The 230,686-nt window shown below is 39.3% G+C and carries 193 protein-coding genes, 2 tRNA genes and 1 pseudogene (2 of these 196 only partly in view); 47 read left to right on the top strand and 149 right to left on the bottom strand.

Features of this window, described 5'->3' with window-relative positions; all coding sequences use genetic code 11:
- The 18 genes and pseudogenes from HDE68_RS12250 to HDE68_RS12335 all read right to left on the bottom strand — a co-directional run.
- On the bottom strand, positions 1–105 hold the beginning of the coding sequence (locus tag HDE68_RS12250) for a glycosyltransferase (RefSeq protein WP_183882282.1). 1,092 nt of this gene lie to the left of the window's left edge; only the first 105 of its 1,197 coding nucleotides appear in the window; the start codon lies at positions 103–105; the stop codon falls past the left edge of the window.
- Positions 102–272: pseudogene (locus tag HDE68_RS26700) on the bottom strand (DapH/DapD/GlmU-related protein); the annotation flags it as partial. The gene HDE68_RS12250 and the pseudogene HDE68_RS26700, both read right to left, overlap by 4 nt.
- A gap of 388 nt (positions 273–660) precedes the next feature.
- On the bottom strand, positions 661–1,773 hold the full coding sequence (locus tag HDE68_RS12260) for an N-acetyl sugar amidotransferase (RefSeq protein ID WP_183882286.1): 1,113 nt from the start codon (positions 1,771–1,773) through the stop codon (positions 661–663).
- 11 nt (positions 1,774–1,784) lie between these two features.
- A complete protein-coding gene (locus tag HDE68_RS12265; RefSeq protein ID WP_183882288.1) occupies positions 1,785–2,540 on the bottom strand; it encodes an AglZ/HisF2 family acetamidino modification protein in 756 nt (251 codons plus the stop codon).
- A gap of 9 nt (positions 2,541–2,549) precedes the next feature.
- Positions 2,550–3,167 carry an imidazole glycerol phosphate synthase subunit HisH gene (hisH, locus tag HDE68_RS12270; RefSeq protein ID WP_183882289.1) on the bottom strand — a complete coding sequence of 206 codons (618 nt, stop codon included), beginning with the start codon at positions 3,165–3,167 and terminating at the stop codon, positions 2,550–2,552.
- Between the two features lie 10 nt (positions 3,168–3,177).
- A complete protein-coding gene (locus HDE68_RS12275) occupies positions 3,178–4,575 on the bottom strand; it encodes a lipopolysaccharide biosynthesis protein (RefSeq protein WP_183882291.1) in 1,398 nt (465 codons plus the stop codon).
- Positions 4,572–5,714 (bottom strand): glycosyltransferase family 4 protein, encoded by a 1,143-nt coding sequence (locus HDE68_RS12280; protein ID WP_221300717.1) that lies wholly within the window; start codon positions 5,712–5,714, stop codon positions 4,572–4,574. Before HDE68_RS12280 ends, HDE68_RS12275 begins: the two co-directional genes overlap by 4 nt.
- Positions 5,707–6,846, bottom strand: coding sequence for a non-hydrolyzing UDP-N-acetylglucosamine 2-epimerase (gene wecB, locus HDE68_RS12285; protein WP_183882293.1), 1,140 nt, complete (start codon positions 6,844–6,846; stop codon positions 5,707–5,709). Before wecB ends, HDE68_RS12280 begins: the two co-directional genes overlap by 8 nt.
- 87 nt (positions 6,847–6,933) lie before the next feature.
- Positions 6,934–7,437: an acyltransferase gene (locus HDE68_RS12290; RefSeq protein WP_183882295.1), complete on the bottom strand. Its 504-nt coding sequence runs from the start codon at positions 7,435–7,437 to the stop codon at positions 6,934–6,936.
- A 1-nt stretch (position 7,438) separates the two neighbouring features.
- Positions 7,439–8,458, bottom strand: a complete 1,020-nt coding sequence (locus HDE68_RS12295) for a Gfo/Idh/MocA family protein (protein WP_183882297.1) — start codon at positions 8,456–8,458, stop codon at positions 7,439–7,441.
- On the bottom strand, positions 8,458–9,042 hold the full coding sequence (locus HDE68_RS12300) for an acyltransferase (protein WP_221300718.1): 585 nt from the start codon (positions 9,040–9,042) through the stop codon (positions 8,458–8,460). The genes HDE68_RS12295 and HDE68_RS12300 overlap by 1 nt, the downstream gene beginning before the upstream one ends.
- Positions 9,032–10,162, bottom strand: coding sequence for a DegT/DnrJ/EryC1/StrS family aminotransferase (locus HDE68_RS12305; RefSeq protein WP_183882299.1), 1,131 nt, complete (start codon positions 10,160–10,162; stop codon positions 9,032–9,034). Before HDE68_RS12305 ends, HDE68_RS12300 begins: the two co-directional genes overlap by 11 nt.
- Positions 10,162–11,439 (bottom strand): nucleotide sugar dehydrogenase, encoded by a 1,278-nt coding sequence (locus HDE68_RS12310; protein WP_183882301.1) that lies wholly within the window; start codon positions 11,437–11,439, stop codon positions 10,162–10,164. Before HDE68_RS12310 ends, HDE68_RS12305 begins: the two co-directional genes overlap by 1 nt.
- Positions 11,432–12,523, bottom strand: a complete 1,092-nt coding sequence (locus HDE68_RS12315) for a lipopolysaccharide biosynthesis protein (protein WP_183882303.1) — start codon at positions 12,521–12,523, stop codon at positions 11,432–11,434. Before HDE68_RS12315 ends, HDE68_RS12310 begins: the two co-directional genes overlap by 8 nt.
- Positions 12,524–12,592: 69 nt before the next feature.
- Positions 12,593–15,145 (bottom strand): SLBB domain-containing protein, encoded by a 2,553-nt coding sequence (locus HDE68_RS12320; protein WP_183882305.1) that lies wholly within the window; start codon positions 15,143–15,145, stop codon positions 12,593–12,595.
- Positions 15,146–15,175: 30 nt separating this feature from the next.
- Positions 15,176–16,315 (bottom strand): GDP-mannose 4,6-dehydratase, encoded by a 1,140-nt coding sequence (gmd, locus tag HDE68_RS12325; protein ID WP_183882307.1) that lies wholly within the window; start codon positions 16,313–16,315, stop codon positions 15,176–15,178.
- A 219-nt stretch (positions 16,316–16,534) separates the two neighbouring features.
- Complete coding sequence (gene rfbD, locus HDE68_RS12330) at positions 16,535–17,392, bottom strand: dTDP-4-dehydrorhamnose reductase (RefSeq protein WP_183882309.1); 858 nt, start codon at positions 17,390–17,392, stop codon at positions 16,535–16,537.
- On the bottom strand, positions 17,392–17,871 hold the full coding sequence (locus HDE68_RS12335) for a hypothetical protein (protein WP_260171757.1): 480 nt from the start codon (positions 17,869–17,871) through the stop codon (positions 17,392–17,394). The genes rfbD and HDE68_RS12335 overlap by 1 nt, the downstream gene beginning before the upstream one ends.
- A gap of 1,553 nt (positions 17,872–19,424) precedes the next feature.
- Here HDE68_RS12335 and HDE68_RS12340 point away from each other — a divergent pair.
- Complete coding sequence (locus HDE68_RS12340; protein ID WP_183882313.1) at positions 19,425–19,763, top strand: helix-turn-helix domain-containing protein; 339 nt, start codon at positions 19,425–19,427, stop codon at positions 19,761–19,763.
- A 197-nt stretch (positions 19,764–19,960) separates the two neighbouring features.
- Here the strand turns inward: HDE68_RS12340 and HDE68_RS12345 are convergent, their stop codons facing one another.
- The 8 genes from HDE68_RS12345 to HDE68_RS12380 form a co-directional block, all read right to left on the bottom strand.
- Entirely contained in the window at positions 19,961–21,277 is a 1,317-nt protein-coding gene (locus tag HDE68_RS12345) for a DUF4302 domain-containing protein (protein WP_183882315.1), read from the bottom strand.
- A 16-nt stretch (positions 21,278–21,293) separates the two neighbouring features.
- Positions 21,294–22,640 (bottom strand): putative zinc-binding metallopeptidase, encoded by a 1,347-nt coding sequence (locus HDE68_RS12350; protein WP_183882316.1) that lies wholly within the window; start codon positions 22,638–22,640, stop codon positions 21,294–21,296.
- Between the two features lie 6 nt (positions 22,641–22,646).
- Entirely contained in the window at positions 22,647–24,110 is a 1,464-nt protein-coding gene (locus tag HDE68_RS12355; protein WP_183882318.1) for a RagB/SusD family nutrient uptake outer membrane protein, read from the bottom strand.
- A 10-nt stretch (positions 24,111–24,120) separates the two neighbouring features.
- Positions 24,121–27,756 carry a SusC/RagA family TonB-linked outer membrane protein gene (locus HDE68_RS12360; protein WP_183882320.1) on the bottom strand — a complete coding sequence of 1,212 codons (3,636 nt, stop codon included), beginning with the start codon at positions 27,754–27,756 and terminating at the stop codon, positions 24,121–24,123.
- Between the two features lie 36 nt (positions 27,757–27,792).
- A complete protein-coding gene (locus HDE68_RS12365) occupies positions 27,793–28,755 on the bottom strand; it encodes a FecR family protein (RefSeq protein WP_183882322.1) in 963 nt (320 codons plus the stop codon).
- Between the two features lie 100 nt (positions 28,756–28,855).
- Positions 28,856–29,476 carry an RNA polymerase sigma-70 factor gene (locus HDE68_RS12370; RefSeq protein ID WP_183882324.1) on the bottom strand — a complete coding sequence of 207 codons (621 nt, stop codon included), beginning with the start codon at positions 29,474–29,476 and terminating at the stop codon, positions 28,856–28,858.
- Positions 29,477–29,920: 444 nt separating this feature from the next.
- Positions 29,921–30,811 (bottom strand): glycerophosphodiester phosphodiesterase family protein, encoded by an 891-nt coding sequence (locus HDE68_RS12375; protein WP_183882326.1) that lies wholly within the window; start codon positions 30,809–30,811, stop codon positions 29,921–29,923.
- 10 nt (positions 30,812–30,821) lie between these two features.
- Entirely contained in the window at positions 30,822–34,037 is a 3,216-nt protein-coding gene (locus HDE68_RS12380; protein ID WP_183882328.1) for a TonB-dependent receptor, read from the bottom strand.
- A 160-nt stretch (positions 34,038–34,197) separates the two neighbouring features.
- On the opposite strand from HDE68_RS12380, the gene HDE68_RS12385 reads away from it, so the two are divergent.
- The gene (locus tag HDE68_RS12385) at positions 34,198–34,464 is read left to right on the top strand and encodes a hypothetical protein (protein WP_183882330.1); all 267 of its coding nucleotides are present in this window, start codon (positions 34,198–34,200) and stop codon (positions 34,462–34,464) included.
- A gap of 82 nt (positions 34,465–34,546) precedes the next feature.
- Here the strand turns inward: HDE68_RS12385 and HDE68_RS12390 are convergent, their stop codons facing one another.
- The 6 genes from HDE68_RS12390 to HDE68_RS12415 all read right to left on the bottom strand — a co-directional run bounded on the left by HDE68_RS12390 (position 34,547) and on the right by HDE68_RS12415 (position 39,710).
- Positions 34,547–35,473: a transporter gene (locus HDE68_RS12390; protein ID WP_317617697.1), complete on the bottom strand. Its 927-nt coding sequence runs from the start codon at positions 35,471–35,473 to the stop codon at positions 34,547–34,549.
- Entirely contained in the window at positions 35,473–36,522 is a 1,050-nt protein-coding gene (locus HDE68_RS12395; RefSeq protein ID WP_183882332.1) for a cytochrome-c peroxidase, read from the bottom strand. The genes HDE68_RS12390 and HDE68_RS12395 overlap by 1 nt, the downstream gene beginning before the upstream one ends.
- A 4-nt stretch (positions 36,523–36,526) precedes the next feature.
- The gene (locus HDE68_RS12400) at positions 36,527–37,336 is read right to left on the bottom strand and encodes an MbnP family protein (protein WP_183882333.1); all 810 of its coding nucleotides are present in this window, start codon (positions 37,334–37,336) and stop codon (positions 36,527–36,529) included.
- Positions 37,337–37,340: 4 nt separating this feature from the next.
- Positions 37,341–38,384 (bottom strand): cytochrome-c peroxidase, encoded by a 1,044-nt coding sequence (locus tag HDE68_RS12405; RefSeq protein ID WP_183882336.1) that lies wholly within the window; start codon positions 38,382–38,384, stop codon positions 37,341–37,343.
- Positions 38,385–38,392: 8 nt separating this feature from the next.
- Positions 38,393–39,193: an MbnP family protein gene (locus HDE68_RS12410; protein ID WP_183882338.1), complete on the bottom strand. Its 801-nt coding sequence runs from the start codon at positions 39,191–39,193 to the stop codon at positions 38,393–38,395.
- A gap of 145 nt (positions 39,194–39,338) precedes the next feature.
- Entirely contained in the window at positions 39,339–39,710 is a 372-nt protein-coding gene (locus HDE68_RS12415; protein ID WP_183882340.1) for a hypothetical protein, read from the bottom strand.
- 106 nt (positions 39,711–39,816) lie between these two features.
- On the opposite strand from HDE68_RS12415, the gene HDE68_RS12420 reads away from it, so the two are divergent.
- Positions 39,817–41,601: an ATP-binding protein gene (locus HDE68_RS12420; RefSeq protein WP_183882342.1), complete on the top strand. Its 1,785-nt coding sequence runs from the start codon at positions 39,817–39,819 to the stop codon at positions 41,599–41,601.
- Positions 41,602–41,638: 37 nt separating this feature from the next.
- The gene (locus HDE68_RS12425) at positions 41,639–43,072 is read left to right on the top strand and encodes a sensor histidine kinase (protein WP_183882344.1); all 1,434 of its coding nucleotides are present in this window, start codon (positions 41,639–41,641) and stop codon (positions 43,070–43,072) included.
- Position 43,073: 1 nt separating this feature from the next.
- Here the strand turns inward: HDE68_RS12425 and HDE68_RS12430 are convergent, their stop codons facing one another.
- From HDE68_RS12430 to HDE68_RS12470, 9 genes are all read right to left on the bottom strand, one after another.
- Positions 43,074–43,985, bottom strand: a complete 912-nt coding sequence (locus HDE68_RS12430; RefSeq protein WP_260171758.1) for a PorP/SprF family type IX secretion system membrane protein — start codon at positions 43,983–43,985, stop codon at positions 43,074–43,076.
- A gap of 14 nt (positions 43,986–43,999) precedes the next feature.
- Complete coding sequence (locus HDE68_RS12435) at positions 44,000–44,761, bottom strand: gliding motility-associated C-terminal domain-containing protein (RefSeq protein ID WP_183882346.1); 762 nt, start codon at positions 44,759–44,761, stop codon at positions 44,000–44,002.
- 25 nt (positions 44,762–44,786) lie between these two features.
- A complete protein-coding gene (locus HDE68_RS12440; protein ID WP_183882348.1) occupies positions 44,787–46,226 on the bottom strand; it encodes a redoxin domain-containing protein in 1,440 nt (479 codons plus the stop codon).
- A gap of 49 nt (positions 46,227–46,275) precedes the next feature.
- Positions 46,276–54,729: a hypothetical protein gene (locus HDE68_RS12445; protein WP_183882350.1), complete on the bottom strand. Its 8,454-nt coding sequence runs from the start codon at positions 54,727–54,729 to the stop codon at positions 46,276–46,278.
- Between the two features lie 15 nt (positions 54,730–54,744).
- Complete coding sequence (locus tag HDE68_RS12450) at positions 54,745–68,643, bottom strand: hypothetical protein (protein ID WP_183882352.1); 13,899 nt, start codon at positions 68,641–68,643, stop codon at positions 54,745–54,747.
- A 50-nt stretch (positions 68,644–68,693) separates the two neighbouring features.
- A complete protein-coding gene (locus tag HDE68_RS12455) occupies positions 68,694–72,284 on the bottom strand; it encodes a tail fiber domain-containing protein (RefSeq protein WP_183882354.1) in 3,591 nt (1,196 codons plus the stop codon).
- Positions 72,285–72,287: 3 nt separating this feature from the next.
- Positions 72,288–77,645, bottom strand: a complete 5,358-nt coding sequence (locus tag HDE68_RS12460) for a beta strand repeat-containing protein (protein ID WP_183882356.1) — start codon at positions 77,643–77,645, stop codon at positions 72,288–72,290.
- Positions 77,646–78,211: 566 nt separating this feature from the next.
- Entirely contained in the window at positions 78,212–78,952 is a 741-nt protein-coding gene (locus HDE68_RS12465; protein WP_183882359.1) for a LytR/AlgR family response regulator transcription factor, read from the bottom strand.
- Positions 78,921–80,018, bottom strand: coding sequence for a sensor histidine kinase (locus HDE68_RS12470; RefSeq protein ID WP_183882361.1), 1,098 nt, complete (start codon positions 80,016–80,018; stop codon positions 78,921–78,923). The genes HDE68_RS12465 and HDE68_RS12470 overlap by 32 nt, the downstream gene beginning before the upstream one ends.
- Before the next feature lie 184 nt (positions 80,019–80,202).
- Between HDE68_RS12470 and HDE68_RS12475 the strand changes: the two genes are divergently transcribed.
- Genes HDE68_RS12475 through HDE68_RS12490 form a run of 4 tightly spaced genes read left to right on the top strand, consistent with a single transcriptional unit; the run spans position 80,203 to position 84,767 of the window.
- Positions 80,203–81,537, top strand: a complete 1,335-nt coding sequence (locus HDE68_RS12475) for a TolC family protein (protein WP_183882363.1) — start codon at positions 80,203–80,205, stop codon at positions 81,535–81,537.
- Between the two features lie 3 nt (positions 81,538–81,540).
- Positions 81,541–82,791 (top strand): efflux RND transporter periplasmic adaptor subunit, encoded by a 1,251-nt coding sequence (locus tag HDE68_RS12480; RefSeq protein WP_183882364.1) that lies wholly within the window; start codon positions 81,541–81,543, stop codon positions 82,789–82,791.
- On the top strand, positions 82,788–83,534 hold the full coding sequence (locus HDE68_RS12485) for an ABC transporter ATP-binding protein (protein WP_221300719.1): 747 nt from the start codon (positions 82,788–82,790) through the stop codon (positions 83,532–83,534). Before HDE68_RS12480 ends, HDE68_RS12485 begins: the two co-directional genes overlap by 4 nt.
- 12 nt (positions 83,535–83,546) lie before the next feature.
- Positions 83,547–84,767 carry an ABC transporter permease gene (locus HDE68_RS12490; protein ID WP_183882366.1) on the top strand — a complete coding sequence of 407 codons (1,221 nt, stop codon included), beginning with the start codon at positions 83,547–83,549 and terminating at the stop codon, positions 84,765–84,767.
- Here the strand turns inward: HDE68_RS12490 and moaCB are convergent, their stop codons facing one another.
- From moaCB to HDE68_RS12525, 7 genes are read right to left on the bottom strand one after another with little or no spacing between them, the layout of a single operon-like run.
- Positions 84,768–85,679 carry a bifunctional molybdenum cofactor biosynthesis protein MoaC/MoaB gene (gene moaCB, locus HDE68_RS12495; RefSeq protein ID WP_183882368.1) on the bottom strand — a complete coding sequence of 304 codons (912 nt, stop codon included), beginning with the start codon at positions 85,677–85,679 and terminating at the stop codon, positions 84,768–84,770.
- A complete protein-coding gene (locus HDE68_RS12500; protein WP_183882370.1) occupies positions 85,679–86,122 on the bottom strand; it encodes a molybdenum cofactor biosynthesis protein MoaE in 444 nt (147 codons plus the stop codon). Before HDE68_RS12500 ends, moaCB begins: the two co-directional genes overlap by 1 nt.
- Positions 86,103–87,236: a HesA/MoeB/ThiF family protein gene (locus HDE68_RS12505; RefSeq protein WP_183882372.1), complete on the bottom strand. Its 1,134-nt coding sequence runs from the start codon at positions 87,234–87,236 to the stop codon at positions 86,103–86,105. Before HDE68_RS12505 ends, HDE68_RS12500 begins: the two co-directional genes overlap by 20 nt.
- Before the next feature lies 1 nt (position 87,237).
- Positions 87,238–87,471 (bottom strand): MoaD/ThiS family protein, encoded by a 234-nt coding sequence (locus HDE68_RS12510; protein WP_183882374.1) that lies wholly within the window; start codon positions 87,469–87,471, stop codon positions 87,238–87,240.
- Positions 87,472–87,501: 30 nt separating this feature from the next.
- Positions 87,502–88,692 (bottom strand): gephyrin-like molybdotransferase Glp, encoded by a 1,191-nt coding sequence (gene glp / locus HDE68_RS12515; protein WP_183882376.1) that lies wholly within the window; start codon positions 88,690–88,692, stop codon positions 87,502–87,504.
- Positions 88,693–88,709: 17 nt separating this feature from the next.
- Positions 88,710–89,690, bottom strand: a complete 981-nt coding sequence (moaA, locus tag HDE68_RS12520) for a GTP 3',8-cyclase MoaA (RefSeq protein WP_183882378.1) — start codon at positions 89,688–89,690, stop codon at positions 88,710–88,712.
- 43 nt (positions 89,691–89,733) lie between these two features.
- A complete protein-coding gene (locus HDE68_RS12525) occupies positions 89,734–89,955 on the bottom strand; it encodes a hypothetical protein (RefSeq protein WP_260171759.1) in 222 nt (73 codons plus the stop codon).
- A 233-nt stretch (positions 89,956–90,188) separates the two neighbouring features.
- Between HDE68_RS12525 and HDE68_RS12530 the strand changes: the two genes are divergently transcribed.
- Positions 90,189–91,967 carry an aminopeptidase P family protein gene (locus tag HDE68_RS12530; RefSeq protein WP_183882380.1) on the top strand — a complete coding sequence of 593 codons (1,779 nt, stop codon included), beginning with the start codon at positions 90,189–90,191 and terminating at the stop codon, positions 91,965–91,967.
- Positions 91,968–92,259: 292 nt separating this feature from the next.
- Here HDE68_RS12530 and HDE68_RS12535 read toward each other — a convergent pair whose 3' ends face one another.
- From HDE68_RS12535 to uvrB, 17 genes are all read right to left on the bottom strand, one after another.
- Positions 92,260–93,132 carry an ROK family protein gene (locus tag HDE68_RS12535; protein ID WP_183882382.1) on the bottom strand — a complete coding sequence of 291 codons (873 nt, stop codon included), beginning with the start codon at positions 93,130–93,132 and terminating at the stop codon, positions 92,260–92,262.
- Positions 93,133–93,157: 25 nt separating this feature from the next.
- Positions 93,158–94,018 (bottom strand): glucose-1-phosphate thymidylyltransferase RfbA, encoded by an 861-nt coding sequence (gene rfbA / locus HDE68_RS12540; RefSeq protein WP_183882384.1) that lies wholly within the window; start codon positions 94,016–94,018, stop codon positions 93,158–93,160.
- A gap of 17 nt (positions 94,019–94,035) precedes the next feature.
- On the bottom strand, positions 94,036–94,602 hold the full coding sequence (locus HDE68_RS12545) for a DUF3109 family protein (RefSeq protein WP_183882386.1): 567 nt from the start codon (positions 94,600–94,602) through the stop codon (positions 94,036–94,038).
- A gap of 5 nt (positions 94,603–94,607) precedes the next feature.
- Positions 94,608–95,384: a DUF3108 domain-containing protein gene (locus HDE68_RS12550; protein ID WP_183882388.1), complete on the bottom strand. Its 777-nt coding sequence runs from the start codon at positions 95,382–95,384 to the stop codon at positions 94,608–94,610.
- A gap of 32 nt (positions 95,385–95,416) precedes the next feature.
- Positions 95,417–95,932, bottom strand: a complete 516-nt coding sequence (locus HDE68_RS12555; protein WP_183882389.1) for a DUF2480 family protein — start codon at positions 95,930–95,932, stop codon at positions 95,417–95,419.
- Between the two features lie 64 nt (positions 95,933–95,996).
- Positions 95,997–98,093, bottom strand: coding sequence for a peptidylprolyl isomerase (locus tag HDE68_RS12560; protein ID WP_183882391.1), 2,097 nt, complete (start codon positions 98,091–98,093; stop codon positions 95,997–95,999).
- Positions 98,094–98,246: 153 nt separating this feature from the next.
- Positions 98,247–101,015: a TonB-dependent receptor gene (locus HDE68_RS12565; protein WP_183882393.1), complete on the bottom strand. Its 2,769-nt coding sequence runs from the start codon at positions 101,013–101,015 to the stop codon at positions 98,247–98,249.
- Positions 101,016–101,292: 277 nt separating this feature from the next.
- Positions 101,293–101,865 carry an LPS export ABC transporter periplasmic protein LptC gene (gene lptC, locus HDE68_RS12570; protein WP_183882395.1) on the bottom strand — a complete coding sequence of 191 codons (573 nt, stop codon included), beginning with the start codon at positions 101,863–101,865 and terminating at the stop codon, positions 101,293–101,295.
- Positions 101,865–103,208, bottom strand: a complete 1,344-nt coding sequence (locus HDE68_RS12575) for a hypothetical protein (RefSeq protein ID WP_260171760.1) — start codon at positions 103,206–103,208, stop codon at positions 101,865–101,867. Before HDE68_RS12575 ends, lptC begins: the two co-directional genes overlap by 1 nt.
- Positions 103,171–103,926, bottom strand: coding sequence for a type III pantothenate kinase (locus HDE68_RS12580; RefSeq protein ID WP_183882397.1), 756 nt, complete (start codon positions 103,924–103,926; stop codon positions 103,171–103,173). Before HDE68_RS12580 ends, HDE68_RS12575 begins: the two co-directional genes overlap by 38 nt.
- Before the next feature lie 74 nt (positions 103,927–104,000).
- Positions 104,001–104,981, bottom strand: a complete 981-nt coding sequence (locus HDE68_RS12585) for a DUF6427 family protein (RefSeq protein WP_183882399.1) — start codon at positions 104,979–104,981, stop codon at positions 104,001–104,003.
- A gap of 30 nt (positions 104,982–105,011) precedes the next feature.
- Positions 105,012–105,998, bottom strand: a complete 987-nt coding sequence (locus HDE68_RS12590; RefSeq protein ID WP_183882400.1) for a glycosyltransferase family protein — start codon at positions 105,996–105,998, stop codon at positions 105,012–105,014.
- Positions 105,999–106,026: 28 nt separating this feature from the next.
- Positions 106,027–106,878, bottom strand: a complete 852-nt coding sequence (locus HDE68_RS12595) for a UDP-2,3-diacylglucosamine diphosphatase (protein WP_183882402.1) — start codon at positions 106,876–106,878, stop codon at positions 106,027–106,029.
- 413 nt (positions 106,879–107,291) lie between these two features.
- Positions 107,292–109,757, bottom strand: coding sequence for a hypothetical protein (locus HDE68_RS12600; protein WP_183882404.1), 2,466 nt, complete (start codon positions 109,755–109,757; stop codon positions 107,292–107,294).
- 84 nt (positions 109,758–109,841) lie between these two features.
- Complete coding sequence (locus HDE68_RS12605; RefSeq protein WP_183882406.1) at positions 109,842–110,111, bottom strand: DUF4834 family protein; 270 nt, start codon at positions 110,109–110,111, stop codon at positions 109,842–109,844.
- Between the two features lie 134 nt (positions 110,112–110,245).
- Complete coding sequence (locus HDE68_RS12610; protein ID WP_183882408.1) at positions 110,246–110,446, bottom strand: YwbE family protein; 201 nt, start codon at positions 110,444–110,446, stop codon at positions 110,246–110,248.
- Positions 110,446–112,494: an excinuclease ABC subunit UvrB gene (gene uvrB / locus HDE68_RS12615; RefSeq protein ID WP_221300720.1), complete on the bottom strand. Its 2,049-nt coding sequence runs from the start codon at positions 112,492–112,494 to the stop codon at positions 110,446–110,448. The genes HDE68_RS12610 and uvrB overlap by 1 nt, the downstream gene beginning before the upstream one ends.
- A gap of 68 nt (positions 112,495–112,562) precedes the next feature.
- On the opposite strand from uvrB, the gene HDE68_RS12620 reads away from it, so the two are divergent.
- The 7 genes from HDE68_RS12620 (at position 112,563) to HDE68_RS12650 (ending at position 118,687) form a co-directional block, all read left to right on the top strand.
- On the top strand, positions 112,563–113,684 hold the full coding sequence (locus HDE68_RS12620; RefSeq protein ID WP_183882410.1) for a DUF7033 domain-containing protein: 1,122 nt from the start codon (positions 112,563–112,565) through the stop codon (positions 113,682–113,684).
- Entirely contained in the window at positions 113,674–114,318 is a 645-nt protein-coding gene (gene upp, locus HDE68_RS12625) for a uracil phosphoribosyltransferase (protein ID WP_183882412.1), read from the top strand. Before HDE68_RS12620 ends, upp begins: the two co-directional genes overlap by 11 nt.
- 7 nt (positions 114,319–114,325) lie before the next feature.
- Entirely contained in the window at positions 114,326–115,015 is a 690-nt protein-coding gene (locus HDE68_RS12630; protein WP_183882414.1) for a YjjG family noncanonical pyrimidine nucleotidase, read from the top strand.
- Positions 115,016–115,087: 72 nt separating this feature from the next.
- A complete protein-coding gene (locus HDE68_RS12635) occupies positions 115,088–115,600 on the top strand; it encodes a DinB family protein (RefSeq protein ID WP_183882416.1) in 513 nt (170 codons plus the stop codon).
- A gap of 18 nt (positions 115,601–115,618) precedes the next feature.
- Complete coding sequence (locus HDE68_RS12640; protein WP_183882418.1) at positions 115,619–116,959, top strand: flippase; 1,341 nt, start codon at positions 115,619–115,621, stop codon at positions 116,957–116,959.
- A gap of 57 nt (positions 116,960–117,016) precedes the next feature.
- Complete coding sequence (locus HDE68_RS12645; RefSeq protein WP_183882420.1) at positions 117,017–117,778, top strand: class I SAM-dependent methyltransferase; 762 nt, start codon at positions 117,017–117,019, stop codon at positions 117,776–117,778.
- Positions 117,779–117,781: 3 nt separating this feature from the next.
- On the top strand, positions 117,782–118,687 hold the full coding sequence (locus HDE68_RS12650; RefSeq protein ID WP_183882422.1) for a glycosyltransferase: 906 nt from the start codon (positions 117,782–117,784) through the stop codon (positions 118,685–118,687).
- A 290-nt stretch (positions 118,688–118,977) separates the two neighbouring features.
- Here HDE68_RS12650 and HDE68_RS12655 read toward each other — a convergent pair whose 3' ends face one another.
- The gene (locus tag HDE68_RS12655; RefSeq protein ID WP_183882425.1) at positions 118,978–119,730 is read right to left on the bottom strand and encodes a class I SAM-dependent methyltransferase; all 753 of its coding nucleotides are present in this window, start codon (positions 119,728–119,730) and stop codon (positions 118,978–118,980) included.
- 327 nt (positions 119,731–120,057) lie between these two features.
- On the opposite strand from HDE68_RS12655, the gene HDE68_RS12660 reads away from it, so the two are divergent.
- A complete protein-coding gene (locus HDE68_RS12660) occupies positions 120,058–121,329 on the top strand; it encodes a glycosyltransferase (RefSeq protein ID WP_183882436.1) in 1,272 nt (423 codons plus the stop codon).
- A 20-nt stretch (positions 121,330–121,349) separates the two neighbouring features.
- A complete protein-coding gene (locus tag HDE68_RS12665; RefSeq protein WP_183882438.1) occupies positions 121,350–122,102 on the top strand; it encodes a glycosyltransferase family 2 protein in 753 nt (250 codons plus the stop codon).
- A 13-nt stretch (positions 122,103–122,115) separates the two neighbouring features.
- Here HDE68_RS12665 and HDE68_RS12670 read toward each other — a convergent pair whose 3' ends face one another.
- Together HDE68_RS12670 and HDE68_RS12675 are read right to left on the bottom strand one after the other, a co-directional pair.
- Complete coding sequence (locus tag HDE68_RS12670) at positions 122,116–123,333, bottom strand: serine hydrolase domain-containing protein (protein ID WP_183882440.1); 1,218 nt, start codon at positions 123,331–123,333, stop codon at positions 122,116–122,118.
- Between the two features lies 1 nt (position 123,334).
- Entirely contained in the window at positions 123,335–124,051 is a 717-nt protein-coding gene (locus HDE68_RS12675) for a 3-ketoacyl-ACP reductase (RefSeq protein WP_183882442.1), read from the bottom strand.
- A 264-nt stretch (positions 124,052–124,315) separates the two neighbouring features.
- Between HDE68_RS12675 and HDE68_RS12680 the strand changes: the two genes are divergently transcribed.
- Both HDE68_RS12680 and HDE68_RS12685 read left to right on the top strand, forming a co-directional pair.
- Positions 124,316–124,642 (top strand): hypothetical protein, encoded by a 327-nt coding sequence (locus HDE68_RS12680; protein ID WP_183882443.1) that lies wholly within the window; start codon positions 124,316–124,318, stop codon positions 124,640–124,642.
- A gap of 80 nt (positions 124,643–124,722) precedes the next feature.
- Positions 124,723–127,221, top strand: a complete 2,499-nt coding sequence (locus HDE68_RS12685; RefSeq protein WP_183882445.1) for a TonB-dependent receptor — start codon at positions 124,723–124,725, stop codon at positions 127,219–127,221.
- A 50-nt stretch (positions 127,222–127,271) separates the two neighbouring features.
- Here HDE68_RS12685 and typA read toward each other — a convergent pair whose 3' ends face one another.
- A complete protein-coding gene (gene typA, locus HDE68_RS12690; RefSeq protein ID WP_183882448.1) occupies positions 127,272–129,074 on the bottom strand; it encodes a translational GTPase TypA in 1,803 nt (600 codons plus the stop codon).
- A gap of 260 nt (positions 129,075–129,334) precedes the next feature.
- On the opposite strand from typA, the gene HDE68_RS12695 reads away from it, so the two are divergent.
- Positions 129,335–129,994 (top strand): NAD(P)H-binding protein, encoded by a 660-nt coding sequence (locus tag HDE68_RS12695; RefSeq protein ID WP_183882450.1) that lies wholly within the window; start codon positions 129,335–129,337, stop codon positions 129,992–129,994.
- Here the strand turns inward: HDE68_RS12695 and HDE68_RS12700 are convergent.
- Positions 129,989–130,810, bottom strand: coding sequence for an alpha/beta hydrolase (locus tag HDE68_RS12700; RefSeq protein WP_183882452.1), 822 nt, complete (start codon positions 130,808–130,810; stop codon positions 129,989–129,991). The genes HDE68_RS12695 and HDE68_RS12700 overlap by 6 nt on opposite strands.
- 225 nt (positions 130,811–131,035) lie before the next feature.
- On the opposite strand from HDE68_RS12700, the gene HDE68_RS12705 reads away from it, so the two are divergent.
- The 9 genes from HDE68_RS12705 (at position 131,036) to HDE68_RS12745 (ending at position 138,388) form a co-directional block, all read left to right on the top strand.
- Positions 131,036–131,740: an esterase family protein gene (locus HDE68_RS12705; RefSeq protein WP_183882454.1), complete on the top strand. Its 705-nt coding sequence runs from the start codon at positions 131,036–131,038 to the stop codon at positions 131,738–131,740.
- Between the two features lie 40 nt (positions 131,741–131,780).
- Positions 131,781–132,908, top strand: a complete 1,128-nt coding sequence (locus HDE68_RS12710) for a RimK family alpha-L-glutamate ligase (protein ID WP_183882456.1) — start codon at positions 131,781–131,783, stop codon at positions 132,906–132,908.
- A gap of 21 nt (positions 132,909–132,929) precedes the next feature.
- On the top strand, positions 132,930–134,036 hold the full coding sequence (locus HDE68_RS12715; RefSeq protein WP_183882458.1) for a carboxylate-amine ligase: 1,107 nt from the start codon (positions 132,930–132,932) through the stop codon (positions 134,034–134,036).
- The gene (locus HDE68_RS12720; RefSeq protein WP_183882460.1) at positions 134,033–134,863 is read left to right on the top strand and encodes a type 1 glutamine amidotransferase; all 831 of its coding nucleotides are present in this window, start codon (positions 134,033–134,035) and stop codon (positions 134,861–134,863) included. Before HDE68_RS12715 ends, HDE68_RS12720 begins: the two co-directional genes overlap by 4 nt.
- A 1-nt stretch (position 134,864) precedes the next feature.
- Positions 134,865–136,070, top strand: coding sequence for a hypothetical protein (locus tag HDE68_RS12725; RefSeq protein ID WP_183882462.1), 1,206 nt, complete (start codon positions 134,865–134,867; stop codon positions 136,068–136,070).
- A 38-nt stretch (positions 136,071–136,108) separates the two neighbouring features.
- Complete coding sequence (locus HDE68_RS12730; RefSeq protein WP_183882464.1) at positions 136,109–136,267, top strand: FeoB-associated Cys-rich membrane protein; 159 nt, start codon at positions 136,109–136,111, stop codon at positions 136,265–136,267.
- A gap of 17 nt (positions 136,268–136,284) precedes the next feature.
- Complete coding sequence (locus tag HDE68_RS12735; RefSeq protein WP_183882466.1) at positions 136,285–136,872, top strand: Crp/Fnr family transcriptional regulator; 588 nt, start codon at positions 136,285–136,287, stop codon at positions 136,870–136,872.
- Between the two features lie 86 nt (positions 136,873–136,958).
- Positions 136,959–137,489, top strand: a complete 531-nt coding sequence (locus tag HDE68_RS12740) for a YceI family protein (RefSeq protein ID WP_183882468.1) — start codon at positions 136,959–136,961, stop codon at positions 137,487–137,489.
- A 26-nt stretch (positions 137,490–137,515) separates the two neighbouring features.
- On the top strand, positions 137,516–138,388 hold the full coding sequence (locus HDE68_RS12745; RefSeq protein ID WP_183882470.1) for a pirin family protein: 873 nt from the start codon (positions 137,516–137,518) through the stop codon (positions 138,386–138,388).
- Between the two features lie 64 nt (positions 138,389–138,452).
- On the opposite strand, the gene HDE68_RS12750 is transcribed toward HDE68_RS12745, so the two are convergent.
- From HDE68_RS12750 to porV, 3 genes are read right to left on the bottom strand one after another with little or no spacing between them, the layout of a single operon-like run.
- The gene (locus HDE68_RS12750; protein ID WP_183882472.1) at positions 138,453–138,671 is read right to left on the bottom strand and encodes a hypothetical protein; all 219 of its coding nucleotides are present in this window, start codon (positions 138,669–138,671) and stop codon (positions 138,453–138,455) included.
- 47 nt (positions 138,672–138,718) lie between these two features.
- A complete protein-coding gene (gene ispF, locus HDE68_RS12755) occupies positions 138,719–139,195 on the bottom strand; it encodes a 2-C-methyl-D-erythritol 2,4-cyclodiphosphate synthase (RefSeq protein ID WP_183882474.1) in 477 nt (158 codons plus the stop codon).
- Between the two features lie 33 nt (positions 139,196–139,228).
- Entirely contained in the window at positions 139,229–140,413 is a 1,185-nt protein-coding gene (gene porV, locus HDE68_RS12760) for a type IX secretion system outer membrane channel protein PorV (protein WP_183882476.1), read from the bottom strand.
- Between the two features lie 220 nt (positions 140,414–140,633).
- Between porV and HDE68_RS12765 the strand changes: the two genes are divergently transcribed.
- Complete coding sequence (locus tag HDE68_RS12765; RefSeq protein WP_183882484.1) at positions 140,634–142,232, top strand: SUMF1/EgtB/PvdO family nonheme iron enzyme; 1,599 nt, start codon at positions 140,634–140,636, stop codon at positions 142,230–142,232.
- A 110-nt stretch (positions 142,233–142,342) separates the two neighbouring features.
- On the opposite strand, the gene HDE68_RS12770 is transcribed toward HDE68_RS12765, so the two are convergent.
- From HDE68_RS12770 to HDE68_RS12910, 29 genes are all read right to left on the bottom strand, one after another.
- Positions 142,343–143,002 carry a DUF4159 domain-containing protein gene (locus tag HDE68_RS12770; RefSeq protein ID WP_183882486.1) on the bottom strand — a complete coding sequence of 220 codons (660 nt, stop codon included), beginning with the start codon at positions 143,000–143,002 and terminating at the stop codon, positions 142,343–142,345.
- Positions 142,999–143,703, bottom strand: a complete 705-nt coding sequence (locus tag HDE68_RS12775) for a 16S rRNA (uracil(1498)-N(3))-methyltransferase (protein ID WP_183882488.1) — start codon at positions 143,701–143,703, stop codon at positions 142,999–143,001. The genes HDE68_RS12770 and HDE68_RS12775 overlap by 4 nt, the downstream gene beginning before the upstream one ends.
- Positions 143,704–143,714: 11 nt before the next feature.
- Positions 143,715–145,040 (bottom strand): hemolysin family protein, encoded by a 1,326-nt coding sequence (locus tag HDE68_RS12780; protein ID WP_183882490.1) that lies wholly within the window; start codon positions 145,038–145,040, stop codon positions 143,715–143,717.
- Positions 145,040–145,591 carry an inorganic diphosphatase gene (locus tag HDE68_RS12785; protein ID WP_183868339.1) on the bottom strand — a complete coding sequence of 184 codons (552 nt, stop codon included), beginning with the start codon at positions 145,589–145,591 and terminating at the stop codon, positions 145,040–145,042. The genes HDE68_RS12780 and HDE68_RS12785 overlap by 1 nt, the downstream gene beginning before the upstream one ends.
- A gap of 15 nt (positions 145,592–145,606) precedes the next feature.
- A complete protein-coding gene (locus HDE68_RS12790; RefSeq protein ID WP_183882492.1) occupies positions 145,607–146,251 on the bottom strand; it encodes a DedA family protein in 645 nt (214 codons plus the stop codon).
- Positions 146,252–146,295: 44 nt separating this feature from the next.
- On the bottom strand, positions 146,296–147,669 hold the full coding sequence (locus tag HDE68_RS12795) for an NADH-quinone oxidoreductase subunit N (protein ID WP_183882494.1): 1,374 nt from the start codon (positions 147,667–147,669) through the stop codon (positions 146,296–146,298).
- Positions 147,670–147,673: 4 nt separating this feature from the next.
- Entirely contained in the window at positions 147,674–149,140 is a 1,467-nt protein-coding gene (locus HDE68_RS12800) for a NuoM family protein (protein ID WP_183882496.1), read from the bottom strand.
- A gap of 21 nt (positions 149,141–149,161) precedes the next feature.
- Positions 149,162–151,054, bottom strand: coding sequence for an NADH-quinone oxidoreductase subunit L (nuoL, locus tag HDE68_RS12805; protein ID WP_183882498.1), 1,893 nt, complete (start codon positions 151,052–151,054; stop codon positions 149,162–149,164).
- A 21-nt stretch (positions 151,055–151,075) separates the two neighbouring features.
- Positions 151,076–151,405: an NADH-quinone oxidoreductase subunit NuoK gene (nuoK, locus tag HDE68_RS12810; protein WP_183882500.1), complete on the bottom strand. Its 330-nt coding sequence runs from the start codon at positions 151,403–151,405 to the stop codon at positions 151,076–151,078.
- The gene (locus tag HDE68_RS12815) at positions 151,405–151,902 is read right to left on the bottom strand and encodes an NADH-quinone oxidoreductase subunit J (protein WP_183868344.1); all 498 of its coding nucleotides are present in this window, start codon (positions 151,900–151,902) and stop codon (positions 151,405–151,407) included. Before HDE68_RS12815 ends, nuoK begins: the two co-directional genes overlap by 1 nt.
- Before the next feature lie 83 nt (positions 151,903–151,985).
- Positions 151,986–152,486, bottom strand: a complete 501-nt coding sequence (locus tag HDE68_RS12820; protein WP_183882502.1) for a NuoI/complex I 23 kDa subunit family protein — start codon at positions 152,484–152,486, stop codon at positions 151,986–151,988.
- 33 nt (positions 152,487–152,519) lie between these two features.
- Positions 152,520–153,560 (bottom strand): NADH-quinone oxidoreductase subunit NuoH, encoded by a 1,041-nt coding sequence (gene nuoH / locus HDE68_RS12825; protein WP_183882504.1) that lies wholly within the window; start codon positions 153,558–153,560, stop codon positions 152,520–152,522.
- Entirely contained in the window at positions 153,560–154,564 is a 1,005-nt protein-coding gene (locus tag HDE68_RS12830; RefSeq protein WP_183882506.1) for a 2Fe-2S iron-sulfur cluster-binding protein, read from the bottom strand. Before HDE68_RS12830 ends, nuoH begins: the two co-directional genes overlap by 1 nt.
- A gap of 59 nt (positions 154,565–154,623) precedes the next feature.
- Entirely contained in the window at positions 154,624–155,991 is a 1,368-nt protein-coding gene (gene nuoF, locus HDE68_RS12835) for an NADH-quinone oxidoreductase subunit NuoF (RefSeq protein ID WP_183882508.1), read from the bottom strand.
- Positions 155,991–156,503 carry a complex I 24 kDa subunit family protein gene (gene nuoE, locus HDE68_RS12840; RefSeq protein ID WP_068405171.1) on the bottom strand — a complete coding sequence of 171 codons (513 nt, stop codon included), beginning with the start codon at positions 156,501–156,503 and terminating at the stop codon, positions 155,991–155,993. The genes nuoF and nuoE overlap by 1 nt, the downstream gene beginning before the upstream one ends.
- Positions 156,496–157,710: an NADH-quinone oxidoreductase subunit D gene (locus HDE68_RS12845; protein WP_183882510.1), complete on the bottom strand. Its 1,215-nt coding sequence runs from the start codon at positions 157,708–157,710 to the stop codon at positions 156,496–156,498. The genes nuoE and HDE68_RS12845 overlap by 8 nt, the downstream gene beginning before the upstream one ends.
- A gap of 4 nt (positions 157,711–157,714) precedes the next feature.
- Complete coding sequence (locus HDE68_RS12850) at positions 157,715–158,215, bottom strand: NADH-quinone oxidoreductase subunit C (RefSeq protein WP_183882512.1); 501 nt, start codon at positions 158,213–158,215, stop codon at positions 157,715–157,717.
- A complete protein-coding gene (locus tag HDE68_RS12855) occupies positions 158,215–158,757 on the bottom strand; it encodes an NADH-quinone oxidoreductase subunit B (RefSeq protein WP_068405166.1) in 543 nt (180 codons plus the stop codon). Before HDE68_RS12855 ends, HDE68_RS12850 begins: the two co-directional genes overlap by 1 nt.
- Positions 158,758–158,864: 107 nt before the next feature.
- Entirely contained in the window at positions 158,865–159,236 is a 372-nt protein-coding gene (locus HDE68_RS12860; protein WP_183882514.1) for an NADH-quinone oxidoreductase subunit A, read from the bottom strand.
- Positions 159,237–159,666: 430 nt separating this feature from the next.
- Positions 159,667–161,385 (bottom strand): tetratricopeptide repeat protein, encoded by a 1,719-nt coding sequence (locus HDE68_RS12865; protein WP_183882516.1) that lies wholly within the window; start codon positions 161,383–161,385, stop codon positions 159,667–159,669.
- A 140-nt stretch (positions 161,386–161,525) separates the two neighbouring features.
- Positions 161,526–162,431, bottom strand: a complete 906-nt coding sequence (locus HDE68_RS12870) for a substrate-binding domain-containing protein (protein WP_183882518.1) — start codon at positions 162,429–162,431, stop codon at positions 161,526–161,528.
- Between the two features lies 1 nt (position 162,432).
- Positions 162,433–162,657 (bottom strand): hypothetical protein, encoded by a 225-nt coding sequence (locus HDE68_RS12875; RefSeq protein ID WP_183882520.1) that lies wholly within the window; start codon positions 162,655–162,657, stop codon positions 162,433–162,435.
- Positions 162,658–162,671: 14 nt separating this feature from the next.
- Positions 162,672–163,493 (bottom strand): energy transducer TonB, encoded by an 822-nt coding sequence (locus HDE68_RS12880; protein ID WP_183882522.1) that lies wholly within the window; start codon positions 163,491–163,493, stop codon positions 162,672–162,674.
- Between the two features lie 27 nt (positions 163,494–163,520).
- The gene (locus HDE68_RS12885; RefSeq protein ID WP_183882524.1) at positions 163,521–164,057 is read right to left on the bottom strand and encodes an ExbD/TolR family protein; all 537 of its coding nucleotides are present in this window, start codon (positions 164,055–164,057) and stop codon (positions 163,521–163,523) included.
- A 7-nt stretch (positions 164,058–164,064) separates the two neighbouring features.
- Positions 164,065–164,679, bottom strand: coding sequence for an ExbD/TolR family protein (locus tag HDE68_RS12890; protein ID WP_183882526.1), 615 nt, complete (start codon positions 164,677–164,679; stop codon positions 164,065–164,067).
- A gap of 86 nt (positions 164,680–164,765) precedes the next feature.
- The gene (locus HDE68_RS12895) at positions 164,766–165,593 is read right to left on the bottom strand and encodes a MotA/TolQ/ExbB proton channel family protein (RefSeq protein WP_183868357.1); all 828 of its coding nucleotides are present in this window, start codon (positions 165,591–165,593) and stop codon (positions 164,766–164,768) included.
- 281 nt (positions 165,594–165,874) lie between these two features.
- A complete protein-coding gene (gene pckA / locus HDE68_RS12900) occupies positions 165,875–167,479 on the bottom strand; it encodes a phosphoenolpyruvate carboxykinase (ATP) (RefSeq protein WP_183882527.1) in 1,605 nt (534 codons plus the stop codon).
- Between the two features lie 133 nt (positions 167,480–167,612).
- On the bottom strand, positions 167,613–167,966 hold the full coding sequence (locus tag HDE68_RS12905; RefSeq protein ID WP_183882529.1) for a translation initiation factor: 354 nt from the start codon (positions 167,964–167,966) through the stop codon (positions 167,613–167,615).
- Positions 167,967–167,992: 26 nt separating this feature from the next.
- Positions 167,993–168,904, bottom strand: a complete 912-nt coding sequence (locus tag HDE68_RS12910) for a diacylglycerol/lipid kinase family protein (protein ID WP_183882531.1) — start codon at positions 168,902–168,904, stop codon at positions 167,993–167,995.
- 232 nt (positions 168,905–169,136) lie between these two features.
- Between HDE68_RS12910 and metK the strand changes: the two genes are divergently transcribed.
- The 6 genes from metK to HDE68_RS12940 all read left to right on the top strand — a co-directional run bounded on the left by metK (position 169,137) and on the right by HDE68_RS12940 (position 177,441).
- On the top strand, positions 169,137–170,405 hold the full coding sequence (gene metK, locus HDE68_RS12915; RefSeq protein WP_183882534.1) for a methionine adenosyltransferase: 1,269 nt from the start codon (positions 169,137–169,139) through the stop codon (positions 170,403–170,405).
- 305 nt (positions 170,406–170,710) lie between these two features.
- Positions 170,711–172,258, top strand: a complete 1,548-nt coding sequence (gene treF, locus HDE68_RS12920) for an alpha,alpha-trehalase TreF (protein ID WP_183882536.1) — start codon at positions 170,711–170,713, stop codon at positions 172,256–172,258.
- 52 nt (positions 172,259–172,310) lie between these two features.
- Complete coding sequence (locus HDE68_RS12925; RefSeq protein WP_183882538.1) at positions 172,311–172,658, top strand: hypothetical protein; 348 nt, start codon at positions 172,311–172,313, stop codon at positions 172,656–172,658.
- A 152-nt stretch (positions 172,659–172,810) separates the two neighbouring features.
- Positions 172,811–173,932 (top strand): cytochrome P450, encoded by a 1,122-nt coding sequence (locus tag HDE68_RS12930; protein ID WP_183882540.1) that lies wholly within the window; start codon positions 172,811–172,813, stop codon positions 173,930–173,932.
- A gap of 10 nt (positions 173,933–173,942) precedes the next feature.
- Positions 173,943–174,287: an antibiotic biosynthesis monooxygenase family protein gene (locus HDE68_RS12935; protein ID WP_183882542.1), complete on the top strand. Its 345-nt coding sequence runs from the start codon at positions 173,943–173,945 to the stop codon at positions 174,285–174,287.
- Between the two features lie 139 nt (positions 174,288–174,426).
- On the top strand, positions 174,427–177,441 hold the full coding sequence (locus HDE68_RS12940; RefSeq protein WP_221300721.1) for a glycoside hydrolase domain-containing protein: 3,015 nt from the start codon (positions 174,427–174,429) through the stop codon (positions 177,439–177,441).
- A gap of 283 nt (positions 177,442–177,724) precedes the next feature.
- Here the strand turns inward: HDE68_RS12940 and HDE68_RS12945 are convergent, their stop codons facing one another.
- The 23 genes from HDE68_RS12945 to HDE68_RS13055 form a co-directional block, all read right to left on the bottom strand.
- Positions 177,725–178,384: a TetR/AcrR family transcriptional regulator gene (locus HDE68_RS12945; RefSeq protein WP_183882544.1), complete on the bottom strand. Its 660-nt coding sequence runs from the start codon at positions 178,382–178,384 to the stop codon at positions 177,725–177,727.
- 83 nt (positions 178,385–178,467) lie between these two features.
- Positions 178,468–179,061, bottom strand: coding sequence for a hypothetical protein (locus HDE68_RS12950; RefSeq protein ID WP_183882546.1), 594 nt, complete (start codon positions 179,059–179,061; stop codon positions 178,468–178,470).
- Complete coding sequence (locus HDE68_RS12955) at positions 179,051–180,622, bottom strand: hypothetical protein (protein WP_183882548.1); 1,572 nt, start codon at positions 180,620–180,622, stop codon at positions 179,051–179,053. Before HDE68_RS12955 ends, HDE68_RS12950 begins: the two co-directional genes overlap by 11 nt.
- A gap of 58 nt (positions 180,623–180,680) precedes the next feature.
- Positions 180,681–182,231, bottom strand: coding sequence for a hypothetical protein (locus HDE68_RS12960; RefSeq protein ID WP_183882550.1), 1,551 nt, complete (start codon positions 182,229–182,231; stop codon positions 180,681–180,683).
- Between the two features lie 67 nt (positions 182,232–182,298).
- Positions 182,299–183,777 carry a hypothetical protein gene (locus HDE68_RS12965; protein ID WP_183882553.1) on the bottom strand — a complete coding sequence of 493 codons (1,479 nt, stop codon included), beginning with the start codon at positions 183,775–183,777 and terminating at the stop codon, positions 182,299–182,301.
- Positions 183,778–183,825: 48 nt separating this feature from the next.
- Positions 183,826–185,988, bottom strand: coding sequence for a hypothetical protein (locus tag HDE68_RS12970; RefSeq protein WP_183882555.1), 2,163 nt, complete (start codon positions 185,986–185,988; stop codon positions 183,826–183,828).
- Between the two features lies 1 nt (position 185,989).
- Entirely contained in the window at positions 185,990–186,829 is an 840-nt protein-coding gene (locus HDE68_RS12975) for a hypothetical protein (RefSeq protein ID WP_183882557.1), read from the bottom strand.
- A complete protein-coding gene (locus HDE68_RS12980) occupies positions 186,826–187,293 on the bottom strand; it encodes a hypothetical protein (RefSeq protein WP_183882559.1) in 468 nt (155 codons plus the stop codon). The genes HDE68_RS12975 and HDE68_RS12980 overlap by 4 nt, the downstream gene beginning before the upstream one ends.
- Positions 187,283–188,128, bottom strand: coding sequence for a nucleotidyltransferase (locus tag HDE68_RS12985; protein ID WP_183882561.1), 846 nt, complete (start codon positions 188,126–188,128; stop codon positions 187,283–187,285). Before HDE68_RS12985 ends, HDE68_RS12980 begins: the two co-directional genes overlap by 11 nt.
- Before the next feature lie 2 nt (positions 188,129–188,130).
- On the bottom strand, positions 188,131–188,421 hold the full coding sequence (locus HDE68_RS12990; RefSeq protein WP_183882563.1) for a hypothetical protein: 291 nt from the start codon (positions 188,419–188,421) through the stop codon (positions 188,131–188,133).
- The gene (locus HDE68_RS12995) at positions 188,408–188,695 is read right to left on the bottom strand and encodes a hypothetical protein (protein ID WP_183882565.1); all 288 of its coding nucleotides are present in this window, start codon (positions 188,693–188,695) and stop codon (positions 188,408–188,410) included. Before HDE68_RS12995 ends, HDE68_RS12990 begins: the two co-directional genes overlap by 14 nt.
- Before the next feature lies 1 nt (position 188,696).
- On the bottom strand, positions 188,697–188,915 hold the full coding sequence (locus HDE68_RS13000) for a hypothetical protein (RefSeq protein ID WP_183882567.1): 219 nt from the start codon (positions 188,913–188,915) through the stop codon (positions 188,697–188,699).
- The gene (locus HDE68_RS13005) at positions 188,912–189,385 is read right to left on the bottom strand and encodes a hypothetical protein (RefSeq protein WP_183882569.1); all 474 of its coding nucleotides are present in this window, start codon (positions 189,383–189,385) and stop codon (positions 188,912–188,914) included. Before HDE68_RS13005 ends, HDE68_RS13000 begins: the two co-directional genes overlap by 4 nt.
- Before the next feature lie 2 nt (positions 189,386–189,387).
- The gene (locus HDE68_RS13010; RefSeq protein WP_183882571.1) at positions 189,388–190,392 is read right to left on the bottom strand and encodes a hypothetical protein; all 1,005 of its coding nucleotides are present in this window, start codon (positions 190,390–190,392) and stop codon (positions 189,388–189,390) included.
- Entirely contained in the window at positions 190,373–190,984 is a 612-nt protein-coding gene (locus HDE68_RS13015) for a DUF6046 domain-containing protein (protein ID WP_183882573.1), read from the bottom strand. The genes HDE68_RS13010 and HDE68_RS13015 overlap by 20 nt, the downstream gene beginning before the upstream one ends.
- 1 nt (position 190,985) lies before the next feature.
- Complete coding sequence (locus tag HDE68_RS13020; protein ID WP_183882575.1) at positions 190,986–192,794, bottom strand: hypothetical protein; 1,809 nt, start codon at positions 192,792–192,794, stop codon at positions 190,986–190,988.
- A 249-nt stretch (positions 192,795–193,043) separates the two neighbouring features.
- The gene (locus tag HDE68_RS13025) at positions 193,044–193,370 is read right to left on the bottom strand and encodes a hypothetical protein (RefSeq protein ID WP_183882577.1); all 327 of its coding nucleotides are present in this window, start codon (positions 193,368–193,370) and stop codon (positions 193,044–193,046) included.
- A 2-nt stretch (positions 193,371–193,372) separates the two neighbouring features.
- Positions 193,373–193,807: a hypothetical protein gene (locus HDE68_RS13030; protein WP_183882579.1), complete on the bottom strand. Its 435-nt coding sequence runs from the start codon at positions 193,805–193,807 to the stop codon at positions 193,373–193,375.
- 7 nt (positions 193,808–193,814) lie between these two features.
- Entirely contained in the window at positions 193,815–194,990 is a 1,176-nt protein-coding gene (locus HDE68_RS13035; RefSeq protein ID WP_183882581.1) for a DUF2586 family protein, read from the bottom strand.
- The gene (locus HDE68_RS13040; RefSeq protein ID WP_183882583.1) at positions 194,987–195,193 is read right to left on the bottom strand and encodes a hypothetical protein; all 207 of its coding nucleotides are present in this window, start codon (positions 195,191–195,193) and stop codon (positions 194,987–194,989) included. Before HDE68_RS13040 ends, HDE68_RS13035 begins: the two co-directional genes overlap by 4 nt.
- A 20-nt stretch (positions 195,194–195,213) precedes the next feature.
- A complete protein-coding gene (locus tag HDE68_RS13045) occupies positions 195,214–195,930 on the bottom strand; it encodes a hypothetical protein (protein WP_183882585.1) in 717 nt (238 codons plus the stop codon).
- A gap of 74 nt (positions 195,931–196,004) precedes the next feature.
- Entirely contained in the window at positions 196,005–196,307 is a 303-nt protein-coding gene (locus tag HDE68_RS13050; RefSeq protein WP_183882587.1) for a hypothetical protein, read from the bottom strand.
- A gap of 14 nt (positions 196,308–196,321) precedes the next feature.
- Positions 196,322–196,861: a TIGR02594 family protein gene (locus tag HDE68_RS13055; protein WP_183882589.1), complete on the bottom strand. Its 540-nt coding sequence runs from the start codon at positions 196,859–196,861 to the stop codon at positions 196,322–196,324.
- Positions 196,862–197,290: 429 nt separating this feature from the next.
- Here HDE68_RS13055 and HDE68_RS13060 point away from each other — a divergent pair, with 429 nt between their 5' ends.
- Positions 197,291–197,581 carry a hypothetical protein gene (locus HDE68_RS13060; protein WP_183882591.1) on the top strand — a complete coding sequence of 97 codons (291 nt, stop codon included), beginning with the start codon at positions 197,291–197,293 and terminating at the stop codon, positions 197,579–197,581.
- A 112-nt stretch (positions 197,582–197,693) separates the two neighbouring features.
- On the opposite strand, the gene HDE68_RS13065 is transcribed toward HDE68_RS13060, so the two are convergent.
- From HDE68_RS13065 to HDE68_RS13075, 3 genes are all read right to left on the bottom strand, one after another.
- Positions 197,694–197,873 (bottom strand): hypothetical protein, encoded by a 180-nt coding sequence (locus tag HDE68_RS13065; protein ID WP_041883972.1) that lies wholly within the window; start codon positions 197,871–197,873, stop codon positions 197,694–197,696.
- A gap of 76 nt (positions 197,874–197,949) precedes the next feature.
- Positions 197,950–198,594: a DUF3164 family protein gene (locus HDE68_RS13070; RefSeq protein WP_183882593.1), complete on the bottom strand. Its 645-nt coding sequence runs from the start codon at positions 198,592–198,594 to the stop codon at positions 197,950–197,952.
- A gap of 7 nt (positions 198,595–198,601) precedes the next feature.
- Positions 198,602–198,772: a hypothetical protein gene (locus tag HDE68_RS13075; protein ID WP_183882595.1), complete on the bottom strand. Its 171-nt coding sequence runs from the start codon at positions 198,770–198,772 to the stop codon at positions 198,602–198,604.
- Between the two features lie 306 nt (positions 198,773–199,078).
- Here HDE68_RS13075 and HDE68_RS13080 point away from each other — a divergent pair, with 306 nt between their 5' ends.
- Positions 199,079–199,771 (top strand): helix-turn-helix domain-containing protein, encoded by a 693-nt coding sequence (locus tag HDE68_RS13080; protein WP_183882597.1) that lies wholly within the window; start codon positions 199,079–199,081, stop codon positions 199,769–199,771.
- Between the two features lie 90 nt (positions 199,772–199,861).
- Here the strand turns inward: HDE68_RS13080 and HDE68_RS13085 are convergent, their stop codons facing one another.
- Positions 199,862–200,128 (bottom strand): hypothetical protein, encoded by a 267-nt coding sequence (locus HDE68_RS13085; RefSeq protein ID WP_183882599.1) that lies wholly within the window; start codon positions 200,126–200,128, stop codon positions 199,862–199,864.
- Positions 200,129–200,340: 212 nt separating this feature from the next.
- Between HDE68_RS13085 and HDE68_RS13090 the strand changes: the two genes are divergently transcribed.
- Positions 200,341–200,565, top strand: coding sequence for a hypothetical protein (locus tag HDE68_RS13090; protein WP_183882601.1), 225 nt, complete (start codon positions 200,341–200,343; stop codon positions 200,563–200,565).
- Between the two features lie 491 nt (positions 200,566–201,056).
- Here the strand turns inward: HDE68_RS13090 and HDE68_RS13095 are convergent.
- From HDE68_RS13095 to HDE68_RS13115, 5 genes are all read right to left on the bottom strand, one after another.
- A tRNA-Asp gene (locus tag HDE68_RS13095) sits at positions 201,057–201,130 on the bottom strand.
- A gap of 136 nt (positions 201,131–201,266) precedes the next feature.
- The gene (locus tag HDE68_RS13100; protein WP_183882603.1) at positions 201,267–202,316 is read right to left on the bottom strand and encodes a hypothetical protein; all 1,050 of its coding nucleotides are present in this window, start codon (positions 202,314–202,316) and stop codon (positions 201,267–201,269) included.
- 169 nt (positions 202,317–202,485) lie between these two features.
- A tRNA-Asp gene (locus tag HDE68_RS13105) sits at positions 202,486–202,559 on the bottom strand.
- A gap of 88 nt (positions 202,560–202,647) precedes the next feature.
- Complete coding sequence (gene prfA, locus HDE68_RS13110; RefSeq protein ID WP_183882605.1) at positions 202,648–203,721, bottom strand: peptide chain release factor 1; 1,074 nt, start codon at positions 203,719–203,721, stop codon at positions 202,648–202,650.
- 280 nt (positions 203,722–204,001) lie between these two features.
- Positions 204,002–204,757 (bottom strand): UDP-2,3-diacylglucosamine diphosphatase, encoded by a 756-nt coding sequence (locus HDE68_RS13115; protein WP_183882607.1) that lies wholly within the window; start codon positions 204,755–204,757, stop codon positions 204,002–204,004.
- Between the two features lie 203 nt (positions 204,758–204,960).
- Here HDE68_RS13115 and HDE68_RS13120 point away from each other — a divergent pair, with 203 nt between their 5' ends.
- Complete coding sequence (locus HDE68_RS13120) at positions 204,961–205,971, top strand: NAD(P)/FAD-dependent oxidoreductase (RefSeq protein ID WP_183882609.1); 1,011 nt, start codon at positions 204,961–204,963, stop codon at positions 205,969–205,971.
- A 3-nt stretch (positions 205,972–205,974) separates the two neighbouring features.
- Positions 205,975–206,304: a 2Fe-2S iron-sulfur cluster-binding protein gene (locus tag HDE68_RS13125; RefSeq protein ID WP_183882611.1), complete on the top strand. Its 330-nt coding sequence runs from the start codon at positions 205,975–205,977 to the stop codon at positions 206,302–206,304.
- Here the strand turns inward: HDE68_RS13125 and HDE68_RS13130 are convergent, their stop codons facing one another.
- Positions 206,305–208,002 carry a S41 family peptidase gene (locus HDE68_RS13130; protein ID WP_183882613.1) on the bottom strand — a complete coding sequence of 566 codons (1,698 nt, stop codon included), beginning with the start codon at positions 208,000–208,002 and terminating at the stop codon, positions 206,305–206,307.
- Positions 208,003–208,046: 44 nt separating this feature from the next.
- Entirely contained in the window at positions 208,047–208,262 is a 216-nt protein-coding gene (locus HDE68_RS13135) for a hypothetical protein (RefSeq protein WP_183882615.1), read from the bottom strand.
- Between the two features lie 536 nt (positions 208,263–208,798).
- Between HDE68_RS13135 and nagB the strand changes: the two genes are divergently transcribed.
- Positions 208,799–210,718: a glucosamine-6-phosphate deaminase gene (nagB, locus tag HDE68_RS13140; RefSeq protein ID WP_183882617.1), complete on the top strand. Its 1,920-nt coding sequence runs from the start codon at positions 208,799–208,801 to the stop codon at positions 210,716–210,718.
- 106 nt (positions 210,719–210,824) lie between these two features.
- Positions 210,825–213,671 (top strand): M16 family metallopeptidase, encoded by a 2,847-nt coding sequence (locus HDE68_RS13145; RefSeq protein ID WP_183882619.1) that lies wholly within the window; start codon positions 210,825–210,827, stop codon positions 213,669–213,671.
- 81 nt (positions 213,672–213,752) lie between these two features.
- On the opposite strand, the gene HDE68_RS13150 is transcribed toward HDE68_RS13145, so the two are convergent.
- Positions 213,753–215,285, bottom strand: a complete 1,533-nt coding sequence (locus HDE68_RS13150) for a glycoside hydrolase family 10 protein (RefSeq protein ID WP_183882620.1) — start codon at positions 215,283–215,285, stop codon at positions 213,753–213,755.
- 214 nt (positions 215,286–215,499) lie between these two features.
- On the opposite strand from HDE68_RS13150, the gene HDE68_RS13155 reads away from it, so the two are divergent.
- Positions 215,500–216,408: a hypothetical protein gene (locus tag HDE68_RS13155; RefSeq protein ID WP_183882622.1), complete on the top strand. Its 909-nt coding sequence runs from the start codon at positions 215,500–215,502 to the stop codon at positions 216,406–216,408.
- A gap of 7 nt (positions 216,409–216,415) precedes the next feature.
- On the opposite strand, the gene HDE68_RS13160 is transcribed toward HDE68_RS13155, so the two are convergent.
- The 4 genes from HDE68_RS13160 to HDE68_RS13175 are packed head-to-tail and all read right to left on the bottom strand — an operon-like array spanning position 216,416 to position 222,129.
- Complete coding sequence (locus tag HDE68_RS13160) at positions 216,416–220,138, bottom strand: HAMP domain-containing sensor histidine kinase (protein WP_317617698.1); 3,723 nt, start codon at positions 220,136–220,138, stop codon at positions 216,416–216,418.
- Between the two features lie 29 nt (positions 220,139–220,167).
- Entirely contained in the window at positions 220,168–221,052 is an 885-nt protein-coding gene (fabD, locus tag HDE68_RS13165; RefSeq protein WP_183882624.1) for an ACP S-malonyltransferase, read from the bottom strand.
- 17 nt (positions 221,053–221,069) lie between these two features.
- Entirely contained in the window at positions 221,070–221,705 is a 636-nt protein-coding gene (folE, locus tag HDE68_RS13170) for a GTP cyclohydrolase I FolE (protein ID WP_183882626.1), read from the bottom strand.
- Between the two features lie 13 nt (positions 221,706–221,718).
- Positions 221,719–222,129 (bottom strand): 6-pyruvoyl trahydropterin synthase family protein, encoded by a 411-nt coding sequence (locus HDE68_RS13175; protein WP_183882628.1) that lies wholly within the window; start codon positions 222,127–222,129, stop codon positions 221,719–221,721.
- 83 nt (positions 222,130–222,212) lie between these two features.
- Here HDE68_RS13175 and mqnB point away from each other — a divergent pair, with 83 nt between their 5' ends.
- Together mqnB and HDE68_RS13185 are read left to right on the top strand one after the other, a co-directional pair.
- Positions 222,213–222,836, top strand: coding sequence for a futalosine hydrolase (mqnB, locus tag HDE68_RS13180; protein WP_183882630.1), 624 nt, complete (start codon positions 222,213–222,215; stop codon positions 222,834–222,836).
- Between the two features lie 34 nt (positions 222,837–222,870).
- The gene (locus HDE68_RS13185; protein WP_183882631.1) at positions 222,871–223,722 is read left to right on the top strand and encodes a menaquinone biosynthesis family protein; all 852 of its coding nucleotides are present in this window, start codon (positions 222,871–222,873) and stop codon (positions 223,720–223,722) included.
- A gap of 16 nt (positions 223,723–223,738) precedes the next feature.
- Here the strand turns inward: HDE68_RS13185 and HDE68_RS13190 are convergent, their stop codons facing one another.
- The 8 genes from HDE68_RS13190 to HDE68_RS13225 all read right to left on the bottom strand — a co-directional run.
- The gene (locus HDE68_RS13190) at positions 223,739–224,119 is read right to left on the bottom strand and encodes a hypothetical protein (protein WP_183882633.1); all 381 of its coding nucleotides are present in this window, start codon (positions 224,117–224,119) and stop codon (positions 223,739–223,741) included.
- 1 nt (position 224,120) lies between these two features.
- Positions 224,121–225,353: an ABC transporter permease gene (locus tag HDE68_RS13195; RefSeq protein WP_183882635.1), complete on the bottom strand. Its 1,233-nt coding sequence runs from the start codon at positions 225,351–225,353 to the stop codon at positions 224,121–224,123.
- 31 nt (positions 225,354–225,384) lie between these two features.
- Positions 225,385–226,023, bottom strand: a complete 639-nt coding sequence (locus HDE68_RS13200; RefSeq protein ID WP_183882637.1) for an MBL fold metallo-hydrolase — start codon at positions 226,021–226,023, stop codon at positions 225,385–225,387.
- Positions 226,024–226,034: 11 nt separating this feature from the next.
- Entirely contained in the window at positions 226,035–226,622 is a 588-nt protein-coding gene (locus HDE68_RS13205; RefSeq protein ID WP_183882639.1) for a gliding motility lipoprotein GldD, read from the bottom strand.
- 12 nt (positions 226,623–226,634) lie between these two features.
- Positions 226,635–227,378 (bottom strand): shikimate dehydrogenase family protein, encoded by a 744-nt coding sequence (locus HDE68_RS13210; protein WP_183882641.1) that lies wholly within the window; start codon positions 227,376–227,378, stop codon positions 226,635–226,637.
- Between the two features lie 26 nt (positions 227,379–227,404).
- Positions 227,405–228,172 carry a phosphosulfolactate synthase gene (locus HDE68_RS13215; RefSeq protein ID WP_183882643.1) on the bottom strand — a complete coding sequence of 256 codons (768 nt, stop codon included), beginning with the start codon at positions 228,170–228,172 and terminating at the stop codon, positions 227,405–227,407.
- Positions 228,173–228,470: 298 nt separating this feature from the next.
- Positions 228,471–229,874 (bottom strand): tetratricopeptide repeat protein, encoded by a 1,404-nt coding sequence (locus HDE68_RS13220; protein ID WP_183882644.1) that lies wholly within the window; start codon positions 229,872–229,874, stop codon positions 228,471–228,473.
- A 326-nt stretch (positions 229,875–230,200) separates the two neighbouring features.
- Positions 230,201–230,686 carry the 3' portion of a GIN domain-containing protein gene (locus tag HDE68_RS13225; protein WP_183882646.1) on the bottom strand. The gene runs 147 nt beyond the window's last position, so the window shows 486 of its 633 coding nt (coding positions 148–633); its start codon lies off the right edge, out of view — the gene reads right to left on this strand; its stop codon occupies positions 230,201–230,203.

Here is a 230,686-nt window from a genome sequence, read left to right on the forward strand (position 1 = left end):
GTTAAGATTTATTTCTTCCAGAAAAAGATTCAGCCAAGTCTCCACTCCACCACTGCTTGAGTTTAAATCTGAGAATACAATAATTGCTAAATCTATATCTTTCAACCTCTGTGTTTTATTAGTTTTGCTGGATTTCCACCCATAATTGAATAAGGTGCAACATTTTTAGTAACAACTGCACCCGCTGCAATGACTGAACCCTTACCAATAGTTATGCCAGGAAGTATAATTACGTTCTGACAAATCCAGCAATCGTCTTCTATGACTACTGGCTTCTCTGCTGTGGTTCCCTGCTCAAGTATCGGAATATCAATACGGTCAAAAATATGATTCTGAGTCAAAATAACAACGTTTGGTGCCATTAAAACATAATTACCAATGGTAACTTCACCTCTGACCCAGGCATTTCTTCCTACCCCGGAATGATCTCCAAGAGTCAATTTCCTACTAAAGCTTGCCCCTCTTTCTATTGCCACCCCTTTACCACAACTCCGTATGTATAACCTGGCAAAAAAGATTCTTAAACTACCTACTATATTTAATTTATACGGAGGGATTTCAAATAAGTTTTTCACCAGCATATAACACGCGTAGCCAAATAGCGAAATAATTGAATGCCTGTTGTTCTGCTTCTCCGATGACATATTTATAATCAAAAAATTAACTCATTTTTTTCTTACCCATCAACTTAAGCCAGAGTTGAATAATCCATTCATCACTTTTATAGTCTAAATGGGATTTAGGCTTTTCATTCATCATCTTCTCAAATTCATCTTCCGTAAACCCTAATTTCTTAGTTACATACTGACGGTCCCTTTTTAGTTCCTGAGGATCATAAAGTGGCTTCCCTAATTCAATCAACGCTTCGTCTCTTGTGATTTCACCACTTCTGATCAATGATGACAAATGTACTTTACGCTTATCCACATTAAATTTAAATGGTAAGATATAGGCCTGATAAAACCTGGTAAATACGGACTCGTAGTGCTTACCACCATAATATTCCCATCCAAACTCCGAAGCTAAAGTTTTCATTGCTTCCTTTTTTGAATAGTTTATATTATTAAGGATTTCCACATATTTCCCACCCCATCCTAACATCTTTTTTATCTTGAAACCTAAAGAGCTAAGTGTAGGGAACTCTTTAAGTGGAACAGACCCGAATTTTTTGTGAATATCTTTGATGTTTACAAGATCTTGTTTTCTCCAAAGCCACGCATTAGGCATTCCGTTTTCCGTTCTTATGTTTACGCCAGACAAAACATATTTTATGTTATGTTTTTTTCTTAAGTTAAACATCGTCGCCATAATAGCATGGTCTGTTAACATCTCAATATCCAGGACCCCGGCTTTAAAAAATGCACGCTGCAAATCTTTAAACTCTGGCCAGTTGATGACATATGTTTCCAAATCGAACCCGCATTTATCAACTATCTTTTTAATATTTGATACTGCAATTTCAGAATTCCAGCCATTATCAAAATGTACACAGAGAGGATTCAATCCACTTTTATGAGCTAGATAAGCAACATATGAGCTATCAACACCTCCACTCAGACCAATAACAGAATCATACTTAGTATTGCTTCCTTCTTTAATCTCTTTGATAATCCGTTCCAGGTTAGTTACTTCCTGCTCTTTACTAAAATGGTATAAAGGCAGTACATTTTCCAGGTAACGACAATAATTACATACTCCCTCCTGATCAAAAACAATCTCAGGATCTGTGGTATCCATTACACAGCATGTACAAACAACTTCACTCTTATTCATGAATTCTATCTTTAAATAATCTCTTTTAGTTCTTTTTGGGTAGGATATGATATTAATACTGCTCTGTGCGGGCCTTGAAATATAAAAAGACTTCCAACTGCAACAGCAGAAGCTCCTGCATTTGCAGCCAGACTTATATCTGATAACTTTGATGCACCGCCACAAACAATTACCGGAATATTTACAGCTGAGGTTACGCTTTTGATAATGTCCAGATCAAAACCTGAATAAGTTCCTTCTCTATCCACATTATTGACAAATATTTCTCCGGCCCCCATTTCCTCAATTGCCTTAACATAGTCAATTACAGCAATATCAGTAAGTTTCCCCTTGACATGATCATAAACAAGATACTTACCCCAGAAGTTCTTTTTAATATCAACAGCACATACAATAGTTGAAGATCCAAAATATTGTACCGCCTTCCTTATAAAATCAGGGTCTTCTAAAGTTTTATGATTAATAACAACCTTTTCAACACCTATTTTTAATAAATATTCAATTTGTTCTAAAGATTTTATACCTCCCCCATATGCCAGGGGCATAAAACATTCAGAGGCTAAATCTTTTATAATTTCCCAATTGGGTTCTCCATTGTTTTTTGAAACATCAATATCAATGAATATTAACTCATCTACTTCTTTCTTATTAAAGATCTTAACTGCATTAATTGAATCCCCCACATACTTGGAGTCTTTAAATTTCTGGGTTTTGACCAACCCCTCATCTCTTAATAATAAACACGGTATAACTCTCGTTTTTAACATCAGATCAATTTAAAGAGTTGCAAAATTATTTAATAAACTAAATCCAAACTTATGACTTTTCTCCGGATGGAACTGAACTCCAAAGATATTATCATTTTGAAATGCTGCACAAAATGGTATTCCATAATTACAGGAGAAAATACAGTCTTTAGCATTCTCAACTTCAATATAATAAGAATGGACAAAGTAATATTTTATTTCCTCAAGTTCCAATAAACCATGATGAAGAACAGATGAGGTAAAAGGAGTAACGGTGTTCCAGCCCATATGCGGGATTTTAAGTCCGGAATCAGGCTCAAACTTGAATTTCTTAGCCTTTGCATCAATCCATCCTAATCCCTTTGTCTGACCTTCATCACTATATTTTGTCATTAATTGCATTCCTAAACAAATTCCAAGTACGGGCATCTTTTCTACCAGTACTTTTTCATTTAGCAGATCAAGCCAGCCATTATCTGTTAAAGAATTCATTCCAGTATCAAATGCCCCAACGCCAGGTAAAATAAGCTTTGATACCTGATTTAAATAAGATGGATTATCGATAATCATTGAGTCATGCCCCAGGTAACTCAACATATTTTTTATTGAGCCTAAGTTTCCAAGGCCGTAATTTATTATTCCAATCATATAAATGGGTCTATATCGTCCTTATTGATTTAAGATCAGTTATGTACATCCTCAATAATACAGCGATACTAATAATAGAGAGCAGATATAAATTATTATTATTAGTAAATACAGTCAAGATTACTGGTATTAAGATTAATATAAATGCAAAAATAAACCTTTTTATATCAAAGTGGATGTAATAGTTTTTAATTCCAAAAAAAGTTCTGCAGCAGAAGAACACGATGTACCCAACAAACATAGCCATGGCTGCGCCTTTAGCTCCCCATACAGGAGTGAGAAGATATGCAATAATTATATTCGCAATTACTGAAAATATGATTACATAAAGATGCTGAACAGTTTTAGCTTTATAGTTTACGCCAACAACAGTTACTTCAGAAAGGGTATATAACATGGGAATAAAAAGTAATATCGGGAATACGGTTAAAATTCCATCATAAGTTGCAGGCAATAAAAGAAGAATAACCTTCTGGAATAATATGAGCCCAAGAATCAAGCCCCCAAAAACCAATACCAATACATTGAAAATAGTAGAATAAATTTTTGTGTCCTCTGGATGGTTATTATACTTTTCTAATGAAAAAGGGAGCCAGAATGCTGTAAAGCCAGATTGAATAATATTTAAACTAAAGGCTATTTTTGCAGCTGTCGCGTACAACCCAATTTGCGTAAAATCACTGTATATCCTTAAAAAAGTCCTGTCAGCTCCCTGAAATACCCAATCCAGTAAAAATGTTGGCACAAAAGGCAAACTATAAATTAGAATTGTCCTTATCTTTTTCTTATCAATGATAAGAACTCCACCCAAGGCAGAAAACCATATTTTATAATTATAAAATATGGTTATTATTAACCCGATCACCTGAGAAAATACAAGTCCGAATATTACTGCACTAAAATCCCTTGTTACATATTTTGCATATCCAATTACAAATACAAAGTTTAGTATGGCCTGGGAAATTTGGATAACAGAATATTTTAATGCGTTAGATTGCATTCTGATCATCGCTACCCCAAGCTGCAATAACACACCGGTAATTATAGTAACAGACAATAAGTGGATTAATCCAGAATGATCTATATTACCAAATAGGAGTGTTGAAAATTGACCTCTGAATAATTCTAAAATCGCAATTACAAGTCCCCCCATAACAATGACGGGAAGCAATGCAGCCCTTAATAATTTAACTGGAGAAGGGTCCTCATTGTAATATCTCGCAAATCCCTGATCTGCTCCTAACAGAATGACATTAAATACGAGTTTGTAAGCTAAAATAAACATGGAAGCTTTACCAAAATCATCTGGTGTAATGTACCACGCCATTATAGGCGTACTAATAAGCGATAAAACCGCCTGTATCCAGACTCCTATAGAGAATTTGGCAAAGGATTTAATTAACTTCATTTAGCAATAGTATTTACCAAAAGATTTATTTCCTTTTCAACTACAAACTTATGTCCGGACTTAATTTTAATTCGTTCAGAAGCTTGTGCAGAAATCTTTTTATATAGCTCATAATCAAGCGCAAGCTGCTCAATTGAATTGGCAATTTCTTCAGCATTATTTGTTAACATCCCACTTGTCAGATGTTCTACGAATTCAGGAATCGCTGTATTATCAGATGTTATAGGGATTAAACCACTGGACATAGCTTCGCACATGGAAACCCCCTGAGCATCCTGCCTTGTAGGACATAAGAAAATTCCATATTGTTTATGCACAGTAGGAATATCTTTATTTGAGATATAATGATTGTGAAGATGAACATTACTAAAGTCCTTCAACGGATCGGTCAGCTTATTGAAAAGCTTCCCCTTCCCATAAAGGTCAAATGTCAGTTCCTGAAATATTTTTTTACGGCTTAAGAGAAGGATTGCTTCAGCAGCAATATCATTCGCATATTTATTGGTTTGAAAAGATCGGATCAGGAGAACCTTTTTCGACTGTTCTTCAGTCTTGGGAACATAATTAAAAAGATCCGTATCAATTGGGTTTGGAATTACATCAAAGTAATTAATTTTAGAAAAGGTATCTGTCTCTGTAATTCTTTTCATCCAGGCAGAGACAAAAATAAATTTGATGTCCCCCGTTTTATTAGAATGGTTAATAATCCTTCTCAAATGATAAAGCTGAAACATATTTTTAACTGCAAATATGCCAAAGCTTTTAATCGTCTTAAGCCCATAATTATATAACCGTCTGTACCACCCAAGCGCTTCCTCACCATGCACCCAAATAATAACAGGAATTTTATTGTCTTTTAAAAAAGCATCATAAAGCCATCCCCCTACAAAATGAATTCCAATTATATCTGGCTTATTCATTTTAATTGCATTTACATACTCGGTTTTACTGGAATAATTAAAAACACTAATACCATCAAAAACATAATTTGTAGTGGCATCCATAGGCCTGTAACCTAAAACAACTACATCAAATACCTCTTGATAATATTTTAATCTCGAATGTACAAATACATCCCCATATGGATTCTCATCACTGGGGTAATTACTATTTAAGATAACTAACCTGGGTTTAACCATTGCTATTTTTCGACGCTCTATTTAAAACAAATTCTACGATTCTTTTCACTGCATGACCATCGCCATATGGATTATGTAGCATTGACATTTCCTCATAGCTCTTTTTGTCCTGAAGCAATCTTTTAGACTCTTCAAATATTTTATTCGTTTCAGTACCCACTAGTAATACTGTTCCTGCGCTAACAGCTTCTGGTCTCTCAGTTGTATCACGCATAACAAGTACAGGCTTCCCTAAACTTGGTGCTTCTTCTTGTATACCACCACTATCTGTTAAAATTATCTTTGACTTATTCATTAACCATAGAAATGTAGGATATGAAAGTGGTTTAATCAATTTGATATTCTCATTATTTGATAGTTTTTCAAATACAACATCCTTAACATTAGGATTCAGGTGAACCGGATAAACAATTTCTACATTGTCTAATTTACTAATCATTTCCAGTGCCTTACATATATTCAGGAATCCATCTCCATGATTTTCTCTTCTATGCCCTGTAACCAGAACAATATCTTTTTCAAATGAAAGTGTCCCTTTTAATTCTTCAATTTCCTCGTTGCTGTAAGCACTATTTACTTTCAACATACTTTCCAGTAAAGAATCAATTACCGTATTACCGGTTACAATGATATCTTCTGCTTTAACTCCTTCTGATAATAAATTTTGCTGAGCAATTTGAGTAGGTGCAAAATGATAATTAGCTATTACACCTGTAATCTTTCTATTAATTTCTTCCGGGAAAGGAGAATATTTATTAAATGTTCTTAATCCTGCCTCAACGTGACAAACTTCTGCTCCGGAATAGAACCCTGCTAAGCTGGCTGCCATTGTAGTTGTTGTATCACCATGAACAAATACATATTGAGGAGAAAAATCATCAAGAATAGGTTTCAATCCTTCTATCACTGCAGCAGTCAAACTATGAAGGGTTTGATTAGCTTTCATAATATTAAGATCATAATCTGGAATAATACTAAAAAAATCCAAAACCTGATCTAACATTTCGCGGTGCTGAGCTGTTACGCAAACCTTTACATTAAAAAGGGCTTCTTTCTTTAAGGCATTTACAAGAGGTGCCATTTTTATAGCTTCAGGTCTAGTTCCAAAAACTATTAATATATTATTTTTCATTCAAATTTGATTTTAAGTCTTTTAAAGTCAATACAAAAAATCCGTATTTAACTTCTACAGACCCAGAGTGATACTATTTATAACAAATTATAACTTATTTTTTTTAATTAATTTTGCTGGTACTCCGGCAAAAACACAGTTATCAGGCACATCTTTGGTTACGACACTATTGGCACCGATGGTTACATGATTTCCAATAGTTATACCTTCTCTGATAAAAACATTATCACCAATCCATGCGTGATCTCCAATAATTATGTCCTTTTCCAGCTCTTCACCTATTTCCGAAAGAGGTCCTGTTGGTTTTTCTTTATTGTGGGTTTTACTTTTTATACTCACATTATAACCAATTGCGCACCACTTTCCAATGATTATTCTGGATACTTTGCCAGCATGGAGATGCCCACCGTTCATATAACTTCCTTCTCCAACTGATACATTATGAATATTGATTATCTGTACGGCCGGAGTGATGTTATTTCCATCCAGACCAAAGCTGCTTAGATATTGTCGCCTTATCCTTTCAATCCTTTTCTCATGCTGCTTAACAATAAAAGAAGCTATTGTACTTAATAAGCGAATTTCTATCATCTTAGCTTTTTAAAGCGTATATTCTCTCAATAATATCTACTACTTTTAATCCTTCCAATGCGTTAGTTGTAATAGAGTCTCTGCCTTTTAAAACATCAACAATATTTTCTATAACATAATGATGATTTGCAGCAGAGCCTTTATATGCACCGTAATCATTTCCTGGATTTGTTGGGGCCAGGTCTGGCATAACATAGTCCTTAACATGACAAACTTCAACTTTATCCATATACTGACCGCCAATCTTCACAGATCCGTTTTCAGCAATAATTGTCATGCTGCTTTCCAGATTCTGATCCCAGATAGATGTAGAATAGTTAATACTTCCCATCCCACCATTCGTAAAGTCGAAACTAACAAATCCTGAATCTTCAAAATCTGTTAAATTCTGGTGATTAAAATCGTTAAATTTGGCTTGCAGATTTTGAATATCTCCAAACAGCCAATACATAATATCAATAAAGTGAGAGAATTGTGTAAATAGCGTTCCACCATCCAGATCTTTTTTACCATGCCAGCTTTCTGGCTTATAATAACGATTATCCCTGTTCCAGTAGCAGTTTAACTGAACCATGTAAATCTTACCCAGTTTTCCACTCTCAACTAATTCTTTAATCCATGCTGATGGAGGTGAATAACGGTTTTGCATTACAGCAAAAAGATATTTATGGACATGTAAAGCTTTAAAAATCACCTTCTCTGCATCTTGCTTTGTCAATGCCATTGGCTTCTCTACAACAATATGTTTGTTAGCCTCAAGACACTTTAAAGCTTGTACAGCATGAAACCCATTTGGGGTTGCGATATTTACAACATCAACCTCAATACCTGAATTAAAAAGATCTTCAAGTGTTTCAAATAAAGGTACATCATAGCTGTCAATGTTCAGGACGCTTTTATCCTTTACATCTACTAAAGCTACAAGCTCACTTTCAGAATTCCTTGAAATCATTTCAGCATGCCTTTTCCCAATATGGCCACAGCCAACAACAGCAAATTTTATTTTCCTATCCAGAGTCATTACTTTATTCTTTTTACTATAAGATTCTCTAATTTATATTCTTGCTTGCTCTCTATACAAACAGCCACTCCATTTTCGTCAAATTCTAAGCGGTGTCCATATTCTCCAACCCAACCAATCTGTTTAGCAGGATTGCCTACAACTAATGCAAAATCAGGAACTGTTTTAGTTACTACAGCACCCGCACCAATGAAAGCATACTTACCAATATCATGACCGCAAACTATAGTTGCATTTGCTCCAATTGAAGCTCCAATACCAACTTTTGTTTTGGCGTACTGGTCCCTCCTATTAATTGCACTTCTCGGATTGATTACATTGGTAAAGACCATTGATGGACCTAAAAAAACATCGTCTTCACAAGTAACACCAGTGTAAATAGAAACGTTATTCTGGACTTTAACGTTCTTTCCAAGAATAACTTCAGGTGAAATCACCACATTTTGTCCTATATTACACTGTTCACCAATTTTGCAATTTGTCATAATATGAGAGAAATGCCAGATACTGGTTCCATCTCCAATTTCACAGCCAGCATCTATGACAGCTGTTTCATGAGCTTTATATTTCACTTTACTGAGCATAAAATTCTTTAATTGTCTGGATGATATAGTCCTGAGTTTTGGTTTCCATTTCCGTGTGAATTGGTAACGATAAAACTGAGGCACACAAATTACTGGAGACACTTAAATCACCAACAACTTTACTAATCATTTTAAAAGCCGCCTGCTGATTCAACGGAATAGGATAGTAAATCATTGAAGGTATATTTTTAGCTTCAAGGAATTTCTTTAAATCATCACGTTTATTGTTCTTAACAAGAATCGTATACTGATGAAAAACATGAGTAGACTGTGGATTACGCTGTGGTATCTGGATTTCAGCAATTTCGGCCAGGCTATTGTCATAATAACTGGCAACCGCTGATCTAGCTGCTGAATACTGATCTAAATATTTCAGTTTCACCTTAAGAATACCAGCTTGTAAAGTATCCAGTCTCGAGTTTATTCCAATATATTTATGAACATATTTACGCTCCTGTCCATGATTTGCCATCATTTGTAGTTTCGCACCTAATTCATCATTATTAGTAGATATTGCTCCCCCATCTCCATAACAACCTAAATTCTTTGAAGGAAAAAATGAAGTACATCCAATATGCCCGATGGTCCCCGCTTTTTGTTGAGTTCCGTCAGAAAAGGTATAAGTTGCACCTATGGCTTGTGCATTATCTTCTATAACATATAAATCATATTCCTTAGCGATAGCCATGATCTCTTCCATATTGGCAGACTGACCAAATAAATGAACCGGTACTATCACCTTTGTTTTAGAAGTTATAGCAGATTTGATAAGCTCTGCTGTAATATTAAATGTATCCGGATCAACATCTACCATAACTGGAGTCAGTCCTAATAAAGCAATGACTTCAGTAGTCGCCACATAAGTAAAAGAAGGAACGATAACCTCATCTCCCTGACTCAATTCAAGCGCCATAAGAGCTAGTTGAAGTGCATCAGTACCATTAGCACAAGTAATGATGTGTTTGGCATCCAGATAAGCTGACAATCCACTTTTAAATTCGTCAACCTGAGGCCCATTTATAAATGCAGTTGTATCAATACATCTTTTAATTTCAGCATCAATCTCACTTTTAATCTTTAAATATTGACCTTTCAGGTCTACCATATGTATTTTTTCCATTATAAACGGGCATCAATTAAATTACGGTCCAAACAAGATTTAGTGTCAAAGATTACAGTGTTATGTCCATTTCTCAATTCTTTCAAATTCAGTTCTAAAAATTCTTTATGACTAACAGCCAGTACAATCGCATCGTATTGATTATTCATATCACCAACCAGGTTTATTTTATATTCTTTTTCAACTTCAACAGCATTCGCATGAGGATCATAAACATCAACCTCTAAACCAAACTGTTTTAGCTCTGTATAAATATCAATAACTCTTGAATTTCTGATATCAGGACAATCCTCTTTAAATGTTACGCCTAAGATTAATGCTTTTGCTCCCTGTATCTTGTGTCCTTTGTGGATCATTAGTTTAATCACCTTATTAGCAACAAACATTCCCATGTTATCATTTACTCTTCTCCCCGATAAGATGACCTGAGGATGATAACCTAATGATTCTGCTTTATGAGCAAGGTAGTATGGATCAACGCCTATACAATGTCCACCAACAAGTCCTGGTTTATATTTAAGAAAGTTCCATTTAGTTCCTGCAGCCTCAATTACATCGGTAGTATCAATTCCTATCCGATCAAAGATCAATGCTAATTCATTTACAAACGAAATATTTACATCCCTTTGTGCATTCTCAATCGCCTTTGAAGCTTCTGCAACTTTCAGACTTGGCGCTTTATGTGTACCCGCAGTAATGATGCTTGCATATAAATCATCAACCACATTAGCAATTTCCGGTGTGGAGCCCGAAGTCACTTTCTTGATCTTGGTTAATGTATTAATTTTATCACCCGGATTAATCCTTTCAGGAGAATAACCACAGAAGAAATCTACATTATATATCAACCCGGAATACTTTTCCAGAACAGGTACACAATCTTCTTCGGTGCAACCAGGGTAAACAGTTGATTCGTAGATGACGATATCACCTTTTTTCAAAACCTTTCCAATCATTTCCGAAGCTTTAATTAAAGGGGTAAGATCAGGCGATTTAAACTGATTAATCGGAGTTGGTACAGTTACAATGTATATGTTAGGATCAACCAGATCCTTTGTATCTGAAGAAAATTTTAGCCCTTTATCACCTTTTAAACTCAGAACATCTTCTAATGTTTCTAAATCAGCTTCTCTTGTCCGGTCCTCTCCTCTGGATAGTTCCTGAACCCTGTTTACATTAATGTCAAATCCCAAAACGGTATACTTTCTGGCAAATTCTATAGCCAGAGGCAGACCAACATAACCTAAACCTACTATTGCGATATAATGTTTATTCACTTATAATATTTTTTAAAATTGTCCTAATTGTTATGAAAATAACTGTTAATATACCTGCGATCAATCCACCTAATATAATACCTTTTAATTTCCCAAATTGTTCTTTAGGCAAGGGATAAATTGGCTCATCAATTACCTGAATCAATGGTGTTTCATTTAACAAGCTCATTTTGGTCAACTCAAGGTTCTTCGTTAATTCAATCAGAATAGCTCTGTTAGTTTCTGCTGTGAATTGTGATCGTTGTACAGGAGCTACACGTTGTGATTGTCTTGTCGTATTAAGATTTGGGGTAGCATCAGTTATCCCTGCTGCCGAATAAATTGCACCTGTCATTACAGCACGAACAGAATCCGTCTTCTTTTGCAAGACAGCTATATTGTGCATCGATTTTTTCGTTTTTGTCTGCACATAAAAATCGTTCACATTCTTTACTATCGTTTCATTAAAAGCTTTGGAAAAGAATTCACTCTTAGATTTCACTTTAGCATCGATGATACTTAGTTTTTTGTCTTCCTTAGATACAGTCAGGTAATTTTTATTGATATCAGAAACGATTGTCGACAAAACACTATCCCGAAGACGTGATGTAACAGGTGAGGATTGTTTCTGATTATTAAATTGAAGGTTTTTTAAGAGAGGTTTCTCTTTCCAGTTTTCTCTAAGTTTATTAAATGAGATATACCAGTTAACCAATAAATCTTTTTTCCCGTCGTATGTAGCCTCTGTTAAAAGAGTCTTTTCAATCATGGTTCTGGATTTATATAATTCTAAGATATTATCTCCCTGAAATATTCCACCTCCGCCACCGCCGATGTCTACTCCAACCATTGAGGCTAACCCACCTAAGCCACCTAAAGCACCTCCTGATCCAGATTCTTCCAGAACAAAAGTTGTTGAAGCAGTAAATACAGGTTTTTTATAATATGCATAAACAAATCCAAGTAAGCCACCAAGTAAGCCAAACAAAACGATAATGAGCCATTTGGATAACATATTTTTATACCATTCCTGGATATTCAGGAGAAGTTCCTTCATAGAAATTTCATCCGACTGCTCATTATAACTGGTACTTTTCTCTTCCATATTCTGCTTTTACAAGCTCATTATTCTTTAATTAAAAATTTCACTAACCACTTAAGGTTATATTGTTAACTATTTACGTAAAACAGTTATTAATATAGCAGCCAAGGAAGCCAGAGCAGTCGAAATTCCTACTATCCCCTGTATGCCAATCTTCTCTCTTGGAGCTTGTTTAGGTACAAAAATCTCCGCTCCCGGCTTAACACGCGGATAGTTATTGAAAAACAAAAATTTACTGCCCGCATCTACAGATCCATTTGCATATTGAATATATGCACTCTTCTTATTTGCATTATAAGTGAATCCTCCAGCACCATTAATATACTGCTTCATACTCTTATTAGAACTGTAAACGATATTAGTTGGTCTAAGAACCTCACCAGTAACTCTTACAGTCTGCAATTGCTTTGGTACTCTGATTATATCCCCATCTTCCACTAACAGATCGAACTTCGAAGCTGGAGTTTTCAAAATTTTCACTAAATCAATACCTACAAGGTCACTCCCTAAAATCTTAACTTCCTGAATCAATTGAGCAGTATCTTGTACACCTACACCTTGCAACCTTTTTAGGTTAGCTAATTTCTGCAGTTCTTCTTCTTTCTTATCAATAGCATTTTTATTTGAAGTACTTAAAGATTTTCCGTTAAGAAGTTTTCCATTTTTATCTTTTAAGTCATCACCTTCTACCTTATCAGGTCCAGGTCTTTTCAGAGAGGCACCTTCAGCAAAAGAAAGAACGGTAAGTCCACCTGCTCTTTTAATTATATCAGAAATCCTTTCGTCTTTTCTTGTAATCGTATAAATACCAGGATAAAGAACCTCTCCTTCAATCTTTACCTGCTGTTGAACCTGATATCCTTCAGAACTTCTTATCGATACAATATCGAATGGCTGTAATACAAAAGTGGAATCCTGCAATTTTAAATCTTTCGAGATATTCACATTTAATACCTCAGCAGTTTTCGCAGAGATGGAACTAGCATCGCTATCTTTTATTCTTCTTGCAATCTCAATACGGTTTGGAGTGGCCCCTTCCTTAAAACCACCAGCCATCTGAATTAAAGATTCAAGTGTCATTCCCTCAGCATAATCAAATACACCCGGTAACCTGACCTCACCTTTAATATCAACCTTGTATTCTTCACGCAAATCAAATATTGAAGAGATAGTAACCTTATCTTCTCTTCTCAAAGGAATATCCTGCTCTGTTCCTTTGAGAATTTTATCTACATCAAATGATAGTAAAGCCAGACTATTGTCTGGATTTAATCTTGAAATATAACCTCTGCTTAAAAAGGCATCTTCTTTTAAACCATCTGCCTTTTGTATAAGTTGTTTAAGAGTTAACCCACTTTCCAATTCATATTGTCCGGGACGGAATACAGCCCCATTAATTTCTACCCTATTCGCAAAACGATCCAGAATCGTTTCCACTAAGTATTTATCTCCATTAAGAGGATAATATTTATTAAACTGATCAGCACTTACATCAGTTATCCGTCTTTCTTTGTTTGTATTCTGTAAAACCTTGATTTTAGCAGTATAGGCCTTATTTGAGAATCCACCTGCGAAATTGATAACATCTTCTAAAGACTCATTACTTAATATTTCGTAAAGTGCTGGTCTTTTCACCTCTCCAGACATCTCAACCCTTGTTTGATAGACAGGAATATTAATTACATCCTGATCCTGCAAACGAATATTTCCGGTCTGTATTCCTTTTAGAAGAAAATTATAAACGTCTATAGTAGATACAACTTTGTTATTACGTATAACCTGTATCTTTCTGAATGACCCATTCTGATTAGGTCCACCAGAGGCATTTAACGCATTAAAAACTGTAGATAAGGATGATAAAGTATAAGATCCGGGCTTAACAACCTCTCCCAGAATAGTAATTTTGATACTCCTTATATTACCCAGATTAATTGTGACATTTGTTCTGCCGGTTCTTAAACTCGGATAAGTCCCTGCCATCGCGGTACGTATTTTAGACGTAGCCTGCTCAATAGACATTCCACCAACAGCAATCAGACCGACATATTGTAAGCGAATAGTTCCTTCAGGACTTACCTGCAACTTATAGTTTGCCTCATTATCACCTGTCAGATCAATTAACAATTGATCGTCAGGACCGATAATATAACTTTTAGGAGTTGCCATCCTTAAATTTGGCTCAAACTTTATATCATTATTTTTGAACAATTCAGCCCCAAAAATTTTAGGAATAATATTTCCAAAAATATCTCTCTGATCATTTTTCTTATCAGCGAGATTATTGTTATTCGCTGAATCAGGAGCATTATAATTTCTATTTGAGAACTCATCAGAAGAATTTTGATTGGCCGCTTTATTCTCATTATTGCCACTTTTCCTGATTTTTTCTACACGGGCCCTTAACTTAGTAACTTCATCAGATTTCATCCCCTGAGCAGCAGCCATTTGTTCTAATTGTGTATCATTATAACCGACAGACTCTGCACGTTGTATTAATTGACGAATTTGTACGTCCGTAAGTTCGTCAACTTTTACATCAGAATAATTAGTTTGAGCAAAAACACGCTGACCTAATACTAAACAAAAAAGGAACAGTATTGGAGCTATTATTTTTTTAACATTCATAAGGGAAACCTGTAGTATTATTTTTTATTATTATTCGAAACTATTAAGTGTATTAAAGCCACCATCTTTCAAATATTCATCTTTTTTCATTAATTGCAGATCAGAATGAACCATTTCCTTAACCAACATTGGCAAATCGTATTTTGGTGTCCATCCCAGTTGAGTTTTAGATTTTGTCGGATCACCTAACAATAAGTCAACTTCAGTTGGCCTGAAATACTTAGGGTCCACACTCACAACAGTAGTTCCAGGTTTTAAATAAATGTCATTCAGGCCTAAAGATAAAATAACTTCCTGATCAACATCAATAATTACGCCTTTCTCATTTTCATCTTTCCCACTAAACTCTATTTCAATTCCCAGTTCTGCAAAGCTCATTTTCACAAAATCCCGCACAGTAGTTGTTACACCAGTAGCAATTACAAAATCTTCTGCCTTTTCTTGTTGAAGGATTAACCACATCGCCTCAATATAATCTTTAGCATGCCCCCAATCCCTTTGCGCAGAAAGGTTACCAAGATATAGACACTTCTGAAGGCCTAAAGCAATTTTACTGGCTGCTCTTGTAATTTTCCTAGTAACAAATGTCTCACCCCTGAGTGGGCTCTCATGATTAAATAAGATACCGTTACAAGCAAACATCCCATAAGCTTCCCTATAGTTCACAGTTATCCAGTAACCATATATTTTAGCCACCGCATAAGGAGATCTTGGATAAAATGGTGTATTTTCACTTTGAGGTACTGCTTGTACCAAACCATATAGCTCTGATGTAGAAGCTTGATATATTTTTGTTTTCTTTTCTAATCCCAGAATACGTATCGCTTCCAACAAACGCAGTGTTCCTATACCATCAGCATTTGCTGTATATTCAGGCATTTCAAAACTAACTTGTACATGACTCATTGCCGCCAGATTATAAATTTCATCCGGTTGTGTTTCCTGAATAATCCGGATCAGATTGGTAGAGTCAGTAAGATCTCCAAAATGCAATTTAAAGTTAACCCCATGTTCGTGCTGATCCTGATACAAATGATCAATTCGTTCAGTATTGAATAAAGAGGAACGTCTTTTAAGTCCATGAACAAAATATCCTTTTTTCAAAAGAAATTCTGCCAAATAGGCTCCATCCTGACCGGTAACACCAGTAATTAAGGCAACTTTTGTCATATTTTAAATTTAAGACAACAAAGATAAGTAATATTTTAACTTAAGTTTCAGGAAACTGCTTAAGTCCATATTGTAAAATTGAATCATATATATAGCCTATATTTTCCTTCTGTTCTATTAATTAGTTATATTTAATAAAGATCAAATTTGATCTTATATTTTATCATTGAAGTTAAAATTGCAATTTCAACTTCTTTTTTAGTGTTATTATTCCCTTCATCATATTTTTTGTATACAGGAATTCAAACTATCACGCCAGTAAGGGATATCAATACCTAACTTCGTTTTAATTTTCGTTTTGTCCATAACTGAATATAAAGGTCGTTTAGCTTTAGTCACAAATGCAGAAGAGTTCACAGGAAAAACTTCTATATCCATCTCCGCAAATTCAAAAATAGCCTTTGCAAAATCATACCATGAAGCAACACCTTCATTGCTATAATGATAAACGCCATAATCCTTTATTTCATTACTTATAATATGAATAATCGCCCTCGCCAGATCCATTGCGTAAGTAGGCGTGCCTATCTGATCATAAATAACAGTAAGCTGATTTCTGCTTTGTGCAAGTTTTAACATCGTTTTAACAAAATTACCTGCCTTTTCAGAATACAACCAACTGGTGCGGATTATATAATACTGGCCCATTACTGCCTGAATTTCCTGTTCACCTTTTAATTTTGACAGACCATATACATTGACAGGCCCCGGATGCATATCTTCTCGTAAAGGGACACAAGAATTCCCATCAAATACGTAGTCTGTAGAAATATGTATTAAGGTTGTCTGATATTTTAAGCAATTTTCTGCCAATCTTTTAACGGCATATTCATTGATTTCAAATACGCGATCAAGATCTTCTTCAGCAGCATCAACTGCAGTATAAGCTGCACAGTTAATACAATACAAAGGATGATATTTTTCAAAAATCTGTGCCACATGATCTGCATTTACAAAATCCAGATCAGTTTTGGACAGAAAAAAATAGTTGTAAGACTGTTCTTTCCCAGTTACAGCTTCATTCAGACATTGTCCAAGCTGTCCATTTCCTCCTATTACAATAATATTTTTCTTCATTAATTCTTATTCCCAAGATGAAATTGAATACCTATTGATACTGGATTCAATAAATACTCTGTTTTATGGAATCTTTCCAAAGAACGGATATTTGAAGCGTCTTGCGGTACAGATTCCTGACGTTCATAAGAATAAAAGAATTCCAGGTTACTTTCTATAAAGATAGAAACTTGTTTGACAGGGTTAATCTTTATTCCAATAACCGGGGTAATAGTAAAACCTTCTTTTGTTGCTATTACCTGATTTGAAGGCAGTGCAACATTTGAAATATCTGCCTGCGCATTTAATATCGGGTTTATATTACTAGAAGTCCCATCAAATTTATTTGATCTAAACCCTAAATCAAGCGCAAAATAAGGTTGGAACACTGAGTAGTTAAAATTTTTCTCAAAGCCAATTTTGAAGGAATAATCCTTCATTTTCCCACTAACCAGTTCACAATTCGCACAATTATTACGGAAATTCTCATCTTTGTTCATATAGCTACCATTCAACCTGTAACTGAAAAGATTATCATTAAATTTCAGGATAAAACTATTAAAATAACTATTCAAATAGCTATTTCCAGAAGTTTGATTCATTATTTTGGGCATCTGCATATAACTGTACCCCCTAACACCGACACTATAAAGATAATCACCATTTGTTTGTGAATAAGCCAGAGTTGAAAGCATTAAAAAAAAGAGAAGGAGGTAAGTTTTTATCATATTATTTAGATTTAGATTTAAAAGTACTGAATAAAATACACCTCAGCCTTAAATCCGCTTAGATCCCCCTAATGCAATAATTCGACCAATATTCTTAAATTAATTACTATCATTTTAAATTAACCATATAGAGATTACTCCTCAAGTTATAAATAATTTTTTTACGAAAATCAGCTCATTATTCCCCGCAAAGTTCCACGACAAAAAGATATATTTTTATAAAAAATAATCTTCTGTACAGTATTTTTATCATCTGGCTACTTGTAAGTATAGTATTATCTCCGCTGATATGTAGGGTTATCAAAAAACTATTAATTCATTAAAACCTTATTAATCCTGAAAACCTTTACTCCCTCCAGGCATTTCTCATCGCAATTCTGCACTTTATGAATACTCAGGCACAGGCTATTCCTATCGATTATAAATCCATTCTCAGATATCAATTTCCAGATTCTGGCACAGATTTGCACAGTTACTGCTTCCAATGGTAATTATTTATGCAGCGCCCGCCTGGGGCATCTTAATTCCATATTCAGTTTATCTTCATTGTATTTACTTAGTCTTCTCCTCCTCAGTTGAGTTTAACAAAAAAAGACTTACTGATAAAAAATCGGTCTGATATGTATTTCTATTCATGTAGTTCATAATTGATAGTAATTGGATTATAAAAAATTATGGTCACTAATAGCTCCCACTTTTCAAATTCAGCTGAGGCCAGATTTTCAATTCTTTATAACTTGTTTTAATGATATCTTCATTTTATTAAGATTTACATCTCTTCAAATGACAGACCTAAAAAAATATACTTACCAAATATCCGGATGTGCCATATACTATAGAGACAAAAATTTAAAAAGAAAATCCGATCATTCAACACGACAGGCTCTTTAATACATTTAATTTATCCATCAATTCAAAAACAGTTCAAATGCCCTGATAAAAAATATCAATAATCACTCAGGAAATGTCTGCCAGCATGAATGACCAATTAAGCATCATGCCCATTACCTTTCATCAAATGCAATTCTCAATAAAAATAATATCCTTTTAATTAATATCACAATCATTATCCTAAAACCCACAACACCTTTACAACTTCTGCTTCACACTAATTTAACATAATCCGGTAATTATACCCCTCTAAAAAAAACGAGTAAATAAGTCGTCTATTCACCTATCACCGGCATTTAAGAAGATTCAGATAATCAGAAACAAGTTTGATACATACAGAATTTCTCCTTGGCCTTCATTTTGCAATATTTCATGTAACAAAAATATTTTTTTAATAACCATCATTTTCTTATCCCCGTTAAAATCTATAACAAATGATTCAAAATATTGGAAAAAAGCTTAGAGCAATCCGTAACACGCATTGCATTAGCCAGAAAATTGTAGCCGATCAATTGGGTATATCTGTTACAGCCTACTCTAAAATAGAGACCGGAATAACAGACGTATCTTTTTATAAAGTTCAGCAAATAGCTGATATATACGGAGTTTCAATAATTGACATGCTACGTATTGGAGAAAAAGATGCTCAGGATGAACAGTATCCGGATGTGAAAAAGCAATTGGATGACCTGAGCGAAAAGTACAACGATCAGCAAAAGAAGATAATTCAGTTATATGAAATTATAAGGACTCAGAAGTCCGCTTCTCATTAATTCAAAGCAGCATACCCAATTCAAGGGAAGTATAAATACTGCGTATAAGGGGAAAATAATGCCCAATTAGGGAATTATTTTCTACACCCCTTAAATAAATCCCCAATTAGTATCGGCTAAAGTAAAGTTGAAAATAAAAAAAGCTTCTCTTCTTTTTACAGAAGAGAAGCTTTTTTATTGTGGACCAAATCGTCGTATTACTGAAGAGATCCAGAGAATGTAAAGTCCGGATGTTCAACACTTTTGAACTGACCCAATACTTGTTTAGTTGTCGGATTTGTAAAATAATCTAAGGTGAACTGATCTGCACTTAGTCTTTCACTAACCAATGGAGCCATTGCAGTGGCAATAACTGAAGCATTTCCATTCATTGCACCTAATGTAAATTTGTAAACGCCTGCCGGAGTTTTCGTATAAGTATAAGGATAAACAGCCAAAAACTTATTTGACGTTTGATAGACATCGGCAGTTAATACCAATGAATTTTGATTTACATTAAATAGAAAGGCCATTTTATCTAACCTTAAATTGTAACCACTACTCAGGGTTCCTGCCGCAGCTTTAGCTCTTCTTGTAACAAAATCTGCAGACCATCCTGGATATGAGGTCGCGTTAGGAACAGTAATTACAGAGTAATTGATCCCTATAAGCGAGTTCAGAGGTAATAATGGACTTGGAGATGATTTGATATCAAATCTTTTTCCATCCACAGTAGTATAAAACGACTGCGTCGCCACATCCCATATAAACTCTCTCAGCAATTTCCCTTTATAGGATACAGGGTCTTGTAACAGGATACCATTCAAAGTAAATACGAATGGACTGGTTGCTGCACTGATCACACCTTTATCAGACCAGACCAAAGTCATTTTTTTCTGAAAATAATCAAAGATAGTCTGAACATTCACAGCTCCATCTAAATTGGTATATAGCGTGCTGTTGTTATCGATATAACCAGTAGCGTCATTCAGTAAATTAATCAACCCTTTATTATTATAAGAGTCCTGTTCTTCTTTACTGGCTCTCACCATTACCAGTTTACTTCCCAAAAGTTTACCAGTTAATTTTAAGGTATCACCAGTCTGTACACCAAAATTGAACTCAAAATCAGAATACATTCCCCAGCCTGATGCTCCGCCGAATACCTTTGGATCAGGATCAGCGAGGATATGCATATAATTATAAGTATCAAATACCAGCGAAGGATTCATACTTGCTTTTAAACGATATGAGCTCTCCTTACTCGTCGTAGCCGGAACAACATCCAGATCCGAGTACATCGTCACTCTGTTCTTTTTTGTAAAGTTCAGATAGAATGAAAACCCTCCCCCACCTGCCGGGTATAAATAAGCTTTCCAGCCATAAGGACTACCGGTTAGTTGATCACTGTATTTTGTAAGCGCCTCAGCGACTCTTTCTTCTGGCCTCTCTCCGTCTATCAGGATCTCGTTGTTCTTTTTACAACCAGAAAACACAGCCAGGGATAGCAAAGCATATATTAAAATTCTTTTCATCTGTTTGTTCTTAAAATTATTGTCCCATAGTACCATAGAAATACGATTTAGTGTCGGTTGACTTATAAAAAGCACCCAAAGACCCTAAGCCACCAATATTCCCCGGTATAATTGTATTGATCCAGTCCAGTTTGAATTTATTATTCTTGAAGTAGTTATTTACTCCAACCATTTGTGGATTAACAAAGGCCATATTCCCATAAGTGGTAGTTGTTGGCTGCGTAGCAACCAGAGCAAGTGTAGCTACTCCGGCAGCATCAATCTTAATGGTGTAATCAGCATCTGCAAAAAACACAGTATTACCTCTGGTAAAGCTATAATTTAAAGTCATTGCACCAGCCGCTTTAAACGTCAGTGTGATGTCCTGCAGATTAAAGCCAGCAGCAACCATATTTGCCGAAGCAGCATTCCATAAACCTGAAAACTCTGCTGATTGATTCACATCTTTAGCCGGATTAGAATACATGGTCGTATATCCTACTCCCGGTCCTATCAGCTTAGCCAGTACAGGTGCACTTATTTTATACAATGCATTCTGAACTTCTGTTTGTAAAGCATAAAAATCAATATTAAATGATGACTTAAAGTAATCAACTACATACTGCTCTTTCTTTTTTAGCTTCACCTGTGCATCAGCAGGGGCAGTACTTACAGCCGCATTATAAGCCACACGACCCATCATCAGCATATTAGATGACATCTCTGCGTAATCCTCCTCAGGAGCTGCTCTTGCATATTGCGTAATAAACCCTAAAGCTCTTGCCTCTGCCAGTGTTCCCAGAAGCCAGTTACCCATATACCCGCCTTTAGATATAGATTGAAAATCAGTCTGATAATCAACAGTCTGATTTAAAATATGCGTATACTCATGCTGTATAACCTGAATTGCCTGTTTTACAGAGGCCAGGTTGGTTTTATCAAAAGTATTAACCACATATAACACAATTTTGCGTCCGCCTTCTGCAGTTCCCAACGTAATACTACCATCCTGGTTATATGCAGCACTACCTGCCAGAACAAACTGTTTAGGAGAAATCCTTTTAATAAAATCCGCACCTCCGATTTTCTCGAAAGGCTTAATCCATACATCTCTTACAGTTTCCATCATCGGAATAACCTGTAATTCATTTGGCGGAGTAATATTCTTTCCGTTATCCAGTTCAAACCTGTCAAACCTGAATTTAGTTTCGATATTATATGGTTTCAGATAATTGTTATCCAGCCATATATCCACATCTGTTTTATCTATAATGTTTTTATCTATAATATTAAGATTAGCATTTAGTTTTTCTTCCTTTTTGCAGGAAGCCATGGTCATTAAGATGAATAGTGTAAAAACACCAGTATTAAATATATTTTTCATAATTAATTATCTAGGGTTAAGAGCTATACCAGATAGTGTAACTTGTGATGGCAACTGGAATAATTTTCTCGGATCATCAGCTTTCAATTCTATAGTTGTAAAACTTCCATTAGCAGCTACCACATTATGCTTCACAGGAAGTTTATATCTTAAAACATCAAACCAGCGCATACCTTCCATAATGAATTCTGCTTTCTTAAAATCAAGAATAGTATTGATTAATCCCTGCTTAGCATCTGTAGTACCGTAATAGGTAGCGATCCTGGGTAAAGTAAGCCCATCAGAAACAGCATTATAATTCGCAAGTCTTGTACTTGCAAAAGTATTGAGGTCCTGTATAGCAAGTGCATTCTGTCCTGTTGCAGCATAAGCTTCAGCTCTGTTAATTAACGCTTCATCAGCAGTTAATACCGGAACAATCGTATAAGGATCACCGATAGTTGCATTCTGACTTGTTTTAACAAAATATTCATTCCATTTCAAAAGCGTATAATTTGGCACACTATAATTGTATACAGAATGTACCCATGCTTTACCAGTCACATTAGGAATTCCAAACAAAGCATTATTAAGCGTCTGTCCAAATCCGTAACGATTTGTTCTTGTTCTTGCCCATGAAGAAGCTGTTTCTATCAATAACAAAGTAGAAGGTTCTGTAGCCATCGTAAAATTGGTATACATTTCAGCAGCAGAATAGTTCTTGTACCGTGTACTCCACGGTCTGAGAATTCCAGCAAATGAATTACCAGATGAAACAGCACTTGCATGTTCAATTACTTTATTATAATCCTGCTTGAATAAGTAAAATCTTGCAGCAAAAGCATGTGCAGCAGCTATATTGAAATGGTATTTTGGAATTCCATAAGCACTGTTCTTAATTAACGGCAGGCCTTCAATCAGATCTTTTTCAATCTGATCATATACTGAAGCTACAGTTCCGCGGGTATATTGACCATTTACAACTTTTTCTGGTGTTGTTACATATGGAATACCAGGTGAGGTGTTATCTCCACCAGCAGTATATGCCTTCGAAAACAAGGTTACCAGCATAAAATGTGCATAGGCCCGGGCAAGCAGTGCTTCTCCTTTATAAGGCTGATAAGCCGTTTTATCTGTAGCCTTTTCGATAGCTGATAATGCTTCGTTAGCAGCAGCAATAGCTGTATAACTTCCATTCCAGTAATCTGTAGGCGTATCCTGAGTATTATCAGGGTTATCCTGCCAGAAATAAGGTAAAGTAACAAATCTCTCTGTATTTATAACCTGAGGCCCTTTATCTTCCATATTGTCAGAAGCAGCTTCAGCAAAAGCAATATAATTAGCTTCAGGATAAGCACTGGTTAATAGTTGTGCAACCTTATCGACAGAATTTATTTGTGTTCTTTGATCTGGTGAATGCTCCAGAAATTTTTTGCAGCCTCCGGACGACACCAGAGCCAAGGCAAGAAATGGGATATATATTTTTTTCATGTTCTTCTCTTTAGAATCCTACTTTTAATGATAATGTAAACTGACGCGGGATAGGTAATGCTACTCCTCCTGTACCAAAGAATTCAGGGTCCTGACCATTTAATTTCTTATCTGAATAAATCAGGAACAAGTTATTACCTACTACACTCAGAGATGAATTGGTGAAACCCAATTTTCTCGAGAATGCTGCTGGTACGGCATAGCTCAGTATAATTTGTTTCATTCTCACAAAACCACCATCTGCAACCCTTTCAGTAGAATAGTTATAATTGCTGTAAGCATATATTCTGTCAAAAGCTGCCGCCTGTTGTTTATCAAGAATAGAAGGCCAGTTAGTTTTCGCCTCATCCCCTGGCATCTCCCATCTGCTTAAGAAACCACGCGGCATTGCATCAAGGTCACTGTAAGAAGTTTTGAAAGCAGGGTTTAATCTTACCTTATTACCTGCAGAAAATGTAATTAAAGTTGACAGTGTGAATTCTTTATATTTAAAATTATTAGAAAAACCTCCGGTATAAGTAGGATCTACAGGACCTTCATATTTTAAATACTGAACCTGGTTACTCTGCAGGTTGATATCATTACCAACTACTCCATATTCATTGATAAAACGTGGGGAACCATTAGTTGGATCCAGCCCTTTAAAATCCAATGAGAATAATCCTCTTTGCGCATAACCTTCTAATGCACCACCATCAGCACCAGTCAGTGCAAAAATTAATGGCTGACTTTTCAGGTTAGTGATTTTATTGGTATTATGTGCAAAAATAATCTGTGTTTTCCAGTTAAAAGCTCCTGCTTTAAGTACTGTTCCACCAATTGCAACCTCAATACCCTGAGATTTCATATCTGCATAGTTAGCCTTTTTAACAGGTTCACCACCGATACCACCAGTTCTGAAATCACCAATCAGATCAAAACTTTTTCTTCTGTAAGCATCTACAGTTAATGAAATACGATCATCAAACAAACCTACATCAAGACCTAAGTTAAACTCATTCAACTTCTCAAAAGTCAGTTCAGAGTTTTCTAAACCAGCAATATAAAGTTTAGTCTCTTTCTCTGTCAGATACGGACGTTTTGTAGCCATACTTTTAACTACCAGACTTGAATTTGTAGCATCTCCCATACTTGCAACCAAACCGTAAGTTGCACGCAAAGTAGCACGGTTAATTACTTTCTTCAAACCAGCACCCTGCATAAAATCTTCCGTATCAATATTCCATGAACCTGAAACATTCCATGTTGGTAACCATCTCGCTGTAGTAGATTCGCCTAAAAGATTTGATCCGTCATATCTTCCTGTTGCATTGAAAGCATATTTCCCTTTATAAGAATAAGCAGCTCTCACCGAATAATTTAAATATCTCTCATAACGGTATCCCATACTATAATAGTTAAATCCGCCTTCAACATTTGATTTCACAATAGTTGGATCAATGAAAGGAATCCCACCTTTATCATATTGGTAACCATATCCATCGAAAGTCTTATTCTGACGATCGATAAATCTCATCTCCTGTGTACCAAAAATGTTAACGGTATGATCTGTATTGAATACTTTATTGAACTCTAAACTGTTACGCACATAATAGTTGGTAATGTTATCATCATTGGTATTATAGAATCCACCAAAAGGTAAAACAGAAACCGGAAGCGCATTCGGATCATCAGGGTTCTTATACAAGAATCTGTTGTTCTTTTTAATAGTTGCATCAAGAGGGCTGATACCTGCACGGTAAGCCTCTGCCATATTAGAGTGTTCTGTTATTTTATGTTCCTGACTTGTTCTGGCAAAACGGTAAGCACCGTCAAAAGAGTATTTCAGGTTATCAGAAATTTTATACTTTAATCCTGCCTGAACTTTCAGATCTATCACATTCAGATCCAATGTATTATTCTCCAGCTCATTCAGGATGTTAAAAGGAGCATAATTCTGTGTAAAGAACTCACGGTTACCATTTGCATCATATGGCGTCAGTGTACGGCTTGTATTTAAAGCGTAGCTAAAAGGGTTAATATCAAAGTCACGGTCATAAGTACCATAAACAGGATTTCCCTTTCTTCCTAATGTTCCAGGAGCCTTTTGGTTACGAACAGATCCCTGTGTGATTAATTCAACACTCAGTCTGTCATTAAGATCAAAATTACCACGTATATTACCTGTAAAACGCTTTACGTTATCACCGATAGACCATCCGTTATCTTTTAGAAAACTGGTTGACGCATAGATTTTAGAACGCTGTGTACCTGAAGAAATACTTACAGAATGTTCCTGCATAAATGATTGTTTAAACAAAACATCAAACCAATCTGTATTTGCATTTGCATAACGCTGTAAAAATTGTTTCTGGCTTGGCGCATCATTTCTCAGTGCATAAGAATCCGTTAAAGGATTATATGAATACATCTGATTATACATCGTAGTGAACACCCCGCCATTTTCAGCGCGTGAAGCTTCAGCATGGTTTAACAACCCTTTATTCTGCATCTCCAGATATACATTCATCTGATCCGCAGAGTTCATGATATCGAAACTGCTGTAAGAAGGTTTCATATAACTCGAAAAGTTACCAGTATAAGAAACAACCGGTTTACCACCTGTATTTTTACCTTTTTTAGTCGTAATAATTACAACACCATTCATTGCTCTTGCACCATATTGTGCAGTTGCCGCAGCATCTTTCAGAATATTGAAACTTTCAATATCGTCAGGATTTAAACCTGCCACAGACGAACCAACTAAAGTAGAAGGATCACCGGTAGAAAGCTGCTCATTAGAAATGTTTACAACATCTTCCAGGATAATCCCGTCAACAACCCATAATGGTTTATTATCTCCAGTGATTGAAGTTGCACCACGGACCCGGATTTTAGGGGCCGCACCAAATGTTCCTGATACGTTTTGTACAGATACACCCGCAACACGGCCTTCTAACATTCTGCTCACATCTGTAATACCATCACGCTTCACATCCGAAGCTTTCAATACAGTAGATGATCCCGTGAACAGTTTTTTATTGATATCCTGGTATCCGGTAGAGACAATACTTACCTCATTTAACTGACCGGCATCCTCGTCTAAAGCAATATCAATCTTCGTTCTGCCATTGACTTCTGCAACTGCAGTTTTATAACCTATAAAACTGAAAGTAAGCACAGCATTGTCCTGAACTTTAATCTGGTAATCTCCCTGAGCATTACTGGAAACTGCATTTTTAGCACCTTTCTCTCTGATACTTACACCCGGAAGATAACCGCCATCTTTTTTTGATGTGATACGACCAGTTACAGTAATCATTTGTTTTACGACCTGGAGCGGGACTTTTACTAGAATCACCTGTTTCCCTACAATGTTATAATTGATCCCTTTTTCCTTCAGGGGCTCCAGGTCAGCCTTAATTGAAACCAGCTTAGCAGGAACTTCAATATTGGTGGCTTTATTAATTTGAGCTGCATCGTAAACAAAACTTACCTGGTATGCCAGTTCAATTTTTTTAAGATAGCTATCTAGTCTTTCGATCTTGAGTGCTTCACGCTGTACCTCCTCTGCCTGAGCAAATGAAGTGCAAAAAACAATGCACATCAGCATTGCCATGAGGCCATACTTTAGTCTTCGCATTTTTTCTGAGTAGTGTTTCTCCATAATTGTTAATTAGTTATTGGTTTAAGTTGATTTATTTTAAAGGTTCTTTATCGTGATCTGATGGTCACTGGAGTCTATTTTGATTTTATAAGTTTGTTTCAGTACAGTTAGTATTTCATCAAGATTGCTATCCTTAAAATTGGCATTGAACTTTTTAGCACTGCGCATTTTATCATGCACAACCAGGTTTACCTTGTAATAGGCACTGACCTGTTTGCAGACTTCATCTAAAGGCATATCGACAAAGACAAGCTCTTTAGTAATCCACGAAGTAGCGTTTGAACTGCTTTCCCATTCCATTTTATGCCCGGCCTCATTGTAATTAATGGCCTGTCCTGCTACCAGAATAGCAAATGAGCTTACCGAATTTGGCGTAAACATTACCTTACCGGTTTTAACTGCCAGTTTGATAGAAGCATTATGATAATTTATATTGAAGGATGTTCCCAGTACAGTGACTTTCGATTGTCCGACAAGGACATTAAAAGCACGTTTAACTTCATGGTGTACTTTGAAAAAAGCCTGACCTTTAACAAGGGTTATCTGACGTGCGCTATCTGCAAGTTTCTGAGGATAACGGATCCGGGTATTTTCTGCAAGAATGACTTTTGTACCATCGCTAAGCAGGACTGAATCTATTTGCTGTTTAGTCTCTTTAACTAAAAAGGGCACTTCAACTGGTTTGGGATAGAAAAAGAAAGCAGCAGCTCCTGTAGCCATAACTGCAGCAGCAACCTTAAGCCAGCCGAAAGATCTTCTTTTAACCAGGCTTGCTCCACTCAACCGTTCGCTGAATTTTCTGGCAGAACCGAGACGATCAAGCTCATAAAGTCTTTTTGTTAAAACAGAAGATTCCCAAATAGTTTTGGTTTCCTGAAAAATTGTTTCATTTTCTTCCGACAATTGTCTGAGAGCGGCAACCTGCTTTGCCAGAACTTCATCATCAGGGGCATTAAAATGGTTCAGAATAATATTCTGAAATGTCAAATCGTCTTTCAAATGTCTAGGTTTTGTATGGATGACAAATAACCAACCAAAAACCCCTAGTCTATTTTACAAAAAAATGATATTTATTTTAAAACAATTTGAAAAACACGCTTTAATACAGAAATAAGGATAATAAAGAGAAATATTTAGCCTTACTTTTAGGATCTTCTGTCTGTATATTATGAATTACACGCATTCTGAGCAACCTTAAAGCATTACTCATATGATTTTCGACTGTTTTTTCAGAAATAGACAATTCGACAGCTATATCTCTGTATTTCAAACCTTCTAAACGGCTTAACTTAAAAACTTTCTGACATTTTTCAGGTAACAGCTCAATTTCATTATAGAGAAGAACAATTAATTCATTTTGCTCATTGATAATTTCAATATCATCATCTGTCAGATGCTCAGCTATTTTGAGATGATGTTTCTCTATATTTTTTTGTCTGTTTACATAATTCAGAGATGCATTAACTACACTCCTGTACAAATAAGCTTTAACTGAATTTACATATAGTAACAGGCCTTTATCTTCCCATATTTTAAGGAACATATCTTGCACAATCTCTTCAGCAGCATGTATATTTTTAACATACCGGTCAGACACAAGAACTAATTTTTGAAAATTATTAGAGTAAAAAATTGTAAACGCACTTTTGTCATCATCTTCTATGAGATTAAGTAAATCCTCCCCTGTAACTATACCGTCTGTTGCTTCATTAATCTTCATTAAACTCCTTAACCCCCTAAAAATTCCCAGAAAAAGTAATATGCGTTTACGCTTCTAAAGTCTAAAATAGCATTTAGCAATCACTCTTAGGCAATAATTATCAATAATATGAGTTAATAAAAGGTTTTATTTAAAAACGCCTTCAATTTTATGGAGAAACATGCCTTATACCGATCATATTTCGGTATCACACCAGCCGGGTTAACTAGTAGGTGAGTCCACCTTTTCGCCGTAAACAGGTGGACTCAACGTGGATATATTATGAATGTGATATGGATTCACATCAGAGTACCCACTAACCTGACCAGTCCCCAGGTTTTCCTGATCTAAAAAAAACTCTTCCAGCAAAAAGGCCATGTTATTTTCATGCCTTTAACCCTTCACAACGGGGATACAGCAAGAAAACAACATGACCTTTTATAAAATGCCTTTTAAGCAGTTAATCTATTTCTGGTACTTTCCAAACAAACTCACAGCCAGATCCGGATAATCTGATATAATTCCATCAACTTTCAGCTCTGCCATCTTTTTCAAAGACGCTTCATCATTCACAGTCCATGGCAATACCTTAACCTTTAACTGATGTGCCTCTTGTACAAATGTATCATTCACCATCAGATAATAAGGACTGATCGTATCCGGGGTAAAACCAAGTTTACTCAGGTTAACCGCAAAATTATCTTTATTCGCAACCAGGTAAGAAAGCTTCTGTTTAGGATCTGTCTGATGTAATACCACTAAAGGGCGGGTGTCAAATGATTGTATAATCACCCTCTTCGCAATTCCTTTACTTTTGATCACATTCATCACCAGTTTAGAAAAAACTTCTGGTACAGGATGTGCCGTACCGTCTCCATCTGCCGAACTTTTGATTTCTATATTATAAAATACAGGCTTCAGTTTATGCAGTTTAACATAAGTTTCAACGCTATCGATCAATACCGACAAGAGCGGTTTCACCGTTTTAATTTTCTGCTGTTTAGGAAATGATACATTCACTTTTGTACCGCCATCATAACTTTTGATCAGTTCATAAGGCATCTGATATAACAAAAGTGTTTTTTCTTCCTCTTTACTGATAGTTGAGCCATCAGGCTTCAGCATAAAATCGGCAGACATATATAAATCATGCGAAACAACGACCTGCTCATCCTTAGAAATTACACAATCCAGCTCAAGTGTTCTTACCCCAAGGTCTATAGCATGCAGCATTGCTGCAATAGAATTCTCAGGCATAATGCCTCTTCCACCACGGTGCGCCTGCACATCCAGTTTTTGCTGGGCTGTCGCTGCTGTTATAGAGAAGCAGCATATAATTACAAATAGATATTTCATATGATAAAGATTAAAAACTATAACGAAGTCCTATCTGGCACTGATAAGGATTACCTGAAGGTCTGACTACTCCTGCACCATTCACTCTGTAAACAAAGTTTTTCGTTGTTTTATCAAATCCATCAACAGCTGGTGTAGTTGCCGTTTTAGGAATTCCTAAAGAATACAATGCCTGGGTACCCAATGACTCATTTACGCCCCATTTCTTATTCAGCAAGTTACCCACGTTGAAGATATCACCCGACAGCTCCAGGCTATGCGTTTTGTAAATCTTGAACTTCTTGGTAATCCTCAAATCAAAGATCCCATAAAATTTATTGATCCCGCCATTTCTTTCTGCAATCTGACCAGAGTATTTCAGAATATAATCTTTTACACTCTGACTCGCATTCGGGTTATCTAAAACAGCCTGTAATCCATCACGAACATTTTTAGGCACTGAAGGATTGTTTCTGTCAAAAATATAAGCCAGATCATTACTTGCAACAAAATCACCATTGGTATTCGCACCAGATAATAATGTATAACGTGTACCACCAATTCCAGAGTAACGAACACCAATACCTATTCCATAAAAAGTAGGTAATGTTCCGTAAACTACAATTTTATGGCGGAACTGATTGTCAGACGCTGTCATTTTACTTAAATCACGCGGATCATCTTTCACCGGTAAAGATAGCGTGGCACTGTTAGCTACGTTACCATTATAAGAAGTATTATCTCTGGCATCATTCCAGGTATAGCTGAATGAAATTGCACCATCCTTGAAATATTGATAACTACCATCAATAACAACAGCAAACTGATTCACCTTACCTTTACTGTTCAATTCCAGCACACGGCCTAATTTATCACTTATACGGCCTTTTTGCCAATCTGGTGAACTATTCTGAATACTTTCTGCAGGCACATAAACACCGCGGTTACCTTCATTTGATAAACGGAAGAAAGGATCTGCAACCATGTTACGGTCTACGTACATATAATTATGCCTTGCTAAAGTCATATAACCAGTAATACCTACTTTTAAACGATCGGTAATAAAACGGTTATAAGATATATTGGCCTTATAAACTACAGGAACCTGAGCATCATTTGCATTCGCATTAATTGTTGTTAATTTATTTACACCCGGCAAACCAAATAACTCTTGTCCTGGTGTAGTACCCGGATCTGCACGGTAACCAGGGAAATTAGGTGTAGGTACACTCGCTCCTCTTACATCAATTGAAGCCAGGTGGTTTCCATCAAATACCATATTATTGATCGTCGCATAGTTGTTGATATCTGAAGCAAAAATACCAGCACCAAAACGCACAAAATCCTGGTGTTTATCATTGATATCCCAGTTAAATTGCACACGTGGCTGAACCTGCAGCGTAGAAAGTGAATTATCAGTTCTTAAACCCAGTTCATCAAAAACCAGCTGATTAAATTTTCCTTTAGGATAGCTGCTGTAATCCAGACGTAAACCTGCAATCATATCAAGGCCTAATGCAAGTTTGGTTTGCATCTGACCATAGATTGCAGTATTATAAATTCCTTGTCTCACACTAGGATCTGCCAAAAGAGGTACCTCTCTGGTATAACGGTAAGGTCTTCTAGCCTCAAAATTATCCAGCGCAGTAGTATTGGTAGCCGCATCATCTCTAAAATAGAAACGTCCGTTTAACTCACTTCCATAAGTAGAGTGTGCGTTCGTATACATGAAGTCAACACCAAAAGTATATTTAACCTTATCTGTATTGAAATATAAGTTATCTACTAACTGGTATACATTATTTGTAAACCCTTCCTGTGCAAAACGGTGACCACCCATTTGAATATCAGTAGCCAGTGTACTACCACCAATAGAAGAAGCAACCCCTTCAACAACCGCACGTGGAATATTTGCTGAAGGCAACTGGTTACCAGGGCTGCTTAACTGATAAGTATATAAATGTTGTGCTTTCAGCTCATTGGTTAAACGCGGACTGATCGAAGTACGTAAAGTTGCAAGCAGACTATTATCAACATTTTTATCATTTCCATAAGATTCATATAGATTGATAGCTGTATTATCTTCTAATCCCAGCGGATTTCTATCATTTGTATAGTTATCGCGGACAGTCAGTAAGTTTTTCTCATTGATCTGCCAGTCTAAACGTACAAATGCAGCATCAGAACCTCTTTTTTTATTGAATGATCCAAATTGCGGAGTATTGGCAACACCGTATACCCTGCGTGCAATATCCAGATACTTGTCTAATGTAGGCTGGTTAACTTTTAACCTGGTTTCATCTGCTGGTGATAAAATATTTGCAATCTGCAATGGGCGGGCTTCTTTCTGATGATCCCAAACCATAAAGAAGTGTAATTTATCTTTAATGATCGGACCGCTTAATGAAAAACCATATTGATAAGTAGAGAAATCCGAGTTACGTTTATTTCCATTGATATCATAAGGGCTGGATAACCAGTCAGCACGTCCGTAAGTAAATGCACTACCGCTTAATGTATTCGTTCCTGATTTGGTTACGGCACTTATCGCACCACCACCGCTTCTTCCCTGAGTTACATCATACTGGTTAGTCACGACCTTAAATTCACGTACAGCTTCTATAGAAATAGAATAAGGCGCACCACTTCTGCTGGTTGTTGAACCCGCAGAGGTAGGATTTTTAGCAGTCATACCATCAATAGTAAAACCTGTAGAAGAACCAAGCTGACCTGAAATATTCGTGCCTTTACTTAACGGAGAAAGATCCATCAGAGAGGTAAAATTACGGCCATTTACAGGAAGTCTTGTAATATCCCTGGCCGAGATCGTAGTCGCTGCGCCCAGAGTTTCAGTCTTGTTTTTCATTCCTGAACCTACAATTTCTACTACAGCAAGGTCGTTTACAGCATCCTTCATTGTAATATCAATTCTTAATGCATCACCCTGATTCAGAGAATAGCCAGTTCTTTTCTGTTCTCCAAAACCGATATAAGTAATTGTAACGCTATAAGGAGTACCTAAAGGCAGTTCTTTAAAAGTATATTCTCCTTTTGCGTTGGTCGTTGTCCTGGTTGTAAAACCAGTAGACTCATTCCGTACCTGTACGGATGCGCCAGGAATAGTTTTTTTAAGATCGTCTGTTATGATCCCGGAGATAGAGGCCTGGGTCGTTTGTGCTGCTAATTCGTTTTTAAAAAAAGAAAAAAACAATAGCATGAGTAAGGTGCAAAGTAAGTTTTTCATCATATACGGGGACATTTTTTTCAGGCAAATTTAAAGCCCTCCATATTAGCGACAGAATATGTTTGTATTAAGAAATCACACCTACCCATGAAATAATACGGATTACATAAATTAATAAAATATTCCTATATTGAATAAAATTTACCAAAAGCTCAAGATGTATATGATATCAAAAAAGAATATTCTGATTTCAGGATTAATATCAGGAGCTTATTTTATTGCTCTTTTTTCCGGACAGCTTCAAAAAATAGCATCCCCGCTTCCTGGTGTTTTCGTAGAGTTATTTACTGTCCCACTAATCATCCTGCAGTTTTTGACACTTATATATTTAGTTTACCTTGTGATTAAAAAGATAAAATTACCAGCCGAATTTTATGTATCCGGAGTCATTGCCGCAGCTGTTATCGCCTGTGTTTTCAACCTGGATTAATAGTAACATCAGTAAAATAACAAAGGCTGCCCATTTATATAAATGAAACAGCCCTTATTAATTATAAATAGAAATCAGCCTGTTAAAAAGCCATCGAGGTATGTACCATAAAGCGATTTCCAGCCTTCACACTTCCACCCGCAAGATTTTGTGAGGCTATAGCCTGGTAATTTATTCCAAAAGAAAATCTACTGAGATTTGCTTCCAAGCCAGTTAAAACAGCCAGAGAATGACCTCCGGAAACGTCTACAGCAAATTTTTTATTTTCTACATCTTTCTGTGAAGTTTCATACAAAATACCTGCATTTGGCGCAATAGTCATCATTTTAGCCACCCTGATTTTATAATAGGCCAGTGCATTAGTGGTAAATTTATTGCCATAACGGTAATCGTATTTATTGTTCGTATTGATTTTATAATTGGTATTCACATTCACACCAAAATCCATCAGCCTGATATCATAGGTTGCGTTCAGGGTAAAATCAGTACTGGCAGTTCCTAATTGAAAATTATTAGGTGATTCTGTCAGTACCTCCCTGTCACGCGGTTCATATTTACCGCTTGGCACTTTTACACCTGCTCCTATCCATAAAGACTGTACGAGCAATTGATCCTTTAAAGTATTCCTGCTGTTAAAAACATTATAATAACCCATTAGCGCGATATCACCCAGTCCATTCTTCCTGCCGCTGGTTTCGATACTATTCCGCTCATTAAAGTTATAAGGAACAAAATACAGGATACGGAATTTACTGCCCAGGTTCCACCCGCCCCAAAGTTCTGCAGACTGATAAGTTTCATCCGTAGTCAGGTAACTCGTTTTACCGCCAGGCCCTAAATGGGTCCGCAGTGTTTTATGCTGATAACGCAAGCCGATAAACCGTTTATTAAATTCGGGTAAAATCCCCAGATAATAACTACCTACACCGCAACCGCAAATATCACAGGCAAAAGTACTCAGGCCGTTAAGGCATATAAAAAGTAATAAAATATATTTTTTCATCATCATTATTGTTCTGCCAGATCTTTCCGGGTTACGAAATCCTTATCGTCCAGCGTTTTTAAAAAAGTAAGTAATTTGAGTCTGGCATCTGCCGGCAAAGAAATTCCCAGCTGGTTATTCTGCTGTAGAAAAGGATCAAGATTAGGCGTTGCCTTTACCTCGTTTGCATAGTGTTCAAGAACTCCATTCAGGGTCAGAAACCTTCCATCATGCATATAAGGAGCTGTATAACTCAGATTCCTCAGACTTGGAACCTTAAACTTATATTCATCTGCAGGATTTAATGTAGCCATATACCGGCCCTGATCATTATTAGGGCCAACGGCGATTCCATTATTCCGGAAAGAACCATCCGTGAATAAGGGCTCACTATGGCAACGACTGCACTTATCCTTAAAAATGGTATATCCTGCCTGCTCATCTGCAGTAAACACCTGCCCTTCCTCTTTACGCATCACCTTGTCATATTTAGAATTGGCACTTATACACATCAGCATAAACTGAGAAAGCGCTTTCATCATCCGGGCATTGGTAATTTCTTCCGTCCCAAAGGCCTTATTAAACAAAGACACATATTTGGGCATCTGCTTTAACTTCGCCAGCACGTTTTCTATCCTTTCATCCATTTCTACCGGGTTGGTAATCGGACTGACAGGCTGTAAATCGAGGTCAAAAACTCCGCCGTCCCACATAAAGGCCTTATTCCAGGCCAGATTCATCATTGGCGGAGAATTACGGCTCCCTAAACGGTCATCAATTCCATGACTTACATCATGCCCATGCTGCGTAAATCCAGAAGTCTGAATATGACAGGAACCACAGGAAATCGTGTTATCCCTTGATAAACGAGGTTCATAAAACAGAGCCCTGCCCAGCAAAAAACCATTTTCTGTGATCGGATTATTTTCCAGTTTATACACCGGGTCAGGAAAGTTTAAAGGCTTTTGAAATCCCAGGAAAGTACTGACAGCTTCTTTAATACTGGTTTCCTTTTTACAGGCATAAATAAACAAACTGAAAGCAAACAGGATCAGATATAATGTTCTTTTTTTCATCTCCTTAATTTTCAGTGTGGTCATGATAAAACATACTGCTGAAATTATTCGCAACGTTCACACTATAATTGCTAAACATGACCTGTGGATTTGCTGCAATGCTAATATTCGTTTTGCCGTTGAACATCTTCATGATATCCACAAAAAAATGGACATTACTCTCTCTGCCTTGTCTTACCCTTGCAATCCCTGCAGCAGAAAGATCGACAGTAACCGTTTTAATATTATTAAAGGTTGGTGCTGAATAGCCTCCGAAACCACCAATATGGAAACGGAATTTACGTACACCTGTCGGATCAATGGGGGCCTGTTCAGAAGTACCCTCCATTTTAAAAAAGATATAACCGCTGTTCCAGCCCCAATACATCCCATCATCCATTCCTCCGGTTGGATCAAGTACACCAGTACGCTTAGAAATATCCATCGTATTGCGTAAACTATCTACTCCTAAAGTAAAAGTCAGCGTTTTATAATCACCTTCCGGCACTTTGACCTTACAAAACTGGCTTGCACCATCACTTTCTTTAACCAGAAAATAGCTCTCATCCTGAGGCACTATAAACTCCTGATCATCTTTAGTTCTGACTTTGATATTGCTGATAAAATATTGTAATAATTGTACCGTAAACTGCTCACCAGAAGCATTTTTATAAGTACCGGTATTGAGCTGGAGATTACGGTCACCAGCAATATTATCAAATTGCAAACTCAGGGTCGCTTTATTAGCTGCCTGAGGCTGTGGCGCATCATCCTTTTTAGAACAAGCAGAAAGAGCCGTTAAGACGGTCAGAATAACTATATATATAGGTTTCATAAAATTAAATTGGTTGTGATAAATTTTTGTTTTGAATAAAAAGACTGTCAGTCAGGCTTCCCAAAAAAGCGATAATGGCTTTTTTTTCTGCAGCAGACAGCGGGATAGCCAGCTGTGTATTTTTCTGGTAATGTGTCAATACCTGATCGATTGAAGCAAATCTGCCATCATGCATATAAGGAGCCGTTAACATCACATTTCTCAAAGTGGGGGTTTTGAACTTTCCCAAATCAGTCAGCTGATAAGTAATCCTGTATCTTCCCTGAAAAATCCCTTCCAGAGAACTATCACTGAAATCCTGATCAAGCCCGTTATTGTGAAAATCATTGTCCGTAAACAGCTCTCCTGCATGACAGGAACGGCATTTTTGATTGACCAGCGTTAGTCCATGCAACTCTTCTGCAGATAAAACCCCTCCCGGCTCTTTACGCACATAGCGGTCATAGCGGGAATCGCCAGAAATAAGTGTTCTTTCAAACTGTGCAAGCGCTTTAACAATAGCAGCAGATTTAACCTGGCTGTTAAACACCATTTTAAACTGTTTAACATAGGCCGGTACCTGGCTAAGTTCATATTCCAGTTCAGCCAGGTTTTGATACATTTCATCCTCGCTGGTCAGTGGCCCGAATGCCTGTGATTCCAGATTAGTTGAGCCTCCATCCCAAAACAGGCCCTTGTTCATCCAGGCCATATTAATCAGTGCCGGAGAATGACGGGGCAGTGTTTTCCCTGATTCACCGATATGGCTCAATGCCACACCATCACTGAATGCCAGTTCGGGCCTGTGACAGGAAGCACAGGAAAGCCGGTTATTACCTGAAAGCCTGGTGTCATAAAATAACATTTTACCTAAAGCAATGCCTTCACTGGTTAGTGGATTATCCAGATCACCGGCCGGCCTGGAGAAATTCTCCGGGATAGCCAATTCTACAGGATGAAGCACAGTCATAATCCCGGCAGCTCCTTCTTTCTTACAAGAAGAAACTACCAGAATGACCATTAAAAGGCTTGCGGAGATAAAATACCGAAAGATATTTAATCCGCTCATCAATACTGTTATTTGACTGATTTCACCGTAAAAACCCTTGCTGCATAATTACCTGCGACAACAGACATTACACTGGCTTGTGATGCGCCAACAGTTGGTGTAGCCATGATATCCACACCCTCAGTAATTTTTGATACATCTGTATTCAGCACAATCGCCGAAGAAGAGGTGCCACCAATATTTAAAGCTGAAGGCAAGTTTAAAACAATAGTCTTAAAGTTGACATTCAGACCGGTCTCGATCTTCAGTTCTTTAGCCGCAGCCGTACTGGTTGTATTTCCATCTGCTACCTTCCCTTTCAAAGAAGAGAAAATATAACTGGTTGACCACATCCAGGAGACATTAGTCATTCCATTCAACTGGGATAATTCACCAGCCTGAAGACTCAGGTTATTATTGTATTTTTCCGGTACACCGATAGCAAATTTTATACTTTTATAAGTCCCTGCAGGAATACCGCTCAACTTTACGTCTTCTCTTTTATTGGCAGGATAAATAAAGTCACTGTTTGTCGCCGCTGCATTATTCTCTTCGATCAGATAATAAGCATTAGGAACTGCAAATTCTTCACCTTTGGTATTCACAAGAATTACGTTACTTACCCAGTAACGTAATTGCGTAAAATTCCAGGTTTTTCCATTGACAGTAAAATCTTTGTTCAGCGTGAAATCATTAATTCCAAGGACGGCATCAAAACTAAGCGTCAACTGACCAGCCGCTGCAGGATTAGGATCAGGTTTCACCTCATCTTTACGACAAGAGATAAATAATATAGTGGATATAAAAAGTATGAATGAATAAGTTTTCATATAATATGATTATTAGGGGCATACCACAAAGCATACCCTTATTTAAAGATTATTTTTAAAAGAATTAAGAAAATCAATTGACAAGACATAGCCTGGCACAATATCCTGTTCAGATACCAGCATGCAAATCCATTAAGTAAAGAAATTATACAGTTCGGGGTGGATGAAATATGGCAAATGAGCGCTGTACCGTATTTTCAGAGAAATATTCTGGATAAGTAAGCCTGGAAACAGGAACTTTAAAAGCCAGGGTCAGCTTCTCATTAGGCAAAACTTCATGGTAACGATTTTTCTGTTCTGCGCGCTCTTGTTTCTTCTCTTTTTCTTCGGTCTGCTTCAATTTGTTCATCAGATAACAATGTCCATTGCAATGCATCCAGGGGCGGGATTTATTCTCGCAAAGATTTTCTGCAATAAACTTCTGATTAACTTCAAAACCAGCATAAACCATAAACCTTGACAAGTTGGCACCTATCAGTGTGACTAATACAACTATAGCGATCAGACGGTTTAGCATTTACTCCCAAAGCTAAACATATAATACTTTTTGCACCTAAAAACGAACTCTTTTTTTTGTAATATTGAGATAGAAACTAATAAACAGCTTCTTATAGTTCGGGCATATGAATATTATTATCAGACTCAGGGAAAAGTATTCAGCTTTATTAAGAGATAAGCAAATTCCACTCATGCAGTCCAGAGTCCGGATTTTAACTTTCGGATTAATCCTGATGCTTGTCCTTTTATTGATCATTGCGACCAAGTCTGTATTTAAATCTGATTTTAAAACCGCCTCCAGATTAAGTATTTCTATCGGGGCAATGGCTGCCGGATTATACTTTCTGCTGGAGAAGAAGAACTGGCAGCTGGCAGGCCATCTTTTCCTATTAGCGCTTTGCAGTATTATCTGGACTAATCTGCTGCTGTATACCTTTGGAATTAACCTGGTCAGTCTGCAGCTCTCTTTAATTATTATCTCTGCCAGTTTTTATACTTTAGGCAAGAACTGGGGAATAGTCTATTCACTGGCCAATGTCATCCCTATTATCATACACCTGCTTTTCACCAATAGCCAGGACGGCAGGATTACAGTCACTCCATTACAACTTAACAATAGCTCATTTATGCTGGCGCTGGTTGCCAATTTTGGTATTCTGATTGCCATGCACCATGAATTTTTTAAATCATTTTTTAAAAGCCATTCTAAAGAAAGAGAACTCAATATCCAGTTGCAATCGGCCCTTAAAGAAGCTCAGCAGGCTACCCGCCTCAGGTCAGATTTCCTGTCTTCTATGTCTCACGAATTACGTACACCTTTACATGCGGTAATAGGTCTGATTAATATCCTGAGTGTAGAGAACCCAAGGAAAGACCAGGAGGAGAATCTCGCTATCCTGCGTTTTTCGGCAGAAAACCTGCTTGCGCTTATTAACGATACCCTGGATTTCAGTAAAATGAATGCCGAACAGATTGAACTGAATAAGTCCCCCTTCAATCTGAGTATACTTTTACAGAACATACTCGCTTCTTTCAGGCCAAAAGCCGAGCTGAAAAATATAGACATCCGGCTGAACCTGGACTTCGAAAATACACCGCTCCATATTATTGGTGACCAGACAAGGCTTGCCCAGATTTTAAACAACCTGATCTCCAATGCGCTGAAATTTACGGATAACAATGGTAAGGTAGAAATTTCAGTAGAGACCAAAACACGCAGTGATGATCATATTCTTTTACTTTTTGCGATCAAAGATTCCGGGATAGGTATCCCAAAGAATAAACAGGAAATCATCTTTGAACCCTTTTTACAAGCCAATAATAACATCACCAAGCGTTATGGGGGGACCGGTTTAGGCCTTGCTATCGTCAAAAGACTAATTAGCCTGCATCAGAGTAAGCTTATTCTGGTTAGTGAAGAAAATACAGGTTCTATTTTCTCTTTTGAAATCAATTATGAGCTTGCCGCACCTATTGTTTCAAAAGAACCTGAACCGGTAACCAGTACTACTATTTCAAACATCAGCAATCTGAATATACTCATTGCAGAAGATAATATTATCAATATTATGCTGCTCAAAAAAATACTGGATCAGTGGAACTGTAACTATTCTCTTTCCAAAAATGGAAAGGAAGCACTTGACATGGTAAAGACGGGCGTATATGATGTTGTACTGATGGACATCCATATGCCCGTGATGGATGGTTTTGAAGCCTCCAGGCAGATCAGGGAATTGCCGGATGTTAATATTTCCAAGATTAAGATTATTGCGCTCACTGCTTCGAGCGACGTAGATATCCAGCAATCATTTAGTTATACCTATCTTGATGATTATCTGACCAAGCCATTTTCCTCTCAACGATTAAAAGAAAAACTTGAAGCCGTCGTACAGCAATTATCCGGCAAGTAAAACAGGTATTGCTGTTCACCCTTAATGCTTTAATCCTATGAAGCCTGACACCCGGAACCAACTCCAGCACATATACAGCAGAAGAACAGTACAGCTCCTAATCCTGGTTATTTTCGGTGCAGTTCTCATTAATGGTATTTTCTTTTTCCATCTGATCAAGCAGAATAAAGATAGCTTAATCAAAAGAGAGCAAAATGAGAAGGCGATGCTGCTTATCCGCAGAATTCTGGGAAACATGAAAGATGCCGATCTCGGAGAACGGGGTTATATCCTGACTGGCAGAAAAAAGTATATGCTTCCCTATACCAGGGCCATTGATGTAGTCAATGAAAATCAGCAGAAGCTGACCACCCACATCAAAAGAAATTTCACTACAGCCAATATAGATGATATCAATTTATTGAATAAGGCTATTGCAGCGAAACGTGCAGAACTGGAAAGAACTATCCAGTTAAAAATCCAGCACAAAGATGAAGAGGTCATAGAAGAGATTAACTCTGATATCGGAGAGAATCAAATGAATAAGATCAGGGAGGTAAGTAATGCTATGCTCGGTGATTACTATGAGAATATCAAAACAGAAGACCAGAAAGTAGCTAAAACATTAACAAGGACAAAGATCAGTCTCTTATTTTTCAGCTCTATAGTGATCGTGGTTATTGCGATCATGAACTACAAATTAATGAAACGTCAGAAAAGAATTACTGACTTGTTTGATGTGCTGGAGCAGCAAAACTCCAGACTGATCATCCATCAGCAGGAACTGAGAACTTTGAGTGAAAATTTTTCTGCCAGAAACTCAGAGCTGGAACACTTTACACATATTATTTCACACGATCTCAGGGGGCCTTTAAATAATATCCTTGCCCTGACCAGGATTCTGGAAGATCAGGAAGACTCCAAAGTAAATGATCCTGCTTTTAAAATGTTAAAGAATGTCTCAACCGGATTATTTCATAAACTGGATGACTTGATTATCTTATTAAAAGAGAGGAAAAACGGGTTATTGCTGAAAGAAACAGTTATCTTTTCTGAACTGCTGGAAGAAGTTCAAACGAACCACAGGATACAGATAGAAAACTCAGGGACATTTATAGAGGCCGATTTCAGTGAATCTGATGAGGTACCTTTTGTCAAAATATATATGCAAAGTATCCTGCAAAATTTAATCACCAATGCGATTAAATACCGCGATCCTGAACGCAAAAATCACATCAGACTGAAAACCTCTAAAAAAGAAAACACGGTACAATTAACGATTGCAGATAATGGAAAGGGAATTGATATGGATAAATATGGCAGCGAGATATTCGGTCTGTTCAAAACCTTCCATACCGAACAGGACAGCCATGGAATCGGCTTATACCTGGTCAAAAAGCAGACCCTTGAAATGGGGGGAGATATTACCATACAAAGCGAAACTGGTGTGGGAACAACTTTTACGATCGTTATTCCCACCAGGTCCATTTAGTTTATCTCCTTTGATCTTTTAACAGGTTAATCTTAAGATTGATCTCAAAATCACCTCCGGTACGCTGACGCTCTCCTGCCAGCTGACTTGTATAAAATCCCTGGATAAAAAAGTTCTCATAATTTAACCCTACCCCAAATGTAGAGCTCTTATCACTATGGTACATACCAAGAAAAGAAATCAGGTTATTTTGCATTTTAAGGTTCGTTCCGATATCCCAGATATTATCGATATCCTTCGCTCCCCTGAAACTGATTTTTGGTTCGATAGATACCACATCAAGCGTAGTCCCTATTTTATAGGACATGGCAACAAGATAAGTAGATCCGTCAACGGTATTCATCTGATCCTTTTTAAAGAACTTTTTCAGATTAGGCAATGCACCCTGTAAGGTCAGCCGTTCTGTAGTATAAGCCATCCCAAAATCTCCATCCACATAGCTTTTACGCTGATTATATTTAGCAGCTGCAATATCATCCGGAGTGGCAATGATACTCTGTTCATCCAGACGTTCTTTCATAGCGCCAAGCGAGATCCCAAAATGCAGTGCTGTATTATCCAAATTCAGCGGTAAGTGGTAAGCATAGGTTCCCATCACACGTGTACGGCCAATCAATCCTGCCTTATCATTGTATACATTAAAACCAACACCTACTTTATCCAGTACACGATAGTCGCCACTGACAGCCATTGTCACCGGAGAACCAGGTATAGCCCTCCATTGGTTCCGGTAACTCATATTGATATTCATGCCCTCATCCATCCCCGCAAAAGCCGGGTTACTGATATACTGGTTCTCATAATACTGCGTTCCGAGCGGCCTTATTTGTGCGCAGGTCTGCTGCATACCTATGCATACACAGCCTATCATCAAAACCATCAGCAGCACTTTTTGAAGTATAAATTTTATCATCTCTTATTTATAAATTATTGTTCTTTCACTATCGTAATAAACCCTGTTTTCTTAGCTTTTCCTGAATCGAAATAAAGGATATAGTAATAAGTATCCTCTGGTAAAGGATTACCATTAAATTGTCCGTCCCAGGTATTGTCATAGCCAATTTTAGAAAACACAACCCTTCCTTCCCTGTCGAAAATCTTCAGCTCATTGTTTGGGTACTGAAGTATATTTTTAACTATCCAGACATCATTGACCCCATCTCCATTAGGTGTAATCATGTTATTCGCTTCTATGTCTTTATACATGACAGTACTGGACGAGATCATGCTCACTGCATTCAAATCAGCAAAAACAATAGGTTTAGTAAAGAGCTGTCCAACGTAATGCTCCTTTTCGGAAGAAACACTCTCCTGAACCAGCGTATAATCCTTATAATTAGTACTGGTTACTTTAGAATGCGCTAATACCAGATCTTTTGCTTCATTCCCGTTCAACTCGATATCCTGAAAACTTAGCGCAACTTCTCCTTCAAAGGTGACAGGTTTGCTAAATCTGTACATCCGCTGAATACTATTGAATCTTGGCCAGATTACAACAGCAGGGCTCATCATGACTTTAAGGTTGTTCAAACCCCAGTCTTTAGCAGGTACAAGCGTTAATCCGTCAGTACTGAATACCGTCCCGTTTTGAATAAACAAGCCGTCAGAACCTACGCTAAGCTGTGCCTTTAAAGACTGGCTGCCAAATAACAGCAGACCTGCGGCAATGGATACAATTATCTTTTTCATCTTATCTATTATTTATACCTGAAGATTATTTCATAGCTGCCTGAAGCTGTTCTATAGTTTCTGGCTGGGCAACAATTTTATTGGTCTTTGCATCTACCAGAATCAATGTTGGAGTGGATAACACGAAATATGCACTTGCTTCCGGGCTCCTGATTCCCTGTTCCGCTCTTTTATGTTTGAAAGCAGGCAGGTTAACTTTTGCTTTTTCCCATGCAGGGATCTCGGTTTCTGTCTCATCCAGGCTAATCGCAAATACATCCATCATCTCTCTGTTTGCAACTTGCTGATACCAGGGATGCAGTTTATCGAGCAGTTCTTTACAATGCTGGCATTCTGCCGACCAGAACAGGACTAACTTGTATTTGGCCTCAGTTTTAAACTGATGAAACTGCACTGATTTACCAGAACTCAGCGTCCAGCTAAAATCAGGGGCAACAGATCCGTTAACCAATGTTTCCATGCCTTTAAGTCTTTGTTCAATTGCTTTTCTTTTGGCTGTCAGGCAAAGCGGGTCATTCAGATAAGGCTCCAGCATTTTAATTCCTGCAGTCATATTGAAACTTTCAAAACCGTTATAGAAATAGTCTACCATCCATCCGTAAACTAAAGGGTGACCTTTACGGGCCTGCTCAATTGCTCTCTTTCCTGCCAGTGTAAACAGGGAATCACGCAGCTGCACAGTCGTAGACATTGCCCCATAAATATTTACGTATTTATCCATCCAGTCTTTGATATCGGCAGTTTTTAGCACAAGCGGGTTCTTGAAATCCATTCCATCAAAATAGTGTTCAATGACACTATTCATCCTGTCGGTTTCTGTTCCTTTCCATAAAATCGGAGAGACGTACTGGAAGGCAAAACCATTGCTGATAAACGTAGATTTATGCTGTTCGGTCTGCGATTTTATCCAGCTGTTATAAGTCAGTCTTCTTTGTTCATATTCTTTAGTGCCCAAAGTGAAAAATGCAGATTCCGGCTGATCATAGTTCATCAGGAAGTTTTGCAATAAGCCTAATTGTTCTCTCTTTTTTCCATTCTCTTTAGCGAAAGCAACAAATAAAGTATTCTCTATTTCACCCTTTTGAAAATAAGTACTGTCCGGATGGTTGATTGCTTTAGGCCGTACCCATAACTCCAGGTTTTGCTGATTAATAAAGATGTGCCTTTCTGAAGGATAAGGATTGCTGGTATCTTTTTCCTGATAGTCGAAACGTAAAACAAACTCAGCAGGAAGCTGTGCTTTAGGAATCTGCAGCACCGCTGTTTCTCCGCTTTTAATGCCTGGGTTTTCGGCTATGGTTTTCAGAGAAGATCCTGAGATAGATTGTAAAGTAATTTTACTTTTGGATACCCCTGATAAATGTATTTTCAGACTCACATCCTGTCCATTCGCACTGATTCCAAGCAGGCATAAAAATGCAATGGATAAAGGCCGCACTGCGTTTTTAAATTGGTTCTTGATCATTTATATATTTATTATTTAATTATTATTCTTATTTAATTGTTACTGTTTATTAATCCCGGATACAACGAACCGGCATCGCATAAGCCTTAGCTGAAGAATACATACTGGCAGTTGACCCATTGATATAAGGATAGCGTGCATTATCTCCATCCTGCGTATTTGACCAGTAATTAATCTGACCGCCAAAAGCACTTTTCGCTGCCGTACTATTGAGCAGGTGACCCGCAGCATGCAGTTTTAATTCGGTAGCATACCCGCTATTTAAAGTCGCAAATCCATTAGACGGTGCAACCAGGTTCGTATATTCTGTTGCTGTTGGAATTCTCCAGCCTCCGCCAAGCATTAATGCACAAGGATCATTAGCTGGCTTCCAGTCTGAGTTCTCTGAAATAGATCCGATCCACGGCGTATTTGGAGTCCGGACACCATTTATAGATTTGAAGCCCTGTACTTTATTAAACTGCCAGTACCAGCCTGCTGCACCATCTGTAAGGTCAACAGCCGAAGCAGCTTCATTATCTGCCCCTAAATCTTGTGTAATCCAGCATTTGGCTGCCCCGGAAAGTATAGAGCTTACAGCATGGTAAGTCACTGTTTTAGTCTCCGGTGAGCCGTTTATGCCGGCTGTATGTGTCACCACAAAAGCTGGCGGGCAAATTCTAAAGTTCAATGCCTCTTTACTATAACCGGTTCCTAAACTATTAGTAGCGAAAGCCCTGATATAATAAGAAGAACTCTCATTTAAACCTGTCAACTGCCCTGTCATTGCACCCGTTCCGGCTCCGGTATGAACCACCTGATCTGCTAAAGTAGGATTTCCGGTTGTATTCCAGACAAAACCTCTGTCCGTTACTTCCTTACCGCCGCTATTGCCTACATTTGTCTGCGCCACTGCCGAATTAGCGGTCATTGTTACTGCTGGCACAACAACTTTCGCTACCGAAGGCACACTATAGGTTAGCCCATCACGAACACAGCGCAGCGGGAATCCATAAGTTTTCTGAATAGGCTGTGTAGTGGGCCCGCCACCGGTGGTAAAGTAAGTGAAGTTCACAGAGCCTGCATCTCTGGAGGTACCTGAATAATAATTACCCTGACTCCCCCTATTCACCAGCCCACCAGAAATGTAATTAATTAATCCTGCGGCATGTATTTTCAGCACAGACGCAAAAATATCTGCCGGGCCCTTCCAGCCTTTATACGCGTTATTCCATTCTGTTTCTGTAGGGATTCTCCAGCCGGTTGACAATAACTGAGCACATGGATCATTGTCTAAACTCCAGTCAACTGTTTCGCTGGTTGCTACCGGCCAGGTGCTTGCAGGTGTACGGGCTCCCTGCGCATCCATTTTGTAACCTTGTAAACGGTTAAACTGCCAGTACCAGCCTGATGAAGATTCCGTACCATCTGCTAATGCCGATGCTTGTGTATCAGCCCCCAGATTTTGGGTAATCCAGCATCTGGCCGCACCAGAAATCTCAGTACTTATTGAATGATAAGTTACTGTTTTGGTAACTGGCGCACCGCTCAAGCCTGCAATATGAGTTACAGTAAATTCTGCAGGACAGATTTTAAAGCTGATTACCTTCGGACTATATCCTGTACCGGCACTGCTTGTGGCATAAGCAGTAATATAATAAGTTGGCCCTTCGGCCAGATTTTTTAACACTTCATTAAAACTGCCCGTTCCGGCCCCTATAGTAATTACATTACCCGATTCCAAAGTAGGGTTTCCCGTCGTATTCCAGATTAATCCACGGGCAGTAACTCCGGCACCTCCATCAAAAGTAATTTCAGCTGTTCCTCTGGCGGTAGTCTGTGTCATTTCTGAAAGTGTAACCAGGCTCACTACAGGTGGGATCTGAGGTGTATTAAAGGTTTCCAGCTGACCATAACCTGTACCAATACTATTGGTTGCATAAGCCCTGGTATAGTATTTAGTACCTACTGCTAAAGGGCTCAGGTTACTGATGAAAACTCCGGTTCCCGTACCATTTAAGGTTTTTGTCGTCAGGCTGACCAGTGGGTCTGTTTTAGTATCCCAAACCACGCCTCTGGCAGTTACCGCAGCACCATTATCGGCTATAACTTCGCCTCCGCTCACAGCCGAAGTTGTCAGGATAGCTGTTGCAGGTGTAGTTTTCAGCGTTGGGACATCAAAGGTGGTAAAGTTCTCCTGGTTACCATAACCCGTACCCACACTATTGGTAGCATAAGCTCTGACATAGTATTTCGTTCCTTTGGTTAAACCGGTCATACTGCTGGTGAAAGCTGCAGCCCCTGCCCCGTTTACTGTTTTGAACAAGCCATCCACCGTTGGGTTTTCAGTAGTGCCCCAGCAGATTCCTTTTGCAGTTACCGGAACTCCACCATCATTGCTGATCATACCTCCTGAATTTGCAGAATTCTGGGTAATTGCGCCTGGTTTAGTCGTGATCAGACTGGCCAGGGCAGGCGTGGTTAAAACTACTGATTTAGCACTGTAACCTGTCCCTATACTGTTTTTACCGTATGCCCATACAAAATATTTAGTTGCAGGCAGTAAATTAGTCAGCGTTCCGCTGATTGAAGTTCCCGCAGCACCAACAGACAGGCTGTTGGTAAAATCTACAGGAATTATATCTTCTGTATTCCAGATCAGACCAAGATCAGTAATCGCAGCACCGCCATCAAAAACTAAATTAGCAAGACCATCTGCACTACTTATTTTTGCATTTGAAATAACCACATTACTCAAAGCAGGTACAATTGCAGGAGTAGTAAAAGTCAGTTCATTACCATAAGCAGTGCCAACACTATTAGTCGCAAAAGAGCGGATATAATAGGTTGTACCTGGAATTAATCCGGCAAATACATTGCTAAACGCCCCTGTACCTGCGGTACCATTAATAATCTTAGTTGGCAGGGCGATAGTTGGCGAACTGGTTAAGCTCCATACAAGCCCCCTGGTGACTACCGGCATTCCACCATCGTCTATAACATTTCCACCACCCATTGCCGAGAATCCTTCTATAGCACTTACCGGCGCAGTAGTTAAGGCTGGCAGGGCAACTGGGTTTGTCTGGATAATGATTGGACTTCCATAAGTAATCCCGACACTATTGGTCGCATAGGCTCTTACATAATAAGTAGTTTTCGGTTTTAAACCGGTCAGGTTTGCGGTAAAACTTCCTATTCCCTGCGTAAGCAGATCAACGGTTTTAGTAGGCAGATCTACCGTAGGGTTATCATAAGTACTCCATACAATTCCACGACTGGTAATTGGTGTGCGGCCATCATCAGTAATCTTACCACCGCTGACTGCTGTCGTCGCCAGAATATTTGTAGCCGGGGTAGTTGCCGTTAAAGTCGGAACGGTCAAGGTGGTCAATGATTTTTCCAGACCATAAGCAACCCCAATACCATTGACCGCATAGGCCCTGACATAGTAAGTGGTATTTTGTTGCAAACCGCTCAGATAACTCGTGAAATTTCCATCTCCATAGTCCAGATCACTGGTTTTGGTGATCAAAGAGATTGTCGGATTCTGTGAGGTGTCCCAGACGATACCACGTTTGGTAATCAATGCCCCGCCATCTTTGACTATCTCACCGCCACTTGCAGCAGTTGAACCTGTAATTGCGGTTACAATAGTTGTATTCAGCACTGGCGAAGTAGGAAAAATAGCAACGGTGAGCTGATTCCCATAGGCAGTTCCAGCACTATTGGTCGCATAGGCCCGAATATAATAAGTCGCACTTCTTTCCATGCGGTTAATGTCACTGATAAAATTCCCGATACCGCTTCCGTCAACAGTTTTATTATTGACAACAGTATCTGGTTTAAAATTAGCTCTCCTGCTCCATAACAGACCACGGGCAGTCACTGGGTTTCCTCCATCACTGGTAATCGTTCCACCGCTGCTGATCGAATTTTCTGAAGTTACCACAGGGTCATTTGTCGTAATACTTGCTAAAAGCGGCCCGGTAGTAAAACTGATTTCATTGCCGTAAGCTGTACCAATCTGGTTTACTGCATAGGCTCTGACATAATATTTAGTAACCGGTTTCAATGCATTTAAGGAACTGGTAAAAACCCCTGCTCCCCCGTCACTTGTTTTAGTTGAAAGACCGATAACCGGACCAGGGCTGGTACTCCAGCAGATCCCTTGCACCAGGATTGGCGTACCACCAGTCTGACTGATAATGCCACCACTTAAAGCAGTGGTTCCGGTCACTGAAGAAGCTTCAATCGTAGTCAAAACTGCAAGGTCCGGGGTAGTAAAACTGACCTCATTTCCATATTCAGTACCTACACTGTTGGAGGCATAAGCACGTACATAATAAGTATTGCCCGGAGATAAAGCAGTGAGCTGCCCCGTAAACTGACCAATACCAGAACCTGTCTGAACTGTTTTATTCGCAGTTACCGCAACCGGATTAAAACCAGGCCGGGTACTCCAGACTATACCACGCGTATTTGCAACCGCGCCCCCTTCGTCAGTAATCACCCCACCGCTCAAAGCAGTTGTACCTGTAATTTGCGAAGCGGCCACTGTAGTGAGCAAACTTAATCCCGCAGGGTAAGTCGTCAAACTAACCTGCTGCCCGTAAGCGATACCGGCCATTGTGGCTGCATAAGCCCTGATATAATATTTAGTATCTGGTTTAAGGTCTTTTAACTGGCTGTCAAAACTTCCGGGACCCACCCCGTTACTGGTCACATTCCCGGTAGTGGCATCCGGAACAAAATTGGCTATAGTACTCCAGACAACGCCTCTTCCGATAACAGGAGAGCCTCCGCTACTGGTAACTGTTCCGCCTGTAACAGCCGAAGTATTGCCTACCAGCGAAGGAGAATTTGTGGTTAAAACCGCAAAATCAGGGGTAGTAAAACTAATTACATCTCCATAAGAAGTTCCGGCTATACTGACCGCATAGGCACATACATAATAGGTAGTTCCAGGAATCAGTTTTTTCAGATAACTGGTAAAAATACCTTTCTCATAACCCGTATCTGCGGTTCTGTTTTTAGTAACCGTATCCGGTTTAAAATCAGAATAAATACTCCATACAATCCCCCTGGTGCTAACCAGTGCCCCGCCATTGCTGGTAATTTCTCCACCCGAAGATGCCGTAGTTGCAGTGATATCAGTTCCTCTGGTCGTGATAATCGTAATTGGAACAGGTGGTTTGGTGGTCAGGCTATCCAGATTTCCATATCCTGTACCCGCAAAATTTGTCGCAAAGGCGCGTATATAATAAGTAGTAGAACCCATCAGGTCTTTCAATGCTGCAGTAAAATTACCGGAACCTGAACCTGAAATTACATTTTCATCGGCCAGTGTTGGGTTTTTAGAAGTACTCCAGCAAATACCATTACTTGAGATATAGTTCCCGCCATTGGTGATGATACTGCCGCCACTGGTTGCAGATGTACTTGTGATCGTTGCCGGAATTGGTGTTAATGTAGTTAATGAAGGGACATTCGGTGTTCTCAGAACAATCTCGTTACCAAAAACCAGGCCTGCAGCATTAACCGCATAAGCACGTACATAATAAGTAGTACCGGGCAATAAACCTTTCAGTTCACTGGTAAAATCCCCTGTGTTTTTCTGAATTGTTTTCTGCTTTGTTGCCGTGTCGGGCCGGAATCCTGAGATCGTACTCCATACAATTCCATTAACCGTGAATAATGCACCTCCGTTACTGATTACTTTTGCCCCGCCAGATGCGCTGGTCCCGGTAATCTCTGTAGCTTCCAATGTTCTGATCACAGGGATGACAGGTGGCCCGGTAGTAAAGCTAATCTCATTTCCATAGGCGGTACCAGCATTGTTAACCGCATAGGCGCGCACATAATAAACTGTGTTACCCAATAACCCTGACACGGTATGAATAAAAGTCCCTATCCCTGTTCCGCTTTCAGTTTTTGTTGCTAAATCTGTGGTTGGATTTGGTACAGTACTCCAGATGATCCCGCTTTTAGTTACTTTATCACCTCCATCACTAAAAATATCTCCTCCGCTTACCGCTGCTGTACTGCTCACGCTACTTGCTGTTGTTGTAATCAATGAAGGGATAGTAAATGTTTTAAAAATCTCCTGTTCTCCAAATACCACCCCTACACTGTTAACTGCATAGGCTCTTACATAATAAGTTTTATTGGGTGCCAGTCCTGTGATTGTACTATTGAATTTTCCTTCCCCGCCTGCTTCCTGTGTTTTGGTGGACATCGAAAGACTGGGGTTAAAATCAGCCGTTAAACTCCAAACCACACCCCTTAGATTAATTTCAGCACCTCCGGTTTCTGTGACCTCACCACCGCCGGTAGCATTAGCGCCTAAAGTTGCCAGAACCGGCGAAGTCACGACTGTTGGTTTTTCTGGCGGCCCGGTTACAAAGGAAGTCATATGACCATAACTTATCCCTGCGTTATTAATCGCATAAGCTCTGATATAATATTTAGTGTTCCCCAGCAAACCTTTTATCCAGCTTACAAAAGTTCCGCTTCCTGCTCCGTTACTGGTATGCGCATCAGCTACTGAAGGATTATTTAATGTACTCCAGCAAACCCCACGGGTATGTACAGGCATTCTGCCATCATCAGTAATTTCACCACCACTGGTAGCCGATGTATTTTTAATCAGGGCAGCCGCAGTTGTACTCAATTGTGGCGGTTCAGGTGTTTTAAACAGGTATTCCTCTCCATAAGCAGTACCCATTGCATTAATCGCATAAGCCCTGACATAATATAGTGTACCAGGAATCAGCGACGTCATATAATTACGGAATAGCCCTTTGGCATTACCGGTTATATCCTGTTCTGCTTTGGTTGTCAAAACCGTAGTTGGGTTCGGAGCTGTACTCCAGCAAATTCCACGTTTGGTAATCGGTGCAACACCATTACTGGTGATATCCCCGCCGCCTGTAGCGATCCTTCCGTTATAGCCTTCAAAGGCACCATCCACATGGCTTGCCGCGTCATAATTGAAAGGGGTTACTGTTGTTAATGTTGGCAGAGAAGTGGTGATAAAACTAGATTCACTGCTAAAACTTGTACCAGCACTATTCTTTGCATAAGCCCTGACATAGTATAGCGTACCGGGTTTCAAACCGGTAATATTACAAATAAATGTTCCGATATCTGTAGCATTGACACCGGTCGAAGGACCATAAATGATGTTCACCCGGTCGGTGCTCCAGCTCATCCCGCGCTCGGTCACCATCTCTCCCCCATTGTTAATAATGGTCACTTCACTCACTGCAGAAACATCAGTAATATCTACGATTTTGATATTCGGAGAACTTAGTACCGGCGCTGTAGCTGCGGGAGTAGTAAACTGAAGCAGGTTGCCATAGGCTTTACCGATAATATTCACCGCATAGGCCCGTACATAGTAAGTTGTATTTTTTAACAGATCGACCAAACGGCTAGGAAAAGTTCCGACACCAGAACCATCAAGGGTAAACTCCGCACTTTCATCATCTTTTGGATCACCTGTTGTATTCCAGGTAATCCCGCGCACGGTTACCGGTGCACCGCCATCACTGTTAATAATCCCGCCGCTATTGGCCATGACAGGGAAGATATTATCTATGTCAAGGGTAATAATAGATGGCAGCGATGCCATAGCCGATGTAAAAGTTAAATCTTCACCATATATGATTCCTGAACTGTTTACTGCATAAGCACGCACATGATAAACTGTATTGGCTTGTAAGCCGGAGATTATTCCCGGAAAAAGACCGGTATCAGCTCCAAAAATCAGATTGCGGGTTTTAGTCTTCAAGGTGGTATCAGGATAGATGCTGGTACTCCAGCAAATTCCCTGCAAGGTTACTGCAGACCCACCATTACTTAGGATTTGTGCGCCACCTATTGCTGAAATGTTCGTAATTTTTGCAGGCAATATTGTGGCGATAACAGGCAAACAGCTGATATCTTTCCATTTCGTTCCATCGTAAAAACGGATCGTTTTAGCTACCGTATTGATATAAACAGCACCTGCCGATAAACCTAAAGGTGCCGGATTACTACCGAGTACAGGTAATTTGGCAATCTTTAATCCGCTATTGGTAGAGAAACCATTGTGCGGTTTGAAATTACTTTTTGCTACTAATTCAGCAACCGCATACCACGAATTCCCGTCATTGACCATCATCGTCTTTTCGGTCTGAGAGAAATAAACTCCTCCAGGGTTGATCGTACCTGCAGGCTCTTGTTTTAAAGCAGGTAAGTATGGGATTCCTGTTTTTACCTCCAGATAATCTTTAATGGTATTCGTATTGATATTACTGCTGCACAAAGTTTCCCATCCCGATCCGTTATAAATCATCGGCTGTTTATCCGGTTTACTATAAATCAACATACCCGGTAAAGGTGCAGTGACAGTTACCGGATCAATTGCAGGAAGATGAGGGATACCACCGATGACCCTAAAAAATGCCTGTGCCGAAACTGAAACAGTTCCGGCAAGCATCAGGATACATAAAAGATTTATCGCGTGGTAAAATGTCTTCAATTTTATTCTTATTATTTAATCTTTTAAACAGCGCAGCGGTAAGCCTACTGCTTTATCATTATAGTTTGATCTTACATTATTAAAAAAATAAGCCTGGCTATTATTCGAGTAAATCGTACTGCTCCAGTAGTTACTATTGACCCCTCTGATGTTTAAATTTCCCGCAGCAGTTAAATCTCCGGCAGCATGTAATTTCAAAACAGAAGCATATACATCGGCAGCCGTTTTCCAGTTTTGAGGGGTCGCAGCAGCATTGGTCCATTCCGTATTGGTCGGGATACGCCAACCCGCGCCCAGCATTTGTGTACATGGGTCATTGGCTGGAGTCCAGCTTAAACCTTCACTAATCTGGGTTGCCCATACACCCGCTGGTTTACGGTTTGTGCCATCATGCTGATAACCCTGTAAACGGTTAAACTGCCAGTACCAGCCAGCAGAGGCTTCAGTTACATCTTTTAAATCAGTAGCCTGCTGATCTGCACCCAGATTCTGGGTAATCCAGCATTTATCGGCACCTGATATTTTAGTACTTACTGAACCATAAGTTACGGTTTTGTCTACCGGAGCCCCTTTTATCCCCGTTTTGTGAATTACTGTAAACGGCATACATACCTTAAAACTGGTTGCAATTTCACTGTAGGCAGTACCTACGCTATTGGTTGCAAAAGCTTTCACATAATAAGTAGGGCCGTTCTCTAATCCCGAAATCAAGCCGCTGATTGTTCCTGTACCTGATCCCATAGGTACCACCTGATCTGCAAGAGTCGGGTTACCTGTTGTATTCCAGACAAATCCACGGGCAGTCACGGCTTCACGTCCGTCAGGGTTAATGATCGCAGATCCTTTAGCCGTAGTAGGTGTTACTTCTGCCAGCGGCAGAATCACATTACTTACCGAAGGCAGGGTAGAAATAACTTCATTCCGCAGACAACGGACAGGCAGCGCAGAAGCTTTGTCAGACTCCAGCAATCTCCAGCCATAAAATGCAGTTGCAGTGGTACTGGAAACTGCAGTTCCGCTCCAGTAACGGCTATCCGTACCTTTAGCAGTTAATCCGGCAGTATTATTCACCAGGTAACCCGCAGCATGTAGTTTCAGTAAAGAAGCATAGGTATCCTCATTTGATCTCCAGTATTGAGGAGGCGAAATAGCTTTTGTCCACTCTGCAGCTGTAGGTAATCTCCAGCCGCCACCCAGCATCCTTAAACAAGGATCATTAACTGGTAACCATTGTGAGGCTTCTTGTATATTGCTTATCCAGGGTACCAGCGGATCATTTGGCGTACGCGTAGTCCCGTCATGTTTATAACCCTGCAGTTTGTTAAACTGGAAATACCAGCCTGCAGTGGCTTCTGTCCCGTCGTTAACCGCTGCTGCCTGCTGGTCTGCACCCAGGTTCTGGGCAATCCAGCAACGTGCCTCTCCCGAATAAGTGGTACTCACTGTTTTATAAGTAACGGTCTTGTCTACCGGTACCCCGTTTAACCCGGCAGTATGGGTAATCGTAAAAGGCAAACAAACTTTAAAGCTGGTCACCGCTGCACTTAAACTTGTGCCTACACTATTGGTTGCAAAAGCACGTACATAATAAACAGCCTTTTCATCCAGCCCTTTCAGTGTACCGGTTATATCACCCATACCAGTCCCTAAAAAAATAACCTGATCGCCCATATCCGGGTTTCCGGTTGTGTTCCAGACCAGTCCTCTGCTGGTCACCGCAGCTCCACCAGTATTGGTTACCGTTGCATTGGCCACAGCCGCCGCAGCGCTTATTGTTTCTGAAGGAACGATCACACTGGTCACCGAAGGAAGACGTTTTACAACCTCATCCTGCAGACAGCGCAACGGTAAGCCTACTGATTTTTCATTATTGTTTGACCTTACATTATTAAAGAAATAAGCCTGGCTATTATTCGAATAAATCGTACTGGTCCAGTAGTTACTATTGACCCCTCTGATGTTTAAATTTCCCGCAGCAGTTAAATCTCCGGCAGCATGTAATTTCAAAACAGAAGCATATACATCGGCAGCATTTTTCCAGTTTTGAGGGGTAGCAGCAGCACTGGTCCATTCCGCATTGGTCGGGATACGCCAGCCCGCGCCCAGCATTTGTGTACATGGGTCATTGGCTGGAGTCCAGCTTAAACCTTCACTAATCTGGGTTGCCCATGGGGCCACAATCTGATTTGGGGTACGGGTTGTGCCATCATGCTGATAACCCTGTAAACGGTTAAACTGCCAGTACCAGCCAGCAGAAGCTTCAGTTACATCTTTTAAATCGGTAGCCTGCTGACCCGATCCAAGATTCTGGGTAATCCAGCATTTATCGGCACCTGATATTTTAGTACTTACCGAACCATAAGTTACGGTTTTGTCTACCGGAGCGCCATTCAGCCCAGCTCTGTGAATCACTGTAAATGGCATACAGATTTTAAAGCTGGTTGCAATTTCACTGTAGGCAGTACCTACGCTATTGGTTGCAAAAGCTCTGACATAATAAGTGGGTCCGTTCTCCAGACCTGAGATCAAGCCGCTGATTGAGCCAGTACCTGATCCCATCGGCACCACCTGGTCTGCAAGAGTCGGGTTACCTGTCGTATTCCAGACAAAACCACGGACAGTCACGGCTTCACGTCCGTCAGGATTAATAATCGCAGATCCTTTAGCTGTAGTTTCTGTCATCTCTGCCAGCGGCAGGATCACATTACTTACCGAAGGCAGCGTAGAAATAACTTCATTCCGCAGACAACGGACAGGCAGCGCAGAAGCTTTGTCAGACTCCAGCAATCTCCAGCCATAAAATGCAGTTGCAGTGGTACTGGAAACTGCAGTTCCGCTCCAGTAACGGCTATCTGTACCTTTAGCAGTTAATCCGGCAGTATTATTCACCAGGTAACCCGCAGCATGTATTTTCAGTAAAGAAGCATAGGTATCCTCATTTGATCTCCAGTATTGAGGAGGCGAAATAGCTTTTGTCCACTCTGCAGCTGTAGGTAATCTCCAGCCACCACCCAGCATCCTTAAACAAGGATCATTAACTGGTAACCATTGTGAGGCTTCTTGTATATTGCTTATCCAGGGTACCAGCGGATCATTTGGCGTACGCGTAGTCCCGTCATGTTTATAACCCTGCAGTTTGTTAAACTGGAAATACCAGCCTGCAGTGGCTTCTGTCCCGTCGTTAACCGCTGCTGCCTGCTGGTCTGCACCCAGGTTCTGGGCAATCCAGCAGCGTGCCTCTCCCGAATAAGTGGTACTCACTGTTTTATAAGTAACGGTCTTGTCTACCGGCACCCCGTTTAACCCGGCAGTATGGGTAATCGTAAAAGGCAAACAAACTTTAAAGCTGGTCACTGCTGCACTTAAACTTGTGCCTACACTATTGGTTGCAAAAGCACGTACATAATAAACAGCCTTTTCATCCAGCCCTTCCAGTGTACCGGTTATATCTCCAATTCCAGTCCCTAAAAGAATAACCTGATCGCCCATACCCGGGTTTCCGGTTGTGTTCCAGACCAGTCCTCTGCTGGTCACCGCAGCTCCACCAGTATTGGTTACCGTTGCATTGGCCACAGCTGCCGCAGCGCTTATTGTTTCTGAAGGAACGATCACACTGGTCACCGAAGGAAGACGTTTTACAACCTCATCCTGCAAACAGCGCAACGGTAAGCCTACTGATTTTTCATTATTATTTGACCTTACATTATTAAAGAAATAAGCCTGGCTATTATTTGAGTAAATCGTACTGGTCCAGTAGTTACTATTAACCCCCCGGATATTTAAAGCTCCTGTACTGGTTAAATCTCCGGCAGCATGTAATTTCAAAACAGAAGCATATACATCGGCAGCATTTTTCCAGTTTTGAGGGGTAGCAGCAGCACTGGTCCATTCCGCATTGGTCGGGATCCGCCAGCCGTTACCCAGCATTTGTGTACATGGGTCATTGGCTGGAGTCCAGCTTAAACCTTCACTAATCTGGGTTGCCCATGGGGCCACAATCTGATTTGGGGTACGGGTTGTGCCATCATGCTGATAACCCTGTAAACGGTTAAACTGCCAGTACCAGCCAGCAGAAGCTTCAGTTACATCTTTTAAATCGGTAGCCTGTCTGCCTGCACCCAGATTCTGGGTAATCCAGCATTTATCAGTACCGGATATCTTAGTGCTCACCGAACCATAAGTTACGGTTTTGTCTACCGGAGCGCCATTCAGCCCTGCTCTGTGAATCACTGTAAAAGGCATACAGATTTTAAAGCTGGTTGCAATTTCACTGTAAGCAGTACCTACGCTATTGGTTGCAAAAGCTCTGACATAATAAGTGGGTCCGTTCTCCAGACCTGAGATCAAGCCGCTGATTGAACCTGTACCTGATCCCATCGGCACCACCTGATCTGCAATGGTCGGGTTACCTGTCGTATTCCAGACAAAACCACGGGACGTTACAGTTGCATTTCCATCCGGATTAATTACAGCAGATCCTTTAGCTGTAGTCTCTGTCATCTCCGTCAATGGAAGGATCACATTACTCACTGAAGGTAAAGTAGTGATCACCTCATTCCGAAGACAGCGGACTGGCAAAGCTGTACCTTTATTAGCAACACTTGCAGCACCGTTAGCAATTATATTTCCGGCTCCTGAAGATACCGCTGAACTGCTCCAGTAGCGGGAATCAGTTCCCCTGGCAGTTAAAACGTCAGTCACAATTGCACCGGCAGAATGAAGTTTTAAAACAGAGTTATAGGTATCAGCAGCTGTTCTCCAGTATTGAGGGGCACCAATCGCAGTTTTCAATTCTGCACCGGTTGGCAATCTCCAGCCACCACCCATCATTCTGAAACAAGGATCATTTACCGGCAGCCACTGACCAGCTTCATCTATGTTTCCTACCCATGGTTGCAGTGGATCATTTGGCGTGCGGGCAGTTCCATCATGTTTATAGCCCTGTAAGCGGTTGAACTGGAAGTACCAGCCTGCCGATGCTTCTGTTCCGTCACTAACAGTTGTAGCCTGCTGATCTGCGCCCAGATTCTGGGTAATCCAGCATCTGGCTTCACCCGAAATAGTTGTACTTATTGTTTTATAGGTTATCGTTTTATCTACCGGTGCACCATTTAATCCAGCAGTATGAGTAATTGTAACTGGTAAACAAACTTTAAAACCAGCCACTACCGGACTAAATGCAGTGCCTGCACTATTCGTTGCAAAAGCACGGACATAGTAAACATCCTTTTCATTCAGGCCGCTTAGTATACCTGCCATCTCTCCCATACCAGTACCCAGGGAAATTACCTTATCCCCCATTCCCGGGTTTCCCGTTGTGTTCCAAACCAGCCCTCTGCTGGTTACCGGACTACTGCCAGAATTGATGACCGCAGCCAAAGCCCGGGCAGTATTGGCAGTTATCGTAGCAGCAGGAATATCCACATTACTTAAAGAAGGAACACTCGTCATGCCCCCATCCTGTAAACAGCGCACCGGTAATCCAACTGATTTTTCATTATAACTCGTTCTTCCATTAATGAAGTAATATCCCTGGCTATTGTTGCTATAAATTGTACTGGTCCAATAGCTACTATTGACCCCTCTGACATTTAAAATTCCAGTTGCAGTTAAATCTCCGGCAGCATGTAATTTCAATATAGAATTATAAGCATCGGCAGCATTTTTCCAGTTTTGAGGAGGACCAATCACATTGCTCCATTCCGTATTGGTTGGAATTCTCCAGCCATTGCCCAGCAATTGTGTACATGGGTCATTTGCGGCTAACCAGCCTGAACCTTCACTAATCTGGGTTGCCCATGGGGCCACAATCTGGTTTGGTGTACGTGTTGCTCCATCATACTGATAACCTTGTAAACGGTTAAACTGCCAGTACCAGCCTGAAGAGGCTTCGGTCGCATCTTTTACATCAGTTGCCTGCTGATCTGCACCTAAATTCCTGGTGATCCAGCATTTATAGTCCCCTGAAATATTAGCTCCAACAGTTTCATAAGTAATTGTTTTATCTGTTGGCGCGCCACTAATTCCAGCTCTGTGTATCACTGTAAGTGGTTTACAGATTTTAAAGTTTACTGCAACAGCACTGTAAACAGTGCCGACACTATTGGTTGCATAAGCTCTCACATAATAAACAGGCCCTTCTTCCAATCCATCCAGTACGCCTGTTACTGAACCGATATCCTTCCCTGAAATAATCACGTGATCTTCGAGCGTAGGATTGCCAGTTGTATTCCAAACTAATCCATTCGCGGTTACCGGAGCACCGCCATCAGCGGTAATCGTCGCTGTTCCTCTTGCAGAATGATCCGTAATCTCAGACAGTTTCACGTTATCAATTACCGGAAGGATTGCAGTCGTAGTCACACTATCCTGCTTACCATAAGCTGTACCTACAGCATTAGTGGCATAAGCTCTGTAATAATATTTAGTAACTATGGTCAGCAGTTTTGGGTTACTGATAAAGATCCCCAGTCCATTGCCATCGGTTGTTTTAATTGCTGAGGCGATAGTAGGTCCGGGAGTTGTACTCATCACAATACCTCTGGCAGTCACCGCCGAACCGCCATCTTTAGTCACTTCCCCTCCTGCAGTAAAACTTGTACTTAAAATATTTGTAGCTGCTGTAGTCGTTACTGCTGGAATATTAATAGTGGTTACGCTATCGAGATTACCATAACCTGTGCCTACTGCATTGGTCACATAAGCTCTGAAATAATAGGTAGTACCAAATTTCAATCCTGTAACAGGACTTGCATAAGCTAAGTATCCGGGGCCCTGAGTAGTTTTAGTCGGATCATTTACCGTTGGGTTTTTATTTTCACTCCATACGACTCCCCTTTGAGTGATGTCAGTCCCGCCTTCACTCTGAATTATACCACCAGAAACAAAAGAACTACTGGTAATCTGCGATGCCGGAATGGTGTTTACTTTTCCAAAATCGCGCGTATTGAATGGCGTTGATTTCACACTGTATCCTGTTCCAATAGCATTTTTACCATAAGCCCAGACATAATATCTGGTAGCTGGTAATAAATTGGCCACTGTACCTGAGATCGCTGTCCCAACAGCGCCTGTACTTGAGTTATTTCCATCGGCAAAGGCCGGAATAACATCTTCTGTATTCCAGATAAATCCAAGATCCGTGATCGCAGAACCGCCATTAAAGCTCAGACTGGCTACAGCCGCAGCAGTATTCAGCTGGATATTAGAAATCGTGACTGCACTCAGGTTAGGTACCACCCCTGCCGAAGTCAGTACAATTTCATTTCCATAAGCCGTACCCTGGCTATTGGTTGCAAATGACCGGATATAGTAAGTTGCACCTGGTATCATTCCGCCAAACACATTTTCAAATATGCCTGTGCCTGCAGTACCATTTACAATTTTTCCTGTAGAAGAAATAGTTGGCAATGTCGTTGTAGCCCATACAAAACCACGGGTTACCACTGGCATTCCACCATCATCACTCACCTCGGCAATACCTTTGGCAGAATAGCCGTCTATAGAGGTTACGCTTGTGGTTGACAGTGTTGGTAAACTCACCGTATTGGTTTTAAACTGTACCGCACTTCCGTAAGTTACCCCAATAAGATTGGTCGCATAAGCCCTGACATAATAAATTGTATTCGGGCTAAGACCAGTTAAATCAGCAGTAAATGCACCAATACCTTTAGTCACGTTATCTACTGTTTTAGTAGTCAGTGAAATTGTCGGATCACTGTATCTGTCCCATACAATTCCCCTGCTTAATATTGGTGTTCTGCCATCATCGGTAATTTCGCCTCCGCTGGTTGCAGTAGTTGCACGGATATTTGTTACCGGCGCGGTCGCTGTCAATGTTGGTGGGGCCAGTGTAATAAAGGATTCTTCCAGACCATAAGCTACACCGATTCCATTGACCGCATAGGCCCGGACATAATAAATGGTATTAGGCAGCAGGCCGGTCATTTTACCTATAAAGTCTCCGTCACCTCCTACAGCATCTACTGTTTTTGTCAGTAAATTATTCGTTGGATTTTGCTGTGTACTCCAGCAAATACCACGTTTGGTTACGGCTGCACCACCATCACTGGTAATCTTTCCACCACTTGTAGCGGTTGTACCTGTAACTTCTGTTACCCTGTTGGTTAACAGGATTGGTGAAGTCGGAAATATAGTTACCGTAAGCTGGTTACCATAAGTTATCCCGGCATTATTCTCTGCATAAGCACGTACATAATAAGCAGTACTCCGCTCTAAATCTTTAAGCTCACTGATAAAGGTACTTTGACCAGACCCTTCATTGGTTCTGTTTAAAAGTTCCGTTTTAGGATCAAAATCCTTTTTACTGCTCCAGACAATACCTTTGCTTGTAATTGCTGCTCCACCATTTGAACTGATGATACCGCCGCTGCTTGCTGTAGAGCCGCTGGTAACCACAGGATCGGTAGTGGTTAAAGTAGGGCGCACTGCTGCCGAAACAAAACTAATTTCATTTCCATAAGCTGTGCCCAGACCGTTGGTGGCATAGGCCCTGACATAATATAAAGTGGAAGGTGTCAGGTCTTTCAGTTTACTGATAAAACTGTCCGCTCCCTTGTCGATTGTTTTAGACACCAATTCTGAAGTAGGATTTGGACTGGTACTCCAGCATAATCCCTGCACGGTTACTTTTGAACCGCCATCACTGCTGATTACACCTCCACTCATTGCAGTTCCTTCTGTATTCTCAGTGATCTCTGTTGTCGTTAAACTGGCATAGTTCTGAGTGGTGAAACTCAATTCATTTCCATATTGTACCCCTACTCTATTGGTGGCATAGGCCCTGATATAATAAATAGTTCCTGGTTTTAAACCTGTAACCTGGCTGGTAAAAATTCCTTTTCCTGCACCACCTTCCACAGTTCTGTGAACTGTTTCTGTCTCCGGTTTAAAGTTTGCAACAGTACTCCATACCACGCCACGTATCGTGGTCGGAACACCTCCTTCTTCGGTAATATTTCCACCACTGGACGCAGTTGTTCCGGTAACCGACACAGGCGTAACCGTAGTCAGTAAAGGCAATCCCGGAGGATAGGTCGTAAAACCAACCTGCTGCCCGTATGCGGTACCTGCAACGTTAGTTGCATAAGCTTTGACATAATATTTCGTATCGGCCATCAGGTCTTTCAGCTGACTGTCAAAACTACCTGTGCCCCCGCCATTGAAGGTTTTGTCAGGTGATAAAGGATTTGGTTCAAAATTCTCAACCGTACTCCAGTAAACCCCGCGGCTACTGATGATGCCTCCGCTGGCACTGGTCACTGTACCGCCCATTAAGCCTGCTGTATTGGTGATTAATCCAGGTGAATTTGTCACAACAACAGGCAATCCAATCGTTGTAAAACTGGTTAATTCTCCATAAGAAGTCTCTGCATCGTTAATTGCATAGGCACGGACATAATAAATTGTTCCTGGCTTCAGGTTATTCATACCCGCTGTAAAGACCCCTTTGTCCTGGCCTGCCATAGTCACTTTATTTTTTGAAATCGTATCCGGGTTAAAATCAGGATAAATACTCCAGACAATTCCCATTGTTTTCAGCGTTGTGTTTCCATTGCTGATAATATTACCACCACTCAATGCGGTTGTCGCCGTAATCTGAGTCACTGTATTGGTCGTAACTGTTGCTGCAACAGATGGTTTAGTCACAAAACTTTCCAGATTTCCATAACCATAACCTACCCCATTGCGGGCATAAGCACGCACATAGTATTGTGTACCAGGGGTCAGACTGGTTATACTGCTGCTATAAAGACCTTTTCCTGAACCTGTCTGCGTAGTCCGGTTCAAAAGAATTGATTCAGGGATAAAATCAGCCTGCGTACTCCATATCACCCCACGTGTAGCAGACGGCATTCCACCTTCATCAGAAATATTTCCTCCGCTTGAAGCACTCGTTACCGTAATCTGAGCTGGCACTACGGTAGTTAACACCGGAACTGTAGCCGGATTTGTTGTCAGACTAACCTGCTGGCCATAAGACATTCCGGTATTGGTAAATGCATAGGCCCGGATATAATATTTAGTAGATGGGGTCAGGTTCTTTAAGAAACTATCAAAATTCCCTGTTCCTGCCTTGTCTTCTGTTTTATCTAAGGATAATTCATCTGGCTCAAAATTTTCAAGGGTACTCCAGAATACGCCACGGCCGGTTACCGGAGAACCACCGGCATCTGTAATTGTACCGCCGGTCACTGCAGTAGTATGGGTAATCAGCGATGGTAAAGTGGTTACAATTGCCGCTTTTCTTGTAGTAATAAAACTCAGGATATTTCCATAAGCCGTACCCGCTTTACTTACCGCATACGCACAAACATAATAAGTTTTACCTATGGAAAGATTGATGAGATCACTCTCAAAAACCCCTTTTCCATAACCTGTTTCGGCTGTCCTGTTTATCGATTCGGCAGCAGGGTCGAAATTAGGGTTCAGGCTCCAGATAACTCCCCGGGTGGTAATCAGCGCACCGCCATCACTGGTAATATTTCCACCACTGATCGCTGTTGTACCTGTAATTCCGGTAATTTTAGTAGTCACCAATGTGGCTTTTACAGCTGGTTTAGTCTCTACTATTTCCTGGTTTCCATAGGCGGTACCGGCAAAATTAGTGGCAAAAGCACGTACATAATAGATTGTACTTCCCATCAGATCTTTCAGGTCTGCGGTAAAACTGCCGGAACCAGAGCCTGCTACAACGAACTGGTCATCTATAGTTGGATTGGGATTAGTACTCCAGCAAATTCCGTTACGCTGAATATAAGATCCGCCATTACTTAAAATCGTTCCCCCACTGGTTGCAGAAGTACTTGTAATGGTTTGCTCAACAGGCTTTAAGGTCGTTAAGGTAGCCAAAGTGGCTGTCCTTAAGACAACCTGGTTACCAAAAGTCAGGCCCGCAGAGTTTGCAGCATAAGCGCGTGCATAATAGGTAGTACCCGGAGTTAATCCTTTCAATACACTTACAAAATCTCCTTTGACCTGCTGTACTGTTTTTTGACTGGTTGCAGTATCTGGCTGAAATCCGGAAAGCGTATTCCAGATGACCCCTGCCCCCGAAAGCAATGCACCACCATTATTGATGATATGCCCGCCGCTAACCGCAGTACTCCCGGTAATATCTGTGGCCTCTATGGTAGTCAGTACAGGGGAAACCGGAGGCGTTGTTATAAAGCTGATTTCATTACCATAAGCCACGCCAGCTCTATTCACGGCATAAGCACGAACATAGTAAGTTGTACTTCCCATTAAATCTTTAATCGGGTCAATAAATGTCCCGATACCGGTTCCATTCTGAGTTTTGGTAGTCAGCTCGATAGTGGGGCTTCCGGAAGTATTCCATACAATCCCGCTTTTGGTGACTTTATCGCCTCCGTCACTAAAAATATCTCCACCGCTGGTTGCGGTAATACTGGTCATATTACTTGCCGGAGTGGTAATTAGTGAAGCAATAGTGAATGTTTTGAAACTAATTTCCTGTCCATAACCTACCCCAGCACTATTAACTGCATAAGCTCTTGCATAATAAGTTTTGTTAGGTAAAAGCTGGTTTAATGTGCTGGTAAACCTGGTTACCTTTTCAGTCTGGCTGGTTTTACTGGCACTGGAAAGATCAGGCGTGAAACCCGGGGTCAGACTCCAGATTACCCCGTGGCTGGTCAGCTCTGCACCTCCATTACTAGTAATATTTCCACCACCTGCTGCAGTAGTCCCCTCATTGCCTTCAACGGGCAAAGTAATGACATCTGGTTTTTCTGGCGGGGCGGTAGTCACGATTTGAGCAGCTCCGTAACTGGTACCTACATAATTGACCGCATAAGCACGAAGATAATATCTGGTACTGCCCATCAGGTCTTTTAAGTCACTGACAAAAGCCCCTGTACCCCTGCCGTCTTTGGTTAATGTTCCTTCCAGGTCCGGGTTTTCCTCAGTACTCCAGACTACCCCTCTTTGCAGCACAGGCATACGACCGTCATCGGTAATATTTCCACCGCTGCTGATACTTGTATTTTTGACCAGGATAGCAGGGTTGGTTGTTAATGCGGCTAACTGCGGGGTCGTAAAACTCATTTCTTCGCCATAACCTGTTCCTTTACTATTGGTCGCATAGGCCCTGACATAGTATTTCGTTCCTGGTGTAAGTGAATTCAGATAACTATTATAAATTCCTTTACCGTTATTATCTGTGATATTTTGTACTGTTTTAGTGGTTAAAGCAATGGTAGGCTGCGGGCTTGTACTCCAGCAGACACCTCTTTTAGTGATAGCCGACACCCCGTTACTGGTAATATCGCCACCTGTCATTGCATTTGTCCCATTATAGCTTTCCGGTGAACCATTGATATGACTGGCCATATCATAATTAAAAGGCTCTATGGTATTGACTGTAGGTACAGAACTCGTCACAAAACTAGATTCACTGCTATAGCTGATCCCTACACTGTTTTTAGCATAGGCACGTACATAATAGAGTGTTCCTTCCTGCAAGTTGGTGAGGTTACAGATAAATGTACCTATATCTGTTGCATTCACAGTGGTGGAAGGACCATAGATGATATTCACTCTGTCAGTACTCCAGCTCATTCCGCGTTCAGTAACCAGTTCTCCTCCATTGTTGATAATGGTGACTTCACTGACCGCCGATTTATCGGTAATATCTGTAATCTTAATATTTGGTGAACTTAATACCGGTGCAGTGGCAGCAGGGGTAGTAAATTGCAGCAGGTTACCATAAGCAGTTCCAATCACATTGACCGCATAAGCCATCACATAATAGGTGGTATTCCTTAACAGGTCAATCAACCGGCTTGGGAATATCCCAACGCCCGAACCATCAAATGTGGTGACCGCATCAGGATCATTTGCAGGGTCTGCCGTTTTACTCCAGATAATCCCTCTTTTGGTAACCGGGGCACCGCCATCACTTCTGATATCTCCACCGCTGTTTGCCATAACCGGCGAAAAGTTGTCTATGTCTAAAGTGATGATATCCGGTAAGGAAGCTCTTGCTGAAGTAAAGGTTAAATCTTCGCCATAAACAATTCCGGCACTGTTGATCGCGTAGGCCCTCACATGATAAACGGTATTAGCTTTTAAACCTGAGATTACCCCCGGAAAAATTCCTGTATCATTTCCAAATACCGGGTTCCCGGTCTTACTGCTCAGCGTGATTTCAGGATTCGCAGAGGTATCCCAGCAGATGCCCTGAGTGGTAATCGCAGATCCGCCATTGCTGATAATATTGGCTCCGCTTAGTGCAGAAACATTAGTTATTCTGGTAGGTATAAGAGTTGAAATTACAGGAAGACAACTGATATCTATCCATTTTGTACCATCATAAAAACGAATGGCTTTTGATACGGTGCTGATATAAATAGCCCCCGGAGATAAACCCAGAGGAGCCGGATTATTATTGAGTACAGGAAGCTTCGAAATCTTCATACCACTGCTGGTAGAAAAACCGGTGTTTTGCGTAAAATTACCTTTGCCATAGAGTCTGGCAACTGACCACCAGATGCTGCCATCATAAACCTTCATGGTATTTTCCGTTTTCGAAAAATAAACGCCTCCATTACTTGCTGTACCTGCAGGTTCGGCTGCCAGAGCGGATAAATAAGGGATACCGGTTTTTACTTCCAGGTAATCTTTAACGTTAGTGGTATTGAGATTGCTGCTGCAGAATGTTTCCCACGAAACGCCATTATAGATTAAAGGTTGTTTATCAGCAGGGCTGTAGATCAGCATTCCTATTGCAGGAGCTGGCACAGCAGAAGGTAGTAAAACTGGTAAATGAGGAATTCCCCCGATTACCCTGAAATAGTTCTGCGCTGAAACATTCGAAATTCCAGCGAGCAAGAAGAAAAATATAATTTTAACAATATGTAGTAATCTCTTCAAAATCTTACGTTTCTCTTTGTTCCTTTAACCTGTTTCCTAATCCTTTGCGCTTATTGTATTTTTTTCAGAATACTGTTGATCTGTTCCTGCTGATTGTTCATCCGGATTTGCAGCTCCTCTATTTGTTTTTGCTGTTCTTTTACAGCCTGGATCAGCATACCTGTAAGCTGGGTATAATCAACTTTCAGGAAGCCATCTTTACCTTTAATGACCATTTCGGGATATACCTGCTGCAGTTCCTGAGCGATCACCCCGATCTTAGTACCGGCAGCGTATTTATGCTGATCTTTATATTCAAATTTTACTCCTCTAAGCTGATCGATTTTTTGAAGGACACTGCTTAAAGTTTCAATATTGGTTTTCAATCTTCTGTCTGATGGGGTAAAGAAGTTGCCGTTCACAGTAACATCCTGTCCGAAACTGGCATTACCCTGCGTATCGAAAGTCAGTCCTTTTCCGTCTGCTCCGTCATTGCTGATCGCATAGACAGAAAGTTTGATACTTTCTGTCGCTCTATGATTACCCAGGTTATCTTTAGCATTTGCCCCTGCGGTTACCAATGCAGTTTCGAGGTAATTCCTGGTTACCGCGTCCTGCTTTTCTACGGGATCAGCAAGATTATAGATCCTGAAATTACCCATAGAAACTTCTCTCTCAGCTGAACCAAAACCACTTAATGGAATTTGGCTTTTTGGAGTGGAAACAGCTATCCCATTCGCATCACCAACAAACAGTTCTTTGTCCTTTAATTTATTGTCCACAGGGACCCAGTCCTTCCCATTAAAAACATAAAGGCGGTTATCAGCAGTATTGTAATAGGTATCACCAGCAACTGGTTTGTCTGGGGCTGTTGGGCCAACCGGTGTTTTAGAAGTTTTGGAATCTACATACTCTTTAGTTGCAGCATCCTGTTTGTCTTCAGGATCGGCAAGCTGAGTAATCCTGATTTTTTTTGTCCCCTCACTCAGCACAATATCTTTGGTTGCAAAGCCAAATCCACTTAGAGAGACAGCATTTTGCGGGGTAGAAACAGCGATTCCTTTAGCATCACCTACAAACAGTTCTTTCTCTTTTAATTTATTGTCAACCGGAACCCAGTCTGTACCATTAAAAACATAAAGGCGGTTATCTGAGGTATTGTAATAAGTATCACCGGCTGATGGTTTGTCTGGGGCTACCGGTCCAACCGGTGTTTTGGTAGCGCCTGTAGCAGCTACAGAATCTACGTATTTCTTATTTGCAGCATCCTGCTTATCTTTTGGATCGGCAAGATTAATGATCTTATAATTTTTCACTCCATTGCCCAGACGAACATCGGCTGTTGCAAAACCAAAATCATTCAATGGAACCTCATCTTTGGCAACTGCTTTTGCTTTATTCAATACATCACCAACTAAAATATGGTCTCTTGGAATAGTCAAAGAGCTAGGGGCAGAAAACTGATCATCTACATAACTTTTCGTAGCAGCATCTAAAGGGGCATCAGGATATTTCAGGAAACTAATACCGAACTGTATATCCTTATCTCCCATATAAATATTGTCTTTTGCTTCTCCAAAACCACTGATAGGAATTAGTTTTTTATCTGTGCCTTTAGCTCTTCCTTTCGTATTACCAACAAAGAAATACCCTTCCTGTAAAACCAGAGAGTCTGGTTTTTTGAATTGATCATCCACATATTTTTTTGTAGATGCATCTCCGTCAGCTACAGGGGTACCTAAATTGTTAATCACCAATCCACCCATAGAAACAGGGATAACCGGTAAGCCAAAACCACTTAATGGAATTGTATTTTTCAGTACATCGGCAGCTTTTCCTTTATCGTCACCCACAAAAAAGTTCCCTTTAGTCAAAGAGAGATTGGCCGCGCCGATCACTTTAGTATCTACGTAATTTCTGGTCGCTGCATCCTGGGCCAGGATTGGTTCAGCCAGATTGTTAATATTAACACCACCCAAAGAAACAGGCAATGTTGCTGCCCCGAACTCACTAAAAGGAATAGTTTTCTTGTCTACAGCTGTTGCTGTACTGATATCATTTCCAACAAACATAAAGCCTTTTGGGAGACTTAATTTTCCCGGTGCCACAACGCGGTTATCTACATAATTCATAGTTGCAGCGTCCTGCGGAAGCTTTGGATCAGTCATATTAATAATCCTGAAACTCACACCACCCGGAATTCCATCACCCATAGAAACTTCTTTCAGAGGTCTGTCAAATCCACTGATCGGAATCATACTTTTGGCTACTGCAGTAGCGATACCAGAAGAGTTTCCGACAAATAGGTTATCTGCAGGTAAGGCTAAAAGTGTAGGTTTTGCAAATAAAGACTTTAAATAACCCAGGGTTACAGCATCCGATGGTTGTGATGGGTCTTTAAGATTGGTAATTTTAAAATTTAAAGTTCCGTTACCCAATTTGATATCGTCAACAGGATTACCAAAACCACTTAACGGGATACGTGCTTTATCCAGTTTTTCGTCTGTAACTGCATTCTTTTCAATAATTAACCTGCCGGAAGTTCCAAGCGTTGCGTCTCCGGAAATCGTTACCCCGCTTGCAATATTGGAACTGTTTCCCATAAAGATTTGTCCGCTGGCCAGTGAAAGATCGATAGGTACCCAGGCTGTACCATTGTAAACATATAATTTGTGATCTGCTGTATTGTAAAACAAATTTCCTTCTTTGACAAGAACAGCAGATGGATCCGGATTGGTATCTCCTGACGGGGTTGATCCGTTAGCTGAAATCTCCAGCCATTTTTTGGAATTATCTAAAACGTAAAGTGTATTGTTATCAGTATTGAAATAAAGATCTCCTGGTTTACTATTGCCGGGAAATTCAGTTCCGGGGCCACCGGGAATAGATACTCCGCCAATATTTACCCACTTGTTATTGGCGTCAAACATGAACAGTTTTTGCTGACTTTTGTCATAGAATACATCTCCATATTTAGATTGCGCAGGCAATGAAGTCAGCACTTTTGGCAATACCCACGATTTTCCGTCATAGGTGTAGTTCTGGTCATCAAGCGCATTATAAACAACATCTCCTTTAACTGCATTATCAGGAAGACCAAATACGAAAGGTATATTACTGACCATTTTCCAGCCACCAGTCTCCATCCTATATATTTTTGAATTTCCGGAAAGCAATACAACATCTCCAACTCTGGCTGTTGCCTCAGGAAGTGCGGTACCAGAACCATAAGTAGGGATGCTATTATCTATCGATAAGGTTGCTGTATTGTTGGCACTGGTCAGAATTGCAACCCCTGCATTATTGGTAATCAAAGGAAATCCTTTAGCTGATGGCCGGTAGATCAATCCATCTCCAATAGTTGGTGCGAGCCCATCCATGGCCTTTGATAAGGCATTGATAATAGAACCTTCGGTAGTTAAAGAGACGATTTGAAACATCTTTCCACTACCATCAATGATCCTGTCACCTGACAGCGCATCACTTGACTGAAATACACCAGACTGATCACTAAAGGCACCGCGAATCTGATATTCACCGATTCCCAGAGCCTCAATTTTCTGGATAACAAACTGTCCGTTGAACTGTACTATAGATTGTGCCCTACTGCTGCAGACTGAGAAAATCAGAATAATAAATATGCAGAACCTCGATATTTTCATCTGTTAAAAATTAATCATTACATAAAATCCATTACTGTTTGTAAGATTGTTCACCCCGGTTAACATCAGATTTAATGTCCCTCCGCTGTATCCTGCAGTTTGAACATTAAGATTGGCGGTACCTGCAGGCTGGTAACTGTCCAAAGATGTTAAACTTGCTGCAGCAGCTGTTCTCTGAGCAAAACTTATAAACGGGATCATCGTATCGGTCGCATCGTTGTTGACCAATCCCGATTCATCTTTAATAGAAAGATTAATAAATGATTTACTACCAATTTCCAAAAGCGTTGTATTCGCTCTGATATAATAAACCAGTACACCGGCCGGGATCGTAATATTCATTGCATTACCGGTTAAAGTATAGGTTACTCCGGGACCGGATGCTTTAACCAAAACCTTTCCTCCATTCAGCTTATAAATCTGATAAGCGGCCCCTCCACCTCCAGCTGCCTGGGTAACCCATTTTGCTGTTTTACCATCATCACTAACTGTCAATACTTTTTTCGCATCCGTAGCGGTTACGATATCATCAATTTTATCCAGCTTAACTTTATCAGTATTCGGCATCAGACCTGCTGCCGCAGCTGTTGCTGCCGGAAGCACCACTGCTCTTCCCGGAGAAGTCGGCGTAATTGTTCCTTGTAACGGAGCTGCTGTATAAGTCAGGTCAGTAGCACCGCCACTACCACCAGCTGCCGGAGTAACCCATTTCGCCCTTTTTCCATCTGCACTTACTGTTAATACTTTATTTGCATCAGTTGCGGTCACAATATCATCTATCTTATCCAGCTTATTTTTATCTGCCGGGACCATCAGACTTGCGTTTGTCGTTGATCCTGCCAGGATAACAGCAGCAGTACCAGTACTGCTGGTTACTGTTCCTTTAGCCGGATCAGCAGTATAACCCAGATCTGTTTTGGTTGTGATATTTCCTGTTCCATCAACAGTCAGCCCGGTACCTACTTTAACCCCTCCTAAAACAGAAGCCGTTGCTGCAGGCAATACATAAGAACTACCACCACTTGATCCATTAGAAGCACTGATAATTCTGCCCTGTGCATCAACACTGATATTTGCCAAAGTATAACTTGCTGGAATAACTCCTGTCTGAGGTAATGTTATTGTTGGATCTCCTGCAACACCATCTCCATTAGTTACGCTCAACCCTCCTCCCGATTGTATGGTACGGGTGGTTGCCGAACCTGCACCAGTCCTCACCATAATACCTGTCGTATTTAATCCCGAAATCGCAGTCAGATTTGGAGTTTTATCCTGTTTAGTTGCATCTGCAGTTACAGGAAGAACAATATTTGCTGAACCGTCAAAAGCAACCCCATTAATGGTCACTCCCGGAGCAAGTTTTCCAGCCGAAATAGCGGTAGTTGCAGTTTTTGCATTACCATCCAGCGTTCCTGTAATTGTTCCTGCTATAAAACTGCCATTGTTATCTCTTTTAACAATAGTATTCGAAGTATTTGCACTGGTAGCCGCCAGTGCTGCAATAGTTGCAGTATTGATATTCGCTGCAGTTGAGCCGCCAACAGTTTTTACAACTGGTAAATCTGCTGTACCAGCCAGATCATTAGCTAATTTCAGAATACCCTTTACTGCTGTGGTCGCATCAGGAGTTCCACCGCCGCTAACTTTATTATCTACATAGTCCTTGATCGCTTTTACAGTTGGATATTTAACTGTAGATAAAGCATCGGCTGCTACGTCACTGCTTTTATTTGATTTATCTTCTTTTAAAAGTAATGCATCCGAAGTTGCTGTACTTAAAGGTTTATCTATATCCTTCGTATTATCAACATTTCCTAACCCTACATCTGCTTTAGTAATCGTTACCGCTCCAATCTTACCATTTACAGATTGTACAGGTGATGTTGAAGGGGTAAGAATCTCTACCCAGTTAGCTAGTGCAGAGGAAGGTAAAGCCCTTAACACATAACTTTTACTCTGATCAGTTCTGATCACAGTACTACCAACTACTGCTCCTGTTAAACTAAGCATACTTCCCTGGTCGCTTAACACGTCAACAGACGAAAAGGACATTGCCGGAATCTGACTTGTTGGAATTTTACCAGATCCATCTAAAGTTGCAACCCCATTATTGGCTGCTTTTTCTGTCAGATTGATTTTACCATCAAGCGCCGCTTTAGTTGCATTGTTTATAGGTTTATCTGCATCTTTAGTATTATCAACATTTTCCAGTCCCAGATTTTTCTTTGCCGTATTCACATCATTTCCACCTGTACCACCATTAGCAATTGCGACTACTCCTGTAACATTAGCTGCATTTCCAGGAATATTTCCAGTTACTTTAGCACCACTGACCGTAGCTATTTTAGCATCTGTTACATTTCCATCTCTTATTTTTATGGTAGTGATTGCGTCATTTGCTATAACAGGTGCCGAAGCTACACCGCTCAGATCACCAGCCAGCTGAACTTTACCTAAAAGGGTTGTTGTTGCATCCGGCACACCACCTGCTCCGATAACCGCAGCATTTACTTTTGCATCCACATAGTTTTTAGTTGCCAGTACGCTTGGATATTTAGTATCAGAAAGTGCATCCGCATTAATATCTGAACTTCTGTTTGCTTTATCTTCTTTTAAGCCTAAAGCTAATCCTGTTGCTATACTCACAGGCTTATCTGCATCTTTAGTATTTTCAACTTTATCCAGGTCCAGATTCTTTTTAGCTCCTTCAGGACTGTCTGCACCTGTTCCCCCATTAACTACACCTACAATTCCAGTAACATTAGCAGCATTTCCAGGAATGTTCCCGGTCACTTTTGAACCACTCACAGTCGCTATTTTAGCATCTGTTACATTTCCATTTTTTATTTTCGCAGTCGTAATTGCATCATTTGCGACAAGAGGCAAATCTGCTGTTCCGGTCAGATCTCCAGCTAACTGAACCTTACCTTTCGCAAGCGTAGTTGCATCAGCGATATTACCCGATCCACTTGCCGATAATATACCATCTGCATCAATACTCAGATTTGCACCAACTTTAATTCCTCCTAATGCAGAAGCAGAAGCCACTGGCAAAGTATAATTAGTTAATCCATCCAGTTTTACTTTATCTGCCGGATTCATTAAACCTGGTGTAGTCGTTGTTACTTCAGGGATATTGCCCGAAGCACTTGCAGACAAAACACCACCTGCATCAATACTCAGATTTGCACCAACTTTCACCCCCCCTAATGCAGAAGCAGAAGCAACTGGTAAAATATAATTGGTTAATCCATCCAGTTTCGTTTTATCTGCAGGGTTCATTAAACCAGATTTTGCAGTAGTTGCATCCGGGATATTAACAGCTAAGGCTCCGCCAGTTAAGGAGATCCCATTACCCACAGTAATATAGTCTGGTTTACCCGCAACTGCCGAACTGTTTCCGATCAATGAATTTGGCAATGCATCGGCCATTTTAGCCAGTGTAACCGCTTTATCAGCTATTCCTAAATCAGTCGTATTACCATCTCCGGTTAATGTTCCGTCATGTCTGACACCTGTCATTCCACCACCGGTAGAAGTTGTGATTTTTCCTTGTAATTCTTCCAGTGCAGCCTGTACGTTAGTTGAGGTCAATGCTCCTTTTGGGGTAACAGGAACTGTAAGTGCAATCTGATCACCACTATTGGTGTTTGTAATGCTATTGATTAAGGTTAATTGTGCATCAGTCACATATTTTTTATTCGTAGTTTCCAGGATGTCTGCAGTAGTTGCATCTTCACCTCTTACAACTAAACCTTTGGTATCATAAGTTATTTTGGTTTTGGTAGCAGCGGTTACAGCTGGATTACTGTCTAATTTTTTTCCCAATTCAATTTTTACGGCATCACTAACCGGTTTGTTGACATCAGATGTATTGTCAACATTCCCCAAACCTAAATTTGTCCTGGCATCAGGAGCATTATTTGCGCCTGTACCGCCGTTGGTAATGGCAACAATACCAGTCACATTACGTGCAGTACCATCAATATTACCTGTAGCATTCCCAATATTTGGGGTAGTTAAAGTAGGTGAATCACCTAAAACAACAGCTCCTGAACCAGTGGTTGCTGCTGCAGTAATCGCCCCTGCTGTTCCTTTTAAGAGTCCTTCGACCGAGGTTCCCAGTGTAATAGCAGGGGTAGTTGAAGGGTCAGTAACAGAACCCGTTAACCCATTTGCCGAGTTCACAGAGACAGAAGTTACCGTCCCCTGCCCTATATTGCCACCTGCACCAGCTGTTGCCGCAGTAATTCTTCCTTTTGCATCTACTGTAATATTTGCCGATTTATATTCACCAGGAATAACCCCTGTATTGGAAAGTCCTAAAGGTTTACTCAGATTCCCAAGACCTGTAAGTGTCGCATCGTGAACCACTGGCCCGCCACTGCTGCCGTCACTCAATAAAGAGTAAAGATCAACCTGGCTGTTTCTTGGACCGGAAATAGATAATACTGTTCCTACAAGGCTCAAGGATTGATTTAGATTTTCAAGACTTACTGTATTTCCACCTTTGATAGATAAATTGCTTGCTCCATCGTAACTCAGGGCCGGAACCTGTGTACCGCCACCCGGAACAGGGCCTGTACCCAGTAAATCATCAACATATTTTTTGTTTACCGCATCCTGCTCTTTTAATGGAGGGCCCAGATTTGTTATTTTGTAGCCTCCTAAGGACACATTTTTAACAGGCGCACCAAAACCACTGAGTGGAATATTCTTTTTATCTAAATCAATATCACTAACTGTACCATCAGCAATTTTAATTGAAGTCACTGCATTATCTGCCAGATCAAGAGTAAGGTCTTTCAAAACAGCTTCCTGACCATTTCCAATCGTTATAGTCCCTTTTGATGTGACCGTTTTCCCTGTTGTGGGTAAAGAACTCCCCGGAATCCCCGGATCTCCTTTAGGCCCTACCAGCAGAATTCCGTTTGATGGCCAGCTTCCTGATCCCTTAGGTCCGTAAAGTGTATTGTTACTGGTATTCAGATAGAAATCCCCATTTGCCCCAATATTTGAAGTTGGGACAACATTTCCATTTAAGATAGTATTTCCACTGGTCCCATTACCTCCTGAACTTAACTCTGAGTTATTTACCAGCCTCTGCCACTGCCCGTTATTGTAAAAATAAAAACCCGGAGAACTGTTCGTCTGATAAATTAACAGACCATTGGCAGGATTATTGATATCATTACGTTGTAAAAGTGACATCCTTGGAATCAGAAGACCTTTTGAAGTAGAAAGTACTTCAAGCTGGGCACTTGCATCAGGAACATTAGTTCCTATTCCAACTTGAGCTTTAGCACCGAATGCAGAGAGCAATCCGATAAGCACGGCAAAATGCTTAACTTTTTTATTCATGAGCGTATTGAATTTAAAACAGTAGATATATTTTATAACAAAAACAGGGAAACGAGCATAAAAAGATCCACTCTAAGCGTAGAGTAAACCCTTTTATTCATTTCCTTACATTAGTTGGCAGTTGTTTTTTTTAATTGCGAATCAGGAACCTTTTAATATTTCATACCACTCAGGAGGGATGGAAAGTATTGGAGAGAGACCGTCATTGTTGTATTCAGATGCTTTTTTCATTTCTGGAAATATATTTACAGGAACAATCGTTATTATTGAAATTTTGTGTTTCAGAGACCTGATTAGGTCAGCTTATACAAAAATTTATCAATTTGGGAGCTAATCTACCAATCCAGAACGGAATTTTATTGCACAATACGCAATGCACACATGGCAGCAGGCAAAACTACGAGCCAAAATACTGACTGTCAGTTAATTAATTTTATATTTTATTTCCACAATAAAAACATGCATCCCCTCAAAAAAGGAATGGATGCACTCTTTTTTGCAAGAAAAAGCCGGTAAGTTGAATTGATTTCCTAAAAGAAGAATATAGAACTATTGATTAACACTCCCTACATCCACCTGCTTAAATAGGTATTGAATGCATCTTTATATTGTTCGCCTATGGTTATGCTCAATGAACCAATATTCAAACTATTTTTCGTTACAGAATTTACCTTTTCGAGGGATACAATATAAGAGCGGTGGACCCGCATAAATGTTTTAGGTGAAAGTTTCTGCTCAAGCGTCTTCAAACTGGTTAAAGTCAAAATCGGTTTATCTGTATTTTCAAGATATACCTTTACATAATCTTTAAGTCCTTCGATATACAAAATATCTTTAATGGCAACCCTGACCAGATGATATTCGACCTTTAGAAAAATATATTCTTCTTCCAGCCCGTTGTTTTGAATCATTGGCTGCTGTGCTGGTTTTACCAGTTCAGCATAAGCTCTTCCCTTGTTGGCTGCAATCAGAAATTCCTCATAATCAAAAGGCTTTAGCAGATAATCCAATGCATCTACTTTATAACCCTCCAGCGCAAAATTATTAAAGGCTGTTGTAAATATTACCCTGGGCCCATGACTGCCCGGCTGTCTGTCTAAAATCCTGGCCAATTGTATACCGGTCAGATCAGGCATTTGTATATCCAGAAAAATAAGATCTATTTCCTGTTCATGGATCATACTCAATGCAGTTACCCCGCTTGAGAAGCTGCCTGCCAGGTTCAAAAAAGGTGTTTGTTCAATAAAACTACAAACCAGCCCCAAAGCCAGGGGTTCATCGTCTACCGCTATGCAATTCAATATCATCAAGTATCAGGGTTAAGTGAACAACAAATTCATTCGTATCTTCAGTTTTACCAGCCGAAAATGTATGTTTTCCCGGATATAATAAATCCAGGCGTCTTTTAGTATTGGCTAGTCCAATCCCTCTATAGTTATCAGCAATCTCTGCATTTTCGCTAAAAATTGAGTTCCGGACATTCATCTCCAGTGTTTTATCTTCCATACTTAAATCTATAGCGATCACAGAAGGAGAGATTGAACTTACACCATGTTTAAAAGCATTTTCAATATAAGGCAGAAAAAGCATAGGCGCAATCTGTATATCATGGTTGATCAGCGGGCCTTCAAAAGTAACCTTAGTGGTCTCGTTCAAACGCAGTTTCATCAACTCTATATAGTCTACAATAAAAGATACTTCTTTACTTAAGGGCGTACTGCCTGCCTGTGTATCATATAAAAGATACCGCATCATCCTGGATAACTTATGTAAAGCATTTCTGGACTTTTCTACGTTGACATGGGTCAGTGCATAAATATTATTCAATGTATTGAAAAAGAAGTGCGGATTAATCTGTGCTTTCAAAAAAGACAGCTCTGATCCTATCTTATCCTTCTCCAATGCTTCCCGCAACTGTTTATCGGCCTGCCATTTCTGAATCAGCGTCACACTGGTACTAATCCCTATAATTAAAAAGGTCATCATAATCAGGAAGATGTCCATTTTATTACCAGGTTTAGGAAGTTTTGGAATGCCAATTTTCAGAAAAGCCTGATTGATCAAAAATGGCAGGTTCAAGGCATCATCTAAAAATTTGATCACAAAATTGCTCAGTAGCCCCACACCGATGATCACCAGTAAAAAAAGAAAGGACTGATTTTTCAGGAGTAATTGCGGGACAAAAACAGAACTGTTGATATAAAATATAATAATCAGTAAAATCAGCTCACAACCCTGCCTTACCCAAAATTGCGGAGGGACTGTAATGCTCCAGGTTAATGGCAAATAAAAAAGTAAAATAAAGCCGAAAAGCATCCATAATAAAAAATGGAGAAGAACGGTAATAAAGGCCCTGATTTTTACAGCATTCATCTATTGGGAATTTGATTATATTTATAATGGACAAGGTAATCAACCTATTGCAATAGGTGCAAATCTTTCCATCGTTCATAAACTGGTTTTTGTCGGTATGTTTTAATCATCAGTCTATTATGTTTTTTTGACCTTGAAAATTAGCGTTAATTAGATCTGTTAATCGGATTTTTATTCTCATCATATGTCACAATTAACCATTAAAAGTCTGCTCTTTTTATTTCTTGTCTTTTCTTACCTCAGGGGATTCAGCCAGGATACGACAGCTAAAGAGATTCCAGTAATATGGGATCTGGCCACATGTTTGCAATATGCGAAACAGAATAACATTCAGCTAAAGACACTGAGGTTAACTACTGAAAGTGCCAAACAAGATGAACTGCAATCAAAATCTGCACTTTTACCTAACCTCTCAGGTTCTGCTTCTCAATCTTTTAATCATTATAACCTGAACACAAATGGTACAACCAATGCCATCAATTCTTCAGGGGCCTATGGTTTAAGCTCTTCCTGGACCTTATATAAAGGTGGTTACCTGAAAACAGATATTAAACAAAAAGATCTGGCAGTTCAGTCTGCGAACTATACGGTTCTGTCCACCGAAAATGATATTACTTTATCTATTACACAAGCCTATTTAAGTATTCTGCTGGATAAGGAAAGTATCGTTTACAACAAAGAGCTGGTTAAAACGTCTAATGCGCAGCTGGCACAAACACAGCATCTCTTTAATGCCGGTACTGCCGCAAAAAAAGATGTAGCACAATTTGAGGCTCAGCTTGCCGGAGACAATTATAATCTGACTACCGCCGAAAATGCAGAACGTCAGGATAAAATCACCCTAAAACAACTCTTACAGTTACCTGCAACTCATAACTTTGACATTGTGAAACCAGATACTGTTATTTCCGGTGAACCTATCCCTGATCTGCAAACTGTACAGCAATATGCTTTACAGAACCGTCCGGAGGTCAAAAATGCAGAATTGGGCGTACGCATCTCAGGTTATGACCTTGACAAAGCCAAATCTGGTTATCTCCCTACCTTAACCCTGGGGGCTGGAATTGGAACAAGCTATGCCAATGACCCTACCTATAATGCCTTCAAACAATTTGATAATAACTTTTATCAGCAAGGCGGTTTAACACTTTCAATCCCGATTTTCACCAACAGAATAAACAAGACTAATGTAGCCAAAGCAAAAATAGAAATGGCGCAGTCAACACTGGCACTGGAAAATACGAAAACAACGCTGGCCCTAACTACCGAAAAAGCATATATCACCACTCAAAATGCGCAAAGCCAGCTTGCCTCTGCTATTGAACAGCTTAAATATAATACGGAAGTTTATCGCATAGCCACCCAGGAGCTTAAGATAGGTGTATTCAATATAGTCGCTTTCTATCAGCAAAGAAATCTGTATGTACAGGCTATGCAGTCTTATATACAATCCAAATATAACGCCGCACTCGCTGCAAAAATCTATGCCTTTTACCTGGGAGTACCCATTAAATTATAAATCATGAAGTCTAAAAGAACAATCTTAATTATAGCATCGGTCATTGTTTTAATTGGCCTGGTTTGGTACTTCTTTTTGAGAAACAAAGAAAAACCTGTGGTTTTAACAACAGAAACCATCAGTAAGGGTGCTATTTCTACCAGTGTAACTGCTACAGGGACAATACAACCGGTAGATACCGTAACTGTAGGTACACAAGTATCAGGTACAGTGTCTGCTTTATATGCCGATTTCAACTCGGCGGTAAAGAAAGGGCAATTGCTTGCCGAACTGGACAAAACCCTGATCATGGCTACTGTAGACCAGGCTAAAGCAGGTGTTGCGCAGGCGATAAGTAATCAAAGTTATCAGGCTGCCAATTTTAGCCGCCAAAAGCAGTTATTTGAAACCGGGTCTATCAGTAAACAGGATTATGATATTGCATTAAACACTTATCAGGTTTCTAAAGCCAATGTAAATAGTGCCCAGGCACAGCTAAGGGCAGCAGAAAGAAACCTTTCCTTTACACAGATTTACTCTCCCATTGATGGGGTTGTGCTGGGCAGAAGTGTGAATATAGGACAGACGGTGGCAGCAAGTTTCAACACGCCAACAATTTTCACTATTGCAAAGGATATCACAAAAATGCAGGTACAGGCAAAAGTAGACGAGGCGGATATAGGCAATGTAGTTGTAGGCCTGCGCGCCGCATTTACGGTCGATGCTTTTCTTGATGACACCTTTAGTGGTACTGTTAAAGAAATTCGTCTGCAACCCTCTATTTCAGCAAATGTGGTCACTTATTCTACCCTGATCGACGCACCCAATGATGATAAAAAGCTAAAACCGGGAATGACTGCAAACATTGTCATTTATACGAAGGAGATTAAAGATGCATCGCTTATTTCTGTACAGGCATTGAAATTCCACCCTGACTCTTCGTTAAAGAAACAGTATGAGCTTATACCTGCTCCCGAAAACCGGGAAGGCAATAAGATGCATGGCCATAAAGGGATGAAGAAAGAAACTGCAGACACTACACCAAAAGCTGAAACTGTTAAGATCCCTGACAGCTATGTCTGGGTTTTACAAGACAACAAACTCATTCAGAAAAAGATTAAAACAGGACTGAATGATAATAACCATGTACAGGTAATAAGCGGATTGAATGATAATGAGGTAGTGGTTACCGGAACTGAATCGGTAGCTGCTGCAAATGCCGCTGCTGTAAAAAGTCCGTTTATGCCACAAAGACCAGGAGGAAGAAAACGATGAACAATAAAATCCTTGAAATCCTGAATGTAAAGCGTGAATTTACTATGGGTACAGAAATTGTAAGGGCATTAAAAGGTATTTCATTCGAGGTAAACTCCGGAGAATTTGTAACCATTATGGGAAGCAGCGGATCAGGAAAAACGACCTTACTCAATATGCTGGGTTGCCTGGATAAACCTACAGATGGCATTTATATGCTCGATAAAGTAAATGTCAAGGAGCTTTCAAGAGACCAGCTGGCCAAACTAAGAAATACAAAAATTGGTTTTGTGTTCCAGGCTTATAACCTTTTACCGCGTACTACTGCACTCGAAAATGTGGAATTACCCTTACTTTATAATCCTGCAATCGGCGCAAAAGAGCGGAAAGAAAGGGCTATTGCTGCCCTGCAGGCAGTAAAACTGGACGGAAGGTTTGATCACACCCCTAATCAGTTATCAGGTGGTCAGCAGCAGCGCGTAGCTATTGCAAGGGCTTTAGTCAATGAACCGGTTATGATCCTTGCAGATGAGGCAACTGGAAACCTGGACACCCGGACTTCTTATGAAATTATGTCACTGATGCAGGATCTGAACCAGAATGGAAAAACAATTGTATTTGTTACCCATGAGCCGGACATAGCCGGGTTCAGCACCCGGACAATTATGCTCAGGGATGGAAAAGTTCAAAAGGATTCTATGAATACGAACCACCGTTCTGCAAAAGAAGCCCTGGCTTCTCTTCCGGCAGCTGATGACTATTAATCTTATAAAATTATGAAACTCTTTAATCTGATCAGACTAGCCCTTTTAGCTTTGGAACGTAATAAATTACGTGCACTGCTAACCATGCTGGGCATTATTATAGGCGTAGGTTCTGTAATCACCATGATGTCCATTGGAGAAGGATCAAAAGAAAGTATCAATGCCTCTTTATCCAGTATGGGCTCTAACATGATCACTATTACTCCTTACAGCAATGAGCCCGGAGGAGCCAGACTGGGAGGTAGCAGCTTCAAGACTTTAACCTTCAAAGATGTAGAGGCGATGAAGAAAAATGCGCCCGATATTTCTATCATCTCCCCACTGGCTTCTTCCAGCGGACAAGCCATCAATGGGGCGAATAACTGGCCGACAAATATACAGGGGGTAACTCCGGAATACCTTGACATCAGAAAACTGGTCATTAAAGAGGGGATTGTATTTTCTGAACAGGATGTAAGGGCCTCGGCCAAAGTTTGCCTTCTTGGTAAAACCGTCGTTGACAATCTTTTCCCTAACGGGGAAGACCCGATAGGAAAAGTTATCCGCTTTGGAAAAATCCCCTTCCAGGTTATCGGTGTCCTGGTTCCTAAAGGCTATAGTAATTTTGGACAGGATCAGGATGATTTGATTATCGCCCCATATACAACCATCCAAAAAAGAATAACTTCTTCTATTTATTTTGGCAGTATCTATGCTTCTGCAATTAACGAAGGTGCTTCGGATGCTGCAGTCAATGAAATAAACAGCATTTTAAGAGAAAGTCACCGTTTAAGACAAAATCAGGATAACGATTTCCAGGTAAGGACCCAGGCCGAACTGATGACCATGATGAATTCGACCAGTAGTATGATGACAGCTTTATTAACCGCTGTAGCAAGTATATCGCTGGTTATTGGCGGAATTGGAATTATGAACATCATGTACGTTTCTGTTACCGAAAGAACACGCGAAATAGGTTTAAGAATGTCTATCGGGGCCAGGGGTATCGATATTCTGCTCCAGTTTTTAATTGAAGCCGTGATGATCAGTATTACAGGCGGTGTAATCGGCGTAGTGATCGGTGTTTCAGCTGCATTGATTGTCCCAAAAATGCTGAACTGGCCAACTGTAATTTCAGAATTCTCTATCGTAATCTCATTTGTGGTCTGTGCAGTAACGGGCATTTTCTTTGGCTATTATCCTGCTTTAAAAGCTTCCCGCCTTGATCCTATCGAAGCACTTCGTTATGAATAACTAATCGTGGTTCACTCCTTTTTGGACCTTAAATACATGTAAGGCGGCAGGAAAAAGTGCATCCATACTTTCTTCTGCCCCACTTACAGAACCCGGCAGTGTAATGACCAGTGCAGCGCCGATAAAACCAGCGACCCCTCTGGACAACATGGCATAAGGCATGCGCTCCTGCCCATATTTACGTACATTTTCCATCATCCCGGGAATTTCTCTTTCTAATAAAGGTCTAATCGCATCAGGTGTCACATCTCTTGGAGATAACCCTGTACCACCCGTAAAAATGACCAGATCAAAGCCTTCTTTAACCAGTTCTTTTACTTTTTGCTGGATCAGTGCAAAATCGTCCCGGATAATGTCATAATGATTTGTTTCTATTTTGTGCAATGCCAATTTCTGAATGATCGCTTTACCGGATTTATCTTGTTTTTCACCTGCACTGATACGATCTGAACAAACAATTACAGCACATTTCAAATCATCCTGATCCGCAAGTTTATATTGACTTTTTCCACCCGATTTATGCTCCAGACGGATATTCTCAATCTCAATACCTTTATCAATTGGTTTCAGCATATCATAAATAGTCAGTGCAGTTACCGAAGCGCCATGCATGGCCTCGACTTCCACTCCTGTTTTATAAATGGTATGTACCTCGACACGGATTATAATATACAGTCCCTCTATCTGATGCGTGATTGCCGTATATTCTATCGGCAGCGGATGACAATCAGGAATCACATCACTTGTCTTTTTAACAGCAAACAGTCCCGCAGCCCTGGAAAACTCAAAAACATCTCCTTTAGGTACTTTTTTAGCAAGAACTGCCTCAATAGTCCCTATGCTGGAAACTTTCAGTTTCGCAGTAGCTACCGCTTTTCTAAGCGTATTGGATTTACTGGTGATATCTACCATTATTTATTCTCCTTCCATTGATGAGCTGCATTGGTTAAAATCTCTTTGCCCCAGATAGGTAATTCTGCCTTGATCCTTTCCACCAGTTCATCACAGGCCTCCATTGCGGCTTTACGATGGACAGATGAACAAAACACAAAAAGACAAACTTCGCCAGCAGGGACTAAACCTAAACTGTGGTGTACATGTAAACAGATCACAGGATACTTTTCAAAAATAGCTTCCCGGATCTCATACATTTTATTCAATGCCATTTCTTCATAAGCAGTATAATTTATACCTGCTACCTTTTCCTCACCAATCTGATCGGCACGTACCTGTCCTAAAAAAATACTATGTGCGCCGATCGTAGTATTATGCTGATGTTTCTGAATACTTTCTGCAATAAACTGAGCGGATACCGCACCGTTGATAAATATATTTTTAAGCTTCTTCTCTTTCATTGGTCTGTAAATTCAAACGTAAAACACCGCCTTTAAGACTATAAAATTCTTTATCCGGATAAGCTTCCAGAAATAATTCCCCGGCAATAATGCTCCTGATGCCCGAATGGCAAAACAAAATGACCTTATTTCCCTTAACCGGTGGAATTTCTTTTCTTAATTCAGATAAAGGTAAACGGATATGGTCAAATCCCGAAGCAACTGGTAATTCTCCCGGTTCACGCACATCAATGATCGTAAAACTTTCTTCATGCATAACCCGGCCAAATTCTGCAGGGCTCATTTCCTTTACTTCTCCGGTAACCTGTTTGATGCCGCAAAACCAATTATAGTCCATTTTTTCAAATGCTTCCAGGTCAGCAGGCAGGTTTGCCGAGGTTAAGCCAGCCGGCGATAATTTAACTTTATAGGTTTGACTGGTATACAGGTTATAGATCATCAGCTGATTGATCAGTGTCTCTCCTGTTCCGGAAATTAATTTAATAGCTTCATTTGCCTGCATGGTACCGATTATACCCGGCAATACCCCCAGAACACCAGCTTCTGAGCAGTTTAACACTTCACCGGGCTTCGGAGCAGCTGGAAATATATCTCTGTAATTTACTTTCACACCAGCAGGATCTGCTACATTAAAAACAGCCACCTGTCCTTCTGATTCAGACAATGCCCCGTAAATTAATGGCTTATTTAATAACACACAAGCATCGTTAATCATATAACGGGTAGGAAAATTATCAGATCCATCTATAATGATATCAAATTCATTCAGAATTGATACTGCATTCTGGTTAGTCAGCTGTACAGGATAAGTGATAACTGTAATATCTGGATTGAATTTTCTTAATCTTTCTGCTGCACAGGTTGCTTTGGAGAGCCCAACATCTGCTACAGTATATAATATTTGCCGGTGTAAATTACTCAGTTCAACAACGTCATTATCCACAATACCTAAAGTACCTATCCCGGCAGCAGCCAGATATTGCAGTACAGGGCACCCGAGTCCGCCTGCACCAATGACCAATACTTTTGCGTTAAACAGTTTTTGCTGACCGCTAAGTCCAAAATCTCTCAGTAAGATTTGCCGCTGATAACGTTCCTCTCCTTTTATATTCATTTTAACCTCCCGAAAATGGCGGCATTAAAGCAACAGTCATTCCGTCTGTTAATTGCTTATTACCGTGAATGATCAATTGATCTGCAGCCACCTGGTATTTAACCTGTTTTAACGCAGGAAATTGTTCTTCCAGACGGTTGCGGACCGCATCCGTATCTGCGACATCTGCTAACAAGAGATGTGTAACCCCAAAAATTTCTGTGAGCCGCCCGAATAATAAAATCTCTACTTTCAAATCTCTTTATATTATAAATCTTCTATGTGCTTATGGAAGAAGATAAATCTTAACTTTTGTACCAGCCGAAAATTCAGTTCCTTCCTCATCCAGTTCAATCATACAATTTGCCTGTGCAAAAGAACTCATTCTAAAAGATTCCTGAGCATTCAAAGGGGTAACATTTCCATTTTCAAAATGCGCTTTTAAAAAATGGGTCAAACCTGCAGCCTTTTTATAGTTATCCGTCAAAATTGCTTCCCTGGTTTGTAATCCGCCAGTTTCAATTTCATCCTTAAGCCCATACATTTTTTGTAAGGCAGGGAACACATATTGATAAAAACAACTTAAAACCGAAGAAGGATTCCCCGGTAAACCAAAGATCGCCTTATTTTCTTTCCGGCCAAAATACAAAGGCTTTCCGGGTTTCTGTTTCACCTTATGAAAAATCTGCGTGATCCCATTGCGTTCTGCTGCTTTGACAACAAAATCATAATCACCGACACTCACCCCACCAGTCAGTAAAACCACCTCATTATTTTTCAGCGCTTCTGCTAAAACATCCGAAAGTTCATCTAATTGATCATCTGCTGCATAAAGTTTGATTTTTGTAATTTGTGCCTGCTGCAAAGCAGCAGTTAAAGCAGCGGAATTGGACTCGTAAACCTGACCAAAAGCCAGCTCTTTTCCAGGCTGCTGTAATTCTTTACCGGTAATGATCACACCAACCGGGGGTACACCGTAAATTTCGACCTCAGTTTCTCCAATTCCGGCCAGGAAACCTATTGCTGCTGGTGTTAAGCGGCAGCCTTTTGAAATTGCCAATGCAGCATTTTTCACTTCGGCCCCTTTGTTCCTAACATTCATACCTTTGGTTAACTGTGCATCCTGTATCGTTAAAACCCCGGCTGTAATTTCAACTTTTTCCTGCATCACAACCGTATCGGCCCCTATAGGTAAAGGCGCCCCTGTAAATATACGTGCTGCCTGTCCTGGCATAAGGGTATATTGAATTGCTGTTCCTGCCTGCATTTCGCCACTGATCACCAAAGTCTGGTTATGTTCATCAAAACGGATCGCATAACCATCCATAGAAGATTGTTCAAAAGCAGGGATGTCCGTTTGAGCATAGACATCCTTTGCCAGGATATATCCCGCAGCCATAGCCAGAGGCACCTGCTGAACAGGCAATGTATTAATATTTTCTTGCAGGAATGATTTAGCCTTATGGACAGAGATCATAGAAACAGGTTTAGGTATCAACCACCAATAGTGATCATACTTCTATTGTGAATAGTATCAGGATTTATATTTTTGAATAATCCGGAAAACTGACCACCCAGTGCTTCAGCTTTACCCGCAATACATTCCTGGATTAAAGGTAAGACATCTTCACCTCTTCTTAAAGGCGAGAGCAGATCGGTTTCAGTGATCGAGAAAAGACAGTTTTTTAATTTTCCGTCGGCCGTTAAGCGCATCCGGTTACAAGTACCACAGAAAGGTTCGGTCATGGTACTGATAATAGCAAATGTACCCGCATGTCCTGCAATCTGATAATGTTTAGCTGTATCATTCTGACCGGCTTCCATGGAGGTAAAAGTATATTTTGTTTGCACCCGGGCAAGAATATCTTCAAGGGAGACCACTTGATTACTCGTCCAGCGGTTACCTTCAAAAGGCATAAACTCTATAAAGCGGACCTCTACAGGTACCTCTTTTGTCCAGGCTATAAAATCCAGAATTTCATGATCGTTGAATTCCTTCATCAGCACCACATTAATCTTAACTTTGATCTGATGTTCCAGTAAAAGGTCAATATTATTCCTGACCTGCTGAAAAAGATCTCTCCTGGTAATGATCCGGAACTTATCGGCATCCAGCGTATCCAGACTGATATTTATACTTTTAATTTTTGCCTCCAGCAATACATCAATAAAGTCATGTATTCTGACACCATTGGTTGTAAAAGAAAGGTCTACCGGTAATTTGGAGAGGGATAAAATGATTTGTGCCGCATCTTTACGCACTAAGGGCTCACCCCCGGTGAGCCGGATTTTATTAACCCCTGCCCCTGCAAATATTTCTGCAAGAGAAGAAATTTCTGCGGCATGCATCAATTTTGAAGCCTGTGTGAATTCATAATCCTCTTCTGGCATACAATAAAAACAGCGGAGATTACAGTTGTCTGTAAGCGATATCCGCAGATAATTATGTACCCGGTCAAAAGAATCCTTGATCATGTGCAGTCTTTATGAATCTTTATGGAGGGAATTAAGGATGTGACTACATACGATAGCGCAATGATACTGATCTTCCTAAAGCCTGAGCAAGATCAGGTTCAATAGTAAATTCACTTTCCTGCTGCATCCAGACCTGATTGACATTTTTCAATAAAGTTATTGGTTGCCCATTTAAAATAATCTTCAATTCGGTAGTCTCTTTGTTTATTGCAGCACCATCTATAATTTCGTACACATAATCTGTGTCTCTATACGTTATACGCATTTTCAATCCCATATTCTTCTCCTCGACCCCAAAGATAAATTAAAACTCCTATAACAGCGTCTTTTTGTTGCTATTGATAAAGAATAATTTAAAACTCACCTACTGTCTTGTTTAAACCCATTTTATGAGGTCAATTATTTATTGCTGGGCGCTGGCCAAAATCCCCTTTGTCTCAAGCATGTCAATAAATTCGCTAAATTTGGACATCAAATTCTATACACTAACATTTGCATATGACATATCAGGATAAACTGCGCGAAATACGTAAACAAATGAAGGCCGATAATGTACAGGCCTATATAATTCCATCTGCTGACCCTCATATCAGTGAATATTTGCCAAAACATTATAAATGCATTCCATTTACTTCTGGCTTTACAGGTTCTGCCGGGACTTTAGTGATTACACATGATTTTGCTGGTTTATGGACTGATTTCAGATATTTCGAACAAGGGGCTGAACAATTGGCGCACAGTGGTTTTGAACTGGTGAAACAAAAAGTACAGCATGCGCCAGAATATATACAATGGTTAAATGAGACACTGGATAAAGGTGCAATCGTTGCGACCAATGAAAAACTTCTTTCGGTATTGCTGGGTGACCTGCTTACGCAGCAGTTAGCTGTAAGTGATATTAAATTAGTAAGTAAAGATTATTTGAGCCCGATCTGGGAAAACCGCCCTGAATTACCTGTTGATCCAGCATTTTTAATTGCAGATGAACATATCGGACAATCGGTAAGCAGTAAACTGACGCAGGTCAGAGCTGTACTGGCTAAATATCAGGCAGATCATCATCTTGTTTCCTCATTGGATGATATCGCCTGGTTATTCAACATCAGAGGTAAAGATGTGAATTTCAATCCTGTAGTATTAGCTTTTGCCCTGATCAACCAGGATCATGCAACTTTATTTATCAATCCGGATAAGTTAACAGAAAATGAGAAAGTGACTTTACTGAAAAGTGGTGTTGAAGTTCTTCCTTATGAAGAAATAGAGCGTGCATTGACTTTGCTTCCTGCAAACAGTTCGATCTTTATCGATCCCAAGCGCAACTGTTATGCTTATGCCAAATTAGTACCTTCTTCAGTCAGGATAATTAAAGAAACTAACCCTTCTGCTAATCTGAAAGCCGTTAAGAATGAAACGGAGCTAAAAAACACCCGCGAAGCCATGCTTAAGGATGGTGTTGCGATCACCAGATTTTTAAAATGGTTAGAAGAAACCATCGGAAAAACTAAGATTACCGAACTTTCTGCAGCGGCACAATTACGTAAATACAGAGCAGAACAGGAAGGCTTCATTGGAGATAGTTTCACCACAATAAGTGCTTATAGAGCACATGGTGCATTACCACATTATTCCGCTTCGGCAGAAAGTGATGCAGAAGTCATTCCTGAAAGTCTTTTTCTTGTAGATTCGGGTGGCCAGTATTTTTATGGAACGACTGATATTACCAGGACCATTCCAATGGGCATCACAACCGAACAGGAGGAAACTGATTATACACTTGTCCTTAAAGGAATGATTGATGGCTGTAAAGCAAAGTTCCCTAAAGGCACCTGCGGTTATCAGATTGATGCGATCACCAGAAAGCCGCTATGGGATTATGCCATTAACTATGGTCACGGTACAGGTCATGGTGTAGGTTATTTCCTTAATGTACATGAGGGCCCACAGGTATTTAATCCAACCAATACTCCGGTAGCTATAGAACAGGGTATGATTACTTCTATTGAACCAGGTATATATCGCCCGGGAAGACACGGTATCCGTATTGAAAATCTGGTGCAGACCATTTCAGTTGAAGCCAATGAATTTAACGAATTCTATGGTTTTGAAACACTGACTATTGCGCCAATCAATACAACGATTGTGAAAAAAGAATTGCTGGAGCAATCACAGATTAACTGGCTGAATAATTATAATGCAGAGGTTTTTGAAAAACTAAGCCCAAGATTAACTCAGGAAGAAAGCGACTGGTTGAAAGAAGCGACAAAAGCCATCTCATAAAATCTTAGCTATATGTATAAATTTATAAAGTGTAATATCATCACTTTTCTGAAAGGTTGTTTGTTATTCACCTGTCTGCAAATTATATCCACGCTGTTCAGCTATTATATCATGGGAGAAGCGATTAATTTTTCCCTGGTATTAATTGCAGGCTACGCCGGAATTATAATCTTTGCAGCTCTTTTATACACCTTTGTGATGAAAAGAAATAAAGACAGACAAACGGGCTGAAAACAAAAAGCGTTGCTTCCTGATCAGGAAGCAACGCTTTTATTTATAAATATATATAACCTTAAGCCTGCAACCAGGTATAAGCTGCCCCCACAAGAGCTGCATCTTCCCACATTACGCTTTGTTTTAAAACTACCTGTTTATCTTTCAGATGTTTCTCTACCTGCGGGATAAAATAATCCCAGGTTTTAGCAATATTTCCACCAATAACAATCACATCAGGTTTCTCCTGGTCAATAAAATCATTAAGGAATAAAGCAAGGTTCTCCCCAAATTCTTCAAAGATCTGATCTATGATTTCCTGTTTACCTGAAGCCAGCAAAGATTCCACATTTTTAATGTCTTCGCCTGTTAATTCTTTGAATCTTTTAGCGAACCACCTGGTTGAAATATATTCTTCAGCTATGCTATCCTTAAACGGAATAAAGGCACGGTCTGAATCTACAGTTTTACCCTGGCAATTGCTTGCAGAGCCTAATCCTGTACCTAAAGTAATTCCAAGTGCCCTTTTCTCACCAGCAACTGCTCCCGATGCCAATTCACCATGCAAAAACGATTCAGCATCATTTCGGAAAAGAATATGGCTGGCTGGGATGCTTAATTTTTCGGCTAGAATTTCTAAAACATTAAGTCCATATAAAGAATCATATTTCTTAGTTCCTTTCATTAAGGAAATACCTTTTTCATAATCAAAAGGTCCTGGCATTGCAATGCCAACATAAGTGATTTTTTCTCCATTATTTTCAATCAGGGGCTTCAAAGCGTCCACCCAGGATTTAATAATTACATCTGCACCTTCCATCGAAGCTACACGTTCTCTGATAAGTGAACTTTTTATTACTTTCAAATCAGCAGCACCTACGTGTGCTGCCGTAATATGAGAGCCTCCAATATCTACCCCTACATAGGGCAGTTCAGGCGAATTATAATTCATGTTTCTGGTTAAGATTGGTTTAAATTTATTTGATCATTTTTAACAAATAGGCACCGTACCCACTTTTAACAAGCGGAGTTGCGATTTTACGCAATTGCTCGGCATCGATATATTCCATGCGATAAGCTATTTCTTCAATACATCCTATTTTAAGCCCCTGGCGTTCTTCAATTACCTGAACAAACTGTCCGGCCTGCATCAGTGAAGCAAACGTCCCTGTGTCCAGCCATGCAGTTCCGCGGCTCAAAACCCCAACCTTTAGTTTACCCTGCTCAAGATATACTTTGTTGACGTCAGTGATTTCATATTCACCACGGGCAGAAGGTTTAATATTTTTAGCAATTTCGACTACACTGTTATCATAAAAATACAATCCCGGAACTGCATAATCAGATTTTGGTGCTACTGGTTTCTCTTCAATAGATATTGCTTTTTTATTTTCGTCAAATTCAACAACTCCATAACGTTCAGGGTCCGAAACACGATAAGCAAAAACAACACCTCCATCAGGATCAGAACTGGCTTGTAACAGTTTAGCCATTCCATCTCCATAGAAAATATTATCTCCTAATACCAGGGCAACTTTATCGGTTCCTATAAAATCTGCACCAATCACGAAAGCCTGTGCCAGTCCGTTTGGCTCATGCTGAACTGCATAAGAAAACTTACAGCCTAAACTGCTTCCGTCACCCAAAAGTTTCTCAAAATTAGGAAGGTCATGAGGAGTAGAAATAATCAGTATTTCATTGATTCCGGCCAGCATTAATATGGACAACGGATAATAAATCATTGGTTTATCGTAAACAGGCATCATTTGTTTACTCATAACCAGAGTTAGGGGATGCAGTCTTGTACCGCTCCCGCCTGCTAAAATTATTCCTTTCAAGATATTATATTTTAAGGTTATCGATTTGAAGATACACTATTTTCCAATTCTTCATACCAGTCAGCACCATATTTTCTGATCAGTGGCCCTTTCAAAAAAGTATAAACGGGTACCTTAAGCTCTCTGCCAAATGCACATGCGTCAGAACAAATATGCCATCTGTCATAATTAAGCACATCAAATTCAGGATATTGGGTAATACGTATGGGATATAAATGACAGGAGATTGGTTTTTGCCAGTCCACAATTCCCTGTTCATGTGCTTTTTCAATCGCACATTTAGTAATTCCATTTTCGAATGTTACATAAGCACATTCTTTATTACCATCCACACATGGAGTGGTCAGATCACCGTCTGCATCAACAACAGAGGTTCCATACTCTTCAATGGCTGCAATCCCTTTGGGGGCAAGCATATGTTTGATCTTAGGATAAATTTCTGCAAGAATAGCTGTCTCAGCTACATCAAGCGGTGCACCCGCATCTCCCTCTACGCAACAGATACCTTTACACTTGTTCAGGTTACACACAAAGTTTTCACGTATAACATCCTCGTGTATAAGGGTATTTTGTACTTCTATCATTTCTTTTAGTTTTCTTTAGCCAGAGGATACTTCAATCCTTCAGCTGATTTAATTTCCATAGTTACCGCACCCACTATAATCTCTACCTGAGCCTTTACAGGCACCCTGTTGCCGTCATCGGTTATCCATAGATACAAAGCACTGTCTTTTCTAAAGATCCTTCCAGGCTCAATAGAAGGACTGAATTTCAGACAGCGTATACTTCCCAGTTTACTTTTTATAACTTCTTTTCCGGCATATTTAATTTCCAGCTGGTGAATCCCATCCCCCAGAAAGTAATTCAGTTTAAATTTCTCTCCTATTTTGAGTTTGGAAATATCCAGACTCCTTGCAAAATAATAGGCCGAAACAAGATCAAAAGTCTGCGTGGTTGGTGCAGTAAAAGTCCCTTTATTAGAAACAACTTTCTTTGTCTCCTGAGTAAACCTCGCCTTATCTTTTCTTGTATAACTTGCTTCTTTTATATCCTCCTGATAAAAATAGGGAGTTAGTGTAGTCTTATCTATATAGGAATCATAATGATCCCTGATTTTATAAAAAATATCAAAGGTCCCTGATGTTTTCGCATCCACTACCAGTTTATAAGTTTCATTGTCATCAAATTTGAGATCTGAATTCATCACTTTAATGGTCGCTTCTGCTGCTGTAATAAAGCCATATCTCAATTTATAGGATAAAACTTCACCAGCCTGAAAGATGGGTTCCTTTTTTAAGGGTAATTCCTGAGCTTCAGCATCAACAATGGTAATCAAAAAAAATAATAGCAAAAATAATTTCCTCATACCTGATCTGAACAAAAACTCATCCAAAAAAATCAATCCTTTCGTTTAAAGATAGGAACCGTAGAACAAGGTTCACCATACATTATACTTTTAACCACCGGGGTTAACAAAGAAGTGATTTCTACATAAGCCGCTACAGGGACATCAATATCTGCACACCCTTTAATCACTACACGTTCATCCTGGTAAACCGACAGATCAACCTTAGCCAATGCTTTACTGAACAAAACAGCTTCTAAAGTCTCGGGGCTTCCAAATACAACCTCATTGGCATAAGGCTTTAATTTATTAGCCAGCAGCATATATGCCCATGTCGGAACAATGGCATCAGCACTGCAGATTACTGCGATATTTTTACCGGTATAAGATGCCCAGTCATGCTCTTTAATAAATGCCCTGAAATCCTTTTCTCTTAGCATTAAACCATGAAAAAGATTGTCCTTGATATCATAAACTACTCTTTCCCCTTTATGATAATAGAGCTCCAGATTAAAAGTAACTAAACCACTGGCAGCAACCTTATTGACTATATTTTCCTGAATGTCCATTTGTATCTAAAATAAAAAAACCGGAAGTGATATACTTCCGGTTTCAAAATTACGCAAAATAAGATTAATAGAATTTCACTCTATTGTCTTTTATGTCACTTTTATCTTGCAATGCCTGGAATGCTGCTCCTAATGACTTCTGAGCAATAGCCTGACGCATAGTTTCTTTTTGTTTGTAAGTATTTCCAATTGGAGCAGGATTAGTGAATCCGTTCACTGTGAAAACATATACGCCATGTTCACCGTCAACTGGTTTAGATAATTTACCTGGTGCTGAACCAAATACGCTACCAATCAATTTATTTTCCTGTGCCGCACCCGGAACAATCGGATTAGAGAATACGATGTTTGTAACTGGTGTAACTGCTTTTCCAACTTTCTGAGCTACCTGTGCAAGTGTACCAGCACCTTTAGCTGCATTGTTTAATTTTTCCGTTAGCATCTTAGCTTTAACGGCATTGATTACCATTGGTTCAATATCTTTCTTAACTGCATCAAGAGGTAAAATACCTTTTGCTTTGATATCTGTAACGTGAGCTACAACAAATGCATTATCCATTTGATAAACTTCTGATAAGACATCTCCTTTTTTAGCTGCAAAACCATCACGGATCAATTGACGTGGATTATCTAATCCTGGCGCATAACCCTGGCTTCCTGTAATTCTATCTGCGATAGCTACAGTATAACCTAATTTCTTAGCTTCTGCACTAAAGTTATCACCTTTAGCAATATTCAGGAAAGATGAAGCTTTTTTATAAGCCTGATCTTTAGTTTTGCTGCTTGGGGTAAGGTTTTTCTCAATATAAGCCAGTTTAGCTACTTTAGAAGAACCAATTTGTTTTTCAATTTTAATCAGGTGAACACCAAACTGTGAACGCACTACTTTAAGATCACCAACCTGACCATTAAATGCTGCATTCTCAAATTCAGGAACCATTTGTCCTCTGGAGAAAGTACCAAGCTCACCGCCTTTATCTTTTGATCCGTCTACACTGTAAGTTTTAGCCAGTGCTTCGAAACTTGCACCTTTTTGAATCAGGCTCTTTAAAGAGTCAGCAAGTTTCTCTGCTTTATCAACCCCACCTAATTTGGTTGCGTCTAAAAGGATATGACTTGCTTTTACCGAATCAGGAGAAAAACGGGTATCGATCACTTTAACCAGTTTGTAAGAGTTTCCAGTGAACACAGGTCCGTAGAAACTACCTGCTGGTAAAGCGAATACCGCTGAATCAATTTTCGGGTCTAATTTACCTTTGTTGATATAAGTATATGGAACTTTAACATCAGAGTTCACTGCTGCAAATAATGAATCGCTTTTAGAAGCTTTGAAATCCGAAGCTAATTTTTCTACCTGGTTTTTAACCGCTGCAGAATCTTCTTTTGTTGGATTTACATTAAATGAAACATACTCAAATGAACGGGTTTCAGTAGGGTTATCAAATCTTTTTTTGTTGTTATTGTAGTAATCTGCATAATCAGATTCTGCTGGTTTAACTGATGCATCAGGAATGCTTGCATAGTCTAAACTTACATAATTGAAGCTAGCCAGTTTATTTCTGTTCTGATACTCATCGTTAGCTTCGATAGAAGTTACGTAAACAGAGTTTTTAATCAGGTTACCATATTTCTGTTGTAAAGCTTGTTTTTCAACTTCAGCTTCCAGCAAATCCCATTGTTGTTTCAACTGAGGGTTTGTTGCCTGTTGTTTCAATGAATTGATTACCGCAGCACGGTCAACCTGACCAGTTTGAGGATTACCAAAATATTGAACGATCAGCGGGCTGGGGTTTTTGCCCTGATATAAATCGAACAATTCTTCACTGGAAATACCTAAACCTAAACGGTGATACTCTTTAGCAAGTAATAAGCCAGCTAACTCACCATTCCACGCGTTATCAACAGCCATAGCTGTCATTTGAGGATTAGCGCTGCCGCCATACTGCTGTTTGAACTGTTGTAAATTCTGATCTACTTTAGGACCAAATTCATCGATGTTGATTTCCTCACCATCCACTGACCCAACAACCTTTTGAGATGCTGCCCAGAAAGGCTTTCCTACGTTAATTGCATCACCGACTAAAAATGCAACAATTGCAAAACCGATGGCGCCCACTAAGATAATGCCCATGCGATTCCGCAAAAAAGTCATAAAACCCATAATATCTATTATTTATATTTTTTAAAGAGGGCGCAAGATACAACTTTTGCTAAAAAAAGAAAACAATTTAATGTTTTTGAATAAGGCCTCATTTAAAAGCACACTGACTAACTCAGACAGCCAGTGTGCTTTTTGACTATTTTAACTGAAAAACTATAAGGTTAAACCCACACGAACAAAGAAGCGTCTTCCATTTCCGCCCATCTGCACCGCATCAAAAGGCCCGGCAGGTTCATTGTTATAAGCAAATCCTTTTGCCCCTTTCACATAACCAAGATCCGGATGAACATTAAAAACATTATCAGATCCCAGCGTAATGCGGGCTATTTTATTCGGTTTAAACGAGAAATATACATCACTCACTACCTTACCGTTATAATTATATAAATCTGGCAGCGGGCCAGACCCATTATCGGCAGGTACAGTAGGATAAATGCTTGTACCATCACCATATCCATAGATTTCAACTTTACCAAAATAAGTAAAACGTGTCCCAACAGTAAAATCCTTATGCCCAAACTCAGGATTAAGAGAAAACTTAGCAGGCGGTGCAGAGGCCAGAATGAACTTCTGCTCCCTTAAACTCAGAAAAGTCTGCTGTAAAGCTTCTGTTCTGCCTAATATTGGCGGATAATTAATCTTATCGATAGTCATATGCTGAAAGTTACCTGTAAACAGCATTCTGTACCGGTTATCGCCTATTGTTTTATTGTAATCCAGTACCACATCAAGCCCTCGGTTTGTGGTATTGACAGCATTGGCAAAAAACTGTGCAGAACCCACATGAAGGGCTTTCAATGCATTGGTAAAAGAGGGGTCCAGTGAGGTATCATCTGCACTAAACTGACCAGACAAAACCACACGGTCTGTAACCCTGATGATATAACCGTCAACTGTAATACTAAATTCAGGAACTGGTTTAAAAGTAAATCCTAAACCTGCATTTTTAGATTTCTCCTGTTTCAGACTGGGTATGCCAGCAGCCTGCGTGATCGGGCTGCCATTAGGGGTAATCTTAACCTCCGAAATAATAGCTCCCTGCACATTCGTAAACGTAGAACTATAATTAATCTGCTGCAGCGATGGCGCACGGAAACCCGTTCCAACCGATCCGCGGACATTAAAGTTGTCTGTTATTTTATAACGGGTAGCAAACTTAGTACTGAAATTATAACCAAAATCACTGTAATGCTCCAGGCGATTGGCAAAATCAATCAGCCATTTTTCAGTAATATCCACCTCAAAATCAACAAAACCACCAAATACAGACCGGTTTGCATTGGCGACATCCCCAGGTTGAAAACCAGGAAAACCCTGTGAACCGGCCGCCTTTACCCCATTGGGATCATAATTTTTATAAGAGGCCTCTTCGCCCGAAAAAATCTTGTAGCGCTCATAGCGATATTCCGCACCAAAGCCAAGGTTAAATCCCGATAATACTTTATCAAAATGTTTACTAAAATTCAGATTACTTGTATTCTGCAGAAACGCAGAACCACCATCATCAAAATGTGTTTTATCAGCACCTAAGGAAGCATTATATGTCTTTTTTCCATAAAAATGAAAATTATTATTCCCCGTATTATTGCTGAAATCCCAATCCCAGGCATCGCCAAAAGTCCCTTTCAGACCAGCTGCAAAAGACAAATCGCTGTTATGGGTTTCAATCAGCGGATTATAATAAGAATCCCCATTTGGTGTATTAAAAATTATCCCCTCTGCAGGGATCAATGCTCCAGCTGCAGTGGTTGGAAAACGATCTGGTCTGGCCAGGAAATTTCTCGAAAAGGCATAAGCATCAGAGCCTTTATAGCTATAACCACCAAAACTATAAAAAGTTGTCTTGCCACTCACCGGGATCTCGTTATTAAAGAATATAGTTCCATTTTCAGAAGAACCATCTCCATTAGCCCTTCTTGCCGTATTTACAGGCAGTGCTTTAGGATTTGCAGTTGCAGTATCATGTACCTGCCTATAAGTTTTTCCGCTCTTGGAATAATCAGCTGTGATATTCAAAAACCCTTCCTTGCCAATCTTAAATCCATAATTGGCATCTGCATTCACTGCATTTCCATCAATAGCCCCGCCATGCGGATATTGATTGGCAACAATACTTTTACCACTATTAAATGCCGGATCATAATAGCCAGAATAGCCCGCATTGATATTAAACTGATTCACCGTTTTCTTCAGAACGATATTAATTACCCCTGCAATCGCGTCAGAGCCATATTGTGCAGAAGCTCCATCTCTTAAAATCTCTACCCGCTCAATGGAAGCTGTAGGGATAGAACTCAGGTCCACTCCCGAATTGCCCCTGCCCCTTGTACCAAATACCGATACAAAAGCAGTAGAGTGCCTGCGTTTACCATTCACCAAAACTAAGGTCTGATCTGGCCCCAACCCTCTCAAAGTTCCCAGTTCAACATGATCTGCCCCATCAGAACCAGATTGTTTATTATAATTGAATGAGGGTGCTGCATAATTCAAAATATCCGTAAGCTCCATACGTCCGGTAGTCGCTGCAGATTTACTCACATTAACAATATCGACCGGAACAGCCGTTTCCAATTTCACCCGGCCTGCAGAACGGGTACCAATGAGCACCACTTCATCCAGCTGAGCGGTATTACTCTGTAGTACAACATCAATTTTTGTATTGTTTCCAACCACCAAAGTTACCGGGGTATACCCTGTATAGCTAAAAATCAGTTGATCTGACGGATCTGCTTTAATCGCAAAAGCCCCGTTCTGATTGGTACTGGTACTTAAAGTACCCCCTTTAATCCGTACAGAAACCCCTGGAATGGTTTCTTTGCTGACCCCATCGGTAACGGTTCCACTAATCACTTTTTTTTGTGCGATTGCTACCCCTGTGCTAAGAAATAGCAAGGCAGCAATGAAGAATAAATGTTTTCTCATAGGTCCTGGTTAGTTTTTTGGTTTAGGTAATAATAATATTACATTGAATATACAATATTATTCACCCTATGCCGCTAACAACCAATAATTTACCCTAGAATATTCTTTTATATCAGAAAGCCTCTTATTAAGTCACCAACCAGTTAACTAAATCACCAATTAACTAACACACGTTCGCAGAAGGAAATACTGTGTGATCATAAAAAAAGGTTGTACGTGTATTCAGACATTAGTTCCATGAAATGGAACGTAGACTGAATACACGTACAACCTTTTTTTATTCCCCTAAATTTCCTTTCAGATAAGTCTCTCCGGAACCCTGCTCAAAAGCAACCGAACCAAAATCTTCTGGTGCAGTAAAGTTAACCGCATTTAAAACAGTTCCGTCAGGCCTGGTGACTATGCCTTTTGGAGAATAATACATTTTCTTCTGCTGATTCCAGGTAAGTTCTTCTGTGTTAAAAGTCATTTCGTCCCTGACTACAACTACATTTTTTCTAAAAATGGTCAATTGTTCAGTTTCTTTCCTGATCGCATAATCAGAAGTAATTGTGCCTGTTATTTTTTGCTGAGGATCAAAGAAGGTAATTTTTATTCCCTTCGGCATTTCCTGATATTTAGTACCAGAAGATGGATTTACCTGATCAAGTATGGGTGCGAACCCTTTGGCCTTTACGATGGCAGAATCACTAAAAATAATTTCTACGTTTAAAGACCTGTCCTTACTGAGTGTAAGTTTCTTAGAAGAAATAGTAGCCGCTTTTTTTAAGTCATCATCATTACAAGAGCTTAAAAAAAGCGGAATAAAGCACAGTATAACTATACGTGATAATATACCGGCACAGTTCATTAATCGAATTTAAATCTTTTAAACCATGTATCATTAAGCGTAAAGCCTAAATGAAAGCTGACATAATTTTCCTGAAGAGATCCACTTTGCATGGTACCCCTGCGGCCAATTTCAGTAGTAAAGTTCAGTTTATAGAATGTACCCCTGGTTTGTGCATTTGCCAATGGCAGACCCAGACCAAAAGAGACAGCAGCCTGCTTTACGTCCTGATCAGAAATATTAATATATGTTTTATCGTAACTAAAGCCTAAGCGATAATCAACTCTCTTAAAATAGCTATTGATCGAAGTAATATCAGGTGTAATCTGACCACCTACCGATACTCCCTGACTATTCTGCAATCCCTGGTTAACACCATTAATAGATAATGCAGACCATTTACCTGTTCTGAAATCCGCTCCGATTAACCATTTATTATCTTTTTGCAGGGCGATACCGAAATTATGTATCAAAGGAAGTTTCATGTTAGATTTTCCGCTTCCAATAGAATCTACAGTTTCGACAGTAACATTACTTTCTCCTGTATTTCCGTCATACAAGTATTTACTTGCCATGAAGGTCCTTGTTGAATTAACAGTAGATGCTGACGATCCTGAATAACCAAAAGTCAGTAACATTTTCGAATTCAGGCGGATGTCATATTGTGCACCATAAGAAAAGCTGATACCGCCAACGCTGTTTTTATTTTGAAGACGGGTAGCAAACGCTGCCGGATCATTCACAAATTCTACACCTTTATTCTCAATCAGGTTTCCAAAAAGATACTCAATATTACCACCGATCCTGAAATGCTCACCAAAACGGTAACCATAACCAATATAGGCTTTTGTTAAACCACCCTCACCAGAATAAACATTATTTACCTGAGAAGAGGAAGGGTTCTGAGGATCCGTACCTGTAATAGTTTGCGGATTAGAAAAGTTATACCCAAGCTCTGAATATGGAAGGATACCAAAACTCAATGCAGAATGCTGATTTACAGGAAATGCCAATGCAAGATGACTTAATGTACCATTGAAACTGTTTTCACTCCCGCCATTCTTTTTCAGATTGGTAAAAGTACCACCAATACCCACATCTATCGTAGTTGAAGTAATCCCGGCATAAGAAGCTGGATTCTGCATATTGATGTTGTTATAACCAGTCGGCTTGTTAACAGCTGTAGAAATACCGCCCATCGCCCTGAACTGAGGGAGCAAAATTCCTTTTAGATTTCCGATTCCATACTTAGAGTACGGTGATTGAGTCGTAACCTGTGCGTTCACAGAAATGCTGGCTAGCAGAACTAAAACTGCAGTTATATAGTTAATTTTTTTGTACATATTCAAATGCAATGACTTCATTTAATCCTTTTAATACTAAATAGGGATCGTGTATAATTTGAGGTGCAAAGATGCTGTTTTTTAATTGTTCCAGCAAAAAAGTAGCATCCCCTCCAGTTATAACTACCTTCAGTTCTTTATTATTCTTAGCGTTGAGTGTTATAAAACCTTCAACTTCGTTGATTACGCCCTGTAAAACCCCATTTATTATCGCCGTCTCTGTATCTGTACCTGATGGAATATTTTCTAATTCTCTGTCCCACTTCACCAGTGGCAGCTTACCTGTGTAGTGATTTAAAGCATTGAACCTCATATTTAAGCCCAAACTTATGCTCCCACCATAATAAGCCCCCTCATTGTTTAACAAATCATAAGTAATGCAGGTACCTGCATCTATAACCAAACAATTCTGCTGGGGATAAGCGTGGTGAACAGCTATTATTTTAGCCCATCTATCCTGCCCAAGGGTGGATATTGTTTTATAATAATTATTAATGCCAGTATTCAAATTGGTAGAAAACGGCAAATAATTAGTTTTAGCCTTTAAAACAGCTACCAATTGAGAATCAGCTTTCTTCACACTGGAAACAGTGGAATTAACTATTTTATATTCTGCTATTAATGCCGTCAGCACCTGCTGATCAAAATGCTCAAGGATTTGAAAAAATACCAGCACCTTATCCTTAAAAACAGCTATTTTACTGTTAGTATTGCCGATATCTATAACAAGATTATGCATTTACCAATCCACACTTCATGTTACAAAGCTATTAATCTTTACCAAGTTTCAAGCCGTCAAATTGTTAAAAAAAGTTAAACAAATAAAAAGAACTGAATTGTCAGAACTAAAATGAGGAATAAACTTTCATAAAACCAGCGTTTTGTTGCGTTAGAAAAATAATAAGCCAGCAAGACTGCTCCCGGCGGCACACAAAGTAAAAAATGGTACAGCTTGAAGTTTGATTTGGTATAAACACTTAAAACGCCAATCAAAAACATAAAAAACAGCATTTGAAATGCCTTTCTTGTACTGATAAAACTCCTGAAGAAATTTTCACGCAATTGTATCGTTGCCAAAACCATCGTTAGTCCTACCGGCACTAACACCAGGTAATCATTATATCTGATTTTAAACATCGAAGGAAACTTATTTTTCAGAGGCAGCCAGATCTTATAAAACATCCCCAGGTTATCATTCCAGTAATAGAACACTGCCAGGAAGAAAATAATGGTCAGAAAGCCCACCAGTCCGGAAATCCATTCTCTCCAGTTAAACGACCTGTACAGCAGCAAACTAAGCCATGTCAGCAACAGCATCATTACAAAAGGAAAATAGATCAATGTCCCTACAGCAATATACAGACCGATATCAAACATCAGCATGATCGCATTGGGTGATTTACCGATTTTCAGTAGCTTGTCCATGATCAGGATCAGCATGAAATTGCAGATCAGTACCGGGCTCAAAATCAGAAACGGATCAAATAAACTGGCTCCGGTAATAAAAAGCAAAGCTGGCAGAAAACTTGGTTTTGCCAGCAGCGTATGATTATTGACGATTCTGTTGAAAATGATTGCCTGTATATAAATCAATAAACCTGCTATCAGGATATTGCCAGTCACAGAAAAACTATCTCCTATAGGAATTTGAATCAGAAACTTGGTATAAGGCTCCAGGAATTCAAAATTCAATCTGACAGGTGGATTAATCAGGATAGAAATCCGCATAAAAAAAGTATATGCGAACAACAGAAGCAGGTTGATTGGATTTAACGTTTTGAATTGATTGATCATGCCATAAATAGAAAGGCAAAGTAAAGAAATTTATCTGGCAAAATCCTTTACAACTTTTGCAATCACATCTGCCGTTTCATCTGGAAAATTAAATTGATGTTCCTGCGGCTGAAGTACCCATTTCTGAATCACAGGCAGCCAGTTTTTATTAGAACCCCAGATCACCGGCAAACCCATTTGCTGCAAAGCATAGGCATTACACTGCTGCTCATACTGGAATTTCATGGGAACGACCAATAACTTCTTTCCTAAAAACAAGGCTTCTGCGGGGCCCTCAAAGCCTCCTCCTGTAAACAAGCCTTCACAACTGGCCAGGCTGCTGTTAAACTGTTCATTATTAACAGGGCGTACATTTACATTACCATCTGTAAAACTAACTTTAGTATGTTTTGAAAACACTTCCCACCGAACATGCGGGATCTGTTTTAAAATAGGTACCAGTAATTTATCATCGATTGCCGGCAGATATACCGTATAATGTCCCAGGTTACTGGTTTGAAGGTTTCTGATCTCTGAGCGGATAACGGGCGTATGAATAAAATCATCGTATTCCTTGAAGTGAAAGCCCACATAATGTGTAGATGGTGCATAATATTTCATCACCAGCTGTGCCCAGTCTATGCTTTTGGGTTTAGGAACTTTTTTTGACTGAAAAGAGGCCTGATGACTCAACCCCACACTTTCTACCCCTTTCAATTTACAAGCCCAGGCAGTAACAGGCTCAAAATCATTTAAAATAAGATCGTAATTTTTTAAAGGCAGACTGCGCATATCCTTTACAAATCTCGGAAGGTTCATGGACTTCCAGGTTTCATAATGATCTACACCACCTTTTTTACCGAAAATAAAACTGAATCCGTGAAGCTGATAAGCTACCTGCTGACTTAATTTAACGTCTGCCTGTGTTCCGCTAATCAACAATTCTACATCACCGTGCTGTTGTAATAAGGGTACAATTTCCCTTGCACGGCTGATATGGCCGTTTCCTGTACCCTGAATAGCATAAAGTATCTTCATCCTTGCCGAATATCTGTAATTTTATTTGCTAGACAATTTCTAATTTTATCTTTTGCAGCAACATATTGATATCCAGCTTACTATGTAAATCCTCACTATCTGAAAGAATTCCTTCTTCTACCTCATCTGTTTGGAAGTCTTTAGCGTCATACTTAAAGACAGTCCAGTTTTCCTGATTATATTCCAGTGCAGTCAGGTTCTCTACCCAGTCTCCACTGTTTAAATACAGGACCTGACCATCTTCAGTTGTCACATTCCGCATTTCGGGTTGATGGATATGACCGCAAACCACATAGGCATATCCGTTTTTTGCTGCCAGTTCAGCAGCCGTATCTTCAAATTTATTGATAAACTTAACAGCGTCTTTAAACTGTGCTTTAACTTTTTTAGAGAAACTCATTTTTTCTCTGCCAAATAGTTTAAGGCCCCAGTTGACAAAACTATTGATCAGAATTAAACTGTCATAACCTACAGCTCCCAGTTTGGCAAGCCATTTGGAATGCTGCATAGTCACGTCAAAAATATCACCGTGGAAAAACCACGCCTTTTTGCCGTCAAGTTCTAAAACTAATTTATTCTGAATATGGAAAGTTCCCAGGTGCATATCTGCAAATTTACGCAGCAGCTCATCGTGGTTACCAGTTAAATAGTATACAGGTACGCCTTCTACTACAAATTTCATCAGTTTCCTGACCACCTTCATATGTGTCTCAGGCCAGTATCTTTTGCTAAACTGCCAGATATCAATGATATCCCCGTTAAGGATCAGCATTTTAGGCTTAATACTTTTCAAATATTTAAGGAGTTCTTTTGCATGACAGCCATAAGTGCCCAAATGGACATCAGAAATCACTACAATATCAACTTCTCTTTTACACATCGTCTTCATCAATGGTTAAATCATAAGGACTGAAAAAGAAGGCTACAAGAGCGATAACACAAACAAACGTAATTACTTCTTGCATATCTTTCAGTTTATATACACAAATGTGCAAAACTCAGGTTAACAATGTGTTAAGTCAACATTATCGTATAACTATTTGTAATTGAGCCTACTACTTTACTGTAAGACAGCTATTAGACATATATCACAAAAAGTATTTAAACTATAACAAGGCTATATACTGACTAACAATGATACGACATTGAAACGGGGTTGAAAGATAAGGCGAACATAGCACATTTATAGCAGAGGCATAGGATTAAAACGCCGTCTTACCGACCACAAAAGGAAACAAAAAAAGGCCTGTTGCGATCATGCAACAGGCCTTTTTCTAATTATTTGTTCAGGTCTTAATTCACCTTTTTTGTTTTTTTCTGATCGGTATAAACAGCAAATCCCAAACCCAGTACCAGCAAGAGTGATCCTGCCAGAGAGATTTTCTCTCCTGTATAATAAGAAGTCGGGTGGAAAACAAATTCCAGTTTGTGATTTCCAGCTTCAAGCTGTGCTGCACGCAACACATAATCAGCTCTGAAATATGGCTTCTCAACACCATCAATCAACATTTTCCAGCCTTTATCATAATAGATCTCAGAGAATACAGCAATGACATCTCTTGGAGCGCTGTAAGAGTAGACCATATGATCAGGATGATAACTATCTAATTTAATCATAGCTGTAGGCCCGCCCAAACCAGCTTTAGCCGTATCAATTAAGTGTTTATACTTAATGTCTACAATAGCCTCTTTTTTAGGGTCAAAACTACTGATCGCTTTCATCTCCTCATCAGAGTTCTTTACAAACTGCACCTGCTCTACAATCCAGGCATTACCTGCTGCTGTTTCGTTACGCTGCATTTTATAGGCACCTGATTGCTGATCTTGTGTGATGATATATTTAGTATTGAACATATCCAGCACATCATGGTTTACGCTTTTTGTAAACTGATGATCAATCAGTTCCTGAATACGTTTTAATCTTGCAGAATGTGCCCCGCCAACTGTTTTGTGGAAATAAGAAGCATCAGCACTGGTAAAAGTAGGGATAGTTGTATCAAACACCCTGAAGTCAGGATCTTTATCTGCCAAAATGAAAGTATCGACATCTCTTGGCTGATAATGATTAGTCAGCGAAGATGCAGGTACAAAATTTTCGTTATTCAGATAACGGCGGTCTATCTGCCACATATCAATCAGCGTGAATAAAGCCAGTAAACCGAAAGCATATTCAGCTTTCATTTTCTTAGTAATGAACGCCCACGTTAATCCAAAGCCTATAGCAATAAAGATTAAAGTTCTCCAGGCATCGGCCTTTGCCAGATCTGCTCTGTCTTGTATCAAAGCATTACCTATAGTGACCGCAGCACTTTTATTGTTATTTAAAGCCTGGGTCAATGAATTCAGGAATGCCTCATGGTCAGAGGTCCTGAAACTGAAAAATAAGGTAGGCATGATCGCTATGATCAAAGCAAAACCACCTGTAATACAGGCAGACCAGGTTAATTTCTTAACCAGGTATTTCTCATCATATTGTCCGTCCTGAGCTTCTTTTACGGCAAGTACAGCTAAGATTGGGAATAACAATCCTACTACCGCCAGAATCGATTCTACAGCTCTGAATTTGTTGTAAAGCGGTACGTAGTCGAAAAAGAGATCAGATATAAATGGCAGATTTTTACCAAACGATAAGAAAAGGAATAAAATGGTAGTTGCTAATACCCACCATTTGATCCGGTTACGAACGATAAACAAACCGAAAACAAACAGAAAGCAAATAATAGCCCCAAAATAATAAGGTCCGGCTGTACCTGGCTTATCGCCCCAGTATACAGGCATCTGTGCAGCAAAACCTGCAGCCTGTTCTGGTGATGCACCAACAGTCTCAATCGCTTTAGCTACGTTTGACTTTCCATCAAGGCGATTAGTTCCGCCCCCATATAAATTAGGGATTAAGAAAGTGAAAGATTCACTTACTCCCTGGCTCCACTGATAGGCATAATCTTTTGGAAGTCCATTGTCTGGTTCAGCTGCATCAGCAGTCAGATTAGATTTACCACGGATAGTTTCTTTTCCATATTCATAAGTAGTCCAGAGATTACTCGCGTTCACCATCACTGAAAGCAGTACCGCAGCACCTAAAAACGCAATTGCTTTAGAAAGTTCTTTCGTTTTATGTGCTTTGAAAGCATGATATATTTCGATTCCGATATAAATTAACAGCGCCAGCAGAAAATAATAAGTCATCTGGATATGGTTGGCCCTGATATTCAGCGCCAGGAAAAGTGCCGTTAAACTCGCACCCATCCAGTATTTACCACGCATGGTCAGGATAATTCCTGCAAGAATCGGGGCAAATAAACCAATTGCCAGTGCTTTATTGCTATGCCCTGCACTAATGATAATAAAATTATAAGAGGTAAATGCAAAAGCGATCGCTCCTGCTGCTGCAAGCCAGGGATTAACCTTTAACACACAGAAAAGTAAATAAGCACCTAAAAGATACATTAATACTGTTCCAACCGGATTAGGAAGAACGTCTGTGATCAGAGAGATCCCATAAGTTGTTAAGTTCAGGGGATATTGAACCCAGATCTGATAAGCGGGCATCCCGCCAAACATTTCGTTTGTCCATAGAGGGCCTTTACCATCTTTGGCCTTATACTCCATGATCTCCCTTTGCATGGCTTTAGCCTGCATTACATCGCCTTGAATCGGAACTTTTCCCTGTAAAACAGGACTAAAATAGACGAAACATAAAATTACAAAAAATGCACTGATGGCTAAGTGTATGCCATTCCTTTTTAACCAATTGTTCATTAAGGTCTGTTTATATTAAACTAACCCCAAAAATATAAAATTGATACAGATTAGGAAGGAAATATCTCGATTAGCGTGATATTTTTATTTAACCTCCTCGTAATCAACAAAATCACCTAATTTATCGGCATTTCCCTTCTTGGGTTGCGGTGGTACATAATCGATGGACAATGAGCCCTCAGGTCTGTTAGAAGGATGTTGTTGCTGATGTTGCTGCTGCTGTCCGGCATAACCAGAAGACTGCTGCATTTTCCCGAAGATACTTTTGATTACTAAAGGGAAAACCAATCTCAAAAGAAGACGGATAATCCAGAGTATCAGTATAGTAAAAAAAAGAAATTTAATTAATCCCATTTATTTTTCAGTTAATCTACAAATATAGACAGAATTCAAGGTGAATAATTACAAAGTCTGTCTGTTTGTTGCATTATAATTACAATTTGTACAGAAATCTCGTTTTAAACGTTATCAGGGCTCTTTTTAAAGCCCTAATCTTCTTCAACGATCTCTGCGACCCTACCTATTTGCCCGTCTTCGAGACGGACCTTGATTCCACGGGAGTGAAAAGCCGATGATGTCAATAAATTAGCTACGATGCCCCTGGTCAGCTTCCCGCTGCGCTGATCTTTCTTTAAGATGATATCTACCTCTAGTCCCGGATATATATCCGATCTGTTTTTTCCGTCCATTATTTAACTTTTTGTTTACCAAACCTTTCTTCAAATACGGTTTCCATTGCGAACATTTCGTCACGCAATCTTGCCGCCATTAAGAAGTCCATATCCCTGGCTGCTTTAGCCATTTCTTTACGTGTTTTATCAATTGATTTCTGCATTTCCGGCTGTGTCATATACTGAACAATCGGATCTGCAATTATACTTGCCTGATTAGTTTCTACATAAGCGTTCTTATGCTCTGCATTTGCTGAAAAATCCAGTACAGAAGTCTGCTCCAGAATAGCTTCCCTGCTTTTTCCTACAGTTTTAGGGACAATGCCATGCTCTGTATTGTAAGCAATCTGTCTTTCTCTGCGGCGATTGGTCTCATCCATAGTTCTGGCCATAGAATCAGTGATCTTATCTGCATAGAGAATTACCCTGCCCCTATCATTCCTTGCGGCGCGTCCTACAGTCTGGATCAGTGCACGGTCAGATCTTAAAAATCCTTCTTTATCGGCATCCAATATGGCTACAAATGACACTTCCGGTAAATCCAGACCTTCTCTTAAAAGGTTAATCCCGATCAGTACATCGAACTCTCCTAAACGTAAACCCCGCAGGATCTCTACTCTTTCGAGCGTTTTTACCTCCGAATGGATATAACGGCATTTAATATTGAGCCTGTCCATGTATTTGGTTAACTCTTCTGCCATTCTCTTGGTCAGTGTAGTTACCAGTACACGGTCACCCATTTTTATAGTTTTATCGATTTCATCCAGCAAATCATCTACCTGGTTGACTGCCGGCCTTACCTCTATCAGCGGGTCCAGTAATCCCGTAGGGCGGATCACCTGCTCAATTACCACTCCTTCTGTTTTCTGTAATTCATAATCTGCAGGGGTCGCACTGACATAAATCGTCTGCGGGGCAAGACTTTCAAATTCTTCAAAGTTTAAAGGCCTGTTGTCCAGTGCAGACGGCAACCTGAACCCGTATTCTACCAATGACATTTTACGGGATCTGTCTCCTCCGTACATCGCCCTGATTTGCGGAACAGTTACGTGACTTTCATCAATCACCATCAGGTAATCATCAGGGAAATAATCCAGTAAACAGAAAGGGCGCATACCTGGCTGACGGCCATCAAAGAATCTTGAATAGTTCTCAATACCTGAGCAATAGCCCAGTTCTTTCATCATTTCAATATCAAAATTCACTCTTTCTTCCAATCTCTTGGCTTCCAGCAATTGTCTGTCACCTATCAATTGATTTTTACGCACTTCAAGTTCTTCCTGTATCCCCCAGATGGATGAAGTAAATCTATCTTTTGGGGTCACGAAAAGATTTGCCGGATAAACGGCCATATCTTCTACTTTTTCTATTGTTTTACCTGTTACCGGATCAATGATACTCAGCTCTTCGATATCATCTCCGAAAAAAGATATACGGTAAGCCGTATCCAGATAAGCCGGAAAGATATCAACAGTATCCCCTTTTACCCTGAATGTTCCTCTTTTAAAATCGTTGATCGTCCGGGCATATAAGATTTCTACAAGGCTATGCAGAAATGAATTTCTGGAAACCTTTGTACCTACAGCAAACCGGAATACTGAACGGGAGAAATCTTCCGGGTTTCCCATACCATAAATACAGGAGATAGAAGAAACTACAATAACGTCCCTGCGCCCCGACATTAATGCCGAAGTTGTTCTCAACCTCAGCTTTTCTATTTCTTCATTGATACTTAAATCCTTTTCGATATAAGTATTACTGCTCGGCATATATGCCTCCGGCTGATAGTAATCATAGTAAGAAACAAAATAATTGACCTGGTTTTCAGGAAAAAAGTTTTTGAATTCTCCATATAACTGAGCAGCCAGCGTTTTATTATGACTCAGAATCAGGGTAGGCTTCTGTGTCTGCTGGATTACATTAGCCACCGTAAACGTTTTACCGGACCCTGTCACCCCCAATAAGGTCTGATAATTTTCATTATTGTTAACGCCTGTAACCAATTGTTCAATGGCGGCCGGTTGATCACCCGTAGGTTTGTAATCTGAAACAAGTTGAAATTTCATAGCTATTCAAAGATAACAATTATTGATGTATTGGATTGTCGTGATTATATCCTAAATTTATTGGCATCATGAAACTACTGGTTTACGTCCCCATACTTACGCCAAGGATTAAGTATGTTTTCAGCTTCATTTTCACCGATATCCTCAAAACACAAGCAGGGTTTAGTTCTAACGTGCAAGAATTTAAAGCTTCAAAATTACCAAAGATTACTTATTCTGATCAGCCCATAGCTGATGAACCCTTTTTTAAAAATTCTGATTTACTTCTTGAACATACAATTTCCCCGCCAAATATTAAGACCACCACATTCGGAGACATGATTGTCCCTTTTGCAGTTGATAACAGCAGTTTACCCTTTGATGTTTTTGCTGCTGCATTTTATTTTGTCAGCCGGTATGAAGAATATTTACCTTTTGACCCCGATGCGGAAGGAAATTATCCCCCCGAAGCAAGCTTACAGTTCAAACTTAAACTTCTTGAATTTCCGGTGATAGACGGCTGGGCACTGCTACTGAAAAACATACTTTTGAAACGTTATCCAAAAATGCATTTCGGACAGCAGAAATTCGAATTCACGCCTTTAATCTGTATGTATGATGCTCCGGGAATGAGCTCATTTAATATATTTAAACATGCCATTAACTTTTTAAGGAATATCCCTTTTGTTTCTGGTAAAAAGTCTGCTGAGCAGACCAAAGGCAGCGGTTTGTCCTTATTTCTCAATACTGAACATAAAAAATACAGGTTAAACCCGGTTTACTTTTTTAAACCTTCTGCCGAAATTGACCTGGTTTGCGACCGGCAGATCACATTTCCCAAAAGCTATCTCCAATTGCTGAAAAGCGGAGTAATGAAAGATTACAGAATGGGTTATCCCACAACAATTGGCTTTAGGGCGGGCACCTCTGTCCCTTTTTTCTGGTACGACCTGCAGCTGGAAAAAACAACACACCTGCAAATTTATCCCATCGCAATAAATGATTCCATTTTGTTAAAACACAGAACTTTCAACATTGATGAAACCCTTTATAACTGGGGCAGATTAATAGAAAATGTAAAATTACTTAATGGGCATTTTTATATTTTATGGCATAAAGAATCATTGCCAGAGTTTGGCAAGGGTAAAGTCGGAAGAAGACTTTACACACAATTGTTAAGCAATTTTTTATCTTTGCAGAATGATATTTGACCTGAGTAAAACAAATTCTATTGCAAATATTTTCATGGCAGAATTACGTGATGAAAATATACAGAAGGATACGATGCGTTTCCGTAAAAACCTGGAAAGACTCGGTGAGTTTTTTGCCTGGGAAATCAGCAGAAATCTGACTTATAATGATTCAGAAACACAAACACCACTGGGTATTGCAAAAACTAAAGCTTTAGAAAGTCAGCCTGTACTGGCTACGATCCTTCGCGCAGGTTTACCTATGCAACAAGGGATGCTGAATATTTTTGACCGTGCCGATGCAGCTTTTGTGACTGCTTACAGAAAGTCAAATCCCGCAGGAACGATAGAAATTCATGTGGATTATATCTCTTCTCCTGATTTAACAGACAGGGTATTAATTATGGTTGATCCGATGCTGGCTACTGGCTTAAGCATGGTTTTATGCTGCAAAGAATTAATGGCGAAATACAAAATCAAAGAGTTACATATTGTCGCTGCCATTGCAAGTGCAGAAGGTGTAAAACATGTACGTGCAAATTTACCGAATGCCAAATTATGGTTAGGGGCAATTGATGATGAAATGACCGTTAAATCATATATCGTACCCGGATTAGGTGACGCAGGGGATCTTGCTTACGGAACCAAAATCTAAGTATCAAATGATAAAACATATCTTTTTTGATCTGGATCATACGATCTGGGATTTTGATAAAAATGCAAGAGAAACGCTAACTGAATTATACCATCAATATGAATTGAACCTGCTGGGCCTGCCTGCATGTGATCAATTTATTGATGTTTATACAGAAAATAACCACGCACTCTGGGCCGAATATCATTTGGGAAAAATTACCAAAGAGACGCTGAGAACTGAAAGGTTCAGCAGGACTTTTATTCAGTTGGGGGTTGCACCAAAATTATTACCGCAGAATTTTGAAGCAGATTATGTCAACCAGAGCCCTAGAAAAAGAAATCTTTTTGAAGGTTCAGAAAAGGTACTGGCTTATCTACAGCAAAAATATACGCTCCATATTATTTCCAACGGCTTTAAGGAAACGACGCTGACCAAAATGGAAACCTGCAAATTAAACCCTTATTTTTCGAATGTAATTATTTCGGAAGATGTAGGTGTAAACAAACCTGACAAAGCAATTTTTGAATATGCACTGCAGAAAGCCGGCGCGCATAAAGAGGAAAGTATTATGATTGGCGATAGCCTGGAAGCTGATATCCGCGGTGCGCAGGATTTCGGTATCAAAGCGATCTTTTTTAATCCACTGAATATTGCGAAACCTGATGATGTGGAGTGGCAGATTTTACATCTGGAAGAATTGATGCAACATTTTTAGCAATTTGCTGTTTTAACCAGACAGCTGTTTAAATCGTGAATTTGAACAGCTGCTAAACCCCGACCTGACCTTATGCGTAATTCTTCTGTATTTTCTTCTCTGAAAAGCATTTCAGCAGCCTATAGTAAAACATTACAGGAAATTCCTGAAGAGCAGTTTCAGCTCACCCCCCCTATTGGCGGATGGTCATACAGTGAAGTCTATTCACATATTTTTGACATCAGTATCCTGACCTTAAAGGAAGTTGAAAACTGTATTAAAGGCGAAGGCAAGGTGAAACCCACAGCATTTATTGTCAAAGTGATTCTGTTTTTTGGAAGTTTTCCCCCTAATGCAAGATACAAAGTACCCAAAGCATTGGTAGGTAGAGAAAAGAAAATCACAAAAGATGCAGCTGCTGATCTCATAGAAAAGTTTCTTGAACAACTGCATATTGTTTATTCACAGCTCCACCTGGCTGATCCTTCGATAAAAACATTACACCCCCGTTTGGGCTATTTAAATGCAGACCAATGGTTACGTTTTATGGAAATACATCTGAAACATCACCTGAAACAACTAAAGCGAATTGAGAAGAGTTTTTAATTTCACATCTTTGCGCGAATGAAATTACCCGGTTTAAAAGGTTTTGACGAAGAAGCATTTAACAAGTATTTTAAAAATACGGGCTGGCTGATGTTTGGAAAGATCCTGAGCATGGTAACCAATCTGGTTATTGCAAGATATCTCATGGCCTCTTCTTTTGGAGAACTCAGTTTTGCTGATGCTTTTACACTGATCATTGCCGCTGTCGGCGCTTTAGGCCTGGATACTTTTATCATCCGGGAAATTCTCAATGAACCACACAAAAAGGACGAAATCCTGGGTACTGCTTTATTGATGAGACTAGGCGTGAATGCACTGCTGATCCCTCTGACGGTAGGTATTTATTTGTTTTTTCACAATTATGCCGAAAAACCGGGAGATCCGCTAACCTGGATTATCCTGATCTTATCTTTCGCCTCGTTTTTTAAATCTTTTAATGTGATTGATTCTTATTTTCAATCGCAGGTAGCCTCTAAATATGTAGTAAAAGTTCAGAATGTCTGCGTCATCTTATCTGCCGGTGTTAAAATTCTGCTGGTTGTTTTTAAAATGCCACTGATTTATTTTGCTGCTTCAATTACCTTTGACAGTCTTGCACTTTCGGCCGGATTGGTTTACATGTATCATCACAGAGGTTTTAGCCTGTTTACCTGGACTTTTGATTTTAAAAGAGCACGCAATTTATTAAAACAGTCTTTCCCGCTGATCCTGTCTGCGGTGATGGTTTCTATCTATATGAAGATTGATCAGGTAATGTTAAAAAGTGTGGGCAGTGTCGAAGTAGGGATCTATAGTGCCGCAGCCAAACTTAGTGAAGCCTGGTATTTTATTCCTGTAGCCATTGTCACTTCTGTATTCCCTGCTTTAATTAATGCCCGGAAAACTGATCTGGACCGCTATACAAAAAGATTGAGAAATTTGTATGATTTACTGGTATTTATCAGTGTGCCTGTAGCAGTATTCATTACTTTCACTGCTCCGTTTATTATTCAACTGCTCTATGGTGGAAAATATGATGGTGCAGGGCCAATGTTAGCTATTCATATCTGGTCCGGGGTGTTTGTATTCCTGGGCAGCGCCAGTTCACAATATTTACTGGCAGAGGGTTATACAATGATTTCTTTTCAGCGCACAGCTATGGGCGCAATCGTCAATATCCTGCTGAACTTCTGGCTGATCCCCAAATATGGCGGTATAGGTGCATCAATTGCTACATTAATCGCTTGTGTGGTCAGCGCATTTTATCTTTTATTTATTTCCAAAACCAGACAGCAAGGTATAGTGATGCTAAAATCATTATTTTTGTTTACTGTATTTCAAAAAGTGTTTAAACGTCAGAAAAATTTACCGCATGCATAGCCTGCCTCAATTTTTTATACATCACATCTTATTTACACCTATAAAAGACCTTTTGCTATGTTAAGCGATGAAGTAAAATCAGCCTACGATAATTTTTATACACAAACGGATACCACCTGGCGCATGCTCGGAGCAGAAGCCAAAGCAACGAATATTATGGATGTCTGCAAAAGCATCCACCCCGATAAAGTGCTGGAAGTTGGTGCCGGTGACGGTAGTATTCTTCATTTTTTAAATGAATGGAACTTTGGCAAGGAGCTTTATGCACTGGAAATTGCAGATACCGGCGTTTCTTTGATTAAGAGCCGCAATTTGAACCGCCTGAAAGAAGTGCAGAGCTTTGATGGCTACCAGATCCCTTATGCTGACAATGAGTTTGACCTTGTTATTTTAGCACATGTGCTTGAACATGTGGAACATGAACGTATTTTAATCAGGGAACTGAAACGTGTAGCTAAAAATTTAGTGATCGAAGTTCCATTGGATTATCGTTTTGGCGTAGATAAACGGATGAAGCATTTTCTGGATTATGGCCATATCAATATGTATACGCCCACCGCAGTACGCTTCCTTTTACAAAGTGAAGGCCTCGAAATTGTTAAGGACAAGGTTTCTATGACACCTACAGCAACAATTAAATTCAATCATTTTGTCAATAATAAAGAACCGAAAACTTTTGCCCGGGTTTTTAGAATAGAACTGGAATACAATATTAAAAAGTTCTTTGGAAATCTATTAGGCACAAAAAAGCAGGAACAATATGGAAATGCTTATACCGTTTTAACCAAGAAATCAAGTCAGACTCTTCAAATATTTTAATTTATGCAAATCTTCGCTCCTATCGCCTTATTCGTTTATAACAGACCTAAGCATACTGAACGTACGCTTAAGTTTTTAAAACAGAATGAACTGGCAGCCGAAACCCGGTTATTCATTTTCTCTGATGGTGCCAAAACACCGGAAGAAGAAGAAAATGTAATGGAAGTAAGAGCGTTGCTGAAACATGCCGATGGCTTTAAATCTGTTGAAATTATTGAAAGAAAGGAAAATATGGGCCTTGCAGAGTCTGTCATTGCCGGAGTAACCAGATTGGTCAGGGATTATAAGCAGGTTATAGTTTTTGAGGACGACCTGGTCAGCTCACCTTATACATTGACTTATTTCAATGACGCACTAAACCGCTACCGCAAGGAAGAAAAGGTGATGCACATTGGTGCTTATATGTATCACCTGAAGGAAAATAAACTGCCTGAATCTTTTTTCTACAGAGCAGCAACAAGCTGGGGATGGGCAACGTGGGAAAGAGCCTGGGATCATTTTGAACCTGATATTGATAAGTTGATGAAGGGTTTTGATGCGAAGAAACGTGCCGGTTTTTCTATTGACCACCAGATGAATTTCTGGAAACAAATGAAGGATTTTAAGAAAGGAAAGAATAATTCATGGGCAATCAGATGGTACGCCTCGATATTTTTAAAAGGCGGACTGACACTGAACCCAAGCCAGTCTCTGGTGAATAATATCGGACATGATGGTACTGGAGTGCATTCCGGGATTAATGATATTTATAATGTGATTATTAACCCGAAACCGATAAAGGTTTTTCCGAAAGTGATTGCAGAAGATAAGGAAGCCTATGAAGCGATTAAAGGGTTTTTAAGTACGAGGAAGGGGAGTTTCGTAGAAAGAGTAAAGAGATATCTGAAAGAGATGAGGCTTTTCAGGTAAAAAAAAGGGGGGCTTCTAAGGGAAAAATAAAAACCTATACTACTTTCCGACTCGCGTTGACTGAGGTCAACAATAGTCGGAAAGTAGTATAGGTTTTTTATTTTTTTCATACCGGTATGACGCCCGTTTTAGGGCTGCAAAGCAGACGTAATTTAAGATATTTGAGTGGTGTTGGTTAGGAGGATAATTGAGTTATTTGTTACTTTATCTGATATAGCTTATTACTATTACTTATTACTACTGCTTATTACTTATTACTTCTGCTTAGTACTATCACTTATTACTACAGCTTATTTTTGTTTTCTAGCCTCGAGGATGATGTATGGAGACAGCTGACGCGAATTGAAAGGGAATATTTTCGTGAATACTTTCCCGGTTAACCATATTGTCTTTTTCAGGAGTTTTACTCCGGCTGATCTTTGTTTTTCGTTTTCTAACCACAAGCTGAAATGTCCGAAGTATTTGGATTGAATTACTTCGAGGCCCGCATTTTTACAGATGGAAGCAAGAAATTCGGGGTCCATGCAGTTGATGTTGTGTTTGTCGTAGTTGTCCCGGTCAAAGTTCTTTTGGAACCATCCGTTGACAGCTTTGAAGTTGGGAAGGGTAATGAAAAGGGTTCCTCCGGGTTTTACAAAGTCAATGTGACGCTGAATGATGTCGGCGGTGTCATTGAAGTGCTCGATCAGGCCACAGGATAGGACGAGGTCGTATTTTTGGGTCTCTTTATGGTTGAAGAGATCGGTTTCGATGATGTGGATATCGCTCTGATTAAGGTTATTGGCTTTGAGCAGGTCGTTGGTTACAGGCTGATGAACAAAGTAATCCAAAAGGGTTACATCAAGTTTCAGGTATTTTTTTAGGAATACAGCGTAATAGCCAGGGAAGCCCCCAAGCTCAATAGCAGTTTTTACTTTCTGGGTGCTGGCTATAGCAGCGAGCTCTCGATGAAACAAATAGTTTGCAGGGATATTGACGGACAATCCTGTTTTGCTTTCCCAATAATTTACCCAAAATTGTCTGTCTGTTAAAAGGTTATCCATGTTGTATTTGCTTTTGTTGTTGTTTTATTGTTTTGATCTTTTGTTAATTAACGTCAAATTCAGGCACTAGAGTTTATGGATGTGACGTTATGAAAGAAAAATATGTCTCAATTGCTTATTTTGGGTGCTGTAAAAATATGATAAAATTATTTACAGGCTCTAATAAGGAGAACAATTATATGTAATTTTGATCTGTTGAAAGCATTATGTGCAGTAAAATACAGAACAAAATCAGGTAGCACACGATAACCTCAATACCCTTGAAACCAAACTTGCTCTTGAGAACCATTAGAAACTTATACAGCAGGAAAAAACAAATTTACACGATTGAAAATAATCCATTTAAATACATACGAAGGAAACGGAGGCGCCGGAAGGGCCTGCCTCAGGTTAAGTGATGCACTGCAAACAAGCGGCATTGAATCCCGTGTTATGGTTTATTATCAGTTTAAGGAAAGCCAGAAAGCAGATGCATTCAGCCGCACACCTTTCCAAAAGGGAAAAGCCATTTTTAATATTCTTTCTGAAAGATATTTAGCGAAAGGCTTAACTAAAGCACTTAAAACCCCTTTTTCTTTGCAGTGGTTTGGACGTTCTGTGATTTCCAGCAAAGCTTTGAAGGAAGCCGATCTTATCCATATTCACTGGATTAATCACGGTTTTTTAAGACCAAAAGATCTCGCCGAACTTGAAGAACTGGATAAGCCGATTGTATGGACTTTCCATGACAGTAACGCTTTTACAGGAGGCTGCCACGTACGCTATTCCTGCGAGAATTTTCATAAACAATGCGGGTTCTGTCCACTACTGAAAATGAGCGGGAAGAACGATATTTCTCACCGCAACTGGTTAAGCAAGAAGAAAGGATACGCCAATCTGGGTTTTCATATCGTGGCACCAAGCAACTGGATGGCGAAATCTGTTAAGTTCAGCAGTTTGATGGGCGCAAGAGAAGTTACAGTAATCCCTAACACAATTGAAACGAAGGTCTTTAAGCCTTATCTGAAAACCGAAGCCAAAAGGTTATTAAATATAGCTCCTGAGAAGTTTGTGCTGATGAGTGGTTTTATGCCTTCTGCAAATGATAAGCATAAAGGAACAGCTTACCTGATTGATGCCATGAATGATCTGGCAAACAGACCAGGCATTGTTAAGGAGAATATAGAATTGCTGATTTTCGGAAATAAAGAAAATACAGATATGCCTATTTTTCCTTTTAAAACGACATTCCTCGGCAAAATAGATAATGATGCACATCTGGCTAAATGTTATTCTGCCGCCGATGCCTTTATTACAGCTTCTCTGGAAGATAATCTTCCGAACACGGTTATGGAGAGCCTGGCTTGTGGAACTCCTGTAGTGGCCTTTAAAACAGGTGGGATTCCGGATATGGTGGAGCATTTAGTGAATGGCTATCTAGCCGATTATGAATCCTCAGAAGATCTGGCCACCGGAATGGAATGGCTATACCATGAAGAAAATGCTTCGGACATTCAGAAGGAAGCCCGCTTAACTATACTTACTCATTTCTCGGAAGAGGTAATTGCTGATAAACATATTAGTTTATACCAATCCATGATCAATTTACATCCCCGTTAATCAATTATATTTTTCTTTTCATGTTACAGCCAAAACTTAGTGTCATTACCATCGTATATAATAATGTAAGGGATATTGAGCGCACCATGCTTTCGGTATTAAATCAGACGTACCCGAATATTGAATATATTATTATTGACGGAGCCTCAAATGATGGGACTAAAGATATTATCTATAAATACAAATCCAGGCTCGCCCAGTTTATCTCGGAAAAGGATAAGGGGATTTATGATGCCATGAATAAAGGATTAAAAGTTGCCACCGGCGATTATATTCTTTTTATGAATTCGGGAGATGAGATTTATGCACCCGAAACAGTTACGGAGATATTCGATACAGCTCCCGGAGCTGATATTTATTATGGAGAGACGGAAATGTTTAATGATGCATGGCAAAGTTTAGGACAAAGAAGACACCGCGCCCCCGAATGTTTTAGCTGGCGCAGTTTTAAACACGGCATGAGTATTAGCCATCAGGCGATTTATGTGAAACGCAGCTTAGCAGAACCTTACGATTTGCAATATAAATACAGTTCAGATATTGACTGGATTATTAAGGCAGCAAAAAAAGCTTCAAGTATCGTAAATACGCATAGTTATGTAGCCAAATACCTGGTTGGGGGGATTTCTAAACAAAAACATTTTGCGAGTTTAAAGGAACGCTTCCGCATATTTAATAAGTACTACGGATTTATTCCAAACCTGGTTAACCACTTCTGGATCGCCATCAATCTGACGCAGTACTATGTGAAACATAAAAAAACGAATGACTAACTGCCTTTATATTTTATTGACTTATCGCCGGTTCTAATGGCGGATTCTTCGGATAAGTGAAAGGTAAGCCTGACAAATACCGGCTTATCTTTCTGAAAGGATATCCCCCTGCCCCTTTACCCGAGAATTGAACAATGATGGTATGGGTTAAAGGATCAATGTATAACCTTTGCCCTCTCATTCCTTCTGCCGCATAATCTCCGTTTATACCCTGCTGAGGCACCCACCACAAATAATGCTGCGCCGATTGCTGCCAGCCTTTGGAGTTGGCCGGAGTATCTTTACCCATGTTCACAGACCGGGTCACCCAGTCTTGTGAAATCACCTGGTCTCCGTTATACTGACCTTTATTCAGGTATAAACGTCCCAGCTTAGCCAAATCTATTGCCGTTGACTGAAATCTGCTTGCCGTATTTGCCAATCCATTCACATGGTCCAGCCCGAAACTTGCCGGATAAGCTGTACCAATCTTTTTCCAGATTTTATCCTGAAAGTAGGTCGCCGCCTTTTTCCCGGTCGCATTCTCCAATGCCCAGGTCAGCAGAAAAGCATCGATACTTTTATACTTCCAGACGGTCCCCGGAGGATTAACAGCCTTTACTTTGATTAATTCTTTTTTGATATCTTCTGTATAATAATATTTGGCTTCATCTGATAAGAAAGCAGCTATAATGCCTCCGTAAACATCTTTAAATTCAAGACCGGATTTCATATCCAGTAAATTCCTTAAAGTGATCTGATCAAATGCCGGGTTCACCTTTAATTCTGGGACATAGCTGATCAGCTGATCATCCAGGCTTTTAATTTTTCCTTCTTTTATGGCCTCACCAACCATTATGGAGACCATAGTTTTCGCTACAGAGAAGAGTGTGGTCAGCGTAGTGTCGCTATAACCGGGAGCAAACTTCTGATAAATGATCGTATCATTCCTGATCACCATAAAAAGGTTTGCCTGCCCATCTTTAAGAAAGGTTGTAAAGGGAACGGATTCATTTTTCCAGTTCAGTACTTTCACCGTATCCAGATCATCTCTGTTTACCGCAGCTTTTACAAAATGAAAAGCACTGTCCGAAGGCTGGATGATGGCTTGCGGAAATATTTTATAGGTATTGGCATCCGGAGACTGATAACGTAAAACCCGCACCAGTTCGGGGCGCCAGGTAAACAGGACAGCAAAAAGGAGAACAATTAATAAAATTACGGCCGCAAGCCAGTATAGAATCCGTTGCATATTATGGGTTTGTAGACCAGAGCCCTGCTTCTTTTACAAAAACTCTTCTGTTTAATTTCAATTGACTAACTACCAGTTCAGCAAGATCTTCGGCCTGCATAACTTTATCGGGATTACCATCAGTAAGCTTCAGGTCTTTTGCCATATCTGTTGCGACAGTACTGGGGGTCAAAGTAGTTACCCTGATATTGTGTTTACGGACTTCCTGCATTAATGATTCTGAAAGACCAATTAAACCAAACTTAGAAGCACTATAAGCACTCGTTACCGCAGCGCCGCGCTGGCCAGCTGTAGAAGAGATATTCACAATATCACCTGTCTGTCTTTCAATCATTTCCGGCAAAACGGCACGGGTTACATAATAAACACCAAATAGGTTGACTTTTACAATTTCTTCCCATCTGGCTGGCTCTAATTCCAGGAATGAACCAAAAGAGCTGATCCCCGCATTGTTAATTAAGATGTCTATAGCACCCAAATCAGATTTTACCTTTGCAACAGCAGTATTTACTGAATCGATAGAAGAGACATCTGCCATAGCAACCGCAACCTGAACATTAAAAGTTTTGAGCTCTTCAGCTACCTGCTGCAAATCAGATTCCGTTCTTGCAATCAGCCCTACATTTACTCCTTCTTGCGCAAGAGCAATCGCCAAAGCACGACCAATTCCTTTACCAGCACCTGTAATCAGTGCACTTTTTCCTTTTAATGATTCCATGAGCTAATTTTATTGAGACACAAAACTAAGAAACTTTGCAAAAATACCCCAATAGCTATTTCATAATTAGATAACTATAGTTTTTATCTATATCAACAACCTGCATCTGTGACAGGAAAAGGCAATCCCTCCAAAAAAAAATCCGGAGCACCTGTGGATAAGATAAAGATCTTATTGATTGACACATAAAAAGTAACAGTGTTGCATTTATAATATATTATACTTATTTTTGATCCATAATAGGATGACATATATCATGTACTCATGAAAAGCCGTATCAGTCATAGCATACTTTCTTTCTTTTTTCTGCTATGCCTTTTTACAGGCCAGCTGATTATTTACGGCCATACGCATCAGGACAATAGCGCCACAGCCTTTCACCATACACAAAAACCAAGACCTGCGAATACGGCACAGGCCAGGTGTTCGATTTGTGACCTCGCCGTTCATTCTGTTATTGCAATTGAACATGCCAACTCCACTTTTATTCTGGACAGTGCTGTCTTTTACTGGCAGGACATTCTTCAGCATTATAAGGGTACTTACCTGGCCCATTCCGATGGGCTCTCCCCTCCTTTAGTTTCTTCCTGATTTTAAAACCCGTTCCGGGTCTGCCACTATATTTTATAGCTGGCCTTTTGATATATATATACCCCATTTGTATAAAATTTATGAAACATAAAATATTATGTACAGGGCTTCTCATGCTCTTGATTTTCTCTTTTTTCAACCATTCAGCCTTTGCGGGAAATATTCCTGTAAGTTCTTTAACAAGCTCTCTGACAGGCGCTGTAACTGACCAGGCAGACAACAAACCGATTCCCGGAGTGACCATCACTATTCCAGATCTAAAGATCGGGACTGTAACAGACGCCAATGGTAAATACGTATTGAAACATATGCCCAAAGGTGCTTACCTGGTACAATTCAGTATTATAGGTTACTCGACAGTGGTACGCACAGTTGACCTTTCAAAAACTAACAGTCTGAATATTAGCATGAAGACCGCCACGATCGAAGCAGGCGAAGTTGTCATTACAGGTGTAAGCAGGGCAACTGAATTAAAAAAGAGCCCTATTCCGATTTTAGCAGTAGGTAAAGTTTATTTAGATCAGCGTGCAGCATCGGGAAACATCATTGATGCGATAGCCAATTTACCCGGGATCAGCGCGCTGACCACTGGCCCCAATGTTTCTAAACCTTTTATTCATGGACTGGGCTATAACCGGGTCGTAACCTTACAGGATGGTATCCGCCAGGAAGGACAACAATGGGGTGATGAACATGGTATAGAAGTAGATCAGAATTCTATTGACCGGATAGAGGTTATTAAAGGTCCGGCCAGCTTATCGTACGGCTCTGACGCCATAGGTGGTGTGGTTAACCTGATTACTGCCCCAGCAGTGCCTGACGGCAAAATCCTGGGGTCACTGCAAGGAACATATGGTACAAACCAGGGACTGGTCAATGGATCATTTAAGCTGTATGGGAACCAGAACGGACTGGTTTGGGGTACCGTTCTTTCAGCGAAACAAGCTAAGGATTACCAGAATCAGCATGATGGCAGGGTCTACAATACCGGCTATCAGGAAAAAGATGCAAGGGTAATGGTAGGCCTGAATAAATCGTGGGGATATACACATGTCAACGCTTCAATTTTTGATGATTTGCAGGAAATACCTGATGGAAGCCGTGATCCGGCAACCCGTCAGTTTACCAAACAGATAACAGACGATGACGCCTTCAGACGTATAGTTTCGCCTTCGGAACTGGATTCTTATGCGATATCACCTTTACACCAGCATGTACAGCTATACCGGATCTATAGCAATAGCAATTTCATTTTGGGCAATGGAAACCTTGTCGTTAATTTAGGGTACCAGTTTAGTCACAGAAGAGAGTATACGCACCCGACCCAGACCAGTATCCCTGGTTTGAACCTTAACCTGACTACCTATACTTACGATGTAAAATATAATTACAACCTGGGAAATGGTTTTGAAACATCGGTAGGATTAAATGGTATGTATCAAAAAAATACGCTGGGCGAAAGTACCGCTTTCCCAATACCAGCCTATCATCAATTTGACATTGGCCCTTTTGTCATCGTCAAAAAGAGCTATGGCAAATTAGACCTTTCGGCAGGTATAAGATATGACAGCCGCTCGTTTAATGGACAGGCTGCTTATATTGATACCACGAAAGCCTTTTATCCGGCAATTTATAATGGTACGGACCCAACTTCTGCTCCGAATGTAGTTTCACAGTTCAGTGCCCTGAAGAAGACATTTTCGGGCCTTTCAGGAAGTCTGGGCGGTACTTATAACTTTTCTGATGAATTCCTGATGAAGGCAAATATCGCAAGAGGGTTCAGAGCGCCAAGTATAGCTGAGCTTTCTGCCAACGGGCCTGATCCGGGTTCTCAGATCTATCATATCGGAAATAATAATTTCAAACCAGAATTCAGTGTTCAGGAAGATATCGGTGCTGTGCTGAATTTACCGCATGTTACAGCAAGTTTAGACCTGTTTAACAATAACATTCAGAACTATATATTCCAGGAGCAGGAATTAAATACGGATGGTTCTCCTGTGGTGACCCAGGGCTACAACACTTTTACCTATGTACAAAGTAAAGCAAGGATCAATGGCGGGGAATTCAGCCTGGATATCCATCCCCTGCCATGGCTGCACTTCGAGAATTCACTCACACTAACTTACGGCAAGAACCTGGGAAATGGCGGCCCGGTACCAGATAGCCTGAAATATCTGCCTTTTATTCCGCCATTGCATACACACAGTGAACTGAGAGGGAATTTTAATAAAGCATTTGGGGGTAGTATCAGAAATTGTTACGCTTTTGCAGGCTTTGATCATTTTAGCGCACAGGATCATTTCTTTGGGGCTTATGGTACAGAAACCTATACAGCTGGCTATAACCTGCTGAGCGCAGGAATAGGCGGAAGCCTGGTTAATAAAACTGGTCAGACTATTGTACAGATTTTCATTGAAGGCAGAAACCTGACCAATGTAAACTATCAGTCCAATGTGAGCAGGCTAAAGTATTTTGATAACCCGAATGTACCAGCAGGTATACAACCCGGTATTTTTAATATGGGACGAAACGTTAGTTTTAAGGTAGTCATTCCTTTTGATCTTTCAGCCCATTAAAATAAAAAAGGGGTGCCTTTTGGGCACCCCTTTATCAAATTTATAAGGTATTAGAAATTTTTACCTTTTATTTTACGTTCACCTTCAGTTAAGTAGATTTTACGTAAACGCATACTTAACGGAGTGATCTCGATGTACTCATCAGCCTGGATATATTCCATTGCCTCTTCCAGAGAGAACTTAATTGCCGGAGCAATACGGTTACTATCATCTGTACCTGATGCACGCATGTTAGTTAAAGCTTTTCCTTTAACAATGTTAACTACTAAGTCGTTATCACGGATGTGCTCACCCATAATCTGACCTTCATAAACATCAACACCCGGATCAACGAAGAAACGACCACGATCCTGTAATTTATCAATTGAATAAGCTGTTGTGCTTCCTTTTTCCATAGAAACCAATACACCATTCAATCTTCCAGGAATAGTACCTTTCCAAGGCTCGTAAGCTTTGAAACGGTGAGCCATAATCGCTTCACCACCTGTAGCAGTTAATACGTTATTTCTTAATCCAATGATACCACGTGCAGGGATTTCAAACTCTAAATGCTGTAAATCTCCTTTTGGTTCCATAATCAGTAACTCACCTTTACGCTGAGTAACCAGTTCAATTACTTTACCAGCAACTTCACCAGGAACATCTACGATTAAAGTTTCAACCGGCTCACATTTCTTACCATCAATTTCTTTGATAATAACCTGTGGCTGTCCTACCTGAATTTCGTATCCTTCGCGACGCATAGTCTCGATCAATACTGATAAATGCAGAATACCTCTTCCGTATACTAAATAAGCATCAGGAGATTCAGTTTCAACAACTTTCAAGGCAAGATTTTTCTCCATCTCTTTGTACAAACGTTCTTTGATACGTTGAGATGTAACAAATTTACCTTCCTTACCAAAGAATGGTGAGTTGTTGATTGTGAACAGCATGTTCATAGTCGGCTCATCAATTTTGATAACTGGTAATTGCTCAGGAGCATCAAAATCAGCAATAGTATCACCAATATCAAATCCATCAATACCTACAACTGCGCAGATATCACCTGAACTTACCTGAGTAGTACGAATTTTACCTAATCCTTCGAAAGTGTATAATTCTTTTACTCTTGATTTTACCATTTTACCATCGCGTTTGATTAAAGTAACCGGCTGGTTTTCTTTAATTGTTCCACGGTGGATACGTCCAACTGCGATACGGCCTACGAAAGATGAATAATCTAACGAAGTGATCTGCATTTGAAGAGTTCCCTCGATTAATTTTGGTGCAGGAATGTTAGCAACAACTGCATCTAATAACGGGAAAATATCTGTAGTTGGTTTAGTATAATCAGTACTCATCCATCCTTGTTTGGATGAACCGTAGATTACAGGGAAATCCAACTGATCTTCTGTAGCTTCAAGGTTAAAGAACAATTCAAAAATCTGCTCATAAACCTCTTCAGGACGACAGTTTTCTTTGTCTACTTTATTTACAACAACAATAGGTTTCAAACCTAAAGCCAAAGCTTTTTGAGTTACGAAACGAGTTTGAGGCATTGCACCTTCAAACGCATCGCATAACAACAATACACCATCAGCCATTTTTAATACACGTTCAACTTCACCACCGAAATCGGCGTGACCAGGTGTATCAATGATATTAATTTTAATATCTTTATACATTACTGAAACGTTTTTGGAAACGATCGTAATACCACGTTCTCTTTCCAGGTCGTTATTGTCAAGTATTAAGTCACCTGTTTGCTCGTTGTCACGAAAAATAGAACAAGTGTGTAAAATCTTATCAACCAATGTAGTTTTACCGTGGTCAACGTGTGCTATAATAGCTATGTTTCTTATTTTTTGCATAAAATGCGCCTAAATTTTGGCGCAAAGATAACGTAAATAATTGATATATCAGCCTATTACCTAGGACTATGTCAATATATTTTGTATTATAAGCCGCTGAAAGACCAAAATTCTTTTCATCTGACGAAAGGATGATTATGTAACAAATGTGTTTAATCCGCAAAGAAAGAAATTGATAACACGTATTTTCACGCAGAAAACTGATATTTAAATATTAATCAAAAATAGCTAAAGCGGGACAGTTTATGACGATGACGGATATGAAGGCGATACTAGTTGGTGCAAGCGGCGCGATAGGCCGGTGCTTACTGCAGGATTTATTAAATGACAGTAATTATAAAGAGGTCCTGATCCTGGTCCGCAGGAAATCAGACATTGAACATCCTAAATTAAAACAACTGGTTATAGATTTTAACCGTCTCAGTGACTATTCGGCAGACCTTAAAGGAGATGCTGTTTTTTGCTGCCTGGGAACCACAAAAAGCCAGACTCCCGATCAGAAAGAATATTTAAAAATAGATTATCAGTACCCTTTAGACATCGCCTGGATGGCTTATACCAATGGCGCACAAAGTTATCACCTGGTATCTGCAATGGGCGCAGATAAAAACTCTTCTTTTTTTTACAACAGAACTAAAGGAGAAGTAGAAAGTGAACTGAAAACTGTCCCTTTTAAAAGTATCCATATTTACCGCCCCTCTTTACTGGACGGCAAAAGAACCCAAAAACGCTTTGGTGAAAGTGTTTTGAACAGCTTAATGCAGCTGATTAATCCCTTACTGATGGGCTCCTGGAAAAAATACAGAAGTATCAAAGTAGAGTCTGTAGCAAAAGTGATGCTGGCCCAGTCACTGAATGACCAGAAAGGCATATTTATACATCCCTCCGATCAGATACAAATGTTGAGTGATGTGCTATAAAAACGTTTTTCTGGCAAAAGCCCAGCATAAAAATGCAGGCAGTGCTTTAGACCAGGTAGCGACATTATGTTTACCCCCTACCATTTCATAGTAAAAGATATCATCCTGTCTTTTATATCCCTTTTTGGTAAGCTCTTTAATCAGATCAATAGTATCATCAATAGAGTCAATGATAAAATTGCGGTTACGGTCGGCCGTTTCATCTTCCGTTCCTGTCATTAACCAGAATTTGAGAGCTGGCTGCCCCTGCGTCTCTCTGACCACCTGATGCATAATCCTGTCTTCATCTGTATAACCATCTTTCAGGTCCTTTTTTCTCCACCAGAAAGAACCTGAAAAGACCCCTATAGTATCGAAAAAGCTATTATTTTTCCAAACGATATCAAAAGCAGTCAGCCCTCCCAAAGAACATCCGGCAAATGCACGTTTACCCAGAAATGGCATTCCACTTTCTTTTTCAATAAAAGGCATCAGCTCTAAAGTGATGAATTTAGCATAGTTATCAGCCCTGCTGCCTCTTCCTGCAAAATCGGGGACACCAGCAACCCCATATTCTAAAAGCCGGTCTGCCGATGCTTTAATTGCTACAACAACAACTGGTTCAATTTTCTGGTCTTCATATAGATTATCCAGTGTCTCTTTCAGATTTAATCCGGCAGCATCCTGTCCGTCGTTTAACAGCAACAGATTCAGCTTTTCATTACCCAACAATCCTGAAGGATAAAAAATATCTATTTCCACTACCCGCTGTAAATGAACGGATTCTAATTGAAGGCTGACAGGGCTTACCCCAGGTATTGACACGGTACTATACATAATTCGAACGAATTCCCTTTCTCACAAATTCCCTGCAAATTTAACAATCTCTGTAATAATATGAGTTATTTTTTGACAGCGAACTATATTTAAGGGTATCCGGTTGATCTTTTCAAACCGAATCCTATACAGTTTTAATTAATTGTTCTTCCATAAGAATAAATCGGCAAAACCTTTTGCGGTCTAGTGGGGTTTAGCTATATTCAATACATAAAAGGGGAATCCGTGAAAGAAGAATATAAAAAATGGTACAGTCCTAATTTAAGCGGCGAGATAGAACTTCTGATTTACGGGCACAGCGGACACCCTGTATTTCTTTTCCCTACCAGTAAGGGGCGTTATTATGAAACCAAAGACTTTGGTCTGATCACCTCAGTACAACACCTGATTGAGGATGGAAAAGTTAAAATATACTGCCCCGACAGCATTGATGCACTGAGCTGGTATAATAAATCCATAGCTCCTGCGGACCGGGCGAAAAATCACAACTGGTATGATAAAATGCTGGTTGAAGAGCTTTTTCCTCTGGCAACCCATGAAACAGGATACGAAAAAGTGGTAACTGCCGGCTGCAGCTTTGGCGGTTATCATGCCGCAAATTTCGCTTTCAAACATCCTGCACTGGTCAGTCATCTTTTTAGCATGAGCGGTACTTTTGATATCAGCCCGCAAGCGGACGGCTTTTATAACAATGATATTTACTATAATAACCCTGTCGATTTCCTGCCCGGAGATCAGGACCCGGATTTATGGAAAATATCCATTATACTAGGTACTGGTGACAGAGATATTTGCAGATCATTTAATGAGAGGCTATCTGGTATCCTTTATCAAAAAAACATAGCGCACTGGCTGGATATCAGGCCCGGTGCAGACCATGACTGGCCGGTATGGCGCCAGCAATTTCCAGAATACTTATCAAAAATATAAATCATATCAGCTTCATCACCTCTAATTAAAAAAAAATTCTATGAAGAAAATAGGCATTTTATTCGGACAGGAGCGTTCATTTCCTGAAGCCTTCGTGAAACGTGTAAATGAATTAGGAGGAAAAGACTTCAAAGCAGAATACGTAAATATCAGTAAAATATACCAGGCAGAACCATTGGATTATGCGGTAATTATTGACCGCATTTCTCAGGATGTACCATTCTACAGGGCAGCGCTGAAAAACGCAGCAATTACTGGAACTGCGGTGATTAACAACCCTTTCTGGTGGAGCGCTGATGAGAAGTTTTTTAATAATGCACTGGCTGTTAAACTGGGAATACCAGTACCTAAAACGGCCCTGATCCCTTCTCATGCAAGGCCTGATGATACGACAGAAAATTCTTTCAGCAATCTGGCTTTCCCTTTTGACTGGGAGCATATTTTTGAATATACGGGCTTCCCGGCCTACATGAAACCTTTTGACGGGGGTGGCTGGAAAGAGGTTTATAAATTGAATACTAAAGAGGAGTTTTTTGATAAACATAGCCAGACACATCAGCATGTGATGATGCTGCAGGAAGAAATCGAGTTTGATGAGTATTTCAGATGTTATTGTATAGGTGGAAAATATGTACGCATTATGCAATACGAACCCCGCAACCCCTTCCATTTGAGATATGCTGTGGATCAAAAAGTCTCCAGTGAAGAGCTGCTTCAAACGATACATGACTATGTCATTAAACTGAACCAGTATTTAGGTTATGATTTTAATACGGTAGAATTTGCTGTTCGTGATGGTATTCCCTATGCAATTGACTTTTGCAACCCCGCACCCGATGCTGAGGTATCCAGTGTAGGACAGGAAAATTTTGACTGGGTAGTCGATACCTCAGCTAAATATGCAATAGAAAGGGCAAAAGCACAGATCAACGGACAGGACAATTTAACCTGGGGCGAATATGTAAAATCGGCAATTGCCGGAAAACCATTATCAGCCAAAGGTACGCCGGCAAAAACAGTTGAGGTTAAAGCTAAAACAGCTCAGCCTAAAACTGTTCAAGCCAAAACTGACACGACTGCAAAACCTAAAACAGCTGCTAAAAATACAACACCCGATAAAAAGGCAAAACCCGCAGCAGCTGGTAAAACTGCTGCAAAGAAAAAATAAACTCGATAAGGAGGTTTCAAGATGATGAATGAATTTACGCTCGGTGTAGAAGAAGAGTACATGGTCATTGACCCGGTTACCCGTGAACTGACTTCACATGATCAAAAGATAGTGGAGGCTGCGCAGAAAATCCATAAAGACCAGGTAAAAGCAGAGATGCACCAGGCCGTTGTGGAAGTAGGTACTGGTATTTGTAAAAATACGGAACAGGCCAGGAAAGAAATCTCGCAACTGCGCCATACGGTTTCAACATTAGCCGGTGAACAGGGCTTACGCATTGGCGCTTCAGGAACCCACCCTTTTTCTCACTGGGAAAAACAGTTGATTACTGAACATCCAAGATATAGTGAGATCGTAAATGAACTGCAGGAAGCTGCACGTTCTAACCTGATTTTTGGACTGCATGTGCATGTAGGTTTCCAATCGCGCGAGCTGGCTATTCATATTGCTAACCAGGTGCGCTATTTTTTACCGCACGTTTTCGCTTTATCGACCAACTCTCCTTTTTGGGAAGGAAGAAATACAGGTTATAAATCCTATAGAACTAAAATCTTTGATAAGTTTCCAAGAACCGGTATTCCGGACGTATTCAATAGTATAGAAGACTATGATAATTACGTTAAATTATTGATTAAGACCAATAGCATTGATAATGCAAAAAAAATCTGGTGGGATATCCGTGTCCATCCTTTCTTTGAAACCATCGAGTTCAGAATTTGTGATTGCCCGATGCTGATTGATGAAACTATGGCTTTTGTAGCCTTGTTCCAGGCTCTTTGCGCTAAATTATATAAACTTCGATTGCAGAATATGAGTTTTATCAATTATTCAAGGGCACTGATCAATGAAAATAAATGGCGGGCAGCACGTTATGGTATCGACGGGAACCTGATTGATTTTGGTAAGGAGATGGAAATTAACTGCCGTAACCTTGTCCTTGAATTACTAGATTTTGTGGATGATGTAGTGGATGAATTAGGATGCAGAGAGGATCTGAATTATATCCACAAGATTCTGGAAAATGGTACCGGAGCAGACCGTCAGCTGGCTGTTTACTCACAAACCGGCAGTTTTGAATCGGTTGTGGATTATATTACTTCACAAACCTTAATTGGGGCACACGCATGACAGGACAAATAAAAGAAATAAAGGTTGCCGTAATAGACATGAATAAAGGGGTGCCTAATCAGGGACTGAGAGGTATTCTTGATATTGTGGCTACTTACAAAAAAGAACATGCGCTGGATTTGTCCTGTAAAGTATTTGATCTGCGGGTAAAGAATGAAATACCAGGAACTGAATATGATATTTATATTTCAAGCGGAGGTCCCGGCAGCCCTTATGAAGGGGAAGGCCAGGCCTGGGAAAACTCATTTTTTGATCTTCTGGATAACCTTGAAGCTTATAATCAAACACACGATCTTAAAAAATACGTCTTCCTGATCTGCCATTCATTCCAGATGGCCTGCCGTAAATATGGCCTGGGCATGGTGACTGAAAGGAAATCCAATGCCTTTGGAATTTTCCCGGTAACGCTAACTGAGCAGGGTGAAAATGATATCATTTATGCCGGCCTGAATAACCCTTTTTATGCAATTGATAGCAGAGACTGGCAGGTGGTAGATGCGGAGGATGAAACTTTCAGCGAAACCGGAGCAGAGATTCTGGCACTTGAAAAAGAACGTCCTCATGTTGACCTGGAACGCTGTATTATGTCAATTCGTTTTTCGAAAGAGTTTGTAGGTACACAATTCCATCCCGAAGCAGACCCTGAGGGCATGAGACTCTATCTTTTGGAAGAGGAAAAGAAAAATAAAATTATTGAGGACCATGGAGAGGAAAAGTATCTTGACATGCTGGAAAGCCTGGATCATCCGGAAAGAATCCTGCTGACCCAGCAATCAATCCTTCCTAATTTTTTAACTGAAGCTATTCAATCGCTAAAAGAAGCCTGATATGATCCATACTTACAGGGAATATTTTAACCGGAATTTTACAAGAGATAAGTATGTGAGTTTTTTACAGATGCTGGGCAAAGACTATCCGCCAGTATCGATAAGATTCGCTGAAACACCAATCTTTATTCCTGAAGATTTAAAGAATCAACTGATCGAAGCGGGTGAAGAGATCATCAAATTAATCAAACAACCTGATTTCAAAACGCTTACAGAACAGTCCATTCCTAAAGAATGGACTGTTCCTAATGAAAATGACCATCCTCATTTTCTAGCTTTTGACTTTGGTATATCCAAAGATGAAAAGGGACGGCTGGTACCAAGACTCATAGAAATGCAGGGATTTCCTTCACTTTTCGGTTTCCAGCTTCATCTGGCCGACACCTATAAAGAAGTATTTGAGCTGAATAACCTGGCAGATTTCAGTCCGTTTTTTAATGGCATAGATCAGCAGGAGTATATCGCTTTATTAAAAAAGGTAATCCTGGGGCCATATGCCCCCGAAGAGGTTGCATTAATGGATATTGATGCCCCAAATCAAAAAACTGCGATTGATTTTTTTGTGACAGCAAAACATCTGGGTATCCGGATTCTAAGCCTGACAGATATTTTCAAAGAAAATGGCCAGCTATTTTACAAGGAACAGGGAAAGAAAATACGGTTAAGAAGGATTTATAACCGCTTGATTTTCGACGAGGTCAGCACACAGCAAGACTTATTCAAGATCAGTTTTGACCCCCGTGAACCTGTCGATGTCGAATGGATAACACATCCTAACTGGTTCTACAGAATCAGTAAGTATACGATGCCATTTCTGAAGAATGAATTTGTACCAGAAACCCGGTTTCTGAATACCATAGCATCAATTCCTGCTGATCTGGAGAATTACGTACTTAAACCTTTGTTTTCATTTGCAGGAATGGGTGTAATTATAGATGTGACTCAAACGGATATCGAAGAGATAGCTGATCCCGAAAACTGGATATTACAGCGAAAAGTAAATTACGAGCCCGTTGTAAAATCGCCGGATGGCTATGTAAAAGCAGAGATCAGGCTTTTATATATCTGGCCTGACGGTGAAGAACCGCAATTATGTATTAACCTGGCACGGTTAAGCAGGGGAAAAATGATCGGAGTACGCTATAATGCTGATTTTGATTGGGTTGGAGGCACCGTAGGCCTGATGGCACAAGAAATTGACAATTAACAGACTCCATGAGAAAATGAATTAATTATAATTGTATTATGGATATTCAAGCTATTTTAGTAGGCCTTTTATTTGTTGCTGCCCTGTTTTATATCGGACGGCTCATTTATCGTGCTGTATCCCCAAAAAGTGGCGGATGCGGATCTAATTGCAAATGTGGTGTAGATTTCTCTAATATTGAAACTAAGAATAAATAGTTTTCATCTATATCAATATGTTCGAACAGCTTAAAGAGTACTTACAGAAAAGAATTACAGTAACTGATGAGCAGTTTGAACTGATTTCAAGAGATATTAAAGTTAAAGTTTTTGAGAAAAACCAGGTGCTTGTTGCTCCTGGAGATATCAATTCCAAGGGTTATTTTGTAACCGAAGGATTAATCCGCTGTTATTCTGTAGACAGTAAAGCAAAGGTTAATATCATTCAGTTCGCTCCCGAGAACTGGTGGATGTCTGAAAGGAACAGTCTTTTCAACGAACCTTCTGATTTCTATATTGATGCTGTAGAACGAACTACGGTATTGCAGATTCCGAAAAACTATTTCGACGATGCCGCAAAAAATATCCCTTGTTTCGCTGACCTGAATTATACGATGCTTAACAACTCGATCCGCTTTATGCAAAGAAGGATCAATATGTTATTAAGTGCTACCGCTGAGGAAAGATACCTTGATTTTATCAAATTATACCCAAACCTTACACTGAGGGTTCCACAATGGATGATTGCCTCTTATCTGGGCATTACTCCAGAGTCCTTAAGCCGCGTACGTAAAGACCTGGCACACAAACATTTTAAAGTTTAACATTTCTTATCATACATCAACACCCACGCCTAACAATAGCTTTAATTTTGTGTTATACTAAAAAACCAATATTAAAAACAAAGATTATGGCAACTACTAAATGGGTATTAGATCCAACACACAGTGAACTTCAATTCAAAGTAAAACATTTAATGATCTCTACTGTAACAGGTAGCTTCAATGAATTTTCTGCAGAATTAGCGACTGATAACGATGACTTCGAAAATTCAACTGTTTCATTTAAAGCAGGCGTAGATTCTATCGATACGGGTAATAAAGACAGAGACGGTCACTTGAAAAGCGGTGATTTCTTTAATGCTGCTGAATTTCCATCAGTTTCATTTGTATCTACTTCATTCACTAAAGATGGTGATGATTACAAATTAGCAGGAAACCTGACTATTAAAGACGTAACTAAACCAGTAACACTTGATGTTGAATTTGGTGGTACCGCACAAGATCCATGGGGTAATACTAAAGCAGGTTTTACAATCAAAGGAAAAATAAACAGAACTGATTTTGGCCTTACTTACAATGCAGCACTGGAAACTGGTGGTGTAATGTTAGGTGAAGAAGTTCGCGTATTAGGTGAATTGCAATTTGCAAAACAAGCTTAATAAGCAACATTAATTATAAAATTTTTATGGGAACCAATGTAAAATCCGTTTCGGCTGTTTTAGATGCACCGTCACCGCATATGGTGGGGGATGGCTTTAAAGTAAGTAATTTTTTCCCAGGAGGTTACCAGATTAAAATGAGCCCCTTCTTTTTGCTCGATTTTAATGACAAAACAGAGCTGTTGCCAACTAATCAATTACGCGGTGTTGGTGTACATCCGCACCGTGGTTTTGAAACAGTAACCATTGCTTATCATGGAGCTATTGCGCATCACGATAGTTCCGGGAACAGCGGGATAATTTATGCCGGTGACGTTCAGTGGATGACTGCTGCAAGTGGTATTCTGCATAAAGAGTATTTTGAAAAGGAATTTAGCCAGCAGGGCGGCCTGTTTCAGATGGTGCAATTATGGGTAAACCTGCCGGCAAAAGATAAAATGAGTAAGCCTAAATATCAGGCTATTCAAAATGATACTATTGAAAAATATGTACTGCCTGAAAATGCAGGGGTAATAGAAATCATTGCAGGCGAATATAATGGGTCTAAAGGTACAGCAAGTACATTTACGCTTTTAAATGTATATAATGCACGCTTAAATGCCGATGGTGAAGCTGTATTTAATTTTCCTGCCGGTTTTAATAGCGGGATATTGATTGTTGAAGGCAGCGTTGTCATCAATGGAGAAAAAGCAATTGGAAATCAGTTTGTCTATTTCAAAAATGATGGAGAAGAAATCCACGTTAAAGCTTCTGAAAACAGTATTATTTTAGTCTTGAGCGGTGAACCTATTAACGAACCCGTTGCACAATATGGTCCGTTCTTAATGAATAACCAGGCAGAGATAAAATTAGCCATCAACGATTATAATGAAGGTAAATTTGGCTACCTCGAGGATTAATATCAAAGCCGATTATAAATAATAAAGCCGCTGAATCAAATGATTCAGCGGCTTTATTATTTGATTACTTTTTAACCGGTTTAGAATGATCAGTCTGCAAACTATCAATCAATGTGGTAGAATCTTTACTGTCTTTTTGCTGCACCGGCTGTGAAGCTTTAATGTTTGTATCTATTTTTATTGAATCGGGAACCTTTTCACTTCCTTTATCTCCCAGAGTACAGGATGAAAAAGAAACAGCTGTTACACCCGCTATCAATAAACATTTGAATGAATTTTTCATAATCAAGGTTTTCTTTTCTTAAAAACCCATCCTAACGCTAATTGTTTTTATTTTTCAATCAAACAAACTGCGTAAGCTACTACTCCCTCTTCCCTTCCAATAAAACCCATTGTCTCATTTGTAGTTGCTTTAATCGAAATATCCTCTACAGACATTCCTGTTGCAGCGGCTATATTTTCCTGCATCTGTGGAATATGAGGATTGATTTTAGGAGCTTCAAGGCATAACATGGCATCAATATTTCCAATTGTCCAACCCTTTTCTGCAATCAGTTTTACCGTTTCCTTTAAAAGGATAATACTGCTGATTCCTTTCCACTGCGGATCTGTATTTTTAAAATGGAAGCCGATATCGCGCAGGTTCGCAGCCCCTAATAAAGCATCACAAATTGCATGTAACAAAACATCTGCATCCGAATGTCCGAATGCACCCTGATGGTGTTCAAGATTTACTCCTCCAACCACAAATGGATGACCACCCTTTAACTGGTGCACGTCAAAACCAAATCCTACTTTAATCTTCATTTCTAATTATATATTATTTACTGGTATTCCCGATTATTTACTGGTTTCTCCAAAATTGAACAACAAGGTAAACCTTAAGGTATTAGCCAACGGGCTTTTACGGGCAGTAGCTGCCAGATAAGATACATCCAGGTTAAAATTCTCATATTTAAAACCTGTACCCAATGTAAAATATCTCCGGTCTCCCTTTTGCGGGTTTTCGTAAAAATACCCCGCTCTTAAAGCGAATTTCCGGTTATACCAATACTCCAGCCCCGAAGCTATATTGATTTCCCTCATCTCTTCGCTGAACCCTCCCGGCGCATCACTGAATGAACCGAATATACCAGAAGGAACTGAACGGTCAGGATCTCTTCCGGATTGTATAGTCCCATCCTGATTATAGATAGGCTGCGTAGGTACTAAAAGTTTATTAAAATCAAGGGCAATGGTTATTTCATTATAATCGTCCAGGATGAAAGTTGACGCACCCCCGATTTTCAGGTTGGTAGGCAGGAAATAACTCTGTCCCCCATCCATATAATTCATCTTTGTGCCGATATTGGAAATATTTGCACCCGCAGATACAATCGCATCATAGCCAAACAAAACTGTAGGCTTTTTAAAATAGGCAGAAACGTCCATTGCAAATGATTTCCCTGCTTTTGACTGCTGGCCTACTGAAAACTGACCGGCAGCGAGATTGGAATAAATATACCTTGCTGAGGTTCCTAAAGAGAAAGAGTCTCCAAACCGGCGCGCAAAGGTTGCATCAATAGCAAATTCATTTGGATTATAAGTACCCAGGTCCTGCTGATTGACATCTGTCATCTGAATTTTCCCCAAAGAGAAATACCGAAGCGAAGCTCCTAAAGTTGTTCTGTCATCGACTTTATAAAATCCACTCAGATATCCCAGATTAATATCGGACACTATACTCCTTAACCAGGGACTATAAGAAGCTGAGAAGCCATATTTTTGTTCCAGAAAGGCAATTTTTGAAGGGTTTATACTGTTTGAGTTTGCATCCGGTGCGATTGCCACACCAGCCTCTCCCATTCCGCCCACTCTGGCATCCGGTGTAATTAATAAGAATGGAACCGCAGTTTTCAGACTATTCAGCCTGCTGCCATTCGTTTGTGTTTCAGGGACCTGCGCATACAGGGAGAAACTTGTCACAGAAAAAAAGAAGCAAATCAATAGAAGTTTTGAAGAGCGCTTAAGATTTATTATCCTCATTTAATCGATTTTCTGTTTTCAGGTTCATAGATAGGTGCGAATCAGTACTGACTCTCTTCCTCAAATATAATTTAATTAAGCAATTTATTTAAATTAAGACTTAAGATTTAGGGTTGTAAATAATCTAAGATGTTAATCTGATATGATATTATTCAATTATTTTGTTGCTTAGATCTTTTTTTGTGTAATTTTAACAGTTAGAATAGCTCAAAACGCAATTATGGAAAAAACATACCTATATTCATTTGCTTTTTTATTGTCTGTTTCCTCATTGATTTCGTGCACATCGAAAAAAAGTGCAACCTCCGAAAAAACAGGATTAGCATACAATAGACCAGAAAACGGAGGGTTTCAGGTAAATAACAAATTCAAACGCGGACCTGGTCCTGGTTTGGTTGAGATTGAGGGTGGTGTATTTGTGATGAGCGGAAGCGCGACCGATGTTCCGGGACAGGAACTTAAAGATTATAACCACAAAAGAGAAACCACAGTGTCTTCATTTTACATGGATGAAACCGAAGTTTCCAATACAAACTGGTTAGAATATCTGAACTGGATCAGAAAAACCGATCCTACAAATTACGAATATTATTACGATGAGTTACCTGATACGCTGGTTTGGCGCAGGCCTCTTTCTTATAACGAACCTTACGTTGACAACTATTTAAGACATCCTGCTTATCAGGATTATCCTGTTGTAGGTGTAAGCTGGGAACAGGCACAAAGATACTGTGTATGGAGAACCAACATCGTGAATGAGTCTCTTTTAAGAGAGCAGAACTATATGACCAGCTACAAAGATCTGAATGGCACTGGTAATAAAAAAGGAAATGCTGCAGCTACTGCCGCTAAGCCAACCGGACCATTTAATACTGATCTTTATTTAAATGGTCAGTATGATGATAAAGGAACTAAAGCCATGAAAGATTTTAGCCCCGCTGCAACAGCTGCAAATGCGAGTGGTAAAGGTGCTAAAGGTGGTGCAACAAGAAATGTAAGGTTAGAGGACGGTATCGTAAAACAACCTTACCGCCTGCCAACTGAAGCTGAATGGGAATATGCAGCTCTGGGTCTGATCGGAAATACAAACTACGAGAATATTTCTAATAATAAAATCTATCCATGGGATGGTTTAGGTATCAGTTCTGCAAAAAATAAAACACGTGGTTTAATCCTGGCCAACTTTAAAAGAACTAAAGGAGATTATATGGGTGTTGGCGGAACATTGAATGATAAAGGAAGTATTACTGTTCCTGTTCGTTCTTATGTTCCTAACGATTTCGGTTTATATAACATGGCTGGAAACGTGAATGAGTGGGTAGCTGATGTTTACCGCTCTAATACATTTGCTGATGCGGATGCTTTAAATCCATATAGAGGAAATTACTATCAGAATAAAAAAGTGGCAGATCCGCTGACTGGCAGACTGGAAAAGGATGCTTATAACAGACCGATTATGACTGCTGCTGTTTCTGGCAAAAAACAAACCTGGGCAGAAAAACAGGCTGCAGCAGCTAAAGCGGATACGTTAAAAAATTCATACGCTGACCAAAGAGGTTTCCGCGATGAGGAAAACAAATTATATGGCGAAATTACCCTGGTTAATAACAAATCCAGAGTTTATAAAGGTGGTTCATGGGATGATCAGGCTTTATGGTTAAACCCGGCTACCAGACGTTTCTTACAACAGGATGAGTCTACTGCCGATATCGGTTTCCGCTGCGCAATGACTATGCTTGGTGCTTCTGAGATCCATTCAGTTGGTAAACCTCAGTTTAAGCCTAAACAACAAAAACCATTCAATGCTAAAAAGAAATAATAATTAGCTTAAGATTATAAAAAAAGAGGAGCCAAATGGCTCCTCTTTTTTTATGGAATATTTTGTCACCCCGTATCAGGTCCTTAGTATTTCCCTATCAAAACAACAGGTTAATGGGTTAAAACATAACTGACTAAATTTGCGCCCATTTTAAGCGCGCTGGTTCTTTTTTCGGCACTATCACCAGGATAAGTACCAAAGTCTTCCCAGCCGTTCCCTAAATCACTTTCATAGGAATAATAACAAACTACTCTTCCCTCCCAGATCAGTCCAAATCCCTGTGCACGTTTTCCATCATGCTCATGTATTTTCGGTAATCCGTTTACCAGTTTAAATTTTTGGCTGTAAACAGGATGGCTGACCGGCAATTCGACAAATGATAACTCAGGAAACACCTTTTTCATTTGTACCCTTACATACTTATCAAGGCCATAATTATCATCTATATGCAGAAAGCCCCCGCCCGTTAAATAGCGGCGAAGATTCTGCGCCTCCTGTGCACTGAAAACAACGTTTCCATGCCCGGTCATATAAATAAAAGGATAATTAAAGAGTTCGGGGCTCCCGGCTTCAGCGATCGCTTCTTCCGGAGCAAAATTTGTATGGAGGTTCTGATTACAAAAGGCTATCAGATTAATTAAAGCTGTCCTGTTGCCATACCAATCCCCGCCTCCGTTATATTTAAGTCTTGCCAATTGATAAGCTGGCGTATGAAAACCGCTTGTCAATAAAACCAGTAAAGGAAAAAGGATTAATAATTTAAATTTCATCTGTTTAAGTAATTCACCTCAAAACATGCAGCCAAAGCAGCAGTTTCTGTCCTGAGACGTGTATTACCTAAAGTTAATGGTTTAAAGTCATTTTGCAAGGCCAGTTCAATTTCATTTGGGCTAAAGTCTCCTTCCGGACCAATCAGGATCAGGTAACTCTGTCCCGGTTTGGAAACCTGGCTGATAAACCCACGGGTTTCACCATCAACGCAATGAGCTATCATTTTATAATCAGCAGTTGTTTTACCGATAAACTCTTTGAAGCTGACAGCAGCATTCAATACCGGATGATAGGCCTGTAAAGATTGTTTGACCGCAGAAGTTATCACTTTATTCAAGCGCTCATCTTTTACAATCTTACGTTCTGAACGGTCACAGATCAGCGGGGTGATGGTATCAATTCCGATCTCTGTGGCTTTTTCCAGAAACCATTCCAGCCTGTCTATATTTTTAGTGGGTGCCACTGCAATATGAAGACTATGGTTTCTTTTTTGATATTCCCTGGTGGTTTTGAGCACATTCAGGGTTACATTTCTTTTAGACTCAGCAACGATCTCTGCTTCATATAAACCGCCATGCCCATCAATCAGATGAACAATATCACCAATCACCAGGCGCAGTACTTTCATACAGTGCCGGCTCTCTTCCTCATTTAAAATATAAGTATCAGCAGTAATATCTGGCGTATAAAAAACGTGCATCCTGTAAAATTTTAATGGTTATCTACCATATCATCGTCATTGATTACCAATTCCAATTTGATGGTTTCTATATTCTGCTCTGTTTTTTTAAGGATGGTAAATAAATACCCATAACATTCTTCACTATCCCCTACATCAGGAATTTTCCCAAAAGCATGAGATACCAGACCACCAACAGTATCAAAGTCAAGATCCTCAGGCAGGTCATGCGGAAGGTGTTCATTCACGTCATAAACCGTTGCATAAGCATTGATCACAAACTCTGTGTCAGATATTTTCTCTACTGTAGGTTTCTCTTCATCATACTCATCCTGGATCTCCCCTACAATCTCCTCTACGATATCTTCGAGGGTCACCATACCGGCAGTACCTCCAAATTCATCAATTACAATAGCAATCTGGATACGTTTCTGCTGCAGCTCGCTTAACAGATCATTAATCTTTTTCGTCTCAGGAACAAAATAAGGCTTTCTGATAATATCTTTTAATGACCACTCTTTATTTCCTGCCAGTAAAGGCAAAACATCTTTGGCGTGAACGATACCAATGATCTTATCAATGATATCATCATATACCGGCATTCTAGAATAACCCTCTGCAATAATCAGCTCAACCACCTCTTCTTTAGGCGTAGACAGTTCTATACCAGAAATCTTGGTTCTTGGTACCATAATATTTTTTACCACACGTTCATTGAAATCAAAAACGTTGCGGATGAGTTCGTGCTCGTTATTATCCAGAGCACCACTCTCTCTTCCCTGGTCTAACAGGTAATAAAGTTCTTCTGTACTGTGTACTGCTTCATGGCCGCCAGCTGTTGAAATGCCAAACCCTTTTAAGATAAAAGTGGCAAATCCATTCAGTAACCAGATAAATGGTCTGAAAACTACATAGAAAACCTGTAACGGAACAGAGATAAAAAGTGTAGTGGCAACGGGGCGTTGAATTGCGATTGATTTTGGGGCAAGCTCTCCGAATACGATATGCATAATCGTAATAAAACTAAATGCGATAATTGGAGAAGCTGTTTTAGAGAAAGAATCAATGAATTCCGGGGACTGGTTTAATGAGGTTAATAAATTGTGTAACAGATGTTCCATTACTGATTCTCCAACCCAGCCTAATCCCAGTGATGCTAATGTAATACCCAGCTGCGTGGCAGCCAGGTATCCATCAAGATGTTGTGTAATATATTTAGCAATATTAGCTACTCTATTACCAGATTTAGCCTTAATTTCTATTTGCGACGCTCTGACTTTAACGATTGCAAACTCAGCTGCAACGAAAAAGCCGTTTAAGACGACTAAGAAAAAGGTTAAGAATATTTGAAAGCCCATTAAGAGTTGTTTCTAAATGTACTATTATAAAGTTCGATACTTTCTTCAATTACTTTATAAGCATAAGTTACGCCCATCAGTTTTTCGATAGTTACGTTCTTTTCTTCTAAAGCTTTATAATCCTGGAAGAATCTTACGATTTCTTTCATCTGGTGCGGTGGCAATTCTGAGATGTCATTGATATAGTTTACTGACATGTCGTTTTTTGCAACAGCAATGATTTTATCATCCTGCTCACCATTGTCAACCATATGCATTACACCAATAACTTTTGCCTCAACAATAGATAATGGATAAACATCAACAGAACATAAAACAAGAATATCTAACGGATCATTATCATCACAGTAAGTCTGAGGGATGAAACCATAGTTTGCAGGATACATTACAGAAGAAAACAGGACACGATCCAATTTAATTAAATGAGAGTCTTTATCTATTTCGTATTTAGCTTTTGATCCTTTAGGAATTTCAATAATAGCATTTACCGATTCTGGTAAATTAGCACCTGGAGAAACACTGTGCCAGGGATGTTTTGTGTCTATTTGCATTTTTTTTTAATGTTGTTATTTATTCTCTTCGTTTGTATGTACCCTCTTTTTCAAAAAAGTATAGAGCAGAGGGATAGTAGTTATAACCATAAAACCCACAATAATATAAAGCAGGTAATCGCTGATCTCTTTTTCAAATTTCCTGCCAAGAAAATAGCCCAGCAAAGTTAAAGATGTTATCCATAAAAAAGCACCACAAATATTATATAGTGCAAACTTCTTAAAATCAAGTCTGACTACTCCGGCAATAATTGGTGCAAATGTTCTTACGATAGGTACAAACCTGCCCATAATTAAAGCAAAAGCACCCTGTTTATGATAGTAAGCTTCAGCGGCTTTAAGATAGCGCTTTTTAAAGAAAAGAGTGTCTTTACGGTCATATAAAACCGGACCCGTCTTTTTTCCGAACCAATACCCTGTAAAATTACCCGAAACTGCTGCAGCGATTAAACCGAAAATAAGCACGTAGATATTCACGTCAAGTTTACCCGTCGCCACAAACATCCCGGCTAAAAACAGTAAGTAATCACCAGGTAAGAAAAATCCAAAAAATAATCCTGTCTCAGCAAAAATTACGAATATCAGGACATAAAAACCACCTTCTTTAAGTAATTTCTCAGGATCAATAAAGTGATGTACGGAGGTCCAGAAATCGTGCATAGTTCAAGTAATCGTAAAATTACAAATAATTTCCTGAGAAATGCCTATATCAGATTTAATATTATAGTTGGATAAACTCCTAAGAATATCGTGATGATTACAGATAAAACTAAAACAACTTTATATTGAACTGGTGTTTCTAAGACGATGTCAGAACCTTCTTTAAAGTACATGGCCACAATTACCCTCAGGTAGTAGTAAAAGCCTACAAGCGCGTTTAAAATTGCAAATGCAACCAGATAAACCTGGTATTGACTCATTACGTTTAAGAACATCAGGTATTTTCCTATAAAACCAGCCGTAAGCGGAATCCCTGCCAGAGAAAGCATCGCAATAGTCAGCGCAAGCGCCACTAAAGGATTACGTTTTCCCAGTCCATTGAAACTTTCGAAAGTATCATGCCCTGTTTTCTGTTTAACCAGGATCAATACTGCAAAAGCAATAATGCTGGCAAAAGTATAGGCTGCTGCGTAAACCATTACATTGTTAGCCGAATTAGCAGTCAGTGTAACTAAAGAGAACAACAGGTAACCTGCATGAGAGATACTTGAATAAGCAAGCATTCTTTTGAAGTTCTTTTGGAAAAGGGCTGTAACGTTACCGATAAACAGGGTAATACATACAATTGCCATCAGTGGTGGCATCCAGAAATCATGAAGCGGAGCGAAAGTACCAGCGAAAAGACGCAGGAAAGCTGCAAAACCAGCAGTTTTAACCACTGTAGACATGAATGCTGTAATTAAAGAAGGTGCGCCTTCATATACATCCGGAGTCCAGAAGTGGAAAGGTGCAGCACCAATTTTAAAACATAAACCAACCATAATCAAAATCACCCCAGGATAAAACAAAGGAGATACTGCCTGGTAATTTCCAACCAGGTACTGATTGATGGCATGTAAACTGAATGAACCCGTCGCGCCATAAACTAAAGTGATCCCGAATAAAAGGAAACCTGTAGAAAAGGCACCCATCAGGAAGTATTTTAAAGAAGCTTCATTAGAAGCAAAATTGCTCTTTCTAATACCTGCAAGAATATACAGGGCAACAGACATAATCTCTATTCCAATAAATAACATGGACATATTGGTATAAGAAACCATGATGACAATACCTGCAAGAGCAAATAAGATCAAAGTATAATACTCAGCCACATTTTCACTGTCTTTAGCGAAGTAATTTTGTGTCAGTAAAAAGATAAAAATAGTACCCAGGATAGTAAGAGACGAAAAGGCTAATGCATAATTATCCATTTCCATCATTCCATAATACACTGTATTAGAATTCCAGGCTGTAACTGCAAAGGTCAGAGAGATCAGTAACCCCACAAGAGTTAGTGGTAACAAAGCTTTTTTCGCTTTGAATAAACCTGCATAAAGCACCGCTAAAGCTGTAACAACAATTGTTATAATGATATTCATTTCCTTATTTTACCGATGTTAATTTTTGATTTACCTGTTCTAATAATTGTTGTACCGAAGCTTCTGACAAATGCAGAATTGGCTTAGGATATACTCCCAATACGATAATCAACGCACAAATTATAAATAACACAATTTGTTCTGTTCCTTTAATGTCTGCAAATCCAAGCGTAAGGTCATTTGTTTTCCCTAACATGATATTCTGGTAAAGACGGAACATATATACCGCACCAAAAATAACTGTCAGACCAGCAAATACAACCGCCCAGATATTGTACTGATAAATACCAATCAGCAATAGAAACTCTCCGATGAAACCGTTAGTTCCTGGTAAAGCTACTGTTCCCAGTATAATAATCAGAAATGCAATTGCCAGTTTTGGCGCCGATTTAGCAATACCACCCAATTCAGCGATAGTATTTGTTTTCACCCTGGAGAAGATAATATCCAGAACAAAGAACAAACCGATTACGTTAACACCGTGACTTAACATCTGAATCATTGCGCCCTGTAAACCCTGCGTGTTTAAGGCAAAGATACCTGCAGAGATCAACCCCACGTGAGCAATAGAAGAGTAAGCAACCAGTCTTTTTGCATCCCTTTGCTTGAAAGCGATTAAAGAAGCATATACAATTCCTATAATAGACAGGATGATCGCTGTATTACCCCAATCCTGTACACCTGCTGGTACGATTGGCAATAACCATCTGATCACTCCGTAAATACCCATTTTTAACATGATACCCGAAAGCAGCATAGTACCTGCCGCAGGTGCTTCTGTATAAGTGTCCGGCTGCCAGGTGTGGAATGGGAAAACCGGCATTTTAATTGCAAAAGCAATAAAGAATGACCAGAAAATCCATCCTTGCTGAACAGGATCTAAATGAAGCTGATAAAATGCCTGTATATCAAAGTTATGTGCAGGATTCTGTAAATACAGGTAAATAATACCCAATAACATGAATAAAGAACCGGCAATAGTGTAAACAAAGAATTTCATGTTTACTTTAATACGGTCTTTACCTCCCCAGATTGCACAGATAAAGTAGATTGGAATTAAAGCCGCTTCCCATCCGATATAGAATAAGAAAGCATCCATTGCTGTAAATACAACAAGCAAACCTGCCTGCATAAATAAGATTAAAGCAAAGAAGCCGGCCGGCGATTTATAATTATGCTGATAACTTGCCAGTATAATGATAGGTACCAGTACATTGGTCAGTAATACAGTAATTAAACTGATCCCGTCAATACCCGCATGGAAATGAATCCCAAGATCCTGAATCCACGGTAAATTAACGACAAACTGTGTACTTGCGTCCGGAACAAACTGTCCGGCAACAACTGCTGTTAATGCCAATGAAGCAACAGCGAAAACCAGGGCTACATGTTTAGCGGCATTGCCGGTAAATGCTGTAACCAGTGCACCAACTACTGGCAGAAATATAAGAAGTATTAAAAGTTGTTCCATTATGTTTTCTTGGACGATCTTTTATAGAGATAAATAAGTATACAATAACAACGAGATGATTCCAACCACCATCATAAAAATATAGAAACCAACATTACCCGATTGTAATAATCTGACACCTTTGCTTGCTTCTGATGTGCTCCATCCTAAACCATTGACAATACCATCAATAATTTTCTTATCAAATACCTTATAAAAGAATACTGATAAAGCGTCCAGAGGTTTTCTGATTACGGTATCATAAATCTCGTCGATATAGAATTTATGATAAGATAATTTAGCTAATGCTGAACGTTGTCCTTCGTCTGCCACAGGAACATGATTCTGTTTCACATATTTGCTGTAAGCAAATGCGATAGAAATCAATACACCCACCACTGAAACAGCCATTAAAATGTATTCAGTAGCATGATCCGGTGCTTCTCCATGATGCTGGATAACCGGCGCAAGCCAATGTGATAACCAATGAGAACCACCCAGCGATTCTGGAATGCCAATCGCACCACCGATAGCTGAAAGCACAGCAAGAACGATTAATGGAATAGTCATACTTTTTGGTGACTCATGAATTTTTTCTTCAGCATGGTGTGTTCCTCTGTATTTACCGAAAAAGGTAAGGAACAACATTCTGAACATATAGAATGCAGTTAAGAAGGCAGTAAATACCCCGATTGCCCACATTACTTTGTTATACTCATATACATGAGAAAGAATTTCGTCTTTAGAGAAGAAACCAGAGAATGGAGGTAAGCCTGAAATAGCTATCGTACCAATCAGCATGGTTAAGAAAGTAACCGGAAGTTTTTTACGCAAACCACCCATATGTCTCATATCCTGCTCATGGTGCATCGCATGAATAACCGATCCCGCACATAAGAACAATAATGCTTTGAAGAAAGCGTGTGTGATTACGTGGAAGAAAGAACCGTTATAAGCGCCAACACCTAATCCTAAGAACATATACCCCAATTGAGATACTGTAGAATAAGCCAGTACTTTTTTGATGTCCGTTTGTGTCAGGGCAATCAATGCACCCATTACAGCTGTTGCCAGACCGATAATTGCAATTAAGTGCTGTACTACCGGAGCCAGGTCAAATAATACATTTGAACGGGCAATCATATAGATACCAGCTGTTACCATCGTTGCTGCGTGGATTAACGCCGAAACAGGCGTTGGACCAGCCATCGCATCAGGTAACCAGGTAAACAATGGAATCTGTGCAGATTTACCGCAGGCCCCTACAAATAATAACAAAGCAATTAATGCGATGGTAGAGTTACCGGAAATCATATTGCCAGCCAGTGGGAATACTTTAGAGAACTCAACACTACCGAAAGTAGTGAAGATTAAAAATACAGCAATCAGAAACCCAAGATCACCAATACGGTTCATCACAAAGGCCTTTTTTGCTGCTGTAGCATAACTGCTGTTGGTAAACCAGAAGCCGATCAGCAGATAAGAGCATAAACCTACACCCTCCCAGCCGATAAACATCACGATATAGTTTGATCCGAGAACCAGCAATAACATGAAAAAGATAAACAAGTTTAAATAGCTGAAGAATTTACCGAACCCTTCATCATCATGCATATACCCGATCGAATATACATGAATCAGGAACCCGATTCCGGTAATGATCAGCAGCATGATTGAGCTCAGCGGATCTACCAGGAAGGATACCGGTATTTTTAATGAACCAGCACTGATCCAGTCAAACAAGAAAATCTCATGCGATTTCACAGCATCATTGCCTAAAGCTAAAAAGATGCCGATACTAATCACAAAAGATATGAATATCACGCTACTCCCAATAAAACCTATCAGGTTTTTGGATAATGTATTTCTCCCAAGACCGTTGATGATAAAGCCTAAAAGAGGAATTAACGGAACCAGCCAAACTAAATTTATCATTTTATAATTTATTCTTAATAATTACCACTTAAGGCGATTCAATACATTAATATCTGTTGACTGCGTATTTCTGTAAACCATTACAATAATACTTAAGCCCACTGCTACTTCGGCCGCTGCCAGAGCCATGATGAAAAATACAAACACCTGCCCCGAAGGATCGTTGCTATGTACAGAGAAAGCGGTAAGTAATAAATTAACAGCATTCAGCATCAATTCTACCGACATAAAGATTACGATAGCATTTCTACGGGTCAGTACGCCTATTACACCAATGGTGAAAATGATAGCACTTAACCATATATAATGATTAAGCGGTACACCCTGTAAGGTTTGAGTAAGATTATCCACTATACTTTTTCTTTTTTAGTTAATAATACGGCACCCACCATAGCTGTAAGCAATAGAATTGAGGACAATTCGAAAGGCAGCATAAACGGACCGAACAATTCTTTACCCAGGTTTTTAACCAGACCTAAGTTTGGATTCTGCAAGACCAATGGATCAGATACAGCTGTAGCCTTTAAAGAGCCAATCAGTGTCACTACCAGACAACATCCGGCAACGATACCAACAACTTTTACCAGACCTGACTTTAAAGGCTCATTCTCTTTATTAAGATTGAGCAGCATCAGAACAAACAGGAATAGAACCATAATTGCCCCCATGTACACAATAAAGTTTACTACTGCCAGAAACTGGGCATTAAGCAAAATGTAATGGACTGTGAACGTAAAAAACGTTACGATCAGATAAAGTACACTATGCACCGGGTTCTTTGCGAAAATCACCATCAGTGAAAAGAAAATACTTAAAAAAGCGACCAAATAGAATACTGATGTACCCATTTATTATTTTTGTTTTAAAGCCGTGTAAACGGCAAATGTATAAACTGTTTATATCAAGAAGCGTAATTAAAGCTTCAATTTCATTATTTCTTTACCAGTGGCTCTTCTACCAGCTTATCTTTACCGTAAATAAAGTCTTTACGTAAATAGTCTGAAGGAACGATTGGCCCGTCAAGATAAATTGCCTCTTTCGGACAAGCCTCTTCACATAAACCGCAGAAAATACAACGCAGCATATTGATTTCATATACGGCAGCATATTTCTCTTCTCTATACAAGTCCTTTTCTTCTGGTTTACGCTCAGCAGCAATCATTGTGATCGCTTCTGCAGGGCATGATAATGCACATAATCCACAAGCAGTACAACGCTCTTTACCATTCTCATCTCTTTTAAGGGAATGCATCCCTCTCCAGTTGATAGACATTTCACGCTGAACTTCAGGGTATCTGATGGTCGCCTCTTTTTTGAAGAAGTGACTGATCGTGATAGCCAGCCCCTTTCCTAATGCAGGCAGGTACATACGCTCTGCAAAATTAAGCGGCTTTTGTATTAATATTTTCTTTTTACTGGTTAATGGTTCCATTAAACCTCCTTTTATATTCCGCTGAGCGGATAGTTAAAACTTTTCTACTATTGCAATCACAATACCTGTGACAATTACATTCGCTATGGCAATCGGGATTAATACTTTCCAGCCCAAATGCATCAGCTGATCGTAACGGAAACGAGGGATTGTCCATCTTACCCACATAAAGAAAAATATAAATGCGAATATTTTAGCAAACAATACTGCTGTTCCGATTAACGGAGCGATTACAGGACCAACCTGCGTCAGTACCCAGTCCATACCCGGATAGTTATATCCCCCGAAGTATAAGGTAGCCATAACTGCCGATGAAACAAACATGTTGATATATTCAGCGAACAGGTAGAAACCTAATTTCATCGAAGAATACTCAGTATGGTATCCACCAATTAATTCAGTCTCACATTCCGGTAAATCGAATGGTGCCCTGTTGGTTTCAGCAAATGCACAAATGATAAACAGCAGGAAGCCTAATGGCTGATAAAGCACGTTCCAGTGCCATCCATGCTGCATTTCAACGATTTCTTTAAGGCTCATCGTATTAGTCACCAATAACAGGGCGATAATAGAAAGTCCCATAGCAACCTCATAACTGATATTCTGCGAAGCCGCACGAATAGCACTTAAAAGAGAGTATTTATTGTTAGAAGCCCATCCACCAATCATTACACCGTACACACTCAGGGAAACTACACCAAAGATGTATAAAACACCAACGTTAATATCAGTAACCTGTAAAGGGATAATTCTTCCAGCAGCCGTCGTAATCGGGCTTCCCCATGGAATAACTGCAGTTCCGATACAAGCAGTCAGCATGGCTAAACCAGGGCCAACCATAAACAGCCATTTGTTGGCATGGGTAGGAATGATTTCTTCCTTCATAAACATTTTCAGTCCGTCTGCCAATGGCTGCAAAATCCCAAAAGGGCCTGCACGGTCTGGTCCAAGTCTATCCTGCAAGAAGGCAGCAACTTTTCTTTCCGCATATGTAGAATACATAGCGATAACTAAACTTATACCAAAGATGATAGCTACAAGTACAAATTTTTCTATGACGAATGAGATATCCATTAGAATTTAGCGGTTTTTTCCAGTTCAACTTTATTAGCTTCCTGCAAACGAAGATCTTCCTGAATTACAGGTAATGGGATCAGCGTTTCGTAATGATTAGCAGAGATTACAGAAGTATCGCTGATATGCGTAGGATGCTCAATAGTCCAGTCCGCTGTTTTCTTTTTATCGAAACGGCAGGTGTTACAAATGAACTCTTCTACTTCCCCATAAATATCTTTACGGGCAGTTACTCTTAAAACATCCTCTCCTTTGTACCATAAAGTCACTTTACCGCTACAAGTAGGACAGTCTCTATGTGCATCAACAGGTTTTGTAAACCAAACCCTGTTTTTGAAACGGAAAGTTTTATCAGTTAAAGCACCAACCGGACAAACATCAATTACGTTTCCTGAGAAATCATTATCAACAGCAGTCTGGATATAAGTAGAAATTTCTGAGTGATCACCTCTGTTTAAGATACCATGAACACGTTTATTAGTGATCTGATCTGCTGTAAACACACAACGGTAGCATAAAATGCATCTGTTCATGTGTAACTGGATCTTATCTCCTATATCGATACGCTCAAAAGTACGGCGTTCAAATTCATAACGTGTTTTCTGTAAACCGTGTTCATAACCCAGATTCTGCAAATCACACTCTCCAGCCTGGTCACAAACAGGACAATCAAGCGGGTGGTTAATTAACAGCATCTCTACAACACCACTTCTGGCTTCAATTACTTCAGGAGAAGTAATATTCTGTACTTCCATTCCGTCCATTACTGTAGTACGGCATGAAGCTACCAGTTTAGGCATTGGTCTGGGATCTTTTTCAGAACCCTTGCTTACTTTTACGATACAAGTACGGCATTTACCTCCGCTACCTTCTAATTTAGAATAATAGCACATTGCAGGAGGCACAATATCCCCTCCTATTTGCCTTGCAGCATTCAGGATTGTTGTACCGGGCTCTACTTCGACGGTTATCCCGTCTATGGTTACCTTAACTTTTTCACTCATTGTTAAAGATATTCTTTTATCCTTCCTGTGTTTTATCAATAAAAACGCAGGTCAGACAGTTAATTTTCCTGTTTTACTTCTGCTTTAGCAATAGGTACTGCATAATTAGCGATACCATAATTTCCCTGAAGACTTTTTATAGGCTCTTTTACATGCCATTCAAACTCATCTCTGAAATGTCTGATTGCACTTGCCACAGGCCATGCAGCAGCATCCCCTAAAGGACAAATTGTATTTCCTTCAATCTTTTTAGACACATCAACCAATAAGTCAATATCGCTCATTTTACCATGTCCATGCTCCAGTCTGTGTAATACTTTTTCCATCCATCCGGTACCTTCACGGCAAGGAGAACACTGACCACAGCTTTCATGGTGATAAAAGCGGGAAAAGTTCCAGGTGTTTCTTACAATACACTGATCTTCATCAAAAGCGATAAAACCACCTGAACCTAACATAGTTCCTGTAGCAAACCCTCCTTCAGATAAAGATTCATAACTCATTAAACGTGGTTCACCGTTCGCTAATTTAAGCGTCAGGTTAGCTGGTAATACAGGAACAGAAGATCCTCCGGCAACGGTAGCCTTCAGTCTTTTTCCATTCGCAATACCACCGCAATATTCATCAGAATAAATGAACTCTTCGACCGGAAGGCCTAATTCTATTTCGTATACACCTGGTCTTACCAGATTTCCCGAAGCAGAGATTAATTTTGTTCCGGTACTGCGTCCGATACCGATTTTCATATATTCATCACCGCCATCATTAATGATAGGCACAACAGCAGCAATAGATTCTACATTGTTAACTACTGTAGGACAACCATATAATCCAGCAATAGCCGGAAATGGTGGTTTAATCCTTGGATTACCCCTTTTACCTTCCAGTGATTCCAATAGGGCCGTTTCTTCTCCGCAGATATATGCCCCGCCACCCGGCTGAACATATAATTCCAGATCATAACCTGACCCTAAGATATTTTTTCCTAAAAAGCCTGCAGCTTTTGCTTCTGCGATAGCTCTTTCCAGAATTCTGATCTGAGGCATCATTTCTCCACGTACGTAGATATATGATGTTTTAGCGCCCAATGCATAACTTGACACGATCATTCCTTCAATTAAAGCATGAGGAATATGCGTCATCAGATAGCGGTCTTTAAAAGTACCCGGCTCTGATTCGTCAGCATTACATACCAGGTAGCGGGCAACACCTTCTGGTTTTGCCAGAAAGCTCCACTTCATTCCTGTAGGGAAACCTGCACCTCCACGGCCGCGTAATCCAGACTTTTTAACCTCTTCTACCACTTCATCAGGGGTCAGAGTTTTCAAAGCTTTCTCCACAGCACGGTAGCCGCCTTTCTGGCGGTAAACATCAAGAGTATTGATGCCTGGTACGTTTATATGTTCTAATAAGAGTTTACGGGCCATTATTTTTTGCGTAATTCTTCTATCAATGTGTCTACCTTTTGATTGTCGAGGTTTTCATAAAAAGTGTATTCAGGGCCTATTTGCAGAACCGGGCCGTAACCACAGGCTGCAAGACATTCAACACCTCTCCAGCTAAATAAACCATCAGCTGTAACCTCTCCTTCTTTTACTCCAAGAGTCTGTTCCATATGCTCCATCAGTTTTTCCGCTCCTACCAGGCAGCAAGGCCCTGTGCGGCAAACTTCTAAAACATATTTACCCTTTGGCTGCAAGAAGTACATACTGTAAAAAGAGGCTACCTCATAAACTTCGATAGGCTCAATTTTTAAATATGCTGCTACTTTATCCATTGCATTGGAACTTAACCAACCCAGCTCTGCCTGAACTTCGTGAAGTATAGGCAATAAGGCAGATTTTTGTTTCCCTTGCGGATATCTACTTGAAATTTCATCACACTTTGCGATCAAAGCTGACGAAAACTCTACAGGTTGTTGTTCTTCTACTTTAAGCATCTAATTCTCCGGCAATAATATTCATACTACTCATGTTGATAATGGCATCAGACAGTAACATTCCTTCACTCATCTTTGCATACATGGAATAATTAATAAAACTAGGTCTTCTGAAATGCAGACGGTAAGGTGTTCTTCCACCGTCATTGATCAGATAAAACCCAAGTTCTCCGTTTCCGCCTTCAACAGCATGATATACTTCTGCTTTAGGTGCATCAATCTCTCCCATAACAATTTTGAAATGGTAAATCAAGGCCTCCATATTGTTATATACTTCTTCTTTAGCAGGCAGATAAAAATCGGGAACATCTGCGTGGAAAACTCCGGCAGGTTCGTGTTTGATTTTCTCTAATGCCTGTTCAATCAGACTTACACTCTGCCACATTTCTTCGTTACGGACTAAATAACGGTCGTAAATATCGCCGCTTGTACCTACAGGAACTTCGAAATCGAATTCATCATAAGAACAATAAGGCTCACTTACACGCACGTCGTAATCCACACCGGTTGCACGCAACAAAGGACCGCTCCAACTGTAATCCAAAGCTTGTTCTGGCGTAACGCAGGCAACGCCGGCAGTACGGTCAATAAAGATACGGTTACGGTTAAGCAGGCTTTCAAATTCCCTCAAAGCAACAGGGAACTCTTTTAAGAATTTATTGATTTTAGCAAAGGCGATATCATTGAAATCTCTTTCAAAACCACCTATACGGCCAATATTTGTTGTTAAACGCGCACCGCAGATCTCTTCGTAAATTTCATAGATATGCTCTCTGAACTGGAAAAGATATAGGAAGGTGGTCGTTGCCCCTGTATCCTGAGCAATAATCGTATTACAGATAATGTGGTCTGAAATACGCGCCAGCTCCATGACGATTATCCGCAGATAATCTACACGTTTAGGTACGGTTATATTTAACAGTTTCTCTACTGTCATATGCCATCCCATATTGTTAATAGGTGATGAGCAGTAGTTTAACCTGTCTGTCAGCGGGGTTATCTGATAGAAAGGCCTGTGTTCAGCAATCTTTTCAAAAGCGCGGTGAATATACCCGATGGTAGAAACTCCGCTCACAATACGCTCTCCGTCTAACTGGAGTACGTTTTGGAAAACACCGTGTGTTGCAGGGTGAGTAGGACCTAAGTTTAAGGTTACTAACTCGCTCTGAGGATCGTTGTCTGTATATACTGGTTGATTGTGATTCATGTTCTTATCTACCAAAGTATTCGTCTTTTTTATCAACTCTGTTCGGATCTTCTAAAGGATATTGTTTTAACATCGGATGAACATTCAGTTCGTCCATATTTAAAATCCTTCTTAAATCAGGGTGACCTTCGAATTTAACGCCGAAAAAGTCATATGTTTCTCTTTCCATCCAGTTAGCTCCGTTCCAAAGCACAGTAGCTGTAGGAATTACCGGAGTTTGTTCATGTATAAATACCTTAACCCTGATCCTGATTTTGTTCACCATGTTATGTAAATGGTAAACTACAGCGATATGTTTAGTGTCAGGGTAATGAACTGCGGTAATATCAGTCAGGAAAGCAAAATTAGCACCTTCTGTCTCTTTAAGAAATCTAAGTACTTCGACAATTACGTCTTTTGTCGTTTCTACAGTAAGCAAACCATAAGGTTCGTTCACTCCGCTTACTTTAGCTCCGAAACGTTCAGCCAGAAGCTGTATTACACTACTATTGTTAATGTCTGCCATTATTCAATTCCGTATGAAGCCAACATTTGTTTATACTGATCAGAATCTCTTCTTCTGCCAGATTCGTTTCTTACTAATTCCTGAATCTTACCGAAGCCGTCTAAAATTGCTTCAGGTCTCGGCGGACAGCCAGGAACGTAAACATCTACCGGAATAATCTCATCGATTCCCTGTAGAACTGAATAAGTATCAAAAATACCACCGCTTGATGCACATGCACCTACTGCCATCACCCAACGAGGTTCTGCCATCTGTAAATACACTTGCTTTAAAACAGGACTCATCTTTTTAGCTATGGTACCCATAACCATTAATAAATCTGCCTGACGGGGAGAAAAACTTAAACGTTCTGAACCAAAACGACCGAAATCATAGTGCGAACCCATTGTAGCCATGAATTCAATTCCACAGCATGAAGTTGCAAATGGCAATGGCCATAATGAATGGGAACGGGCTAAACCGATAACCTTGTCTAAAGAAGTAGCGAAAAAGCCAGATCCTTCAATGCCTGGAGGCGCGTCTACTATATTGATGTCACTCATATCATAAAACAAAAAAGGCTCATTCTAATACAGAATGAACCACAAATCTACAATATTTAGAGCCAAAAAGGTTTAATCTATCTCGATTTAGAACCGATCTAAATAGCTTAATTCCAATCGAGCGCTTTCTTTTTCAGAATGTAAATAAAGCCTAATAAAAGTGTCCCCATAAAGACAAACATCTCAATAAGTCCTGGCCAGCCAAGCTCTCTGAAATTCACAGCCCAAGGGTACATAAAGATAACTTCGACGTCGAACAGGACGAAAAGTATAGCCACAAGGAAATATTTGATGGAGAACGGCTGACGCGCATTACCTACAACTTTTACCCCTGCTTCGAAAGTTCCCAGTTTGTCATTGGTTTTACGGGAAGGACCTAAGAAGTGAGTAGCAATAAGGGTTACTACAACAAAGCCTAAGGCTACGATAACTTGAAAAATGATGGGTAAAAAATCCGAAGGTAAACTCTGCGTTTCCATATAATCTTAATTAGGCAACAAAAGTAAAAGAAAAAAGGGGGAAATCCAATAATTAAAAAGACAAGCTATGTTAGGCAGGCATTGCCGCGCCTGAAGGAGCCTGAAACGCAAGGTCCTCACGCTAGCCTGTATTTTTAATTATTCATTCTGCAACCTTGCATGGTGTTTTACTTTTAAAGCATCAATGAAGAGAAATGCGCGCTTTGGGCTTGGTGGTTGGGATTATTAGGTAGAGAAAGACCGATGACGCGGACAAAGAAGAAACTAATAGGATATAATTGACTATGGTCAGAGCAAAAACTAGTGATTAGTCTGAGTGGGATGCAGCTGTCCTTTATTTACACATAGTGTTGCTTAAATACACAACCTATTGAAACAAAAAAAGGCTACCCTCAACAGGTAGCCTTTTCATCTTATTTATTAGATTTTACTATTTCTTTTTCGTTGGAGCTTTTGCTGCCGGAGCTGCTAACTGTTTTGCACCAGCTAATGCATTTGCATTTGCCGGGTCAATAGCTAAAGCTTTTTTGAAGTAGTCACCTGCTTTTGTTTTATCAGTAGCAGTATAGAAGAAACCTAAGTTAGTATAAGCCTCAACTAAGTTTCTTTTTTCAGCATCACCAGCACCCAATTCAGGTTTTTTAACAGTTACCAGATCCAGGTATTGCTCATAGTAAGGAACAAGTAATCCTTTAGGATTTGTTTGATCATCCATTAAACGGGCAACACGTGCTCTCATAATGTAAGCCAAAGTAAATTCAGGTGAAACTTTATTTAAGTGTGCTAAAGCCGAATCAGCTTCTACTAAGATAGTTTTACTTGGATTTTTCTTGTCTCTGTCTTTGTTTGCGTAATCAAAATAATCTGCAGAAGCCAGGTAGTAATAGTTAGTTAATGAACCTTTACCGTTTGGATTTAATCTGATAGCGTCTTTGTAAACGTTAGCTGCCTGATCATATTTCTTGTTTGTATACAAAGCCTTTCCTACATCTTCTAATGCTTCAACATTTGTAGAATCTTTAGCAATTGCATGTCTGATGCTCTTTAAAGCTAAACTGTCTTGTCCTGCGTTTAACTGAGCTTTACCTAAATAAAGGTAATCGGCAGCGATTAAACGTGAAGTATCAGCATTTTTAGCGAAGAAATCAGTTAATAATTTTAAGCTTTCAGGGTTTTTATTTTCAGCTGCTGAATAAGCTTGTAAACGGTTAATAACCATAGTTTTTTGGTTATTAGGATATAATTTTGCGATATCAGCAGTCTCAGTTTCCAGAGCTTTGTAGTCTTTTGCATAGAACAGGAACTGTGCATAACGTAATCTTGTATCAAAAGATTTATCAGTCAGGTCCATGTATTTTTTGTAGTTCTCTAAAGCCTGTTTAGATTTTTCTGCATAATGAGCTGGTTCAAAATTTGCCCATTGCATGTATAACTCAGCAATCTCACGGTAAGCAGGACCATAGTTAGGATCTGCAGTAATTACCTCTTTTAATTGTGTTTCAGACTCAGGAAATGCTCTTGACTCTTTGTACATTCTACCAATCTGAACTTTAGCTCTAACTAAGCCTTCATTGATATTTAAAGCACGCATGTAGTTTTGTAATGCTTCAGAATTCTTTTTCTGAGCTGCATATAAATCACCTAAAGCCAAAAATGTCTCAGGATCTTTATCAGCTGCATCTACTTCGTCAGCTTTTGTTAAGTTAGATAAAGCTGCTGCGAAATCTGGTTTATCTTGCGCCAGGTAAGCTTTACCAATGTATAAATAGGGAGTGTGGTCTTTTTTAGAAGCTAATCCAATAGCTTTATCAAAATTAGCTTTTGCTGATGCCGCATTGTTAGAAGCAAGATCTGCCTGTCCTAATCCAACGTAGTTCAACGCATATTTAGGATCAGCAGTAATTCCTTTGTTAAAAACTGCTTTAGCAGAATCCACATACTCATTATGCAGATATACATCACCTAAGTTAAAATAGTTCTCCCCTTTACCCGCCTGAGAACTTACCAGTGATTTAAGCATAGAAGTTGCTTTAGCAAACTGCTCAGCATCAATTGCTTTTTTTGCATCACTTAAGTTTTGAGCAAAAGAGGCAGAACCCATCACTACTAAACCTAAACTTAAGGTTATTGCTTTCTTTGTCATTTTCATCCGTTTTCGATTTGATTTTAAAGGTGATGAAGCTCGCATGGAATATGCAGGCCCATCGGTTACTTATTTTTTATTTATTGTATAAGCTAATTCGTTTTTTTCTATTACCCGACTACTTAAAGCCATGGCTCAATATAATACTAATTTTCTTTTTTTATATTAATCTCTCTCGGATTCATTTTATTTGGTCCCAATCCCGATTTCAAAACGATTAACTGACCTCTCTGACCCGTTAACCACGTTGCAAAACCCGTGCCTAAACCATTTTTACCTTCTGCATTAATGATATAAACATTCCTCAGGAACGGATATATGCCATCAATTAAGTTCTTTTGAGTAGGTTTATAAAAGGTATCATCACCTTTTTTACCCTTGGTATTTTTCACACCCATAACTTTCACCTGATCGGTAAAGTCCTGCTGATCACGGCCGTTTTTCAACAACCAGTTCACCCCAACAACCCCAATATAGTTCTTATGTTCTGCAACGTATTTTATAACATCTTTATTATTTTGCAAAGTATAAATACCTGATTTAGGTAATTCCTTAATTTGAGAAAGGTCCTTAAAATAGCGCAGTGTACTTGAATAAGCATTATCAAAAACCAGTTGTTTACCAGAAGTTGAAGTCCCTTTCATAATCGAAACCACTTCATCAGCAGTAATCGTTGAATCCGGATTATCATTTCCAGTAATCAATGCAATACCATCAATTGCGAATCTGGAAGTAAAAATTGGAATACTTCTCTTGCTATAAGCTTTTTCTTCGTCAGCGGTAAGCATTCTTGATAAAATTGCAACCCTTACACTGTCATTTAAGAACGTAGGGAGGATTTTATTTTCATTTCCCTGAATCAATTCAAACTTAGCATCCGGATAGTCGAGCTTGAAAACTTCAATCTGATCTTGCAGAACTGAAGAAAAACTCTCATCAACAAGCATTTTTACTGTACCTGAAACACGGGACTCTTTCCTATCATCACTTTTAGGCTTTTGCTTACAGGCAATGAATAAAAATAATGGCAGGATAAAAACTAGTTTCTTCATACTAATTGTCTTTTTGATTAATCAAACGGAAAAATCTTATCACAGCATAAACGATCAGTAATAGTCCAAATAAGATGCGGTAAGTAGGCTTAATTTCGAAAGGGATGTCTTTCCAGAAGATTAATGCAGCTCCAAGTACAAGGTACATGGTCAACATCACAAGGCCTAAAATGAACAGAAATCGCTGTTGAGGCGATTTCTGTTTGAATGTATTGAAGTTAAACATTATTGTAATAATATTTAGTTAGATAAAGTGAAACTGATCGGAATGTTATATTTAACACGAACAGGTTTACCATTCTGGATACCAGGAGTCCATTTTGGACTAGCCTTTAATACCCTGATAGCCTCTTCATCAGTACCACCACCTAATTTACGCTCAACTTTAATATCAGTCAGACGACCATCTTTCTCAACTACGAAAGATAAGAACACCTTACCCTGAATATTATTTTCCTGAGCCATAGGAGGATATCTTACCGCTTTATGCAAGTATGCATAAAACTTGTCCATACCTCCAGGGAAACCTGGCTGAGTTTCGATACTTACGAAGTCATAGACTTTAGTATCTTCTACTACTGCTGCTTGTTTAGGGCCTTCTCCTACCGGACCAACCACAACAATATCAGCACCCGGATCACCCTCAATTGTTTTCTGACCTGGGTCAGCAGCTTTTAATTGCTCAATCTGAGGAGGATCTTCATCACGAACCTGGTTATCCGGTTTTACAATCGGAGGAGGGAACTTGATTTGATCCGTCTTTGGTGGCGGCGGCTCAACCGGTGGCGGTGGAGGTGTTTTTGGATCCACCGGTGGCGGTGGCGCAACAACAACTTCAACTTGTTTCACAATTTCCTCTTCAGGCAACTGACCTTTGATCAAACTAACGATCTTAGGTAAAAGAAACAAAAATATAAAAGCTGCCGAAGCAAAAAGTAGTGCTCTTGAAGTATTCGCGCCATTTTGTTTACGTAACTCGTAAGCTCCGTAAGCTTTGTTCTTTTTAGCGAAAATAACATCAAGCCATTCCTTATTGAATAAATCTATTTTAGATCCGAACATTGCTTGTTATTTAAAATGTTAATAATATTATAAAAGATTCTGCGACTTCATGAATGCTTTCTCAGCATCAGTGATGTTTTCGTCGTCAATTGCCGGAGCCGATTTGATTCCGGTAATTGCTAATTCATCCATGATATCAACAAAGTTTTTATAAGTTGCGCCAGAAGTTGGTTTAATCACCATAACGATAGATTTACCACTTGCGGCCTGTACTTTTTGTTTGTTATCCAGTATCGATTTTCTGATCTGAGTAAAATCCTGAACTTCAGGAGCTGATTTACCAGCTTCTCCCATATACCATGCAACTTTATTATTTTTACCTAATAAAATTGTCATTGTCTGAGATGCTCTTAATTCAAGTCTCTGTTCAGATTTATCATCTTTATCTGGCTTCGCAATATCCATTGCGATTGGTTTATTCAGCGTGGTGGTTAACATGAAGAAGGTAATCAATAAGAACGCTAAATCAACCATCGCGGTTAAATCTACTTTCGTAGACGATTTCTTACTTCTTACTTTCCCACCCTTTTTGCCACCCCCGCCGGAGGTATCTAATTCTGCCATGTTTTAATTATTTGCTACCGCCTTCAGCAGTGGTGATTAAACTGAATTTGTTAATTTTTTGTTTTTGAAGGATGTCAACAACTTTCTTTATCATAGGGTAACCTTCTTCAGAATCACCTTTGATACTTACTCTCATTCCTTCAGAATGCAGCTCAGCAACAGCTTTACGGGATTGAAGAATCCAATCTGCCAATTGATTATTGGTAGAATCGGTAGGTATACCTGTTTCCAGACCTGATTTCTTTCTCTTATCTCCGTCCAGCATCACAAACTGTTTTAAACTCTGGATTGGCACACCAAATGATCCGATAACGCTAAAGCGTTTTTTTTCTTCTGGTGTAAAATTGATTTTATATTGCTCACCAATTTTTTCAAGCGTAGCTACTTTGATATCCTGACCAGCAGCTTCGAAGAAAACTTTGTCTCCACCAATCGTTAAAATTGCGATGTCCTTTTCAGGAACCTTAATTTTATACGTTGACGTAGGAAGTCTTACATCCAAAGGGTCCGGTTGTTTTGCAGTCGCTGATAAAATAAAGTAAGTAAGTAACAGGAAGGACACGTCGCACATGGCGGTCATATCAATCGAGGTACTCTTTCTTTGAACCTTTGCTCTAGGCATAATTTTAAAAATTACTTATGTTTTGTATAATGATGTTAATTCTTCCGGTTTTCCATAAAGCCGGTAAAAAAAAATTACATTATTTTCTATTTATGCGTAGAAGCATAAGTTTGGATGATGCTAAAACCAGCTTCATCAATTGCATAAGTTAATTTATCAATTTTAGAAGTAAGGATGTTGTACATGATAATCGCTAAAGTTGAAGTACCGATACCAGTTGCAGTATTGATAAGTGCCTCAGAGATACCTGTTGCTAATGCTGCTGAATCCGGAGCTCCAGAAGCACCTAAACCACCAAATGCCTTGATCATACCTGTTACTGTACCTAATAATCCCATTAATGTACCAACAGATACTAATGTTGCAATTACAGTTAAGTTTTGCTCTAACATTGGCATTTCTAATGTAGTAGCTTCTTCGATGTCTTTTTGAATAGCTAAACATTTTTGATCTGTATCCATGTTTGCTTCAACTTCCATCTCACGGTATTTTTTCAAACCAGATTTGATTACGTTAGCAACCGAACCTTGTTGTTTATCGCACTCAGCCATAGCTGCTTCGATATTATTTGAATTTAAAAGTGCTTGTACTTTTTTCACAAAAGCATCTAAACTAGATGTACCAGTTGCTTTTCCGATAACGATGAAACGTTCTACTGAGAATACGATTACCATTAAAAGCATACCCATTAAGATTGGAACGATTGGTCCACCTTTGTAAGCCATACCTGCATAGTTACCAACTTTAGGTAGGTTCTCAACGTTGTTGTCAATAAAGTTATTTGCATCTCCAAGAACGAATTTATAAATAAGTGCTGCGATGATAATACAAATTGGAATGACTAGAGTAGCGAATAGATTTGAAGCTGATGAGCTTTCCTTTTTAACTGTTGTTGGTTTTGGTGCGTTTGCCATTTTTTTTTAGTTTTTGAGTTTTTAGTACTTTGTTTTTTTAAATTTATATTAAATATCTGTAATACACACAACGACGAATAAAATCAAATGTTGCAATAACAAATCTACAACTTTGATTTTAATTCCAAATTAAATTATCATTACCAGGTAAATTTGATTTTCGCAATAATTCTCCCATCGCGCAGCCCATATTAAAAAAGATTGTCCCGGTTAGGAGACAATCTTTCACAATGAAAACTAAAAAAAAATTGAAATGCAAATTTTTCCCTAAAAAAAATGATTTAAAGTGTGTTTTCTACAACTTTTGGGATTGATTTGAGTATTTCGTCATTTGCGAACTCTTCAAACTGTCTAAAGTTATCAATAAACGCTTTAGCAAGTTCGTTTGCTTTCTTATCGTAATTTTGTTTGTCAAACCAGGTATTTCTCGGATTTAAAATTTCCGAAGGAACTCCAGGACAAGCATCAGGCATCTGTAATCCAAAAACAGGATGTTCAGTAAATGTCGCAGAAGATAATTCCCCATTTAAAGCTGCAGTGATTAAAGCACGGGTATAACTTAGTTTCATCCGCTGCCCTACCCCATATGCGCCGCCGCTCCAGCCTGTGTTAACTAACCATACATTAACTTTGTGCTCTTCCATTTTCTTTCCAAGCAGATCTGCATATTTAGTTGGGTGCAAAGGCAGGAAGGCCTTTCCAAAACAAGCAGAAAAAGTTACCTGAGGCTCAGTTACCCCAGCTTCTGTACCCGCAACCTTAGCTGTATAACCAGAAATAAAATGGAACATAGCCTGACCAGGATTTAATTTTGACAATGGGGGTAAAACCCCAAATGCATCCGCTGTAAGGAAGAAAATATTTTTAGGGATACCTGCAATAGAAGGTAAGACAGCATTATCTATATAATTTATAGGATAAGCAACCCTTGTATTTTCAGTTTTATCAATATTTGAATAATCGACATCCCTGGTACCAGGAAAATAATTGATATTCTCCAGTAAAGAGCCGAATTTGATTGCGTTATATATCTGAGGCTCCTTTTCGGCTGTCAGGTCTACACATTTAGCATAACATCCGCCTTCAAAATTGAAAACAGAAGAGTCTCCCCATCCATGTTCATCATCACCAATTAAGCCTCTTGCAGGATCAGCCGACAAAGTAGTCTTACCTGTACCTGATAGTCCAAAGAAAATTGCAGTGTCATCCTCAGTACCCACATTAGCAGAGCAATGCATCGACAAAGTGTTTTTCAATTCAGGCAAAATAAAATTTAACACAGAGAAAATCCCTTTTTTTATTTCACCTGTATACCCTGTTCCGCCGATTAATATAATTTTATCTGAAAAATTCAGAATAGCGAAATTAGCCTGACGTGTTCCATCTGTTGCCGGATCTGCCAGAAAGGTAGGTGCTGCAATAATTGTCCACTCAGGGTTCTCAATAACCTCTCCTTCCTCTGGTCTGAGGAATAAATTATTAGCAAATAAATTTTGATAAGCAGTCTCTGTGATTACTCTGATGCTCATTTTATAGGCTTCATCAGCGCAGGCATAAGCATCCCTTACATAAAACTTGTCTTTGTTAAGATGTGCACAAACTTTGTGCAGTAATGATTCGAAATTTGCCTGACTAAACTGGATATTGATATCGCCCCACCAAACCGAATCTCTTGTAATATCATCCAGCACTATAAATCTGTCTTTTGGCGAACGACCGGTAAATTTACCCGTATCAATTGCCAAAGCACCTGATGATGAGAGCGTACCCTCTCCGTTATTGATGGCTTCTTCTACCAATTGCGGTACGCTTAACTGATAGTATGCATTATCAGTACCCAAATTCAACCGGGATAAGTCTGGTTTAGGCATTAAAACTTTGCTCATAAAATGATTATTTGTTTAGGCAAAGCTAAGGAGATATTTATGGAAAAAATATCATTTCAAAGGAAATATTTCACTTATTGTGGCATATACACTATAAAACAACTAACTGATTTACAGCAGCTTAACTCACTTATTATCCTCCCGATTTTTTCACTTTATACCCCTCTTTTTGAAGCATCAAAACTACCTTATCCCTGAAGTCACCCTGTATAATAATTTCACCATCTTTAGCACTTCCGCCTACTCCGCATTTGGTCTTCAGCATTTTTGAAAGCTTCTCTAAATCTGCAGCATTTCCGCGGTACCCGGTAATCAGTGTCACTGCTTTACCGCCCCTGTTTTTCCTGTCCAGCATCACACGCAGGTCCTGCTGATTATTTGCAATCACCTCCTGCTCTGTATCCTGATCAGTTTCATAACTATAAGAAGGATCTGTAGAATACATAATTCCACCAAGATCACTCAATGATTTTTTATTCGGTTTCATCTCTTTATTTATTATTTTAGAAATCCCTAAACAATTTCTGCAACTGCACCACCCATTGCCTGGGGAACAATTACATTCAAAGACAGCGGTGAAATACTTACCGCAATCTCTCTGCCCATAAAATAAGGTTCTCCATCAATATGGATCGCCGCATCTTCTACTCTGGTAATCTGTATCTCTTTTCCTTTGATAATTTCTACCATATCAGAACGGTCGGTACTTGCATTCAGCATATGATAGGCCAGTATAGGTAATTTATATAACGGGAATGATTTGATGATGCAAACATCCAGTAAACCATCTGTTACAGAGGCATGTGGAGAAACATGCGCATTATTTCCATATTGAGAAGAATTGGCCACACTCACCACAAAAGCCGTTCTGGTATACCCAACCCCATCTATCCGCAAATGATAGGTTTCAGGCTTATAACTAATCATTTCTTTAAACCCAAGTTTCAGATAGCCCGACAGCCCCCTTTTTTTATTTCCGACAAATACAGAACTGATATGTGCATCAAATCCCATTCCTGCCATATTAAAGAAAAACTTATCATTGAATGTGCCTGTATCTATTTTGATAACATTCAGGTCATTCAATACCTGAATTGCCTTAGCCGTATTCATAGGGACCTTTAAAAACCGGGCCAGACCATTTCCTGACCCAAAGGGAATAATTCCTAAGATCTTCTGCTGCTGCATTACTTTCGCTGCAATTTCATTAATCGTACCATCACCACCTACGGCAACAATAATATCAAAGTTCTTATTTGCAGCTTCTTCCGCTATCTCTGCAGCATGCCCTACATATTCCGTGAAACTATAATTAGGATTAAACTTGGATCTGTCCAGGTTCGCATCAATTATAGCAGGGATCTTTAATTTGTCCTTACCCCCGGATATAGGATTAATAATAAATAGAATGTTCGACTTTGCCAAAGGATATGAATTAATTATGGCACAAAATAATTGATATTTTTTGACTATTTTGAATATATATAGTAATTTTGCATTGTAAAGGTGGACTGATTTGCGATGTTATGCCAGCATGACGGGATTGCAACCACGTAAAAAAAAGTGCTAACCATTCATACACTTCATTTTACTGCCTGTTTAGACGGGATCATTGTCCATTTTAAAAAATTGTTGATTAACAAACTAATTATTTAAAATGTCATATTTATTTACATCAGAATCTGTTTCTGAAGGCCATCCTGATAAAGTAGCAGATCAAATTTCGGATGCACTAATTGATAATTTTTTAGCATTTGATCCTGAATCAAAAGTTGCTTGCGAAACTTTAGTAACTACCGGTCAGGTTTTTCTGGCTGGCGAAGTGAAATCAACAGCATATCTTGATGTACAGAAAATCGCAAGAGAGGTAATCAACAAAATTGGTTACACTAAAGGTGAATATATGTTTGATAGCAACTCTTGTAGTGTGTTATCTGCTATTCATGAGCAATCACCTGACATCAATCAGGGTGTAGATAAAGCTGACAAAACAACTCAGGGAGCTGGTGACCAGGGAATGATGTTTGGTTATGCAACAAGAGAAACTGAAAACTTCATGCCTCTTGCACTTGACCTTGCACACAAAATCCTGATTGAATTAGCTGCTATCCGTCGCGAAAACACTGAAATCAAGTATTTACGTCCTGATGCAAAATCACAGGTTACTTTAGAATATAATGATAACAATGAGCCGGTAAGAATCGATTCTATCGTGGTGTCGACACAGCATGATGATTTTGATGAAGAACAGGCTATGCTTAAAAAGATAAACGACGATATTATCAATATCCTTATTCCACGTGTATCAAGCCAATATCCTCAGTTCAGCAAATTGTTTAACAAGGATATTAAATATCACATCAACCCAACTGGTAAATTTGTTATCGGTGGCCCGCATGGCGATACTGGTTTAACCGGAAGAAAAATCATCGTGGATACTTACGGTGGTAAAGGTGCTCACGGTGGTGGTGCATTCTCAGGAAAAGATCCATCTAAAGTTGACCGTTCGGCTGCTTATGCAACCAGACATATCGCTAAAAACTTAGTTGCAGCTGGTGTTGCTGACGAAATACTGGTACAGGTATCTTATGCAATCGGTGTTGCTCAGCCTATGGGTATCTACGTAAATACTTACGGAACAGCTAAAGCTAAATCAGCAGATGGCAAATTGCTTACTGATGGTGAAATAGCGAAAGAAGTAGAAAAGATTTTCGATATGACTCCTTACGGTATTGAAACACGTTTAAAATTGCGTAACCCGATTTATTCAGAAACCGCAGCTTATGGTCACTTTGGTAAAAACAACGAAGTAATTACTAAAGTATTCAAAGCATCAAACGGTGTTGAAAAAGAAATCACAGTAGAATTATTTACCTGGGAAAAATTAGATTTCGTAGATGCTGTTAAAAAAGCATTTTCTCTATAAACCTTTAAAGGTCTTAAAATTTTAAAAGAGCGTTGTCTTCACAGACAACGCTCTTTTTCATTTAACCCTCATCCTGATATTTCTGCTGCAATTACAAGGCCCTTTGGCTGGCTTCTATTTGACTTCGCTATGAATCCACATTTTCTCCATAATGCTTTCACGTTGAGTCAATCTATTTACCGGGAAAAGGTGGACTCATAACCTAGACAATACGACCTCTTCTACCTCCGTTCTCCAGCTGTTATTCTGTTTAAAAAATGCAAAATCCCGGAATAAATCGTATCATTAGTCAATAATAAAAGATTATGATACGCAGATTTATATTTATCCTGTTTATAGGGCTTCAATTTGGAAATGTTCATGCCCAGACCAAAACACCTGATCAGTTATACGGACAATTATTTATTGATGTACAAATGCAAAACGTGCTTAAGGACGGTAAAACATTTGTTGATTGCATCCCTAAAAGAGATCCTGCTAAAATTCTGGAAGATTATATGAAGCTGAAAAATGCAAAGGATAAGTTTAGCACGCTGGACTTTGTAAAAGCCAATTTCATCCTTCCTGATACCAATACTACTATTGTGATCACCGGGAATAAACCAGTCGCAGCGCATATCAACCAACTTTGGGAAGCCTTGCGCCGTAAGCCAGCAAATAAGATCGCCAATAGCTCACTGTTAGACCTGCCTGCTCCATATATTGTACCGGGAGGCCGTTTCAGGGAGATTTACTATTGGGACAGCTACTTTACCATGTTAGGCCTTCAGGTATCCGGAGAAAACGAAACTATTGAAAATATGGTAAAGAATTTCGCATACCTGATTAAGCAGAACGGACATATTCCGAACGGGAACAGAAATTATTATCTCAGCAGATCGCAGCCCCCATATTTCTCACTGATGGTGGAACTTCTTGCTCAAATCAAAGGAGATCAGGTATATTCAACTTATTTACCAGCATTGGAAAAAGAATATGCTTACTGGATGGATCAGTCAGCGCCGACTAAACATGTGGTTATCATGCCTGATGGAAGTAAATTAAACCGGTATTACGACCAGCTAAATACACCAAGACAAGAATCCTATAAAGAAGATGTATTGATTGGCAGACAGGCCGGGTCGAAAAATCCTGAAATCTATCGTGATATCAGGTCAGCAGCAGAAAGCGGATGGGATTTTAGCAGCAGATGGCTGGCTGACGGAATGCATTTAAACACCATTGAAACCACACAAATAGTTCCTGTAGATTTAAACTGCCTGTTATATAATCTGGAACTAACCATTCAGAAATGTTATGCACTTAAACATAATACCGAAAAGCAGAAGTACTTTGAGTCTTTAGCTTTAAAAAGAAAGATCAGTATGCTGAAATATTTCTGGTCCCCGCAGCAGTCCTGGTTTACTGATTATAATATAAAAACCAAAAAACAGTCCCCGGTATTAAGTCTTGCCGGTATGTATCCATTGTACTTTAAGCTGGCCAGTTTAAAACAGGCAAACCTGGTTAAAAACGTTTTACAGCAAAAATTCCTGAAACCGGGAGGATTGGTTTCTACTCCGCTCAATACACATCAGCAATGGGATGCCCCTAACGGATGGGCTCCACTGCAATGGATGGCTATCAATGGATTAGGTAATTATGGCTTTCATGAGCTGGAAAAACATGTGGCTGTACGCTGGATTAATTTAAATACTAATGTTTATAAAAGAACAGGAAAATTGATGGAGAAATACAATGTTGTTGATCTTGACTTGAAAGCCGGAGGAGGAGAATATGCTTCTCAGGATGGATTTGGATGGACAAATGGTGTATTACTTTCCCTGATGAAAAAATACGGCTACGCTAAATAAAAACAAAACCATTTAAAGAGGGCTTTGTTTAATAAGCAAAAGAATCTTTATTATGGAACAACCAGCTGAAATGAACACACTTAGCCAGATTTTAGAAAAATTGAGGCAAAAAGGGTTAGATAACGAAATAAAGATGACCGATCATGGCAAAATGCAGGGTGTCGGTCTGCACAAAATATATATACCCGAAGATCTGACTATCATAAAAACTTATCGTTTTGAAGGTGACTCAGATCCTGGAGATAATTCTGTGCTTTATTTGTTAGAAGACAAAGACGGTCAGATCGGCTATATTATTGATGCCTATGGCATGTATAGTTCTCATGAAGGAACAGGTTTTGATGACTTCCTGAAAAAAATCCCTACTGCCGACAGGGATATGCAAGAACTATTCAAGTAATTTTTAGATTGAGCAAAGAGGAACAAACCCGTTTTTCTTTGCTCAATTACTTATCAGCAATTATTTCTTTATTCTATTTCAGCCCCATACTTCATTTCAAACTGAAGTATTAACTTTTCAGGTTCGTTAATTTTGGTGAAGCAAATAACCAAATGGAAACAGGACTTATCATAGATTGGCATACTACAGACCCTCATACTTTTTATTTAAAGCACCTTAAAGAACATCCTGTTCATTACGTTTCAGCACAACAGGGCTGGAATATATATGCTTATCGGCAAGCCAGAGAAATAATGCTTCATCAGGATGCACTCATCCCTGAAATTAAAACCGGCCATACCGGTCTGAATCAAAATACCTTAAAACTAACCAGGCAACTAGCCCGTTTAAATAATTTTGAACAGCATAAAAAGTCAAGACAGGCTGCCATGCAGATTTATAACCAAATACAACCTGTTTCTGTTCATGATATTCTTAGCACCCTGCTCAAAGCGGGTACAACAAATAACAGTATAGACTGGGTTAATACTATAGGCAAAAAATTACCTGCGCTTTATATCTTAAAAAGCTTAAATTTTGGACATGATGATTGTTTATATATCATTAATCACCTCTCAGCATTGGTTAAAATCATGTCTGTACAAAAAACAGCAGCCGAAATTATATTGCTGAATGAGCTCACTGATACCCTGTTCATCTTAGTACAAAAACACTTCTCCAATACGGATACAACCAGACATCTTACAGAAAATGACGAATGGACAGAGTTACTGATTTCTAATCTGATAGGCCTGCTGATTCAAAGTTATGATGCAGGGAGAGGTTTATTAACGAATACCCTGATTCAGCTGATCCGCAATCATCATCCTCTGCCGGGAAACAGAACAGAAGACTATTTCAAACAGGTAATCACTGAAACTTTACGTTTCGACCCACCGGTACATCTTACTAAAAGGATTGCCGGAAGAGATATCCTGATAGGTAATCAGGTTATAAAAAAGGGAGAAATGATTACAATAGTACTGGCAGCAGCCAATCTTGACCCTCAAATATTTGAATCTTCATCAACTTATAACCCCTTAAGAGCTAATAACCACGAACACCTTACTTTTGGCGCGGGTCATCATCAGTGTCTGGCTAAACATTTAATGACAGAGCTGACTGCTGAGACCTTTAAGCTCTTATATCACCGAATCCAAATGCCGGAACAAGCTATAAATTATGAACCATTGTTAAATGTCAGATTGGTTAAAAATCTATTTATCACCATTTAAAATCATTCAAATGATCGCAGTAATTTTCGAAGTCATACCAGAAGAAGGTAAAATGACAGACTACCTTGCCATAGCCGCCAGTCTTAATCCTGTTTTGTCAACTATTCAGGGGTTTATTTCTATTGAAAGATTCCAAAGCCTGGTACATCCTGACAAGATTCTATCTCTTTCTTTTTGGGAGGATGAAAAAGCCATTATGCAGTGGAGGAATATCGAAATGCATCGTGAAGCACAATCAAAAGGCCATGATTCTGTTTTTAAGGATTATCACTTAAGGATCGCTACTGTTGTAAGAGATTATGGGATGTTTGACCGTAAAGAAGCCCCTTCAGATAGCAGAACAGCACATGGTTAAAAATCAACAGCTTATTGCCCGATTCCAATACTAATCAAACGTTTGCGTTAATTTTCAGGGTCAAATCAGGGTTGTTTTCAGGTCTTTAGCAATAAAAATGAATACCTTCATCACGGGCAAATATCCCTAACCGAAGGTCATGTTCAGATTAACCAAAGCAAAACTTCTATCAAAAGCAGTCCTTTTGACCGCTTTATTTTTCAGCATAAATTGCGCACAAACGCATGCACAGCAATTAAAATATGTATCGGGCAAAAGTAGCTGGGATGCAGATTCATTAGGAAATCACCGCGCCGTTATTTTTGTTCCATCTGCAGGTACAGTAGCAAAGGCTGTAATTGACTGGCGAAGGAAAGATAATCCTGCAAATAAAGAAATCATTGTCGTTGATGCCCGTTCAAACAAACGCATATTCAACATCAAAACAGAAGCTATTTCACGGGAGACAGGAACGGTATATTTTGAACCTGTTTCGGGTGCAGGAACCTATTATATTTATTACCTGCCTTTTCATGTTCAACCCGGTTCAAATTACCCGACTGCTATTTATAAAAAACCTTCGGACCGTGCAGCTGCTGCATGGACAAGCAAAATAAATAAGCAGGCAATTGCAGCCAAAGTTGATTACCTGGAATCTTTTAATCAGTTAAACAGCTTTTATCCAATGGAAGTTATCGCCACTGCAAAAGAAGTAGAAAACCTGATCTCGAAAAACAAAGATCAGCCTTACCTGGTATTTCCTGAAGACAGGTTACATCCTATAAAGATGGAGAGAGACCTTCCTCAGCGATGGATTTTCAAAGGAACCTCCGGGAAATTCACAGATACGGCCAGCCGTGGCGAACATTACAGCTTCCAGTTGGGCTTGTATGCTTTCTCCAAAGAGCTGCACAATGTAAGCTTGAAATTTACCGATTTAAAAAGTACCGGTGGTGATATCATTGATTCGAAACTGTTGTCTTGTCTGAATACCGATGGCATAAACTGGGATAATAGCGTGCTTAAGAAACAGATAGACATTAAAAAGGATAAAATTCAGGCTTTATGGTGTCTGCTGGATATCCCCGAAAACATAAAACCTGCTGTCTATAGCGGAATGGTAACTGTGATGGCCGATGGGATTACAGCAATTCCTGTACAAATCGAATTAGTCATAGGCCCGGAAAAGGCACTAAACGGCGGAGTGAATGAACCCTGGAAACAGACCCGTTTAACCTGGCTGAATTCTTCTCTGGGACAGAAAAATGAATTGATCAAACCCTATACCCCTTTAAAGATAAACGGAAATACGATCAGTTTATTAGGTAGAAAAATGACGCTTGGCAATGACGGTATGCCTGCACAGATCGAATCTTTTTTCACAGAAGAGATGACAGCGACCGATCAGCGTTCCCGCCCTTTACTCTACTCTCCTTTTGCACTGATTGCTGAAGAAACTGATGGTTCAAATCTCCGCTGGAAGACTGGTAAGCCTGACATCAGGCAGATTGAACCCGGTGAAGCAGTATGGACAGCTGTAAATACATCGCCCAAACTACGTATGGAGGTTAAGGGAAGTCTGGAATTTGATGGATTTGTCAATTACTCCGTTAAACTTATTGCGTTGAAAGATGTTAGTTTTAAGGATATCAGAATGGTCATCCCCTTCAAAAAAGAAGTTGCGGAATATATGATGGGACTGAATCTGAAAGGGGGAAAAATACCAGCCGATTATAAATGGAAATGGGATGTTGCCCATAAAAATCAGGATGGGGCATGGATCGGAACTGTAAATGCTGGTTTACGTTTTTCATTAAAAGATGAACACTACACCCGCCCATTAAATACAAACTTCTATCTGGACAAACCGCTCTTATTGCCATCCTCCTGGGGAAACCACGATAAGGGCGGAATTGATATCCTGCAGAATGCTTTAAATACTTCTGTTACTAATTATAGTGGTGCAAGAGCAATGAAAACCGGCGATACACTGTATTATAATTTTAACCTGATGATCACGCCATTCCATGCGCTCCATACTGAAGATCAATGGGCAACAAGATATTATCATAAATATAATAATGCAGATACTATTAAGGCTACCGGGGCAACTGTGATTAATATTCATCATGGAACTGCGATTAACCCTTATATCAATTATCCTTTTATCGCGCATAACGCGATGAAGAGTTATATAGATTCGGCGCATCACCTGGGCCTGAAAGTAAAAATTTATAATACCGTACGTGAAGTTTCCAATAGTGCTTATGAGCTTGCGCCATTAAGAAGCCTGGGGCATGAAGTATTTTCACAAGGTAAAGGTGGTGGTTATGCCTGGCTACAGGAACATTTGAATGCAGATTATATTGCTGCCTGGTATGTACCAGAAGTGAAAGATGCAGCGATTATCAATAGCGGAATGAGCCGCTGGCATAATTATTATGTAGAAGGCATGAGCTGGCTGGTAAAAAATGTGGGTATTGACGGCATATATCTGGATGATGTGGCTTATGACAGGACAACCATGAAGCGGATTAAAAGGGTGCTGACTCAAAATGGTCATCCCGGAATTATTGATCTGCATTCTGCTAATCAATATAATAAACGCGATGGTTTTAATAACAGTGCCAATTTATACATGGACCATTTTCCTTATTTAAACAGGTTATGGTTTGGAGAAAACTTCGATTATCAGAACAATACTCAGGATTTTTACCTGACAGAAGTTTCAGGGATCCCATTTGGACTAATGGGCGAAATGCTTGAAGGGGGCGGAAACCCATGGAGGGGCATGGTTTATGGCATGACCAACCGTATGCCCTGGTCTGACAATGCTGACCCGCGTCCAATCTGGAAGATCTGGGATAGTTTTGGTATTCAGGGCAGCAGGATGATTGGTTACTGGGTAAAAAACAACCCGGTTAAAATAGCACAGCATGATATTTTAGCTACTGTTTATTTAAAGGATAAGAAAGCACTGGTCGCTATAGCAAGCTGGGCAAAAGAAGATACAAAGATAAAACTAGTGATTGACTGGAAAAACTTAGGTATTGATCCGAAAAAAGCAAGCCTGACCGCACCAGCCATTCAGAACTTTCAGACCGCAAGGACTTTTTCTGCTGATGAAGAAATACCTGTTAAAAAAGGGCAGGGATTCCTGCTGATAATTGAATGATTTTTGACGTCCAATTATGGATTATGATCTTTTTTATCAGATAATTTTATCCACTCATGTTACCAGTTTAGAATTAAACAATTAATTATCAAGCATTTAACAACACTTTCAGTGCAAAAACAATTTTAGTTTTTTTTATGTATGTCACCACTTAGGGAATTAATGTAAATTAACTTTGTATTGTGTGAATCTTTATAAGATTAGAAATCGTTCTTACCAACATTAATTTTATACCTCATGGCTTTAGGTGTGTTTAGCCATGAGGTATTTATTCTGAATTTGTTTAAACGGCTTTCTTTTTTTTGCTTCCAAAACAGAGCTCCACTATTTTTCTGACAGCTTTCGTCATCTCTTCCCTCCCCGATTCAGTATTCAAATCAAGGCCGCACAGTGTGCTTGTATTTTTTTTAGTATGTAGTACTGAATAGTAAATTCCACAGACAATAATTGCCGAAATTGCTCTGAAATTGATGTCTGAATCTTTAAAATAAGGATCAGTTAACTTTAAAAGCTCCTCTCCCATAGTTTCCCTTTTTTTACTCAGATCATTTAAAATATTACTCTTTTCCGAGATCTCCCAAAGAATGATACGCTGCATTTCGTCCTCATTGAAAAAGAAATCAAACTGGTTTTCAAAAATACCTGATACAAACTCAATCATGGTTTGTTTTTTATTAACCGCAGCAGTGGCATCACTTACCTTTTTAGAGAAAGTAACCCAATAATCTCTTTCTACCAGATAAGTTTCTATCAGGGCGTCTACAGTTCCAAAATAGCGATAGATCAGTTTTTTGCTCACATCTGCACTTTTGGCAATTGCGTTTACGCCTAATCCCGTATACCCTTTTGACCGGATAATTTCCCCTACAGCATCAATAAGCTTACGCTCAGTCAATAATCTGTTTTTTGGTTCCGTTTTAAGTAAATCATTTTTCTCCGGCATAGCTCTTTCTTACGAATTTCTTCAAAAATAGCGTTTTATGACCTCTTTATTTCTAATACGCTATGTAAATCGCTTTATAAAGATTACAAATTTAAACGTCTTTTGATTTGTTCTTCATTTTCATGGAAGAGATAATTATGGTTTTTAGCTACAATCATAGAAGGCACATCTTCCCGCTGTTTGCTGAGGAAAGGAAAGGTCAGTCCAATCTGCAATTTCGGCTGGCACTTGCTGATCGTATCTTCAAAATGGTTGTAGGTCGGCGAATCCAGTAAAATCTGGTAAGCTGACTTGAAAATTACGATTAACTGCGTCCCCCTGAACCCTCCTATTTTTAACATACTATCAGTAACAGCAACTTCTTCATAGCTTAGTAGCGCCCCCGTAGCCAGCACATCCAGGTTTAATCCCGCAGCCAGATCAATATAGGTTTCCATTTTTTCTATACTAAAGGCTTCGGTTAAAACCAGATCATCTTCAGCAAAGATCACATAAGGATCTTCTATATGATCCTGAATTATCTTTTTAGCGGTGTTGTACAGACTGTCAAATTTTAATGGTGTTACTTCCGTAGTGTACATCCGGTAAGGAACTGCATGGCTTTTCAGCATTTGGAACAATCCGGTATGCCTTTGCAAAGACATACTGGAATTTGTGGTGGCAATGTTAAGAATCATAATGACGTGGTAATATTGTATTGGTTACCGGACCTTCTGAGACATTGTTCTGAAGATAAAAGACTTCCTCATTATACGCAACATAAGAAGGAGTGCTCTTATTTGCTAAATATTTAACGATCGTAGCATCATAGAGATATTTATAACTAACCCCTGTGTATGCGTAGATATAGTTTAAGGATAGTCCATTGCTATAATATTTAGATACCAAAAGTAATGACCCATTAATCTCACAACTATTAACAGAGACCCTGCTTGACATAATAGCTCCTCCTACCATACTTATCTTTGAATTTGTTAATCTCATCATAATATTACTTTCGGACGAGAAAAATTCTGAATCGGACATTTCACCAATAACTAAAGGAAGAACCTCGTTATAACTACCGTTTATCTCAATTTTACAATTTCTTATCAAATTTAAAGCAGTTTTGGGCACTCCATTATTGGTAATATATTTGGTAACTCTATAGTCAAAATTAGCAGTATTATTAAAACGTTTATCCGTCCTTCTAAGAATCGTGCCTTTGGTAGAGGCTAATATCCCCTTATTTAGATTTTGTATAGTATAGCAAACCTCATCATTTTCATAGACTGTCGATTTCACTATTGCAGATAACCTATCTTTTTTCAGTGCTTTTATAATTAAAGGTTCTATATCACCAGAATAGGATGCCGATCCATAAGATAAATACTCATCAACGTCATTCATATCATGTATACCATAAACAAAAGTACTTTGAAAATCCGTGAGCAGATACAGTTGTCCTGGTACAAGATTTTTCTCATTCAGTAATACATTTAGCTCATTATAAGTGACAGAAATAAGAGTAGCGCTCCCATTACTACTGCCAGAAGCATTGATGACAGGATTTAAAAGTGTTCCTGTAATCGTAATATTATTTCCCGCAGTAATCACAGGGATATCTTCTATTCTAGCTAAAGTCCCGCTTAAATCAGGTAAAAAAAGCTGCGTATCTGCGCTAATTGTTGCCTTAGCAGGTCTGATATACTGATGAAAATCTTCGGTTGTATTGAAGGATACTGCAGCAGTACTTAAGACACCCGCAATATCAGTATCCCCTTTGACGCCGACCCTGAACTGTGAACCAATAAAAGAAGGATCAGCCGAAGCATCCTGAACACCAGACGTACTTGAAAATGAAATATTTCCATCCTCCAAACCAAATGCTATTTTTCCTGCAAACCCTCTGGCAGACACTTTATTTTGCAGATCAATATTGAAATTTATCCCTGTATCAGTTAACACTTCCGGCGTTCTGATCTTATGCGTAAATGTATTCGCCGCAGTAAATATATTCTGATCTCCTAAGCCGGCTTTCAAGCCAAGTCCATGCGCAGTAAGATCCCGCATATGACTATTTAGCGCTTCAGCATCTGCTTTCTCATCAAAGCGTTTATCCAGGTTCTCAATATTCCCTGATGGTATCATAGCATCTTTATGCCAAAAAGAATCCCATGTATCCCAGAATTGTTGCTGAGAGGGCTTTAAACCAGTTCTAAACCAGTTTTTTATAATATTTAAAGTTTGTTTTGCCATTTTTTTAATCTTATATGGTGTGCCTGCCATAAAGCAGCTTTATTTATGATTGATATTTTTAGTTTAATCTGTTTGATATTCTCACTCCTGCAGCATCATTCTCCTGCATATATAATCCATAATAATCCTTCGTGCCTACAATACAAGAAGTACCATATCTATTAATTATAAGCATTACATTCTGAATAGGAGTATTAACATGTCCTATTCTGGCACAGATAGAATTAAGTGTAGCCCCACCAACAAAATTTATGTAGCTGGAAAACACAGCTCCTTTTACATAACATTTGTATACATCCATTCTGCTGGAATGAATCCTGCACATATCCATATTCAAATATGAATCTATTAGTGAAGACATAATATCTCCATTAATAGAGAACAGCTCAGAGTTTTTCATACGACCGATTATTACTGGCATGATTGAACCATAAAAACCTGATGCGTTTATTGTACAGTTTGACACCAGGTTTAAGGCATTTTTAGGCTCTCCTTTATTAGTTCTGAATTTTGTTCTTCTATAATCAAAATTGGCAGTGTTTTTTAACCCGGTATCAGTCCTTCGAAGTATAGTACCTTTTGTAGAGGATAATATACCTCCAAATAAATTCTCCGTAGTATAAATAATTTCATCCTCTGGATATTCAGCAGATCTGGCAACGGAGTAAAACTTAACAGGGGTTATCGCCATTACAATTAATGGTTCTATTGGCCCTGAATAAACTACCGACCCATAAACCAAACCTTCAGAAAGCCCATTTACAGAATGTTCTCCATAAACAAAGGTGCTCTGGAAATCTGAAATCTGATATTCTTTACCGGGTATCAGGCTTTTCGTTTGAATCAACCCTTTCAGTTCTTCATAGGTTACTGTTGTAATCAGGGAGGTATCCTCACCACCGCCACCTGCCGCATTGATTACCAGATTTAAACCACTACCAGTAATAGTTATGTTATTTCCGCCACTGACTACTGGTATATCTTCCTTTCTGGACAGCGTCCCATCCTCTTTGGGTAAAAAGAGTATCGTATCTTCAGAGCTGGAGGCTATCGCCGGCTTAATATGCTGATGAAAATTTGCATTTAATGATAGTCCCGCAGCATTTAGCGTTCCTGGTGTATAAAGGTCACCAGTTTGGGTGATCTTAACCGTTGAACCAGAGAAAGAAGGGTCAGTTGAGGCTTGCTGAGCAGACGGTGTATTAGAGAACGATAATGTTCCGTCCGTTGTATCAAAAGATAACTTCCCGGAAAAACCTTTAACACCGACCTGACCTTTCTTATCCAGGTTAAAATCAAGACCAGAATCAGTGTTTATTTCTGGTGCTCTGATCTTTTGCAAAAATGTGTTCTCCACAAGGAAGTTATTCTGATTTCCCAGACCGGCCTTCCGATCCAGGCCATGCGCGCTAAGATCGTGTATATGACGGGTTAAGGAATCGTTATCTGCTTTTTCACCAAAACGGATTTCCAGATTTTCAATATTTGCCGCAGGAATAATTTCATCCTTATGCCAGAAAGAATCAAAGGTATCCCAGAATTGCTGCTGTAGTGGTTTAAAACCCGTATTAAACCAGCTTTTTATGGTATTTAAAGTTTGTTTTGACATTTTATAATTTCATGAGGTAAGCTAAAGTCAGATATGTGATTCCATATCCCAAAATCCTGATTACTTACTAATCAGTAATAATAGAAAAGCCCTTTGCAATCAGATTATTTTTGGCAATTAAGCCGTCTCCCGTTGGCACTGCCGGCTGGTTTTGATTATTTAAGGTGACAGTAAGCGCAGTGAATTCAATTTTGTCTAAATCGATTAAGATATTATTCACCGTAACGTAAGTCAACTTGTTTCCTTGCAAATGGAGCTCTTTAAGTCCTTTTGGCAAACTAGAAACAGACTTAACAACAAACAGGTTTCCATTGTCATTCAATTCTATTTTTGTAAGATTTGTACAATTCTTAAAAATATCTAAGTCAATATGGGTCAGGCTCTTATTATAACTAAAATTTGCTGATTTCAAACTGCCTGGGAATCCAACTTTAAAATTAATATCTGCCAGCGCTGTATAAGAAATCTCAAGATCAAAGTATGAGTCAGTATTTTTTCTAAAAATATCTATCTCAATCCCTGTTATTATTTCGTTATTTTTATCCTTGTTCTCTATACCGCCTAAATAAAAACGTGATAGATTAGATGGAAGCTCAGTGTTAAAATAGCCCAGATTACCACTTGTTATACTTAGAAAAGTCAAACTATTTAGCTTAGATAAATTTTCCATTTTAGTTATAGTACTCTCCCTTATATAAGCTACCGTAACATTTGAATAATCTGCCAATATTAATGCGATCTTATAGATGCCTGCTTTAAGATAAGTATGTTCAAATACTACCCCAATGTTATTACTCTTTTGCGAATATCCATCTCCATAATCCAAAATGTTTTCCATCCCGTTATAACTATATATTTCAGTACCAAGATCCAATTTGTAATTATCTGACGGAATATTTAAAGTAAGAATAAGGGGTGGAGAAGTTTCAGCTGAAGTTACAGCCAGCATATAGTTACCAAAAACATCTGTTATACTATAAAAATCCCCCAAAGACAGTCCCGCTTTCAAGGCACCATAATTACTCAAATAGGTTGGGAGATTACCTAATCCAATGGCTGTTTTATCCAGTGTTTGCCAGGTTTTATCACCCCGGAAATATTGATTTTTAGTACCTATAGCAATAATGTTCTCTTTGCTATTTATAGTCAGGGCTAAATCTTTAACAACTTCAATTTCGACATCCTGTGCAGTATTTTTTTGATTGATAACATCAATCTGTTCCTGCATATCAGTATCGTCGAAATTGTAAAGTCTTGCTAATTTTTGCTTTTCAATATCTGTATAGTCATTGGCAGATAAACCTTTACCCGCTTCTTTATCTACTTTATTATTAATTCCGTGTGCTGAAACATCTTTCAGGTGCCCCGCAAAAGCCTGCTGATCGGCTTTCTCATCAAAACGCTTATCAAGGTTTTCGATATTCGCAGCAGGAATAATTTCATCTTTATGCCAGAAGGAATCCCAGGTATCCCAAAATTGCAACTGACTGGGTTTTAAACCAGTTTTAAACCAGTTTTTTATTACATTTAAAGTTTGTTTTGCCATAGTTTTTTGATAGTATTTTAATTTTTGAGGTTGAAATATTACGTTAGCTTATTCAGGCAATTGAATACTCCATCCTTTTTGAAGTAAGGATACTTTAGACGCATTAGACGCAGAAGTTCTTTTAACTGGATTCAGGTAAGTTCCATTGTAATTATTCTCAATTAGCAGGCGTCCATTAAACCTTCCCGCCTTATCGAGGTCAATTAACATTCTATCCATTTCAGCCGAACTTATATTTGTATAATCCAATTGAAGTACGGTTATATCGGCTAAGTTTTCAGGGATTTTAGAGAATCTCCCTGCCCATTGTCCCTTTTTACCAGGTTCATCATCTGGAAAACCACCACTAAGCAGAATAATAAATGATTGTATTCTGGCAACCGGATGAAGTGAGATTGTGCTCATAAATAGGTTATCACCATCAGGAGGACTTTTCGGGTCTAGAATCAAAGGGCTATAATCTCCAATATTTACCAGCTCTTTTAATTCTGAACAATCCAGAACCCCAGAGTTTACTACGAAACTTCCATTGACTGCAAGAATTAGTGACTGTAGGTTTTTAAAAAAATTAATAAAACCTTTATTTAATTCAAAGTTCGATGGTTTCGGAGTTTGCAATGAATAATAAAATTCAATTCCCACATTCATACTTTTAACCCCCAAGGGGTTAATTATATACTTGATAATTTTTATTCCCGGTTTTTCTCCGAAGTACCAGTTATTAACACCTCTTCCAATATATTCTGCAACCTTACTCTCCGTACTATCATCATTTAAATGGAATATCTGAACAATAACATCTTGTTTTTTGTCCTGATGCCATTGAGTAAATTGAAAAAACAACCCATTTGGCAGTGAATAATTCGCAGGACAGTCATAAAACCTTCCATATTCTATTGTCATTTTATCTGTCAGATCCAGGTCTCCTATATTGATAATAACCGGTGCCGGGGGTGGAGGTATAGTAATTACGTTATAAGGTGATCCTTTCGAAATATATAAAGTGTCTGCATTCTTTTCAGAAGCTGGAAGTGCCGTATATTCATCTGTAGTAACCTGCCTGATCGTCTTGATCAGATTTGTCGTATTCCCACCAACAGGCACCGAGGATCTCACCAATAGCTGCCAGCGTGTACCATCTGAGTAATAAATACATTTATCACTGCTGAGATACACAAAAGTTAGCGCTGCAGGAACAGTCGCCGGTAAACTACTGACTGTAGCTATACTCAATAATGGATTTCTTACACTTCCAAAAGTATTCCACAACACACCATTCGCATCTCTTTCTATAGCCCCGTTTTGTAAAGCAGACGTCAGCGAACCTCCTGGAATAACCAGTGGAGGTGTCGTCGTCGTTCCTGCTCCTAATATAATTCCAGAGTTGAAAGTCCAGGGTTTAGTGATGACCTGGGCTTGTGTTTTGATCCAGGCCCACCAGTTAAATAACTTTAATCTGCTCACCACTTTACTATCCTCCGTAACAGCCGCAGTTAGCTGAACTTCTGCATCACTGGCAAGAGTTACATTTTGCAAACTGTTCAGCTTACTGAGTAAAACATTAGTGAAAGCATTAGTATCAGGGTTACTTTCATAAGCAGTCTTAATCTGACTGGCCGACATCGCGGCATTCAGTAAATCCGGATCACTTATTTTAATATAAACTGCATTTGTCCCGGTTGTAGTCGCTTTATAAAGTGCCCAGCGTCCGTCACCATCATTGAGCACAAAGACATTCATTGGTAAACCAGAAATATTATATGCATCTCTTGCGGTAAGATCTGCAACAGTAATCTCTTTGAAACTACCAGCAATTTTCTGATACAATTTCATGAAAGTATTACCATCCTCAGGAACTCCATCTTTTATATCAAGATCATAGTCATCAATCCAGCTTAAAACCTCTTCTCTGCTTGTTTTGCTATTCAACAATAATTGTAATCCCTCAACCTGAGCGATTGTATGTGTGTGATTCAAGTTCGCTTTTGACGCTAAAAGAGCCTGATGGGCCAGAGGATCTGTCAAATGTCCGGCAAAAGCCTGCTGATCTGCTTTCTCATCCAGACGTTTATCCAGATTTTCAATATTTGCAGCAGGAATAATCTCATCTTTATGCCAGAATGAATCCCAGGTATCCCAAAATTGCTGCTGACTTGGTTTTAAACCAGTCTTAAACCAGTTTTTTATCGCATATAAAGTTTGTTTTGCCATCTTATCCTCCTGTGTATTCAATGAACATCACAATACGGTAAGGATTCAGATGGTTAATCTCAGCAGCAGATCCTGGCCAGCCCACATGATTGATCAAATCTGGTTCTGTCCCGGAGTTTATACTGTCGACCTTACTGATCGTTACACTTTCACCCCAGTTTGACTGACGCTGAAGACCGGCTCTGTTGTTAGATAATATAGGTAATTGTGATTCATTTAAAGTATGTGTTTTTGCTCCTCCGTTGAGTCCAACTGTGTTAAAATTAAAGTCATCAGGGTTCCAGCCCATTGGTAATCGCCCACGCCATTCTTTTACTTCAGACCAACCTACAGGAATTTCAACAAAAGGTTTTTTGAATAAGACCATACCACCACCCAAAGAAAAAGGGGCAGCTATTTTTTTAAGCGTTTCCACTTCGTTTCTCAGTGCTGTAAGATCTACAGTAAGTGCTTTGTTAGCAATCTCTGTGGTCACAGTCTGCAAATCCATCAGACGGGGCAGACTTGCCCAGACAACTGCACCTGTACCAGTACCGAATTGCGCATAACGTGTAAAGAATACATTTCTATTTTGCCCATTTTCGAATGGACGGGCTTGCGTATCTTCTCTGATCACAATATTGCTCTGTAATAATCCACCTCTGAAAGGCAGCAGTTCGCCACCCAGAACGACATAACCATCAGTAACTGTACTGCCTGAAGTTATACAACCAGACAGAATGTAATTACTGCCACCCAGGGCGGTTATAGATTGCAGAGAAGCATAACTGGTCTGCATGAAGTTTAAAGTATCGGTTTCAAGTGGAAATCCTCCGGTTTGTTGAAAATCTATGTTGTTCATATCGTCTCTATTGTATATCGTTTACTTGCTAGTTTATAAAAATCAATCAGTGCGTTTAATTGGTAGTAGTTTGCTTGTGTATTCAGTTCTGCGGGGATGATCACCTTAAAATCAGAACCTGTATCGGCAAAGCTTGAACTTGGCTGCAGAAACAGCCGCTTCAGATAGCGGGGCTGACTTTCGGCCTGTGTGTAGATATAAGTCCTTTTAAACCGGTTGCCGTTATCAATATAGATACGCCTTAACTCCGTATCGAACATATCATTCAGTGCTTTTCTCAGATAGCAAACCTGCCCGTTGTGAGCTAGTTTATAAAGGTTATCATCCCTCTTAGCATACCAAAGCTGATATAACATAGAAATCGGTGTAACCAATGCCTGTACATAACTTACTGTCAGATTTTGTCTCAGAAAAGTAGGCAGTACCAGAACCACCAGCTTTTTAAAGTCTATTTTATACCACATATTTTATCCCGTTAAAGTTTGCGATCTCGAAATATCCCGATACCGGAATCTCACGTACATTAATTTCGCGTGGTGTGCCGTAATTGTTAGATTTCCCATCTCCATCAATCCAGCTGCTTTGTGCACTGTCAATATGAGGTATCTTTACACCAGGCAGCAACTGCAAGCGGTCTACCAGTGAGGCAAGGACCAACTCACCATTGAAAGGCATTTCTTTGAGATACTGTTTAAGCGTTTCTTCTATCGGCCGGCCCCCGTTCAGAATACTATTCCCTTCTGCGTCTATGAGCAACGGGTCACGGAAAATCCGCATGTTCAGAAAAAGTTTGTCCGCAGGAAAATTGATTACATTTGTTCTTACTCCGGCATCTCTGATTTCGGACAGATAGGCTTCAAAACTTTCTTTTTGTGCCGCAGAAATTGGCCCTAATTTCCCCGCCGTTTCTGTAGCGATTTTAACGATCAGCCGGCTGTCTTCCTCTGCTTCTGTTACCGCAGCATATTTGATAATCTTACTATTTTCAACCAGATCCGCTGCCACTTTACTATTGTCATAATAGTCTGCATCACGAACCAATGGAAAGCCATACTGAAAGGCCTTTGTTTTCTCGCGGTACCATCTTGCTGTATGCGGTTTTAACAGTGAGATTTTAAGATCTGTCTCATTTTTATGCAGGTCAAACAGCTTTTCGAGTGTAGAAATAGCAGCAGCGATAACAAAGGTTATCAAACGCCATATGGCTACTTTACTTGTACTGTTCAATACATCCAAATCGGAATCGGCTTCTTTAGCCTGTATAATTTCTGCTTGTATTTGTTCTATGCTTCTTGCCATAATTAACTTACTATAAAATCGTAACTGATTGCCCAGTAGTCTATTCCCTGGGGTTTATTTACTGCTCCTTCTCCAAGCTTGTCAAATCCGGTCGCCGGGATATTTTTCATGCTGAGCAATACCAGTTTTTCGGGTTTGTAATCGGGCAGGAATATTAATCTGCCTGCTACCAAATTTTCTACCGGGCTCGAATTGTTAAATACTGCCAGGTCAGTAGCGAATTCAGCAGTTCCATATTCATGCATGGAAATATCCCACCAGGACTGCTGCTCATAAATTCTATATTCCTTCATATGCTCCGTTTAGATCTACGCCATTTTCATTAATAGCCAATTGTTTAACTATAAAACCATCTGCTTCAAGCTGAACACGGATATTCCGGTACAAAAAGCGATCTATGACGCCATAATGTGCCTGACTGATATCGATCCCTACATGTGGGTTCTCCTTCCATTCACCCTGTTTACTTTTCAAGAGATGCTCTACATGCTGCGCATCGGATTCTTCGGTTAAAAAGTCACCTTTGATAATCAGCAAATCATCATCTTTTACTAAAATGTCTTTCATCTTATTCTATTGTCATGTTTAAAGTTCCTGTTACCGGACCGTTCGGACTGACCAGACCACTGGTATAATTTATCTTTAGGGCTTTGATTTCGGCAATTACAGCTTGTGATATAGCTTCAGAAAGACGATCTAAAGACGTATTTGCATTCTGTTCTTCTGCCTGCTCGGCCTGGATAGCAGTCTTAATTTTCTGTTTTAATCTTTGCTGGTCTAAACTCATTTTAAAAAGCTTTTAAATCTGTTTTCAATGGCTGTAAACTGGGCTTCGTTGATCAGCTTGATAGTCGGTCCCATATTGGTTGTGAACGTCATTAACTTAATCGCTGCCAGTAAATCGAGCATAAGTTTTTTTAAGGTTTCCTGCTCCTTTTGAAGCAGGAAACCTTCACTGGTCATTTCGAATTTTGTTTTTTCGATCTGAAAGGTGGCACTGGTCAGCTCACCCGAATTAGCCAGTACAGCAGTCTCCTTATTGATAAATATGACCGAAACCAGGCTCTTATCCTTTGGAATTAAAAGAAAGCCCCCGTGATCACTGTCGGTCTGCAAATGAACTCCAAGGATCTTTGAAGAGCCATCGATAGGCTGTACATCGCAGGTCATTCCTTTGAGCTCAACAGCAACCACTCTACCTATTTTGGCGTATATTTCATCGCCCGTCCGGGCGAGTGCCTGTATTAATTCTTTCATGTCTATGCCTTGGTTTTGTTAATATTTATGGGTTGCCCCAATTCAATTTTCTGCCGGTAACCGCTGATTCCAAATTTTATCTCATTCTTTTTAACCAGATAAGTTCCACCTGCACCTTCTGCAGGATAGATCTCGATCATGTCACAGGTATTGACCAGAGGTTCTCCAAAAGCTTCGAAACTGCCCTTAAGCCCATCCTCTTTATAGGTGTCCAGTGACTGTTGAGCATATTTTCTGAGTTCTGGTTCCGTTAACCCGTCAATACGGATCTGAATAATCTCTCCGACTTCTTTATCCCCTATCTCGACCCTGGTCTCTACATGCTTTTCATTGAAAGAAACTGCGACAACTTTCGCCTTGACTTCACTATTATCCCGGTATTCGAAGGTTTCACCGATGATGTTTTTCCCGTTTATAAACTTTACTTTATTCCGGTTGTCAAATGGATAGGTTAAACCAACATACAGAATGCTTTTCCCGTCAATATTGCGGAAGTAAGCAGTCAGCATGTATTTTTCTTTGAGTTCTTGTAATTCTTCAGAAACTGTAGATTTACAGACCCGGTAATTCCCAATATTCAGCTCATCATCAATTAGTTTAAAATCAAAGTCTGTTCCCTGCAGCAGATGTTTCATGACATCTTTCAGCTTTGCTGATTTGAAGGCCTTTGGTTCTGGTTTTTTCTGTTTAAGGATATACATCCCATCTTCACACCTGATTTTGATGGGATTTTTGGTATCTATACTTTTAATCAGACCAGAAAAGCGAAGTTTCAACTCATCATCATATCCAAGCCTTATAGTTATTTTATCACCCTTTTTTATAGGTAATCCGCTTTTGTTTTTGCTGCCTTCCCACGAGATCTTTTTGGGCAGCTCCAGTTCACAGGTATCAGTTAGCGTAGTAACGTCAGTTTGAATGCTGCAATTGACCAGAGCGTCAAATTCCCAGCTCAGTTTTTCTCCGTCAGACTGAGTGATCGTAGTTTTACTGCATAACCTTAACATCTTTCTCCTGTTTTAATTTGATTTCATAAGGGGTATCCGAAAGCATCGTTATGGATACCCCCTGACGATTACTATGTGTTTCCTGGTTCAGCGAAAATTTTTGAATAACGACCGACTCAATATTGAAGAAATTCAGGAACTCACTATGTACTTTAAGTGAGTCCTTAATGCTCAGATAACGGTTAAGCTCTTTAATTTTATCCGTTGGATATTCAGTAAAAGCGGGTGTCAGATTGCTGTTCTCATACTGCGTAATACCAGCTGCCATAGTGATGATATAATCACCTTGTGTTACGTATTCTTTAATTGTTCCGTTTCTGCCCTGTAAAGGGGTAGAAACAACCGTCTTCTCCAGGTTTAAAGACATAATACACTCTTCAAAAGTAAAAGATCCCGCAATTGAATCGTGTTGTATGGCCAGGGATGTCAGCCAGGAAACACCTTCCAGGTCATCCAGGATTTTAAAATCCGGTCCCGGCTGACTAATAACCTGAAAGGGTTTAGCAGAACCAAAGCGAAATGTCAGGTTTTGCGCAGCCCCGCCCGCCGGTTGTTTATTGTTGGGTAATTGTATTTTAATTGGACTCTCCATATTATTGTGCTTTTACAAGTGAAAAATCTGCCACTGCAGTAAGCAATGCATCTTTCACCATGGTGACCATGCTTTCTTTGCTCATTGTAGTACCGTTTTGATTATAGATATTCAGGTTTTCGATCAGCTTAGTAATGTTCAGGTTTCCAGTATTTTGAGTAGCGCCAGCCTTATCCGGCCCCGCAGTACTCATCACCTGAGTTGCAGCCACTCCACCAATCGGGCTCATTGCCGGTAAAGCAGGTGTTGCCTTCAGATTGAAGCTGGAAAGTGCGAGCATAGTCTCATTAGAGACATTTTTTCCAGCCGCATTTTTCTCCTTTTTAGATTCCCCTTCTTTTTCTTTCTGACTGTCCTGAAAACTTTTCGCTCCTTTTTCTTTACCTTCCTGTGCAGCAACCTTCAGATCTTTCATGCCATCAGAAGAGAAAATCTTATTCCACAGATCTTTTATAGGTTTGATCAGTTTCATAATCTTGTTCATAATCCCATCGAATAGTTCAGAAACCCATTTCCAAATGCCGCTAAAAGCTTCTCTGATAGGTTTAATCAAAAGATCATTGATCCACTTGGCAAAGCCCGAAAAGGTTTTTGTAATCCAGGTCCAGATACCAGAGGCAAAACCAAGGATAGCCGTAAAAACAGATTTAACCACATTCCAGATACCCATAAAAATACCAGTGTATAAATCCCAGATAAATATGGCTACAGGCTGGATTACAGATGACCAAAGCCATTGCAGCCCGTTGCTGATTCCCTCCCATACGGTTTGTATGAATGCTCCAATGGCCATAAACACACCGGAATAAACTTCCCAGATAAACGCGGCAACAGGTTTAATAACCAGCTCCCATACCCTATTGACCACTATGCCAATATTGTAAAATACAGCTTGTGCGACCTCCCAGATGCTGAAGAGGATCTCTCTGAAACGCTGTGAATTATCCCACAATAATTTAACAGCTACCACAACAGCGGCGATGGCGGCAATAATCCATCCGATACCAGGGATGCTCATAATTGCAGTTCCCACTCCGCTTAAAGCAGGAATGATATTTTTTATGCCCGAACCTACCGTACTGATCACTGTTCCTAATCCACCCATACTCTTGCCAATACCGTCTACCAGTCCGCCTACACTACCCATGCCCTGGCTTAAGGTGTCCATCACTTCGCCAACACCACCTAAGGTGTCACCAATAGTACTTGTATAATCCCCGATGTGACCAACCACACGGCCAATATTTCCGGAAACACCACCCATGTTTTCCATAGAACTACCCAGCTCTGTCATCAGATTGCCTACAGTTCCCATCGTGTTACCGATATTGGAAGACAGTTCTCCCATACTGCCTGACACTTCGCTCATTGTACCCATTACACCGCCGATATTGCTGGTTACCGTACCCATCTGGCCTGCAAAGGCTCCAAGCCTGTCCACAGAATTGCCTACGATATCGGTAATGCCCTGAGCCTGTTCGGGCTGCACCCTTGTCGCCGCAAGGATATCTCTTCCGGCCTGGATAGCACCGGAGAAACTAGTTTTAAGGTTTTTAAATGACTCTGAAGCCTTATTAAGGTCAGATGTTAACTTTGTTAAGGAGAAGACCTTCTGAAAATTATTCTGGAGATCGTCAATTGATTTAGTCGTTTTTTGGATCGTTTCATCAATTGCTGTTAACCCTTTTTTTATATTCACAAAAACAGGGTCGCCATTGGTGATGAAATTAATAGGAAAAGTAATGCCGCCGTCAGCCATGTTGGAATATTGTTTTGTTGATTTGATATAATTATTATTTTTGTTCAGCACTGAATCTGATTTAAAAGCCGGGGTATCGGCTTGAGACACAATACCCCTAAGCTCCAAACATCACTTTGAATAGTTCAGCCTGATTTTCGAGTCGCCAGCGCTCCAGCCATTGTGCCTGGGCATGTAATTTTGCCCATTCACTAAGCTGCAGTCTTTCCGGATCGACACTGAAGTTTGAGCGGATTAATGCATCGCCCTGCCACCTTCCGGTGTCCGTTTTGCTATTGTCCGGCTCGCCATTAAGCGAGCCTACAAGTTTTTTACGGTCACATTAAAAGAGTTCATATGCTGCGCCAGGCATTCTACAGCCTTTAACTTTAAAAAGTCGCGCTGACTCAATGCATCGTCCGAAGCAATTACACAGTTGTCAAAAAGTGCAATCGTACCTTTAATCGCATTTTTCTCTCCTACTGCTCCTGTAGCTTCCAGTGTTTTGAAATCCGGTTCCCTGAAAATCGCCTGGTAAGTTGTACCAGCCTGTTTTACTTCTCCTAAAATTAAAAAGCCATGCTTTTCTTTAAGTTGCAGAATCTGAGCATCACTAAGTCCGCAGATTAGTTTTTCATTGTTTTCCATGATTAAATACTCTTGTCTACTACGTGTGAAACGATTAATTCTAATTCTACCTCTTTGCTCATATCACCTTCTTTCCAGTCAAAAGCATTCTTTTTGAATTCGCAGTTTTTTAATACATGCGTAATCAGCGGGCCTGCTTCAGGCTGATAGTTTACTGTAATGCTAAATGGCGCAACACGGTGTAACTGACCTTTTGGTGCTCCGGCTTTTAAAGCGAATACAGTTCCTGCAAGCAGTGTAATAGAAGCTGTTGTTGAAATACGACCGTAACCGCGGCTTACCGGGTTTCTGCCTGCACCATAAATATTTTCCTTTTCCATGACCTCTTCATACTTGATGGCCCTGATCCCTGTTAATGGTACGGCGTCGATATTGACAATAATATCCGCCCATCCATATTCTCTACCGTTAATTAATGGCTCTAATGTGATTCCCATTTTTATTTTATTTTTGAAGTGTTAAACCAATTTTTACTGTAATCTCTCTTAAGGTGCCTACTGGTACCAGTCTTAATACGACTTCTAATTTTGAAGTTTTAAGGATCGGCTGATCGGGATTGATGACAACTTTATAGCCGCTCAATTCACCGTTTCTTACCATCTGATCTAAAACATCATCACAAATAGATTCTAATGCTGATGCTGTTGAAGCCTGGATCTTTCCGGTGTCCGGATCAACGTAAGCAGGACCAGAAACTTTTGGTAAAAGCACTTTGTTGACTTCTCTGATAGCCTTATCAACTGTTCTGTTGTTTTCGATATAAGCAAAGTCACTGGTTAATTTTGTTGCGGTGAAACTATCGTTCAGATAAGAACCAGCAATTCCTGTGTACTTAGTACCGAAGATGTATCCTTTTTCATGAATTGACTGTAGCTGTGCAGGTGTATAATCACTGATCTTAGTTCCGTCTGAAAAACCTAATACATCAAGCTCTCTCGCCATTTCTGTAGTTGCTTCAATTGGTTTCGGATAAGCAGTAGATACCAGGTTTTGTTTCTCAACCCAACCAATAGACTCCTGAACTTTTGCTTTAGACACTGCACCCAAAACTGCCCCAATACAGGAAACACCACGGTATATGCCGTTTCGTCTGGATAAATAATCTCCTTTTCCGCCAATATCCTGACCAACCACAACACTTACACGGTCAGCATTCAAATTATGCAGGTCAGATAAAGCAGGAATATCATTTTCCATAAGAGGTCCTGCCAATAAAATACTTAAAGGAATATTCTGGTTACTAAGTTCTACGGCAACCTGTTGCAAATTAGAGACATTACTATTTATCATTCCCATGGATAAAGAGGTATCATAAATCGCAATCTGTCTGATATTACCTTCCGCAAGGTTCTGTAAACTTTTAATCTCTGTATACATCCAGTCAGCCATCAATCGGCTTTGTATATATAATTTTGCGCCTTCATTGATTCTGAAGAACTCTTGTACATGATAAACCAGTACCGGACTATTTAAAGCGAACTCCTCCACTTCACTTGCCGATAACACTAATCTTCTTGGCACGTCTGATTCGCCATAAACAATAAGTCCGCTAATGTGGTCGTTGCCTGAAAGCTGTCTTGCAAGCCCGCCGTTTTCTCTGATGAATTTTACACCGTTCATTGATTTGTTTTTGTTATTTTTTGAATTGTTTTGTTATTTAACTCTTTAGCATGATCCTGTGCAGCTGATTCCAAATAGAATGGGCTGCCATCACTGGTCAGGTAATACACATCCACTGCCGGATGCGGTACAAATACCTCATTTGGGGCATTTGTCTCTTTTTGCGCTTTAATCGCAGGTGTTCCTTTGTTACGTTTTGCCATGTTGACGGGTTAATTATTGTTTAAAATTCTACTAAGTTGTAAGACAGGCCAAGGCCCAGTCCAGGTGAAAACTGGCCTTTAAATGGGTTGTAATAATAGCCGGCCAGTAAGCTCAGACCAAAACGGGAGGGCTTAGGTGCTGTAATCGTTAAAGACTGCATGCCATTGATAGAGATCCGTTTATCCGGACTCAGGATATCAGTATATTGTACATAGGGAGAAAACCAGTTCTTCCGCTTTGCGTAATCCTGCCTTAACAGTTTGATCTGATAATTAATATCAAAAGTGCCACCCGTCGTATCCAGGCTGAAACTCGCTGTTAAATAATCATCATGATAGACATAATGCTTCTTTTGAAGACTATCGATAATACTGGTCGCTCTTTGTGCAGTAACCTTCAGGTTGGCGTTGATCAGGGAAGCCTGCTGCAGTTTTTTAGTTTTATCCAGGTTATCCAGCCTTAAGCTATCCATCACAGACTTACTGATAGGCAGCTTACTGATGTCGCCATCACCAATGATGGCGGCTTTTCTTTCGAGCGTTACTTTGGTATAACCTTTTTGATCTACTGCAGTTGCCAGTATTTTTGCAGCCGTTTTTGCTTCATCAATAAGTGCCGGGGATCTTGTTTCATTCTGAGATGCCGGTTGCGGAGCGAGTTTGAATAGTTTAAAACTAAGCCAGACAATCAGTGAAACTGCAGCAATTAATGCCAGTTGTAATCCTCTTGTTTTCATTAGAACGAATTGGTTTTTAAGGGTTTCATCAGCTTAAATTTTAGGTTGTTTTATGTTGATTTTGGTTTCTGGGTTTAGTGGTACTTATATCTGCTGATAGCCGTACTGTCTACTGTTTTTTGTATCTGGAGGTTCGCTGACCGCTCTATTAAATAGGCCTTAAATACCTCATCTTTCTCTTTTCTTTCAGCTTTCACCATGTTTTCAAGCTGTTCAATCTTTCTTGAGTAATCTTCTTTTGCTGTGCCCGCATCAAAGCGCTCGGTCACAATTACACTGACCAGAACCATTGTAACCACATAAAGTGCATAAGCAAATGGGGTCTGCGCAATCTCTCTCAAAGAGATCTTCTCCAAACTTTCTTGTATATTTTCCAATGGCCACGTGATTTTTAAACTTCATTTTCTGAAAATGCTCCGCTATCGCTAAGTCTTATTTTTTTTACGGTTTCAGGTTTGTTTTTGAAGGCTACTCTTCTGCACGCTACCAGCCTGGTCTTTTCAATCCAGGCCAGACCAACTGCGTTACTCTGGTTACCTCCATAAACTAAAAAGGCTTTATCATTCTCCCCGCAGTAGAAGCCTACATGGCCGCCACCCGGACGTTTAAATACTAGAATGTCATTAAATCCTTCTTGTCCTTTTCCAACCTCAATGCCCCATTTTGACCATTCTAATGCTGCCAGCAGCTTACTTCCAACTGTTTTGTACCCTGCACGCTGTACACAGACTCCGACAAACAATCCACACCATGGAATGTCATCATTTGTGTACCAGCCCGAAACGCCAACTTCTTTAGCCCATGCTAAAATATTTGGGTTGCTGTCTTTGCCAGGGATCTCCAGCAGGCCATAATGCCTGCGTGCCTCCACCCATATTCGTGGAGATTTGAAACTGTCAAGCCATGTAAATTTTTGTGGTAGTGTTTTCATCTCTCTCTTTTTATTGTTTCTAATCAGGATAGGGTTATGCGGGTGGCACTAAGCCTCCCCGCCATTTGAACCTGTTTAATTAACCCTATTAAAGGAGTCCGTTACCGGCTTCCATATCTTGTTTTGAAGCCACGACTTTCTATACAAATAATAGCTTAAAACATGGGTCTGAATACAAGAATGTTTCTCATTCATATATGTATTACAGCCTAATTTTTCAGGCTTGTAAACCTGAGCTGAATTTGTGTGACATCTGATATTTTGTCGTCCTTACAATGACAAAGGTGTATCATTTTTCAGGGCTAAAAAAATCGTGAATCAGGCATTGTAACTTTCATAACATTTTTTGTATCAGCCATATACAAGCATTGATCATCAGTTTTTTTACCCCTGTTTTTTCATAGAGATTTGTATTATAAAGTATTTGATATGAAGGATTTGATCTTAAAAAACAAGAAAAAAAACAAGGCAGATGAGCCGGTTAAAAACACAATTATGGTGAAACAGCAGCAGCCTGGAACCAGGTCTGAACACAGTAGGAATGAACAGGATGATGGGGTTGATCCGGAGGTTTTCGATCTGTTGAAATCTGAAGAGGAAACAGGTTCTTTAAATGAGGCCAGACGTTATTTTGAAAACGACCGGGCAAAAGTGAGGGAGTCCCGTTTTACAGAAGAAAACACTTTAATGGAAGAAGGTTTCGAAGATTGGTTTTTTTAGACCTATTCATCAGAACAGAATTGTAGCCTTCTGTTATTACACAGAAAAGCCTGTTTTACAGCCTTCGAAGGGGTGAATGTAAAACAGGCGCCGGGGTTTTAGGGAAAGAGGGTTAACTGGCGTAATTGCCTTCACCCTTTAAAATTGCTCTGACAGTACGCGGACTGATATAAAATTTAGCCGCCGTCTTTTCTTCCAGCGCATCCAGGCGCCATTCGGGTTTTTGCTTTACCAATTCGTCAAAATAGTCTTTAACCGCTTGATTTCTAGATATAAATTGTTGTTTTGCCATCAATGTAATTTTTTAAGAGCGCTCGTTGGCGCATAGATTGTTTAATAGATAGAATTCCTGGTATAATTGGCTGGACTTACAGGCTGGAGAAATTTAGCTCCAGACGATCCCATTTACCTGTTTCATTTTTCATTTTGAAATCATAAGCGAAACCTTTCAGGGTAATACTATAGCTTTCCTTTAAAAGACGTAGTCCTTCTGTCCAGCGTATATCATCAAATTTGTTTTCATGCTGCATCAGACTAAAGACTCTTGCATATTCCAGATCTCCATTCTGATTTCGCTCCAGAAAGCTCAAAAGGATCTCAAATAGCTTTACATCTCTTTTTTTAACAGCATCGCCCAGGAAATCTTTGATCAGACTGATCGCTTTAACCGCTCTTTCATCCCACACCGGATCAGTATCCCTCCTTCTGGTGATTCTTTTATTGCCAGTTTTATTAGTCAGACTGAAACCGCCTTTACTTGTAGCAGGGATTAAACCATATGCTGCAGTTTTCTGGGCCTGCATCGCCATTACTGTATGTACCCTGGCCTTAAACCTAGCTATCATATGATGCAGCATTGCCGCTTCGTCTGTGAGCGCTGTAATATCCGTATCACGCTCAGTTTCATAATCCACCCTGGCTCTGTCCAGTCTGGCCTTTTCCTGTTTCTTACGGTCGGCCAGCATCCCTTCCAGTTGAATAATGCTTAATTCAGTTGTGTTCATTCTCATCATTTCCATATTATTTTCGTTTAATAATTTTTAATTGACTGGTATCGTATATATAGAATTGTTCCTGTGTATTTTCACCTATCTCTTCCCCTATTTTACAGAAATGCAGGTGGTATTCATCAATTACTTTAATTTCGCTTTCCGCATAGTAAGCAACCTTATTGTCTGGTGAGTTATTCATAATTTAATGTCTAATAATTTATATAGCCGTTGGGTTAATTCACTTACATATTGAGTGCAAATGTTAAGTTTACCTCAATTTGTGATCAATATTTTGCATTACCTCACAGTTTTGTGATAATTTTCACAATAGCTGATCATTTGTATATATCAGTAATAACAAGATTAATCTGACATCAGATCGTTTATAGCCTGATAGTTGCACTTATTATTTTTTTATTTACTTTTGTGCATGGTATAGTTTGTCTTTCTTGCCGGAACAAACATACACACAAAAAGTGTTTAAAATCAAATAAATATTCACAATATGAAGGAGACTTCAGGTAAATCACAGATCCTTAGCCAAATAAAATCTCACTATAACTTTAAGAATGATGCAGAATTTGCACGTTACTTAGATATAAAGCCAAATACACTATCTAACTGGCACAGCAGGAACACGATAGACTATGAATTAATAGTCACAAAATGTGTTGATATTGATGCAAACTGGTTATTGACCGGGCAGGGAGAGATGCTTAAAAACGAAGGGCAAGAGGTAACTGTTAGAAAGTTAAGAACAGATATGCTGATGGATACACAAAATATTCCGCTTTATGATGTACAGGCGAGTGCAGGGGTTATTGAATTACTAGGAAAAAACCGGCTTAAACAAATACCGATAGATTATATACGGATTCCTAAACTACCAAAATGTGATGGTGCATTATACATTACCGGGGATAGTATGTATCCACTATTAAAATCAGGTGATATTGTGATGTATAAAGAAATCAAGGACATTGCCCATAACATTATTTGGGGAGAGATGTACCTGACTTATATTGAGCATAACGGAGACGAATTCTTTTTCACCAAATATTTACAGAGATCTGAAAAAGAGGGATTCGTAAAATTTGTTTCTCAGAATCAGCATCATCAGTCGATCGAGTTTCCACTTCATGCAATCAAAGCGCTTGCAATGGTTAAAGCATCTATCAGGATAAATTCACAGTTATAGAAAAATAGTAGAAACACAAAAGGTCTGTTATCGGATGATAACAGACCTTTTAATTTGATTGATGCCTAATCCTGTAATGAGACAGGCATTTTATAATGACTTAGAATTTTCAGATTTTAATTTATTAATATCATCTTGTTGTTTTTGCATTAATTGCATCAAGATTTCTATTTTCTTATTTTGTTCAATAAGATGCAATGTAAGCTCTTCTTGATGTTTAAGCAATACCTTATTAAGATTACCCAATTCTACCCCATTAGCTCCAGCCTGAATTGCAGAAGGAAAACCAGGTAAATGTTCATTTTTTTTGAAAGTCTTTGGTGTCAGGGATGCTCTTATGGCTCTGAAAGCTTTCAATTTGCATGGGAATGACTCAAAGCCGAAACAAGGCCGTGCTGTTAGTAAATAGATTCAAAATAGCTAAATAATCAATCTATATCGGCCGGGTACTGCCCGGGTACTGTTCGGGTACTGTTCGGGTACTCGTTAGGGTAAGAGCAATGTTAAAGTAAGGTAAGAGCATGGCAAGTCCAAGTAAAAACAACTAGTTGAAATGACTTAGAGTTCCTATGCTTAAAGGCTGTTTACAACGTGGTGTCACCCCGATCTCTATTCAGGCACAACCAAATCATAACCGGACGAAGATTAATGAAATTATAATTTTCCCTTTGACTAACCCATGGACAAAGCGGACAATTGCAGACAGCTGCGGACAGCTGCGGACAGCTGCGGACAATTACGGACATTTTTTACTCATCAGGATAATCTTTAACGCGAATAGCTTACATTGGTAGAAAGGCATTTATTTATTATGGGAAGTTTAACGGATAAATTTTCAAAGGGAATCCTGGGTGATTTCATTTTTAAGGCAGCAGTCTGGAGTACAGGTTGTTTCAAAAGTTCTGTACCGGGCACAATGAAACAATCAATGGAAACCGAAAAAAACAGGATCTTTCCTCCCCCTAAGAATTCCGCTGAAGCGTTGACCGATCTCTGATCAAAGTAATCAGGACGTTTAATAATGATAAATTGAACTATAAAATCAGGAAGTAATTAGCTTATTAAAGAATCGTAACCATCTGCTTTGAACTCAAAAAATATCAAACACAAAACTTGAAATTTAATCCCTAATCCACAAGTTTATGACTTGATCCGATTATTTTCCATCCGGTTTACGGCTTTAATAAAAATTACTACACGATACAATTCCAGAAGATTTTACAATAAAAAAAGGCCTGTTATCGGATGATAACAGGCCTTTTAATGTGATTGATGTCTAATCTTGCGGACCGGACGGGACTCGAACCCGCGACCTCCGCCGTGACAGGGCGGCATTCTAACCAGCTGAACTACCGGTCCGTTTCCTTTCGACAATTTCAGTATAAATACTGTTCGTTGTTTTCTGGACTGCAAATATACGCTAATAAATTAAAAACAATTTTAAAAAGTGATGAATTTTAAAAAATCTATATAATTCACTGAAAATGAGCAACTATTATTTTTTTGTTCTATCAACAATCTCCGTCAAACTCAACCATTCTTCATTTTTCACTCCTTTTAACTCTCCTTTTTGCGTAGGATGTCCCCTAAAAAGCACAACAGGCATCTGTTTCTGACCAGGTGGAAGACTGATTTCATTTCCATCCCTCGTTATAGAATGTTTTAGCGAACAGAATAATTCAACTGTTTTACCATCTGTTCTTGCCATAAAATCTTTAACATCCCACGGATAACCCCAGTATTTCTTATCATTCTCAATCACTACGGGGTTAATATAAAGAAGGGTTTTATCCTTTCCGGTTTTTAAGTTCTGATCCACAAAGGTATAATCAGCACCATCTTCATCACCTATCGCCTCATAAATCTCAGGCTCCGGATCACTATCAAGATTAATAAACCAGCGATAATGAAATCCATCTCCATAGTATTGAAGTTTTTTGACTGTTTTAAGATTAGAGGTGATCCAATACTCATTTCCTACGCCTGTCGAATCAAGCTTCATCTTACAAATGAAATCTGGAATTTTATCTCCTGTAAAATCAACCTCCTCTACATAATTGATTGAATCCTTAAGATATTGCTGCAGTTTTACAGGGGTTTTTATCCGCAGTGGCCTTGTAAAACCAACCTCACCAAAAGCCCTCAGCGTATCATTGTTTAGCGTACCGGCTGTTTTTATCTGCTTTTTCACAGTAAACATATATTTACCATGCGTTTTTCCTTCTTTATCAACGCTGTTATTACAGGAGACAAGAAAAACAACAGGGATAATGAGCGACAGAAGTGTTCTTTTCATTGTAAATATTTGCTTAAAATTAATATTTACTTTTACATCTATGAAATTCATTTCTCTGCTTTTTACGCTTTTATCTTTATGTATTCTTTTAATACCATTGATTTTCCTGATAAAATATGGATACAGGAGAACTAAAACCGGAGAAGGAACTTCATTACTTAAAATCACCACAAATGCATTCTTAACAGGCCTGATTACACCTTTTGCATCCATAATAATATTTCTTGTACCCACATCTTTTTCAGGCACCGGGACGGAAGATTTTAAATGCTATACCTTTATCTCTGGTTTCATTGTAATAGGAATATTAATTAATATAATTTTCCTTCCGCTGATTGCTGGTATATTTAAAATTCGCGAATCTTTAAACGAGAAAAGCCTGTTATCTAATGATAACAGGCTTTCTATTTAATTTAAGCGGACCGGACGGGACTCGAACCCGCGACCTCCGCCGTGACAGGGCGGCATTCTAACCAGCTGAACTACCGGTCCGTTTTCCCATTTGGGAATGCGAATATAGGAACTATAATCGCATTACGAAATTAATATTTCAATTATTTTCGACAAAAAATGCAACTCATTAAGCTACAGATCCTTCTTTCATTTTCTCAGCATTCTCAGCAAACTGTAATGCATCAATAAGCTCCTGCACGCCACCATCCATTACACCATTCAGATTATATAAAGTCAATCCGATACGGTGATCTGTTACTCTTCCCTGAGGATAATTGTAAGTTCTGATCTTAGCTGAACGGTCTCCTGTAGATACCATAGTCTTACGTCTTGAAGCAATATCACCATTGCGTTTCTGCAATTCGATATCATATAACTTACTACGTAACATCTCCATCGCAATTTCCCTGTTACCTAGCTGCGAGCGCTCCTGCTGACAAACAACAACCATACCTGATGGCCTGTGCGTCAACTGAACTTTAGTCTCTACCTTATTTACGTTCTGTCCACCTGCACCACCTGAGCGGGAAGTTTGCAGATCAATATCAGCAGGGTTCAAATAGAAATCGATTTCCTCTGCTTCAGGCAACACAGCTACAGAAGCAGCTGATGTATGTACCCGGCCTTGTGTTTCTGTGTCAGGCACACGCTGTACACGGTGTACGCCAGACTCATATTTCAATTGTCCGTATACATCTTCTCCCGAAACTTTCATGATCACCTCTTTGTATCCGCCAGCTGTACCTTCTGTTACATCAACAACTTCAACTTTCCAGCGTTTCTGCTCGAAGAAACGGGTATACATTCTAAATAAATCACCAGCAAATAAAGCTGCCTCATCACCTCCTGTACCACCTCTGATCTCGAATACTGCATTTTTGGAATCTTCAGGATCTACAGGAATCAGCATCAAACGTACACGCTCTTCAATTTCTTCCTGCTGTGCCAATAACAAATCCAGTTCTTCTTTAGCCATTTCACGCATTTCAGCATCCTTTTCTGTAAGCAGGATCTCTTTGTTTGCGTCAATATTGCTCATTACATTTTTGTAAACCAGATATTCGTTTACAATCTTGGTAAGGTCTTTATATTCTTTATTCAACTGGGCAAAACGTTTCATATCCTGCATCGTATCAGGATTGGTCAGCTGCTCTTCGACATCTTCCCAGCGAATTTTTATAGCTTCTAATTTCTCTAACATAATCTTTTTATTCAGCAAATAAATAATTGCCCCGATCCATTTAACAACGTTTATTTAGTTAATAGCCAGTATTAATTACCGGGAATTACCGTATCAGACGGATGTACTGAAGCAATTGGTATTTATAGGATTACAAAAATAAGGTTTTTCATTGAAATAAATCATTGATTTTTAACGGTAATGAAGCTATCATATGCTACTTAGTTTCTGTTCAATCGGTTTATACTCTGCTGCACATGATGGTTTCATTGAAATAAATCATTGATTTTTCAACTCAGGATCAATCCCCATCCTTTTCAAAGTACTTCAAACTCAACTCTTCGCCATCAAAAACGGCATAAGAATTAAATCCAAACCACTCCCCTATATTATAATATTTACTATCACTGCCCAGATCAACGATCATTGGCAGGTGCCGGTGCCCATAAATAAAATAATCATAATGCTGTTTTTCCAGTACTTCACGTGAATAAACAGCTAACCATTCTTTATCCTCACCCAGAAAAACTTCTTCTGTAGCAGTGTTTGCTATACGGCTATGACCGGACCAGCCTGTGGCAATGCCTAAACCAATTCTCGGAGGAAGTACTGAAAACAACCAGCGGCATACCGGGTTTCTGAAAATCTTTCTTAGTATTCTGTAATTGGCATCTCCAGGTCCTAACCCATCTCCATGATGCAGATAAAAACTTTTTCCTCCTCTATGGATAACAAGTTCATCACTAATGATCTGCATACCCATTTCTTTGGTAAAATAATCATCTACCCACATATCGTGGTTCCCCCTAAAAAAGTAGATTTTAACACCGGCATCAGACATAAAAGCCAGCTTGCCCATTAAACGGATATATCCTTTAGGGATAACTGTTTTGTACTCAAACCAAAAATCAAAAATATCCCCCATTAAAAATAACTCAGCGCAGTCCTGTTCAATGGAAGTAAGCCAGCGTACAATACGGTCTTCACGAAGACGGCTTGTGGCATGATCTGGTGACCCTAAATGAAAATCAGAGGCAAAATATATGTTCTTTTTCATCAATATTCAAAGATAGTCAACCATTTTATCATTCATGTTCAAAAATATTTTTTAAGCATAATCGGCCTTAACTATATGATAAAATGAATACTTACCCCACTAGATTGGTCAACTTTGTCAAATCAGCCTCAATTTTAAACCAAATGCAGACAATTGAGAATCATTACAAACAAATTTTGTAAATTCGCAACAAATTTAAATACATGATTTCTACAGATATAGCCATCATTGGCGCCGGACCCGTAGGTTTGTTTGCTATTTTCGAAGCAGGTTTACTTAAAATGCGTTGTCATTTAATTGATTACTTACCTCAGGTTGGAGGTCAGCTCTCTGAGATTTATCCTAAAAAACCGATATATGATATCCCTGGTTATCCGAGCGTACTGGCTCAGGAACTGGTTGATAATCTGGTAGAACAAGCTAAGCCTTTTCATCCTGGTTATACTTTAGGTGAGCGTATTGAAGGGTTAGAAAAACGTGGTGAAGGCGATTTCGTGTTAACAACGAACATGGGGACAAAGATAGAAGCCAAAGTAGTTGTAATTGCTGGTGGATTAGGTTGCTTCGAACCTCGTAAACCTGCTGTTGCCGGATTAGAACAATTCGAAAACGGACGTGGTGTAAACTATATGATTTTAGATCCTGAACAATACAGGGGACAAAAAATGGTGATTGCCGGTGGTGGTGACTCTGCATTAGACTGGACTATTTTCCTGGCTGATATCGTAGAAGAATTAACACTTGTTCACCGTAGTGAGAGCTTCCGTGGCGCACCGGATTCAGTAAATAAAGTAATGGAACTTGCTGAAAGCGGAAAAATCAACCTGGTATTAAACAGCAATCTGAATTCAGTATCAGGACACGGTAAACTGGAAAACGTAGAGTTAGTACATAACCGCAGCCTTGAAAAAACAATCATCCCTGCTGATCACCTGATTCCTCTTTTTGGTTTAAGCCCAAAATTAGGTCCTATTGAACAGTGGAACCTGAACATTCATAAAAGTGCAATTGAAGTAAATACAGATGATTATTCTACAAATATCCCTGGTATTTATGCAATTGGCGATATCAATACTTATACAAACAAGTTAAAACTAATCCTTTGTGGATTCCATGAAGCTGCATTAATGAGTCACAGTGCTTACCAGTATATAAATCCTGGAATTAAATACACTATGAAATATACTACAGTTAACGGAGTAGCAGAATTTTAAATAATGGAAGAAAATAATATTACCGTACACGTTCAGAATCCTGATGGTACTTTGACTTCACTGGAAGCCCCTGTAGATATGGGGTTAAGCCTGATGGAATATCTTAAAGCTTGTGAGTACGACATTTTAGCTACCTGCGGAGGTATGGCTTTATGCGCAACCTGCTGCGTAGATGTTTTAGAAGGTGAAGAGAAATTAAAGGAAATGACAGATGACGAGTATGCGATGCTGGATACATTACCTGATCTTTTACCTAATTCAAGATTAGCGTGCCAGCTGCAGCTGAGCCATGACATGGACGGACTAGTAGTTAAATTACACGGTGCAGGATAATTAATTACTATCTGCCGGTCCTGCTATTATTTTTACAGGATCACCTATAGTTTTATAAGCACCTTCACCTTTCAATATTGCAAGCATTTTAGTAGAGTTGCCAAGCACAGATTTCGCTGCCTCCAATTCTTTATCATACTGAAATGCTTGCATTATTTTACCCTTCTCAAAATAATACCGGCTTACAATCTGTGTTTCCAATATTCTTTTGATCTCTGCTTTGTGTGCAAGCACCTCAGTTTTCTTTGCAACAAGCATTTTCGCTTTCAGCTCGTCTAAATCCTTTTTAACTTCAGTAAGCTTTTGTTCTTTTTCGGCTTCGGCTCTCAGATCCGACAACAACTTTTCTGTTGTGGAAACATAAGCATAGTCCTTACCATCCAATGAATTTGCAAATGCGGTATAGTCTTCGTCTGATAATTGAAAATCTGTGGCCGGACTAATTGATGCATGAGTCTTTTTATAGGCATTAGCAAAGTCAAAAAACATACTTTTACTAATCAGAGAGATAGTGATAGGACTTAATTTTGTCGCTCCGACTTCTACATCAGGATAAACCCCAGAACCGTTATATACACTTCTTCCTGTCCTTGTTTTATATTTTGCGATCAGTGAATCAGCTATTTTCACATTTTTACCCTGTGCATTTTTATGGGTATAATCCACCGCTTGTATGCATCTGCCTGAAGGTGTAAAATACTTGGCTACCGTAACTTTAACCAGACTGTTATAAGGAAGATTAAAAGTTTGTTGAACCAGCCCTTTACCATAACTCCGCTGCCCGACAATAACACCTCTATCCAGGTCCTGTAATGCACCCGCTACTATTTCGGAGGCCGATGCAGAAGATCCATTAATCAATACGGCCAAAGGGAGGTCTGGAAGCAATGGCAGACTAGTAGTTTTATAATTGATTGTTTTTTCAGGATTGCGCCCTTTTTGAGTAACGACAACCAGGTCTTTATTGACAAAGAGATTAACGATTTTCACTGCTTCCTGCAAAATTCCACCACCATTATACCTCAGGTCAAGGATCATTCCTTTGGGATGTTGTTTATTTAGTTCGACAGCGGCATCCTGTACCTCCTGTGCAGAACCTTCCAGAAATTTATCTAAACGGATATAAACAAGATCACCAACCATCCCTGAATAAGAAACATTGGGCTGTCTGATTTCATCTCTGATCAGTTGTTTTTGAATTACTGTACCTTCTCTGACAATCAGCAGGTCAACAGCAGACCCACGCGGGCCACGAAGCAGGCGGCTAACCTCTAATCGCTCTTTCCCCTTTACCTCAACGCCATTAATTTTTACAATCTGATCTCCTGGCTGAATACCCAGCTTAAAAGCCGGATAGCCTGCACTCACTTCATTCACAAAAAGTTTACCCTCTATAAAAACAGTGCTTGCCCCTATTCCTCCAAACTGTGTACTTACATACTTAAGCTTATATTCCTCTATCTCAGATTCAGGAATGTAAGTTGTATAAGGGTCCAGTGTTTCCAGCATAGCATCTATGCCATTTTTCATTAAATCTGAAGGATTGGTTTCATCCACATAGTTGACACTGATCTCTTTATAAAGAGAAGCGAAAATATCCAGGTTTTTAGATACCAGGAATAAGTCCTCCTTAAAAGACCAGGTAAAGGATGCCAGTGCAATAAGAGCAAACAGGAGTGCAAACTTATTTCTTTTCATGAGCATGCAAATTATTTAAGAGAATGTTTTACATGCGGCTTAGCTTACAATCTATTTCCGTCAGGATCAGCAAGCGCCTTGTTAATAGTGAATTCTACGTATTTGACATCTCTTTTCAATAAAGTAGTCAATTGACCAACCAACTGATCTTCCTGACCAGGAGCAAATATTAAATTCTCTTTAGCTAAATCTCTGTATTTCCTAAGAACTTTGATTTTAACTCTTTGTGCTGTTTCAGGAGTGAATGTAAAACTTGCCATAATATATTCTTTCCCGCAAAAATATAAAAAAAAAACAGCAATGCACCTTCTATATAATGTATATCTCATCCTCCCTTCAAGATTCATAAGATCTTGGGATGCTGAGACCAAACGCTATTCTTAAAGATGAAATCATGAGCTCTTCTAAAAAGCAAAATCTTAAAGCGCCTTCTAAAAAGTAAAACCAAAAGTTCCTTCAAAAGAATATCTAAAAACATCTTCTGGAAGTAATCGCTCTAAGCTTATTAAAAGAGCAGGTCTTATTCTCTAAACTTCTTCAAAAAGTACATCTAAAGTCCCTTCCAAAAGCAATCCCTGAGCTCTTCTAAAAGCAAAATCTTAAAGCTCTATCTATATAAAGCGCCAACCAGCACACCACCCCCATACGATGCGTTAAAAAAGGGAGATCATGTTTGGTGACATCATTCATTCTATATGAATGCCGTCACCAAACATGATCTCCCTTTTTTAATCGAAGAGCCGAAATCTTTTTTATATTTACGTCTTCCTTAAATCCTCAAAACTCCATACTAAAAATGGCAAGATTAAATCTTTTGGAAGAAACACGTTTTGAAAAACTCCCTGTTTCAGTATTTGATAATCCAGCAGCAGCATCTCTAAACGTTGCACAGCGCATCGCAAATCTCATCAGAGACAAACAAGAAAAAAAGCAAAAAGCAGTTATCGGTCTGGCAACAGGCGCCACACCAGTTGCTGTATATGCAGAACTTGTTCGTCTGCACAAAGAAGAAAATCTTAGTTTCAGTAATGTAATCACTTTCAACCTGGATGAATACTATCCAATGCAGCCTGATGCTGCCCAGAGTTATGTGACCTTCATGAAAGAGCATTTATTTGATCACATTGATATTCCTAAAGAAAATATCAATATCCCTGACGGTACACTAAGTCTTGAGGCTATCCCGGCATTCTGTCTGGATTACGAACGTAAAATCGGTGAACTCGGAGGCCTGGACATTCAGATTCTCGGAATTGGACGTACGGGGCACATTGGTTTTAACGAACCTGGTTCTGCGCCAAATTCAGGAACCCGTTTAGTTACACTGGATGACCTGACCAGAAGAGATGCCGCAAGAGACTTTGGGGGAAAATCTTTCGTTCCTTCAAAAGCAATTACCATGGGAATCGGGACTATTTTCAAAGCCCGCGAGATTATCCTGATGGCCTGGAGCCAAAAGAAAGCTTCCATTATTAAAAAGGCTGTAGAAGGAGAGATTTCAAGTGAAGTACCGGCCACATACCTGCAACTTTCTGATCATGTAGAATTTATCCTGGATAAAGATGCAGCATCATTACTAACCCGCTTCGATACACCATGGCTGGTTAAAGACTGTGTATGGGAAGATAAATTAATCAGAAAAGCCGTAATCTGGCTGGCTAATACTTTAAAGAAGCCAATTCTGAAACTTACCGAAGACGATTTCAACAATAATGGAATGGCACAACTGGCCATTGAAAGAGGCCCGGTTTACAACATCAATATTCATATATTCAACAAATTACAACATACAATTACCGGATGGCCGGGAGGGAAACCCAATGCAGATGATTCTCAGCGTCCGGAAAGAGCAGCACCAGCTAAAAAAAGAGTTGTTATTTTCTCTCCTCATCCGGATGACGATGTCATCTCTATGGGTGGCACTTTTATCCGTCTCGTAGATCAGCAGCATGAGGTCCATGTAGCTTACCAGACTTCAGGCAATACAGCTGTCTGGGACGACGATGCTTTAAGATTTGTAGAGTTCAGCATTGACTTTGCAGAGAAAATGGGATTAGACCAGAAAGAGCTAACAGACATTTATCAGAATATGCGCTCTTTTATTGCGCAAAAGCAGCCTAACCAGGTAGACACACCCGAAATTCAATCCGTAAAAGGATTGATCAGAAAAGGAGAAGCTATAGCTGGTGCACGCTATTGCGGCCTTCAGGATGACCACATCCATTTTATGGCTTTACCTTTTTATGAAAGCGGTAAAAACAAGAAAAACCCGGTCACCAATCTGGATGTAGAAATGACGATGGACTTACTTCAAAAAGTTAAACCAGAGCAGATTTTTGCTGCCGGAGACTTTGAAGATCCACATGGGACACATTTGGTTTGTTTCCATATAATCATTGAGGCGATGAACCGTCTGCGCGAAACAGAAGCATGGGCAAAAGACTGCTGGTTATGGATGTACCGTGGCGCATGGCAGGAATTCGATACACACGAAATTGAAATGGCAGTTCCATTAAGTCCTCAGGAATTGCTGAAAAAGAAATATGCAATTTTCAAACATCAGTCACAAAAAGACAGAGCAGTATTTCCGGGCGATGATGCCAGAGAATTCTGGGAACGTGCCGAAGACAGAAACCGGGAAACGGCAAAAGCTTATGATGACTTAGGATTAGCGGAATACGAAGCAATGGAAGCTTTCGTCCGCTGGAAATTCTAGTCGTTATTTTATCTTAAAATCTTAGCGCCTGTTTAAAAAACAGTCTCAAACTATATTAAATATAGCTTTAGACCGTTTCTTAAACAGGCGCTTAAATTAAATCCATATGTATAAAAATATTATCCCGGTAATCGGGCTAACTTTGCTTGCCGCAATTAGCAATCCGGTATCTGGACAGCATAAAACAATTCAACAAAAACCAGCTGCAACGGCTAATGCCGGAAAGCCAATACCTAATGACCCGGCGGTCAAAATCGGCAAACTCCCAAATGGCCTCACTTACTATATCAGGAAAAACACTGAACCTAAAAACAGGGCTGAACTCTATCTTGCCAACCGCATAGGTTCTTTAATGGAAAATGATGACCAGCAGGGACTGGCACACTTCACAGAACATATGGCTTTTAACGGTACAAAAGACTTTCCCAAAAATGAGATTATTAATTATCTGCAAAAAGCAGGAGTCCGTTTTGGTGCAGATTTAAATGCTTATACTTCATTTGATCAGACAGTTTATCAGCTTCCAATCCCAACAGACAGCACAGAGCTTTTTAAAACAGGTTTCAAAATACTGGCCAACTGGGCAGGAAAAATCAGCATGGAAGCCGATGATATAGACAAAGAAAGGGGGGTAATTATTGAAGAGGATCGTCAGAGCGGTAAAAATTCGGGAGAAAGGATCAGGAAACAACTGTTACCTGTATTATTAAAAGACTCCCGTTATGAAAATCGTATTCCTATTGGAAAAATTGATTTACTAAAAACCTTTACGCATGATAAAATCAGGAATTTCTATGCAGACTGGTACAGGCCTGATTTACAAGCTGTAATTGCTGTAGGGGATTTTGATGTCAATGAAGTTGAAAAATTAATTATAGCCAACTTCTCTGACTTAAAAAACCCGGCTAAAGAAAGAGAAAGATTAAAATACGATCTCCCTGACAATAAAACCCCGCTGGTAAAAATAGTTACGGATCCTGAACAGCAGTATAATATTGCCTCTGTAACCTGGAAACAGCGTGGCAACATATTGAAAACTACCACAGATCAGCGAAAAAACATGGTTTACGGAATGATTAACGCTATGTTGTCTGCACGTTTTCAGGAAATTATGGAGAAAGATAATGCGCCATTCTTATTTGCACAAAGCTCATTTGGTGGTTATCAGGGCGGGTTAATACCTGATCTCAATGCTTTTCAAACCACAGTTGGAGCGAAATCAGGCAAAGAGCTCGCACATGCTTTTACCGCAGCCATTGCCGAAACTGAAAGCGCAGTGAAATTTGGGTTCCTGCAATCGGAGCTCGATGTAATCAAAAAAAATATTGAAGCCGGAAATGAGATGTTGCTCAAAGAAAAAGACAAAACCTCTTCCGGTGCTTTTGTAGGTGACTATCTTAGCCATTTTCTTACCGGAGCTGCCATAGGATCTATTGATTTCAATTATGCAGCTACCAAACAGAATCTAAAGACAATCACACTGGCAGAAGTTAATGCCCTGGCAAAAACGTTGATTACCAAAGACAATCAGATCGTTATTGTACAGGCCCCTGAAAAAGAAAAGGCCAATCTTCCAACTGCAGCACAGCTGCTTGCCATTTTGGCCAATACAGGAAAAAACCTGAAACCCTATGTAGATCATACGATCAGGAAACCTCTTTTAGCGCAGCCACCGGTAGCGGGTAAAGTAACAGCAGAAAAGAAATTTGAGGATATAGGGGTTACGGAATGGACTTTAAGTAATGGAATTAAGGTTTTACTGAAACCAACGGATTTCAAAAATGACCAGATTCTTTTCAGCTCTTTCTCTAAAGGAGGTACTTCTCTGGCAAACCCAAATGATTATCAATCCGCTGATAACGCAGGAATCATCCCGCAAAGTGGCCTTGGAGATTTTAACCCTTCACAACTGAACAGGTTATTAGCAGGAAATACGGGTAATGCAAGTGCCTATATTGGCGAACTTTACCAGGGATTTAGCGGAAGCGCTGCTCCTAAAGATTTAGAAAATGCTTTGCAGATGGTTGTCGCTTCGGCATTGAACCCACGTAAAGACACAGATATTTTCAACAAATGGATCAGCGATGCCAGAGTAAGTCTGGAAAATAAAAATGCAGATCCCGAAAGTGTCTTTGCAGACACCGTACAAGCCGTTCTTTCTTCTTACAACAAAAGAAGTATGCCCTATACTTTGTCCGATCTGGATAAAATATCGCTGGACAAAGCTTTTGACTTCTATAAAGACCGTTTTGCAGACCTTGGAGAGCAAACCTTTGTTTTTGTAGGTAACTTTGACCTAAACACCATTAAGCCTCTTATAGAGACTTATATTGCGGGATTACCTACTTTAAATAAGAAAACTGATTTCATAGACTTAGGTGCACGTACACCAGATGGCCTGATCAGTAAAACTGTTCGTAAAGGACTGGAAGATAAAGCCAGTGTTCAGCTTTACATTCATGGCGATTATGATTATACGGCCAATAACAACGTACAACTTGACGCCTTAAACAGTGCTCTGGAAATTAAGATACTGGAAAGACTGCGTGAAAAAGAGAGTGGTGTTTATTCTCCCGGGGTTTCTCTGAGTGTCAGTAAATATCCAGCAGCGCATTATTATTTTGTGATCTCCTTCAGTTGCGCACCGGCTAATGTAGAAAAACTCATCACTGCTGCCCTGGAAGAAGTGAAAAATATCAGGACTAATGGTGCAACGGCACAGGATATTGTGAAGTTCAAGTCTGAAGAACAGCGTCAGCAGGAATTAAATCTTCGCAATAATGGATACTGGCTGGGCTATCTGACTACAAGGCTAAAATACAATGACAGCTTAAATCAGTTACTCACAGAAAAACAACGCTTAGATGAAGTAACCGTTGAATCTTCTAAAGCTGCTGCACAAAAGTATTTAAAACAGGACAATTATATCAGACTTGTTTTAATGCCCCGGTAAGCATATAAATTGATAAAATAAAAATGCCCCCGGAATTGTCTGACTTTCTGGGGGCATTCCATTAATTCATGTCCGTTTTTTTTATTTGGTCTCTACGCCTACCGGACCACCTGGCTCACTTTCGTTCTTTAACCTGTCAAGTGCAGTAACCAGATAGGTGTACCTTTTTCCTCTGACTATACCGGTGTCCAAAAAGGACGTTATATTTTCAAAACTTATCTTTATAATATTTTTCGGATTCACTACACTGATTTTCTCTCCTTCATCAAACCGGTAGATCACATAACCAGAGGCAGTTTCCCCATCTTCTGCTTTTAACGGCGCAGCCCATTTCAGCTGTACCCCAACTCCTACAGCCTCTGCTGCTAAGCCTTGAGGCGCATTTGGAACAATTTCATCCAGCCATGGCATTTGCGGCGGAAGTGCCGGATACTTGTACAAATCGTTTCTCAAAGAATCTCCTGTTGCCCTTGCTACTGTAGAAAATGATTTTGAGCTAAAGAAAACACTTCCCTGAACCCGGTTATTTTCTCTCATATACCTGATCTGATCAGGAATCTGGCTTGGAATACGCCAAGCTGCCTCCATACGCTGATTCATCAGGTATGCTCCCTGCCCGATATAAAGATGCCGGCCATAAGTGTTATTACTCCACCAGTCTACTAAAGTACCAAATGGTGCAGCTTTTCTGGTGAAACTGAAATAGATCTGAGGATTGATATAGTCAACCCATCCTTCTTTTACCCATTTTCTTGAATCGGCATAAAGTTCTGTATAATTGGAAAGCCCGTGAGTTGCAGAACCCTGCGGGTCTTCATTGCTGTTTTTCCAGATTCCAAAAGGACTGATTCCAAATTTCACATACTTTTTATAATGATGAATACTATCATCAAGCTGTTTAATCAACAGGTCAACATTGTTCCTTCTCCAATCATTCAGATTAGTAAATCCATTTGGATATTTACTAAAAGTTGCCCCATCATTGATCCTTTGTCCCGAAATAGGGTAAGGATAGAAATAGTCATCAAAGTGAATACCATCTACATCATATCCCTTAACTACATCCAGAATTACCTGAACGATATATTCTCTGACCTCAGGTATTCCAGGATCGAATTGTTTTTTCCCTCCGTAAGTAAAGAACATGTCCGGCCTTTTTTTGGTCATATGCTCTTCACTGAAAACTGTATTTGCACTCATACTTGCCCGATATGGGTTAAACCAGGCATGCAATTCCATTCCACGGGAATGCGCTTCTGTAATTGCAAATTCCAGCGGGTCATATCCAGGGCTTGGCGCAATACCTTGTTTCCCCATCAGCCATTGGCTCCAGGGCTCTCTTGATTTCCGGTAAAATGCATCCGCAGCAGGCCTTACCTGCAGCAAAATGGCATTCATTCCATTTCTTTTATGCTGATCCAGTAATGCAATCAGCTCCTGCTTTTGCTCATCTACGCTCAGTCCTGGTCTTGAAGGCCAGTCAATATTGGTAACAGTTGCAACCCAGACCCCTCTAAACTCCCTTTTTGGAGCAATTTTTGCTGGTGTTTGTGCATAAATAAAAAGTGGGGTAATTAAAGTTGTTAGAATTGCAAAAACAATCTTTTTCAGCATTATTGGTTCTTTTGGTAGTTTAAACTTAATATCAATGTGGGGAAAACAGACTATACATTTGTGCCCAACGTTAGCAATTAAACGATTTTTTTTAAGGTCTCATACAATTTCAGGCATTTTTTTACCACAAATTATTTTTTTTATCCTATGTTCGTTTTTTTTTATCAATAAGTATTAAACAATACGACAAAGAAACCTCAATTTTTGATTTCAAATGTTAGACCGAAAAGATCCCGTAAATAAAGGAGACCGTAATAAAATATATTTTTTGATTGTAGTCATTGCTGCCCTCCTGGGTACAAATGCATTCCTATACTTCAAAGACAAACATGAAAAAGAACGCTTTGTCACTACCAATACAGAAAAAGAAAGATTAAAGCTGGAAGTAGAGAAAATAGAAGTTGAGTTTGATAAAGTCAACACGATGAATGTTGCTTTAACTGATAAACTTCAAAAAGAACAAGCTTTGGCAAGAGCCAAAATATCATCACTCAAACAATCCTTACAAAGAGGTGAGGTTACTCAGGCAGAACTTGCTGCCGCGCAAAATGAGCTAAAAAAACTAAGAGCGTTCCTGAGTGATTATAAAGAGGATTTCTCCCGTCTGGAGAAAGAGAATACTTTCCTTAAAGCAGAAAGAGACAGCCTGGTTAAATCCGTAAGCTCCGTATCTGCTAAAGCCAATGCGCTGGAGAAGAAGAATTCAGAATTAAGTGCAAAGGTAAAAAGCGGTGCTGCTTTAAAAGCTTTCAATGTCAACCTGCTTGCTTTCAAAGTAAAGAACAGCGGTAAAAACGTAGAAGTGACCAGAGCTTCCACTGCAAAGAAACTAGTCACCTATTTTAATATCATTCCTAATCAGCTTGCGACAAAAGACTATCATAAAATATATATCCGGGTATTCGACCCTTCAGGTAATCTCATCGCAGATGAGCAAAACATGTTTGAAGCAGAAGGGCAGGAAATGCAGTTTAGTGATATGATAACTATTTCCTATAATAATGATAATACAGCCTATACTATGGAATGGGTAAACCCAAGACCTTTCGTTAAAGGGACTTATTCTATTCTGTTATATGCAAACGGTTTTACAATGGGCAAGGCTGCCATCACATTGAGATAAGTAAAACTTAATCCTGAACCAGCGGGAAGCTGAGGTAAAACGTTGTTCCGGTATCCTCCACCGATTTAAATTCTATCGTTCCACCTGCATTATCTACTGCCTGTTTAACGAAAGCAAGTCCAAGACCTGTTCCAGAAGATTTAGTTGTAAAATTAGGGACAAATATTTTTGGCTGTAATTCCTGGTCAATTCCTTTTCCATTGTCTTCGACCTCAACCCATACATAATCAGAATCATTCGTGATCTTAATAAAGATCATACACTTTTCCTTTTGGTTTGCAGCTTCGATTGCATTCTTCATCAGGTTATTAAATGAACGCAGCATCTGATCTTTATCCCCCTGTATAATCACCTCTGTGTTAGTTAGGTTAGAGATATAGATCTCCACATTTTTGGTATTGACAAAGACATCTCTCGTTTGCTCAATAATCGGGATAAGCTTTAATTTCTCCAGCTTCGTATCTGGCATTTTTGCAAAGTTTGAAAATTCGGAAGCGATCGTTGCCAGACTGTCAATCTGTTCTACAAAAGATCTGTAAAAACGCTCAAATTTCTGTTCAAAGTTAGGGTCTTTCTCTTTCCATGATTTCTCCAGTAACTGTACACCAAGTTTTAAGGGAGTGAGCGGATTTTTAATTTCATGAGCCACTTGTTTAGCCATTTCACGCCATGCACTCTCTCTTTCAGACTTGGCGAGTTTTACCGCACTTTCTTCCAGCGCAGCGATCATCTTATTATATTCTTTAATCAAAGAACCAATCTCATCATGACGGGACCAGACAATCGGCTGGTTCTTTTGTCCCAGCTTTGTCTTTTTGATACTTTCCTGTATAAAAGTCAGAGGACTTGTAATCTGATTGGCGAGGAACACCGCAAGGATACCAATGGCCACAAAAACAAGCGCATAAATATTAATCAGTGTATTGATGAACAGGCCTATTTTCGATTGATAATCTGCTTCATTTCCATAATAAGGCAGTCCTATATAAGCTACGGTCTGGTTTTGCGCATTACGAATCGGCGCATAGGCAGATGAATACTTAAACGCCCCTACTGTTTCCTGTGGATTAGAATATTCAGAGCGCTGCAGCTGTTTAAGATAAATATAAGCTTTGGGCTCCATTTTAGTCCCTATAATCCCATAATCATACATCTTGGGCAATGAAGTGAACAAAAGATTTCCATCCGTATCAAACAGGTTTAAATAAGCGGAGTTGATATCTGCAAACTGATTAAAATTGATCACTGCCATATCCGTAGCTTCCGGTATACCACTGCCAAAAATCTGCTTCTCATAAGAAAGCTGCACTTTTCTTATTTTTTCTCTGATAAAATCTTCCTGTTGTTTCCTGTATTCATCTCTGATATAAAAGAAAGTAGACCACCCAACGATCAATAAGGTCGCCACTACAGATAATACAATAGAAAGCTGGATACGTGTTTTATATAAGATTTTATTCGCATTGATCATTAAAGAGCGGTTGATATTAAACCACCCTCCCCAACTCTTATCAATATTTTTCAGCAGCCATATCAGCATATATAAAGCTGCAGAGAAGATAATGAACATCAGGAAAAAGAAAGATAATGCCGCCAGCCTGACAATATAGTTCACCTTTTCTTTACTGATAACTATGATTTTTGAGTTACTGGCCGAATAAATTAAATGGCTATACCCTAATTTCGGCTCATTGACAATTACCGGTTCACCATAAATACCTTTAAATTCTGTATTGGCAATTTTATAAGTATACTTTCCCGCCTGTTTAATCAGCTTATTATTGTTATAAAAGGCAAAAGAGTAATTACTGTAGTCTTCATCATTTTTCAACTTCCCGTCAATCAGGATCTCAGGAAACTGGCTGTTATAATTATATTGCTGAGACTTCAGTTCAATAACCAGTGTCCCCAGAATATGGTTATCGTCAAAAATTGGGATGATGCCAAAATAGTTCTGATAACCAAAAGTATCATTCAGGCGATAGAAGAAATTAGAAATTTTTACTGATCCCGATTTAACCAGGTTCTGATAATGCTGTAATGACCTGTCTTCTCTTACAGCAAGCGTAGAATCTGACGCGTTAAATTCATAGAAATTATGTTCAAAAGGCGCTAAATATCCATCCAGAAAGGTCTTAATAATATAATTCTGCAAGGCAAGATGCCTGTTTGATCCCGGGCTTTTAAAGTAATCCGTGATAAAAAGGTCATTTGAAATCCCGTTTCCCAGGCTCTCAATAGAATTGATCACTTTAGGATCATCAGAAGATTGCAGGCGCTGTGCTATCACATAGCGGTTACTGCGTTCCTTAATATCATTAAATTTTAAATACTTGATAGATGAAATGAATGCAAGACAGAAAAAGACCGCAGCAAAAACGCCTATTGAAAATTTATTCTTCTGGATATAACTATTATAGGAAATGATAAACAGGAATAAAGCATATGCAATAAAAAAGGCTGTAAAATCTGTACATAACATGTAGATGAAATACAGCGAGAACAGGGTAACAAACAGGATCACCCTTTCTTTATTGGTTACAATTAATTGCCTGGTGAGTTCTATACAAATACTGGCAATCAGATAAACATTAAACCAGACCAGGCAAAGAATGATAATACAAACCCAGCTTAGCCAGCTAAGATTGATAATATTAGTGATATCAAAGTTTATTTTGGAGTTATAAATAAGGCCAAAGAAAACATCGTTCATCAAAAAGGCGATACCAGCGAAAAGCAGCAGTAGCAAAAAATGGAAAAACAATCCGGCTATTTTACTTCTGACCATCCATTGCGGCAGCCTGTAACTATCTTTATAAGTATAAATAAAAAGGACAACCCATGTAATAGAAAGTACATTCAGCAGAAAATCTCCCAAAGAAGGTAAAAAGAAACTTTCAGCATAGATAGAGGGGCTGAAAATCTCGAGGCTAAACTGGTGATTATACCAGCCATACTCCAGATCTGTAATTCTGACCCCTAAGAAAAAAGTAATGAGCAATAAGGTTGCGGGGACCAGATAGCCCCTTTTAGCGAGTCTGCCACAAAAAGAGTTAACAAAAAGAGAGAAACTGAATAAACCAATTATCCAAAGCCAGATCTGAAGAGCTGAATAAACGCTTTCGGTATAATTGGGTTTGAGTTTGACCTCAAATAACAATTTACCATCCAGATTCATAATTCCGTTAACCTGTTCATCCATAAAGGAGGCCAGGGCCAGAGAATTTGAAGAGGACAGGCTATTTACAATCCCATTTTTAAGATAACGGTTTTGTATACTAAACTGATCTTTTACATCAATCAGAAAGATCAGCGTATAACTTCCTTCTGTTTTCTTAATTGCTTCATACCAGCCATTAGCCAATTGCAGAAAAGAAGATCCTTCTTTTACCTTATCAGGATTAGGTGGTATAGCTTTATATGAACTCCAGAATTTAAGGACAGAGTGGTCGTAAGTAAGGATATTTATCCCTTTTACACCAAATGAATTGATATAATTCAAAGCAAATGTTTCATTCAGGTGAAACTGCTTGGCCCTTTCGAGCTGCTGCGCATCTGCTAAGAAATTATATACAGTTTGTTCGTTTAAAGCAAGATTTTCCTGAAGTTTACTTGCCTCGTGTTGAAGAAGGTCTTTTTCTGTTATAGAATGTTTTAACGATAATGCTGTAGCAATACAACATATCCCCAGAATCAATAAAAGAAATCTTATTTTACCCCCTATATTCACGCCGGTTTTTTTTAATTGATGATCACTGATTAAACAGGAATTGCTGCAGAACTGGTCTGAGCTTCTCTGCTTACTTTTTTAACCAGCCCCTGCAATACTTTGCCCGGTCCTACTTCTATAAATTCATCGGCGCCGTCTGCAAGCATACGTTCTACTGTTTGCGTCCATCTTACAGCACCCGTAAGTTGTGTAATTAAATTAAATTTTATTTTTTCAGGATCTGTTTGCGGTCTTGGATCAACATTCTGGTAAATTGGACATACAGGAGGCAAAATTGTAGTGTTTTCAATCGCTTCCTTCAATTCAATTCTGGCAGGTTCCATTAATGGAGAGTGGAATGCACCACCAACATTTAACTTCAATGCTCTTTTTGCTCCTGCTTCAGTCAGTTTCGCACAGGCGATATCAACGCCTTCTATACTGCCTGAAATAACCAATTGACCAGGGCAGTTATAATTTGCTGCTACAACTACTTCATCAATTTCTGCACAGATATTTTCCACTACATCATCTGCCAATCCTAAGATCGCAGCCATCGTAGAAGGCTGCAGTTCGCAAGCTTTCTGCATTGCATTTGCCCGTGCGATTACTAGTTTTAATCCATCTTCAAATGAGATTGCTGATGCAGCAACCAATGCTGAAAACTCCCCTAAAGAGTGTCCGGCAACCATATCAGGCTTAAAATCATCTCCTAAAGATTTGGCAAGTATAACAGAGTGAAGAAATATAGCTGGCTGGGTAACCTTAGTCTGCTTCAACTCTTCTTCAGTACCTGAGAACATGATGTCGCTGATACGGAATCCAATAATATTATTTGCTTTTTCAAATAATTCTCTGGCCATCTCAGTTTCGTACAGTTCTTTACCCATACCTGAAAATTGTGCGCCCTGCCCTGGAAATAAATATGCTTTCATTTATATTATGCTGTTTTCTAATGTAACCGTGCTGTTATTAACCTCAAAAACTCTGCCCTCGTTTTGTCTTTTGCAAATTCTCCTGTAAAAGCCGAAGTTGTCGTTACTGAATTTTGTTTCTGTATCCCTCTCATTGCCATACATAAATGCTGACATTCGATAACCACCGCTACTCCTGCAGGGTTTAAAGTTTCCTGAATACAATCTCTGATTTCGTTTGTCAATCTTTCCTGTACCTGTAATCTTCTTGCAAAAGCATCAACTACACGAGGGATTTTGCTCAAACCAACGATATGTCCGTTAGGAATGTAAGCCACATGGGCTTTACCAAAAAAAGGCAGCATATGATGTTCACACATAGAATAAACTTCTATGTCCTTTACCACAACCATTTGGCTGTAATCCTCTTTAAACATTGCCGAACGCAGGATTTCATCTGGTTTGATATCGTAACCATGTGTCAGAAACTGCAATGCTTTAGCTACACGTTCAGGTGTTTTCAACAAACCCTCACGCTGTGGATCTTCTCCCAGCTGGGTCAGTATATCCGTATAGTGGCTGGAAATAGAAACTGTTTTCGCTGTATTATAACGATCTATTTTAACATACCCTTCGTTCTCTTCATCAAAGGCATCTAGTGTATTATTTTCCATGTATATCGTTTGATTAACCGAAGTACTCTACAAAATTATTTTCGGTTTCGTAAATTTTAACGCAATGCAAGATTGCACCACCTGTTTGAATATGGGGTAGTAATTGATCCCAGACTGCAATCACCAGGTTTTCTGTTGAAGCAAGTTTGCCTTCCATAAAATCTACATCCAGATTAAGGTTTCTATGGTCAAGTTTGTCAATGATATGCTCATTGATAATTTCTTTCATCCATTTCAGGTCAACTAAAAATCCTGTCTCAGGATTGATCTCTCCCTTTACAGTAACAAAAAGCTGATAATTATGACCATGCCAGTTAGGATTGGCACATTTGCCAAAAACTTCAAGATTATGATCATCAGACCAGTCTGGTCTGGCTAATTTATGTGCGGCGTTGAAAGATTCTTTGCGGGTTATATAAATCATATTTCAGTAATTGATTGCAAATATACGAAGACTATCTAAAAACAAGCACCCTGGGTGGATCCATTATTTTGTAACTTCGTTAAATGAAGATACTGGTTGTTGCAGCCACAAGAGCTGAGCTAGCTGAATGCTGCCATACTTTTAACCTTGCTGAAGGAAATTTTATTCAGCACCCCCGTTTTGACCTGTTGATTACAGGCGTAGGAATGACCGCTACAGCATTTGCTTTAGGGCAGCATTTATCTGCCGGCTATAGCCTGGTTGTTAATTTAGGCATCGCCGGATGTTATGACCGGAATATCCCCTTAGGCAGTCTTGTCAATGTCGTCAATGATGAATTTTCAGAATTAGGTGCAGAGAATAAAGAGGAGTTTTTAACCATAGATACCCTCGGATTCGGAAAAGGCAAATATGCGGCTAAAAACAAATCTGTTCCGCTCAATCTGCCAGAAGTCAATGGGATAACGGTCAATAAAGTACATGGTAACAAGACAAGTATAGCCGCTATTGTTAACCGGCTGAACCCTATTACAGAAAGTATGGAGGGCGCCGCCGTCTTTTATAGCTGTGAACAGCTTGACATCCCATGTATTCAGGTCCGCAGCATCTCTAATTATGTGGAAGAAAGAGATCGTGACAGCTGGAAAATAGGATTAGCCATTAAAAACCTCAATGATTGGGCAATTGAATTTTTGACAAACTATTAACCAAGCAGATACAGGAACTGCTTACATTTACCACATGAAACTTTCACTCGGCTTTTCTCCTTGTCCAAACGATACTTTTATTTTTGACGCACTGATTCATCATAAAATTGATACTGAAGGGCTGGAGTTCGAGGTATTCTTCGATGATGTGGAGACTCTAAACCAAAAGGCGTTGAGAGCTGAGCTGGACATTACCAAATTAAGTTTTCATGCTTTTGCCCATGTGGCAGACAAATATGCATTGCTGGATTCGGGAAGTGCTTTAGGATTTGGTGTTGGCCCATTACTGATCTGCAACAATCCAGACTTAATTGGCAGTGAGAAACTAAATCAGAAAGATTCGCCATTATCTGTAGCCATTCCGGGAGAATTAACAACTGCAAACTTTTTATTGGGTATTGCATTTCCCAATTTACTTCATAAACAGGTAATGGTTTTCTCAGAAATCCAGGATGCCTTACTGAATGACACTATCGATCTTGGATTAATTATTCATGAAAACCGGTTCACCTATACGGGTAAAGGGCTGCATAAAATTGTAGACCTTGGCAGCTACTGGGAAGAACTGACTGGTTGTGCTATTCCACTGGGCGGAATTGTGATCAACCGCAACCTCGATCGCGAAATACAACTTAAAGTAAACCGTCTGATCCGGAAATCAGTAGAGTTTGCATTCAAAAACCCAAAATCAGGTGTTGAATTCATTTCCAGTCACGCTCAGGAAATGGAGGAAGAAGTCATGTATAAACATATAGATTTATACGTCAACAAATATTCCGTTGAGCTAGGCACCGAAGGTAGAAAGGCAATAGATATCCTCTTTAAAATGGCACAGGAAAAAGGGATTATTCCAGAAATCACACAGAACCTCTACGTCACCAACTAATATAGCGGCGCAGCTTTTACTGGTTACAAGGCCCGTCAGGAATTTCTTTGGTTATTTTAATCAGTTTAGTGACTACTAAAGTAGAATCAAAGTCTGCTGACACGACCAGGCTATCAGATTTGATCACATGACATTCTGCCTCGATATAAACAGGCTCATATGGTTTCTCGAAATTGAATTTGCTATAGCCTAATTCCAATGTTTTAGAACTATCTGCAACCCAATATTCCCTGCCCTCTTCACAATCAGTAAACGACTTTATTTCAGGCCCATAGCTATAAAGACCTTTTATTATTTTTGTTTTACTCTTTTGACTATCTGTTCCGGTACGGTTACAGGCCACAAAAACAACAGAAAGTATAAATAACAATAAAGACGTACGTTTTAAGAAATTCATGTTAGAGATCTTGATTTAAGTGATTAATGTTCTTCACGCTCAAATTAGATGACAAAGCTGATGCCATAAACGAGAAAATACTCACAGTGATGAATACTAATAAAAAATCTTTCCATTTAAGGCCTATAGGATAGGCATTACTGATCAGCAGATTGTCCTGTGACATTTTGACTAATCCAAATTTCTGCTGAACCAAACAAAATATCAGCCCGACAAAAAGACCAAAAATACAACCTGCCAGCGTAATCATCATGCCTTCAAAAAGGAAGATCTTTCTGATCAGGCCCTTACCAGCTCCAAGACTGCTTAAAATGGCAATATCTTTCAATTTATCAATAACCAGCATCGTCAATGAACCTATGATATTAAAAATAGCAATAATCAGAATAAAAGTCAGAATGATATACACCGCCCATTTTTCAGTGCTTAAGATATTGTATAGGGCCTTGTTCTGCTCTACCCTGTCTTTAACCACATAGTTGGCCCCCAACTGCCCTTCAATCTTAGCTTTAAAAACATCCGGGTCTACACCTTTTTGCAGATTAAGCTCTATAGAAGAGACCTTAATATCTTCCTGCAATAATTTTCGGGCAAAGCTTAAAGGTACTATCGCAACGTTATCAAAATCCTGCTGCACCTCAAAAATACCTGACACCGGGATGTAAAGATCCATAAAGTCATCTGCCGGATTAACTGAGCTGGTCTTCAATCCCTTTTTGGGAGAAAAAACCTGTAATTGTGTAAATGGATCATTGGTATTCACCATCAAATAATTTTGCAAAGCAGAGCCAATAACAGCATTGGGACCAGCTTCGGTCTCCAGCACAAATTTTCCCTGAACGGTAATGCTATCCAGACTCTTATTTTTAAGGTAAGCTGTACTAACCCCCTTCACCAAACCTACAGATTGCTTGTCACGATATCTCAGTAATGCATTTTCGGAGAGCACTTCTGTATAGGAGTAAACTTCTTTCGCTGTTTTAAGCTCTGTAAAATAGACCGACCGGGGATCAAAAGTCTTCCCCTGAGCAGGCGCGATAACCAGATGCGGAGTAATCGTATTAAACATTTTCAATACCACTTCTTCAAACCCATTGAATACCGATAAAATAATAATCAATGCCGCACTCCCTACAAAAACCCCCAGTACCGATATGGTAGAAATGATATTTATAGCATTGGTAGACTTTTTAGCAAAAAGATACCTGCGGGCAATATAAAGGGCTGTGTTCAAATGCTGGTCGTTTGGTCAAATATACAGGTACTTATTTTAAAAAAGGATTATACTGTTTTTCATAACCGATAGTAGTTGACTGGCCATGACCAGGGTAAACTTCTACATTTTCTGGTAAAATGAAAAGCTTTTCTCTGATATTATCAAGAAGCTGCTGATGATTCCCTCCTGGCAGGTCAGTCCGGCCAATCGAAGAATAAAATAAGACATCCCCACCCACAATGAACCCATCTGCCTTTGCGTAAAAACATAAATGTGCAGGAGAATGTCCGGGAGCAAAAATAAGCTCCAGTTCACTGTTTCCAAAAACTACCTTACCTGTCTCTTCCAGAAAAACTTCTGGTTCTGGTGACAGCTCATAGTTTAAGCCCATTTGCGGTGCATATCCTGGAACTGCCTGAAGAATATACAATTCTCCTTTATGAAACTGAGGTTTTAAGCCCCAGGTATCAAAAACAAATTTATTGCCAAAAACATGGTCCAGGTGACAATGCGTATTTAACAGTAATACGGGTTTTAGCTTTGCTTCCCTGATCCAGCCAGCCAGTATATTCTGTTCTGCACCATCGTACATTCCCGGATCAATAATAACACATTCTCCTGTTTCATCATATAAAACATAAGTGTTTTCCTGGTATGGGTTAAAGGTAAATTGCTTAAGAGTAATCATAAAATTTATAATTAGTTTTTCCATCTGAAAGTATTGATCATTCGATCAACATCTTTCTTTATAAAACTCACAACCGGGGCCACTGAGTCATATTGCGGACGTTCGTTAAAGTATAAAGCCCCTCTAAAATAATGTTTAGCACTATCAGTCAGAAAAAATTGCACAGAAGATGCTGTATTTCCTTCAATGGCATAATAGATACCATAAACTTTTCTATCCGGAAAATTGATCAGTCTCTGATCAATGGCATTTGCTTTAACCGTATGTTTAAATGCTAATGTACGTGCATCTTCAACTAGTCCCTCATATTCCTTTTTTGAAGAAACATTATAATAAGTGAGATGCAGACGCGCATTAAACTGGGGGAAATGAAGATTATTCCAGCATGTACCGGCCCCGCGTTCCTGATCAGCCTCTATTTTTGTATATTTTGGATAGTCAAAAGAAAACGGGCAACCATCGTTATAAGTCAGATATTCCTTTTTGGGGAATTTAATCTGAAAATAACCTCTTGGTTTTGGCGTATAACTCTCATTACTGGTACAAGCCGCACTACAGCATAAAAGAAGAAAGATACTGTACAGCAAATAATGTTTCATGGTCATTTTAACCTAAGAGTTCCAGATAGTCCATGATCTTTCTGCCTGAAGCTCCAACATTTCATATCCGTTTTTAATCGCAGCTCCCTGCGCTTTTGCACGTTTTAAAAACTCAGTTACTTCAGGATTATAAACCAGATCATAAGCCAGGTGCTTTGAAGTAAGCCACTGATATGGAATAGCCGGAGCAGCTTCAATATTTGGGAAAGTGCCCAAAGGAGTCGTATTAATAACCACCTGATATTTCTCCATCAGTTCTTTTGTCAGATCAGTATATAGGATAGCATCCGGAACTGATGTTCTGACAACAGAAAGATAAGTGATATTCAATTGATCCAATACATATTTCACTGCTTTAGCAGCACCGCCATCACCAAGTATGAGCGCATGGGTATGGTACTCTTTCAAATAAGGTTTTAATGATTCCTGAAAACCAAATGCATCAGTATTATACCCTTTAAGCCAGGTTTCCCCGTCCTTCTGTTGAATAGAAATACAGTTTACAGCACCTATTTTTTCGGCAGCGGGCTCCATTTCATTCAGATAGGGTATTACACCAACTTTATGAGGAATAGTTACATTCAGCCCGCCGAGTGAATTATCTGCTGCAATCAAAGAGACCACAGCAGCTATATTTTCAATTGGAAACAGCTCATACTTATGCGCTGCAATTCCTTCCTTCTCAAATTTCTCCGTAAAGAATTTTTTGGAGAAAGAATGTGCGAGCGGATAACCAATTAGTCCGAATGTTCTCATATATATCAGCAGCAGACCGTAACCGGTTACTTATTTAAATTAAGAAAGTAATCAAATGTATCGCCTCTTAGTCCTAAACGAATTGTTTCCAAAGGAATAACTTCGGCAGGAGCAATATTACCAAGATTCACATTACTTCCAATCAGTTTAATAAACCAAACCTGCTGCTCTTTTTGCGGAGCTTCCCAGATAATTGTTTCAGCTGGAATTTGTGTTAAAATCTCATCTACTAATCCTTCACGCACTTCGCCCGATCCTCTGTATATACCTACATTTCCACCTTCTCTGGCTTCAGCAATTACTTTCCACGATCCGGCTTCAATCTCAGCGTTCATCAATTTGATCCATTTATATGGAGCAAATATTTTGGTAGCATCTTTAGATCCTACTTCCGAGATCACAGTAACATGTTTAGCTAATTTATGGATGTATTCACATTTAAGGTCATGTTCAATATCAATGGAACCATCAGAAACTTCTGCGTATTCCATACCATATTGTTCCAGAACACGAATATAATCTTCAAATTGATTACGGATAATAAACGCTTCAAACAAAGTACCGCCAAAATAAGTCGGGATACCTGCACTACGATATATATCTAATTTCTCTTTTAATTTAGGGGTAACAAAAGATGTTGCCCAACCTAATTTTACGATGTCGGAATGGATACCAGCAACATCAATAAAATCTTCTGTCTGTCTCAAACTGAGGCCCTTGTCCATCACCATAGTTATGCCGCTCTGGCGTGGTTTTACTGGACGTTCCGGGATATTATTCAATGGGTAATTCATATCTGCTGTAAAGGTGAAAAAAATAAGGCTATTTTCATCAGTATATATTTGTTTTTTATCGGTTATGAAGCTTGCATGAAATATGCAGGTTTCATCAGTATATATTTGTTTTTTAATGGAGATGAAGCTATCATGATCTTGTATTGACTTCGTGAGCCAGGCTGTAAGATCAGGATGGTTTCATCAGTATATTATTTAACACAAAAAGCTTATGCCATTCGCTGACATAAGCTTTTTAGAGGTCGTCAATTGCATAACGCAAAATTGTCCCATGTATTATTTTGCAACGGTTAAATGGTTATTTGATATATCTGTTAATAACCTCAACAATCGCATTGTTATCTTGTAATTGCGGCAGATACTCAAACAGGATATAATGTTTTTCCGGGTCTGTTACTAAAGCTGTTTCCAGGTAAACCAGCGCTTCTTTATGCTGTCCAAGAGCAAATAAATAAGCCACCTGCCTGTAATAAAGCTCAGCAGCATCCGGATTATTTTTTATCCCGTCCGAAATAGTTTCCGAAGCTTCCAGTAATCTCCCCTGCTCATATAAAACGGTAGAAAAATCCAGCCATGCCTCTATATCAAGCGGATTATATTCCAGCACTTTATGATATGCCTCTACAGACTGTTCTATTTGTCCGAGTTTATAATAGGCATCCGCCATTGCGAACCAGAAATCAGGGTTTTCATCATCCAGCTCTATCGCTTTTTTATAAAAATGAAGAGATTCAAAGTAACGCTCTTCGAAATTAAGTGTAACACCGATTCCAAACCAGGCATCTGCCAGCTTATTATCCATTTTCACAGATTTCTTATAATAGGCACGCGCTTCGTCCATGCGCTCCAGCTTCTCATAACATTCACCTATTGCACAATAAGTATCAGCATTTGGCTTTTCGTACTCCCAGGTTTGTTTATAAACTTCAATTGCCTCTGCATAGCGGTCAAGCTGTACAAGGGCATTGCCTTTGTTATAATAAGCCGAAGCAAAATTATCTTTTATAAGAATTGCATAGTCATAGGCATCTATCGCCTTTTCAAACAAATCAAGCTTATGATAAGAATTTGCCAGGTTGTACCATGCAGCATAAGAATAGGGATCGTTATCGATATATTCCATGTAAAACTGGATACTCTCTTCCTGTTTGTCTAAAATATCATAACAAAAGGCCAGTTCATATAAACCGTCTTTGTTTTCCATATTCTGTTCCAGGCTCTGCTTGATGTACTTGATTGCACTTTCGTAATCCAGCATATTCTGATAAACATAAGCTATCTGAAGCAGAATTTCATCTGTCGTTTCGGCAAAAGTCAATGCAATCTGAAAATTATCCAGTGCCTCTGTATAACGCTCCAGGCTATTGTATATATTTCCGCGAAGGACATAGATTTCTGACTCAGAAGCTTCGAGCATTTCCGCTTTCTGCAAAGAGAAAAATGCTTTATCAATCTGATCAGTGATAAAAAACAATTGCGCCTGTTTAATTAAAAACACAGCAGCATAAGGATGCTGATTCAACGCATATTCTATCACCTGTAGTGCCTTTATAGGGTCACTTTTTTCTATATAGTAGTCAATGATATTCTCAAAGGCCTGGGCATCAAAAAAATACTGATCCTGGTTCCTTATCATCTCTTCATAGCGCTCTACCGAACGCTGTGCATCATCACTAAAATCAAAGTAAAATTCCTCTTCCATTGTATTGAATAATTAAAGAACAGCTCCCTTTTTTTCTAAAATACAGTATAAGTTTACAGTATTATATAGCTTGTAACCGAAATAATTATCAACATTCAAACAACTTACATTGTAATTAGCTGATAATATTAAATTTAGCAGTAAATAAGCTGGCTAGCCTGGGTCAGCATTTTTCTATTGCTGTTGGGAGTTTTTCCTGAATTACTACAAATAAACGCAACTTAATTTTAATCTGCGTAAAATTCAAGTCAAGAAACCAGTCCATAAAAAAAGCCAGTAATCAAATACCGGCTTTTTTATTAAACAATTACCTTGTAGCAATCTATTTATTTTTTCACATCTCCTGTATTTGCTTTTTTAACCTTTGCTTTCATTACATTCATTGCAAGTCTTGATTCTACCGGCAGGTTATCTGTTCTTAAAGCAGCTAATTTTTCTGTTTTCAAACTGCCCAGTCCTGAATTCTTAATTGTGTGGCTTTCGGTTGTACCCGCCAGTTCCAGACTACCCAATCCATCCATATCAGTATACATGCTCTCTGTATTAGCTTTAATATGAGCAACAGCATTATCTCTTAAAATCACTTGCAGATAAGCTAAATTAAATGTTCCAATAGTACTTACCTCTGAATTATCCAAAGCAGAGATCCGGTATAAATCTTTAACATAAACAGTTACTGTTACCGGACTTTCTTCAGATGAGCTCACAGTCAGTGTATTTCCCATTTGCTTAACCGATATTTTATCCATCTCGCTTTCCTCAACAGAAACCCATTCATTTTTACTCTGTACAAGATGTACTCTAGTATTACC

The organism is Pedobacter cryoconitis (genome assembly GCF_014200605.1).
GTDB lineage: Bacteria > Bacteroidota > Bacteroidia > Sphingobacteriales > Sphingobacteriaceae > Pedobacter > Pedobacter cryoconitis_B.

Excerpts from the sequence above, each read along its gene's own strand:
- HDE68_RS12260 (WP_183882286.1), bottom strand. The coding sequence starts at position 1,773 with ATGAATAAGAGTGAAGTTGTTTGTACATGCTGTGTAATGGATACCACA.
- HDE68_RS12265 (WP_183882288.1), bottom strand. The coding sequence starts at position 2,540 with ATGTTAAAAACGAGAGTTATACCGTGTTTATTATTAAGAGATGAGGGG.
- hisH (WP_183882289.1), bottom strand. The coding sequence starts at position 3,167 with ATGATTGGAATAATAAATTACGGCCTTGGAAACTTAGGCTCAATAAAA.
- HDE68_RS12275 (WP_183882291.1), bottom strand. The coding sequence starts at position 4,575 with ATGAAGTTAATTAAATCCTTTGCCAAATTCTCTATAGGAGTCTGGATA.
- HDE68_RS12280 (WP_221300717.1), bottom strand. The coding sequence starts at position 5,714 with ATGGTTAAACCCAGGTTAGTTATCTTAAATAGTAATTACCCCAGTGAT.
- wecB (WP_183882293.1), bottom strand. The coding sequence starts at position 6,846 with ATGAAAAATAATATATTAATAGTTTTTGGAACTAGACCTGAAGCTATA.
- HDE68_RS12290 (WP_183882295.1), bottom strand. The coding sequence starts at position 7,437 with ATGATAGAAATTCGCTTATTAAGTACAATAGCTTCTTTTATTGTTAAG.
- HDE68_RS12295 (WP_183882297.1), bottom strand. The coding sequence starts at position 8,458 with ATGACTCTGGATAGGAAAATAAAATTTGCTGTTGTTGGCTGTGGCCAT.
- HDE68_RS12300 (WP_221300718.1), bottom strand. The coding sequence starts at position 9,042 with ATGCTCAGTAAAGTGAAATATAAAGCTCATGAAACAGCTGTCATAGAT.
- HDE68_RS12305 (WP_183882299.1), bottom strand. The coding sequence starts at position 10,162 with ATGGAAAAAATACATATGGTAGACCTGAAAGGTCAATATTTAAAGATT.
- HDE68_RS12315 (WP_183882303.1), bottom strand. The coding sequence starts at position 12,523 with ATGGAAGAGAAAAGTACCAGTTATAATGAGCAGTCGGATGAAATTTCT.
- HDE68_RS12320 (WP_183882305.1), bottom strand. The coding sequence starts at position 15,145 with ATGAATGTTAAAAAAATAATAGCTCCAATACTGTTCCTTTTTTGTTTA.
- gmd (WP_183882307.1), bottom strand. The coding sequence starts at position 16,315 with ATGACAAAAGTTGCCTTAATTACTGGTGTTACCGGTCAGGATGGAGCC.
- rfbD (WP_183882309.1), bottom strand. The coding sequence starts at position 17,392 with ATGAAGAAAAATATTATTGTAATAGGAGGAAATGGACAGCTTGGACAA.
- HDE68_RS12335 (WP_260171757.1), bottom strand. The coding sequence starts at position 17,871 with ATGAACAAAGATGAGAATTTCCGTAATAATTGTGCGAATTGTGAACTG.
- HDE68_RS12340 (WP_183882313.1), top strand. The coding sequence starts at position 19,425 with ATGATTCAAAATATTGGAAAAAAGCTTAGAGCAATCCGTAACACGCAT.
- HDE68_RS12345 (WP_183882315.1), bottom strand. The coding sequence starts at position 21,277 with ATGAAAAGAATTTTAATATATGCTTTGCTATCCCTGGCTGTGTTTTCT.
- HDE68_RS12350 (WP_183882316.1), bottom strand. The coding sequence starts at position 22,640 with ATGAAAAATATATTTAATACTGGTGTTTTTACACTATTCATCTTAATG.
- HDE68_RS12355 (WP_183882318.1), bottom strand. The coding sequence starts at position 24,110 with ATGAAAAAAATATATATCCCATTTCTTGCCTTGGCTCTGGTGTCGTCC.
- HDE68_RS12360 (WP_183882320.1), bottom strand. The coding sequence starts at position 27,756 with ATGGAGAAACACTACTCAGAAAAAATGCGAAGACTAAAGTATGGCCTC.
- HDE68_RS12370 (WP_183882324.1), bottom strand. The coding sequence starts at position 29,476 with ATGAAGATTAATGAAGCAACAGACGGTATAGTTACAGGGGAGGATTTA.
- HDE68_RS12375 (WP_183882326.1), bottom strand. The coding sequence starts at position 30,811 with ATGAAATATCTATTTGTAATTATATGCTGCTTCTCTATAACAGCAGCG.
- HDE68_RS12380 (WP_183882328.1), bottom strand. The coding sequence starts at position 34,037 with ATGATGAAAAACTTACTTTGCACCTTACTCATGCTATTGTTTTTTTCT.
- HDE68_RS12385 (WP_183882330.1), top strand. The coding sequence starts at position 34,198 with ATGATATCAAAAAAGAATATTCTGATTTCAGGATTAATATCAGGAGCT.
- HDE68_RS12390 (WP_317617697.1), bottom strand. The coding sequence starts at position 35,473 with ATGATGATGAAAAAATATATTTTATTACTTTTTATATGCCTTAACGGC.
- HDE68_RS12395 (WP_183882332.1), bottom strand. The coding sequence starts at position 36,522 with ATGAAAAAAAGAACATTATATCTGATCCTGTTTGCTTTCAGTTTGTTT.
- HDE68_RS12400 (WP_183882333.1), bottom strand. The coding sequence starts at position 37,336 with ATGAAACCTATATATATAGTTATTCTGACCGTCTTAACGGCTCTTTCT.
- HDE68_RS12405 (WP_183882336.1), bottom strand. The coding sequence starts at position 38,384 with ATGAGCGGATTAAATATCTTTCGGTATTTTATCTCCGCAAGCCTTTTA.
- HDE68_RS12410 (WP_183882338.1), bottom strand. The coding sequence starts at position 39,193 with ATGAAAACTTATTCATTCATACTTTTTATATCCACTATATTATTTATC.
- HDE68_RS12415 (WP_183882340.1), bottom strand. The coding sequence starts at position 39,710 with ATGCTAAACCGTCTGATCGCTATAGTTGTATTAGTCACACTGATAGGT.
- HDE68_RS12420 (WP_183882342.1), top strand. The coding sequence starts at position 39,817 with ATGAATATTATTATCAGACTCAGGGAAAAGTATTCAGCTTTATTAAGA.
- HDE68_RS12425 (WP_183882344.1), top strand. The coding sequence starts at position 41,639 with ATGAAGCCTGACACCCGGAACCAACTCCAGCACATATACAGCAGAAGA.
- HDE68_RS12430 (WP_260171758.1), bottom strand. The coding sequence starts at position 43,985 with ATGATAAAATTTATACTTCAAAAAGTGCTGCTGATGGTTTTGATGATA.
- HDE68_RS12435 (WP_183882346.1), bottom strand. The coding sequence starts at position 44,761 with ATGAAAAAGATAATTGTATCCATTGCCGCAGGTCTGCTGTTATTTGGC.
- HDE68_RS12440 (WP_183882348.1), bottom strand. The coding sequence starts at position 46,226 with ATGATCAAGAACCAATTTAAAAACGCAGTGCGGCCTTTATCCATTGCA.
- HDE68_RS12455 (WP_183882354.1), bottom strand. The coding sequence starts at position 72,284 with ATGAAAATATCGAGGTTCTGCATATTTATTATTCTGATTTTCTCAGTC.
- HDE68_RS12460 (WP_183882356.1), bottom strand. The coding sequence starts at position 77,645 with ATGAATAAAAAAGTTAAGCATTTTGCCGTGCTTATCGGATTGCTCTCT.
- HDE68_RS12465 (WP_183882359.1), bottom strand. The coding sequence starts at position 78,952 with ATGATATTGAATTGCATAGCGGTAGACGATGAACCCCTGGCTTTGGGG.
- HDE68_RS12470 (WP_183882361.1), bottom strand. The coding sequence starts at position 80,018 with ATGAATGCTGTAAAAATCAGGGCCTTTATTACCGTTCTTCTCCATTTT.
- HDE68_RS12475 (WP_183882363.1), top strand. The coding sequence starts at position 80,203 with ATGTCACAATTAACCATTAAAAGTCTGCTCTTTTTATTTCTTGTCTTT.
- HDE68_RS12480 (WP_183882364.1), top strand. The coding sequence starts at position 81,541 with ATGAAGTCTAAAAGAACAATCTTAATTATAGCATCGGTCATTGTTTTA.
- HDE68_RS12485 (WP_221300719.1), top strand. The coding sequence starts at position 82,788 with ATGAACAATAAAATCCTTGAAATCCTGAATGTAAAGCGTGAATTTACT.
- HDE68_RS12490 (WP_183882366.1), top strand. The coding sequence starts at position 83,547 with ATGAAACTCTTTAATCTGATCAGACTAGCCCTTTTAGCTTTGGAACGT.
- moaCB (WP_183882368.1), bottom strand. The coding sequence starts at position 85,679 with ATGGTAGATATCACCAGTAAATCCAATACGCTTAGAAAAGCGGTAGCT.
- HDE68_RS12500 (WP_183882370.1), bottom strand. The coding sequence starts at position 86,122 with ATGAAAGAGAAGAAGCTTAAAAATATATTTATCAACGGTGCGGTATCC.
- HDE68_RS12505 (WP_183882372.1), bottom strand. The coding sequence starts at position 87,236 with ATGAATATAAAAGGAGAGGAACGTTATCAGCGGCAAATCTTACTGAGA.
- glp (WP_183882376.1), bottom strand. The coding sequence starts at position 88,692 with ATGATCTCTGTCCATAAGGCTAAATCATTCCTGCAAGAAAATATTAAT.
- moaA (WP_183882378.1), bottom strand. The coding sequence starts at position 89,690 with ATGATCAAGGATTCTTTTGACCGGGTACATAATTATCTGCGGATATCG.
- HDE68_RS12525 (WP_260171759.1), bottom strand. The coding sequence starts at position 89,955 with ATGCGTATAACGTATAGAGACACAGATTATGTGTACGAAATTATAGAT.
- HDE68_RS12530 (WP_183882380.1), top strand. The coding sequence starts at position 90,189 with ATGACATATCAGGATAAACTGCGCGAAATACGTAAACAAATGAAGGCC.
- HDE68_RS12535 (WP_183882382.1), bottom strand. The coding sequence starts at position 93,132 with ATGAATTATAATTCGCCTGAACTGCCCTATGTAGGGGTAGATATTGGA.
- HDE68_RS12545 (WP_183882386.1), bottom strand. The coding sequence starts at position 94,602 with ATGATAGAAGTACAAAATACCCTTATACACGAGGATGTTATACGTGAA.
- HDE68_RS12550 (WP_183882388.1), bottom strand. The coding sequence starts at position 95,384 with ATGAGGAAATTATTTTTGCTATTATTTTTTTTGATTACCATTGTTGAT.
- HDE68_RS12555 (WP_183882389.1), bottom strand. The coding sequence starts at position 95,932 with ATGGACATTCAGGAAAATATAGTCAATAAGGTTGCTGCCAGTGGTTTA.
- HDE68_RS12560 (WP_183882391.1), bottom strand. The coding sequence starts at position 98,093 with ATGGGTTTTATGACTTTTTTGCGGAATCGCATGGGCATTATCTTAGTG.
- HDE68_RS12565 (WP_183882393.1), bottom strand. The coding sequence starts at position 101,015 with ATGAGAAAACATTTATTCTTCATTGCTGCCTTGCTATTTCTTAGCACA.
- lptC (WP_183882395.1), bottom strand. The coding sequence starts at position 101,865 with ATGAACTGTGCCGGTATATTATCACGTATAGTTATACTGTGCTTTATT.
- HDE68_RS12575 (WP_260171760.1), bottom strand. The coding sequence starts at position 103,208 with ATGAAGTCATTGCATTTGAATATGTACAAAAAAATTAACTATATAACT.
- HDE68_RS12580 (WP_183882397.1), bottom strand. The coding sequence starts at position 103,926 with ATGCATAATCTTGTTATAGATATCGGCAATACTAACAGTAAAATAGCT.
- HDE68_RS12585 (WP_183882399.1), bottom strand. The coding sequence starts at position 104,981 with ATGATCAATCAATTCAAAACGTTAAATCCAATCAACCTGCTTCTGTTG.
- HDE68_RS12590 (WP_183882400.1), bottom strand. The coding sequence starts at position 105,998 with ATGAAGATACTTTATGCTATTCAGGGTACAGGAAACGGCCATATCAGC.
- HDE68_RS12595 (WP_183882402.1), bottom strand. The coding sequence starts at position 106,878 with ATGTGTAAAAGAGAAGTTGATATTGTAGTGATTTCTGATGTCCATTTG.
- HDE68_RS12600 (WP_183882404.1), bottom strand. The coding sequence starts at position 109,757 with ATGAACAATTGGTTAAAAAGGAATGGCATACACTTAGCCATCAGTGCA.
- HDE68_RS12605 (WP_183882406.1), bottom strand. The coding sequence starts at position 110,111 with ATGGGATTAATTAAATTTCTTTTTTTTACTATACTGATACTCTGGATT.
- HDE68_RS12610 (WP_183882408.1), bottom strand. The coding sequence starts at position 110,446 with ATGGACGGAAAAAACAGATCGGATATATATCCGGGACTAGAGGTAGAT.
- uvrB (WP_221300720.1), bottom strand. The coding sequence starts at position 112,494 with ATGAAATTTCAACTTGTTTCAGATTACAAACCTACGGGTGATCAACCG.
- HDE68_RS12620 (WP_183882410.1), top strand. The coding sequence starts at position 112,563 with ATGAAACTACTGGTTTACGTCCCCATACTTACGCCAAGGATTAAGTAT.
- upp (WP_183882412.1), top strand. The coding sequence starts at position 113,674 with ATGATATTTGACCTGAGTAAAACAAATTCTATTGCAAATATTTTCATG.
- HDE68_RS12630 (WP_183882414.1), top strand. The coding sequence starts at position 114,326 with ATGATAAAACATATCTTTTTTGATCTGGATCATACGATCTGGGATTTT.
- HDE68_RS12635 (WP_183882416.1), top strand. The coding sequence starts at position 115,088 with ATGCGTAATTCTTCTGTATTTTCTTCTCTGAAAAGCATTTCAGCAGCC.
- HDE68_RS12640 (WP_183882418.1), top strand. The coding sequence starts at position 115,619 with ATGAAATTACCCGGTTTAAAAGGTTTTGACGAAGAAGCATTTAACAAG.
- HDE68_RS12645 (WP_183882420.1), top strand. The coding sequence starts at position 117,017 with ATGTTAAGCGATGAAGTAAAATCAGCCTACGATAATTTTTATACACAA.
- HDE68_RS12650 (WP_183882422.1), top strand. The coding sequence starts at position 117,782 with ATGCAAATCTTCGCTCCTATCGCCTTATTCGTTTATAACAGACCTAAG.
- HDE68_RS12655 (WP_183882425.1), bottom strand. The coding sequence starts at position 119,730 with ATGGATAACCTTTTAACAGACAGACAATTTTGGGTAAATTATTGGGAA.
- HDE68_RS12665 (WP_183882438.1), top strand. The coding sequence starts at position 121,350 with ATGTTACAGCCAAAACTTAGTGTCATTACCATCGTATATAATAATGTA.
- HDE68_RS12670 (WP_183882440.1), bottom strand. The coding sequence starts at position 123,333 with ATGCAACGGATTCTATACTGGCTTGCGGCCGTAATTTTATTAATTGTT.
- HDE68_RS12675 (WP_183882442.1), bottom strand. The coding sequence starts at position 124,051 with ATGGAATCATTAAAAGGAAAAAGTGCACTGATTACAGGTGCTGGTAAA.
- HDE68_RS12680 (WP_183882443.1), top strand. The coding sequence starts at position 124,316 with ATGAAAAGCCGTATCAGTCATAGCATACTTTCTTTCTTTTTTCTGCTA.
- HDE68_RS12685 (WP_183882445.1), top strand. The coding sequence starts at position 124,723 with ATGAAACATAAAATATTATGTACAGGGCTTCTCATGCTCTTGATTTTC.
- typA (WP_183882448.1), bottom strand. The coding sequence starts at position 129,074 with ATGCAAAAAATAAGAAACATAGCTATTATAGCACACGTTGACCACGGT.
- HDE68_RS12695 (WP_183882450.1), top strand. The coding sequence starts at position 129,335 with ATGAAGGCGATACTAGTTGGTGCAAGCGGCGCGATAGGCCGGTGCTTA.
- HDE68_RS12700 (WP_183882452.1), bottom strand. The coding sequence starts at position 130,810 with ATGTATAGTACCGTGTCAATACCTGGGGTAAGCCCTGTCAGCCTTCAA.
- HDE68_RS12710 (WP_183882456.1), top strand. The coding sequence starts at position 131,781 with ATGAAGAAAATAGGCATTTTATTCGGACAGGAGCGTTCATTTCCTGAA.
- HDE68_RS12715 (WP_183882458.1), top strand. The coding sequence starts at position 132,930 with ATGATGAATGAATTTACGCTCGGTGTAGAAGAAGAGTACATGGTCATT.
- HDE68_RS12720 (WP_183882460.1), top strand. The coding sequence starts at position 134,033 with ATGACAGGACAAATAAAAGAAATAAAGGTTGCCGTAATAGACATGAAT.
- HDE68_RS12725 (WP_183882462.1), top strand. The coding sequence starts at position 134,865 with ATGATCCATACTTACAGGGAATATTTTAACCGGAATTTTACAAGAGAT.
- HDE68_RS12730 (WP_183882464.1), top strand. The coding sequence starts at position 136,109 with ATGGATATTCAAGCTATTTTAGTAGGCCTTTTATTTGTTGCTGCCCTG.
- HDE68_RS12735 (WP_183882466.1), top strand. The coding sequence starts at position 136,285 with ATGTTCGAACAGCTTAAAGAGTACTTACAGAAAAGAATTACAGTAACT.
- HDE68_RS12740 (WP_183882468.1), top strand. The coding sequence starts at position 136,959 with ATGGCAACTACTAAATGGGTATTAGATCCAACACACAGTGAACTTCAA.
- HDE68_RS12745 (WP_183882470.1), top strand. The coding sequence starts at position 137,516 with ATGGGAACCAATGTAAAATCCGTTTCGGCTGTTTTAGATGCACCGTCA.
- HDE68_RS12750 (WP_183882472.1), bottom strand. The coding sequence starts at position 138,671 with ATGAAAAATTCATTCAAATGTTTATTGATAGCGGGTGTAACAGCTGTT.
- ispF (WP_183882474.1), bottom strand. The coding sequence starts at position 139,195 with ATGAAGATTAAAGTAGGATTTGGTTTTGACGTGCACCAGTTAAAGGGT.
- porV (WP_183882476.1), bottom strand. The coding sequence starts at position 140,413 with ATGAGGATAATAAATCTTAAGCGCTCTTCAAAACTTCTATTGATTTGC.
- HDE68_RS12765 (WP_183882484.1), top strand. The coding sequence starts at position 140,634 with ATGGAAAAAACATACCTATATTCATTTGCTTTTTTATTGTCTGTTTCC.
- HDE68_RS12770 (WP_183882486.1), bottom strand. The coding sequence starts at position 143,002 with ATGAAATTTAAATTATTAATCCTTTTTCCTTTACTGGTTTTATTGACA.
- HDE68_RS12775 (WP_183882488.1), bottom strand. The coding sequence starts at position 143,703 with ATGCACGTTTTTTATACGCCAGATATTACTGCTGATACTTATATTTTA.
- HDE68_RS12780 (WP_183882490.1), bottom strand. The coding sequence starts at position 145,040 with ATGGGCTTTCAAATATTCTTAACCTTTTTCTTAGTCGTCTTAAACGGC.
- HDE68_RS12785 (WP_183868339.1), bottom strand. The coding sequence starts at position 145,591 with ATGCAAATAGACACAAAACATCCCTGGCACAGTGTTTCTCCAGGTGCT.
- HDE68_RS12790 (WP_183882492.1), bottom strand. The coding sequence starts at position 146,251 with ATGCACGATTTCTGGACCTCCGTACATCACTTTATTGATCCTGAGAAA.
- HDE68_RS12795 (WP_183882494.1), bottom strand. The coding sequence starts at position 147,669 with ATGAATATCATTATAACAATTGTTGTTACAGCTTTAGCGGTGCTTTAT.
- HDE68_RS12800 (WP_183882496.1), bottom strand. The coding sequence starts at position 149,140 with ATGGAACAACTTTTAATACTTCTTATATTTCTGCCAGTAGTTGGTGCA.
- nuoL (WP_183882498.1), bottom strand. The coding sequence starts at position 151,054 with ATGATAAATTTAGTTTGGCTGGTTCCGTTAATTCCTCTTTTAGGCTTT.
- HDE68_RS12815 (WP_183868344.1), bottom strand. The coding sequence starts at position 151,902 with ATGGGTACATCAGTATTCTATTTGGTCGCTTTTTTAAGTATTTTCTTT.
- HDE68_RS12820 (WP_183882502.1), bottom strand. The coding sequence starts at position 152,486 with ATGGAACCATTAACCAGTAAAAAGAAAATATTAATACAAAAGCCGCTT.
- nuoH (WP_183882504.1), bottom strand. The coding sequence starts at position 153,560 with ATGGATATCTCATTCGTCATAGAAAAATTTGTACTTGTAGCTATCATC.
- HDE68_RS12830 (WP_183882506.1), bottom strand. The coding sequence starts at position 154,564 with ATGAGTGAAAAAGTTAAGGTAACCATAGACGGGATAACCGTCGAAGTA.
- nuoF (WP_183882508.1), bottom strand. The coding sequence starts at position 155,991 with ATGGCCCGTAAACTCTTATTAGAACATATAAACGTACCAGGCATCAAT.
- nuoE (WP_068405171.1), bottom strand. The coding sequence starts at position 156,503 with ATGCTTAAAGTAGAAGAACAACAACCTGTAGAGTTTTCGTCAGCTTTG.
- HDE68_RS12845 (WP_183882510.1), bottom strand. The coding sequence starts at position 157,710 with ATGAATCACAATCAACCAGTATATACAGACAACGATCCTCAGAGCGAG.
- HDE68_RS12850 (WP_183882512.1), bottom strand. The coding sequence starts at position 158,215 with ATGGCAGACATTAACAATAGTAGTGTAATACAGCTTCTGGCTGAACGT.
- HDE68_RS12855 (WP_068405166.1), bottom strand. The coding sequence starts at position 158,757 with ATGAGTGACATCAATATAGTAGACGCGCCTCCAGGCATTGAAGGATCT.
- HDE68_RS12860 (WP_183882514.1), bottom strand. The coding sequence starts at position 159,236 with ATGGAAACGCAGAGTTTACCTTCGGATTTTTTACCCATCATTTTTCAA.
- HDE68_RS12865 (WP_183882516.1), bottom strand. The coding sequence starts at position 161,385 with ATGAAAATGACAAAGAAAGCAATAACCTTAAGTTTAGGTTTAGTAGTG.
- HDE68_RS12870 (WP_183882518.1), bottom strand. The coding sequence starts at position 162,431 with ATGAAGAAACTAGTTTTTATCCTGCCATTATTTTTATTCATTGCCTGT.
- HDE68_RS12875 (WP_183882520.1), bottom strand. The coding sequence starts at position 162,657 with ATGTTTAACTTCAATACATTCAAACAGAAATCGCCTCAACAGCGATTT.
- HDE68_RS12880 (WP_183882522.1), bottom strand. The coding sequence starts at position 163,493 with ATGTTCGGATCTAAAATAGATTTATTCAATAAGGAATGGCTTGATGTT.
- HDE68_RS12885 (WP_183882524.1), bottom strand. The coding sequence starts at position 164,057 with ATGGCAGAATTAGATACCTCCGGCGGGGGTGGCAAAAAGGGTGGGAAA.
- HDE68_RS12890 (WP_183882526.1), bottom strand. The coding sequence starts at position 164,679 with ATGCCTAGAGCAAAGGTTCAAAGAAAGAGTACCTCGATTGATATGACC.
- HDE68_RS12895 (WP_183868357.1), bottom strand. The coding sequence starts at position 165,593 with ATGGCAAACGCACCAAAACCAACAACAGTTAAAAAGGAAAGCTCATCA.
- pckA (WP_183882527.1), bottom strand. The coding sequence starts at position 167,479 with ATGAGCAAAGTTTTAATGCCTAAACCAGACTTATCCCGGTTGAATTTG.
- HDE68_RS12905 (WP_183882529.1), bottom strand. The coding sequence starts at position 167,966 with ATGAAACCGAATAAAAAATCATTGAGTGATCTTGGTGGAATTATGTAT.
- metK (WP_183882534.1), top strand. The coding sequence starts at position 169,137 with ATGTCATATTTATTTACATCAGAATCTGTTTCTGAAGGCCATCCTGAT.
- treF (WP_183882536.1), top strand. The coding sequence starts at position 170,711 with ATGATACGCAGATTTATATTTATCCTGTTTATAGGGCTTCAATTTGGA.
- HDE68_RS12925 (WP_183882538.1), top strand. The coding sequence starts at position 172,311 with ATGGAACAACCAGCTGAAATGAACACACTTAGCCAGATTTTAGAAAAA.
- HDE68_RS12930 (WP_183882540.1), top strand. The coding sequence starts at position 172,811 with ATGGAAACAGGACTTATCATAGATTGGCATACTACAGACCCTCATACT.
- HDE68_RS12935 (WP_183882542.1), top strand. The coding sequence starts at position 173,943 with ATGATCGCAGTAATTTTCGAAGTCATACCAGAAGAAGGTAAAATGACA.
- HDE68_RS12940 (WP_221300721.1), top strand. The coding sequence starts at position 174,427 with ATGTTCAGATTAACCAAAGCAAAACTTCTATCAAAAGCAGTCCTTTTG.
- HDE68_RS12945 (WP_183882544.1), bottom strand. The coding sequence starts at position 178,384 with ATGCCGGAGAAAAATGATTTACTTAAAACGGAACCAAAAAACAGATTA.
- HDE68_RS12950 (WP_183882546.1), bottom strand. The coding sequence starts at position 179,061 with ATGATTCTTAACATTGCCACCACAAATTCCAGTATGTCTTTGCAAAGG.
- HDE68_RS12955 (WP_183882548.1), bottom strand. The coding sequence starts at position 180,622 with ATGGCAAAACAAACTTTAAATATTATAAAAAACTGGTTTAGAACTGGT.
- HDE68_RS12960 (WP_183882550.1), bottom strand. The coding sequence starts at position 182,231 with ATGTCAAAACAAACTTTAAATACCATAAAAAGCTGGTTTAATACGGGT.
- HDE68_RS12965 (WP_183882553.1), bottom strand. The coding sequence starts at position 183,777 with ATGGCAAAACAAACTTTAAATGTAATAAAAAACTGGTTTAAAACTGGT.
- HDE68_RS12970 (WP_183882555.1), bottom strand. The coding sequence starts at position 185,988 with ATGGCAAAACAAACTTTATATGCGATAAAAAACTGGTTTAAGACTGGT.
- HDE68_RS12975 (WP_183882557.1), bottom strand. The coding sequence starts at position 186,829 with ATGAACAACATAGATTTTCAACAAACCGGAGGATTTCCACTTGAAACC.
- HDE68_RS12980 (WP_183882559.1), bottom strand. The coding sequence starts at position 187,293 with ATGTGGTATAAAATAGACTTTAAAAAGCTGGTGGTTCTGGTACTGCCT.
- HDE68_RS12985 (WP_183882561.1), bottom strand. The coding sequence starts at position 188,128 with ATGGCAAGAAGCATAGAACAAATACAAGCAGAAATTATACAGGCTAAA.
- HDE68_RS12990 (WP_183882563.1), bottom strand. The coding sequence starts at position 188,421 with ATGAAGGAATATAGAATTTATGAGCAGCAGTCCTGGTGGGATATTTCC.
- HDE68_RS12995 (WP_183882565.1), bottom strand. The coding sequence starts at position 188,695 with ATGAAAGACATTTTAGTAAAAGATGATGATTTGCTGATTATCAAAGGT.
- HDE68_RS13000 (WP_183882567.1), bottom strand. The coding sequence starts at position 188,915 with ATGAGTTTAGACCAGCAAAGATTAAAACAGAAAATTAAGACTGCTATC.
- HDE68_RS13005 (WP_183882569.1), bottom strand. The coding sequence starts at position 189,385 with ATGAAAGAATTAATACAGGCACTCGCCCGGACGGGCGATGAAATATAC.
- HDE68_RS13010 (WP_183882571.1), bottom strand. The coding sequence starts at position 190,392 with ATGTTAAGGTTATGCAGTAAAACTACGATCACTCAGTCTGACGGAGAA.
- HDE68_RS13015 (WP_183882573.1), bottom strand. The coding sequence starts at position 190,984 with ATGGAGAGTCCAATTAAAATACAATTACCCAACAATAAACAACCGGCG.
- HDE68_RS13025 (WP_183882577.1), bottom strand. The coding sequence starts at position 193,370 with ATGGAAAACAATGAAAAACTAATCTGCGGACTTAGTGATGCTCAGATT.
- HDE68_RS13030 (WP_183882579.1), bottom strand. The coding sequence starts at position 193,807 with ATGGGAATCACATTAGAGCCATTAATTAACGGTAGAGAATATGGATGG.
- HDE68_RS13035 (WP_183882581.1), bottom strand. The coding sequence starts at position 194,990 with ATGAACGGTGTAAAATTCATCAGAGAAAACGGCGGGCTTGCAAGACAG.
- HDE68_RS13040 (WP_183882583.1), bottom strand. The coding sequence starts at position 195,193 with ATGGCAAAACGTAACAAAGGAACACCTGCGATTAAAGCGCAAAAAGAG.
- HDE68_RS13045 (WP_183882585.1), bottom strand. The coding sequence starts at position 195,930 with ATGAAAACAAGAGGATTACAACTGGCATTAATTGCTGCAGTTTCACTG.
- HDE68_RS13055 (WP_183882589.1), bottom strand. The coding sequence starts at position 196,861 with ATGAAAACACTACCACAAAAATTTACATGGCTTGACAGTTTCAAATCT.
- HDE68_RS13060 (WP_183882591.1), top strand. The coding sequence starts at position 197,291 with ATGAAGGATTTGATCTTAAAAAACAAGAAAAAAAACAAGGCAGATGAG.
- HDE68_RS13065 (WP_041883972.1), bottom strand. The coding sequence starts at position 197,873 with ATGGCAAAACAACAATTTATATCTAGAAATCAAGCGGTTAAAGACTAT.
- HDE68_RS13070 (WP_183882593.1), bottom strand. The coding sequence starts at position 198,594 with ATGATGAGAATGAACACAACTGAATTAAGCATTATTCAACTGGAAGGG.
- HDE68_RS13075 (WP_183882595.1), bottom strand. The coding sequence starts at position 198,772 with ATGAATAACTCACCAGACAATAAGGTTGCTTACTATGCGGAAAGCGAA.
- HDE68_RS13080 (WP_183882597.1), top strand. The coding sequence starts at position 199,079 with ATGAAGGAGACTTCAGGTAAATCACAGATCCTTAGCCAAATAAAATCT.
- HDE68_RS13090 (WP_183882601.1), top strand. The coding sequence starts at position 200,341 with ATGCTTAAAGGCTGTTTACAACGTGGTGTCACCCCGATCTCTATTCAG.
- prfA (WP_183882605.1), bottom strand. The coding sequence starts at position 203,721 with ATGTTAGAGAAATTAGAAGCTATAAAAATTCGCTGGGAAGATGTCGAA.
- HDE68_RS13115 (WP_183882607.1), bottom strand. The coding sequence starts at position 204,757 with ATGAAAAAGAACATATATTTTGCCTCTGATTTTCATTTAGGGTCACCA.
- HDE68_RS13120 (WP_183882609.1), top strand. The coding sequence starts at position 204,961 with ATGATTTCTACAGATATAGCCATCATTGGCGCCGGACCCGTAGGTTTG.
- HDE68_RS13125 (WP_183882611.1), top strand. The coding sequence starts at position 205,975 with ATGGAAGAAAATAATATTACCGTACACGTTCAGAATCCTGATGGTACT.
- HDE68_RS13130 (WP_183882613.1), bottom strand. The coding sequence starts at position 208,002 with ATGAAAAGAAATAAGTTTGCACTCCTGTTTGCTCTTATTGCACTGGCA.
- HDE68_RS13135 (WP_183882615.1), bottom strand. The coding sequence starts at position 208,262 with ATGGCAAGTTTTACATTCACTCCTGAAACAGCACAAAGAGTTAAAATC.
- nagB (WP_183882617.1), top strand. The coding sequence starts at position 208,799 with ATGGCAAGATTAAATCTTTTGGAAGAAACACGTTTTGAAAAACTCCCT.
- HDE68_RS13145 (WP_183882619.1), top strand. The coding sequence starts at position 210,825 with ATGTATAAAAATATTATCCCGGTAATCGGGCTAACTTTGCTTGCCGCA.
- HDE68_RS13150 (WP_183882620.1), bottom strand. The coding sequence starts at position 215,285 with ATGCTGAAAAAGATTGTTTTTGCAATTCTAACAACTTTAATTACCCCA.
- HDE68_RS13155 (WP_183882622.1), top strand. The coding sequence starts at position 215,500 with ATGTTAGACCGAAAAGATCCCGTAAATAAAGGAGACCGTAATAAAATA.
- fabD (WP_183882624.1), bottom strand. The coding sequence starts at position 221,052 with ATGAAAGCATATTTATTTCCAGGGCAGGGCGCACAATTTTCAGGTATG.
- folE (WP_183882626.1), bottom strand. The coding sequence starts at position 221,705 with ATGGAAAATAATACACTAGATGCCTTTGATGAAGAGAACGAAGGGTAT.
- HDE68_RS13175 (WP_183882628.1), bottom strand. The coding sequence starts at position 222,129 with ATGATTTATATAACCCGCAAAGAATCTTTCAACGCCGCACATAAATTA.
- mqnB (WP_183882630.1), top strand. The coding sequence starts at position 222,213 with ATGAAGATACTGGTTGTTGCAGCCACAAGAGCTGAGCTAGCTGAATGC.
- HDE68_RS13185 (WP_183882631.1), top strand. The coding sequence starts at position 222,871 with ATGAAACTTTCACTCGGCTTTTCTCCTTGTCCAAACGATACTTTTATT.
- HDE68_RS13190 (WP_183882633.1), bottom strand. The coding sequence starts at position 224,119 with ATGAATTTCTTAAAACGTACGTCTTTATTGTTATTTATACTTTCTGTT.
- HDE68_RS13200 (WP_183882637.1), bottom strand. The coding sequence starts at position 226,023 with ATGATTACTCTTAAGCAATTTACCTTTAACCCATACCAGGAAAACACT.
- HDE68_RS13205 (WP_183882639.1), bottom strand. The coding sequence starts at position 226,622 with ATGAAACATTATTTGCTGTACAGTATCTTTCTTCTTTTATGCTGTAGT.
- HDE68_RS13210 (WP_183882641.1), bottom strand. The coding sequence starts at position 227,378 with ATGAGAACATTCGGACTAATTGGTTATCCGCTCGCACATTCTTTCTCC.
- HDE68_RS13215 (WP_183882643.1), bottom strand. The coding sequence starts at position 228,172 with ATGAATTACCCATTGAATAATATCCCGGAACGTCCAGTAAAACCACGC.
- HDE68_RS13220 (WP_183882644.1), bottom strand. The coding sequence starts at position 229,874 with ATGGAAGAGGAATTTTACTTTGATTTTAGTGATGATGCACAGCGTTCG.